The sequence below is a fragment of the Maribacter corallii genome (assembly GCF_047345415.1).
In the GTDB taxonomy this organism is placed as follows: domain Bacteria; phylum Bacteroidota; class Bacteroidia; order Flavobacteriales; family Flavobacteriaceae; genus Maribacter_C.
This window is the reverse complement of sequence record NZ_JBLFEP010000005.1, coordinates 171,948-402,633: the sequence shown is the minus strand read 5'-3', so window position 1 is coordinate 402,633 and position 230,686 is coordinate 171,948. Positions and strand designations below refer to the sequence as shown.

At 40.8% G+C, this 230,686-nt stretch carries 185 protein-coding genes and 1 pseudogene (1 of these 186 running past the window's edge); 83 read left to right on the top strand and 103 right to left on the bottom strand.

Features of this window, described 5'->3' with window-relative positions:
* Positions 1-1,613 carry the 5' portion of a putative LPS assembly protein LptD gene (locus ACKWCA_RS19215; protein WP_413979855.1) on the bottom strand. Its footprint begins 1,138 nt before the window's first position, so only the first 1,613 of its 2,751 coding nucleotides appear in the window; its start codon is at positions 1,611-1,613; its stop codon lies beyond the left edge, outside the window.
* A gap of 199 nt (positions 1,614-1,812) precedes the next feature.
* Between ACKWCA_RS19215 and ACKWCA_RS19210 the strand changes: the two are divergent.
* The 9 genes and pseudogenes from ACKWCA_RS19210 to ACKWCA_RS19170 form a co-directional block, all read left to right on the top strand.
* Positions 1,813-2,508, top strand: a pseudogene (locus ACKWCA_RS19210) (N-acetylmuramoyl-L-alanine amidase family protein); the annotation flags it as partial.
* 792 nt (positions 2,509-3,300) lie between these two features.
* Positions 3,301-4,263 (top strand): MlaD family protein, encoded by a 963-nt coding sequence (locus ACKWCA_RS19205; protein ID WP_413979854.1) that lies wholly within the window; start codon positions 3,301-3,303, stop codon positions 4,261-4,263.
* 3 nt (positions 4,264-4,266) lie between these two features.
* Entirely contained in the window at positions 4,267-5,592 is a 1,326-nt protein-coding gene (locus ACKWCA_RS19200; RefSeq protein ID WP_413979853.1) for a 4Fe-4S dicluster domain-containing protein, read from the top strand.
* Positions 5,593-5,602: 10 nt separating this feature from the next.
* Entirely contained in the window at positions 5,603-6,394 is a 792-nt protein-coding gene (locus ACKWCA_RS19195) for a (Fe-S)-binding protein (protein WP_413979852.1), read from the top strand.
* 61 nt (positions 6,395-6,455) lie between these two features.
* Complete coding sequence (locus ACKWCA_RS19190; RefSeq protein ID WP_413979851.1) at positions 6,456-6,938, top strand: ABC transporter ATPase; 483 nt, start codon at positions 6,456-6,458, stop codon at positions 6,936-6,938.
* 192 nt (positions 6,939-7,130) lie between these two features.
* Positions 7,131-10,043 carry a glycoside hydrolase family 3 N-terminal domain-containing protein gene (locus tag ACKWCA_RS19185; RefSeq protein ID WP_413979850.1) on the top strand — a complete coding sequence of 971 codons (2,913 nt, stop codon included), beginning with the start codon at positions 7,131-7,133 and terminating at the stop codon, positions 10,041-10,043.
* 73 nt (positions 10,044-10,116) lie between these two features.
* Positions 10,117-11,262, top strand: a complete 1,146-nt coding sequence (bshA, locus tag ACKWCA_RS19180) for an N-acetyl-alpha-D-glucosaminyl L-malate synthase BshA (protein ID WP_413979849.1) — start codon at positions 10,117-10,119, stop codon at positions 11,260-11,262.
* Positions 11,246-11,713: a hypothetical protein gene (locus ACKWCA_RS19175; RefSeq protein WP_413979848.1), complete on the top strand. Its 468-nt coding sequence runs from the start codon at positions 11,246-11,248 to the stop codon at positions 11,711-11,713. The genes bshA and ACKWCA_RS19175 overlap by 17 nt, the downstream gene beginning before the upstream one ends.
* Positions 11,714-11,833: 120 nt before the next feature.
* The gene (locus tag ACKWCA_RS19170) at positions 11,834-13,009 is read left to right on the top strand and encodes an OmpA family protein (RefSeq protein WP_413979847.1); all 1,176 of its coding nucleotides are present in this window, start codon (positions 11,834-11,836) and stop codon (positions 13,007-13,009) included.
* A 51-nt stretch (positions 13,010-13,060) separates the two neighbouring features.
* Here the strand turns inward: ACKWCA_RS19170 and ACKWCA_RS19165 are convergent, their stop codons facing one another.
* The 18 genes from ACKWCA_RS19165 to murJ all read right to left on the bottom strand — a co-directional run bounded on the left by ACKWCA_RS19165 (position 13,061) and on the right by murJ (position 30,893).
* Positions 13,061-13,717: an HAD family hydrolase gene (locus ACKWCA_RS19165; RefSeq protein ID WP_413979846.1), complete on the bottom strand. Its 657-nt coding sequence runs from the start codon at positions 13,715-13,717 to the stop codon at positions 13,061-13,063.
* Positions 13,701-14,672, bottom strand: coding sequence for an ATP-grasp domain-containing protein (locus ACKWCA_RS19160; protein WP_413979845.1), 972 nt, complete (start codon positions 14,670-14,672; stop codon positions 13,701-13,703). The genes ACKWCA_RS19165 and ACKWCA_RS19160 overlap by 17 nt, the downstream gene beginning before the upstream one ends.
* A gap of 225 nt (positions 14,673-14,897) precedes the next feature.
* A complete protein-coding gene (locus ACKWCA_RS19155; protein ID WP_413979844.1) occupies positions 14,898-15,914 on the bottom strand; it encodes a glycosyltransferase in 1,017 nt (338 codons plus the stop codon).
* Positions 15,915-16,031: 117 nt separating this feature from the next.
* Complete coding sequence (locus tag ACKWCA_RS19150) at positions 16,032-16,892, bottom strand: beta-1,6-N-acetylglucosaminyltransferase (protein ID WP_413979843.1); 861 nt, start codon at positions 16,890-16,892, stop codon at positions 16,032-16,034.
* 153 nt (positions 16,893-17,045) lie between these two features.
* The gene (locus ACKWCA_RS19145) at positions 17,046-17,645 is read right to left on the bottom strand and encodes a sugar transferase (RefSeq protein ID WP_413979842.1); all 600 of its coding nucleotides are present in this window, start codon (positions 17,643-17,645) and stop codon (positions 17,046-17,048) included.
* A 78-nt stretch (positions 17,646-17,723) separates the two neighbouring features.
* Positions 17,724-18,869, bottom strand: a complete 1,146-nt coding sequence (locus ACKWCA_RS19140) for a glycosyltransferase family 4 protein (RefSeq protein ID WP_413979841.1) — start codon at positions 18,867-18,869, stop codon at positions 17,724-17,726.
* A complete protein-coding gene (locus tag ACKWCA_RS19135; RefSeq protein ID WP_413979840.1) occupies positions 18,866-19,969 on the bottom strand; it encodes a glycosyltransferase in 1,104 nt (367 codons plus the stop codon). The genes ACKWCA_RS19140 and ACKWCA_RS19135 overlap by 4 nt, the downstream gene beginning before the upstream one ends.
* A gap of 12 nt (positions 19,970-19,981) precedes the next feature.
* Positions 19,982-20,887: a sulfotransferase family protein gene (locus tag ACKWCA_RS19130; RefSeq protein ID WP_413979839.1), complete on the bottom strand. Its 906-nt coding sequence runs from the start codon at positions 20,885-20,887 to the stop codon at positions 19,982-19,984.
* Between the two features lie 9 nt (positions 20,888-20,896).
* Positions 20,897-21,829, bottom strand: coding sequence for a sulfotransferase family protein (locus ACKWCA_RS19125; protein WP_413979838.1), 933 nt, complete (start codon positions 21,827-21,829; stop codon positions 20,897-20,899).
* A gap of 7 nt (positions 21,830-21,836) precedes the next feature.
* Positions 21,837-23,096, bottom strand: a complete 1,260-nt coding sequence (locus ACKWCA_RS19120) for a sulfate adenylyltransferase subunit 1 (RefSeq protein WP_413979837.1) — start codon at positions 23,094-23,096, stop codon at positions 21,837-21,839.
* An 11-nt stretch (positions 23,097-23,107) separates the two neighbouring features.
* Entirely contained in the window at positions 23,108-24,013 is a 906-nt protein-coding gene (gene cysD, locus ACKWCA_RS19115) for a sulfate adenylyltransferase subunit CysD (protein WP_413979836.1), read from the bottom strand.
* Positions 24,010-24,606: an adenylyl-sulfate kinase gene (gene cysC / locus ACKWCA_RS19110; RefSeq protein ID WP_413979835.1), complete on the bottom strand. Its 597-nt coding sequence runs from the start codon at positions 24,604-24,606 to the stop codon at positions 24,010-24,012. Before cysC ends, cysD begins: the two co-directional genes overlap by 4 nt.
* On the bottom strand, positions 24,591-25,019 hold the full coding sequence (locus ACKWCA_RS19105) for a DUF2061 domain-containing protein (RefSeq protein WP_413979995.1): 429 nt from the start codon (positions 25,017-25,019) through the stop codon (positions 24,591-24,593). The genes cysC and ACKWCA_RS19105 overlap by 16 nt, the downstream gene beginning before the upstream one ends.
* A 29-nt stretch (positions 25,020-25,048) precedes the next feature.
* Positions 25,049-25,846 (bottom strand): 3'(2'),5'-bisphosphate nucleotidase CysQ, encoded by a 798-nt coding sequence (gene cysQ / locus ACKWCA_RS19100; protein ID WP_413979834.1) that lies wholly within the window; start codon positions 25,844-25,846, stop codon positions 25,049-25,051.
* 140 nt (positions 25,847-25,986) lie between these two features.
* The gene (locus tag ACKWCA_RS19095; protein WP_413979833.1) at positions 25,987-27,057 is read right to left on the bottom strand and encodes a glycosyltransferase; all 1,071 of its coding nucleotides are present in this window, start codon (positions 27,055-27,057) and stop codon (positions 25,987-25,989) included.
* 35 nt (positions 27,058-27,092) lie between these two features.
* Positions 27,093-28,253 carry an O-antigen ligase family protein gene (locus tag ACKWCA_RS19090; RefSeq protein WP_413979832.1) on the bottom strand — a complete coding sequence of 387 codons (1,161 nt, stop codon included), beginning with the start codon at positions 28,251-28,253 and terminating at the stop codon, positions 27,093-27,095.
* Positions 28,254-28,444: 191 nt separating this feature from the next.
* Entirely contained in the window at positions 28,445-29,524 is a 1,080-nt protein-coding gene (locus ACKWCA_RS19085) for a glycosyltransferase family 4 protein (RefSeq protein ID WP_413979831.1), read from the bottom strand.
* Between the two features lie 28 nt (positions 29,525-29,552).
* Positions 29,553-30,893 (bottom strand): murein biosynthesis integral membrane protein MurJ, encoded by a 1,341-nt coding sequence (gene murJ / locus ACKWCA_RS19080; RefSeq protein WP_413979830.1) that lies wholly within the window; start codon positions 30,891-30,893, stop codon positions 29,553-29,555.
* Between the two features lie 244 nt (positions 30,894-31,137).
* On the opposite strand from murJ, the gene ACKWCA_RS19075 reads away from it, so the two are divergent.
* Positions 31,138-32,382 (top strand): right-handed parallel beta-helix repeat-containing protein, encoded by a 1,245-nt coding sequence (locus tag ACKWCA_RS19075; protein WP_413979829.1) that lies wholly within the window; start codon positions 31,138-31,140, stop codon positions 32,380-32,382.
* Here ACKWCA_RS19075 and ACKWCA_RS19070 read toward each other — a convergent pair whose 3' ends face one another.
* The 10 genes from ACKWCA_RS19070 to ACKWCA_RS19025 form a co-directional block, all read right to left on the bottom strand.
* Positions 32,383-33,435: a hypothetical protein gene (locus tag ACKWCA_RS19070; protein WP_413979828.1), complete on the bottom strand. Its 1,053-nt coding sequence runs from the start codon at positions 33,433-33,435 to the stop codon at positions 32,383-32,385.
* 197 nt (positions 33,436-33,632) lie between these two features.
* Positions 33,633-34,343: a class I SAM-dependent methyltransferase gene (locus ACKWCA_RS19065; protein ID WP_413979827.1), complete on the bottom strand. Its 711-nt coding sequence runs from the start codon at positions 34,341-34,343 to the stop codon at positions 33,633-33,635.
* A gap of 632 nt (positions 34,344-34,975) precedes the next feature.
* A complete protein-coding gene (locus ACKWCA_RS19060; protein ID WP_413979826.1) occupies positions 34,976-38,035 on the bottom strand; it encodes a PKD domain-containing protein in 3,060 nt (1,019 codons plus the stop codon).
* Between the two features lie 431 nt (positions 38,036-38,466).
* Complete coding sequence (locus tag ACKWCA_RS19055; protein WP_413979825.1) at positions 38,467-39,483, bottom strand: sulfotransferase family protein; 1,017 nt, start codon at positions 39,481-39,483, stop codon at positions 38,467-38,469.
* Entirely contained in the window at positions 39,446-39,841 is a 396-nt protein-coding gene (locus tag ACKWCA_RS19050; protein ID WP_413979824.1) for a hypothetical protein, read from the bottom strand. The genes ACKWCA_RS19055 and ACKWCA_RS19050 overlap by 38 nt, the downstream gene beginning before the upstream one ends.
* A gap of 166 nt (positions 39,842-40,007) precedes the next feature.
* The gene (locus ACKWCA_RS19045) at positions 40,008-41,339 is read right to left on the bottom strand and encodes an arylsulfotransferase family protein (RefSeq protein ID WP_413979823.1); all 1,332 of its coding nucleotides are present in this window, start codon (positions 41,337-41,339) and stop codon (positions 40,008-40,010) included.
* A 73-nt stretch (positions 41,340-41,412) separates the two neighbouring features.
* The gene (locus ACKWCA_RS19040) at positions 41,413-42,240 is read right to left on the bottom strand and encodes a sulfotransferase family protein (RefSeq protein ID WP_413979822.1); all 828 of its coding nucleotides are present in this window, start codon (positions 42,238-42,240) and stop codon (positions 41,413-41,415) included.
* Positions 42,241-42,387: 147 nt separating this feature from the next.
* A complete protein-coding gene (locus ACKWCA_RS19035; protein WP_413979821.1) occupies positions 42,388-43,674 on the bottom strand; it encodes a nucleotide sugar dehydrogenase in 1,287 nt (428 codons plus the stop codon).
* A gap of 60 nt (positions 43,675-43,734) precedes the next feature.
* The gene (locus ACKWCA_RS19030) at positions 43,735-44,760 is read right to left on the bottom strand and encodes an NAD-dependent epimerase (RefSeq protein ID WP_413979820.1); all 1,026 of its coding nucleotides are present in this window, start codon (positions 44,758-44,760) and stop codon (positions 43,735-43,737) included.
* Positions 44,757-46,154, bottom strand: coding sequence for a nucleotide sugar dehydrogenase (locus ACKWCA_RS19025; protein WP_413979819.1), 1,398 nt, complete (start codon positions 46,152-46,154; stop codon positions 44,757-44,759). The genes ACKWCA_RS19030 and ACKWCA_RS19025 overlap by 4 nt, the downstream gene beginning before the upstream one ends.
* A gap of 286 nt (positions 46,155-46,440) precedes the next feature.
* On the opposite strand from ACKWCA_RS19025, the gene ACKWCA_RS19020 reads away from it, so the two are divergent.
* From ACKWCA_RS19020 to ACKWCA_RS19000, 5 genes are all read left to right on the top strand, one after another.
* Entirely contained in the window at positions 46,441-47,532 is a 1,092-nt protein-coding gene (locus ACKWCA_RS19020; RefSeq protein WP_413979994.1) for a DegT/DnrJ/EryC1/StrS family aminotransferase, read from the top strand.
* A complete protein-coding gene (locus tag ACKWCA_RS19015; protein WP_413979818.1) occupies positions 47,529-49,463 on the top strand; it encodes a polysaccharide biosynthesis protein in 1,935 nt (644 codons plus the stop codon). The genes ACKWCA_RS19020 and ACKWCA_RS19015 overlap by 4 nt, the downstream gene beginning before the upstream one ends.
* Before the next feature lie 32 nt (positions 49,464-49,495).
* The gene (locus tag ACKWCA_RS19010; protein WP_413979817.1) at positions 49,496-50,275 is read left to right on the top strand and encodes a polysaccharide biosynthesis/export family protein; all 780 of its coding nucleotides are present in this window, start codon (positions 49,496-49,498) and stop codon (positions 50,273-50,275) included.
* Between the two features lie 22 nt (positions 50,276-50,297).
* Entirely contained in the window at positions 50,298-52,682 is a 2,385-nt protein-coding gene (locus tag ACKWCA_RS19005) for a GumC family protein (RefSeq protein WP_413979816.1), read from the top strand.
* Positions 52,683-53,039: 357 nt separating this feature from the next.
* Complete coding sequence (locus ACKWCA_RS19000) at positions 53,040-61,886, top strand: PKD domain-containing protein (RefSeq protein WP_413979815.1); 8,847 nt, start codon at positions 53,040-53,042, stop codon at positions 61,884-61,886.
* 141 nt (positions 61,887-62,027) lie between these two features.
* Here the strand turns inward: ACKWCA_RS19000 and ACKWCA_RS18995 are convergent, their stop codons facing one another.
* The 3 genes from ACKWCA_RS18995 to ACKWCA_RS18985 all read right to left on the bottom strand — a co-directional run bounded on the left by ACKWCA_RS18995 (position 62,028) and on the right by ACKWCA_RS18985 (position 65,736).
* Complete coding sequence (locus ACKWCA_RS18995) at positions 62,028-62,771, bottom strand: tyrosine-protein phosphatase (protein WP_413979814.1); 744 nt, start codon at positions 62,769-62,771, stop codon at positions 62,028-62,030.
* A 128-nt stretch (positions 62,772-62,899) separates the two neighbouring features.
* Positions 62,900-65,131 (bottom strand): TonB-dependent receptor, encoded by a 2,232-nt coding sequence (locus tag ACKWCA_RS18990; protein WP_413979813.1) that lies wholly within the window; start codon positions 65,129-65,131, stop codon positions 62,900-62,902.
* A 137-nt stretch (positions 65,132-65,268) separates the two neighbouring features.
* The gene (locus ACKWCA_RS18985; RefSeq protein ID WP_413979812.1) at positions 65,269-65,736 is read right to left on the bottom strand and encodes a hypothetical protein; all 468 of its coding nucleotides are present in this window, start codon (positions 65,734-65,736) and stop codon (positions 65,269-65,271) included.
* Positions 65,737-66,128: 392 nt separating this feature from the next.
* On the opposite strand from ACKWCA_RS18985, the gene ACKWCA_RS18980 reads away from it, so the two are divergent.
* Positions 66,129-69,248, top strand: coding sequence for a non-ribosomal peptide synthetase (locus ACKWCA_RS18980; RefSeq protein WP_413979811.1), 3,120 nt, complete (start codon positions 66,129-66,131; stop codon positions 69,246-69,248).
* Between the two features lie 78 nt (positions 69,249-69,326).
* On the opposite strand, the gene ACKWCA_RS18975 is transcribed toward ACKWCA_RS18980, so the two are convergent.
* From ACKWCA_RS18975 to ACKWCA_RS18955, 5 genes are all read right to left on the bottom strand, one after another.
* A complete protein-coding gene (locus ACKWCA_RS18975) occupies positions 69,327-70,397 on the bottom strand; it encodes an acyltransferase family protein (RefSeq protein ID WP_413979810.1) in 1,071 nt (356 codons plus the stop codon).
* Positions 70,398-70,430: 33 nt separating this feature from the next.
* Entirely contained in the window at positions 70,431-70,658 is a 228-nt protein-coding gene (locus tag ACKWCA_RS18970) for an acyl carrier protein (RefSeq protein ID WP_413979809.1), read from the bottom strand.
* Positions 70,659-70,662: 4 nt separating this feature from the next.
* Complete coding sequence (locus ACKWCA_RS18965; RefSeq protein ID WP_413979808.1) at positions 70,663-72,228, bottom strand: amino acid adenylation domain-containing protein; 1,566 nt, start codon at positions 72,226-72,228, stop codon at positions 70,663-70,665.
* A gap of 12 nt (positions 72,229-72,240) precedes the next feature.
* Positions 72,241-73,392 carry an acyl-CoA dehydrogenase family protein gene (locus tag ACKWCA_RS18960; protein ID WP_413979807.1) on the bottom strand — a complete coding sequence of 384 codons (1,152 nt, stop codon included), beginning with the start codon at positions 73,390-73,392 and terminating at the stop codon, positions 72,241-72,243.
* Between the two features lie 111 nt (positions 73,393-73,503).
* A complete protein-coding gene (locus tag ACKWCA_RS18955) occupies positions 73,504-74,574 on the bottom strand; it encodes an ornithine cyclodeaminase family protein (protein WP_413979806.1) in 1,071 nt (356 codons plus the stop codon).
* Between the two features lie 326 nt (positions 74,575-74,900).
* On the opposite strand from ACKWCA_RS18955, the gene ACKWCA_RS18950 reads away from it, so the two are divergent.
* From ACKWCA_RS18950 to ACKWCA_RS18885, 14 genes are all read left to right on the top strand, one after another.
* The gene (locus ACKWCA_RS18950) at positions 74,901-76,133 is read left to right on the top strand and encodes a HupE/UreJ family protein (protein WP_413979805.1); all 1,233 of its coding nucleotides are present in this window, start codon (positions 74,901-74,903) and stop codon (positions 76,131-76,133) included.
* Positions 76,134-76,162: 29 nt separating this feature from the next.
* Positions 76,163-80,182 carry a non-ribosomal peptide synthetase gene (locus ACKWCA_RS18945; RefSeq protein WP_413979804.1) on the top strand — a complete coding sequence of 1,340 codons (4,020 nt, stop codon included), beginning with the start codon at positions 76,163-76,165 and terminating at the stop codon, positions 80,180-80,182.
* Positions 80,183-80,192: 10 nt separating this feature from the next.
* The gene (locus tag ACKWCA_RS18940; protein ID WP_413979803.1) at positions 80,193-81,542 is read left to right on the top strand and encodes a nucleotide disphospho-sugar-binding domain-containing protein; all 1,350 of its coding nucleotides are present in this window, start codon (positions 80,193-80,195) and stop codon (positions 81,540-81,542) included.
* A gap of 11 nt (positions 81,543-81,553) precedes the next feature.
* Positions 81,554-82,285, top strand: a complete 732-nt coding sequence (locus ACKWCA_RS18935; protein ID WP_413979802.1) for a 4'-phosphopantetheinyl transferase family protein — start codon at positions 81,554-81,556, stop codon at positions 82,283-82,285.
* A 238-nt stretch (positions 82,286-82,523) separates the two neighbouring features.
* Entirely contained in the window at positions 82,524-84,164 is a 1,641-nt protein-coding gene (locus tag ACKWCA_RS18930) for a TldD/PmbA family protein (RefSeq protein ID WP_413979801.1), read from the top strand.
* A gap of 29 nt (positions 84,165-84,193) precedes the next feature.
* Positions 84,194-85,510, top strand: a complete 1,317-nt coding sequence (locus ACKWCA_RS18925; RefSeq protein WP_413979800.1) for a TldD/PmbA family protein — start codon at positions 84,194-84,196, stop codon at positions 85,508-85,510.
* 77 nt (positions 85,511-85,587) lie between these two features.
* Complete coding sequence (locus ACKWCA_RS18920) at positions 85,588-86,208, top strand: DUF4159 domain-containing protein (RefSeq protein ID WP_413979799.1); 621 nt, start codon at positions 85,588-85,590, stop codon at positions 86,206-86,208.
* A gap of 9 nt (positions 86,209-86,217) precedes the next feature.
* Positions 86,218-87,207, top strand: coding sequence for an AAA family ATPase (locus tag ACKWCA_RS18915; RefSeq protein WP_413979798.1), 990 nt, complete (start codon positions 86,218-86,220; stop codon positions 87,205-87,207).
* Between the two features lie 21 nt (positions 87,208-87,228).
* Positions 87,229-88,125 (top strand): DUF58 domain-containing protein, encoded by an 897-nt coding sequence (locus ACKWCA_RS18910; RefSeq protein WP_413979797.1) that lies wholly within the window; start codon positions 87,229-87,231, stop codon positions 88,123-88,125.
* A complete protein-coding gene (locus ACKWCA_RS18905) occupies positions 88,125-89,405 on the top strand; it encodes a BatA domain-containing protein (RefSeq protein WP_413979796.1) in 1,281 nt (426 codons plus the stop codon). Before ACKWCA_RS18910 ends, ACKWCA_RS18905 begins: the two co-directional genes overlap by 1 nt.
* The gene (locus ACKWCA_RS18900) at positions 89,402-91,618 is read left to right on the top strand and encodes a tryptophan-rich sensory protein (protein ID WP_413979795.1); all 2,217 of its coding nucleotides are present in this window, start codon (positions 89,402-89,404) and stop codon (positions 91,616-91,618) included. The genes ACKWCA_RS18905 and ACKWCA_RS18900 overlap by 4 nt, the downstream gene beginning before the upstream one ends.
* Positions 91,611-93,359 carry a hypothetical protein gene (locus tag ACKWCA_RS18895; protein ID WP_413979794.1) on the top strand — a complete coding sequence of 583 codons (1,749 nt, stop codon included), beginning with the start codon at positions 91,611-91,613 and terminating at the stop codon, positions 93,357-93,359. Before ACKWCA_RS18900 ends, ACKWCA_RS18895 begins: the two co-directional genes overlap by 8 nt.
* Before the next feature lie 125 nt (positions 93,360-93,484).
* Positions 93,485-93,946: a COG2426 family protein gene (locus tag ACKWCA_RS18890; RefSeq protein WP_413979793.1), complete on the top strand. Its 462-nt coding sequence runs from the start codon at positions 93,485-93,487 to the stop codon at positions 93,944-93,946.
* Between the two features lie 105 nt (positions 93,947-94,051).
* On the top strand, positions 94,052-94,408 hold the full coding sequence (locus ACKWCA_RS18885; protein WP_413979792.1) for a pyruvate kinase: 357 nt from the start codon (positions 94,052-94,054) through the stop codon (positions 94,406-94,408).
* On the opposite strand, the gene ACKWCA_RS18880 is transcribed toward ACKWCA_RS18885, so the two are convergent.
* The gene (locus ACKWCA_RS18880) at positions 94,372-95,271 is read right to left on the bottom strand and encodes an aminotransferase class IV (protein ID WP_413979791.1); all 900 of its coding nucleotides are present in this window, start codon (positions 95,269-95,271) and stop codon (positions 94,372-94,374) included. The genes ACKWCA_RS18885 and ACKWCA_RS18880 overlap by 37 nt on opposite strands.
* A gap of 75 nt (positions 95,272-95,346) precedes the next feature.
* Complete coding sequence (locus ACKWCA_RS18875) at positions 95,347-96,615, bottom strand: acetyl-CoA hydrolase/transferase family protein (protein ID WP_413979790.1); 1,269 nt, start codon at positions 96,613-96,615, stop codon at positions 95,347-95,349.
* 226 nt (positions 96,616-96,841) lie between these two features.
* Here ACKWCA_RS18875 and msrB point away from each other — a divergent pair, with 226 nt between their 5' ends.
* The 6 genes from msrB to ACKWCA_RS18845 all read left to right on the top strand — a co-directional run bounded on the left by msrB (position 96,842) and on the right by ACKWCA_RS18845 (position 101,492).
* Positions 96,842-97,306, top strand: a complete 465-nt coding sequence (gene msrB, locus ACKWCA_RS18870; protein WP_413979789.1) for a peptide-methionine (R)-S-oxide reductase MsrB — start codon at positions 96,842-96,844, stop codon at positions 97,304-97,306.
* Positions 97,307-97,309: 3 nt separating this feature from the next.
* On the top strand, positions 97,310-98,875 hold the full coding sequence (locus ACKWCA_RS18865) for a protein adenylyltransferase SelO (RefSeq protein WP_413979788.1): 1,566 nt from the start codon (positions 97,310-97,312) through the stop codon (positions 98,873-98,875).
* A gap of 39 nt (positions 98,876-98,914) precedes the next feature.
* Entirely contained in the window at positions 98,915-99,169 is a 255-nt protein-coding gene (locus ACKWCA_RS18860) for a peptide methionine sulfoxide reductase (RefSeq protein ID WP_413979787.1), read from the top strand.
* A gap of 10 nt (positions 99,170-99,179) precedes the next feature.
* Positions 99,180-99,671 (top strand): peptide-methionine (S)-S-oxide reductase MsrA, encoded by a 492-nt coding sequence (msrA, locus tag ACKWCA_RS18855; RefSeq protein WP_413979786.1) that lies wholly within the window; start codon positions 99,180-99,182, stop codon positions 99,669-99,671.
* Between the two features lie 221 nt (positions 99,672-99,892).
* Positions 99,893-100,459, top strand: coding sequence for a hypothetical protein (locus ACKWCA_RS18850; RefSeq protein ID WP_413979785.1), 567 nt, complete (start codon positions 99,893-99,895; stop codon positions 100,457-100,459).
* Positions 100,460-100,739: 280 nt separating this feature from the next.
* On the top strand, positions 100,740-101,492 hold the full coding sequence (locus ACKWCA_RS18845) for a DUF2268 domain-containing putative Zn-dependent protease (RefSeq protein ID WP_413979784.1): 753 nt from the start codon (positions 100,740-100,742) through the stop codon (positions 101,490-101,492).
* Positions 101,493-101,518: 26 nt separating this feature from the next.
* On the opposite strand, the gene ACKWCA_RS18840 is transcribed toward ACKWCA_RS18845, so the two are convergent.
* The 8 genes from ACKWCA_RS18840 to ACKWCA_RS18805 form a co-directional block, all read right to left on the bottom strand.
* The gene (locus tag ACKWCA_RS18840; RefSeq protein ID WP_413979783.1) at positions 101,519-105,604 is read right to left on the bottom strand and encodes an ATP-binding protein; all 4,086 of its coding nucleotides are present in this window, start codon (positions 105,602-105,604) and stop codon (positions 101,519-101,521) included.
* A gap of 587 nt (positions 105,605-106,191) precedes the next feature.
* Positions 106,192-106,959, bottom strand: coding sequence for a DUF6090 family protein (locus tag ACKWCA_RS18835; protein WP_413979782.1), 768 nt, complete (start codon positions 106,957-106,959; stop codon positions 106,192-106,194).
* 404 nt (positions 106,960-107,363) lie between these two features.
* Positions 107,364-108,209 carry an NAD(P)H-binding protein gene (locus ACKWCA_RS18830; RefSeq protein WP_413979781.1) on the bottom strand — a complete coding sequence of 282 codons (846 nt, stop codon included), beginning with the start codon at positions 108,207-108,209 and terminating at the stop codon, positions 107,364-107,366.
* Between the two features lie 129 nt (positions 108,210-108,338).
* Positions 108,339-108,737, bottom strand: a complete 399-nt coding sequence (locus ACKWCA_RS18825) for a DUF5367 family protein (RefSeq protein ID WP_413979780.1) — start codon at positions 108,735-108,737, stop codon at positions 108,339-108,341.
* 45 nt (positions 108,738-108,782) lie between these two features.
* Positions 108,783-109,277 (bottom strand): anthrone oxygenase family protein, encoded by a 495-nt coding sequence (locus tag ACKWCA_RS18820; protein WP_413979779.1) that lies wholly within the window; start codon positions 109,275-109,277, stop codon positions 108,783-108,785.
* Positions 109,267-109,632, bottom strand: a complete 366-nt coding sequence (locus tag ACKWCA_RS18815) for a hypothetical protein (RefSeq protein ID WP_413979778.1) — start codon at positions 109,630-109,632, stop codon at positions 109,267-109,269. The genes ACKWCA_RS18820 and ACKWCA_RS18815 overlap by 11 nt, the downstream gene beginning before the upstream one ends.
* 92 nt (positions 109,633-109,724) lie before the next feature.
* Complete coding sequence (locus tag ACKWCA_RS18810; RefSeq protein ID WP_413979777.1) at positions 109,725-110,579, bottom strand: helix-turn-helix domain-containing protein; 855 nt, start codon at positions 110,577-110,579, stop codon at positions 109,725-109,727.
* 242 nt (positions 110,580-110,821) lie between these two features.
* Complete coding sequence (locus ACKWCA_RS18805; protein ID WP_413979776.1) at positions 110,822-112,234, bottom strand: M1 aminopeptidase family protein; 1,413 nt, start codon at positions 112,232-112,234, stop codon at positions 110,822-110,824.
* 280 nt (positions 112,235-112,514) lie between these two features.
* Here ACKWCA_RS18805 and ACKWCA_RS18800 point away from each other — a divergent pair, with 280 nt between their 5' ends.
* From ACKWCA_RS18800 to ACKWCA_RS18790, 3 genes are read left to right on the top strand one after another with little or no spacing between them, the layout of a single operon-like run.
* Positions 112,515-113,099, top strand: coding sequence for a YceI family protein (locus ACKWCA_RS18800; protein ID WP_413979775.1), 585 nt, complete (start codon positions 112,515-112,517; stop codon positions 113,097-113,099).
* Between the two features lie 26 nt (positions 113,100-113,125).
* A complete protein-coding gene (locus ACKWCA_RS18795) occupies positions 113,126-114,079 on the top strand; it encodes a WD40 repeat domain-containing protein (RefSeq protein WP_413979774.1) in 954 nt (317 codons plus the stop codon).
* A gap of 19 nt (positions 114,080-114,098) precedes the next feature.
* Positions 114,099-114,392 carry a hypothetical protein gene (locus ACKWCA_RS18790; RefSeq protein WP_413979773.1) on the top strand — a complete coding sequence of 98 codons (294 nt, stop codon included), beginning with the start codon at positions 114,099-114,101 and terminating at the stop codon, positions 114,390-114,392.
* A gap of 109 nt (positions 114,393-114,501) precedes the next feature.
* Here the strand turns inward: ACKWCA_RS18790 and ACKWCA_RS18785 are convergent, their stop codons facing one another.
* The 3 genes from ACKWCA_RS18785 to ACKWCA_RS18775 are packed head-to-tail and all read right to left on the bottom strand — an operon-like array spanning position 114,502 to position 116,979.
* A complete protein-coding gene (locus ACKWCA_RS18785; protein ID WP_413979772.1) occupies positions 114,502-115,191 on the bottom strand; it encodes a cupin domain-containing protein in 690 nt (229 codons plus the stop codon).
* Positions 115,169-116,317: a pyridoxal phosphate-dependent aminotransferase gene (locus tag ACKWCA_RS18780; RefSeq protein WP_413979771.1), complete on the bottom strand. Its 1,149-nt coding sequence runs from the start codon at positions 116,315-116,317 to the stop codon at positions 115,169-115,171. The genes ACKWCA_RS18785 and ACKWCA_RS18780 overlap by 23 nt, the downstream gene beginning before the upstream one ends.
* A gap of 2 nt (positions 116,318-116,319) precedes the next feature.
* Positions 116,320-116,979 (bottom strand): pyridoxamine 5'-phosphate oxidase family protein, encoded by a 660-nt coding sequence (locus tag ACKWCA_RS18775; protein WP_413979770.1) that lies wholly within the window; start codon positions 116,977-116,979, stop codon positions 116,320-116,322.
* 129 nt (positions 116,980-117,108) lie between these two features.
* Between ACKWCA_RS18775 and pdxR the strand changes: the two genes are divergently transcribed.
* A complete protein-coding gene (pdxR, locus tag ACKWCA_RS18770; protein WP_413979769.1) occupies positions 117,109-118,602 on the top strand; it encodes a MocR-like pyridoxine biosynthesis transcription factor PdxR in 1,494 nt (497 codons plus the stop codon).
* Positions 118,603-118,709: 107 nt separating this feature from the next.
* Here the strand turns inward: pdxR and ACKWCA_RS18765 are convergent, their stop codons facing one another.
* The 9 genes from ACKWCA_RS18765 to ACKWCA_RS18725 all read right to left on the bottom strand — a co-directional run bounded on the left by ACKWCA_RS18765 (position 118,710) and on the right by ACKWCA_RS18725 (position 129,416).
* Positions 118,710-119,897: a leucine-rich repeat domain-containing protein gene (locus ACKWCA_RS18765; RefSeq protein WP_413979768.1), complete on the bottom strand. Its 1,188-nt coding sequence runs from the start codon at positions 119,895-119,897 to the stop codon at positions 118,710-118,712.
* A gap of 21 nt (positions 119,898-119,918) precedes the next feature.
* Positions 119,919-121,457 carry a serine hydrolase domain-containing protein gene (locus ACKWCA_RS18760; RefSeq protein ID WP_413979767.1) on the bottom strand — a complete coding sequence of 513 codons (1,539 nt, stop codon included), beginning with the start codon at positions 121,455-121,457 and terminating at the stop codon, positions 119,919-119,921.
* A gap of 139 nt (positions 121,458-121,596) precedes the next feature.
* Positions 121,597-122,808, bottom strand: coding sequence for a serine hydrolase domain-containing protein (locus ACKWCA_RS18755; RefSeq protein WP_413979766.1), 1,212 nt, complete (start codon positions 122,806-122,808; stop codon positions 121,597-121,599).
* Positions 122,809-122,991: 183 nt separating this feature from the next.
* Positions 122,992-123,927: an NHL repeat-containing protein gene (locus ACKWCA_RS18750; protein WP_413979765.1), complete on the bottom strand. Its 936-nt coding sequence runs from the start codon at positions 123,925-123,927 to the stop codon at positions 122,992-122,994.
* Positions 123,928-124,010: 83 nt separating this feature from the next.
* Positions 124,011-125,129, bottom strand: coding sequence for a helix-turn-helix domain-containing protein (locus ACKWCA_RS18745; RefSeq protein ID WP_413979764.1), 1,119 nt, complete (start codon positions 125,127-125,129; stop codon positions 124,011-124,013).
* 317 nt (positions 125,130-125,446) lie between these two features.
* A complete protein-coding gene (locus ACKWCA_RS18740; RefSeq protein ID WP_413979763.1) occupies positions 125,447-126,358 on the bottom strand; it encodes a helix-turn-helix domain-containing protein in 912 nt (303 codons plus the stop codon).
* 1 nt (position 126,359) lies between these two features.
* The gene (locus tag ACKWCA_RS18735) at positions 126,360-126,872 is read right to left on the bottom strand and encodes a hypothetical protein (protein WP_413979762.1); all 513 of its coding nucleotides are present in this window, start codon (positions 126,870-126,872) and stop codon (positions 126,360-126,362) included.
* A 25-nt stretch (positions 126,873-126,897) separates the two neighbouring features.
* Complete coding sequence (locus ACKWCA_RS18730; protein WP_413979761.1) at positions 126,898-127,848, bottom strand: SDR family oxidoreductase; 951 nt, start codon at positions 127,846-127,848, stop codon at positions 126,898-126,900.
* Positions 127,849-128,372: 524 nt separating this feature from the next.
* On the bottom strand, positions 128,373-129,416 hold the full coding sequence (locus ACKWCA_RS18725) for a ligand-binding sensor domain-containing protein (RefSeq protein ID WP_413979760.1): 1,044 nt from the start codon (positions 129,414-129,416) through the stop codon (positions 128,373-128,375).
* 113 nt (positions 129,417-129,529) lie between these two features.
* On the opposite strand from ACKWCA_RS18725, the gene ACKWCA_RS18720 reads away from it, so the two are divergent.
* A complete protein-coding gene (locus tag ACKWCA_RS18720; RefSeq protein WP_413979759.1) occupies positions 129,530-130,396 on the top strand; it encodes a winged helix-turn-helix domain-containing protein in 867 nt (288 codons plus the stop codon).
* Between the two features lie 295 nt (positions 130,397-130,691).
* Here ACKWCA_RS18720 and ACKWCA_RS18715 read toward each other — a convergent pair whose 3' ends face one another.
* Entirely contained in the window at positions 130,692-132,032 is a 1,341-nt protein-coding gene (locus ACKWCA_RS18715) for an FG-GAP repeat domain-containing protein (RefSeq protein ID WP_413979758.1), read from the bottom strand.
* Between the two features lie 928 nt (positions 132,033-132,960).
* Between ACKWCA_RS18715 and ACKWCA_RS18710 the strand changes: the two genes are divergently transcribed.
* The 9 genes from ACKWCA_RS18710 (at position 132,961) to ACKWCA_RS18670 (ending at position 150,841) form a co-directional block, all read left to right on the top strand.
* Entirely contained in the window at positions 132,961-136,143 is a 3,183-nt protein-coding gene (locus ACKWCA_RS18710; RefSeq protein WP_413979757.1) for a SusC/RagA family TonB-linked outer membrane protein, read from the top strand.
* Positions 136,144-136,163: 20 nt separating this feature from the next.
* On the top strand, positions 136,164-137,705 hold the full coding sequence (locus tag ACKWCA_RS18705; RefSeq protein WP_413979756.1) for a RagB/SusD family nutrient uptake outer membrane protein: 1,542 nt from the start codon (positions 136,164-136,166) through the stop codon (positions 137,703-137,705).
* Positions 137,706-137,868: 163 nt separating this feature from the next.
* A complete protein-coding gene (locus ACKWCA_RS18700; protein ID WP_413979755.1) occupies positions 137,869-141,186 on the top strand; it encodes a VCBS repeat-containing protein in 3,318 nt (1,105 codons plus the stop codon).
* A gap of 41 nt (positions 141,187-141,227) precedes the next feature.
* Entirely contained in the window at positions 141,228-143,009 is a 1,782-nt protein-coding gene (locus ACKWCA_RS18695; protein WP_413979754.1) for an alpha-L-fucosidase, read from the top strand.
* Between the two features lie 13 nt (positions 143,010-143,022).
* Positions 143,023-144,468 carry a sulfatase family protein gene (locus ACKWCA_RS18690; RefSeq protein WP_413979753.1) on the top strand — a complete coding sequence of 482 codons (1,446 nt, stop codon included), beginning with the start codon at positions 143,023-143,025 and terminating at the stop codon, positions 144,466-144,468.
* Entirely contained in the window at positions 144,465-146,882 is a 2,418-nt protein-coding gene (locus ACKWCA_RS18685) for a right-handed parallel beta-helix repeat-containing protein (protein WP_413979752.1), read from the top strand. Before ACKWCA_RS18690 ends, ACKWCA_RS18685 begins: the two co-directional genes overlap by 4 nt.
* A 45-nt stretch (positions 146,883-146,927) precedes the next feature.
* Positions 146,928-148,403: a sulfatase-like hydrolase/transferase gene (locus ACKWCA_RS18680; RefSeq protein WP_413979751.1), complete on the top strand. Its 1,476-nt coding sequence runs from the start codon at positions 146,928-146,930 to the stop codon at positions 148,401-148,403.
* Positions 148,404-148,505: 102 nt separating this feature from the next.
* Positions 148,506-149,369 (top strand): AraC family transcriptional regulator, encoded by an 864-nt coding sequence (locus tag ACKWCA_RS18675; RefSeq protein ID WP_413979750.1) that lies wholly within the window; start codon positions 148,506-148,508, stop codon positions 149,367-149,369.
* Between the two features lie 128 nt (positions 149,370-149,497).
* Positions 149,498-150,841 carry an L-fuconate dehydratase gene (locus tag ACKWCA_RS18670; protein ID WP_413979749.1) on the top strand — a complete coding sequence of 448 codons (1,344 nt, stop codon included), beginning with the start codon at positions 149,498-149,500 and terminating at the stop codon, positions 150,839-150,841.
* Between the two features lie 359 nt (positions 150,842-151,200).
* Here ACKWCA_RS18670 and ACKWCA_RS18665 read toward each other — a convergent pair whose 3' ends face one another.
* The 4 genes from ACKWCA_RS18665 to ACKWCA_RS18650 form a co-directional block, all read right to left on the bottom strand.
* A complete protein-coding gene (locus ACKWCA_RS18665) occupies positions 151,201-151,464 on the bottom strand; it encodes a ribbon-helix-helix domain-containing protein (protein WP_413979748.1) in 264 nt (87 codons plus the stop codon).
* Positions 151,465-151,474: 10 nt separating this feature from the next.
* Positions 151,475-151,837: a helix-turn-helix domain-containing protein gene (locus tag ACKWCA_RS18660; RefSeq protein WP_413979747.1), complete on the bottom strand. Its 363-nt coding sequence runs from the start codon at positions 151,835-151,837 to the stop codon at positions 151,475-151,477.
* A gap of 4 nt (positions 151,838-151,841) precedes the next feature.
* Entirely contained in the window at positions 151,842-152,138 is a 297-nt protein-coding gene (locus ACKWCA_RS18655) for a type II toxin-antitoxin system HigB family toxin (protein ID WP_413979746.1), read from the bottom strand.
* An 88-nt stretch (positions 152,139-152,226) separates the two neighbouring features.
* On the bottom strand, positions 152,227-152,739 hold the full coding sequence (locus ACKWCA_RS18650) for a MerR family transcriptional regulator (protein WP_413979745.1): 513 nt from the start codon (positions 152,737-152,739) through the stop codon (positions 152,227-152,229).
* A gap of 84 nt (positions 152,740-152,823) precedes the next feature.
* On the opposite strand from ACKWCA_RS18650, the gene ACKWCA_RS18645 reads away from it, so the two are divergent.
* From ACKWCA_RS18645 to ACKWCA_RS18635, 3 genes are read left to right on the top strand one after another with little or no spacing between them, the layout of a single operon-like run.
* Positions 152,824-153,561, top strand: a complete 738-nt coding sequence (locus ACKWCA_RS18645) for a TIGR04255 family protein (protein WP_413979744.1) — start codon at positions 152,824-152,826, stop codon at positions 153,559-153,561.
* Positions 153,562-153,563: 2 nt separating this feature from the next.
* Positions 153,564-154,007: a hypothetical protein gene (locus ACKWCA_RS18640; protein ID WP_413979743.1), complete on the top strand. Its 444-nt coding sequence runs from the start codon at positions 153,564-153,566 to the stop codon at positions 154,005-154,007.
* A gap of 7 nt (positions 154,008-154,014) precedes the next feature.
* The gene (locus tag ACKWCA_RS18635; protein WP_413979742.1) at positions 154,015-154,512 is read left to right on the top strand and encodes a DUF7689 domain-containing protein; all 498 of its coding nucleotides are present in this window, start codon (positions 154,015-154,017) and stop codon (positions 154,510-154,512) included.
* Between the two features lie 141 nt (positions 154,513-154,653).
* On the opposite strand, the gene ACKWCA_RS18630 is transcribed toward ACKWCA_RS18635, so the two are convergent.
* The 5 genes from ACKWCA_RS18630 to ACKWCA_RS18610 form a co-directional block, all read right to left on the bottom strand.
* Positions 154,654-155,109: a DUF6730 family protein gene (locus ACKWCA_RS18630; RefSeq protein WP_413979741.1), complete on the bottom strand. Its 456-nt coding sequence runs from the start codon at positions 155,107-155,109 to the stop codon at positions 154,654-154,656.
* 4 nt (positions 155,110-155,113) lie between these two features.
* Entirely contained in the window at positions 155,114-155,986 is an 873-nt protein-coding gene (locus ACKWCA_RS18625) for a relaxase/mobilization nuclease domain-containing protein (RefSeq protein WP_413979740.1), read from the bottom strand.
* A 5-nt stretch (positions 155,987-155,991) separates the two neighbouring features.
* Positions 155,992-156,288, bottom strand: coding sequence for a mobilization protein MbpA (gene mbpA / locus ACKWCA_RS18620; protein WP_413979739.1), 297 nt, complete (start codon positions 156,286-156,288; stop codon positions 155,992-155,994).
* Positions 156,289-156,586: 298 nt separating this feature from the next.
* The gene (locus ACKWCA_RS18615; RefSeq protein WP_413979738.1) at positions 156,587-156,874 is read right to left on the bottom strand and encodes a helix-turn-helix domain-containing protein; all 288 of its coding nucleotides are present in this window, start codon (positions 156,872-156,874) and stop codon (positions 156,587-156,589) included.
* 146 nt (positions 156,875-157,020) lie between these two features.
* Positions 157,021-157,734, bottom strand: coding sequence for a hypothetical protein (locus tag ACKWCA_RS18610; RefSeq protein WP_413979737.1), 714 nt, complete (start codon positions 157,732-157,734; stop codon positions 157,021-157,023).
* Positions 157,735-157,778: 44 nt separating this feature from the next.
* Between ACKWCA_RS18610 and ACKWCA_RS18605 the strand changes: the two genes are divergently transcribed.
* Entirely contained in the window at positions 157,779-158,039 is a 261-nt protein-coding gene (locus ACKWCA_RS18605; RefSeq protein ID WP_413979736.1) for a hypothetical protein, read from the top strand.
* A 4-nt stretch (positions 158,040-158,043) separates the two neighbouring features.
* Here ACKWCA_RS18605 and ACKWCA_RS18600 read toward each other — a convergent pair whose 3' ends face one another.
* The gene (locus tag ACKWCA_RS18600) at positions 158,044-158,364 is read right to left on the bottom strand and encodes a winged helix-turn-helix transcriptional regulator (RefSeq protein WP_413979735.1); all 321 of its coding nucleotides are present in this window, start codon (positions 158,362-158,364) and stop codon (positions 158,044-158,046) included.
* Positions 158,365-158,480: 116 nt separating this feature from the next.
* On the opposite strand from ACKWCA_RS18600, the gene ACKWCA_RS18595 reads away from it, so the two are divergent.
* The 13 genes from ACKWCA_RS18595 to ACKWCA_RS18535 all read left to right on the top strand — a co-directional run bounded on the left by ACKWCA_RS18595 (position 158,481) and on the right by ACKWCA_RS18535 (position 167,885).
* Positions 158,481-159,161 carry a hypothetical protein gene (locus tag ACKWCA_RS18595; RefSeq protein WP_413979734.1) on the top strand — a complete coding sequence of 227 codons (681 nt, stop codon included), beginning with the start codon at positions 158,481-158,483 and terminating at the stop codon, positions 159,159-159,161.
* Positions 159,162-159,190: 29 nt separating this feature from the next.
* Positions 159,191-159,967 carry a nuclear transport factor 2 family protein gene (locus ACKWCA_RS18590; RefSeq protein ID WP_413979733.1) on the top strand — a complete coding sequence of 259 codons (777 nt, stop codon included), beginning with the start codon at positions 159,191-159,193 and terminating at the stop codon, positions 159,965-159,967.
* Between the two features lie 57 nt (positions 159,968-160,024).
* Complete coding sequence (locus ACKWCA_RS18585; RefSeq protein ID WP_413979732.1) at positions 160,025-161,005, top strand: bestrophin family protein; 981 nt, start codon at positions 160,025-160,027, stop codon at positions 161,003-161,005.
* 10 nt (positions 161,006-161,015) lie between these two features.
* Positions 161,016-161,792: a DUF481 domain-containing protein gene (locus ACKWCA_RS18580; protein WP_413979731.1), complete on the top strand. Its 777-nt coding sequence runs from the start codon at positions 161,016-161,018 to the stop codon at positions 161,790-161,792.
* Positions 161,792-162,313, top strand: a complete 522-nt coding sequence (locus ACKWCA_RS18575; RefSeq protein ID WP_413979730.1) for a cytochrome b/b6 domain-containing protein — start codon at positions 161,792-161,794, stop codon at positions 162,311-162,313. The genes ACKWCA_RS18580 and ACKWCA_RS18575 overlap by 1 nt, the downstream gene beginning before the upstream one ends.
* Before the next feature lie 99 nt (positions 162,314-162,412).
* Positions 162,413-162,913, top strand: coding sequence for a phosphatase PAP2 family protein (locus tag ACKWCA_RS18570; RefSeq protein ID WP_413979729.1), 501 nt, complete (start codon positions 162,413-162,415; stop codon positions 162,911-162,913).
* Positions 162,914-162,915: 2 nt separating this feature from the next.
* Positions 162,916-164,157, top strand: a complete 1,242-nt coding sequence (locus ACKWCA_RS18565) for a metallophosphoesterase (RefSeq protein WP_413979728.1) — start codon at positions 162,916-162,918, stop codon at positions 164,155-164,157.
* Positions 164,154-164,459 (top strand): 4Fe-4S dicluster domain-containing protein, encoded by a 306-nt coding sequence (locus tag ACKWCA_RS18560; protein WP_413979727.1) that lies wholly within the window; start codon positions 164,154-164,156, stop codon positions 164,457-164,459. Before ACKWCA_RS18565 ends, ACKWCA_RS18560 begins: the two co-directional genes overlap by 4 nt.
* Entirely contained in the window at positions 164,456-165,007 is a 552-nt protein-coding gene (locus ACKWCA_RS18555) for an ester cyclase (protein ID WP_413979726.1), read from the top strand. Before ACKWCA_RS18560 ends, ACKWCA_RS18555 begins: the two co-directional genes overlap by 4 nt.
* Positions 165,008-165,019: 12 nt before the next feature.
* Positions 165,020-165,733, top strand: coding sequence for a ZIP family metal transporter (locus ACKWCA_RS18550; protein ID WP_413979725.1), 714 nt, complete (start codon positions 165,020-165,022; stop codon positions 165,731-165,733).
* A gap of 11 nt (positions 165,734-165,744) precedes the next feature.
* On the top strand, positions 165,745-166,179 hold the full coding sequence (locus tag ACKWCA_RS18545) for a cupin domain-containing protein (RefSeq protein ID WP_413979724.1): 435 nt from the start codon (positions 165,745-165,747) through the stop codon (positions 166,177-166,179).
* Entirely contained in the window at positions 166,169-167,233 is a 1,065-nt protein-coding gene (locus tag ACKWCA_RS18540) for an adenylate/guanylate cyclase domain-containing protein (protein ID WP_413979723.1), read from the top strand. Before ACKWCA_RS18545 ends, ACKWCA_RS18540 begins: the two co-directional genes overlap by 11 nt.
* Positions 167,234-167,240: 7 nt before the next feature.
* Positions 167,241-167,885, top strand: a complete 645-nt coding sequence (locus ACKWCA_RS18535) for an O-methyltransferase (protein ID WP_413979722.1) — start codon at positions 167,241-167,243, stop codon at positions 167,883-167,885.
* A gap of 250 nt (positions 167,886-168,135) precedes the next feature.
* Here the strand turns inward: ACKWCA_RS18535 and ACKWCA_RS18530 are convergent, their stop codons facing one another.
* Positions 168,136-169,011: an AraC family transcriptional regulator gene (locus ACKWCA_RS18530; RefSeq protein ID WP_413979721.1), complete on the bottom strand. Its 876-nt coding sequence runs from the start codon at positions 169,009-169,011 to the stop codon at positions 168,136-168,138.
* A 126-nt stretch (positions 169,012-169,137) separates the two neighbouring features.
* Between ACKWCA_RS18530 and ACKWCA_RS18525 the strand changes: the two genes are divergently transcribed.
* The 7 genes from ACKWCA_RS18525 (at position 169,138) to ACKWCA_RS18495 (ending at position 176,390) form a co-directional block, all read left to right on the top strand.
* Positions 169,138-170,358 (top strand): ABC transporter substrate-binding protein, encoded by a 1,221-nt coding sequence (locus tag ACKWCA_RS18525; RefSeq protein WP_413979720.1) that lies wholly within the window; start codon positions 169,138-169,140, stop codon positions 170,356-170,358.
* Position 170,359: 1 nt separating this feature from the next.
* Entirely contained in the window at positions 170,360-171,241 is an 882-nt protein-coding gene (locus tag ACKWCA_RS18520) for a carbohydrate ABC transporter permease (protein WP_413979719.1), read from the top strand.
* A 2-nt stretch (positions 171,242-171,243) separates the two neighbouring features.
* Positions 171,244-172,068, top strand: coding sequence for a carbohydrate ABC transporter permease (locus ACKWCA_RS18515; protein WP_413979718.1), 825 nt, complete (start codon positions 171,244-171,246; stop codon positions 172,066-172,068).
* A 19-nt stretch (positions 172,069-172,087) separates the two neighbouring features.
* Positions 172,088-173,200: an ABC transporter ATP-binding protein gene (locus ACKWCA_RS18510; protein WP_413979717.1), complete on the top strand. Its 1,113-nt coding sequence runs from the start codon at positions 172,088-172,090 to the stop codon at positions 173,198-173,200.
* A gap of 23 nt (positions 173,201-173,223) precedes the next feature.
* Positions 173,224-175,242 (top strand): glycosyl hydrolase family 95 catalytic domain-containing protein, encoded by a 2,019-nt coding sequence (locus ACKWCA_RS18505; RefSeq protein WP_413979716.1) that lies wholly within the window; start codon positions 173,224-173,226, stop codon positions 175,240-175,242.
* 9 nt (positions 175,243-175,251) lie between these two features.
* Positions 175,252-175,668 carry a phosphorylase family protein gene (locus tag ACKWCA_RS18500; RefSeq protein ID WP_413979715.1) on the top strand — a complete coding sequence of 139 codons (417 nt, stop codon included), beginning with the start codon at positions 175,252-175,254 and terminating at the stop codon, positions 175,666-175,668.
* A gap of 158 nt (positions 175,669-175,826) precedes the next feature.
* Positions 175,827-176,390 carry a GNAT family N-acetyltransferase gene (locus ACKWCA_RS18495; RefSeq protein ID WP_413979714.1) on the top strand — a complete coding sequence of 188 codons (564 nt, stop codon included), beginning with the start codon at positions 175,827-175,829 and terminating at the stop codon, positions 176,388-176,390.
* Positions 176,391-176,749: 359 nt separating this feature from the next.
* Here the strand turns inward: ACKWCA_RS18495 and ACKWCA_RS18490 are convergent, their stop codons facing one another.
* Both ACKWCA_RS18490 and mnmE read right to left on the bottom strand, forming a co-directional pair.
* Positions 176,750-177,877, bottom strand: coding sequence for a tyrosine-type recombinase/integrase (locus tag ACKWCA_RS18490; protein ID WP_413979713.1), 1,128 nt, complete (start codon positions 177,875-177,877; stop codon positions 176,750-176,752).
* A 182-nt stretch (positions 177,878-178,059) separates the two neighbouring features.
* Entirely contained in the window at positions 178,060-179,457 is a 1,398-nt protein-coding gene (mnmE, locus tag ACKWCA_RS18485) for a tRNA uridine-5-carboxymethylaminomethyl(34) synthesis GTPase MnmE (protein WP_413979712.1), read from the bottom strand.
* A 119-nt stretch (positions 179,458-179,576) separates the two neighbouring features.
* On the opposite strand from mnmE, the gene ACKWCA_RS18480 reads away from it, so the two are divergent.
* Together ACKWCA_RS18480 and ACKWCA_RS18475 are read left to right on the top strand one after the other, a co-directional pair.
* Complete coding sequence (locus tag ACKWCA_RS18480; RefSeq protein ID WP_413979711.1) at positions 179,577-179,999, top strand: hypothetical protein; 423 nt, start codon at positions 179,577-179,579, stop codon at positions 179,997-179,999.
* 85 nt (positions 180,000-180,084) lie between these two features.
* Complete coding sequence (locus ACKWCA_RS18475; RefSeq protein WP_413979710.1) at positions 180,085-180,423, top strand: DUF4870 domain-containing protein; 339 nt, start codon at positions 180,085-180,087, stop codon at positions 180,421-180,423.
* A gap of 82 nt (positions 180,424-180,505) precedes the next feature.
* On the opposite strand, the gene dnaN is transcribed toward ACKWCA_RS18475, so the two are convergent.
* Together dnaN and ACKWCA_RS18465 are read right to left on the bottom strand one after the other, a co-directional pair.
* Positions 180,506-181,624, bottom strand: a complete 1,119-nt coding sequence (gene dnaN / locus ACKWCA_RS18470; protein WP_413979709.1) for a DNA polymerase III subunit beta — start codon at positions 181,622-181,624, stop codon at positions 180,506-180,508.
* A 297-nt stretch (positions 181,625-181,921) separates the two neighbouring features.
* Positions 181,922-182,752 carry an SAM hydrolase/SAM-dependent halogenase family protein gene (locus tag ACKWCA_RS18465; protein WP_413979708.1) on the bottom strand — a complete coding sequence of 277 codons (831 nt, stop codon included), beginning with the start codon at positions 182,750-182,752 and terminating at the stop codon, positions 181,922-181,924.
* A 125-nt stretch (positions 182,753-182,877) separates the two neighbouring features.
* Here ACKWCA_RS18465 and ACKWCA_RS18460 point away from each other — a divergent pair, with 125 nt between their 5' ends.
* The 3 genes from ACKWCA_RS18460 to ACKWCA_RS18450 all read left to right on the top strand — a co-directional run bounded on the left by ACKWCA_RS18460 (position 182,878) and on the right by ACKWCA_RS18450 (position 185,367).
* A complete protein-coding gene (locus ACKWCA_RS18460) occupies positions 182,878-183,831 on the top strand; it encodes a PhoH family protein (RefSeq protein ID WP_413979707.1) in 954 nt (317 codons plus the stop codon).
* An 87-nt stretch (positions 183,832-183,918) separates the two neighbouring features.
* Positions 183,919-184,866: a phosphoribosylaminoimidazolesuccinocarboxamide synthase gene (locus ACKWCA_RS18455; protein WP_413979706.1), complete on the top strand. Its 948-nt coding sequence runs from the start codon at positions 183,919-183,921 to the stop codon at positions 184,864-184,866.
* A gap of 18 nt (positions 184,867-184,884) precedes the next feature.
* Positions 184,885-185,367: a hypothetical protein gene (locus tag ACKWCA_RS18450; RefSeq protein WP_413979705.1), complete on the top strand. Its 483-nt coding sequence runs from the start codon at positions 184,885-184,887 to the stop codon at positions 185,365-185,367.
* 63 nt (positions 185,368-185,430) lie between these two features.
* On the opposite strand, the gene ACKWCA_RS18445 is transcribed toward ACKWCA_RS18450, so the two are convergent.
* From ACKWCA_RS18445 to ACKWCA_RS18405, 9 genes are all read right to left on the bottom strand, one after another.
* Entirely contained in the window at positions 185,431-186,471 is a 1,041-nt protein-coding gene (locus ACKWCA_RS18445; RefSeq protein ID WP_413979704.1) for a zinc-dependent alcohol dehydrogenase family protein, read from the bottom strand.
* Complete coding sequence (locus tag ACKWCA_RS18440; RefSeq protein WP_413979703.1) at positions 186,468-187,265, bottom strand: hypothetical protein; 798 nt, start codon at positions 187,263-187,265, stop codon at positions 186,468-186,470. The genes ACKWCA_RS18445 and ACKWCA_RS18440 overlap by 4 nt, the downstream gene beginning before the upstream one ends.
* Positions 187,262-188,068 (bottom strand): arginase family protein, encoded by an 807-nt coding sequence (locus ACKWCA_RS18435; protein WP_413979702.1) that lies wholly within the window; start codon positions 188,066-188,068, stop codon positions 187,262-187,264. The genes ACKWCA_RS18440 and ACKWCA_RS18435 overlap by 4 nt, the downstream gene beginning before the upstream one ends.
* A gap of 2 nt (positions 188,069-188,070) precedes the next feature.
* Complete coding sequence (locus ACKWCA_RS18430; protein WP_413979701.1) at positions 188,071-188,394, bottom strand: hypothetical protein; 324 nt, start codon at positions 188,392-188,394, stop codon at positions 188,071-188,073.
* Positions 188,395-188,419: 25 nt separating this feature from the next.
* A complete protein-coding gene (locus ACKWCA_RS18425; protein ID WP_413979700.1) occupies positions 188,420-190,051 on the bottom strand; it encodes a M1 family metallopeptidase in 1,632 nt (543 codons plus the stop codon).
* A gap of 76 nt (positions 190,052-190,127) precedes the next feature.
* The gene (locus ACKWCA_RS18420) at positions 190,128-191,456 is read right to left on the bottom strand and encodes a M28 family metallopeptidase (protein ID WP_413979699.1); all 1,329 of its coding nucleotides are present in this window, start codon (positions 191,454-191,456) and stop codon (positions 190,128-190,130) included.
* 82 nt (positions 191,457-191,538) lie between these two features.
* On the bottom strand, positions 191,539-192,702 hold the full coding sequence (locus tag ACKWCA_RS18415) for an MFS transporter (RefSeq protein ID WP_413979698.1): 1,164 nt from the start codon (positions 192,700-192,702) through the stop codon (positions 191,539-191,541).
* A gap of 6 nt (positions 192,703-192,708) precedes the next feature.
* A complete protein-coding gene (locus tag ACKWCA_RS18410; RefSeq protein WP_413979697.1) occupies positions 192,709-194,232 on the bottom strand; it encodes a nuclear transport factor 2 family protein in 1,524 nt (507 codons plus the stop codon).
* Positions 194,233-194,254: 22 nt separating this feature from the next.
* Positions 194,255-196,465, bottom strand: a complete 2,211-nt coding sequence (locus tag ACKWCA_RS18405; protein ID WP_413979696.1) for a bifunctional alpha,alpha-trehalose-phosphate synthase (UDP-forming)/trehalose-phosphatase — start codon at positions 196,463-196,465, stop codon at positions 194,255-194,257.
* A 103-nt stretch (positions 196,466-196,568) separates the two neighbouring features.
* On the opposite strand from ACKWCA_RS18405, the gene ACKWCA_RS18400 reads away from it, so the two are divergent.
* Entirely contained in the window at positions 196,569-198,371 is a 1,803-nt protein-coding gene (locus ACKWCA_RS18400; RefSeq protein ID WP_413979695.1) for a glycoside hydrolase family 15 protein, read from the top strand.
* 30 nt (positions 198,372-198,401) lie between these two features.
* On the opposite strand, the gene ACKWCA_RS18395 is transcribed toward ACKWCA_RS18400, so the two are convergent.
* From ACKWCA_RS18395 to ACKWCA_RS18365, 7 genes are all read right to left on the bottom strand, one after another.
* Positions 198,402-199,841 (bottom strand): pyridoxal phosphate-dependent decarboxylase family protein, encoded by a 1,440-nt coding sequence (locus ACKWCA_RS18395; protein WP_413979694.1) that lies wholly within the window; start codon positions 199,839-199,841, stop codon positions 198,402-198,404.
* A 99-nt stretch (positions 199,842-199,940) separates the two neighbouring features.
* Positions 199,941-201,752 (bottom strand): acyl-CoA dehydrogenase family protein, encoded by a 1,812-nt coding sequence (locus tag ACKWCA_RS18390; RefSeq protein ID WP_413979693.1) that lies wholly within the window; start codon positions 201,750-201,752, stop codon positions 199,941-199,943.
* Between the two features lie 32 nt (positions 201,753-201,784).
* Positions 201,785-202,150 carry a four helix bundle protein gene (locus tag ACKWCA_RS18385; protein ID WP_413979692.1) on the bottom strand — a complete coding sequence of 122 codons (366 nt, stop codon included), beginning with the start codon at positions 202,148-202,150 and terminating at the stop codon, positions 201,785-201,787.
* 35 nt (positions 202,151-202,185) lie between these two features.
* Positions 202,186-203,376: an acetyl-CoA C-acyltransferase gene (locus ACKWCA_RS18380; protein WP_413979691.1), complete on the bottom strand. Its 1,191-nt coding sequence runs from the start codon at positions 203,374-203,376 to the stop codon at positions 202,186-202,188.
* An 81-nt stretch (positions 203,377-203,457) separates the two neighbouring features.
* Positions 203,458-205,863, bottom strand: a complete 2,406-nt coding sequence (locus ACKWCA_RS18375; RefSeq protein ID WP_413979690.1) for a 3-hydroxyacyl-CoA dehydrogenase/enoyl-CoA hydratase family protein — start codon at positions 205,861-205,863, stop codon at positions 203,458-203,460.
* Between the two features lie 14 nt (positions 205,864-205,877).
* Entirely contained in the window at positions 205,878-206,327 is a 450-nt protein-coding gene (locus ACKWCA_RS18370; protein ID WP_413979689.1) for a MarR family winged helix-turn-helix transcriptional regulator, read from the bottom strand.
* Positions 206,328-206,638: 311 nt separating this feature from the next.
* Positions 206,639-208,411 carry an AMP-dependent synthetase/ligase gene (locus tag ACKWCA_RS18365; RefSeq protein WP_413979688.1) on the bottom strand — a complete coding sequence of 591 codons (1,773 nt, stop codon included), beginning with the start codon at positions 208,409-208,411 and terminating at the stop codon, positions 206,639-206,641.
* A gap of 345 nt (positions 208,412-208,756) precedes the next feature.
* Between ACKWCA_RS18365 and ACKWCA_RS18360 the strand changes: the two genes are divergently transcribed.
* Positions 208,757-213,532, top strand: a complete 4,776-nt coding sequence (locus ACKWCA_RS18360) for an Ig-like domain-containing protein (protein WP_413979687.1) — start codon at positions 208,757-208,759, stop codon at positions 213,530-213,532.
* Between the two features lie 128 nt (positions 213,533-213,660).
* On the opposite strand, the gene ACKWCA_RS18355 is transcribed toward ACKWCA_RS18360, so the two are convergent.
* The 3 genes from ACKWCA_RS18355 to purL form a co-directional block, all read right to left on the bottom strand.
* Positions 213,661-214,770, bottom strand: coding sequence for a hypothetical protein (locus ACKWCA_RS18355; protein ID WP_413979686.1), 1,110 nt, complete (start codon positions 214,768-214,770; stop codon positions 213,661-213,663).
* A complete protein-coding gene (locus tag ACKWCA_RS18350) occupies positions 214,745-215,269 on the bottom strand; it encodes a hypothetical protein (protein WP_413979685.1) in 525 nt (174 codons plus the stop codon). The genes ACKWCA_RS18355 and ACKWCA_RS18350 overlap by 26 nt, the downstream gene beginning before the upstream one ends.
* Positions 215,270-215,361: 92 nt before the next feature.
* Entirely contained in the window at positions 215,362-219,045 is a 3,684-nt protein-coding gene (purL, locus tag ACKWCA_RS18345; RefSeq protein WP_413979684.1) for a phosphoribosylformylglycinamidine synthase, read from the bottom strand.
* A 215-nt stretch (positions 219,046-219,260) separates the two neighbouring features.
* Here purL and ACKWCA_RS18340 point away from each other — a divergent pair, with 215 nt between their 5' ends.
* Positions 219,261-220,856 carry a zinc-binding metallopeptidase family protein gene (locus ACKWCA_RS18340; RefSeq protein ID WP_413979683.1) on the top strand — a complete coding sequence of 532 codons (1,596 nt, stop codon included), beginning with the start codon at positions 219,261-219,263 and terminating at the stop codon, positions 220,854-220,856.
* A 77-nt stretch (positions 220,857-220,933) separates the two neighbouring features.
* Here the strand turns inward: ACKWCA_RS18340 and ACKWCA_RS18335 are convergent, their stop codons facing one another.
* Positions 220,934-222,145, bottom strand: coding sequence for an RsmB/NOP family class I SAM-dependent RNA methyltransferase (locus ACKWCA_RS18335; protein WP_413979682.1), 1,212 nt, complete (start codon positions 222,143-222,145; stop codon positions 220,934-220,936).
* A gap of 72 nt (positions 222,146-222,217) precedes the next feature.
* Here ACKWCA_RS18335 and ACKWCA_RS18330 point away from each other — a divergent pair, with 72 nt between their 5' ends.
* Positions 222,218-223,246, top strand: coding sequence for a WD40/YVTN/BNR-like repeat-containing protein (locus ACKWCA_RS18330; RefSeq protein ID WP_413979681.1), 1,029 nt, complete (start codon positions 222,218-222,220; stop codon positions 223,244-223,246).
* 44 nt (positions 223,247-223,290) lie between these two features.
* Here the strand turns inward: ACKWCA_RS18330 and ACKWCA_RS18325 are convergent, their stop codons facing one another.
* The 8 genes from ACKWCA_RS18325 to ACKWCA_RS18290 all read right to left on the bottom strand — a co-directional run bounded on the left by ACKWCA_RS18325 (position 223,291) and on the right by ACKWCA_RS18290 (position 230,535).
* Entirely contained in the window at positions 223,291-223,644 is a 354-nt protein-coding gene (locus ACKWCA_RS18325) for a DUF6515 family protein (RefSeq protein ID WP_413979680.1), read from the bottom strand.
* Positions 223,645-223,755: 111 nt separating this feature from the next.
* Positions 223,756-224,211 carry a hypothetical protein gene (locus ACKWCA_RS18320; protein WP_413979679.1) on the bottom strand — a complete coding sequence of 152 codons (456 nt, stop codon included), beginning with the start codon at positions 224,209-224,211 and terminating at the stop codon, positions 223,756-223,758.
* Positions 224,204-224,716 carry a hypothetical protein gene (locus ACKWCA_RS18315; RefSeq protein ID WP_413979678.1) on the bottom strand — a complete coding sequence of 171 codons (513 nt, stop codon included), beginning with the start codon at positions 224,714-224,716 and terminating at the stop codon, positions 224,204-224,206. The genes ACKWCA_RS18320 and ACKWCA_RS18315 overlap by 8 nt, the downstream gene beginning before the upstream one ends.
* Positions 224,717-224,788: 72 nt before the next feature.
* Positions 224,789-225,331 carry an RNA polymerase sigma factor gene (locus ACKWCA_RS18310; RefSeq protein WP_413979677.1) on the bottom strand — a complete coding sequence of 181 codons (543 nt, stop codon included), beginning with the start codon at positions 225,329-225,331 and terminating at the stop codon, positions 224,789-224,791.
* A gap of 112 nt (positions 225,332-225,443) precedes the next feature.
* Positions 225,444-227,267 (bottom strand): ABC transporter ATP-binding protein, encoded by a 1,824-nt coding sequence (locus tag ACKWCA_RS18305; protein WP_413979676.1) that lies wholly within the window; start codon positions 227,265-227,267, stop codon positions 225,444-225,446.
* Positions 227,267-228,976, bottom strand: a complete 1,710-nt coding sequence (locus ACKWCA_RS18300; RefSeq protein WP_413979675.1) for a phospho-sugar mutase — start codon at positions 228,974-228,976, stop codon at positions 227,267-227,269. The genes ACKWCA_RS18305 and ACKWCA_RS18300 overlap by 1 nt, the downstream gene beginning before the upstream one ends.
* A 27-nt stretch (positions 228,977-229,003) precedes the next feature.
* Positions 229,004-229,972: a glycosyltransferase family 2 protein gene (locus tag ACKWCA_RS18295; RefSeq protein WP_413979674.1), complete on the bottom strand. Its 969-nt coding sequence runs from the start codon at positions 229,970-229,972 to the stop codon at positions 229,004-229,006.
* 41 nt (positions 229,973-230,013) lie between these two features.
* Positions 230,014-230,535, bottom strand: a complete 522-nt coding sequence (locus ACKWCA_RS18290) for a DUF4199 domain-containing protein (protein ID WP_413979673.1) — start codon at positions 230,533-230,535, stop codon at positions 230,014-230,016.
* Positions 230,536-230,686 lie beyond the last annotated feature (151 nt).

Below are 230,686 nucleotides of genomic sequence, written 5' to 3'. Positions count from 1 at the left end.
GTACCCTCACCCGCAACAAAACGCTGATTGAAAGTTTCTAAGGCCCATACATCTTCGTAAGAACCTCCCATTGTGACACTAAAGAATTTTGCAACTTTGAAATTGGTACTGATGGGTATGGTGTGTCTTGCTCCGACCCTTGCGTTGTCGAACATTTCGCTTTTCAGAAAGTCCTCATCGTTAGTGGTCAAGGTATTTCTTGCGTTGACATTGTACTGCATATTGATGTTCTGAATCACCCCTTTTTTAATACCATCCCTTTTTGCAAAAGGAAAAATACGTTCCATACTAGCTTGAAATGTAGGTAGGGTCATTGTAATATTGTCCCTGCCGTCCGCCGTAGCCGTCTCCGAGGTCAATTGGCTGTGCGTAGCGGTAAGACTCATATTTACGGATGGATAGGCCGGAAACGTCTTTGAGTAACTAAGGGAAGAAGATAAGGTATTGTTCAACCTATTAGCCGTATTGACTTGGTTCAACGAGTTTTGATAATACTGGCTACTTCCTAAATTAACCGAAGCGGAAAACCGGGAATTGGGACTTGCTTTCTGATCCTGTGAATGGGATATTTGTAGGTTCCAGTTCGAGCTTCTGCTAAAATCGCTAAACCCTTTTTGACTATTCACGAGATTTTCAAAACGAAAATTCACATTTCCGCGATAGCGATAGCGTTTGGCATAAACAGATTGCCCTCTGAAGCCGTAGCTGCCATTGGTATAGTAATCCCCAGTGAGTGTGAGATCCACATAATCGCTTATAGGTAAATAATAGCCTCCGTTCTGGAGAAAATAGCCTCTATTGGGGTCGTTGCCGATGGAGGGCATCAAAAGACCGGCACTGCGGCCTACTGCCAATGGAAAATAAGCGAAGGGCAAACCTATAGGGGTAGGAACGTCGGCTATATAGATATTACTGAGACCTGCGATCATTTTTTTACCAGGAACAAATTTGGCTTTTCTAACACGGATGTAGTAATCTGGGTTAATGGTGTCTTGTGCAGTCGTTATTTTAGCCTCGCTCAAAAAATAAACCGAATCGTTCTCTTTTTTGGTAATTTCGGCATACACTTTCATATTGTCGCTACCTAATTGGCCCGCTCCTGCCTGCTGTTCGGTTCTGGAGTTCCAGATAAGGGCTTTTTTGGTATCGAAGTTAAAGCGTATCGAATCGGGTATGACTACACTTTCGGCCTGTTTGAAATAGGGCAATTGCGAATAGTTGCCCAATGAATCTTTAATACGACCCGCATAGACTTCATTTTTCACATAATCCATTATAATGATGCCTGCCTTTAATTCGGTATCTTGATAAAGGATTTCAGCTTCGTTATACAGGTATATCTTCTGGTTTTTTTGACTTAATATAATCGAATCCTTGGCTTTATAGTTGATAACATCGACGAGTAAAGTTGGCTTTCCATTGCCCGGTGTTATCTGTGTTGAATCTATGCTGGTACTATCCCGCTCGGCAATGACAGGGTAAAGAGGCGCGATAATCGAGTCGGGTTCCGCTTTGATCGGTAAGGGAATCAATTGGTCTTCTTGGGAAAAAGCCGAGAACGCACTTACCAAAAGCAGTAATAGTAAAAGTAAATGATGTTTATTTGATTGCAAGGCTATAAATCCTATTTTTGTAAGGTCTGGCTTGACTTAAGAAGGTCAAACTTACACATATTTTTTATTCCCCATATACGGTATTACAATAAATTTAACCATTATGAGAGCACCGATGTCCCCAAATTTCAATGACGAAAAAGGTTCGTTCCTTTCCGTTCTTTATGTGCTTTTTTTCTTGTTCTTTTTGACTGCGAACATGCTGAACGGTCAAAGAAACGATGATCAATTTGTTGTCGTACTCGATGCTGGTCACGGAGGACACGACCCAGGGAATCTTGGAAATGGATATCTTGAAAAGAATATTGCCCTGAACATCGTGCTGAATGCCGGAGCGATTTTAGAACGAACTCCAGGGATAAAAGTAATCTATACTAGAAAAGACGATACGTTTGTTGACTTATTTGTGAGGGGAGAAATTGCGAATAAGGCCAATGCCGATCTTTTTGTTTCGGTTCATTGTGACTCACATACTTCCAATGCCCATGGTGCGGGTACCTTTGTACTGGGCCTACACGCGAACAAACAGAATTTTGAGATTGCCAAGAAAGAGAACTCGGTGATTTATTTGGAAGACAATTATGAGTCTCGCTATGCGGATTATGACATTAATTCACCCGAATCGGTAATTGGCCTGACGATTATGCAAGAAGAATTCTTAGATCAAAGCATCGCATTGGCCAAGAGCATACAGTACAATTTTGCGAAAAAGTTGAATAGAAAAGATCGCCAGGTAAAGCAGGCAGGCTTTATAGTTCTGCATCAGACATTCATGCCAAGCGTTCTTGTAGAAACAGGCTTCTTGACCAATGATGATGAGGGAGCCTATTTGAATTCGAAAAGGGGGCAGTCGGAAATGGGAGCAAGTATTGCACAAGCGATTACCGCCTACCGAGATGGAGTGCAGACAGGTGCTTCCCAAATGACAAGCCCAGCGAACCCGGTGGTTTCCGAGCCAGACGAAAAAACCGAGATTGTCGCGAAAGAACCAGATCCGGATACCAGTGGAGCTATTTCCGATGCTGCAGAGCAGTTTGCTAAAAATCCAGGAGCAAATCCGATGGCCGAAAAGGTATCAGAGGCGAACGAAGCTTCGGAAAAGGTCAAGGAAGTTGCCGATGCCCCAAAGGAGAACACTATCCCTGAAACTACCACCGTAGTTGCCGATAAGGTGGAAAAGGAGATTACCGAACCTGTAGCTGAAGAGGTAGCGGAGCAAGTGAAACAAGAGGTGGTTCTTGCAAGTCAATCAACCAAGACCAAAGAAACAGCTAAGGAAGCACCTGCGGACAGCCCAACAAAAGAAGCCGTCGAACCCCAAAAAAAGGAAGTGGCGGTAACGAAAGCACCACCGAAAGCGAACACCAAGAATATCGTTTTTAAGGTACAATTGATGGCAAGCAAGAAGGATATCGCCCTACAGGCATCTAACTTTGGAGGGCTCAATAAACTTTCTAAAGAGCGCTTTAACGAATTTCATAGATATATGTACGGCAATACCGATTCGTTCACCCAGGCCAAATTGCTAAAATCAAATGCAGATGCAAAAGGGTATCCTACCTCATATATTGTGGCTTACAAAGATGGTGTTCGTATTCCTACCCCCGAGGCAATAAAACTAGTTTCGGAATAATAGCTGCTTCAGATTTTTATTTCTAATTTTGTTACTCATAGAAAAACCATCCTTTTGAAATTATCCAGAGAGATTAAAACAGGATTGATTGTAGTAATGGGCATTGTCTGTGTCATTTTTGGCTATAGTTTTCTAAAATCCACTTCCCTTTTTGATGATGACGTTACGCTTTATGCCGTATACAAAGATGTGGGTGGACTGCAGACAGGTACAGCGGTCTCCATTAATGGAAAAAATGTAGGCGCGGTCAATAGTGTCGATTGGAAAGACGGCGCGGGGAATATACTCGTAACGTTTACCGTAAGCCGTGAGTTACCCTTTTCTAAGAATAGTTCGGTAGAATTATATGATACTGGGATTATAGGAGGTAAAGGACTTCGAGTTAACCCGGTTTTTGAAGGCCCCCTGGTAGCGAACAGGGATACCTTGTCCACTTCGGTAAAGGCAAGTCTAAGCGAGGTTGCCGATCAGAAACTGTCTCCCATATTGGAGAAGTTTGAATCTGCATTGACCGATGCCGACTCGGTAATGTTGAATGTCAATCAAGTGTTGGATGTCAAAGCCAAAAGAGACTTGAGAGAGGCCATATCAGGATTGAACGAACTGATGAGCAGTCTAAATGGTAGTGCTACTAAATTGAACAGAATACTAGGTACGAACGAGAAAAAACTGGATAATTCACTTTCCAATTTTGAAGTAATGACCGGTAATTTTGCCAAGCTTTCCGATTCTTTGAACAGCGCTGGTTTGGGTAAGACAATGGCAGATTTGGGCACAACGATGGCTAATTTGGATAAGCTTATGGCCCGTATTGAATCAGGAGATGGAACCTTAGGGAAATTGGTGAATGATGAAGAGCTTTACACCAATTTGAACAATGCTTCTCGCGAACTCGATTTGTTATTACAAGATTTTCGTTTGAATCCGAAACGGTATGTGAACGTTTCCGTTTTTGGTAAGAAGCAAAAACAGTATGCTGTTCCTGAGGAAGATCCCGCAGAACAAATCGAGAAATAGTAGATGGAATACCTCCCCAATATCTTATTTACCATATTGCTTGTGGCCGGTATAGGCTACTTTGCAAAAAATGTTGCGCGTCTCCGTCGCAATATTAATTTGGGTAGGGATGTAGATATCAGTGGCGATTCTTCCATTCGCTGGAAGAATATGGCCAAAATCGCCTTAGGGCAGACCAAAATGGTCGTGAGGCCTATTGCTGGAATACTTCACGCTATCGTCTATGTTGGCTTTATTATAATCAACATCGAAGTTTTGGAGATTATCATTGATGGAATTTTTGGAACCCATCGCATTTTTGCCCCTCTTGGTGTGGTCTATGATTTCTTGATAGGTTCTTTTGAAATTTTGGCAATACTGGTCGTTGTGGCGGTCGTAGTCTTCTGGATTAGACGGAATGTCATACGCCTTAAACGCTTTATCAAGCCGGAAATGGAGGGTTGGCCAAAAAAAGATGGAAATCTTATTCTGTACATCGAACTCGTTTTGATGACCTTGTTTTTAACCATGAACGGTGCGGATTTTCAGTTACAACAATTGGGTGTCGATCCTTATGTGGAAGCTGGTTTTTTTCCGGTAAGTCAATTCTTATCCGTTCTTTTTCAAGGAATGTCGGAGGCCTCTTTGATTATGGTCGAGCGTACGGCATGGTGGTTGCATATCATCGGAATACTTCTTTTTCTTAATTACCTCTACTATTCTAAGCATTTGCATATTCTGCTGGCTTTTCCAAACACGTATTATGGGAATATTGGACCAAAGGGCAAGTTTAAAAATTTGGAATCCGTTACACAAGAAGTCAAATTGATGATGGATCCCGAAGCCGATCCCTATGCGGCACCGGCGGAAGAAGCATCGGAACCTGAAAAATTCGGGGCTTCGGATGTCATGGATTTGAATTGGGTACAGCTCTTAAATGCCTATACCTGTACGGAATGTGGTCGTTGTACGAGTGAATGTCCCGCAAATCAGACCGGTAAGAAGCTTTCTCCACGTAAGATCATGATGGATACCAGAGATCGTCTTGAAGAGGTCGGCAAGAATATGGAGGCCAATAAAGGATCTTATGTAGATGATGGTAAACAACTATTGGGCGATTATATTACCAATGAAGAACTTTGGGCCTGTACCTCGTGTAATGCCTGTGTAGAAGCTTGTCCGGTCAGCATCGACCCCTTGTCGATAATCATGGAAATGCGGCAATTTTTGGTTATGGAGCAATCGGCGGCACCCACAGATTTGAACAATATGATGGGGAATATTGAAAACAACGGAGCGCCATGGCCCTTTAATCAAATGGATCGTTTGAATTGGAAGGACGAATCATAAAATAATTGTTATGGAAAGTCAATTGAAAGTACCTACCATGGCCGAACTGTTTGCGGCCGGGCAGCAACCAGAAGTCTTATTCTGGGTCGGTTGCGCTGGTAGTTTTGATGATCGGGCCAAGAAGATCACCAAGGCTTTTGTTAAAATACTGAACAAGGCTGAAGTATCATTTGCAGTTCTAGGTACCGAAGAAAGTTGTACTGGCGATCCGGCAAAACGCGCCGGTAATGAATTCTTGTTTCAAATGCAGGCGGTGACCAATATTGAGGTGATGAATGCCTACGAGGTTAAGAAGGTAGTGACCGCATGCCCCCATTGTTTCAATACGCTGAAAAACGAGTATCCCGGTCTTGGAGGGAACTATGAGGTGGTTCACCATACTCAATTCTTAAAGCAGCTATTAGCAGAAAAAAGAATTACCATAGAAGGAGGTGAATTCAGGGGTAAACGAATTACCTTTCACGACCCTTGTTATTTGGGGCGGGCCAATGGTATTTATGAAGCTCCACGTGAGCTGATTAAGAAATTGGATGCCGAGTTGGTCGAAATGAAGAACTGTAAGAAGAAAGGACTCTGCTGTGGTGCTGGAGGGGCACAAATGTTCAAAGAACCCGAAGAAGGAAGCAAAGATGTCAATATTGAGCGTACAGAACAAGCATTGGAAACTAAACCGGAAATTATCGCGGCTGCTTGTCCATTTTGTAATACCATGATGACCGATGGAGTAAAGAATAAAGAAAAAGAAGCTGCAATCGCCGTGTTGGATATAGCCGAAATGATAGCGAAAGCGGCTGATTTATAGAATCAAAAAGAACTGATCGATAAAGGGCACCCCACGCCTTTGAACCTAAGCCTATTTAAATATGTTAGTCGATTTTAAAACCTTGCCGGAAAGTGCACGAATTTGGATTTACCAAGCAAATCGCAGTTTTACCGATGAAGAATTACGGAATATTCGAAAAGAACTTGATGTTTTTATCACCGATTGGACCGCTCATGGAGCCGATTTAAAAGCGGGCTATGAAATTCGGTATAATCGCTTTTTGATTCTGGCCCTAGATCAATCACTGAACGCCGCCTCCGGTTGTTCAATCGATGCCTCGGTACATTTCATTAAACAATTAGAAAAACGGTACAGTGTCGAGTTACTCGATAAAATGAACGTTTCGTATAAGCAAGGAGAATTTATCGCCTATAAACCGTTAACGGATTTCAAAAAAATGGCGAAGCAGAAAGCAGTTTCGCGTAATACCATCGTTTTCAATAATTTAGTGACGAATAAAGGCGAGTATTTAGAACATTGGGAAGTGCCTGCATCTGAAAGCTGGCACAGTCGCTTTATGTAGTCTTCACTTTCATTAGGTGACACTCTTTGCAATGAATTAATCGATTTTTTCTGGTTGATAGTCGATTTTCGTGAAATGGCGTTCGGTTTGGTTTGAATTTTGGTTGACTTCAGTACAGTATATTAAAAATGCAATTCAACAATAACACAATATTCGATAGTGTTTTAAGTTATTTTCTAACACCGTCCCAGTATGCGAATCTTTAATGTTCTCCCATTTATGCTTTTAACGGCCTTCTGCCTAAACGCGCAGAAGAATCCGCTTGTCGTCGATGATAGTATTGCCCAACGAAAGTGGGTAGAGACGAAGTATAATAGTATGTCCTTAAATGAGCGTCTTGGGCAGCTTTTTATGGTGAGCGTAGCCTCTGACCAACCAAAAGCCGCTACTGATAGGATTACATCGCTTATTCGAGATGAGCATATCGGTGGGGTCATTTTCTCAACTGGTGGACCCGTGCGTCAAGCCAGGCTCACAAATGACTATCAAAAACAGTCCAAAACACCTTTATTAGTAGGAATGGATGCTGAATGGGGCCTTGCCATGCGGTTGGATTCTACGTATGCCTTTCCATGGAATATGACATTAGGGGCCATTCAGGACGACAAAGTCGTGGAGAAGGTCGGTCGACAAATCGGAAAACACGCCAAACGCCTGGGGGTACATATCAATTTCGCTCCTGATATTGATATCAACATTAATCCTAAAAATCCGATTATCGGAAATCGTTCTTTCGGTGAAGATCGGGAGAATGTGAGTAGAAAAGGTGTAGCGTTCATGAAGGGAATGGAAAGTGCAGGTGTTCTATCAAGTGGTAAACACTTTCCAGGACATGGAGATACGGCCACGGACTCACATCATGCATTACCCGTCATCAATTTCTCGAGAAAAAGGTTGGATAGTGTTGAAATGTATCCTTATCAAAAACTTATCGATTCAGGTCTGAGTAGTGTTATGGTAGCACACTTAGAAGTACCAGCGCTTGAATTGAAAAAGGGCTTGCCCTCTTCCTTGTCAGAACAGATTATCACCGGGATCTTAAAAGAGGAAATGGGTTTTAAAGGATTGGTTTTTACCGACGCCCTGAATATGAAAGGGGTGACCGATCACGGAAAAAACGGTGATGCCGAGGTCAATGCGTTTTTAGCAGGTAATGATATGTTGCTGATGCCTACAGTAGTTGAGCAGGCAAAGAAGAAGCTCACAAAGGCCTATGAAAAAGGGAAGATTACCGAAGAACGTCTGGCCGAATCGGTAAAGAAAATCTTAATGGCCAAGTATAAAGCGGGGTTACATAATTTCAAGCCTATTGACCTGAATCATTTGTATGAAGATTTGAATACCATCGAAAACGATCTGGTATATGAAGAAGCCATTGAAAATGCTATCACCGTAGTGAAGAACGATTTTTACTTGATGGGCATCAAAAGATTGGAGAACAAGAAGATAGCCTATGTGAAATTTGGCGATGCGCATAGTGGACCATTCATCAAAGAATTGAACAAGTATGCCAAAGTCACGCAGGTGAACGGAAAGGATATTGCGACCCTAAAAGGCAGACTCAAAGATTTTAATTTGGTCATTGTGGGGCACCACAAGAGCAACGAAAGTCCTTGGAAGGGGTACAAATTCACAAAAACGGAATTGACATGGTTAAGCGAAATAGCAAAAGAACGGGGCTCTAATCTCATATTGACTACTTTTACCAAGCCGTATTCCTTGTTGGATATTCCCTCTTTCAAAGGTATAGATGGCGTAGTTGTCGCTTATCAAAATAGTAAATTGGCACAAGAAAAGACGGCGCAGCTTATATTTGGGGCCATTCCCGGAAAAGGGGTCTTACCGGTTACCGCCAATACCGATTTTCCCGTGAATACAACAGTACAGCTGAAGTCTTTGGCGAGGCTTGGATATAGTTTGCCGGAGCGTGTCGGCATGAGTTCATCCAAATTGGCCAGAATAGATGAGCTGGTACAGAACGGTCTTGACTCCATGATGTATCCCGGTGCACAAGTACTGATTGCACGCAAGGGTAAGGTTATCTACAATAAGGGCTTCGGAAGGCCTACCTATAAATCAAAGGAAAAGGTCACACCTGAGCATATTTATGATCTTGCCTCAATTACTAAGATATTGGGTACGTTGCCGATTGTAATGAACATGGAGGAAGAAGGGGAAATTGCACTCGACGATACATTTGAAGAGTTGGTTCCGGAATATTCAGATACTGAAATAAAGGATGTAACAGTATTGAAAGCCCTTTCGCATTATGGCCGTTTGCCCTCGTGGATCGCGTTTTATGTAAGCACGCTTGATGAAAAAAGAAAACCTTCGACGGAGTTTTATAGAAGGCAACCCTTAGATGGTTTTTCGATTAAGGTAACCGACAATTTGTATTTGACCGATGCATATAAAGATTCCATATACAATAGAATAGGAAGACAAGATTTGAAATCGAATCGCTATCGCTATAGTGATGTGGCCTATTATGTGATGAAAAAGTATATTGAGGACACTAAAAAAAGACGTTTGGATCAGCTGGCAAATGATTTTCTCTATCAGCCTATCGGAGCTACCCGTACAAGCTATAACCCTTTAGAGAAGTTTCCGAAGAACCAAATCGTACCTTCTGAAGAGGATAATTACTATCGGTATCAAACCGTTCAGGGTTTTGTACATGATATGGGAGCTGCTATGCAAGGCGGGGTAGGAGGTCACGCTGGCCTATTCAGCAACGCCAATGACGTTGCAAAGATTATGCAGATGTATCTTCAAAATGGTACTTATGGTGGTACGAAGTTTCTGGATAGCCGTACCATACAGAAGTTCAATAAGTGTTATTTCTGCGATAAAAAGGTGCGACGGGGTGTAGGATTCGATAAACCTCAATTGGGAGATAGCGGACCTACCTGCGGTTGTGTTTCCAGAAAGAGCTTCGGCCATAGTGGATTCACCGGTACGTATACCTGGGCGGATCCAGAGGAGGAAATCGTTTATGTCTTTTTGTCGAATAGAACCTACCCATCAGCCTCAAACACCTTATTGGTGAAAACAGGTCTCAGAACTAGAATACAAAAAGCAATTTACGAATCCATAGTAAATTGATCCTCTTCATAAACTTTTTGTAAATATTTTGGTGTTAAATCGACTTAAGATAGGTTTTTACTAAATTTAGCCAATGAAGATAGCAATCGTATGTTACCCGACTTTCGGGGGAAGTGGAGTAGTGGCAACCGAATTAGGAATCGCCTTGGCCAATAGAGGTCACGAAGTCCATTTTGTTACCTACAAACAACCCGTTCGTTTAGAGCTTCTCAGCAACCGGATACACTTTCATGAAGTTCATGTACCTGAATATCCATTATTCAAATATCAGCCCTATGAACTGGCCCTATCGAGCAAGTTGGTAGATACTGTAAAGCTATATGGTATTGAGTTGCTGCACGTACACTATGCCATACCCCATGCTTATGCAGGCTATATGGCCAAAAAAATGCTGGAGGAAGAAAATATCTATGTGCCAATGATTACTACCCTACATGGCACCGATATTACTTTAGTAGGGCAGCACCCTTTTTATAAGCCGGCGGTCACCTTTAGTATTAATAACTCCGATGTAGTCACTTCGGTATCCGAAAACTTGAAACAAAGTACGATGCGTTCTTTCGATATTAGAAAGAATATTACCGTGATACCGAATTTCATCGACAAACGTAAGTATAGCACTTCTTTTACGGACTGTCAAAGGTCATTGATGGCCAACGATGACGAAAAAATAATGACCCATATCAGTAATTTTAGAAAGGTAAAACGTATTCCGGATGTAATTAAGGTATTTCATAAGGTTCAGCAAAAAATACCAGCGAAATTAATAATGGTAGGTGAGGGGCCGGAAAAGGAGGGAGCTGAATTGTTATGTGAAAAACTGGGAATATCGGACAGAGTCATCTTTTTGGGGAATAGTAATGAAATAGACCGTATTTTATGCTTTTCAGACTTGTTCTTGCTACCTTCTGAATCGGAGAGTTTCGGATTGGCAGCACTTGAGGCCATGATTAATCGTGTACCTGTCATTTCCAGCAACGCAGGTGGTATTCCGGAAGTGAACGAACATGGGGTCACAGGATTTTTAAGTGATGTCGGGGATATCGATGAGATGGCCGAGAACGCGATAACCATTTTGGAAGATGACACTGTTTTGGAGAAATTCAAGCAAGATGCTATGAAATCGGCGGAGAAATTTGACTTGATGAATGTATTACCTTTATATGAGGAAGTATACGAAAAAGCCTATAACAGTAGATTTGATGAATCATATAGCTAAAAAATCCTTTGTAGTGTTCGCGTTTCTTTTGGTAGCCTGCAATGGTCAAAAAAGAGCAACTGCCAAAGAGGGCGGTGCGGAGCAACAAACGGATTTTGAACTACTGGTCAGCGACTCATATAGTGGGGCCGAGAATTCGGAAACTATGGTCATCACTAGTACAAAAGCTTTAGTCTCGTTTTTCGCCCAAATAAATAAGACAAGAAAACCGGGTCTTCCAGTGCCGGATATCGACTTTGAAAAAGAGATGATTATCGTTACTTGTAGCGGACCACGCAATGACGGCTCGCTTCCCGTGCTCAAAATCAAGGAAGAAACTACTTCGGAAATGGTTTTGCTCTCAGCGCTTAAATCGTCGGAGGATGCACAATTTCAAGGTCTTACCTCCCCTTTTAGTCTATATAAAATGCCTTTGACCGATAAAGAAATTGTTTTCGAAGCGGCTCAATAAGCGCAGTTTGGGCCTTTTTGACTTTCTGACCGATATTACTGCATTTCAAAGTACTTTCTTTGTGACGTATGGATAGCACTCTAATTTTACATGATATAAGGACCCAAATCCTATTTTATCATGAGAAAAAATACACAAACTTTGCTTGTGTTGCTATGCTTGGTAGTACACTTTTCCAATGCCCAAGAAGTACCACAATTAACTTCAAAAGACAGTATCGTTCAAAGCTCTTGGATGGTGGGTCTCGGATATAACTTCGTCGATGATTCCGGTGATATGCTTCAAGACTTATTCGCGGTGAATTCGGAATGGAATGCACTTGCTTATCCCAATAGGGTAAGTATCGGGCGCTATTTCAAGAGCGGTATCGGAGTAGAAGCCATAGGTACGTATAACAAATACAAGGTAGGGAAGATTATCGATGGTAAGGTGAACCAAACAGAATCGGACTATTTTGCCATTGACAGTAGAGTTACCTATGACCTGAATAAATTAATAGGTGAAACCGCTTGGTTTGACCCGTATTTAGGGGGTGGGCTTGGTTATACAGATGCCAATAATACCGGAAGAACCACTTATAATGCCGTTATCGGTTTCCGTACCTGGTTTTCGGACCGATGGGGGTTGGATTTCAACTCTTCAGGAAAATGGCGAACCGGCGATTCAGGAACCAACCATATTCAGCATGCCGCTGGGGTAGTATATCAATTTGGTATTGAGAAAGAACTATCGAAGAAGGGGTTGAAAAAACTGGCCCTAATAGAAGCCCTTGAGGCCGAGAAGAAGCGTGTGAACGATTCTATAGCGAATGTTGAACGCGAAAGGGAAGCAGCTGAGTTGGCTGAACGTTTAGCTAGAGAAAAGGAAGCTGCCCAACTAGCGGCTGCAGAGCAGGCGCGATTGGACGCGGAGCAGAAACGTAAGCAGGATTTAAGGGATAGAATCGATGCCCTTGGCCATGTATACTTTGATTTGAATTCATCTTATATCAACCAACGTTCAAAGGGAATCTTGGATGCCTTGACCGTTATCCTTGATGAGAACCCCGATGTGAAGCTTAGGGTGACCTCACATACTGATTCGAGGGGGAAATCAACGTATAACAAATGGTTGTCCGAAAGGCGGGTAAAACGAACAGTAGAGTTCTTAGTTGCGGCAGGAATCGAGGAGGAACGCCTCGAAGCTGAAGCCTTCGGAGAGGACAATCTATTGAACGAATGTAATGACGATACCTATTGCCCCGAAGAAAAACATCAAATTAATAGAAGGTCGGAATTCATTATTACGAGTTTCTAAAATTCCAATAAATTATTCGTTTGACACCTCATTGCAATTGCGATGAGGTGTTTATTTTATAGAGAGGTCCTTAATTGAATAAATAAGGTCATACGGCCAATGTACATCTTCGAGATACCTATAGGCATTGCTATGAATATTGAGTCCATTATCGATCAGGCCTATGGTTTTCCAGCCAATTTTGTTGGGAGTGACGAAATCTTTTTTGATATTGTCACCGATGTAGTAATTCACGTTGCAAGCCAATTCGTTCTCTATGAGTCGATAGTTTTCCTCACTTGGTTTTTCGGTGCCGATTTCTCCTGAAATCACGACGAAATCAATAAGGGTATCGATTTTTAAGGCCTTTATCTTGTTTCTTTGAGTATTCGAACGCCCATCCGTAATAATACCTAATCTGCCTTTCTTTGACTTAATGGCTTTGAGAAGTTCAATAACCCCATCAAAGGGGGCTATATCAGGAATATGATTGCGATAGAATTCAAGAAGTTCGGTTATCGGAATGCCGTATCTTTCAGCAACGTATTCAAATACGTTTTCTTTATTGCGATACCTTGAGAAAAGGTCAGAAAACAGTTGATGCGAAGACTCAGGCTCTAATTTTTGAGCCAGTTCCTTATAGGCCGATTTTAAATAATCAAGTTCATTGTAAAGAGTGTCGTCAAGGTCAAAGACGATGGCCGTATTCGAATCAACCAGTATATCCATGCACTAAAATTTCGTCATCGTACCGTATCATTAACAGCTTATCTTCCCAACAATCAAATTTATCAGGGGTGCTTTCCATTAAGAAATACTCTTGAATGATCCATTTTGGGAAATTTGCACCTGCGAGATAGGAAAGTGGATACCCTCCACCGAATCGTGGATTAATTTCTATGGCGTAGATTTTTGTGTCGTCATTTTTGTGTTTGAAGAACTGTGCGGTCAAACATCCGACGGCACCGTCGATATGACCGAGATGTTGCTTGATATACCCTACTAGCGTATTGTTATCGGTCAATGCTTTGTATACTTCACCATCTCTAACCTCTAACCGTTTTCTCGGCACGGCACATTTCAATTGATTATCCTTACCGAAATAGAGATCACAGGTGAATTCTTCATAGAAGTCGTGATCTAAATATTCTAGGAACATCAGTTTCTCATTCTCAAAATGATAATCCGTGAGATCTTCTTTGGTTCTGATTAAATAAGTATCCACACTTCGGCTACCATCACAGGGCTTTATAAACATCGGTAGTTTATAGTCCTTCTTATCGTACTCTTTCGCTACTGCGACGCCTTTGGACTCAAAAAAACGATGGATTTCTCTTTTGTTACGGCATTTTTTCACGAATTCTGGAGTAGCGACCAAAGCGGTAATCCCATTATCTTCTAGCAGATGTTTGTTTTCCGCCAAAAGGAGTAATTCGGTATCGATTGTGGGTACGATAAGTCGGATGCCTTCCTTTTTGCATTTGGCCATTAACTCATCGAGATAGTCAGGTTTATCCAATCTGGGTAAACCGAAATGGTCGTCGGCGACCTGACAGGCTGCCGATAGTTCTGGTTTGGCGTCGGCGGCAAAAACTTTTGCCTCTGGGTAAAGCGTTTTTAGTTCTTTTTGGAAAGCTCGAACAAGGGAAACGCGTCTGCCGGCCGAGCTTATTAAAATATTCATATTCTAGTTTAACTTTAACAAAGTTAACATATTAAATTACTTTTGAAGATAAAGGTGTAGAAGAGGTGGGTTTTTTTCAGGTTTTGATAATCGAATCAAATAAATTTCAGAATGGCTTGTTCGTTCATTACGGATGAACCAAATGCCTACTGCACAAAAATCTATCTGATAGTTTAGTTGGTTTGCGTGAGAATAACAGAAACACAAGAGTAGGGGATACTGCGTTTATCTAAACACGTTTCGTAGGCTAAGAAATGCCAAGAACAGCCCCTTTCTATTTAGTATAGGAACCAATATTTTGTATATCGTTTTATTGTAGTCTTTTCCTAAGAATTTTTTTAGAGGGTAAACTTGAATGTCTTCAAATCTTTTGATAGTAGCCGTCACTTCTTTTCGTGGCAATCCATATCGGATACTTTTAATCAATTGGAAAAAAGCGAAAGACTGTTGACGTGCTTCTATTCGCTCGAGGCAGTCACCGATTCTTGGATGTTCATTGGTTCGAAGTTCCTTGATCTGCTCATTGAACTCAAACACATTTCGCTCATAATCACCTAATAAACGCCTGACATGGTCAATGTTCGTCTTTCTCATAATTGAGTTTGGCCTCATATAATAGCGATAGAAGTCCAATGGAATATGTGCTACCCGGTTTGCCGCCACCAATAATTTTGAGGTGAAATTCGCATCCTCGACAAGCCTTCCCTCAGGAAATACGAGTTTTGTCCTTCTAAGAAATTCCGTATTAATAAAATACCACCAGGCATTGTTTAGATAATAGTGATCCGCTATGAAGGCAATACCATCACTTGTTTTAGGGTTGCTTGTGGTGATATCGGAATGATTCGATGATTCCTTTATATCTAGACTTCCCGTTTCTAAAACCCCGACCCCTAAAAAATCAAGCTGTAGTTTCTCTAAAATAGAAATAATTAGACCCAAGGTGTTTCGCGCTATATAGTCGTCAGAGTCAATAAAATAAGTGTATTTTCCTTTGGCCAAAGGTATTCCCGTATTGCGTGCTCCGCTGAGTCCTTTATTTTCTTGATTGACAAGGGTGACATTCTCGTACCTCTCGGTGTAAGTTGCCACAATTTCAGCACTTCGGTCGGTGGCGCCGTCGTTGATCACCAATATTTCATAATCTTCTTTTGAAATATCTTGATCCAATAAACTGTCAAGGCAATTTCCAATGAACTGCTCTACGTTATAGGTCGGTACTATGATACTTAGTAGACACATGCTTTTCTATTAATCTTGAATAACCGTTGCTTTTAAACCTACCCGTGTCAACGACCGGGAAATGCACTTCAGTTTGACTTGGCCCCCTAATCTACATTTTAATAGATGCCCCATTTCTTATAAAGCATCGATTTCAATGTTTTTCGCTACGTGATTATCGATCAAATCCATTATTTTTTCATCTACCTTATAATCGAACTTTCTTGCAAAAAACTTATTCGAGTACACCAGTCTATCAAAATGCGCCGATTCTATGATTTTTGGATTATTTGACTGACTGAACCAATCGATGTACCAAAAATTATTATTAACTATTCTTTCTTTGAATGAAGAGTTCATGAGAATGGTTTGGAAAAACTGTTCGTCCGGACAATGCACATATTTGTGAAAGTGCACAAAATCAGGATTTTCGATACAGAATTCGCTCACATAGTCAATGGCTGACTTTGTCAACATAAACCATGCCCCTCCACCATAGAGGTTCTCAAATTTTGGGTAGCGACGTTTCGGAAGGGGCAGTTGACGCATTAATCTACCTAACTTCTGCCTAAACGGGCTTAAATGTGTAAAGTGGTACTTCTCGTAGCGCACTTGCCAATTGAGTCCTTTCGACGAAATCTCTTCCCATTCTATGAATTCTTTTCCTGAATTCTTTTCCAAAAATGAGATGATTTGTCGAACGGGTCTCAGAACATAATCTTGCCCGCTCATAAAAATCAAATAATCGTATACTTTGGACTTGATTTCAGCAAAGGAATTTAGCATCCCTTGTACTTGACTGATATTCGACCAGTATATAGGCACACGATTTTCGATAAATGTTACATGTTGGCCTAGTATCTTTTCGAATGGCTCAATATTCGTTTTTGAATCGATATTTACATAGATATCAATAGTATCGAAAGCGTAAAACGGTCGCAACATCCGGTCTATTTGCTCCGGATATTTATGTGCCTGTACTAGAACTACTAGGTTCATTTTTTAGTTTTTTTATAATTGGATGGTGGAAGTCTACGGGAGTGTTATTTTAAACTTCGCTCTAAATTACCTGAACTATTGCTTATATCACATTTTTTAAGTTGAAAACCTTGTTTTGTCGACCATAGTGTAATAAGTCGTATTTGTCGGTGCTCAATTATGACCAGTGAAACGTTCACCAGTAGCTCCAGTGTTCGAACCGACACCCTCTGATTTGAAGACCTTTAGAATCGTTTTCCAGATTATTTTTAAATCCAACAAGAAACCCATATGCTCCACATACCAAATGTCGTATTCGAATTTTTTCTTCCAAGAAATCGCATTTCTTCCGTTTACCTGGGCCCAACCTGTAATACCGGGTCTTACCGCGTGCCTTTTTCGTTGTTCTTCAGTATACAAATCGAGATAGTCGACTAGCAGCGGTCTTGGTCCTATAATACTCATATCACCTTTGAGCACATTCCACAACTGAGGTAACTCATCTACAGAAGACTTTCTTACGAAGTGTCCGAAGGCAGTGATTCTTTGCTCATCCGGTAAAAGTTCTCCGTTCGCGTCTTTTTTATCGTTCATTGATTTGAATTTCACGATACTGAAAACTTTTTCGTTTTTTCCAGGCCGTTTCTGAACGAAAAATGCTTTTCCTTGGGTACTTAAAACTAAATAAGTAACAACAATTAGCGGGCTTGACAATATCAAGACAATAGAAGCCACCAAAATATCGATTATGCGCTTTAGAAAAAGTTTATACATGATAACATATTGATTTCATATCTGCGGTGGTTCGTTCTTGATTTAAGTTCATTGTTCTATTCCTATTGAATAGCAAGATTATTTTTTTTTGAGATACTCTTTTAGTGTACCGTCCCACACGATTTGTTGCTGATATTTTTTCGAAATGACACCTCTAATAGATTCGTTGGATTCCTGGTATACTTCTTTGTTTTTCAGGCAATTGGACATCGCTTCTTTCAAAGCTTCCGTATTTTGTATAGGCACTATTTCTCCATTGACCCCACTCTCTATTATTTCGTTTGAACCATTGATATCGGTAACGATACTAAATTTTCCCATAGCGCCACATTGTAATACAACATTTGGAAAACCTTCGCGGTAGCTAGGGAAAACAAAAACATTGCAAATGGCGAAATAAGGCCTAACATCGTGTTGAAATCCGGTTTCAATAACGTTAACGTTAGTTTTAATAGCTTTCATTGTCGCCGCGGGCAAAGGATCATGTTTGTTTTCATAAGGTCCTACTAAAACCAACTTTATATCTGAACGGGAGCGGCTCAATTCAGAAAAGGCGTCTAAAAGTTCGGTGATTCCTTTTTCCGAAACCAATCTGCCCACAAAAAGAAAAACAAAGTCGTCTGCGGCTATGTTCAATTCATCTCTCTTGGCATTTATGGCAGTACGATCAAAGCGGTCTGGATTAAAATGGGCAACGTCAATGCCATTAACATTCCCATTTGAAATAATCTTAAGCGGTTTTTTAGTGATTTTATAGTTCAATAGGTCATTTTTGACCCCTTGCCCCTCTGGGTATAGGTCTGTAGCACAGAAGCAGATGATACGATTGAAAAATATCAGTAACCTCCTCATCAGTCCCGTTCTTGACGGAAAAACCAATCCTGTAAAGGTGTGTGCCCTGTTTGGCACACCTGCAAAATAGGCCGCAAGCATACTCAGAAGACCTGCCTTGGGGGTAATGGAGTGAACCATGAACGGTTTCTCTTTTCTGAATAGTCGATAGAGCTTATACAAGCTGTTAAGGTCTTGAACCGGACTTATTTTTCGTTCAATGCGCAAAGGGATTGTCTTAATGCCCTCGTCTATCGCTAGTTGTTTCGAACTTTCGATTCCCGAACCTACCCCGATAATCTCAAAATGAGTGTTGAGATAATTGAGTTGACCCTTAAGAAGAATTCGCAAGGAATCAGAAAGAGCGGCGACCCTGATAATCTTATTTTTCATCTGGAATCACGGTATTTTCCATAAAGCCCCAGGTAACTTTTGGCCATGGTATCCAAATCATACTTTCGTGATCTTTCAATACAGTTTTTCACTGTGGTATTGTAGAAACTTTCATCTTTCAACAAGCGCTTGATAATATCGGCCAGTTGGTGGTCGTCATTTTTTTCGAATAAGATACCGGCGTTTTCGACCACTTCCGTAAGTCCTGGAACATCGGATGCGACAAAGGGACGACCACTGGCCATACCTTCAACACTGGACAATGACAATCCTTCGTAATGGGAAGATAGAACAACCACATCGGAGGTCTTCAGCAGTCTAGGTACATCATCCCTGATGCCCAAAAAGGAAATTCGATCGGTCAACCCTAAAGAAGCGACTAGATTTTCACATTTTTGCCGTTCTTGCCCTTCACCTACCAAAAGAAGTTTTGCATCTGGAATGAGCTTCATTGCCCGTATTAGCGTACCTTGATTTTTTTGCGGACGAAATGCTGAAATTTGAATTATAAGTCGTTCCTCTTTGCCTACCCCAAAATCCTTTTTTTCATAGGGTTCTGCGTTCGAAATTGCAGCTAGATTCACGCCATTGAAAATCAATTCTATGGGTACCTTCTTACTTGAGATATGACGTTTCATATTTTCAAGTACCGTTTCTGAAATCGCAATATGACAATCGTACTTCTTGTACATGAAACGTTCGATAGGTTTGTAAAAAGCACTGCTCATTCTTCGATTATCGGTATTGTGTTCCGTATGAATGAAGACACTTTTCTTACTTGCATATTTCGACAAGGCGACCCAGTAAAAAGGAGGAAAGAGATGCGCGTGAATTACATCGTACTCATATCGTTTGAGATGCTTGGCAATTTTAAATACACATGACGGATGGTATATATTAGTGTCTGAACCCAGGGAAAAAATAGATATTTGCTTGTTTTTCTCCAATTGCCTGCTCAATGGGGTGTCATATGACTTCAATAACAAAATACTCACCTGATGCCCCTCTTCAATGAACTTTAAAGAAGTTTCTACAACTAACTTTTCTGCCCCTCCGGGAAGAAGAGAATTTATGACCTGTAAGATTTTAAGGGGTTTCATAGTGGAAAAACGCTAATTGCGTTGAGTTTCGTATTGGGTGCCTAGCGATACATCAGCATAAATGCTGTAAATGGTTTCTAAATCCTTGGAATCAAAATAATCCTCGTCCGTTTTGTTCTTATTGTAAATCTTGTTCTTTTTGAAATATTCAAAACATCTAGGGTCTTTTGAAAGATTGAGATGATTCAAAATAGAACCAATGGTTTCTTCTGGACTTTGAATGAAATCGGTATAACGCACATCTAAAACTTCAACACCGGTTTTTTCAATTTCCATATCGGTGATGTTGGAAACTTTTTTGGTTTGAAGTGCCGTAATAGCTACGCGATTACCCACATTTCTTTCGGCAAACTTTTTTTCTTCATCCGAATAAACACCGGTCCACCAAAGCTTTGTAGCACCCAAATCCTCCCAAAAATCACTTTTGATCAATGAGCTTACTGTAGGTACCGGATTTCTGTGTATCCTGACGAATTGAGCATCAGGAAAAATACTTAGTAAATACTCGATTTTTGCCGGCCCGGTCAACTTAAAGGCCAATCTTTTTTTTCTTTGGTACCTGACTATTTTTTCAAAATAGTCCCTTGCTCTTTTTACCGTATCTTCTGAGGCGCGCTGCCCAATTAAAAAATCTCTTCCGAAATCAAGCTCTTTTTCTAGATTTTGGGACCAAATCGTGTAGTTTTCACTGGATCTAAAGGCGTATTTATGTTGGCTATAGATTTCCCAAAACGGATTCTGAAACAGAAACCGCAAAAAGTTAATCGCTAATGATTTCGGAAAAATGTTGTGCCAATTTGAAGGAAACCCCAAATCCTTGTGGCGCATGGCAATGTTCGAGATAATGGTCGTGCCAGAACGGGGGTTACCGATAAAAATTATAGGCTTTTTTAAATAATCGCCAGATTTGGAGCTCATAAAGGTATTTTATGAATGGGAAGCTAGATATGGATTTTCCTTAGAATTAATGAATTTTATTGTTTCTAAGTCCTTAGCTTCGAAATATTCTTCGTCTTTTTTGTTTCTATTGTAGATTTTGTTTTTTATGAAATAAGACATACACCCCTTATCTTCAGGTAGACCTGTATACTCCAAAATCTTCCTTATAGTATCTTCCGAATCTTGAACAAAATCTTGATAATGAACATCAAAAACATCAGCCTTCATCTTATCGATTTCATAATCAGTTACGTCGGCTACTTTCTTGATTTGAAAAGCTGTCATTGCAACCGGGTCATTTTGATTCGCTTGTGCCCAATGTTTTTCCTCATCTGAATACGCCCCGGTCCACCACAATTGTTTCTCTCCTAAGGGCTCCCAAAAACTGCTTTTTAATAAAGAACTCACCGTAGGTATGGGCTTGCGGTGTATACGAACGAATTGAGCATCAGGAAAAATACTGAGCAAAAACTCAATCCTTGAAGGCCCAGTGGTTTTGAAGGCAAGCCTTCTCTTACCTTGTTTCCGAACAATATCCCTAAAATATGATCTTAGAAAAGCGACACTTTCATCGCTCGCTCCAGTATCTAGCAAAAACCCACGACTAAAATCGATTTCCGATTCCGTGATTTCGCGCCACATACCATAATTCTCACTAGTTCTAAATACGATTCTGTTGATAAAACTAACTTTATTTAGTTGTTTTTTCTGCCCATGAATTCTCCAAAACCGGTTATCAATAAGCCGCCTAATATAGTTTAGGTTGCGATTATTGGGGTAGCGATTTTGAAACTGGGAGGCAAAACCGATATGTCGGTGCCGCATCACAATCTCCGAAATGACAGAGGTGCCAGAGCGAGGGTTCCCTATGAAAATAATAGGTTTTTCTAGCTCTTTATAGTATTTATGGCCAGTTGACATATTCTTTTTATTGCACTATCATGCCCGCTGCCACCGTTTCATTGGTGCTCTCATCGATTAGAATCAAACTACCAGTGGCCCTATTTTCACGATAGGAGTCGATCATAAGCGGTTTTGTGGTTCGAATACGCACTTTACAAATATCGTTCATGCCCATATCCTTGTCCTCAAAATTTCGACCTAAGGTTTCGATGTCGATTTTGTAGATGACCTCTTTGATCATTGCTGTTTGCTCATTGGTGGTATGTCGTACCGTGTATTTCGCGCGCGGTTTTGCAGGGGAGTTGTTCATCCAACAAAGCATGACTTCTAAATCCTGCGCCGGTTCGGGCTTGTTATTCGAACGCACGATCATATCACCACGACTGATATCTATATCGTCTTCTAAGGTCATTGATACGGACATTGGGGCATAAGCCTCTTCCAATTCACCTTTAGGGCCTTCCACGGTCTTTACTTTAGATGTAAATCCGGATGGCATCACGGTCACTTCATCACCGGGTCTAAATATACCACTGGAAATCCTACCCGCATAGCCACGGTAGTCAATAAAGCCATCACGTTGTGGTCTTAATACAGTCTGTACTGGAAAACGTGCATCTACACTGTTAAAGTCACTACTGATATGTATGGTTTCTAAGGTATGAAGCATTGGCGCCCCATTGTACCATGGCATATTTTCAGACCGATTTACCACATTGTCTCCCAATAGGGCACTTATCGGTATAAAACGAACATCTTGAACCAATAGCTTAGATGAGAAATCTTGAAATTGCTTTACAATGTTATTGTAGGCTTCTTCTTTAAAATCTACAAGGTCCATTTTGTTGATACAAACCACCAAGTGCGGTATTTGTAGAAGCGAAGCAATGAATGAATGTCTTTTCGTCTGCTCTATTACCCCATGACGGGCATCTACTAAAATTATGGCAGCATTTGCGGTAGAGGCACCGGTTACCATGTTTCTAGTATATTGAATATGTCCCGGGGTATCCGCTATGATAAATTTCCTTTTTGGAGTAGTGAAATAACGATAAGCAACGTCAATGGTAATTCCCTGTTCGCGTTCATCTTTAAGCCCATCGGTAAACAAAGCTAGATCTACGCCCTCGTGACCTTTTTTCTGACTAGTACTTTCTATGGCTTCCAATTGGTCTTCAAAAATCGATTTTGAATCGTATAAAAGTCGTCCGATCAACGTACTTTTTCCGTCGTCGACGCTACCTGCGGTGGTAAATCTTAATAATTGATTGTTATTTAATTCCATCTTGTTTTTCTTTAAAAGTAACCTTGTCTTTTTCTGTCTTCCATCGCGCTTTCCGAACGTTTGTCATCAGTCCTATTTCCTCGTTCGGTTTGTCGCATACCGGAAACTTCCTCCGCGATTTTTTCAAGGGTATCGGCGTCTGATTCGATACCTCCCGTAATGGTGATGTCACCAAGGGTACGGAATCTTATCTTTTTAGTAACGATTTCTTCTCCCTCTTCCAATTTTAAGAACTCTGAATTGGGAATCCATGAATCGCTTCTCCACACTACTTCGCGCTCATGGGCATAGTACAATGATGGAATAGCTATGTTTTCTCTACAGATATAGTTCCAGACATCCATTTCCGTCCAATTACTTATCGGGAAAGCTCTAAAGTGTTCTCCTTCGAAATGTTTGCCATTGAAGAGATTCCATAATTCAGGACGCTGGTTTTTTGGATCCCATTGACCAAAATCATCTCTATGGGAAAAGAAACGTTCTTTGGCCCTTGCCTTTTCTTCATCACGTCGCCCTCCACCAATTGCACAATCGACTTTATTCGCTTCTATTGCATCCAACAGGGTTGTAATTTGTAGCGCATTTCTGGTAGCATTCTTTCCTCTCTCTTCCGCAACTCGTCCTTGGTCAATTGATTCTTGAACAGAACCAACTATCAGATTTACGCCAAGTTCCTTAAGTGTGTCGTCTCTGAATTGGATGGTTTCCGGAAAGTTGTGTCCCGTATCAACATGCATCAAGGGAAATGGAATTTTGGCTGGATAAAAAGCCTTTTTCGCTAAATGGGCAACCAAAATGGAATCTTTTCCTCCCGAAAAAAGAATTACCGGGTTTTGAAATTGTGCCCAGACCTCCCTAAGAACATAAATAGCTTCAGATTCTAATTCGTCAAGGTAATTTAAATAGTATTTACTCATTTTTTGAGTCTTAAATGGTTTTCGATTTTATGATAAATAATTTCTACGGATTCCTCAATGGAATTCTCATGGGTTACTTCCGCATTAGGATTTTCAGGCGCTTCGTATGGCGATGAAATTCCGGTCATGTTCTTGATTTCCCCTTTACGAGCCTTTGCATATAATCCTTTAACGTCGCGTTGTTCACAAACCTCAAGGCTTGTATTCACAAATACCTCGACATAGTTTTCGGAGCCGACAGTGTCTTTGATCAAATCACGATCTTTTTTGTACGGTGCTACAAAGGCGGCCAAAACGACCACACCTGCATCAACGAACAATTTGGCAATCTCTCCGATTCTACGATTGTTCTCGGAGCGATCCTCAGGACTAAATGAAAGGTCCTTGTTAATGCCATGTCTTATATTATCGCCATCTAAGGCAAAAGTTTTTATGCCATTGGTATGCAATTTTTCTTCTAAAGCGTTCGCTATGGTCGATTTTCCGGAGCCCGATAAGCCCGTAAAAAAAATCAGCATAGACCTATGTCCATTGCCTGTTTGGCGGTCATTGCGATTTACCCCATAGGTATGTCGAACTATATTTTTTTCCATCTCTTTGATCTAATGATTTTATCGAGGCCAAAATTAATACGATACCACGCACGTTCATGTCCATAATATAATATCATTTTGGTAATAACTTCGGCTCCACCTATCTTCAGGCCGGTGAGCGGGTCTCCTGAGATAATCCAGGACAATGCAATGGTGTCCAAGGTACCAACAGCACGCCATGAAACAGTTTTTAATAGGTGTCTTTTTCTACTTTCGGGAATACCTACCCTAAGCCAGGCCCTTTCATGCACATAGTATAGTATCATTTTAGTCACTACCTCGGAAAAACCGATTTTTAAACCGGTCATGGGATTTCCGGTTATCACCCACGACAACAGCACGGTATCCAATGTGCCGACAAAACGCCAAGTAAAGGTTTTGGCGATATGTCTTTTATGGGAAATTTTACCCATTAGCCGTGATATTTTGCCCATAGCTCCCATTATTTTCGAACCAAGAAGAAGGGATTTAAAAGGTTTTCCTTATTGTAATCAAGTTCTTCATTCGTTTGTTGCGAAATTACATTTAAACCTACTGCATTGCAAATAGCTTGACCAGCTGCAGTATCCCACTCCATAGTTGGGGCAAAGCGCGGATACACATCTGCTTTGCCTTCCGCGACCAAACAAAATTTTAACGAGCTTCCTTTTGAAACAATATCAACCTCATTGAAGTTCGGTTTTATAGAATCGATATACTCTAGTGTGCTTTCGTTCATATGAGATCTGCTCCCTACAACTCGAACTAAGTCTTCGTTATGGGTGCTCGGTGCTATTCTGTCTTCCTCTGAAAATAGCTCCTTGATTATGTTGTGTTCTTTACTCAAAATAGATTTATAGGCCTCTTTTTTATTTACATCAGCGTAATAAAGCTCACGTGAAACTGGAACATAAATGACGCCAAAGGTAGGTTTACCTTCTGTACATAAAGCAATATTCACGGTGAACTCGCCATTTTTTTTGATAAATTCCTTTGTGCCATCTAGAGGATCGACAATCCAACAGGTTTTCCAGTTCTTACGCACGTCGAAATCAAGTTGTTTGTTCTCTTCGCTAATGATGGGGTGCTGCGTAGTTTGCAAAAGCTTCACTATGGCCTCATTGGCCGCTTGGTCTGCAAGAGTTAGTGGGGAATTATCTTCCTTCTGTTCAACTTGAATATCAGGACCTTCGTAGATTTTCAGAATTTCTTTGCCTCCAGCAATAGATGCCGTTATGGCTAATTGTAAATCTTTCTGCATAAATTAAATATCGTATAAGTGTAATTAATACTCGAAATTTTAAGGCTTCACAAGAATAACGCAGGTTTCTGCTAAATGATATAAATAATGGTATCTTTTTTATCAAACGTATGTGAGTTGCCGCTATTAGGACAGGGGTGTTACTTCAAACGAACTTCTTTCAATAGGTATTCCCATTTATCACCAACATTGCTCATTGAAAATTTTTCTAAAGCCAAGGGGGCATTTTTCTGTAATTCTGCCCTAAATATATTGTCATCGATTAACCGAAGGAGTCCGCTAACCATCGCCTCAATATTCTGATTTTCGATGAGTAGACCGCTTTCTTCATTGACCAAAATGTCGGAAGGACCTGAAATGCAATCATACGCAATACACGCGGCACCTTGGGAGCATGCTTCCAATAGGGTCATTGGGAGTCCCTCAAAGCGTGAAGGTAACATGAAGATTTCCGCCTTGTTTAAAATATCCTTGATGTCCGTTCGATATCCTGAAAATTCTATGTTTGTAACATCTGCTTCTTCGACCATCCTTTCTAAGATTTCCCTACCATGATCACCGGCACCTATAATTTTGAACAACCAGTCCGGTTTTTGGTCGCCCACTAACTTTGCAATTTTGATCAAATTATCAAAACCCTTGTGATGGTAACGGTTTAATTGGCCAATAGCAACAATCTCTTTTTTGCGCTTGGATGACAGGTTTTCGGCAATCTCAAAAGAGCAAGGATTTGGCATGACTACAACCTTCTTGTTCTTCTTTGAAAAATAGTTCAAATCGAAACTGGTCAGTATGGTAACCGCATTCGCCATAGGATACAGAAACGTCCATAAGAATTTTTCTTGATAGGTGTAGCGAGAGAGGTGGTTGTTATGTTCTGAAACGATTATTTTTATACCGTATATTTTGGCCACGGGAATTGTCATATACCCTAATAAATCAATATGTGAATTCATAATATCGGGTCTGTTCTCCTTTTTCTTGTAAAAGGAAAGCAAGCTGAAAAAACCACTAAAAACAACCGATTTAATTAAGGGTTGTTCGTGAAGTCTAACTCGTTCGACCGCCTCATTCAAGGGGTATTGATCGCCACCAGTAAAGGAGATAATCCTTATTTGATGTCCTTTATCATCGAGATAGTTGGCAATGAGGCTGATAACGCGCTGTGCGCCACCATCGGTCATTTTACTTATAAGGAAGTCTATTTTCATGGTTTTTCGGGGTGTTTCATAGTAGGTTATAATGGTTAATGACCGACTTGTTTCTCATCACTATATAATCGTGTCAATGGCAACTTTTGACCCTTTCGATTATCAGGTTGGTTCTTAACGCTTATGATTTGGGAATATGTAAATAAAGTAATTGAAAGAAACACATAGTACTCAAAATAAGTGTGCAGGGTCATAAGATAAAGGGCAATCGTTACCGCCATATAAAACAGAGACTGGTCCCTTGCAAAAACTCCATAAGCTGAGTGTAACATGTATAGTATAAAAATTAGAAAGCCCATGAATGGGATAATCCCGGCTTCACCCCATATCAATAAATAGGTATTATGAACACCAACTGAATGTAAACCGTCACTTTTGAACTTACTATATCCGCCTCCAAAAATAGGGTTGTCCATTAGGCTATCATAGTACATTGCCCATGTTCCCGTTCGAGAATCATCATCTAATGACTGTGAAGATCGCTCGTTAGTAAATACTGACTTAAAGGCTTCAAATCGCTTACCTCCCAGGTTTAATAACTCACCCAAAACAAAAAGGCTAACAAAAGCACTGATACCAATTACGAATATTCGAATGTTCTTAATATCTTTTTTCAATGAGAAAAGGTTGATGATAATCCATACCAGTAAAAAAGTTCTTGAAAAAGTTACAAAGCCCGCTAAGGTGAAAACAATCTGCGAAAATTGTCGAAATCCTTTTCTGTTCAAGGAGTAGCAGAGCGTATAGCCAAAGAGACATACTAGACCAGCAGGATTGGCATTAAAATAAAAACCACTCGCTCTACCGTGGTCGGTACCGGTTACAAAAGCATTTAAGATGATACTTGTTGCCCCTATTAGTAAAAAGACCACCATTTCTTTTTTAGTAACCTTCTTATAAAACTCATTGCCAAAGACAATTAAAACCAAATATTTGGCGACCGCGATAGACCAAGAACCTGCATCCCCCGTTACATACATTTGCAAACCGGAAATAAGAAAGTACGAAAGCCCAATATAGAGTAACCACATATTTGGAGGACCCAAGAGAAAGAGAACATAATAAACGGCCAACAAAAAGAAAGCGGAGTAGCTAAATATACTTCCCACGGCCCCACCAAAAGTGTTCAGACCTACGGTAGGAAGGTTGAGCATGAAAAGCGCAAGAATTAGATATTTTAAAATTTTTTGAAGCATGATTTTATCACTGGGCAAGTGCTTTTAGCCCAAATACTGTTTATTCTGATATTTTACTATTCTTTAGGCCGAAAATACTTTTCAAATGTACACTAAATCAACTATTCTTCTGACCGGTAATTTATTTTGGGTTTTTATACTATTGCTTCCTATAGATGAATTTCTCGGAAGAAATGCTAATTAAAACCGGTTTACTTTTTATCAATTGCGCTTAAAAGATCCCCCCATTTCTCGTAAATCTCATTTATTTCGTAACGCGCTATACTTTGGATGGCTTTATCACCTAGTGATTTCCGTAGTTCTTCACTGTTGAAAAGCCTTTCCAGGGCATTTTGCATTTCATGAATGTTTTGATCTTCCACAAGAAGCCCATTGACCTCATTTGATATCATTTCTGACGGTCCGGTTACACAATCATAAGAAACACAGGCCATACCCTGTGACATACACTCTAAGAGCACCATAGGTAATCCTTCATATCGAGAGGAGAGAATGAAAATACTCGCTTTTCGCATCAGGCTATTGATATTTTTTTGAAACCCAAGGAAATCGACCTTGTCGACCAAAGCTTTTTCACGCACCATCTCCTCCAATAATGGACGACCCCTTTCGCCGCCCCCTATGATCTGTAACTTCCAATCTTGGTTTTTCTTAAGTAACGGCTCAACAATTGTAATCAAATTGTCAAATCCCTTGTGATGAATACGATTTAAGTTGCCTATGGCAACTATGATCTTTTCACGTTTATGCTCATTGTTGTCAATTGTAGCGAACGAGCACGGGTTCGGCATCACTACAACATTCGCCTTTCGCTTCTCAAAAAAGGGAACGTCAAAAGCTGTGAGCACCGTGACGAAATTTGCTAATCTATAGATATACCGCCAGCTAAAACGGGTCAACCATCTTGGGTTAGGTACAAAGAGATGATTGTTGTGTTCGGATACGATAATTGGAATTTTCCTGAATCTACAACCTAGGATAGCACTGAGGTTTGTTGCCGTTAGGAAGGAAATTGCGATATCGGGTCTCGTTTTTTGGTCCTTGTAGAACCTTATGAGGTTCAATGTCTTTCGAATCTTTATGATCGGAAAACTGTTATCAGTAAGACGTACACGCTCTATAGCTCCATCTAACTCATAAGAGTCCTCTGTACCATCAAATGTAATAACCCTTACGCTATGACCTCTATGGACGAAATGACCACTCAAAGCCGCCATAACACGTTCGGCTCCACCTTTTCCTAAACATCCAATTAAAAAGTCAACTTTCATAATTATGCATCAAGAATGCTTTACTACCTCATTCTTCAATAGTACTAACGTATTTTTTATAACCATTGTACGTGTACGTGAAATAAATTATAGATGATATGATATAAACCACCGTAGTACTGATGACGAGACCATACAGTCCATATTTTTCAACCAGGACGAAATTCATGATAAGATTCACGAACAGATTAAAGAATGAGACCCAAGCCATAAACTTGTTCTCATTTGCAGCCGTTAGAAACTTTACGCAAACCAAAATGCACAAATAGAAAGGAACATAGAGGAAGGCGATTTTTTGAATACTACTGACCACCATGGTATCTTTCGAAGTAAATTCACCACGTTCGAAAAGAATCTCGATGATGTCATAAGACCAAATGAAAAAGACCAAGGTTATTAGAAAACTACCCGTAAATATTATGGCTAAGATTTTGAATAAACGATGATACGCCTTCTTTCTATCTGTAACGAAGGCTTTTGAGAAATAGGGTAAAAAGACATTTCCTATGGCCATCATTAGAATTCCGATTGCAATGGTCGGCAACTTAACACCATAGTTGATCGACGCAATAGATCCTACGACCAACTGGGCCGCAAAGAATTGATCGATAAATGGATTTGCCCCTGACAAAAGGCCAGAAACAATCTTAGGAGGGTATTGTTTAATCATCTCCTTAATGTTATCGTTTATCCTGGGCTTACCAATCTTGATTAAATCGTATTTTCTGGCAAATAAGAACAGTAAGGTCGTAGATAGTATGGTACCTATTAACATGCTCCAAACCAAAACAGTGTCACCAAAGAAGTCTTTGAAAAATATCACATTAATAATGGTGACCAAAGGGGTGAAAAATATCACTACCGTCGAATAAAAAAACTTACTATGGATTTCCAATAAACCCGACAGAATACTGGAAACTCCCCAGAGCAATATACAGGGAATCACAAGGTAAAGTTGTTTTCTTAAGAGTAGATAATATTCGATAGTATGCCCTGAAAAAAAGTACTCTAGGAACAAGGAGAAAATCAGTGTAAGAATGGATAGCGATACAAAGAGAACGGATATGGTGGAAAAAACAAAGGATTGGAAACTCCCCAATTCCTTCGTCGTCTTCATTTCTCTGACATAATTTGGCACAAATAGATTTTTAAGTGCTTTCAGTGATATCATTTGAATAAACGAGGGGATAAGAATGGCCAAATGATAGGTGTCAAGTAAGGTCGAGAGCCCGAAGGAAGAACTGACCAACGTTTCTTTGTAGAATGATACTAGTTTGGCGAGTAGTGCGAGACCAGCGACTAAGCCTATATTTCGTACGACCTTGTTTTTGGTTGAGCTGATAATTTTTTTGTAAAACCTTTTTATCATCTAATAGTCACCAATGTTTGGGCCTTTAGTTCCGGAATCCGTTGAACCAACGTTCAAAATTATTTTTAATATCTCTCTGCAAAGATGCGAAAAGCAAGTTACCATACCTAATTATGCCGTTTAAGAACCCGCTAAATCGATATTCCATTCAAACGATGCAACTATTTGTTTAGGTGATGAACTAATCTGGTCTATCTTTACTCTGTAATAAAGTATTTTAATGACAAGTTAGAAATGTTGATTTATGCGTAATTCAATTATCACATCGTTCTGTATCATGTTGACCACGATCCTAAGTGGCCAAACCATTAATGTCAACTCACTTCAGGGGAAAAGTGTCACGGCTGCTTTTAAAGCTGCAATGCAATCAAGTTGCGATACTATTTTTTTTGATAAGGCGAACAGCCCCTACATTTTTAAACCATTGCGTTTTGAAGGTTGTTCAGGTAAAACTATCTTGCTTGAAGAAGGTGTTGAGTTTAGAGCAATGAAAGGGGCTTTTCCCAAGAAAACGGACGCCTTGCTTAAATTTTTGAATTGCGTAGATATATCCATTATTGGGAATAATGCAACGTTCAGGATGAACAAAGAGGATTATTTAGATGGGGAATGGAGGCATGTTATACGGGTTAAGGGTAGCAAGAACATCCGCATTGAAAATCTCACCTTACGCGATAGTGGCGGTGATGGTATAACTATTGGTGGAAACGAAAAAAACCCGTATTCGGAAAATATTTATATCGATTCAATAAAGAGTCTAAATAACAAACGTCAAGGGATTTCAATAGTCAGTGCTAAAAACGTTCAGGTCAAAAATTCACTTTTTGCGGAGACCCGCGGTACCTTACCGGGAGCAGGGGTCGATATTGAACCGAATGGCCCTACCGATGTCATTGAAAATATTGTATTTGAAAAGTGCGTTTTCAGAGATAATTATAATTCCGGTATCAAGGTAGACCTTCATCAATTGAATTCGCAATCGAACCCCACGAGCATCTTGTTTGAGGATTGTTATTTAAGTAATAATTTTTGTGTAGAAGATGTGAAAGTGCCTGCAGAAATAGCTATCAAAGCTAATAAGTTAGACCCTGTTGGTGGTCAGGTAGTTTTTAAACGGTGCCGTGTAGAAGATTCAAAGTGGGGATTTCTTTTTGCAAAGAAAAATGCCAAAGGTTTTGATGTCGTCTTTGAGGATTGTTCGGCCAAAAATATATGCCAGTCAGGTACGCGCCCGGCAATTTACTTGGAAGCACCGCACTTTAGGGAGCCTACCGAAATAGGGGGCTTTAATTTTAATTCACTGACTTTGGATTACCAGCCAGATGTTCCCGTACTCAGAGTACTTGGTTCTAGGCGCGGAGCTATGAAGCATTTAACCGATGTAAAGGGCAAATTCATACTTACAGCCAAAAAGACCTTAAATTTTGATTACGACGCTTATACCCCTAAACACAACAAAAACGTTCAATTGGAAATCATCTATCAGTGATTAATTTATAACATAAGTATCTCCGAGATTTTTGTCAGCCTCTCGAACTGATAAATAAATCTTATTTGTAGATTGAACTGATTCGCTTATAATGTCAACTTGAACAGTAGTGCCATCATACTCAATTATTTTGTTCCAAGTTGCACAATTGTCTCTAGACATCATAAGTAAACTTCTAACCTTACTACTGTGTTTGAATTTTAAGGAAGCCCATACTTCATGAGATCCATTTTGACATTTTCGTATTGCGATTCTTTGAAAAACGGATCTTCGGTAAGGATTTGGGACTACTTTAGATTGATAGTTTACCAAGTCCTTTGTTTTTGATAAGAAATTGGTTCCGCCATTGTAATCGGTACCTAAGTATATTTCACCATCCAATTCATTAAAGGAGGTGTGCCCTCCTTTATCGATATGGCGCTTGTTCAACTTCTTCCACCCCGTCGAAGCGTCACTAGAGATTTTGTGAAACTCAGTTTTGGAACTATTAAGCCAGATGTTTTTTTGGTTATCACCGTCGGTCATGATGAGACCGTTTAATGAATAACTCCATTTTAGAATATGTATATGTTTGTTTATTTTGGCCCCTTTCAGGAAATCTATTTTCACCCAGTTCTTGCCCCCATCATTGGAATGATACATATACCCCACGAATTTCCATTTTTTGTTTTCAAAAATATTTGCGTATTCTCCGATCAACAAATCACCATTTGGGCTTTCGGTAAATGCATCTTGACGAAAATAGCTTGAAGATGTTGAAAATTTAAGAACTTCCACGAATTGTTCGGCACCTTTGGCATACATGTATAGTGTACCTAGAACACTACAAAAAACACTGTCCTGTTTATCAATATATAGGCTTTGTATGCTATTGCTAAACTCATATTTTTGGGTGCAGTTATAGTTCTCTGATATTTTGTGTAGGCTATTTTCCGAGCCAAATACCTTTCCCCAATAGTTCCCCTCTCCATCAATAAATACAATCGACCATTTGATACTACTTTTTTGAATGCCGTGTGAAGCTAGTTCCTCATTGCTAGGATCAATATTCATGTTTTTATAGATGATGGGATGCGACTCTATATTGAAACTCAAAATGTCATTCTTGGAGTATAATCTTAGCAGGTATTTGATTTCCCAAACAATAAAAGATGAAAGTTCAGGGAGTTTTTCAGAATAATAAACATTAGAAACAAATTGGTAAATGCTTCTTGGATTGATAACTTTCTTAAATATCGATGAAATTTCCACTACCTATTTTTTCCTACTAGTAACACCAGCCATGAGAACTTCTTAAGGAAGTTTAGTTTCAAAAGCTTCTGGTCCAATTTATATATTAGAGGGTATAACTTCTTAAAGAATTTGGAATAACAAATGGGGGACAGTAAATGAAAAAAATGAGTGGAAGAATCTTCAAATTGTCTTTGAACCTCGAGTATCTCTTTATGGGTAAAATGATTCCAAGGATAAAACATATATTGGTGTTTGGTAAGTTTTAAATATGCTCTTCCTATTGCGGTTACCGGATTGAATTTTAAATTTTCGAGTAGAATTATTTTTCCATCAGTCTTAAGTACCCTTCTTACTTCATCAATTATTAGTTTATGTTCGATATATTGAAAGACACTGCGTGAAAAAACAATATCAAAGGAATTATCCTCAAAGGGTAGTTTTTCTTTAATTTTAAATGTCATGAAGTCAACTTCAGGATAATTGAGTTTCGCTCTTTCGATGCGCTCTAGGTCACCATCAATCCCAGTAACGGAATATCCGATTTGACTAAAGGTATAGGAGGTTTTACCAAAGCCACACCCTAATTCAAGTAGTTTGCCCTCGTAAATGTGATTTTCTTCCAAAAAATCAATTATGTATGTATTTATGTCGGCGAAGTGCCCCCTGGTACCCCAGTCAGAATCATTTGCTACCCATAAATCTCTAACACTCAATTTTTCACTTTTCACTTTTGATATTTGGGATTTATATGGCCAAACCAATTTGGTAGTTGATATTCAAGCAATTATAAGAAGAAACATGGAATATATCGCATATTTTGTAAGAATATTTTCATGTTTTTGAGCTTGTATGTGACAATAAAAGCCTAAGAGTAGGGCCTCTATCGCACAATATGAAAAACACTCTTTTGATTTCGGTTCATTATGAACAATATGACTTTACTGTGTCGTTTCTAAACTTTAAACAGATTGAAGCCAAAATATATGAGCAGCGAGTAGTCTATCAAATGAGACCTACAGACTATTGTGAAGTATACTAGTTCGTCAGAGACTTAAATGATAAGCAATTTTCATTCTAAGTTGAAAAAGAATATGAAGAAAGGCTATGCCTTCGGTACAGGGATTTAGCGGCATCAACATACGGAATACACATAGAATTGAGGACTACACACATCCTCATTTATGGAGGTTTAGCACGAAATAAAAGTTTAGGTACTTAAAATTAAATATAACTATCTAATATTTTATTTGAAATCTTCGTAGAGAAACTGCTATAGGTAGTGTCCAAATTCAAAAAATCATATCAAAAAGCCTTCTTCTCAAAGGAAAATTGAAAACAAGCCAACATTGAGTGCATTTGCTTAGTTAATATGATTGTAGTTTATATTCACATTTACTCCGTTTGCCGGATTAGCTCTGGTATTGTACTGTAAAGGGTTGTCACCCGGTTCCTTAATGGTGAAATTACCCTTAATGTTTTTTAATGTAGGGCCGACGGGTAATGCCAATTGCATAAAAGAAATATTTCTATTGTATTCGATGCGGAAGTTACCGAAATCAAACCCCCCCAGATTATTTGCAACAACCTTTCCTTGTAGATAAATAGGATTGGCGGCGGCAGATGTCACCACGTTCTTGGCCGTACAATCTCGAAAAATCACCTCGTACGCATCAGCAGGCTTTGCACTATAAATAATTCGAGATTTTGCATTAATGAAGGATAATCTTTCAAAAAGGGCAGTACCACGCACAATATTAGTTCCTGTTTCTTTTGAACCAAATCTTAATTCCGTTGCAGGTTTACTTTGAAGGTTTGCCTTATCTAAGCTATTATTGCTGAACTCGCAGTCGGTTACCTTCACATCAATACTAGCGGAATTGGCCGTTAAGGTATTCGGTTCAATAGTAAATCCTGGACCATTATTATTCTTGAATTTACAGTTTGAAAAGTTTATATTCTGCAGCACCTCCCAATCAAAAGTTGGTTCTAAGTCTACACCTGCTTCAGGTAGCTGACCGCTTGAACCGTTAAATTCACAGTTTCTCACCCACATGTTTCTAGCACTAATAATGGACATTCCTTGTCGACTATTGTTCTCAGATATCACATTTTCTATGGTTACATTCTTGGAAAATCCTCGTGACCTAGATCCGGTGTTGATGTTGATACCATCTCCGCCACTATCTCTAATGGTAAAATCTTGTATAACAACATCGTGACATCCGTCTAATTTTAGAGCATGTCTAAATTCAGATTTTCCGTACTCGCTTTTATTCATACGCAATGTAGCTCCATTACCAATTAAATTAATGTTGTCACATTCATAGAAATTGAACATAACCGAAGTCTTGTTACTATAGGCTCCAGGCTTGGCACGTAAAACAACACCGGGTTCGAATACAATAGTCTTGTTTTTCAAGTGAAAGAACCGCGAGGGTTCTATTAACCAATCACTACTTTGTTTATCGATAACAATATAGGTGTTATTTGACTTTATCGCATCCTGAAAAGCCTCTGTGGCATCACCTGCCTTAAACCCAAACGAAGAAGCAAAGACTGCATTGGGGGGGTGATTTCCACTTCCTCCTTGACCTCCATTATCAGGTTCGTTAACCGTAATGGTATCTATGTCCGTATTCTTTGCCCCATCCGAGTCTGTCACAGTGAGTTCTACCCTATAGGTGCCAGGATTCTGGAAGGTATGCGAAGGGTTGATATTAGTACTGGTAGAACCGTCTTTGAAATTCCATGCATAGGAAACAATTTCATCGTCGTCTGTAGATTGATCGCCTTTAAAGTTTACCGTTAGTGGAGCTTCACCAGAAGTGACGTTTGGTACGCTCTTCGCTACTGGCGCTTGATTTTGAACTACCGGTTCATTAACCGTAATTGTAGTGCTCTTCGTATCCGAAAGCCCTTCTTCATCTCTTACCGTAAGTTTTACACTATAAGTTCCTGGGTCTGAAAAAGTACGCTCCACTATCTTCTCTGTAGAAGGCTGATTAATTCCGAAGTTCCAAACATAGCCAGCTATCCCCTTGTCGTCCGAAGAGTTATTTGCATTGAAACGAACGGTCAACGGTGCTTCTCCTGAGGCTTTATTTTTGCCTAATACGGCCTTAGGGGCTTCGTTCTGAGGTTTTGTTACAGTAATGGTCACATTGGCCTTATCCTCGAGGCCATTCTCATCTTTGACCGTCAATACAACAGGGTAGGTGCCCGCTTCTGTAAATGTAAAGCTGGGATTCACTTCATTTGAAATTTCACCTTGTGCAAAACGCCATTTGAAACTAGCGATGTTCATATCGTCCTCAGACTTATCTCCGGTAAACTTCACCTCAAGGGGCGCTTCGCCTGAAAGCGGACTGGCAGAAGCTTTTGCTGTTGGTTTTAAGTTTTCTTCTTCTGTAACATTAATAGTAATCGTATCTATATCTGTGAGGCCCTCAGCATCTGTAACCGTCAACTCGACCTCATAAACACCTACTTCTTCAAACGTATACGATGGATTGGGGTTAGTTCTAGTAACACCGTCTTTTATTTTCCACGAATAACTTTGAATATCTTTATCGTCAGTAGAATTATTCCCCGTAAATTGCACCTGTAAAGGTGCTTGACCAGATTTCGGTGTAGCATCAGCAATGGCTATTGGCGATTCATTATCTACAACATCAACTGGCTCTTCCTCTTCTTCCTCAATAATAATTTCAGCCGCATCTGGTGGGCTATCATAAGTTACCACCAATCTCGGACCCTCTACAGTGGGGTGTTCTTTTGAGGCAAACGAAAGATCGTCACCGTTTTCATGACTTAAAATCAAGGTTTTGATTTCCTCGTTTATCTCATCTGCATTCAAATCAATCGATTCGTCAGAACCAATTTCATATTCTTTGGTAATACTTCCGAGCAATACTTCGGTATCGGGTATTGTAGCATCGGTTAAACTAGATTCGTTCCAATCATTGGAATCACCTTTAAAAACATTTACGGCGCCGTTGCCTTTATCACTAACTATAGTAAACTGCAACTCGACATCTGTAATGGTGGCTTTGATATCCGCAATGGGTGTTAGGTCGAACATCAAATAACTTGTTCGATTACCTTCCTCCAATCGCACTATTTGCTGATTAAATCCTTTACCACTCTGGGTGTGGGCATCTTGGGTCGAGGGGAACACCGTAGTGCGACTTTCCAACACTATTTCAGGTTCTATCTCTTCTTCAACAACTTCTTCCGTTTCTTCTACTAAGGGTTCGGGTTCGGCGCTATCTTCCAGGGTGACTACTTCCTCAGGATTATCTTCCAATACTGAATCCAATAGTAAATCCGTATCCCGACTACAGGAAAAAAGAAATAGAATAATGGAAAATAGTATAATGCCAACTTTGGGTAAAGTAAGTGAGGTGGGGTTAAAAGACATTTGGGAATTGCTGTTTTTTATATGTGTTTCTAATGAGATGCAGGTTTATAACTTGTCAGGCGTGTAAAAATTGTATGTTTTAACTAAATTTTGAGAACTAATTCGACGATTTACAAATTGCCCCTAAAAAGCAATTATTCAAGGATACGAGCAATTTTCAAGTTTTGGATTTCCATTTTCGATTTATTAACGTTTCATTAAGAGAAAGATCGACGAAATACACCTTTCATCGAAAATTTTGACTTTTAAACGATTACAAAGATAGTTTCGAGCACTCGTTTCTTCAAGAAAAGTTTTCTACATTATGTTAATAAATAGCTGTGCCGGACTGTGAAAGAATACCTAAGATAAATAGGAGTTTGGTTCTTTATTAATCGAAAAATACAACATCTCAGATAAGTGAAATTTTTCAGGAACGTTGTGAGATGAAATCAATACTTTTTAAGTAGTTCTAATTCTCCGTAGATTCTATTTGCTTCTTCAAGTAATTCCGGAGTATGTTTTGGAGTATTGTAAGCCGAAGGTGTGTGCGCTTTGTCTGCAATTAAATTGGCCTTCAGTTGGGTAATTTGTCCAACATAGTCGTATACCCTTTGCGGGTCGCCTATTAAATCTTCAAAAGCAATTAGTGTAACACTTAAATTCTTGGAGCTCAATAGATAGCTGTAGTAATTAATCCATATTTGTAGCCAGTAGTCAAAATGTCGAGTATCATATTGTGAAAGCTTTTTGACGGCATTATCATTAAATTTGAAAGGTTTGTGTCCAAGCCCAAATTCGTGGTGGCCAAGCCAATTAAAATAATCCAAGGCGAATTTATCGTTCTTTTGATCTTCTGAAAATCTTTTGTGTAACTTCATCAAAGATGCTGCATGCTCCAGCGGTTTTCGGTAAAGAATGAAAACTTTTGAATTGGCAAGGGACAACAAGGCTGGCAGCCGCAAAATATTATTATTGTTTTTGGAAATATACTTGTCTTTCTGTTTTGAAAGGCAGAGCAGCTGAATATAACCTATGTATTTATTTAAAACTTCTTCGTCTACCTCATGAGGATGAAGGTGCCCGTCTATATAGGAGTCTTTCAAAAAAGCCTTCCAGAAATATTCATCAAACTCTTCAGGTGAGTTGCCGTCAATGATAATACCGTCATTATGTGCCCTTTCATGCTTTTCAAGCTTTAGCTTCTTTTTCCATAAATTCGGGGAAAGTAGCATTGGCATATTAGAGTATTGCAGTGAAGCATACTCTCCAGAAAAAAATATTTTATTCATCAGGGCCGTAGTACCCGATCTGGCTAGACCTGAAATGAAGATATATTCCTTAACATCTATCTTTTTCGATTTATCACCGAACATTATTTCTTCGAGTTCCAGGGAAGACTTAGAGATAAAGTAATTTGATAAATATGTTCTATGTAGGATTTTTTCTGTTCTTGTGTAACCTGACATACTGTTTTTTGAAAATTATGTAAAGAACTACTGCCAAAATAGAGATACCAATACCCTCTACTCGATATAGTATACTTGAATCGAACTGTGGAAAAAACCGCTCTACTAGGAAGAATAGGGCGAAAGGGGCAACAAATAGCAGGATGCTAAAGATAAGCTTGACTAAATACCCCATTTGCTTTGAAATGAGGCCCAACAATGCCTTTTGTTTGGCTTCGTCATCCAATTCCTTGTTCGACATGGTCTTGAATTGTTCTTTGTAAGACGAAACCAAGTTTCGCACAAGGGCCATAAAGCCCAAATTATCAAAAATAAGACAAGAGCAAATGGTCAGAATGAAAATCAGTAAATAATCCAAATTATCCTTTTGTTACTTTATTTTTTAAAAACTTCACAAACCGCTTCAATGGCAACCAAAATATGGCCACAAGAAACGCAAAGAAAGTAAGGAAAATACCTGTTATTACTGCTACAATGCCTCCTCCGAGGCCGGGTCCTAAATATAGAAACATAAATTTAAGTTTTCAATTATTAATTAATCTCGACCAAAACAAACTTGATACATGGTTTTGATCTATACGCTTGGCATATTCCATTTTCTTGGCAATAGTATCCCCAAAAATAATACGCCCATTATTGGTTTCTTCAATAAAGATATCACCATTCGGCAAAATATCGCATCTACCAGAGGTAATGGTGGTAATTTTTTCGGATGACATCAAACGACTATATGGTGTACTAACGGAATCTTTCACTAAATCATATATATAGATTTCATTGTTTTTTCTTCTTTCATTAAAATAAAGGTTTTTGGGAGTGACTTTTGGGTTAAGCGTGCTTTCTTCTCGGATAATATCGTTTCCAAATACCACAATTTTATCGTTTTCATAAAAATCCGCGTCATGTTGATTGTACCAAGGTCCATTTTTCAACCAAAGAATTTTATTGGTGCTCGGCCGGTAAAGAAAAACAGTACAAATATTTCTGCATGAAATTAATAAATCACCTTTGTTCCAATATTCACCATCTGTCAACGCAGGTTGAATATCATTTAAATGAATGATATCACTGATGAATTGTCCTTTGTTCAAGAGGATGTTTTCGTAACCGTTATCCAATAAAATCTGAATTACCGATTTACTCCATATAATTTTTCCAGATTCAGGATCCAACCGGGTGATTTCATCGTCCATTAGGTTCTTTTTGTAGAAATCTTGATTATCCGGTAAAATATCGTACGTTCCCGCTTCGAAAGGCGCTGTACAAACATATAGTTTGCCTTCATGGTCCTCTTCAATGGTATGATGGTAGCGCCTATCGTTATTCAACCACTGTAGTTTACTTTGGCTATCTATTCGCGTCAGCAAACTTGTAAGTTGCGAATTGAATATCAATGAACTATCCTTGGTCATATAAGGGTGCATGAAATATAAGTCACTTCCCTCCGGGGATTTTCTTGGATTGTCTTCATTGTAGGCCAGACTGTATAGTTCTCTATTATCTGGTCTCCACTCCTTTTCAACCTTTCCGGAATTTAATTGAACTAAATCAAATTTTTGTCCAAAACTCTCATCTTTATAGGAGAATAGCAACTTCATGTCTGAAATGCCATCAATTTTATTTTCTACCGTTAGCCCGTCTTTGGCAGTGGTATTTTTGACCATAAACTCTGGTTGAGAGGTACTTTTCTTGATATAGGTAGGTACTTCGGCCAAAAATTTGACCGTTTTGGATACAGCACCCCATTTTTCTCCTCCATCGTAGGAAAGATAGATATTCCTCACAAGAGACGATAATCCGATTGAATAAAACAAAACGGCGGCCACTATGATAAATAGTACTCTTAATTTTTTCATGTTCTAGTTTTATGGTTGCAAGAAAACATCATATTTTTCCTCATTTTTAAGCAAAGGAGCTTTTCGTTTCAAATTATTTCCCGTTGTATGACAATTGAAGTCTATTTAAAAGATTTTCACATAACTCTTCTATTTCAGGTGATAAGTCAAGACTTTTACCTTTGCGAACTGAGCCTTGGTGAACATCTGAGGCAATTTTCTTTTTTGGAAAATCAATTGCTAAGAACTTATAGATATCACTTATTGTCCTTTGGGGAGCGGAAACCAGATCTTCATATTTGCACATAATGACCCGTTCATTATTTGCCAAATCTAGTTCAAAAAAGAGAACGTTTCTACTATACCAAAAAAGCGCGCCGGCATCATATGGAGACATATCATCCTTAAATAACTTCTTTATCAGATTTAAGGTATCTTCTGATATTCCTTCGGATCTCCAGATGTCATTTTTTTCATGAAGTAGTTTACGTAAGTTGTCGATCCCATTTTCTGGGCCAAACTTCTTCAAATCAGAGGAGGCAACGTCTTTGTAGTGACGAAACATCCATATGGCTTTAGAGTTTTCAAAATGATTCAATAGGTTGACTATATTTTGACTGTCGACCAAGGGCTTTGCAACAATTGTCCGAATATTGTTTTTCATGATTTCTTTCTCAATCATTGGCATCGGATCTAAACGTCTTCCGTTGGGATCTCTGGTCGATAATTGACTGACCTCAGGATACACTTTGGTGTTGTAATCGGCTTCGAATATTTTCGAAAGCATCGTGGTTCCAGAGCGCTGGCAGCCAACAATAAAGACAATGGTCTTATTCACTTGGTGTTTCTCTAGAATTCTATGGCAGACTTCCTTATATTCCCTATATATTTTACGGCGAATACGCCCCATGGTATCTGACATGATAATGAATTATTTACTTGAACCCGAAGGTTTTGATTCTCCTAAATTTTCTAGTAGCACTTATGACTTGAATCACTACTACTTAAATATGTTTTTAATAACGTCTTTGGAAACAAAATAGTACACCATGAGGCATTATTCGAAAAGCTATAGCCGTCCATCGACTGGAATCTTCAAAAATCCTTTAACGTCGTATAAAACCCCATTCTCTGTTAATATACTTCGCAAATCCATTGTTAGGAATTCTTTATGCGAAACAGCAAGTATGACCGCGTCAAAATATCCTTTCGGAAGCTCATCGGTTGAATTGATATTATACTCCATTGATACTACCTCTGGATCTGCCCACGGATCGTACACTGTTATATCAGCTTGAAAACTCTTTAGATTATTGATGACATCAACAACCTTAGTGTTGCGGACGTCGGGACAATTTTCCTTAAAAGTGATGCCTAAAATCAATATTCTTGAACCCTTGATTTTCAGGTCATGTCGCAACATCAACTTGATTACCTCCGTCGAAATATAGCGGCCCATACCATCATTCATTCTTCTACCCTCAAGAATAATTCCCGGATGGTACCCAAACTCTTGCGCTTTTTGCGCTAAATAATACGGATCAACCCCGATACAATGCCCTCCAACAAGCCCTGGTTTAAAGGGCAAAAAATTCCATTTTGTACCGGCAGCTTCTAAAACTTCATTGGTGTCTATATCCATTAAATTGAAAATTTTAGCCAATTCATTAACGAAGGCGATATTGATGTCGCGTTGCGAATTTTCAATTACTTTAGAAGCTTCAGCTACTTTAATGCTGGTAGTCAAATGAGTACCAGCGCTAATGACAGAGGCATATAGGGCATCCACCTTTTTGCCGATTTCGAGAGTAGACCCAGCCGTGACTTTGAGTATTTTATCAACCGTGTGTTTTTTATCTCCGGGATTGATTCTTTCTGGTGAATACCCTGCAAAAAAATCTTTATTGTATACCAACCCACTCGTCTTTTCAAGTACAGGTATACATTCGTCTTCCGTAACCCCGGGGTAGACCGTGGATTCGTAAATGACGATGTCGCCTTTTTTCAATACTTTCCCGACTGTTTCACTTGATTTGTAAAGCGGTGTTAAATCTGGTCGGTTTGTGCGATCGACCGGAGTGGGTACAGTGACGATAAAATAATTACAATCCCTTAGATATTCAAGATTATCCGTGCAAAATAGCCCTTTTTCGGTCGGTGGTTTTTCAAGAGTAACTTTTTTCAAGTCTTCTTCACTGACTTCAAGAGTACTATCCAAACCGGACTGCAATTCTCTTATTCTTTCAGGGTTGATGTCAAAGCCTATTACCGCATATTTTGTGGCAAACAACCTTGCTAGTGGAAGACCAACGTAGCCCAGGCCTATTATTCCAATCTTAATCTTATCTAATTTCATGTTGTTCTATTAAATTCTTTGCAAGACGCTTGCGAAATCTTAATTTGTCATCATCTTAGGTCATGTGTAGTATGATTTATACCATTCAATAAAATTTTTGATGCCAATTTTGATTCCCGTTGTCGGTTTATAGCCATAGTCTTTAATCAATCCATCGACATTGGCCCAGGTCCTTTCCACATCTCCAGGTTGTATTTCAATTAGTTCCTTTTTGGCGTTTTTCTTTAAATTCTTTTCGATTTCCGAAATAAAATCCATCAACTCCACTGTTTGGTTGTTGCCAATATTGTATAGTTTGTAACGTTCCTCCTGGCTTTTTCTCGATGTCAAATCCGCTAAAAGAACTTTCACGATACCTTCGACAATATCGTCTACATAGGTAAAGTCTCGTTGCATTTTGCCATAGTTAAAAACACTTATCGGTTTATTATTGGTGATAGCACTTGCAAACAACATGGGTGCCATATCAGGCCGACCCCACGGGCCATAAACAGTAAAAAAGCGAAGTCCTGTGGTGGGAAAACCGAAAAGGTGACTATAAGTATGAGCCATTAATTCGTTACTTTTTTTACTAGCTGCATATAAACTTATCGGATGATCAACATTGTCAGCTGTTGAAAAAGGAATTTTTTTATTCAATCCATAAACACTTGAGCTACTGGCATAAACTAAATGTTCGATTTTGAAATTTCGACAGCATTCCAGAAGGTTCAAAAAACCAACTACGTTACTATCAATATAGCTCTCTGGGTTTTCTAGACTATATCGTACGCCTGGCTGCGCTGCAAGATTACAAACTCGGTCGATTGTTGAGGTCTCAAAAAGTTGGGGTAGGTGTTGGCGATCTTCCAGGCGCATGCGTACAAATTCGAATTTGGCGCCATGAGTATTACTTGTGATTTTGGTATTGAATATCTCGGCTGACGCCCTTGAAATTCCTAGTAAGCCAAGTCTGTCAAACTTCAGTTTAACATCATAGTAATCACTAATATTATCTAAGCCAATTACATTAAGATTCAAATCTAAAAGGGCCTTGCAAAGATGGTATCCGATGAAACCGGCAGCGCCGGTTACCAAGATTTTCATGACTGCCCGATTTTATAAAAGTGAAATCCGATGGAATCCATCTCAACCTTATCCAAGATGCGGCGCCCATCGAAAAGAAATGCAGGTTTGAGCATGGAGTTATGTATGGCTTGCCAGTCGTATGACTTGAATTCATCCCATTCGGTTAATATGGCCACTGCATGTGCATCTACCACAGCGCTCATAGGATCGGTTACAACTTTAAGTAAGTGTCTATTTTCTTCGGGCGATCTTGTATTGAGATAATCTAAATCAGCATAAACCTGTTCTTCAGGTACTTTAGGATCATAAACGACAATTTCCGCCTTTTCATCAAGAAGTGCGTTCGCCACATAAATGGCCGCAGATTCGCGGGTGTCATTGGTGTCTTTTTTAAAGGCCCATCCGTAAAAAACAATTTTCTTACCGGAAACTGTGTTGTAGAGTGTGGTTATGATATTTTCGGCAAATCTTCTTTTTTGGTAATCATTCATAATGATGACCTGCTCCCAATAATCAGCGACCTCTTGCAATCCATAACTTCTCGCGATATAGACCAGATTCAAAATATCTTTTTGAAAACACGATCCGCCAAAACCTACCGAAGAATTTAAGAATTTTGATCCAATTCTACTGTCATATCCGATGGCCCTTGAAACTTCCGATACATTGGCATCCGTCTTTTCACAAAGTGCCGAAATTGAATTAATAGATGAAACTCGTTGGGCTAAAAATGCATTGGCCACAAGTTTAGATAGTTCTGAGGACCAAACATTGGTCTGTAAGATTCTGTCCTCGGAGAGCCAGTTTGCATAAATGCCACTGAGAGCATCCTTTGCAGCTTGACCCTTTTCGGTATCCGCACCACCTATCAAAACTCGATCGGCATTTAGTAGATCATCAATGGCAGTGCCCTCAGCTAAAAACTCAGGGTTTGAGAGTATTTCAAAATCAACTCCATTACCTGTATTGTCTAGAATGCTCTTAATGGCACTTGCCGTTCTAACAGGAAGTGTTGATTTTTCAACGACGATTTTATCGTCTTTAGCGACTTTGGCAATATTCCGGGCACACAATTCAATGTATTTCAGGTCTGCGGCTTGACCTTTGCCTTTGCCATAGGTTTTAGTTGGAGTATTAACTGAAATAAAAATCATTTGGGCTTCGTCAATAGCTTTGTCCACATCAGTGGAAAAGAAAAGATTCTTTCCTCTAGTTTCAGAGACCAGTTCTTTTAAACCAGGCTCGTAAACTGGTAAGTTATCTAGGTTTAGGTCATTCCAACGATCGATTCTTTCTTGATTGATATCAACAACAGTCACTATGATTTCTGGGCATTGGCTTGCTATTACGGACATAGTCGGTCCACCTACATAGCCTGCACCGATACAACATATTCTGGAGATTTTGTTCATTAATTTTAAGTTCTGGATTGCAAAGATTACAAAATAACTGGACAATCGTTGAAATATTGTCGTTAAAAAGGCCTATTTTGAGGTTCGCTGCGTATATATGAAAAACAACAAACCCGATAGTGAGGTCCATTATTCTTTTGACCGATAATTTTCTAGGTTTAAACGAAATTCGGATAAGATTTTAATGGGAATGGAAAAGTATGATTAATTTAGATTCCTGAATGAACTTAACTAAACCTATATTATAGTGGAGACGCAAACTAAGATATGGCTGTCCTCACCCCATATGGGAGGCCATGAACAGAATTACGTCGAGGAAGCGTTCCGTACCAATTGGATTGCTCCCCTTGGTCCGAACGTTGATCTTTTCGAACAAGCTATTCAAAATTACGTAAAGCAAGATGTGCATGTGGCAGCCTTAAGCACGGGAACTGCGGCAATACATCTCGGTCTAGAGTTGCTGGGAGTTTCTAAGGGAGATGAGGTATTGTGCCAAAGTTTTACTTTTTCTGCCTCAGCGAATCCAATAATGTATCTAGGTGCCACTCCCGTTTTTGTGGATAGTGAGATTTCAACCTGGAATATGTGCCCCGTATTACTCCGAGAAGCCATAGTGGATAGAATTTCGAAGGGTAAGAAGCCGAAGGCGATAGTAGCAGTTCATCTATATGGTATGCCGTATCAAGTGATGGAAATCAGGGCAGTCGCAGACGAGTTTGAAATCCCGATTGTGGAAGATAGTGCCGAAGCCTTAGGTAGTTCATATAAAGGAAATAATTGCAGTAGTTTTGGTGATATAGGGATTTTGTCCTTTAATGGCAATAAAATAATTACCACCTCAGGAGGAGGCGCTCTGGTTACCAAGAATGGTGATATTAAGCAAAAAGCGGTTTTTTTAGCAACTCAAGCGAGAGATAACGCTCCTCATTATCAACACTCCCATGTTGGATATAATTATAGGATGAGCAATGTCCTTGCAGGAATTGGTCGTGGCCAAATGGAAGTTTTGGATGATAGGGTAGCCGCAAGAAGAAGTAACTTTGATTTTTATAAGTCTAGCCTAGACAATTTTGAGGAAGTCGAATTTTTAAATGAACCAGATGGATTTTTCTCGAACAGATGGCTCAGTTGTATTTTAACGCCTACATACGAAATTCGCGAAACCATCCGTTTAGCATTACTGGAAGAAGATATTGAGTCACGACCATTATGGAAACCCATGCATTGCCAACCTATATTCGAAAAATTTCCTAACTACGTGAATGGAATTTCAGAAGAACTATTCCAGCGTGGATTGTGTTTGCCCAGTGGTTCAAATTTGAATAGCACTGATTTGGAAAGAGTTGTGACAATAATTATAAAAGAACTTACACGATGATAAAAAACTACTTAGTAAATAATGCCCATCGGTATGCTTCGAAGTGGCTTGTTTTGGGCATCGACGTATTTTTGATTTGCGTGTCTTTTGTGTTATCATACTTCATACGATTCAATCTATCGCTCACATTTAGAGCCGAAGATTTGTTTAAACAGTTACCTATCGTAGCAACAATTGCTGTGATATCGTTTCTTTTTACAGAGTCTTACAAAGGTGTAGTTCGGCATACCGGAGTTAGGGACGTATACAAGATTTTCAATGCAATATGTCTTTCAAGTATACTGACGATATTCTTTTTGATAGTGAACAAGCAGTTTGTAATGATGGAAGGTTTTAGCATACCGCTCAGCATCATTATCATACATAGTTTAGTAGCTTTTATAGCACTCACGGCCTCTAGGTATGTGTTCAAAACGATGTTCTTTAATTTGGTAAAAAAGTTTAAGGTTACCAAAAATGTATTGATTTACGGTGCTGGGGAGTCCGGTATCCTTACTTACAATGCCTTGACCAATCAAACCAGTAGTAATGCCCGTGTGATAGCTTATATCGATGATGACCCTAAGAAAAAAGGAAAAATCATCAATGGTGTCATGGTGTTGGGTAGAGATGTACTTTCCGATTTTTTTCTAAGTAATAAGGATATTTCGGAAATCATCGTATCTATTAACAATACCAGTGGTAATGAGTTGAGGGAGTTGGTAGAGAGTTTGGTCGAATTCCCTGTTCAAGTAAAGATTGTCCCTCCCGTAGAGAGTTGGATAAATGGAGAGCTCAAGGTATCCCAAATCAAACAGGTACAGATAGAAGACTTGCTGGATAGGGTTCCAATCGATATTAAAAAATCGAAGGTAGAGGAGCAGTTAAAAAATCAAGTGATTTTGGTTACAGGTGGAGCGGGCTCTATCGGAAGTGAGATTGTACGTCAAATTGCAAATTATGATTACAAATCTTTAATCATCATTGACCAAGCTGAATCGGCTCTATACGATTTGCAGCAGGAATTGAAGCAAAATGGATTTCATAACTTTATACCTATTGTTGGCGACATTCGCGACAAAAATAGAATGAACATGTTTTTTCAGGAGCACAAACCGACCATGGTTTTTCATGCTGCGGCTTATAAGCATGTTCCCTTAATGGAGTATAACTACTACGAAGCCGTTAAGATAAATATAGCCGGTACGAAGACCATTGTTGACCTCTCATTGAACCACAAAGTAGATAAATTTGTATTTGTTTCGACGGACAAGGCGGTTAATCCAACTAATGTGATGGGGGCGACCAAAAGAATTGCCGAAATGTATATCAGCTGTTCGCAACAAGAAAACAAGACCAAATTCATCACGACAAGGTTTGGTAATGTGTTGGGATCCAATGGTTCAGTAATACCTTTATTCAGAAAACAGATTGAGAAAGGTGGCCCTTTAACCGTTACCCATAAAGATATAACTAGATTTTTCATGACGATTCCCGAAGCCTCCCAACTGGTTTTAGAAGCTGCGGTAATGGGAGAAGGAGGAGAGATATTTATTTTTGACATGGGTAAGTCGGTCAAAATATTCGATTTGGCCAAAAATATGATTAAGCTCTCAGGGTTGCGCTATCCAGAAGATATAGATATAAAAATTACGGGATTGCGCCCAGGTGAAAAATTGTATGAGGAATTATTGGCCAATGGGGAAAACACCTTACCGACCTACCATAAGAAAATTTTAATTGGAAGGGTAAAGCAGTTGGATTATACCTATGTCAAATCCAAAATAGATGAATTGTGTGTTTCAAACATGTTTTTCGATGGTAATACCATGAAAATCATGAAGGAAATTGTTCCGGAATATGTTTCTAACAATTCAGAATTTTGCAAACTAGATACAAAAGAGATAGCTGCACCTGAAAAAGAAGATAACAAGAAAATCTTTCAATCCTAATTTTCACTAATATTGCCGTTAAAATCTCCAATATGATTCGTAGAAACCTATTCTCTCAAAATTCACTTTATTTAATTCCCCTAGTAGTGCTACTATCTGCATCCTGTGCCTCAAAGAAGGACGTTGTGTATTTTCAGAATACCGGGAGTTTTGAAACCATAGTAGACAAGAACAGTTTCACTCCGAAGTTTAAGGTTGATGATTTGGTTAACATTCATGTTTCTACTTTAGACCCTGAAGCAAGTGCACCTTTTAATTTATTTCGAGGAGCTTCTGAAGGAGGGATACAACCACAACAAGTCGATTATTTGATTGACAAAGATGGTGAAATCGATTTCCCGGTTATAGGCAAGGTCAAAATTTCTGGACTCTCTGCCGAAGAGGTAAGGGTTCTTTTGCGAAAGGAACTTGAAGATTATCTAAAAGATCCTATTATCAATATTCGATTACAGAACTTTACTGTCACGATTCTCGGGGAAGTAAAACGCCCAGGAACCTATCCGGTCAATGGCGAACGTATTACCATTTTAGAGGCTTTAGGCATGGCTGGGGATTTAGGAGTCAAGGGCGTACGTGAAAACGTAATGGTTATCCGTGATTTTGATGGTACCAAAGTATATACCAGAATTGATTTGACCAAGAAAGAAGCCATGAGCTCACCGGTCTATTATTTGACACAAAATGATGTGGTCTATGTAGAGCCCAATCAATCGGCTATTACTTCATCAAGTTTAGATAATAGAGCTACAATAGCAATATCCATTGCATCAACCTTGATTACGGCAACGGTAATACTGATTACTCGACAGTAGATAGGTAAATTAAAGATTGTGGATGATGAACGTGAACCCCAATAACTTAAAGGAAAAGAATATCGACTTAAAAGAGCTTATTTCGGGCTATACGAAGCACTGGAAATGGTTTGTGTTATCTGCGCTGTTGGCTATCTTGTTAGCTACAGTTTATCTAAGGTACGCTACGCCTGAATATGCCGCCATGGCCAAAATCCAGATTCTTGAAGATGACAATACGGGTTCAGGTTTAGATCTTTTTCAGGAGCTTAGCGTTTTTGGTTCTGTCAAAAATAAGGTTGCGGATGAAATAGAACTTATAGGTTCACGCTCCAATTTTATTGAAGTAGTTAAAGAATTAAAACTTAATACGAAAATCAAGGTATTAGGTAACGTTAAGAATACAGAGATTTATAGAAACCCTCCGATTAATCTAAGTTTCATTGCGGAGGATTCCATAATCAATAATGCGGATTTTAAGTTTTTCGTCACCTTATCTTCGTCAACGACTTTTGGATATAGCGAAGAAGAGGATAAACCGGTGAAGGTCTATTCTTTTGGAAAAAACGTTCAGACCCCAATAGGGGATATTGTAATCACTCCGAACGTAGGTAGCTTTGAGAATTATAAGGATAAGAAACTACAGATTTCTGTACTTCCGTTAGATTTGGTAGCCTTGGGATATAAGGCTAAAACGGTCATCTCAAATACCGATGAGCTTTCGAACATCGTAGATATCCGTTTAGAAGACCCTATCAAAGAGCGTGCAATACACATAGTTGATGCACTGATTCGCACCTATAACAGAAATGCAGTTGACGATAAACAGGAAATCGCTGATCGTACCGAAAGATTTATCAACGACCGAATCGCCGATATAGCTTCAAATCTTTCAAGTGTTGATCAATCTGCAGAAGATTTCAAAACCGAAAGAGGAGTGACCGATATTGCTGCGGAGACTAGTGTCAATTTGAATGTCGGGGTGGTCAATCAACAAGAATTGGCTGCGGCCAGAAATCAGTTGAACATGGCGGCTTCAATGAAAAATATCTTGGATGAACAACAGGGTTATGAGGTTTTGCCTACCAACATTGGTTTAAGTGATCCAACAATTGCTAGTACTACCGACCGTTATAATCAGTTGGTTCAAGAACGGAAACGCTTATTAAAAAGTTCCAATGAGAAGAACCCTGTCATCGTCAATCTAGACCAGCAAATTAATGGGCTCAAGCGAAGTATGCAATCGAGTTTGACCAATTCAGTTGGTAATTTAGAATTGACCGTTAATTCTTTAAGTGGGCAACAAGCAAGATTCAATTCAAAAATATATTCCTCCCCAAAGAATGAAAGAGCTTTACGTGATATAACCAGAAAGCAGCAAACCACAGAAGAACTATACCTTTATCTGTTGACCAAAAGAGAAGAAGCTCAAATTGCGGTGGCCTCAACCTCGGCGAAATCTAAAACTATCGACAACGCCTATAACGTAAGTAGAATACCTGTCTCACCGAAAAGAAAGGTCGTTTATTTAGCTTCTTTGATTTTAGGACTATTGGTGCCATTTTCCGCAATCTATGCTCATGACTTGTTAGACAACAAAGTGCATAACATGAATAGTTTAGAAAAACTGACAACAGATACGCCGGTACTAGGTGAAATACCAAAACTTTCAAGGAAAGAAGATAAATTGGTCATTAAAGAAGATCGTTCGGTATTGGCGGAATCACTTCGAATCATAAGAACTAATCTAGATTATCTTATAAAGACAAAGCAATCTCCTGGAGCGAAAAACAACATCATCTTTGTGACATCAAGTGTGCCAGGTGAGGGAAAAACCTTCTTGTCTACCAATCTTTCCATGATTTTGGCCAGTACCAATAAAAAAGTACTTCTAATCGGTGCTGATATTCGAAATCCGAAGATTTATACCTTTTTTACCGGCAGTAATGTTGACAAGATGTCCAAACCTAGTAGGAATAAGGATGCCGGTTTAACGGAATACCTGTATGACAATACACTTACTAGTAAAGACATTATCAATCCAATGCTCGTTCATCATAATACTATAGATGTTGTTTATTCTGGTAGAATTCCTCCCAATCCTGCTGAACTTTTGATGAGTTCAAGAATCAAGGAGCTCTTTGATGAAGTCTCGGCCAAGTATGATTACGTCATTGTAGATACAGCACCCCTTATGGTGGTAACCGATACGCTTTTGATTTCGGAATACGCTGATCATTTGATATATGTTACTCGAGCAGGTGTAACTGAAAGTAAGGCAGTTGGTTATCCATTAAAGTTACAGGAGGAAGGCAAAATCAAAGGACTTACTTTTGTTGTTAATGATGTCAAGAATTCAGATTTGGGTTATGGCGGCCAATACGGTTATGGTTACGGCAAGAGTCAAAAAAAATGGTGGAAGTTTTGATCCCGATAAAAGATTAAAAAATAGGGCCTTGAAATCTTTTCAAGGCTTTTTTTGTGCCCAGAAGTTCTATTTTGAAGACAAAAAAACTGAAGTACTGAACCATTCTATAAAATTGCACGTAACTAAATTAGGCAATTAACAAGCTGTTTAGTCTATGGGGAAGATTTCGAATATAACTTATGTTTCTCAAATTGGAATAGGCTTAGTAGAAGCAATTCGACAGTATAACGATAAACCCCCATTATTAGACGAAAACAGTTAGGGTATTTACATCTTTAGTTGTTATTACTTTATCTTTGGCGAAAGATTTATGCGTTGATTCACATAGAGCCTGAAATTGCTATAAATTAAAGAACTATGAGAAAATTCTACCTAAAGACTTTTAGTGTTTTTATATGGGCCTTTTTGTTGTTGGGCACTTTGGTATCTGAGCTTCATGCCCAGATTAATTTCAATCAAAGTGATTTGGATTTGGATGGAACTACATTTTTAGCAGGTGTTACTGCTATGGAATTCGGTCCTGATGGGAAACTCTACACTGCCGACTATAAGTCGGGTTTTATCAAGGTATTGACAATTCAAAAAAATGCCTCCAATAACTACGTGGTTACTGATGCCCAGAACTTGAATGGAATCCGAACTATGGATGACCATAATGACGATGGTACTATTCATAATAGTGTGCAACGTCAGATAACAGGTTTGACAGTGGCAGGAACAGCAGTAAACCCGATCATTTATGTAAGCTCTAGTGACATTCGAATTGGGGCTGGCGAAGGTGGTGGTAATGGTGATGTCGGATTGGATACCAATTCGGGGGTTATCACGCGGTTTACATTCAACGGAAGCAATTGGGATGTGGTCGATTTGGTAAGAGGCCTTCCAAGGTCAGAAGAAAATCATTCTACGAACGGGTTACAACTGACCACCATAAATGGTGTTGACTATTTGCTAGTAGCTTCAGGAGGATTTACCAATGCTGGTGGACCCTCTACCAATTTTGTATATATCTGCGAGTATGCGCTTTCCGGAGCTATTTTGTCGGTTGATTTGGATGCCTTGGATCTTTTGCCGGTTCTTTCCGATGGTGGAAGAAGTTATATCTATGATCTGCCCACATTGGACGACCCAACAAGGACAAATGTAAATGGAATTACAGATCCTGATGCAGTCGGCTATACCGGGGAAGACATCAACGATCCTTTTGGGGGAAATGATGGTCTAAACCAGGCCATAATTGTTCCGGGCGGACCAGTACAGATTTTTTCACCAGGATATCGAAATGCTTATGATTTGGTAGTTACAGAGTCGGGGGCCTTATATGTTACTGACAATGGAGCAAATGGTTCATGGGGAGGGTTTCCTGTCAATGAAGGAACCTTAAATGTGACGAATGAATATGATCCCAGTGAACCTGGTAGTAATTCACCCTCTGGCGGAGAACAAATTAATAACGAAGATCACCTTCAATTGGTAACCACCGATTTACAGTCGTATGTTCCCGGGAGCTATTATGGAGGACACCCTAATCCTACACGGGCTAACCCTGCTGGTGCTGGTTTATATGTGGCACCTAATGCGAATGGTAATACCGGTGCGGTTTGGAGAACACTGAAATATGACCCGGATACTTCTTCCCCTGGTACTACGGACGATATTACACAAGCCCTACCAGCGGATTGGCCTCCACTGCCGGTTTTGGACGCAAATCCGGATGAGGGAGATTGGAGAGGTCCTGGACTTCCAAATCCTGATGGTCCGGTAGATGGAGAAATCGCGATTTGGACTACGAATACAAATCCGATTGTTGAATATACTGCTTCAGATTTTGGAGGGGCCCTGAAAGGTAATCTGCTCGCAGGCCATGATGCCGGAAATATAAGGCGAGTCCAATTGAATGCCAACGGTACTTTGGCCGATTTAGACCAAACATTTTTATCGGGTGTCGGCGGTGGTGGATTTGTTTTGGGGTTGACTGCCAACGGTGATAGCCAAATTTTTCCAGGAACTATTTGGGCAGGGACAATTTCAGGTAGTATTGTAGTATTTGAACCAGATGTGGCTGTTAATTGTATTGACCCCGGGCAACCTGGATATGATGCCAATGCCGATTATGATAATGACGGTTATACCAATCAAGATGAGGAAGATAACGGTACGGACCCCTGTAATGGTGGTTCTCAACCATTAGACTTTGATAAAAGTCAAGGAGCTCCATTTATTTCGGATTTAAATGACCTTGACGACGACTCGGATGGTATTCCAGATGCCCTTGACCCTTTTCAGTTAGGTGACCCCGATACTGCGGGCAGTGATGCTTTTTCTATTCCCATTAACAATGACTTATTCAATAGCCAGCAGGGATTAGGAGGTATTTTTGGTTTGGGTATGACAGGTCTCATGAATAACGGGGATACTGGGGCCAACTGGAAGGACTGGCTCGATGTCGAAGGGGCTGGTCCTAACCCTGACGATGTTTTGGGGGGAGCACCGGGGTTGATGACTTCCCATATGACTTCAGGAACGGCCTTGGCCGGAACAGACACCCAGGAAAAAGGGTATCAATACGGAGTACAAACCAGTACAGCAACTGGTGGGTTCACTGTTTTCGGTAATCTAATAGGACTCGATGTACCTTTGGGTATCTATGGTAATGCCTCAGCTCCAAATGGAGAGCTCGGCCATTTCATAGGTGATGGAACACAGGAAAATTATATCAAGATGGTGCTGACTAAGGATGGTATCACTGCCCTGCAGGAAATCGGAAATGTGCCGCAAACACCTATAAATATTCCGATTTCTATTGCAAATAGACCATCAAATGACATCGTCTTTTATTTCGTGGTAGATCCTTCAACAGGTCAAGTTGATTTAGAATACGCTATTGATGGGGGAGTTCGATCTTCTGTGGGAACCATTATGGCCCAAGGTGCCATACTTACGGCCATACAACAGGCGAGTCAAGATTTAGCTGTTGGGTTTATAGGTACTTCAGGTGCGACAGGCGTAGAACTAGAAGGCACCTGGGATTTTCTCAATGTGTTTGGAGAGGAGCCCGTTGTTAGCCAGCAACTACCGAACATCACGCGTTCGATTAATGCGGCTAATGAGAGTATCGATTTGAATGATTATTTTCTTGATGATAAGGGCACTGCTAATTTGACATATACCGTTTTTCAAAATAGTAATACTGCAATAGGAGCCACAGTTTCCGGTGATAACCTGAACCTAATTTTCCCAGCGTCCCCGGCGGTTTCCAATATCACGATTCGGGCAACCGATAACGACTCGTTTTTTGTTGACAATAGCTTTACGGTAACCGTCGTTGATGGTCCAATAGTGCTTTATCGAGTGAATTGCGGAGGGAATGAAATCAATGCTATCGATGGGGGGCTGAATTGGGAAGGAGATACACCTACCAATTCTTCGCAATACCTTTCGGTAGCTGGAACGAATCAAGTATTTTCTTCTACGAATATTCCTTTCGATGGCTCGATAGATCAATCTACCACGCCAGTGGAAATTTTTGCCTCTGAACGTTTTGATGCAAACACTGGTGCCCCAAATATGATGTACTCGTTTCCTGTGGCCCAAAATGGTAATTACGAGGTACGTCTCTATATGGCGAACAGTTTTGCTGGGACGTCGCAGGCTGGAGATCGTATTTTTGATGCCGAGATAGAAGGGGTTGTATTGCCCTTATTGAACGATATTGATTTATCAGGTACCTATGGTCATCAGACCGGAACGGTTATTACCCATACATTAAAAGTTACCGATGGATCAGTTGATGTGTCTTTCTTGCACGGAACAATTGAAAACCCGTTGATCAATGCGATTGAAATTCTTGATGCCGATAATGATGACACCCCTATTTATTTAAATCCCGTTGCAAATCAGTTCAATAATCCTGGACAAGCTCTGGATGGAAGTTTAGGAGTGAATGCTTTCGGGGGAGATGGTAACCTTCAGTTTTCCGCCTCAGGGTTGCCCGCCGGAGTTACTATTGAACCCACTAATGGTCAGATTGGAGGAACAGTAGCTGCCAATGCAGATTTGAACAGCCCATACAGCGTAACGATAACTGTCGATGATAGCGACGCCGATTCAGGAGATATCGAAACATTGAATTTTGAATGGATTATTGGCGAAAATGTTTGGGTCGATAAAGATGAAGATGAGAACTATACAGCTAGACACGAGTGCTCCTTTGTACAGGCAGGGGATAAATTTTACTTGATGGGAGGTCGTGAGAATGCTACAGGCGTTGACGTCTATGATTATGAAAATGATACTTGGGTCAATTTGGCTAATTCCGCTCCCCAAGAATTCAATCATTTTCAGGCTACTGAATACCAAGGCCTTATTTGGATTATAGGAGCTTTTAAGGACAACACTTTTCCTATTGAAGAACCAGCTGATTTTATATGGATTTTTGATCCGGCAACGAATGACTGGATTCAAGGTCCACCAATACCTGATGCTAGAAAACGAGGTTCCACAGGATTGGTCGTTTATAACAACAAGTTTTATATAGTCGGGGGTAATACCGATGGTCATGACGGTGGTTATGTACCGTGGTTTGATGAATATGATCCTGCGACGGGAATCTGGACGCCTCTTGTTGATGCACCAAGAGCTAGAGATCATTTTAGCGCTGCGGTTATCGATGACAAGCTTTATCTCGCCGGAGGTCGACTTTCCGGTGGGCCAGGAGGTGTATTTGCGCCTACAATTGCAGAAGTAGATGTTTACGATTTTACCGCCGGGTCTTGGAGTTCGCTTCCCTCAGGACAGAATTTACCCACTCCAAGAGGGGGGGCGTCAGCTGTTAATTTCAACGATAAGCTGGTCGTTATCGGTGGTGAAGTTGAAAACGAGGTCGTATACGGTGTTAATCGCAACGACGCCTTGGAGATTACGGAAGAATATGACCCCGTTTCCCAGGCATGGTCGAGAATTGAAGATTTGAATCACAAAAGGCATGGAACCCAGGCAATTACGTCTGGAGGGGGTATATTTATACTTGGCGGATCTCCTGTCAAAGCCGGTGGTAATCAGAAGAACATGGAGTTTTTTGGTTTCGATACCCCTGTAGGTACGCCCAGTTTAGCAAGTAATCTGGCCGCAGCTACCAATGTGATTATTGCGGATGGTATAACGGAAGATATTTTGTTGAACGTGACAAACGGAAATGAAGGAATTTTCGTAAAATCAATGCAGTTATCCGGACCCAATGCCGCTGATTTCAGTATAGATAGCGGTGAATTGACCAATCAATTGTTGAATGCCAACTCATCTCATATCCTTCAAATTACCCTTTCTGGAACGGGTCCTAATAGAAGTGCGGTTTTGACTATTGAACACGGTGATGATTCTATTACCACTATAAACGTGGCTAACTTTGATAATTCGTTAAGTCTAGACGCCATTGGCGATCAAAACAATAACGAAGGGGATGTAGTATCTCTACAAGTTCAGGCAAATGCAGCTTCAAATTACAGTGCGAGCAATCTTCCACCAACGCTAACCATCAATCCGACGACAGGATTGATATCAGGCACAATTTCAAACGGCGGAGCAGGAGTAGGGCCATTTGAAGAGGACAACGGTCTGGTCATTTTAGAGGCTGAATCAGGCACGCTTGAAACTTCCTGGACCACCACAACTGCAGGAGGTGCCACAGGTATCATTGCCGGCTCTAATCATTTTAGTACCCAAAATGGAGGTACAATTCCCTATGACATTACTATTACAACACCTGGAGTCTATCGTTTTAACTGGAGGAATTTTTACTCAGGTTCATCATCCACTGATGAAAACGATAACTGGTTGAAATTCCCGAATACCAATGATGTTTGGTTTTTTGGATACAAAGGTGATCCCGGTGACGAGGCCACTTTAATTTCAAATCTTCAGGCGAGTAATTTTACGAATATTGTCTTTCCAAAAGGAAGTAGTCGAATTACTCCAGAAACGACACCCGAAGGTAATGGAAGTAACGGATTCTTTAAGATCTTTAGAGTAGGTGGAAGTGCGGAAGTATACGACTGGCAAGCTTTCACAAGTGATTTTGACGAGCACGATATCTATGTTTGGTTTGTAAACCCGGGAACGTATACCATGGAGGTTTCCGAGCGCTCCGCAGGGCATGCTATCGATAAAATGGCGCTATATAAGTTGGATGGTCCTGACTATACCGATGGACAATTAACCTCGGCCCCTGAGTCTCAGCGCACCGCTGGGGAAGGAGCTTCGGTAAACAGCCCGTACAATGTGTCGATTTCGGTTACTGATAATAGTTCACCTCCAACAACCGCTACCACCGATTTTATTTGGTATGTTGGTGCTGTTGGTGATCCCATACCTGTTATCACCGCAACACCTGATAATGGTTTCGCCCCATTAGAAGTAACCTTTACTGGAAGTTCTTCTACTGATGATGTTGGAATAAATAGTTACACATGGGATTTTATGGATGGGTCGTTGCCAGTAACCATTGCAGACCCGGTCCATACATTTGCAACTCCAGGTATTTATGAGGTGCAATTAACCGTTGAAGACACCGATAATAATACCGCTATTGCAACGAAAGAAATTATAGTTCGTGATCCGGCCACCGATGGAGACTTTAGAATCAATACCGGTGGACCATCATTGTCTTACAATGGTCAAACATGGCTAGCGGACGACTACTTCGTAGGGGGGTCTGTTTTCAGCAATAATATACAGATAGCGAATACAGGTAATGATCAATTGTATCAAAGTGAACGTTTCGCAGGGTCTGGTAATATTACGTATCAGATACCGGTAGCATCTGGTGATTACACGGTTAACCTGCATTTTGCAGAATTGTTCTTCGGGGTTTCGGGATCAGGTTCTGCAGGTGGTGTGGGGTCAAGAATTTTTAATATCAATATTGAAGGCAACCAGGGCGTCGTTAATAATTATGACATCGTTGCCGCCGCTGGCGGAAGTGGTAAAGCAGTAGTCGAGAATTTCCAAGATATTACTGTCAACGATGGTAATTTGACCATCGTTTTAACAGGGGTTTTAGAGAATCCGAAAATAAGTGGGATTGAAGTTTTACTGCCCACGAATCTGTCTGACCCAACGGTTTACGCCGGAGATGATATTGCCTTATCCATTGATAATACACCGCTCACCCTTGATGGTAGTGCATATGACCCTGATGGTGGAGCAATAGCAATGTATCAATGGACCCAGATCAGTGGTCCGAATACAGCAACTTTTAACGATGCGAACATTGAAGACCCTGAAATTAGTGGATTGGTTGAAGGGGATTATGTATTTCGGATATCAGCAACTGATGATGAGGCAGCGACCGCAACTGACGAGGTAACCATATCCGTGGTTGGGGAGCCTACCACCCTTTTTATCAATTCTGGAGGTCCGGCGTTTAGCTTCGATGGTACAGATTGGATAGCTGATGACTATTTTAATTCAGGAAGTACTTTTCCGAATCCGATCCCGATTGCCAATACCGAGAATGACCAATTGTATCAAACGGAACGTTTCAAAGCAGGTAGTAACTCTTTGATCTATGAGATTCCGGTGCAATTTGCCGGAGCGTATAATGTTGATTTGCACTTCGCCGAACTGTTTTTCGGAGTACCAGGTGATGGTGCAAGTGGTGGTGTAGGCTCAAGGATTTTCAACGTAGATGTTGAAAATGGGCAGGGGCAGTTGACGAATTACGATATTGTTGCCGCCGCTGGAGGTAGTGCTACTGCGATTATCGAAGACTTTAAATCGATAAACGTGACTGATGGTAGTCTTACCATAACCTTGACCTCTGTAGTAGAAAATCCAAAAATTTCGGGTATTGGGGTCATTGAGACTCGAGTTCCGATAGTTGATGCTGGAACCGATCAGACGATTGCATTACCCACGAATAGCGTAACCATAAATGGAACGGCAACTGATCCAGATGGTGGAGCAATCGTATCTTATCAATGGACCCAAGTAAGTGGACCTAGCGTCGCTACCTTAACTGGTGATATGTCCGCGGACCTTGTGGCAAGTAATTTGGTTGAGGGTGCATATATTTTCAGGTTAACAGCAACGGATGATGAGAACGCGACAGGTTTTGATGAAATTATGATCACTGTTCTTCCGGACAATGGAAATGTGGCGCCAACGGCTGTTGCTACGGCTACGCCACTTTCAGGTGATGCTCCGCTAGAGGTGACCTTTACCGGTAGTGATTCTACAGATGATGTGGGTGTCACAGGGTATTCATGGGATTTCAAGGATGGCAATACCTCCACGGATGCTGATCCAACCCATACGTTTACCGCTGAGGGAACGTATGAGGTCGAATTAACGGTTACCGATGTAGATGGTCTTACGGATATGGCGACGGTGACGATAACCGTCGGACAGATGGGGAATCAAGCTCCTACCGCTCTTGCTGAAGCGACACCTACTGCTGGTGAAGCGCCATTGACCGTTTCTTTTACCGGAAGTAATTCTTCCGATGACGAGGGTATCGTGGGCTATGCGTGGGATTTCAGGGATGGTTCGACCTCGACCGAGGCAGATCCGAGTCATATTTTTACGACGGAAGGAATCTACGATGTTGAATTGACCGTAACAGATGGGGAAGGTTTGACCGGCACCGCAACTGTACAGATTTTAGTAGGTACAGGACCATTTGCCGTAGTGGAAGCAGACCCCTTGACAGGTGGAGCACCGCTACTTGTTAATTTTACAGGAAGCGGGTCAACCGGTAGTGTTGCGATAACAGGTTATTCATGGGACTTTGGAGACGGAAATAGTTCAACGGAAGCAGACCCACAGCATATTTACACCTTGCCTGGTACTTATAGCGCTAGTTTGACGGTCACAGATGCCGATGGAACGACCAATACCGCTTCAATTGATATAGTCGTAACCGCAGGTTCTACAATGGACATAATTTTGGAAACAAACCCTGCAAACCCTGATGATGGGGGAGTAGTACGCATAGTTGTGGTAAATCTCCCTGAAAATGTGGACGTAATGAATATCACGGTACATGATATCGGTGGTCGCTATGTCGCCGGACATGTGGCGGAAAGTATCGAAGTCGGTGGTATGTATGAAGTTCCGATTGCTGCGTTTAGAAATGGAGTATACCTGATAAGAGTGGTGATGAGCGATGGAGAATCTACATTACTCAAGCTCTTGGTGGCCAATTAAATTTGAGCATAAAGATTTTATTGAAAAAGGCCAGCTTCAAAGCTGGCCTTTTTGTTTACGATTTGTTCTTTTTATCGATTATTCGAAATGTTTCTAGCTGAAGGAAAGGCTTTTATTCAAACACAACGCGTTAAGGACACCTTAAATAGAGAAGAAGTAGGTCGTTCTATCGATGATCGCTTCGATCTGCTCAACCATTTTCTTTGATAGCGTTACTTTCTTCAGTGCATTGATATGTTCCATATTGTGAACGTCAGAGCCAATAAAGTCTATCATGCCTTCTTCTATGAGCTTGTTGGCCGTTTTAAATACCTCTTTGCCATAATACTCTCCAAGAGAAAGCATGTTTACCTGAAATTGGATTCCCAGCTCTTTATACTCCATGAACCTACGTGTTCTATTATGAAGGAAACTATAGCGTTCAGGATGGGCCAATATCGGAAAGAGTCGGTTGCGACCGATAGCTTCTATGGCCGAATCGAAATTTATCGGTGGTTGTAGATAACTCATTTCAATAAGTAGATAATCGCGGCCCAGGGGCAAAACCTGTTTTTTGGCAAGAATCGCTTCAAAATTGTCATCGATCATATGTTCGGCACTCGCGTCGATGGTGATGCCATTTAGACCATCCTGAATCAGTTCATTCTTGAGATAGGCTAGGGCGGTCTTTATCGTTACTGGGGTATTGTCATGGTAATTATGCATGATGTGGGGAGTGCATACCAGGCTTTGCACCCCAAATTCTGAAAAAGACTTTAGAAGTTGCTTAGACTCGGTAACAGTTTGAGCACCATCATCAATACCAGGAAGAATATGGTTGTGGATATCCGTAAAGCCTTCGAGAAGGTCTACCAAATACGTTTTCTTGGTAAAGAAGCTAATCATGCATATTGGTTTGGTGTGTAAAAATACTACATTAAAGTAACACTGATTTTTTGACTTTAGTACATACGGAAAAATAAAAGGCCCAAAGTACATTACTTTGGGCCTTTTACTTTGTAATGTATAGGTATCTAAAAGGTAACACTGATTTTTCCTCTCAAATAAAATGGCGTTCCCGGTGTAAAGTGTATTTCTTCGAAAGAGGTGGGCTCATTCAACAATCTACTTTCCGTGGCGAACTGCGTTTCGTTCCATTCCTGATCAAAAAGATTTTCAACGATGACACCAAAAGTCCAATTATTCCAGTTGTAGTTCACGTTTAAATCGGTGATGAAATATCCGAGTGCAACGATGGAATTATCCTCATTTGCAGGTCGATCTTTTATGTATCGATAACTGATTCCCCCGGTAAAATTTCCAATATCCGTAAATGACAATCCGCCAGAGGAAGTCAAGTCCGGTGCAAGTGGGATAAAATCTTGCCCGTCGGGTTCTTCCGTACTTCTGGCCAAAGTATAGTTTACATCGGCATTTGCGTACATCCAATCGGTCAATTGGTATCGAAAACCAAAGTCAACTCCTAACCTTCTTGTCTTCCCACTAGGTTCTACAATGGCAGCATCACCGACATACACAAACTCCTGTTCCAAAAACAAGCTCCAAAGAGCCGCGTTTAGTACAAGTTTGTTCGTAGGCTTGAAAATAGCGCCCAAATCAGCAGAGTATGCAGCTGGTAAAATTTCTTCTCCACTATTGGCAACTACGACACGGGTGTCATTCGAATGAAAACCGATACCTGTTTTTCCGTACACCTGTAGTTTATCGGATGCACCGTAAATCACATTGAATTTAGGACCAAAAAAGACCTTGCTTTCACTTTGGCTATCGTAAGTCTCTGTCAATAGGTTGACGTAGTCGAATTTGAAATAATCCATACGAATTCCAGGATTGAGCGTCCAATTGTTCTTTTTGTAGGTTAGATCGAAAAAGCCATAACCATTCAATTCATCAATGTTTCCATACGCCAGACGTTCTAAAAGTTCTTGTCGGTTCTTGGTTCTGGACAACTGCACGTCATTGACATCGTCATATCGGAAACCTACCCCGGTCTCATAACTTAGTTGTGAATCATGATCACCGACATGCACAGAATGATTGTATTTGGTTTCCGCACCGATTATGGTTCTATCTTCCTTCTGTCTGATTTGATCCGCATTTACCGGATCATCTAAAAAGAAGGTGAAGTTCGAAAATAACTCAAAGTCATACTTAGAGATATAGGCCTTTGATGTTACACTGGCATGCTCATCTAATTGCTTGGTGTGGTTCACCAGGAAGTTAGACCTGCTGGTATTACCACCTTCCGTATCATCGATGGCCCCAAACCTATTTATCAAACCTTGATCTACCGCTCTTTGCGGAATCTGTCCTGAAGCATCCCATTTACTTTGAAAGTGTGACAGGGTAATGGTAAGGTCTTGATCTTCCCGATTGTTGAAATTGTATCGGCCCATTAGATTGAGTCGATTGAAATTCTGTGGAGATTCAAATGCCCCATCGGTCAAAACCAGTTCAGAGGCCACATAGGCATTGCTCATATCACCTTCAGTGATCTTGAACATCCCCACGGAACGTATCGTATTGAACATACCGGCTTCGAGAGATAGTTGGTTGTTTTCGATTTTCTTTTTGGTCTTGAGATCAACGTAGCCGGCTGTGTTGAAATTACCTTTTTTTGCATAATAGGAACCTTTTCCAAAGTCAATGTTGTCAATAGTTTCGGGAATGATGAAGTGCATATCGGCATAGCCTTGTCCATGGGCATGCGATACCATGTTGACCGGAAGACCGTCTACATCAATGGTGATGTCGGTACCATGGTCGATATCGAATCCCCTGAGAAATATCTGTTCTGCCTTTCCCCCTCCGGCATGTTGTCCAATGATTAGACCTGGAACTTTACGGAGTATTTCCTGTGACGATTTCACAGGATTGGCCTTGACATCCACATTGACAAACTGACTCAGTGCATTGACCTTTGAAACCAATACGACCTGATCGAGAGACACAACGGATTCGACCATAGTGATTTTGATAGTCGCATCCAACTCATTTTCGGTAATCGTGATTTCTTGGCTCTTAAAACCTAGGTTATTGAAGATAATCAAATCTCCGACTGAAATATCGTCCAGCTCAAAGTATCCGGAAACATTGGTATAGGTGTATCCATTTGTAGTCTTATTGAAGACACCAACCCCTTCAATAGGTGAATTGTTCTCATCTACCACCGTTCCACTGAGCTCATGTGCACTCAAAGTATGAAGTAGACCGAAGTAAAAAATATATAAAAGTAAATTTTTCATTGTATTTTTTTTTTAATTGTAAAACAGGGCATAGCCGGTATATCCGAGAGACGTTTCGGATAGATCGTGTACCTGATGTGTGTATTGATAATGGGAGTGAAACGCTCGAGAAATATCTTGAACGCTCTACCTTGGTGCTAACCTAAAAGGTATTGAGGAGGGTGGTCTAGGTCTTTAAACAGTCCTTGGGTTTGTAAGCCCTTTGGAGGTATAAAGCATTTGAGCATTGCTATCTCGAAATATGAGGGCAGTAGTAGTTCGTAGTATGTAAGATGCTTGTCGAGCTTTGATTTTAAGAACAAGGGGTCTTCTGAACCCTGATCTTCATTCGATGCCTCGAATAGGGTATCAAGAAAATCGATCAGATGGTGTGTATGATCCGTTATGCTCTTACCGTGCGAGTGATGACTATCAGCCATGAAAGTCATGTTGGTGGTATTCTCATGCGATAGCACGTGACTAGGTAATTCTAGACCATGAGAAAGTTCATGAAGTACTATATTGATTTGTCGTTGCAATGGATTAGCCAAATAGCAAATACTCATCGTCATCGCCAATATTTTGATCAGCTGTACTTTAGCTTTTTTCTTTGGGACTGGTTTCATGCAGGGTTACTTCGCAAATCATCAGCTCATGGCAAACGATTATTAAGTCATGTTTATAGGAACAAAAGAAAGAATTTAAACCGAGTTATTGAAAAATACTATGGCAAGGGTACATTTATTGGGTGAATGGTACTTATTTTCGTTGAAAATCCATTGAAAAAGAACCAGATTTAAGTACATACTGAAAATGCTCTGCATTTTCCATATAGAGGTGGCCTTGGAAAACAAGCTCGATTTTGACTTTTTCCTAAGAATTTGGAATAAATTAAACGAATTGGATGAAGTGTGCGTTAGGTTTTCAGGGTATTCGTTTTTTTAATATGTGAAAACGTATTTTCATATAGCCTAGAATAATTGAGCAATGTCCCTGGTTTATTTAATAGAAGTTGATAATGTCCCAAAGTACTAGCTTTACGAAAAGCCAAATGTTGATTTGGACCGGTCAGAAGATTTCCCCTGCCGACCCTTTGTACAACATGATTTTCTCATTTGAGATTGAAGGTAAGATAGTGACTGAAGCTTTTCAGGAGGCCTTTGCTAAGGTCGTAAACGAAAACGAGGTATTGCGATCATCTGTCAGCATTACGGAAGATATTCCGAGGCAAGTTTACCACTCTCGCGTCGAAAACCCATTAGTATTCTATGATTTTTCGAATTCGGTTCACGCTTACCAAGATTATCTTGATTGGGTAGCTGTCAATAAACGGAACGTATTTGAAATAGACGAGTTGCTATATCAAGCGGTGCTTTTCAAACTACATGATACCAAATTCATCTTCTATTTTAATCAACACCATTTGATTACCGATGCTTGGTCGACCCAAAAGTGTTATGATGCGCTAAATGGGCACTATCAAAACATTTTGAAGACGCATCAAGAGCCCGGTAAAAGTACCTATAGCTTTAAAGAATATGCTGCGGCCAATCCATTTAAATACCAAGAGCAGCCTACTCCATATTGGCAGAGCAAATCAGATCTTGCCCACGAGCCTCTAGCGCTATACGGTCTTAGACCCAAGAGTAATAGCAGTAAAGCTACAAGAGTAAATTTCGACTTGGGGAAGGACAGAACTGAAAAACTGTATCAGCTTATCCTTGAGGACGGCATTAGGTCGTGGACCCCTGAATTGGCTTTGTCAAATCTTTTCTTAACGGCCTTAGCGACTTTGCTCTATAAAGTTGGTAACAAAGAAGAGTTCGCAATAGGTGTACCTTTTCATAATAGAACAACGAAGGCGGAGCGAAACATTGTCGGATTGCTAATGGAGTTGTTGCCTACCCATATTGAAATTGATGAGGAAGCCACCTTGTTCGGATTGTATCTATATATGAAGAACGAGTCGCTAGACGTCGTGAAGAACGCGATGGTCGGTAAGCCGCCAATCGACTTATTGAGTTCATTCAATGTGGTGATGAATTTCACCCCAACCACTTTTAACGATTTTGCGGGACTGCCAACGGAATGTCATTGGCTATTATCTGACCATGTCGACGCTAATCACCATATCAGATTACAGATCCATGATTTTAATAAGACCGGAAGTTTTCAGTTGCTGTTTGACTTTATCGATGCCGTTTTTCCCAAAAATCAAATGGATGATATAGGTCGGCATTACATTCAGGTTATCGATGCGTTGATTGAAAATAAAGATCAAAAAATCAAAGAGTTATCCATAATTACGGAAACAGAGGTCAAGCAGCTCAAGGAGTGGAACAACACCGAAGTTACTTATGGAACGAGCGAAACATTGCTTTCGAAATTTGAGAAGCAGGTACAAGACACCCCAAAACGTGTGGCAGTACGGTTCAAAAATCGACAATTGACATATGCCCAACTAGATGAAAAATCGAATCAGGTAGCTCATTTTTTGATTAAAAATAAGGTCCGAAAAAATGATATTGTGGCAGTCAGTCTAGAACGATCTATAGAAATGATGGTCTATATCTATGGCATTCTGAAGGCAGGTGCCGCCTACCTACCGATTGATGTACTGACGCCTACCGCACGATTGAATTTTATTCTAGAAAATGCAAAAACCAAGATACTATTACTGAATCACGACAAAATTCAGAAGCGTACTACAGGCATCACGATTTGTTATCATCAGAACACGATCGAGCAAGAGATTTCAGCAATGGATTCCACTCGGCCTGAAGTGATGAATGCTCCTGAAGACCTTGCGTATGTCATCTATACATCGGGGAGTACCGGTGCGCCCAAAGGTGTTAAATGCCATCATAGGGGTATTTGTAACCGTTTGAATTGGATGAACGATGCCTATCCGATTTCGGAGAATGACATGCTGATACAAAAAACACCCATTACCTTCGACGTTTCAGTCTGGGAGCTGTTTTGGCCCTTGCGGCAAGGTGCGGGCCTAGTGATATTGGAGCCGGATGAGCACAAAGATCCCGAGAGATTGATTCAATCTGTTGTTGATCATGATATTTCGGTAATTCATTTTGTTCCTTCAATGTTGAACATATTCAATGCCACCCAAGGTGTTGATAAATGTAGAAGTCTCAAAAGAATATTTTGTAGCGGGGAAGTACTTTCGGTCAGCGCCGTGAAAAAGACACATCACCTTCTTGATGCCGAGGTATATAACCTCTATGGCCCTACTGAGGCTTCCGTCGATGTGAGCCATTGGCACTGCAAAAGAGGTGAGGTCGGTGAGCATATCCCGATTGGTTATCCCGTATCGAACACGCAGCTTTATATTTTGGACAATGGTTTGAATAGGGTTCCAATAGGTGCGATTGGTGAACTTTATATAACGGGATCACAGGTGGCACACGGATATTTGAACAACGAAGTACTGACAAAAGAACGTTTTGTTCAAGACGTTTTTTCTTTGGATGAAAATGCCATTATGTACAGAACAGGTGATTTGGCTAGATATCGACATGATGGAGCTATTGATTATTTGGGAAGAATCGATACGCAAGTTAAACTAAGGGGTCAACGTATAGAGTTGGGTGAAATTGAAAAGACCATTGAAAGGCTTGAAGGCATTACGCAAGTTATAGTGCATCTTGGAAAAACGAAAACGGGCGAAGCGTATTTGGTAGCACACTATACCGGTCAGGTTAGTAGCGATGAGGATATAATCGCTGTATTGGAACGGTCACTTCCCAGTTATATGATTCCATCCTTTTTTGTTCATTTAGAAGAGTTTGAGCTGTTGTCCAATGGAAAGATAAACAGGAAAAAAATACCCGTTCATTCGATTGAAAAAGAAAAAGGGAGTGAAACATTTCAAGCTCCGACGAATGAATTTGAGGAAATTGTTGCCAATACCTGGATGGAAATTTTAAAATTGGATAGGGTAGGGGTCGATGAAAACTTTATTCGTTTGGGAGGCAATTCGTTGAATGCCATGACTATTACCTCTCGCTTAAAAAACGCTTTTGAGCTAGATCTTGCGATAACTTTGGTATTCGACTATCCGACCGTAAGGACATATGCCGCATACGTCAAGAAAAAAATAATCGAATTATTATCTCAGTAGTCCTCCATTTTTTGTGCAAAACAAGTTGTAGAGGTCTTGCATATAGAATCGAGAAATATCCGTGAATTTACAATTGTTTTAGCGCAGGAAATACTTTTTTAAGATGCTACTAAAACGCAATTCGATATACTTGTAGGTGAGGTATGAGTACATGACCGATATAGCCAAGGATACGCAAAAAACAGAAAATTGGTTGAATCCATTATTTTCCAGTTTTAAAAACTTAAAAAGTAGTTGCGGCACTACGAGAATGATTAAAAAATGATTCAGGTATAACGAATAGGAGATGTTACCTAAAAACTGAACCGGTCCGCTATTTAGAAGTTTAGAAAGAAAACCGTCAGCCTTTACAATGATAAGAATGGCTAATCCAAAAACCACGGGAACCACGAATTCGAAAAGTAGACCGGTACCTTTTTCTTGGGTTATGGACAGGATATAAAGACATGCAACAATTAAAAATGGAATCGCATATTCGAGATAATTCTTCAATCTGAAGTTCTCAAGACTGATTTTCCAAACGAAATACCCTAGCAGAAAAGAAAAAAGACCTCTGATAAATCCGTAGTCCCCTAACTTGAATAGTGTTCCAAGGTTGAACAAGATGATACCGGACACCAGTGTGAGCGCCAAGTAGATGCTATTTTTTACTCTAAGATTGGAAATAAGCGCTATGATACCAAATACGAAGTAAGAGATCATTTCAGAAGAAATAGACCATGAAGGAAGGTTGAGGCCTGTGGTCGAACCTAAAATTGGGGTCGAATTTGTGAAAAGCAGCGAATCCAAGGTCTTCATTACCAATCCCTCAATGTTCGTATTGGAATCTACAACAGATGGAAAAAAATAAATAGCGAATACCCGAAATGAAAAGTAAACAAGTACGGAGAAAAAGAGCATCGGATAGAGTCGAATAAACCGTTTTTTATAAAAGACCTTAAACTCTTGAAAAGATACGAGCGAACTGTAGTTATAGGCTATTACAAAGCCACTGAGTACAAAAAAGAAGTCTACGAAGGTATATGCCTTTCTTATAAAAAAGAGGTCGTAGAAGTCTTGGTGCAAGTATCTTCCAGGATAGTGGTACAATACGACCATTAAACTCGCTATACCCCTTAAGCCATCTAATTCGGTTAGTCTGGGACGCATTTCCAATTTTCTTGAAGAACAGTTGAATAGAAACTATTTCCTATTGGAAATATAGGTGGCCATATCATCTATGCTCATAAAGTTTTCGATGGTCATATCTTGGGGCGGAACTTTCAATTCGAACTCTGTTTCGATAAAGAGGATCAATTTCATCATTCCCAACGAATCTAAAATGCCTTCACCAAGCAAGTCGTCCTGGGCCTCGATGGGGTCATCGGCCTGAAATTGCTCATTTATGTACTTTAAAAGAATATCTTTCATATCATTATCTCTGGATTAGACTCTTCACGATTTCCGAACGTTTCACTTTGCCTGAACTGGTTCTCGGGAAGTCTTGAAGAAAATATATGTGATTGGGTATTGCATATGGTGGTAAATACGTTTTACTGAAAGCGATCAAATGATCTGCTGATTGTTCTATCTCCTTTGTCCCGATAATAGCGGCAGCGATTTGTTTTTCGTTGTTTTCATTTTCTAAGATAAAAACGGCGGCTTCCTCAACGCTGTCGTGCTTGCCTAAAACTGCCTCTACCTCGTCTAATTCAACCCGATATCCTCGTAGCTTCACCTGTCGATCGTTCCTTCCCAAAAATATGAGATTACCCTGCTCATCCTCTTTTACCAGATCACCAGTTCTATAGAATACATGTTCGACTCCAGGAGCTATGTGCTCAGTGTATAACGCCTTTTTTGTGAGTACATTGTTATTCCAGTAGCCTTTCATCATGGTCGCGGAACGCACGAGAAGTTCTCCTGAGGTGCCTTTGGGTACTGGTGAGTTGTCCTCTCCAAGGATTTTATAGGTCGTATTTTCCCAGATTTTTCCGATGGGAATTTGCTCATCTGTTTCAGGTGGAGTGTTTAGATGGTAATATGTGCATTGATTCACCTCTGCCGGGCCATAGACGTTACTGAATGTAGCACTAGGCCACAATCCCATGAGTTCTCGCATATATTTCGGAACAAAATTCTCACCTCCGTATAAGACCCAACGCAATGGTGATAAATCACGTTCATCAAGCACTCCGTTTAGCAATAGCTGAACCAGGGCCAAGGGTACGGAATACCATATGGTGATTTTTTCCTGTTCCATCAAGGCGGAAAGACTCGCCGGAAGTTTTGTATGCGCATCGGGAATAATGACTGTGGTCGCCCCTGCCAGCGGTCCGGAGAAATAACCAAAAGTTGAAATGTCAAAATGCAAAGGAGCATGGTTCGCTATTCGATCGGTAAGCGTTATGTTATAGACCTGAGCCGAAAGTTTGGCATAGCTGAGCCCACTATGATGGGTGTGCATGATACCTTTAGGGGCACCCGTAGAGCCTGACGTATACATGATATATGCCAAATCAGATTCGATAATTTTTACTGGTTGATAGGTGCTCAAGTCTATTTTGAAAATAACATCCCAAGATACAGATGGAATAGTCAAATCCGCATCGATTCCAATAAGGGATTCAAGATTTGTTTCCGTTTCTAAAATAGCCTTTATTTTCCTGCGTTGTTTTGCCGTAGTTGTGACATGTTTGATACCACAATCGGCTAACAAAAATCGGGTTCTGGCGTGTGGTGCGCTAGGATCTAAAGGAACATAAACGGCTCCGGCCTTCATGATGCCATAAACGGCGAGTGCCGTTTCCAAACAGCGTTCCATGTACACACCGATACGATCTCCTTTACGGACGCCTTTCATGATCAAGTGAGATGCCAGCTGATCCGTTTTTTTGTCAAGTTCCCCATAAGACATAGAATCTCTTCCACAACGGAAAGCATCTTGCTCTGGAAACGAGCGGGCCGAGTTCTGAATGATATGTGGGAGCGTAAACAGCATAAATACGAGTGGCTAAAGGCCTAAAAGTTTTGCGATGATGTTTCTCTGGATATCAGAAGTACCTGCATAAATGACCCCACCAACGGCATCACGGAGATTTCTCTCGATTTCATTTTCGGAAATATAGCCATCGCCCCCGTGATTTCGTATCGTGTCAAGACTCGATTCCACAAAATTTTCACTGAGGTGCAATTTTAACAGGGCAGATTCCATCATTGAAGACTTTCCTACACTATTGAGCCAAGCCACTTTATAGAGTAGCAATCTTGAGGTTTCCAGTCTTAATTTCATATTGGCGACCCTGTTGGAAACCGACTGGAATTGACTTATTTTTTTTCCGAATTGTTCCCTTTGTTTTACAAACGCTATGGTTTCCTCAAGTTGATGTTCCATGGCACCCAATTGTCCGGCAAGTATGGTACAGCGGTCGTGTTCGAGCGAGCTATTGGTTATCGCCCAACCTGCACCGATTGGTCCCAACAAATTCTCTTCGGGAACAAAGCAGTCTTCAAAAAACAAATCGCCAAAGGGTACCGTTCGCAATCCCATTTTTGGCCTGTTTGGTCCTGCCGTAAAGCCTTTCATGCCTTTTTCAACAATGAAAACGCTCATGCCCCACTTGCCTAATTTTGGATTGGTTTTTACAAAAACCAATATGACATCTGAGACGGGTCCGAAAGTGATGTAGCGCTTGGTACCGTTTAAGAGATACCCTCCTTCAACTTTTTTGGCACTAGTTTCCATACTGAAAACATCGGATCCTGAACTGGGTTCGGTTAGTGCATGGCACCCGATCCACTGACCAGAAGCCAATTTAGGTAAGTACTTCTTCTTTTGGTCTTCAGTTCCGAAAGTTAAAATCGGATATTGCACGGTCCACATCTGGGCACTTAATCCAAAGGGTAGGCCATTATCCCGGCATCCATAACCGAAACCTTCCATTGCCAAGGTGGCAGTGAGAATACTAACATCATCGGTTGAGCCGCCATAGGCTTTGGTAGTGGCTAGGCCTTGAAGGCCGAAGTCGGCACATTTTTCCCAATCTGCTCTTGAGAATAGACAATCTTTGTCTTGCTTCACATAAGAACCCCCAAAATTGGCCGAAGCGAAGTCACTTACTTTGTTCTTATACTCCAATTGCTCTGAGGTCAGTGAAAAATTCATAGGTCCGATGGTGTTTGTTGTATTGTGGGTAGCGTTGAACTGAAATCATTTCGGCCGAAATTAAAGTAAAACGGGCGAAAAGTAAACGAATCAAAAAAACGGGAAATCATCTTAGACTTCAACCGCTTTTGTCAAAAAGTGATACGGGTTTTTAGCGTCCTCAGAGACATTTTCGATAGCGACTTCTAAACCGATATCGAATTCATCGGCCAAATCAAGAAAAAGGTCCATAACGACCTGATCCTCTAAAGCCCAGCCGGTGGAGTCAAAAATAGAGATTTGGTCCTTGACCTGAACATAGTCATCAGCGTTCTGAAGTACCTCTACCCAATCAGGAGCAATTTCACTGTCCGAAAGTTGTTGGCATTCCCCTTCTATTTTAGCCTGTTCAAAAAAGTCAGGACATACAAAACTTTGGAGAAGTAGTTCTTTGGGAAGTTCTGTTTTGCCAGGAAAGTCCGAGCCTACCGCATTGATATGTAAATGTGGTTTACTCTTGTGATATTCAAAAAGTGGTCCGGTACCTACCTCAATAGACGTTTCGGTACAAACAATGTCCGAAGTCTCGATAATATCTTTTATCGATGCTGTCTTGATATCCAATTGGATATCGAGCATTTCAATACGGTCTCTTAAGGTGTCCATCGACTTTTGATCAATGTCGTAGATCAAAACCTCGGAAAACTGAAAAACCCTAGAAAGCGCATGTAATTGAGTAACCGCCTGGGCTCCACATCCTATAAGACCGAGTACGGTACTTTTCGGTTTTGCCAATAACCTACTGGCAACGGCAGAAGCGGCCCCAGTTCGCAGGGCTGTTAAGAGTACGCCGTCCGCAATGCCATTGAGATGGCCTGTTTTGGTATCATAGCTAGAGATGGAGGATAGAATAGTGGGTAAATTAAAGTTGTTAGGGTTTTGAGGGTGGTATCCCACGACCTTGATGACTACTTCCTTTCCTTTCTTATGTACCGGCATCCACTCAATGAGACCAGGATTTTCCGTTTGGTAGTTGAAGCCAGAACGAATAGGTATATCTGTTTTGGATTTGTCGAAATCATGCACGGCGTTGGTTAGACGTTCGATCAAGGAATCCATCAGGCGATCTATTCCGAACTTTTCGACAATACGAATCACGTCATCTCCTGAGAGAATGAGTGTTTTTTCTTTTTGTAAGGGCATTTTCTTTCTTTAACACAGCTAAACAAGTCAGCAGTTTACTCGCAATGTATGTAATTTACAAATTAAAAATCAACTATTTTGCCCTTGTTTCGATGAAAAGTCACATATTCTTGCCAGCACGCAACCAAAATGGATTTTCACATCTTATTGTATTGCGGTACCTTTATAAGCCCCTGATAATAAACAAACTTTGTAGTAATATTGGACCTGACACCAAAAGTGAACCGTTTATCGTTTATATTTAAAACTGTTAAACTTTTTTCCTTTATTGCGCAGCTTTCGCGTCAATTTTCAATGTCGCGTAACGTCTAAACCCGTATTCCGTTATGAAAAAGTTAATGTCCCTTTTTGTCCTATTGGCCCTATTTTTAGTACCCAATGCCTCCGAAGCGCATGAGGTAAATCAGAGTTATATCTTCTTGAGAATATACGAAAGTAAAGGTATAGAGGGGAGGTTTGAAATGAATGTCCGTGAGTTGAACAAGTTATTGGGTACCAACCTTCCGAAAGACCTGCAATTAAAGGATATCGAACCCTACATAGAACAAATCAAGGCGTATTTGTTGAAGAATACCTCCTTCTCCTCTCCTTTAGGAAATCATAATATCATATACACCGGTGAAGTGGACGTTCAGAAAGTAGCCTTGGGAAATTTTGTCAAAATCCATTTTGAATTGGATAATGATGAGGTATTACCAGATGAGATGACAACCGACTACAACTCGTTCTTTGAACTAGATGATTCGCATGCGGCCTTTTTGATTACTGAATACAATTGGAAAGCGGGCGTAATCAACGATGAAATGAATTTTTCTATGGATTTCGGACCTGGAGATACTTCCGAAACGATGTCGCTTACCGATGTATCGGTTTGGAAAGGCTTCTATGCTATGATCAAGCAAGGAGTATGGCACATTTGGATCGGTCTAGATCATATTTTATTTTTATTGGCACTGATTTTACCTTCAGTAATCCGAAGGAAAAAAGATGCTGCCGGGTTCAATCTATCCAATTGGGAACCTGTGCAAGAGTTTAAACCAGCCTTCTATTACATCCTTAAGGTGGTCACCTTTTTTACGATAGCACATACCATTACCTTGACCTTAGCCTCCCTGCAAATCGTAAATCTGCCCTCCCGAATCGTTGAATCGATTATAGCCTTTTCAATAGGCTTAGCCGCGTTTCATAACATACGACCTATTTTTAAAGGTAGGGACTGGGTTATCGCCTTTATTTTTGGACTATTCCATGGATTTGGTTTTGCCAGCGTACTCGGTGATTTGGGGTTGACAAATGATTTTCTGACCGTTTCCCTCTTAGGATTTAATATCGGAGTTGAAATAGGGCAATTGGTCATTATTGCCATGATTTTTCCGATTTTATTCTTGTTGCGAAATCGAAAAATCTACAATAAAATTCTACTTTATGGGTCTATAATCCTAATCATAATATCTTTATATTGGTTTTTAGAACGAGTCCTTGACATTAGATTCGGTGTATATCACATGGTGAAAAGGAGTATTCGTGAATTGGCCGTTGCGCTTGGGCTTTGGTCATAGAAGTTGGTGAAGAAGAAAAAGATTTTAGGTTGAAAAGTGAACTGGTAAAAGACGATTTACTTTCGAAATGGAAGCGTAGGGATAAGAAGGGAGATTTGCCTGGCGAGATTCCTAAAGCTCCTTCAAATGTTGCCATACCGTTGTCTAATGGGCAGAAGGGATTGTGGTTCCTGCAAGATCTAAACAAAGAAAACTCCTTCTACAATTATGGCGAGCTCTATGATCTTAAAGGCGATTGGTCGATTTCCTATTTGAAAAGTAGTATTCGCCAAATTTATGAGTCGCACGATATACTCAGGTCTAGTTGCATTGCTGGTAGTGATGGACTCGAACTGAAAATAGACTATGATTCGCCATTGACCATTGAAGTGCATGAATTGGGTGCATTTCCCCTCGATGAAGCGCTTGCTACAGTACGACAAGTTGTTGCGGAAGATTTTACGACACCTTTTGAATTGAGCAGGTCACCATTACTCAGAGTGCGTGTTTTCTCAATTGATAAGGGCTATCATATACTGAGCGTGACCATGCACCATATCATCACTGATGAATGGTCCATGGATATCTTCATGAAGCTTTTGGCGAAAAATTACAGGAAGTTGAAATCAGGTCAACAGCTTCCCAATGAAAAACCGGAATTGCAATTCAGTGATTTCGCTTATTGGGACGATACTCGAAAATTGCCGGAAAAAGAATTGACTTTTTGGAAAAAGGCTTTATCGAATCATACGCCGAACCTGGCGCTACAAACGGACTTTAAAAGACCTGTATTGCCCTCGTATCGGGGATCTCATAAATCCTTGGAGTTTTCTCGAAAACTCTCCGAGGAGCTTCTGAATTTGGCAACGGAATCGGAAGTAACCCCTTTTGTCTTGTTACTCTCATTGTTTTACATCTTGCTGTATCGACATACGGATCAAAAAGACATTTTGGTCGGCTCACCCATTGCGAAAAGAAACCATAAAGGATTGGAAGATCTGTTGGGTTTTTTCCTGGATACCTTAGTACTTAGAAATGAGATTGATGGGGGCAATACCTACGCAGAGGTTTTGGCTAAGGTCAAGTCGAATACGCTGCAGGCATTCGCGCATAGAGACATTCCTTTTGATGTTCTCGTAAAGGAATTGAACCCTGAGCGGTCTGCCGGGAGTAATCCGTTTTTTCAGGTCATGTTTGTCTATAATACGGAATCAACAACACCGGACTTTGGTGAAGGTTTGATTCTTGAGAAAAACGACTTGGTGCGCTTAGAAAGTTCCAAATTCGATCTTACCCTATTTGTTTCCAAAAAGGACGGCGTGTTGACAGCGAGTTTCGAATATGCTACGGATTTATTTGAAGCCTCGACTATAGATCGGTTATTGGCCCATCTGCATCTCTTGGCCGAGGGTGTGGTGAAGAATCAAAGCGTGGTAATTTCCGAATTGCCGATGAGAACACCTGAAGAAACAGCGTTGTTCTCCGAAATTTCCTTACCGAACGCCGAACATACTGATTTTAACTATGCTGGCGGTATTCATAAATCGATAGAGGCATTTGCCTCTAGGACCCCTGATGCTATCGCGATCAGTTTCGGCAACCAGTCGATGACCTATAGTGAATTGAACACCAAGGCGACGACTATAGCTAGTAACTTGATCAGGTTTACCGGAGGTGAAAATACCTTTATAGGTCTGTGTATTGAGCGTTCCCTTGACATGATCGTAGGTCTTTTGGCAGTGTTAAAGTCGGGATCGGCCTATGTTCCACTAGATCCCGAATACCCCAAGGAACGACTTAAATATATCGTTCAAGATGCTAATGCTACATTGGTGCTGACACAGGATGATTATGTAGCTGATTTTGAGGAATTAGGTGTTGACAGTATCTCTGTTTCTGCTCCGCAGATGACAAGCACTACTACAGGAACGATTTTGCCAGAGGTTGGCGGCAATGATTTGGCCTACGTGATTTATACATCCGGGAGTACCGGAAAACCTAAGGGAGTACCGATTTCACATCAAAATATTTTAGATTCTACGAAAGCTCGATTTTCTTTTTATGAAGAAAATCCAAGTGCGTTTTTGTTGTTGTCTTCCATTTCTTTTGACAGTTCTAAAGCAGGCATTTTCTGGACCTTATGTTCAGGAGGCAATCTCGTTATTGCAAAAAAGAGATTGGAGCAAGATATGGCTGCCATGCAAGAGCAAATCTTAACTCATAAGATTTCGCATGTATTGACGTTACCCACGCTGTATGGGTTGATGCTGGAACACATTTCAATCAATGCCTTAAGTCAACTGCGAACGGTCATTGTGGCGGGTGAAGCATGTCCTTCCCAACTACCGGAAAGACATTTCGACCTTTTACCTGAGTCGGTTGTTCTATACAACGAATACGGCCCGACCGAAGCTACTGTATGGTGTACCGCCCATCGAATTGAGCCTGATGATCGATACAAATCGATCCCTATAGGTCGAGCCATTAAGGGGGCCAAGATCCATTTACTTGACGCTCGCTTACGCCATGTGCCCTTTGGGGCTATGGGAGAGATCTACATTTCAGGTAATGGCTTGTCTCAGGGGTATCTGGGAAAACCGGAGCTTACCAAAACCAAGTTTGTCGAAAATCCGTTTGCTGCCGATGGCGAAAAAAAGCTGATGTACAAGTCGGGTGATCTAGGCCGATTTCGAGCTGATGGCAACATCGCATTTTTAGGACGGGTAGATTCCCAGGTAAAACTGCGAGGTTTTAGGATAGAACTTGATGAAATCGAGGAAACCTTGCTGACCCATCGACAGGTCAAGGATGCGGCCGTTGTCATCAAACCTGCAGAACAAGGGAGTGCGAACGGTATTTTAGTCGCTTACCTTATCTTAAGGTCCAAAGTTGAATTGCAGGAAATCAAATCCTTCTTAAAACGCCTGCTTCCGAAACATATGGTGCCCGCACAAATTGTCGTTCAAGACACTTTTGTCAAACTGCCCAACGGCAAAGTGGACAAGAAGTATTTGGAGACCCTTCCCATGGAAAAGTTATTAGACCCTATTGGGCCGTCAGAAGAGCTTACGGAAACAGAGGGTACTTTAATTGCTATTTGGGAAAAAATATTGGGGTTCAACGGCTTGGCAGTGGATGATAACTTTTTTGAAATAGGGGGAAATTCGATAATGACGATTCAAGTAATTTCCGAAGCACGCAAAATGGGTATGGTCATTTCGCCGAATCAATTATTCGATTATCAGACCATTCGTGAATTGGCTGCTTTTGTAGACCAAAATCAACAGCAGGATGATCAGTGGGATTATATGGTACCCTTACGAAAAGAAGGTTCTAAAAAACCACTTTTTTGTATCCATGCCGGAGGCGGCCATGTGTTCTTTTACAATAAGTTGACCGACTATTTGGAGAAGGATACCCCTATTTACGCGCTACAACCTTCAGGAGTATATGGCGATAAGGCAATGCATAGAAGCGTAAGTGAGATGACCCGTGACTATCTTGAAGCTATAAAAAAGGTACAACCCCAAGGACCTTATAATATTCTGGTCTATTGCTTTAGTGCTGCCGTAGGTAACGAAATGGCCCTTCTATTAGCGGAAAAAGGTGAAAAAATCAACTTAATCGTTATGGACACTATGACGGCGCCGGCGGTACTCAATACGCCACGAAGACTGAGAATACGAATTCAGACCTTTCTCATGCGTTTTGTCAAGGCACCCTTTCGGTCCGTGCGCAATATGATTATTTCAAAATATGCATTGATCCGTTTAAAATGGAGAAGTAATTTTGAGGTCGACGAGGAATCTCGGGAACTGGAAAAACTTCGAGTCAATCTGATGGACTTGAGTCAAACCTATACATGGAAACCGTTTGACGGAGAAGTTTCATTGATATTGACCAAGAAAGACCATGAAGCCTTGAATAAGGAAACCGTGCGTTCTTGGCAAGAAGTCGTGAAAAGTGATGTAACTATTGTACGTACCAGGGGCAGTCATCGCGAACTTTTTGACGAACCATATGTGAAGTACACGGCAAAAGCTATAGAAAAGTGTATGTTTGATCACTAATTCTTAAGAGATGGCGCATATTGTACTTGTGACAGGCCTTTTAACCGGAAGGATCAATGCAAGTTTTGAATTGGCTTCAAGACTTCAGAAAGAAGGTCATGAGATTACGTACCTATGTCAACCGAGTACCTTGGTAAAAATCCAGTCTTATGGATTCAATGCGTTAGCGGTTTCCAAAATCACATTTGATTATAAAGATCCAAGAAGAAGTGCTATGGAATCGTCTTGGTTCAAAAAATTACGATTTCATTTGAAGTATTTAAAAAGTCATTATTCCGAAGGAATAAAGATTTTAAAATTAGAAGAGCACAAAGCGCTTTTTCGTCAGGTAAATCCTGATTTAGCCCTGATAGACGTTGAAATTCATGACATGATCTTTACCGCAATTGAATTGAAAATTCCGGTGAAGCTTACAACAACCTGGTTTTCCGATAAGATCAGTCTTAAAAGTCCTTCAATTCGAACCGGGGTAATTCCGGGCCGTGGTGTTAGTGGCACCAAGGTCGGTATTTTGTTCTCCTGGTTGCTAATGCGAGCAAAGATAAATGCTCGGGTAGTATTGAATCGTCTGACTTTCACAAACTACCGAAGATGGATGTTTAAAAAATATGCCAAAAACATCGGTTTCGATACGAGTGGTCTCTTGGTCAATACACTACCGCCACTTTATAGTTTTACGAAATTGCCGATTGTTACAATGACCATGTCAGAACTTGAGTTCCCTCACAAATTAGCAAAAAATATGATTTATGTGGGTCCAATGATTCGCGAAAATCGGAACCTTCAGAAGGAAGACCCGGCAGTAGCTGACAGGCTAAAAACCATCTACAGGAAAAGGGACACGGAAAAGGGTCAATTGATTTATGGTTCCGTCGGTTCAATGGCGACGAGTGGAGTGGTTTTTTTAAAGAAAGTGATCAAGGCATGCACCGACCAAGAAGGATGGCAGCTAGTTCTTTCTTTGGGGCCTAATTTGAACATTGCCGATTTTGGAGAAGTTCCTTCGCAGATTCATTTGTTCAATTGGGTGCCCCAACCCGAGGTGATTTCGCATGCTGATTGTGTGGTTACCCATGCGGGCAACAATACGATGAACGAGTGTTTACATTACACCGTTCCTATGGTGCTCTATTCAGGTAAGAAAACCGATCAAGATGGAAGTGCAGCCAGAATGGCGTATCACGGTCTAGGAGTTCTGGGTGATAAAGATCGTGATGGTGCCGAACAGATCAGGTCGAATATTGACGAGGTCTTGACCAATAAGGCCTTTCGTGCTAAGATGATCGAATTCAATAATATATATCAAGACTATCGGGCCAGAGCTTTAAGCCCGCTCTTGTTCGAAGAAAAAGAATACTAAAACCGAAGAAGGTGCTGAACAGAAAGCTCGACAGATCAAGGTTACATGAACTAGCACAGATTTGGTATTGTACTTTTTCAAAAAATGAATTCCTGCTTCCTACTTTTAGAAGCGTACTATCTGCGGATGAAGTGAGACGCGCAGGCCGTTTTAAGTTTCAGAAAGATAGGAATAGCTTTATAATTACCCGTGGAGTGCTGCGAACACTTCTTGGGGGTTACTTGGAACTACCTCCTTCGGAAATACTACTGGAATATACAACGTATGGAAAGCCTTACCTTCTTGACAGTACGTTAAAGTTCAATGTTTCACATTCGGGTGATATGGCGGTATTTGCCTTTGTTCTCGATACAGAGGTCGGCGTAGATATCGAACAGGTCAAAGACGATTTCGACCTAATGGAGTTGGCTCGAAATTTCTTCTCCGAACATGAAATAGCGGCAATGGAAAACATTCCAGAGACGGAATTAACGCGTGCGTTTTACCGCTGTTGGACACGTAAGGAGTCTTTCATCAAAGCGGAAGGAAGCGGACTCTCTTTCCCTTTAGATAAGTTTGCGGTATCATTGGACCATGACCACGAGGCGACCTTGATTCAAACGGAATGGGATCTTCAGGAAAAAGATAATTGGAGTTTATATTCATTCCTGCCAGAACAGCAATATATTGGAGCGTTGGCAATCAGAGATAAATCAAAGGGTGTTGAATTTGCTAATTTGGTCGACATTAGTACGCTCTCATAGACCTATCCTAACATAATCGGTGATCATTTCAGCCCAATCTTTGGTCCTAAAAAATACGATTCCCTGACTTATGTGTTAAAGTTATCTTTAAATTTAAGATACACCCAATGTTCACTTTTCTCGAATTGACTCTTTTGACTATCTTGTGCTGATGCCGTTGAAAAGGTTGATGTGAATCGATTTATTTTAGCACGTCTACCCAAGGCATAAAGTTTAAATCAATCAAAACATACAGTATATGAAAAGAAGGGATTTTGTTCAAATGTCTGGCCTTGGAGCGGGTGCATTGCTCTTACCCACTACCATGATGGGCACAAGCATTTCCGCTGAGGCACTACTCGCACCGGGTATGGACGTGATAGTCAAAAAACGTATGGCGGATGTCGCGCTCAACACCGCGAAATCTATGGGTGCTACCTATGCGGATTCAAGAATTGGTAGATATTTGAACCAGTACGTGTTCACTCGTGAAGATAAGGTTCAAAACGTTGTCAATACCGAGTCTTTCGGAATTGGAATTCGTGTCATCGTCAATGGTACCTGGGGTTTTGCCTCCACAAATGACGTTACCGAAGATGGTATCAAAAAAGCGACCGGTCAGGCCGTGGCCATTGCCAAAGCAAATTCGAAATTTCAAAAAGAACCTGTAGTGCTGGCACCAGTTTCAGGGCAGGGAGAGGTTTCTTGGAAAACCCCTATTAAAAAGGACTTTAAGGATGTTCCGATTTCCGAAAAAGTAGATTTATTGTTAAGCGCCAATGCGGCAGCTCTCGAAAACGGCGCCAATTTTGTGAATTCTGCGTTGTTCATGGTGAATGAGCAAAAATATTTCGCTTCAACGGACGGCTCATATATCGATCAGGACGTTCATCGTATTTGGCCCACATTCGGAGTCACTGCGGTCGACCAGTCGGCCGGTAAATTCAAAACCAGGCAGGCCATGAGTGCACCAATGGGCATGGGCTATGAATATATGGACGGTCTGGCTTCAGAGAAGCTTGACGGGGCGGCAGGTCTCAAGCTATATCGCAATAGCTACGATATGGTCGAAGATGCTACTACAGCTGCAATTCAGGCCAAAGAAATGTTAAGCGCAAAATCGGTGGATCCCGGTAAGTATGATTTGGTCCTTGAACCCAACCATTTAGGTCTTACCATTCACGAATCGGTAGGACATCCTACGGAATTGGATCGTGTTTTGGGTTATGAAGCCAACTACGCAGGTACTAGTTTTGCAACCATAGACAAATGGAAGTCGAAAGATTTCAAATACGGCAGTGATATTGTCAACATATTTGCTGATAAAACCCAACCAGGTTCGTTAGGTGCTGTAGGCTATGATGATGAGGGAGTGCCCTGCAAGCAATGGGATATCATTCGAAATGGTGTTTTGGTGAACTATCAAGCGATTCGCGATCAGGTGAAAATGATCGATCAGAATGAATCACACGGCTGCTGTTATGCGCAGAGTTGGAACGACGTACAGTTTCAACGAATGCCCAATATTTCCTTGGAAGCAGGAAAAGAACCATATTCCGTGGCAGAGATGATCAAAGATGTTGAAAAAGGAATTTATATCGCAGGACGTGGTTCCTATTCCATTGATCAGCAGCGGTATAATTTCCAATTTGGAGGTACTGTCTTCTATGAAATCAAAAACGGTGAGATCGTGGGTATGTTGAATGATGTGGCATACCAATCGAATACGCAGGAGTTTTGGAACTCTTGTGCTAAGATTTGTGATAAGAATGACTACCGATTGTTCGGGTCTTTCTTCGATGGAAAAGGACAACCCCCACAGGTAAGCGCGGTTTCCCATGGTAGTTCTACCACGAGATTTAATGACATCAATGTTATTAATACCGGTAGAACCGTTTAATCGGAGTTTCACGTTAAAAGGAAAAAACAATGGCAATATATACAGAAGAAGAAGCAAAAAAAATAATGGAGAAAGCGATGAGCTTTTCCACGGCCGATGCTTGCGAAATAAATTTAGAGGGAAGCGAGAGCGGTAATATCAGATATGCAAGAAATTCCGTTTCCACGGCAGGTTACCGATCCAATCAGACGTTGGTGGTACAATCCAATTTCGGAAAAAAAATGGGTACCGCCACGATAGACGAATTTGATGATGAATCATTGAAAAGGGTGGTAGCAAGGGCCGAGGAATTGGCAAAACTGTCACCTGAGAATCCCGAGTTTATGGAACCCTTAGGTCCTCAGAAATATGAAAAGGCGATCAACTATACGGAAGCAACAGCAAATATTACTCCCGAATTCAGGGCCGAGGTAGCCAATAGCAGTATTGCACCTGCAGCCGCAAAAGATGTGACAGCAGCGGGTTTTTTGGACGATTCCGCAGGCTTTAGCGCGATGATGAACTCGAACGGACTCTTTGCATATAACAAGGAGACTACCTTAGAATTTACCGTAACCATGCGTACCAATGATGGAACCGGTTCGGGCTGGGTTACCCGGGATGTGAACGATGTGAGCAAGTTCGATGCCGCGGAAGCTTCAAAAGTAGCGATAGATAAAGCCGTATTATCGAGGGAGGCCAAGGCTATTGAACCGGGTAAATATACCGTTATCTTGGAGCCTTCAGCCGGCCTAGGTCTTTTGAACGGGCTAGGACGATCGATTAATGCACGTCAAGCCGATGAAGGTCGTAGTTTTATGTCAAAAGAGGGTGGAGGAACCAAAATAGGAGAAAAAATCGTTGATGAACGTGTGAATCTCTGGTCCGATCCCGTGAATCCTGAAGTGCCCAGCGCTACTTGGAATGGGGCAGGACAACCCTTGAATAAAACCTCTTGGATTGAAAACGGAGTAGTGAAAAATCTGGCGTATAGCCGATATTGGGCCGAACAGAAAGGAGTGGAACCCGTGCCGTTTCCGAGTAATTTTATTATGGGTGGCGGTGATGCCTCGCTTGATGAATTGATCAAGAGTACTAAAAAGGGAATTTTAGTGACCCGATTGTGGTACATCAGATCCGTTGATCCGCAAACCCTTCTTTATACGGGATTAACTCGTGACGGAACGTTCTATATTGAGAATGGAGCCATTAAATATCCTGTGAAGAATTTTAGATTTAACGAGAGTCCTATCATCATGTTGAATAATCTGGAGACACTTGGAAAACAGGCTCGGGTTGACGGCAACTTGATTCCTTATATGAAAATCAGGGATTTCACTTTTACTAGTTTGTCCGATGCCGTATAGTCATATATAATTTGACATCAACTGGTTGTTTTGAGACATTCTTAGCAACCAGTTTTTGTTTAAAATGGGATATTCTCTTGAGCAATGCCTTTTTCTTTACAAGATTGCAATACGAATCAGGTGACTGGGATGTTGATCAGCGCATGCCCTCCAATTTATTAAATTCCCTAGTAGAGTATACCACCTTAGAAGTAGATACCCAAGAGAATATTGTCACTTTGGCCAGTGACGAGATATTCAAATGTCCTTTTTGCTATTTATCAGGCCATAAATTGGTTCAGTTTACCAAAAAGGAACGGGAAAACTTTGAAAAGTATGTGAACAACGGTGGTTTTGTATTCGTCGATGACTGTAATCATGATATTGATGGCTTATTTGCAAAATCTTTTGAAGGGCAAATGAGCGAAATTTTCGGTGAAACGGAACTGAAGAAAATACCGAATGACCACGAGATCTACAAGATATTTTTTGAATTTGAGGATGGACCTCCGACAACCTCACAAGAATTGAACGGATGGGGTGATGACCTTGTTCACGAGTACCTTAAAGCCATCGAGATCAATGGAAGAATAGCGGTTTTGTATAGTAACAAGGACTATGGTTGTGAATGGGATTACGATTTTAGGAATAAACGTTGGTATAAAATAGATAATACCAGATTTGGGGTGAATATCGTGATGTATGCACTGACATCATAAAGAAAAGATATGGAAAAACATTTAGTGGAGATTGCACAAGAAGTTCAAACCTTGACCCAAAAACTTACTGATCTGAAGGCAGAAATCGGTAAAGTAATTGTAGGACAAGAAGAGACCATCGAGCATTTACTGATTACATTCTTGGCCGGCGGACACGCGTTGTTGGAAGGAGTACCAGGATTGGCAAAGACCTTAATGATTCGAACCTTGGCCCAATCGATCGATCTGAACTTTAAGCGCATACAATTTACGCCAGATTTGATGCCCTCAGATATTATAGGTACTGAGATTCTAGAAGAGGACCACACGACGGGCAAGAAGTTTTTCGAGTTCAATAAAGGACCGATCTTCGCCAACATTATTTTGGCCGATGAAATCAACCGGACCCCGCCTAAGACACAGGCAGCCCTTTTAGAGGCCATGCAAGAATTCGAGGTAACCTATTCCGGAAAAACCTATAAGTTGGATCGTCCGTTTTTTATTTTGGCTACCCAGAACCCTATCGAACAGTCAGGCACCTTTCCCTTGCCCGAGGCGCAGCAAGATCGGTTTTTGTTGTACATCAAAATTGGATATCCCACGGCATCCGAAGAAAGCCATATCCTCAGGAATACGACCGGGTCTAAAAAAGAGAGCGTACAAAAAATACTCAACGGCGATGAGATCATTAGGCTTCAAGAATTGGTGCGAGAGGTACCGATAAGTGATGAGCTAATTGACTATGTTAGCACTATAGTACGTGCCACAAGACCTGAAACGACCACACTCGACTATGTCAAGGAGTGGGTAGGCTGGGGAGCGGGGCCAAGAGCAGGTCAAGCTATGATATTGACCGCCAAGGCACGAGCATTACAGCAGGGACGCCTATCGGTGACATTGGAAGACGTGAAACATATGGCATATCCCGTTTTGAGACATCGTATCCTCGTTAATTTTAAAGCTGAGGCAAATGCCATTAGTCCAGATGATGTCACCACCGAAATTCTGAAGAAACAGTAACCGTACCTAGAAAAAATACGCGTGAAACAAGACTATCGGCAACTGCTAGAACCTAAAATAATCAACAGTATCTCCGGGTTGTCCTTAATAGCCCGTGTCATTGTTGATGGCTACTTGTCTGGTCTTCATCAGAGTCGTCGCGTAGGAGTGGGACTTGAATTTAGTCAATACCGCGGTTATGAACCTGGAGATGACATGCGACTATTGGATTGGAAAATGTTGGCGCGTTCAGGAAGGTATTACATCAAGCAATCTGAAATAGAGACCCATATTACGGTGAAATTCATTGTGGATGCGAGCAAGTCGATGGTGCATACCGAGAAATCCCTTTCAAAAATGGACTATGTAAAGGTGTTGACGGCCTCTTTGGCCCACTTGGCCCAAAGCCAGGGTGATGCTATAGGTCTCTATGCTTTGAACGATACCAAGATCAAGACCATTAGGCCAACGGTTCAAAAACAACAATACAAGCGATTTTTAAATGAGCTTATTCAAATCGAGGGCCATGGCCAATGGCCCGAAAAAAGCGACTTTTTGCACCAGATGCCCAATAGTGGTCACAAAGAGCTCCTTTTCTTTATTACGGATATGTATGAGTCAGATGGTGAGCTCACCCGAATGATCCAGAATTTGAAAACCAAGCGAAACGAATTGGTCGTACTTCATATCATGGGGGAAGATGAGCTGGAATTCAACTATCAGGGTTATGTGATCTTTGAAGATCTCGAAACGGGTGCAAAAGTCAAAGTAGATACGAAAAAGGCTAAAGAACTGTACCTACGGTCACTTACCAAGAAAATGAGCGCTATGAACAATGGATTCTTAAGTCAGGGCATTGGTTATCAATTGTTTCGCTTGAACGAACCTATTTCCGAAGTATTACAGTTGTTCCTAAAGCGTCGAAAATCATTATTGTAATGACTTTTTTGAACCCGACATATTTGTGGTTGTCCTTAGGAATTCTCATTCCCATAGCCATCCATTTATGGAGTAGACGAAAAGTAGTGACGGTTAAAGTCGGCAGTACCCAGTTATTGCAGGAATCGGAACCCAAACGTACCAGTACGGTTCGATTGAACGAATTATGGCTTTTGGTATTGAGGGTATTGACCGTACTGCTCATCACTTTATTACTTGCCTCACCAAGAACTACCGATACCAGTGCCCGAATGTCACTAGTATATCTCATAGAGCCCTCGCTTCTAAATAACGATCATGTAAAACGACTGTTGAACGAGACTCCAGCGGAAGAAGTCAAAGTGCTTATGGACGGTTTTCCGAATGCGGAAGGGTACAGTCCGGGAAAAAGGGAAAATGAGATTCCTGAATACTGGCAATTAGCACAGAAAATGAACGCCTTGCCAGCAGATAGCATTATTGTTATTACTGAAGGCTTTGTTTCAGGAATAAAAGGCAAGCGCCCTTATGGGGCCAATCATGTCAATTGGACCGTACTTCCGTCGGGTGATACGCAAAATCAACTCCTTGAAGTAGCGCTCGCAAGAGATACCTTGACCATATTGACCCTTGTGAGCGATGCTGATGGCCTATATGTCGAAAGCGAAGAACAGTCTAAAAATAGTATTGACGTAAAATCGAATAAGCCCGCAGATAGTGTCTTTATAAATGGGGTTTTAATGCCCCTCCGGACCCCGGAACCTATCATGGTCTTGATGAGGTATCACGATAGTCTAATGCAAGAGCGACACTATCTTAGCGCAGCCCTCAAGGCGGTTGCAAAATTGATGAATCGTCCCCTAATCCTTGATGAAAATCCAGGACAGGATTCCGTCGATGCCACATATGATCTATCTATTTGGCTAGGCGATCCACCCGAACAGAACTTAAGCGTAAAACAGCTGATTTTTAATTCTTCGACCTTAGCCAATGGGCTCATTGAACCTACCATCGATAAGAATGTATATGTGCTGACCAGTCGCTTGAACAATGAGAACGTATTCTCGGAACATCTTGCGGAACAACTCTACATCGTATTGAACTTGCGTAAGGATATGGAAGAAAAGATCCTTGATAACGATAAGCGCGTCGCAACTAAAGATGAGTTACGACCACACCGAACTGACCCACCGATGGCTACTGACACAGCAGGACTTGTTGATCCGTTCACGTGGTTATGGGGACTACTTTTCTTGATGATCGCATTAGAACGTGTACTGGCTAAATATCGCAAACAATGAGCTCAGGGAAACAACTACTTTTAAGGTTCAAGAAACGATGGTCGATAATGCAGGCCATTGTGATAGTGCTTTATGCCCTTGGGCCGGCCATGCTCATTTACTTTTTGACCAAAGACATCATATGGGCTGTATTTACCTTTATGGGTGTTGGGCTTCTTGCACTGCTGTTTCGAAAACCATGGCAGCTGACCTTAGAGAAAGTTGGGCAATATCTTGACCATGAATTGGAAACTACTGAATACAGTACCGGACTCTTATTAGTGTCCAGCGGAGAGTTGTCAAGTTTAGCGCGACTTCAGCAACACAAGGTAAGAAAGGTATTGGAGAGGAGCATCCATAAGGTTCGCCCAAACGTCCATATGAAAAGTGCGTTTATAGTTCTGGGCGCATGTGGACTGCTATCCCTTTTGGCAAATCAGTATGGTACCTCATTACGATCTACCGATTCCGTTCCCGCACAAGGTGACCGGCAAATCTTGTTCACACCCTTGGATTCGTCTGAATTGAAGTATACACCCCCAAACATAGTGTTTCAAGAACTTGTCATTCAATATCCTGCATATACGAATAGTGCTCCTGTGACAACAAGCAATATGAATATCAAGGCATTAGAGGGATCCAAACTTAAATGGCGCTTACGGTTTGATACTCCTCCAAACCAGGTTTTTTTTGAGGATAACGAAGCAGCCTATAACATGTCAAGGAACAGTAATGGTTATGAACATCGAATGCAGTTGACAGCTTCCGGATTTTATAATTTCAAGTTTGAGGCCAAGGATTCAACTTCACACCAATCGGAGCTTTATGCACTTGAACTTTTCGAAGATGAAGCCCCAGTAATAGAGATTCAGAAACTAAAGCAATTCACCACCTTTGAATTCGATGACGATAAGACCATTGAATTTGAAGCAGTTCTAACTGACGATTTTGGGATTACCGATGTATATGTCGTTGCGACAGTAAGTAGAGGAGAGGGGGAATCGGTTAAATTTAGGGAAGAACGTTTGCCTTTCGAAACGAGACTGCGGCAAGGTGAAAATACCCTTCAACTCTCAAAAAAAATCGACTTGGACAATCTTGGGATGGTGCCTGGAGATGAGCTTTACTTTTATATTTCCGCTGTTGACACTAAAGAACCTAGACCAAATACCAGTCGAAGCGAAACGTATTTCGCTGTGATACGGGATACCCTTACCAATCAATTTGCAGTGGAAGGAACCATGGGCGCTGATTTAATGCCTGACTACTTTAGAAGTCAGCGGCAACTAATTATCGATACGGAAAAGTTGATAGCGGACAAAAATAGACTGCCCAAAAACGATTTTAATTCCACCAGTAATGAGTTGGGGTTTGATCAGAAAGCCCTTCGTCTAAAGTATGGGGAATTTATGGGCGATGAGGCCGAATCAGGTATCACAGTTGCGGAAGAGGTCACTGTGGAAGAAGCCCAAGATGAGGATGTTAATGAAGATGAAGACCCTTTATCAAAATACACGCATGACCATGATGGGAGCAATGAACATCATCTAGTGGATCACGAAGATGGAGAACACGAGGACGAGGACCCTTTGGAAAGTTACCTTCACAATCATGATGACCCCGAGGAGTCTACCTTGTTTACGCAATCACTAAAGAGCAAGCTGCGACAGGCAATGACGGAAATGTGGGATGCAGAATTATACCTACGCCTATACACCCCTGAAAAGTCCCTGCCTTATCAATACCGAGCCTTGAAATTGATTCAGGAAATCAAGAATAGTGCCCGTATTTATGTGCATCGTATCGGCTTTGATCCTCCACCTATTAAAGAAGACAAGCGATTGACCGGAGAACTGGATGACATCGTGAGTTTCCAAAAAAAAGAAAACATTTCGGTTTACGATGACTTGAATTTCCTAAGAAAGGCAGCGGAAAGATTGGAACAACTTATAGAACGAAACGACTATCAGGAATCTGATAGGATACTCTTCAAGGAATCGGGTAACGAGTTGGCCCAATTGGCAATTGAAGAACCTGGGAAGTACCTTGAAACGTTACAAAAATTAAAATGGCTTTCAGATCGTGAACGACATTGGTCAGAAAAAGAACTACGTCAAATTTTAAGAGGTGTACTGGCCGCTATTCCAAAACCTATTGCAAAACCCACCAAGCAGGGTGAAGCCATTAGTGATTTGAACGAACTTGTACTCCAAGAATTGGAAACCAATGACTAATACGTTCAGCTTTGTGCATATTGATTTTATCTGGCCAGTAGGTATCGGAGCACTATTGCTATTCGCACTATTTCTTTGGAAAGAATGGTCACTTCCCAGAAAGCAGTACTATCTACATGCCTTAATCGCCCTGATTACCATAATCGCGTTGGTCCTATTGCTACTGAGGCCTATGATTCTAGAGGGGCATGATGGAACCCAAGGGGTACTACTCACGGAAGACTATGGTAAAGAACAACTGGATAGTCTAAAGAAACGATATAAAAGGTTAAAACAGATTCCTTATGTTGAGAATGTACCAATGAGTGGTATTTTAGATTCTATTTCGTCCTTGTTCATTGTTGGAAACGGCGTTCGGACTTTTGATTTTTGGCAGTTGGATGGTGTACCCACTACCTATTTGGATGCTGGCGAACCCGAGGGGGTCCTACAATTGAATTATGAACGAGAGACGAGGGTCGGTGATGATTGGACAGTTCGTGGCAGCTACAAAGCCAATCAGGAAAAGCGCAAACTTATTTTGGCCGATCCGGGAGGTAATCCTATAGATTCCGTTTTGATCGATACCCTAGGACGTTCCGATTTCGAATTATCAAACGATTTGAAGGTGAGTGGACGATACCTTTATCATCTTCTCGAAAAGGATTCTAGTGGTGTCACAATTGCCAATGAACCGCTACCGGTTCTTGTGAAACCAAAAAAAGAGTTACGGCTTTTGATGATCCAAGGTTTTCCGACCTTCGATTCGAAGTACCTGAAAAACTTTTTGGCAGAAGGCGGAAATGAGTTGGTAGTGCGTAACCAATTGTCTCGTGGGAAGTATAAATTTGAATATTTCAATACCGAGCGTCGTTCGTTTTATGCACTTTCCCAGGAGCTGCTCGAAACTATGGATGTGCTGCTTATCGATGCAAATTCTTTGGCCAATCTTTCTGAAAGTTCGATCCGTACTATAGAAAAGGTCATGAAACATGATGGTCTTGGCGTATTGGTTTTACCGGATGACGATTTTTTTAGGTTGCCTATTCGCGCTTCCAATTTTGAGTTTTTAAGGGAGACTACATCTAAAATAACCTTGGATGAATGGCCAGACCTATCCCTTGAAAAATATCCTTTCACTTTTGAAAACGCTATTGGATTGCAAACGATACATAGGTCAAATGATAGGATAGTATCAGCGTACAGTAGAATGGGTCGAGGAAGGATCGGTACTACAGTAGTGGGCAATAGCTACCAGTTAGTGTTAAATGGTAATAAGGAGGCCTACCAGCAATTTTGGGCTCAAATGATTACGGCAATAGCCAAGAGAAACGAAGCGATTTTGGATTGGGAACCAATGGAAAAGTTGATCTATGACAACGAACCCTTCTCTTTTGTGGTACGCACATCGGAAGACAACCCCCAAGTCTTTGGTGCGAACGGTCGAATAGCGCTTAGGCAACATTTAGATATCAAAGAACGCTACATGGGAACTACATATCCCAGAGCAATCGGATGGAATACCATTTCATCGGCCAACGACTCGCTGTCGACCCTTAATTTCTATGTAATGGATAATTCGCAATGGAAGTCATTAAGAGCTTTTGGAACAAGAATGCAGAACAAACGACATTTTTCCGATGCAAAGGTTTCCACAAACGACAAAAAAGTCCTGCGACCGATTCATCCGATTTGGTTTTTTTTAGTCGGTATTGCGGGAATGGGTTATTTGTGGTTGGCGCCTAAATTGATCAAGAATTGAAATTTATCGAACTATGCGGGTTTTGAATAAGGTGTTATTTAACGATTATTTAGGTGTTTTTATGTGTTTAATATCATAAGAGTTCCGGATCGAACGTTAGCTTTGTAACTTCTAAAAAATCTTCTGTGATTCAAGATGTTCTTATTGCTTTTTTATGGAGTATTTCGCCTTTTGGCGAGGCCAAAGTGGGTATTCCATATGGTATGCTAAACGGTGTGAACATCTACCTTGTATTTATCGTTTGCCTTTGTGCCAATATTTTGGTGTTTCCTTTGATGCAGTTCTTCCTGAAACATATCAATACGTATTTACTTAGATGGAATTTTTATAAAAAATCGGCGGTATACGTGGCTAGGAAAGCAAAAGTGGGTTCAGGTGACAACATTAAAAAGTATGGTTTTTTTGGTCTGGTTTTCTTTGTGATGCTTCCTATTCCCGGTACCGGGGTATATGCCGGTAGCATTGCGAGCTATATCTTCAAAATAGAATCGAGGAAAGCTTTTGCTGCGAACGCCATTGGTATTTTTTTCTCTTCCCTTATTGTTTGGAGTACTACCTTGTTGACAATGAAAGGGATAGCCTATTAACATTTAGGGCCAACGAACATTGCTGGTCAGATTGTTCATAATTCTTCAAATGATATACTTGTACAGACCGATGAGGGCGATTATTTTTGCGTCCTTTTGAACTATATGAGACAGCTCGAAGTAGGGGATAAAGTATACAACGTAAAGCAAAATGGCTTTGGTGACTTTGCGCGATATTCATTTTCGGAGGTCATAAAGTTAACCAAGACCTTGGCCATTTTAAAAAATGGGGTCCGTCTCTACAATCAGCCCAGACCCTCTTATCTTATTGAGGAGGTCGGCTACTGTGTCTCTAGAAAAAAAGGGGTGCATTGGCACTTGGTTTCCCTCCAAGCCATTCGCAATGCCCAAATTGAGAATGAAAAGATAGCCGCACATGATTGGTTTGAAACTAAAGAGTTCACACTGCAAGAAAAGCAACGTATTTATAAGGCATTCAGTAGATTAGAAGATTTTTCGTAGTTCATTTCCGGATGGTAGTTGTTCTTCAGTTTGAGAAAGAGTTCCTGCAATTTTTCGGTCATGGCGCCGGGGCTAGTTCCCTCTTGAAATACATGCGTATCCAGTTGTTTGATGCCTGCAATCTGGGTGGATGTTCCTGTTAGAAATGCTTCATCCATCATAGGTATAGCTTCAAAGGTTATGGCCTCTTCGCGATAAGGGATATCTGCATCACGACAAATCTTCAAGACGATTTCACGGGTAATCCCATTTAAAATATAACTATCGGAGGGGTGCGTGTATACCATACCATCTTTTACGAAAAAAAGATTGGAGTGAGAACCCTCGGTCATTTTGCCCTCACGATGGAAGACTGCCTCATAATGTCCATTTTTAATCGCAAAATCATTCGCCATCACGTTGCCCAACAAAGAAGTCATTTTAATATCGCAGCGATGCCATCTAAAATCAGGTTGCGTTACCACAGAAACCAACTGTGTATTAACTTCTGGCAGTTCATAGGGTACCGCATACATCATCAGTGTGGAATCGGTATTTTCAGGGAATGAATGTTTTCTAGGTGCTACACCCCTAGTCACCTGAATATATAGCAAACAATTATCCGATTGCAGATCAGTAGCCCTTAATAAGTGGTCAATGAACCCATTAAGAAGAGTTGTATCAAAAGTGATATTTACTTTTTTTAGACAACCTGCAAGTCGTTTCAGATGGGCATCACCGAAGAAAAAATGACCATTGAATTGTATCATGACCTCGTAGATGCCATCACCGAATAAAAACCCCCGATCAAAAACCGAAATTTTAGCCTCGGAGCTCGCTATTATTTCACCATTCAAAAAAACTTTTTCAGGATAACTTGCCATAGTCCATGCAATATGATGAATGCAATTTACCCATTATTTGAATACGTTGTGAATGGGTCGCAGACCCGACCTAAACTATTTTTTCAGTCTTTTGAAAGCCTCTCTTTCCAATTGTTCTTGATGGTCAGGGTGTGCTATCGAAATCAAGGCTTCTGAACGTTCCTTTAGGTTCTTTCCAAAGAGGTCTACCGCACCATATTCTGTTGCTACGAAATGCACATGAGCCCGGGTGGTGGTCACTCCGGCGCCTTGCTTTAAATAGGGTGTGATTTTCGAAACGCCTTTTGACGTTACGGAAGACATGGCGAAAATGGGTTTGCCTCCTTGTGATAAGGCCGCACCCCGTATGAAATCCATTTGCCCGCCGACACCAGAGTATTGCAAACTCCCGATAGTGTCCGCACACACTTGGCCGGTGATATCGATTTCAATGGCGCTATTTATTGCCGTGACCTTTGGGTTTCTCCGTATTCGGGCCGTATCATTGGTATAGGCGGCATCCCTAAAATCGCAAATCGGATTGTCATCGATAAAGTCGTACAGCGCTCGTGAACCCACCGCAAAACAACTCACTATTTTTCCTCGTTTGACAATCTTTTCCTCTCCGGTAATGATACCCTGTTCTATCAAAGGCAGTACGCCGTCGGAGAACATCTCGGTATGAATTCCCAGTTTTTTGTGCCCGGTTAATTTTGATAGAACGGCATCGGGTATACTTCCGATTCCCATCTGAAGTGTTGCGCCGTTTTCGACCAGAGCAGCTACTTGTTCCCCGATTCGGTATTCGACCGGTGAAATGATTGCGGGATGGTGTTCATGAATTGGCACATCGACTTCTACGGCATATTCGATGTCATCGATATGTACGATTCCGGTACCGTGCGTTCTTGGAACGGTGGGATTGATTTGAGCGACTATTTTTTTTGCATGGCGCACCGCGGGTAGTGTTACATCCACGGATACTCCTAAGGAGCAATAGCCGTGTTTATCCGGAGGGGACACCTGAACAAAAGCGACATCGATCGGCAAGATATTCCTTGAAAACAACAAGTGTATTTCACTAAGGAAGATCGGAATGTAGTTGCCACCTAGGGTGTTGACATAGTTACGCACGTTGCCGCCCACAAAACATGAATTAAGGCGAAAGGTATTGCTGTAAGGAGGTAGGGTATAGGGAGCTTCTCCCTCGGTGTGAATGGATATAATCTCAATATCTCTGAGCGTTGTATATCGCTCGCATAAACTATCGATTAGCTTGTTGGGTGTCATGGCGGCACCTTGTATGAACACACGGTTTTCCGATTGTACTATTGAAACTGCTTCTGAAAGGGATACTATTTTCATCTATGTTATTTAAAGAGTACAAATTTCAACTTCCGTACCTTCTGAAAACATGATAATATTCATGGTTTTTCTTAGGGGGTCGATAAATACCATGATAAAGATGCAATAGCCCCTGCACTTCACGAAATTATGTGTTGATTGCCCCAAAGCCATCTGCAATCACATCGCATTTTTTGTTGTAAAAGAGGTAAATTTGTAAAAGAAGATAGTTAAGAAAAAGAAAACGATGTTGACTTGGAAAGATATTATTAGTTTCAGCGTGAATGGCAATCTTAAACCGGATAGAAGAATTGAAAAGACGGAAGGGGAATGGCGCGAACAATTAACTGCTGAACAGTACCGTATAACCCGGAAAAAAGGAACTGAAGCGGCGCATTCTGGAGCGCTATGTGGTATTCATGCGGCCGGCAAATATAGTTGCATCTGCTGTGCTACACCCTTATTTGATTCGACCATCAAGTTTGAGTCGGGTACGGGTTGGCCCAGTTTTACGCAACCGATCAAAGAAAATGCGATCAAATATGAAAAGGACTCTTCCTTTGGAATGATTCGGGTAGAGGTGATGTGCAATACTTGTGACGCCCATTTAGGGCATGTTTTTCCTGACGGTCCCGAACCGAGCGGATTACGGTATTGTATCAATTCAGAATCCATGCAGCTTGAGAAAGCCGAGCAAGAACAGCAAGAGTAGGATTTGGCACTTCAATTGAACATCAAGGATAAGTTTAATAAGGAACTACCGGCGGATCCGCTCCTGACCAATACAAGGCGACAAGTTCGGAATGCCTGTTTTTCTTATGTGACCCCAAAAAAGCCTTCGAAACCGGAATTGGTCCATTTCTCGGAAGAAATGATCAAGACCATAGGATTGAAAGAATCCCCGAACTCAAAGGAATTTTTGGATGTGGTCACCGGAAATTCGGTATTGGCCGATTCACATCCGTATGCGATGTGTTATGGAGGTCACCAATTCGGCCATTGGGCCGGACAGTTAGGTGATGGACGCGCTATCAATTTGGCGGAAGTGGAACATGAGGGTAAAAATTGGGCCCTGCAATTAAAAGGGGCAGGAGAAACCCCCTATTCAAGAAGTGCTGATGGCCTGGCCGTTTTGCGATCTTCCATACGCGAGTACCTCTGTAGTGAGGCCATGTTTCATTTAGGCATACCAACGACAAGGGCATTGTCCCTAGCCTTGAGCGGAGATCAAGTATTACGCGATATCATGTATGATGGAAACCCCGCTTATGAGAAGGGAGCTATCGTTTGTCGTGTAGCACCCTCCTTTGTTCGTTTCGGAAGCTTTGAAATTTTAGCGGCCCAGGAAGACAAGAAGACGCTCAAAGTACTGGTCGACCATATCATCAAGCATCACTATGCGCATCTGGGAGACCCCTCTAAGGGTACCTATTTGAAATTCTTTAAGGAAGTAGCGGTACGAAGCATGAAGATGGTAATCGATTGGCAGCGAGTCGGTTTTGTGCATGGGGTGATGAATACGGATAATATGTCCATTTTGGGATTGACCATAGATTATGGCCCTTATGGCTGGTTAGAGGATTATGATTTGGGATGGACACCAAATACCACAGATCGCGCGAACAAGCGCTATCGCTATGGCACACAGCCACAGATCGTTCTATGGAATTTGTTACAACTGGCCAATGCTTTATTTCCACTGATTGAAGAAGCTGCGCTTTTACAGGAAATTCTGAAGGAATATCAAGAAGAAGTAGAAGTCGCCTATCATGATATGATGCGTTCGAAACTTGGATTGATTGAAAATGAGTCGGAAGATCTCAAGTTGATATCGGAACTGGAGTCTGTTTTACAGCTTGCCGAAACGGACATGACTATTTTCTTTCGACTTTTGGCCCAATTAAAAAGGGACGGGTTCTCTTCTGGATTGGAATTGATCAAGGATTCTTTTTATAAACCTGAAGAGATTACGGCTAACATAGCTGCCAAATGGACGGATTGGTTCGAGAAGTATGGAAAACGTCTTCAAAAAGAAACCAAAACCGACGATGAACGGAAACAACGGATGAATACGGTCAATCCGAAGTATGTTCTACGAAATTACATGGCCCAACTGGCCATTGACGCTGCCGAAGAAGGAGACTATGCCATTTTGGATGAACTATTCACACTGCTAAAAGAACCTTACGGAGAGCAGCCCGCCCATGAAAAGTGGTTTGCTAAACGTCCTGAATGGGCACGTCATAAAGTGGGGTGTTCAATGTTGTCCTGTAGCTCGTAACCAGTGTAAGTACTGGATCAAAAAGTTGACTATTGCAAGGTGGAAAAGATATTGAATACGATACAAAAAATTCCAGAGGGCTACTCCGAAGGAAAGTATAAGAATCAAAAGTATGGTGTGATCAAAAAGAGCTTCAATGACAATAGATCATATAAGATCTATGCCAAGGCGCTGGGCGGAAACGATTTTGTGAGCCTGAATTACTATTGCACATCTTCAGCGGGAGTCTTGAAACCATGCGAGATGCCTGAAGAAAAAGTAATCGATTTTTTGAATCATCTTGAACTTGAATAAATTAGAAGAAATGAGCACGAAAAAAGCATATATAGCAGGAGGTTGTTTTTGGGGTATGGAAGAACTATTTCGGGTACGCCCCGGAATTCTCGATACCGAAGTGGGATATATTGGAGGGGCGAACGACCATCCGACCTACCGAAATCACCCGGGTCATGCCGAGGGACTCGAGTTGACCTACGATGCCGAAAAAACGTCCTTCAAGGAAATTCTGGATTATTTTTTTCGTATCCACAATCCGACTACAGTAGATCAGCAGGGTAATGACATGGGCTCAAGCTATCGTTCTGCTATCTTTTTTCAGGATGATGAAGAGCGAATGATTTCGAAAGAAGTCATAAGAGTAGTAGAAGATTCGAATAAGTGGGAAGGAAAGGTTGTCACGACGCTAGAACCCTATACGACTTTCTGGCCCGCTGAACCCGAACATCAAGATTACCTACAACGTATTCCCAATGGGTATACATGTCATTTTGAACGGTTTAAGGAACCTTTTATTTAACAAATAGATTTCCTTAAAGACCGTATATTGTTCTTCTTGAAGTTGTTTTCACTACAGAATTAAGATTAGGGCATCACAAGGTTTCAACATGCATTTTATGTCGGACCTTTTGATATTGTGTACTTTGGTAATTTCTATGGTGTGAGACATCAAATGGGATTTTTGTATCTTCAGGTAGCCATTACAGCTACTAACCGGTGTCCAAAAAAAACAAAGGAATTATGAAAAATGACCACACAAAAAAAATTCTTTTGGGATTAACCCTAATGCTACTATTTTCTTGTCAGCTACAAAAGGAAGACCAAGCTGGCTGGCGGAAAGTCTTTCAGAACGATGCTGAGGGAAAGGCCCTTTTCGGGGATAAATCGGAATTAATGGATGCCGTACGCTTAGGATATCCGATTAGAATCGGTTGGGGAAGCACTAGCGTAGAACATGTGGCCGAGGCCGACTTTTTGACCATTTTCGAAGGAGAAGAAGTATTTGCCCAAATCGAGACCATTATCGGCCAAGCACCTACCGCAGAAGGAGATACCCTTAAAATACGATTTCGAACTCAAAATCATTGGACGAAAATTGCGGGTACTAACGGATATTCTACGGGAATGATGACCGATTATTTTAAAGACACCCTGGTGGGAGGAGGTGTAGATCGATATTCATCGACAACTTGGTATGTCATGTATCCATCACATCACTTGGCTATTGAAGCCCGGCCTCTATGGCGTGAGGAGTCTCCGAATTGGAAGAAATGGAAAAGCGCTGACCCACCGGATAGTATGCAGTAAGGGCAGGGGACTCCGTTAATTCATTGCCAGAGCACCATTGATGATCAGTTCTGGTCAATTCTATTTTTTAGTAACCCCAGCACAATATAGAGGATTACATTGGATGAAATAATAAGGGCCGTAAGCGCAATAAAGTAGCTTAATGAATTCATCTGATTCTTTCTATTTCAAAAATGTTCATGTATACGGGGAGTACTTTAAAGAGTCAAAAACCAACAAAGGGTTGCTCTTAAAAATGGGAAAAGTGAGTTAGAAGATGTTTTTGCATAATTAAAGATCAATGAGGACTTACAATACCATATCGATTTTGTTCGTAATCAGCGTATTGACATTTCTTTCTCAATGCTCCAGTTCTGATGGAGAACAAATGTGTGGCGCGGGTTCGATGTCCATCTCCGGAACGAACAGTTGCCTTTCTTTTGAACACAAAGGACTTTCGGATACCCAGCAAGTCAGTATTCAAGATAAGGTGGCCCAAGCTATGCTAGCCGTGAACCGGATAATGCCGGTAGACAATCTCTTGATACGCATTATTGATGATCCAAGGCTTGTGATTCCGGGTTTAGGTATTGGGGGATACAACCCTAGCGAAACGGAAATCCTTATTGTAATCGATACTTCTTTTACGGATTTGGAACGTTCTTTGGAGGGATATCTGTTTCCAATGATAGCCCATGAAGCCCACCACGCCAAACGAAGGCTTTCTGTTGGCTATGGTACTACCTTATTTGAGGCTATGGTATCAGAAGGTCTCGCCGATCATTTTTCAATGCAGGTCGCCGGAATCGAACCACCGCCCTGGTCCGTAGTCTTGACCGGCCAGGAATTGGAAGATTGGAAAGGGATAGCACGCATGGTTTGGCACGAGACTTCATACGACCATGACGCCTGGTTTTTTGGTATTGGCGATTCCATCCCATCATGGACGGCCTATGCAGTGGGGTATGATATGGTCAATACCTACTTGCACCAGAATCCGAATAGGAAACCAGCGGACCTCCATGACGAACCGGCTTCGTCTTTTGAGTTTTAACAATCTGAAATGAGAGTTGCTTCTCGCTATACCATATCTTCAGGGGTAATAATTGGACTATTTTGTAAATTTTGATTTTCAAGGTAACGTTTTTTGTATGCGAAAGGCGACACGCCAAACTCGTTCTTAAAGCATTTAGAGAAGTACTTAGGATCGTTAAAACCGACGGAAAACGCTGATTCAGCTACCGAAAAATTACTCTCGGTCAAATACATGGCCGCTTTTCTTAAGCGCATCGAACGTACAAAATCAACAATGGTCTTACCGGTCAACCTTTGAAATTTCTTATAGATGACGGAATAGCTGATATGTAGGTCTTTTGAAAGTTCTTCGACTTTGAAATCGGGATTCGCCATATGCTTTTCAATCAATTCAACTAAGTTTTCAAGAAAGGTTTCATCTTTGGATTTTACTTCATGTTGCTTTGGGGTACCTAACAGATCAGATTTGAACTTTGATTTCAACCGATCACCCCGTGTAATAATGTTGTTCGTTTTTAAGATGAGTTCATTTACATTGAATGGTTTGTTCAAGTATTCAATGGCGCCCACTTGTAAAGCCATGATCTTATTGACCTGTGTTTTTTCCGCAGTCAATAGAATAACCGGAATATGGGCGGTAACCAGATTTTTTCGAAGCATTTTGGTCATCTCGATACCGTCTAATTCGGGCATCATAATGTCACTGAGAATAAGATTCGGAAGTTGTTTTTTGGCTAATTCAAAGCCTTTCATGCCGTTATTGGCGGTTAGTACGTTAAAGTACTCCCCAAAAATTTTCTTTAAATAATCTTGAAGTTCAAAATTGTCTTCTACGATAAGAATGGTCTTGGTAAAGTCATCTGAGATATGATCTACTTCAACATGTTCGTATCTATGGTTGATCGTGTTTGCGACTTCAATTGAAGAACCGGTATTCAGCTTTTCGTGTGCTGAAAACGTACTTTCTTTCATTAATAGGCCAATGGTGAAACAGGTTCCTTTTTCACTATTTGAAGTTACCTCGATCGAACCATGATGTAAGTCGATGAGCTCTTTGACCAATGCTAGGCCGATACCCATACCCAAATATTTTTTTCCTGTTTCTACCTGATAGAACAGTTCAAATATATGTTTCAAAGATTCTTTGGGGATACCCGGCCCGGTGTCCTTGATACTTAACATGACCTTCTCTTCTTCAAGGTTTTCCCATATGCTGAGTTTCACGCTACCCCCTTCAGGTGTAAACTTGAATGCATTTGAAAAAAGGTTATATAGAACGTGCTCTATTTTATCTTTATCATACCAGATGTTGAAATTCTTTTTTGGGTAGGTGGTCTGGAAGTCGATTTTCTTTAGTTCTGCTTGTTCCTTAAATGAGGATGCGATTTCCTTTACCTCTTTTACGATATTGTATTCAGCAACATTTAATTTCAATTGCTTCAATTCTTTATTACGTACGGTGGTCAATTCAAAAACGATGCGAGACAATCGTCTGGCATTATTGGATATCATCTTCAAACGCTTCTGTAATAGTTCATTGCCACTTTTCGCCGCATTTTCCATCATATTTTCGATAGGAATCAAAATAAGGGTCAGAGGAGTCTGAATCTCGTGCGATATTTTGGCAAAAAAGTTCATCTTTAAATCATATCGGGTCTTATCTGCCTGGTGATTCAATTCTTCGGTAATCAATCTATTCTTTAAAGAGACCCATCTGTATAGTGCATAAATAAGGGTTAAGGCAATCAAAATGTATAGTACGATAGCCCAATTCTGTTTATAGAAAGGGGCGGCAACATGTACCCTGATCGTTTTTTGACCCAAGTCCCAATTACCCCTATTGGTACCTGCTCTTACGTGAAACTCATAATCTCCCGGAAGGATGTTCGTATACGAAGCTTTAGAAGGTGTGTCGGAATTCGTCCAATTGTCATCATAGCCCACTAAACGATGAGCGTAGTGGAAGCTCGGACTGAGCACATTGTCTAGGGCAACATAGTTAAAAGAAAAAGAAGCCTGGTCATGATCTAGGTCAATGTGCCCTATATTCTGGACAGTGGTATGTATTTGATCCGGGATAATTGACACTGCGGGCTTATTCAGAATCTCGATACCTTCAATGAACAATTTAGCGGATGGTCTTTTTTTTGTGAGTTCTTTAGGGGAGAAATAGTTGATACCAATACGGGAACCGAAGTACAAGTTGCCATCGCTATCCTTATATGAACTTTTAAGGAATGCATCGTCTAAGAACCCATCTGATTTGAAATAGGTCGTATGCTGGTCTTTTACGAGGTCCAAATGCCAAAGTCCTTTATTCGAACCAATCCATAGGTTGTTGGAATTCTGTACTTCGATCGACTTGAAATCAACGTCTGTGAATCTTGGGTCGTCTTTGTAGAAGAAAAATTCCTTGGTATTTTTCGAGTAGGTCAATAAGTCTCCATTTAAATCTAACATCCATAATTTATTTTCTACTGAAACGATATCCCTTAACAATACCGAACCTTTTCGTGCTACGGTTTCATTGGGGTAGGTAGCACGTTTAAGTGTTGAATTCGAGAAGTCTTGTAGATCTTCATTAAATTGATAAAGTCCAAGTGGAAACCCCAGCCAAATATACCCCTGTTCATCTTCTGCAATGCTACCGCATAAATTTTCGGACAATGACCCGGCAGATTCTGCCTTGAAATTAGCCAAGAATCGACGTTGCGCATCATAGACAAATACACCTTGACCCGTTCTGATCCACATACGTTTTTTTGAATCTTTAAAAATCTCAAGACAGATAGAGGCCTTGACACCCTGATTGTCGACTAGAATCAATTTTTCCGCAGTCCCACTCTTTTTGTCAAAAATCCAAACACCATTGACCTGACTTGAAACCCATAGATTACCGATATCGTCTGCTGTAATATTCTCAATGTAAAAACCGTTACTGAAATCTTCATTTACCAAATACTGCTTCTCACTACCATCCGGTGAGACCCGAACCATGCCCTTACCATCAGTACCGAACCATAGGGTACCATCTTTTTCCTTGTAGGAAGCCATAACCACTGAAGGACTATTTTTTATGGCACCTGAGTGATAGTGGATCAAGTCATTCTCTTTATTTGATAAGACGTTGATTTCCCCATAATTATTGGCTATCCAAAGGTTTTGTAAGTGGTCTTCAAAAATATCGATTACCGTATTGCTACTTATGGAGGCACTATCGAAAATATCATAATTGAAAATAGAAAGTTCTCCTGTCTCGGGATTGATTTTATAGAGACCGTTGCCATCGGTACCTGCCCATATCGTTCCTTTTGAATCCATAAAGATCGAAGAAAAATTCTCTTTCATTTTTTCCAACGTTTCTACTTTTAAAACGTCATTCTGAACAAACTCCTTGCTTTGTATGTCATATATCATTGGTCCTAGATTGGGCGAATTTGTCGCTATCCACAATCGTTGGTTTCCGTCCAAAATCATTCCGGTATTGAAGATGACCTCGCCTTTGGTATCTAGATCTATTTCCTCTAAGCGATCGGTGGTCATATCATATACGAATAGTTCTCCTCTAGTTGAGATGAGGTATAATTCATGGGATGATAGCACCATAGTACCACGACTTATAATGGGCTGAAGGTTTACCGGCAACGTTGTTAGCTCTACAAGTGTCTCCTCTTTAAGATCATAAGACAAGATCTTTCCTGACTTGGTGGCAATCCAGTTTTGGTTTTCAGTCGCTAGAAATTGACTTACCTTATGAGACTGAAACATTCCACCTTCTTGCGATAAGGATGAAAATCCTCCTTTCTTATTCGTTTTTGATATTTCCCCATTTTGAGATACCATCCAAATGGTACCCTGGGAATCACAAATAATACGGTCTAACTTATCTGATTGTCTTTCTTTGTGAAAGATCTCTTTATAGTGTATGAATTCAAAGCCGTATCCATTGTATTTACTGATCCCCTTAATATGTGAAATCCACATATATCCCAATGTATCTTGGGCCATGGATACGGATTGATAGGTGTGGTCACTTATTCGATACTCTAAATGGATAAAGCGCGGTTTTTTTTGGGCGTGGGAAATACAAACGACACAAAAAAGCACTGAATAGATAAACAATTTATTCATAGTACGATACAACACGAGAAGGACTCCTTTTTGATATAAAACTTATATTAGTTGTTAGCTTCAACAAGCCATTGCGATTTGCAGGGAAATACTTTCAACAATGCGAATGGTAGGTAGCCCGGGTCTTTTCAGAATTTTCAAACCCACCTAAACATATATTTTTAAAACTGCATTGTGACTTGCGTCAACCCATATGAACTAGTGTAGGACGATGAATAGTTCCTAAGGTTTTCCAGAATAAAGTCATTCCTGTCATTCGATGCCGTAAATCTGTAGTGTTCGGGCATCTACTTGTGTGGCAAACCTGTTGGGGTAAAAATAGGAAAAAGTGTTCATTAGAGGGGTATGGAATGAATAAAATCGAATATTCCACAATTCGTATATGTACCTGAATTACGGGCTTAGAGGCGATGAAATGGACTTAGATCCTTGTATATCAATAAAATAAAACGGTCAATTTGCCCTTAAAATGATGGAGAGGAATTACCGAACTTTTTTTTGGAGCGCATGATGGGTCATTAGCATTCTAAAAAGACCCTTATGCTTGAGCGCGCACCGCAATTACAGCCCCTTAAAATAAGTAACAATCATTCTTTCAGTTCAATTTCGATCAACTCTAGAATAGTGTCAAGGTTCTTCATCAGTGGATCGTAATGGGAAGCTTCTGTAGATAAACTAGTCAAATAAAACATGAACATATTGTTCTCAAAAGCCACAGACCGTAACAAATTCAGATTACTCAAGTTATTGGCCTCTATTAAAGAGCGCTTCTGTTGATCGACGTTGGCATATTCAAAAATGGTTCTAATGCTATAGTCATCATTTCGGAACATATCCAAGACTTTTTGCCTTTGATTACCGAGGTCTTCCTCTTGGCGAGTGATATCATCCAAAGTAGCGACCCAATTGGTCAGCTGTATTCTCAAGGCTGTATTGGAAATGTCTTTTAAGCTACCGGAGCTGATCATCTCATTTAAAAGCGAGTTGTTCGGGTTAAAGGCAATATCGAAATTGAACGATTGATACAGTAGCTTCGAAAATTGTGCTTCGGATGGTAGAAGGTCTTGATTGGCCGTAAACTCTAGAAGCTGCTTTGCCCCCTCATAGTTCTGCTCATTGACCGTGATCAGCTCTTGCAGTTTTTCCCGACTGGTCTCAAATTCCGAATACAGTCCTTTCAGGTAGATCTGTTCTTTTTGCGCCAACACCTTTTTCTGCTTGGCATTGTTGATGGCCAGGGCAATTAATATGCCGATGACCACAAGGATGATTTCACCGATAGCATATATCAGATAGTTGCGAATTTTTTTTTCGCGCACCAGTTGCTGCCTGATTTTTCGAAAGAACTTTAGCATGGGTCTATTACTATCGCTTAGGTTGACTAGTTATTAAACTTAAACTCGGTTGAACTATTCGTATCGAATTTAATCATTTGGTTACACTTCGGCATAATTCTCTTTGTTTAAAGAATAGACCAAACTACTATCGATATCGTTTCGCATTACTTCGCTTAGTGCTAGTAATGCATTCCTACTATGTACAATACTTGTTTTTAGTACCCGTTCAATTGAAACCTTTTATTTTGAGTTTTTAGCGTTTTCAATCTCAGAACGATTAAGACACCGGCTACTTTGGTGAGTTTTATGATGGTAGGCCATGGCGTGGTTCTTTAATTTTAGTTGAACTAGGTTACTTTGCTGAGCCGAACATAATCTCCATCGGGGAACCCTTTCACGGCGGTTCCCCGATGAAGGTCGGTTTAGTTCACTTGTTCAATCGATGTATTCCAGATACCGGTTTTGGCAATGTTTTGCGCATATTCACTAAAATCAATTGGCTTTCTGCCTAACACTTTTTCAATGTCGTGTGATATTTCCGCTAGCTCAGGGTTACCTAAAACTTCGGTAAACAAGTATTCTATTAACCAGACAAAGTCTTCGGGAACACTGGCCTTGCGCATTTCGTCTCCATATTCCTGAATTGAAATCGGAATGAAAGTGATATTGCGGTTACTAGCTTTTGAAATTTCCGATACCGCATCCTTAAAGGTAAGTGTACGTGGGCCAGTGAGCTCATAGATCTGTCCATTATGTACATCTTCTACTAAAGCTTTGACCGCCACTTCGGCAATATCGTCGGCATCGACCCATGGTATTTGAGCTTCTGCCTGGGGCAGTGCAACTACCCCCTCTAAGATAGGTTCCAATAAAAAGTTTTCACTAAAGTTCTGGTTGAACCAGCTTGCTCTTATGATGGTAAAGTCCAATCCTGAGTGTATCACGACCTGTTCGCACAGTTGTGCTTCTCGTTCTCCTTTTCCAGAGAGTAATACCAACTTTTTGATTTTAGCTCTTCTTGAGACTTTGACCAATTCTTCAATGGCTTCCAGGGCCCCTGGAACGGCCAAGTCGGGTTGATAGGTGATATAAACCTTATCCATTCCTTCGAATGCGGTTGGCCAATCTTCTGGTTGGTGCCAGTCAAATGATGGGCTGTTTGACCTTGAGCCAACACGTACTTGGTGCCCCATTGCTTCTAATTGTGTTACGATTCTTCTTCCTGTTTTACCAGTTCCTCCAATTACTAAGATGTTTTCTGTTTTCATTTTTCTATTGTTTTAAACCCGTCCGCTGACAGGCAGATTGATAATTTTTGATATTTAAATTGTGTTTCTAAGCGTTCATTTTAATGTGGCGTAAACTTTGGTTTGAAGCCGATTCTTTAAATCCGTGGCTTATGATTGTGTTTGTTTTTCTATAGAAAATTTGGCGTACCGGTATACTATCGTTACGGCTATAAACTCTAGACCAATGAACCAAAAGCCGAAATCGATAAAGAAGTCATAATAAGTGCCTCCATAAGGTAGTATTGTGAAGGGTACGGTAATGAGTGCGTCTAAAATCGCCGATGTAATAAAGAAAATGAGACCGACCTCAAAAGCATTGGTTCTAACACCTTTGCCGTAATATAGTTTTGCGCCAAACCAAACGATTGGCAGTACTACCACGGACAGCCAAATATTGGCTTGTTGTTCCGCATCTTCCAAAATGGGTACGTAGTAGGAGAGTGAATACAAATTGACTCCGATGATCCAAATGACTATCCCGATACTGATTGCTCGTACTAATTTCATAACTGTTCGTTTTTTTTGATCTGCCATGGGCAGCGTGATTCGTATTTAGTTGTTGTATATAATTCCTAGTAGCAATAATGCAAAGGCGCTAAACGATGCGATAGTTCTCTTAAGGTGCCAGCGGTTCCAAGGGTGCTCAAATTTCGACCTCAATTCTTTGAGTTCGATCGGTGTCAGGTTTTCCAATATCGTTTTGTCTAGTATCTCATTAAGCGGAACATTTTTGAAAACCGTAATGAGGCCGATGCCGATAAAAAATAGAGTTGCAGCTAGCATAAAGGACCAAAACGTAGCCGGGTGCGCATTGCGATGTAAAAAGGCATTGGCAAATAGGAGTACCACCGGTCCGAAAAAGATAATGAGGAAACTACGGTTGATTATTGCGCGATTCATTACTTGAAAAGATTGTAAGAAGCCGAGGTCGTCCAATCTCCCGATACCTGGGGTGACAGTATTTGACCAAGTGAAACACAAACCAGCTGTGAGCCCTGTAAACAAGATGCCGAGTACTAAGATGATTGCTTTAATATTAAATTCCATTGCTTTGATTTTTTGTGGAAGTTATCCAGGTTAATAATTCTTGATATTCTTGGTTGGTCAGTTTGATTTTATTGCCTTTTGGCATCCGCTTTTTCAGGAATACCTGTTTGTAAACATCATCTGCCCAAGGGCTCATGTTTTCTTGGGTGAATATCCTTTTTCTATTGCGCCTAACATGGCAGACATTACACTTGTTCGTAAGTATTTTGAATGCAACTGATCGGGTAGAATCGGCGGATATCCCATAGACTGATTTGACAGGTACGTAGTTTTGAACCAAATCTTTTTTAGAAGTCTCTTCTCCTAAACATATGAGAGTAATTCCGAAGATAAATTTTACTATTGTGGTCATCATGATGTGTTTTAGTACTTATGATGACACAAAATTGCATAGGATTCACTCGAATCGTTTATTCGAGCGGAACTATGATTTGTTCGAAAAGTGCGCTACTTGATTTGACTAGGGCGATAGCCGAACTTTTTGGCAAAAGCATTGGAGAACGAACTCAAACTATCGTAGCCCACTTGCCACGCAGCTTCTTGTACAGTTGCCTTTTTTTCGCTAATCAATTGGTGTGCGGAGTCTAGCCTTTCATTTTGTAGGTATTTGAATACCGGTACCCCGAAAAAAGCTTTGAACTCTTTTTTCAGTCTTGTGGTATTGAACCCTATCTCTTTAGAGAGCTCTGTTAATGACGGCGGGTTATCGATATTCTCTAATAAAATAGCTCTCGCTTTATTGAGCTGTGCCTTATAACTTGGTTTTGAAGACTCTTCTTGTTGTATGGCAAGCTGACCGAAAAAATGCGATAATAATGCCGTAATCTGACTTCTGAAAAACATCATTTTTGTCTTGCCCGTATAGTTGTTGGAAAAGAAAGCATCGACAATGCGTTCCATTTCGGGCGTCATAAAGAATCTGGGGCCTTCCACATAATGATCTTTGGGCTTTACCAAGGCCCCTAGCAGTTCAGAAAATATTTCACCCTCCTGATTGGGCAAATGTTCTAAATTTCGAAGCGAAGTTGCCACCACAATACATTTTAGGCTTTTTCCCGGACTTACCGTGTGCTCAAATTCTACCTTCTCGTCGGCGTAAAAAGAGAGTGCCAGCCCCTTAGTATAGGTGAAATCATCTTGTTTGCTACCGTATTTCACCGCTAGATCTACATTGCCAGACCCATAAAACGCTATGGCAATAAGGGGTTCGTCAAAAAAACAAGAATCTACCTCCTTCGTAAGGGAATCGGCTTCCTCAACAAGAATTACAAAATCGTTGATATGTATGAAATCGCGCGTCATTAGTCTCCCTAAATTTAAGAATTATCATAACTAAATTAACTGTTCGCTAGAAAAACACCTGTTCTAAAATGAAGAAGGGTTTGAAAGAGAAGAGGTTCTGGACCGTCTTGCCATTGTATTCCAATAAAAACTGGATATTTTTCCGTGAGGGCTATGTTACCGGTGACTATGTCAATTCGGGAATCATACCCGAACTAGGTACGATACCCGTAACGTTGATATTTGAAAAGGAAACTAAAAAATCAACCATATTTTTTTTCGATTTCGCGAATAATATGTTCCTTGAAATCCGTGTGGATAATAAAGTTTGTTTTGAATACTTCAAACTGTTTTTTACTGATACCGCTTTTTGTAGCCGCTCGCTCTAGATGCTCCAAGGTCAATGATTCTTTCTTGGCGAAATCCAATACATATTTCAGGGTTAGATTCGCCTTTTGTCTGCCAAACCTATCCTCAAAACATTTGAGCATTAACGGAGCTAATACATATCTGTACTTTTCATCGATTTGGTCTTTATGCTCAATTTTATCTAAAGGGATAAAGCTACCCTCTTTTATATGTTTTAATTGCTCAATCAGCACTTCTGACAAGAACTGTTTTCCGGAGAGATCTTCGGCAGTGTTGTAGGACAGGTACTCTGCAAAGGATTCTAACCAGAACCACCCAAGCTTTCCGGACATGACATTGGAACCGAAATAGTTGTGTCCGAACTCGTGTCCGAAGTATTTGTAATAATCGTCGTAGAATTTGCCATTGGAATCGACCAATTTTTTAAAGTCCAGACCAGTAAAGGCAAATGAAGGGTAGGTATTGAAACCCCAACTACTTCCTTTTTTTCTTTTGTTGGTAGCCCTGTGATGTATCAGGTAGATATTATCGGAAAATTCGATGCCCAAATTTTTGGAAAGGTTATTCTTTATTCGCGCTATGTTCCCAAATATAATTTCTGCATTCTCCTTGGTCACAGTCGTATTTAGAATGTAATCTCCTTTATCCTCAACAAAATCATAATTTCCGGCAAATAGTAGCAGCGGATGTGCTTTGTTGGAAACAAAATGTTCTTTTGCCGCTTTTTTTGGTGCCGAACCATTGATATAAATGGTACTTCCCCCTTCTAGGCTTATGGTCAGATCATAGGTATAACTATGAATTAGTTTGTCGTTTTTTACGTCATAGATAACGGGATACCATTTTGTTTGTTCTGTGGCCCTTAAGGTTTTATCGTTGATAGCGATCAAACCTTTATGGTCAAAAAGATTGAAATCATCTACATATACCGGGAACGCACCTTTATAATTTACTCGGAACTCCGGAGGTATATGTTCGTTCGGGTCAGCTTTGAAAGTGTATTCCACAGCTTCCCCCTTTATACTGCCATCATAATGGCCAACATAATCTATCAATTCATTTCTAGTGTCCTTGAAGTATTTGATGTTCATTCCCTTATTCAATAAAATACGGTAGGCTTTTAATTTGGGAAGATTTGATAGCTGAAGGTCGCACTTGAAAAATCCTGTTTTTAGGTCTAGCGCTACACTGCCTTCCATATGTATTTGGCCGTTAAGGGTATTGCAAAGGCTGAGCGCGCATACAAGCTGTAAAATTAGTATGCTTTTTAGGTACATCTGATCTGTTGCTTTTATTAGTGTATACATCTTAATTGCAAAAAGGTTACAGTTTGGGTTCTGGATTTTCCGTAAAAATTGTTCGTTTTGCAAATAGCATTAAATCCTCACTGTGGCATCTATGGCAATCGGACCCTACATTTTCAAAATTCAAAAATGTCGTCTCTATATCGTGTAGTTGGATTTTCAGTTCCAGGATTAGGGTTAGGCCATTGTCAAGACTACAAAATTCACAACTTTTCACATTTGTTTTACATCTTTTTGACATTGATCAGGGACCCCAATACTAGTTTTGGGAAAAACAACATATATGAAAACAAGTAGTGTAATAGTACTCTGGTTATGTTCGATTACTGTGACAATGGCCCAAGATTCATTTGAGATAGATACCAGTCAAAGTTTGCTCAAGTGGAAAGGTTCGAACCTATTCAAATTTAATGAACACTTTGGGACCGCCAAGTTTAGCAGCGGTCAAATTTTAATGGAAAACGATTCTATATCTGGTGGGAATTTTAAGGTTGATATGAATACAATAATAAATACGGATGATAAATACAATGAAATGCTCGTCCGGCATCTTAAGAATGAAGATTTTTTCGACGTAAAGAAGCATCCGAGTGCTTATCTGGAAATAAAGGAAGTCAACTACATAGATGAAAACCAAGTGCAAATAAATGCGAACCTTACCATCAAAAGTATAACGAATCCCATAGTATATAACAGCGCTGTAGAACGTCAAAAAGGGAAAGTCATCATGACGGCGAAATTCATTATCGATAGAACACTCTGGAACGTGAACTACGAGTCGAAAAGTCTTTTGAACAGTCTAAAAGACGATACTATTTCCGATGCTATTGAATTTGAAGCTATGGTGATTACCGATCAAAAAAAATGAGAACCCTGGGAAAAAATAGGAAAGAAATGACCTTTTACGTTTTTTGTATGCTACTTACAGGAGTTAGCGCCATCGGTCAGCAACCAAATAATGCTAAAACCTTATGGACCGTAGCTTGGAGTCCGGACGGGAAATACATTGGTTCAGGGGGAAACCAAGATGAACTTATTCTATTCGATGCAAACACTTTTGAACTGGTCAAGACCTACCCTGTAAAGGATGCACTATTAAGTAGAATCAAATGGCATCCTTCGAAAAATATATTGGCTATAATAACCCAAGGAAAAACGATTAAGGCACGAATACTGAATTTAGATAAAGATGAATGGATCGATTTGGAGGGGCTAGAGTCGAGTTCTCGGGGTTTGGATTGGAATTTTAATGGAGCACTTCTTGCGGTTTCAGAACTTGAACATGCGGTGTCCGTTTTTACGCTTCATGGAAAACGTGTTAGCCGATTTAGGGCTGATCCGAAATCGGTTACGGGAATAGATTGGCATCCGACCAAAAACATTATGACGACAGTAGGCTCACAAATCGGTATATATGACCACCTTGGCCACCCTATACATACTTTCCGACCTAGAAACAAAGAGGTATTATTATTATGTGTTGAGTGGCATGATTCTGGTGATTTTTTCGTGGTGGGTGATTATGGTGATCTTGAAAATGCTGATGACAAACTACTACAATTTTGGCGCCCTGAAGGCGTCAAAATTAATGAAATCAGCGGAAGCATTGCCGAGTATCGAAATATAAGATGGAGCACCGATGGAGAGCGATTGGCAAGTGCGAGTGATGCACTTAGAATTTGGTCTAAGGAAGGCAAGTTATTGGCAGAAACCAAATCTTCTGACGACTATTTATGGGGTGTCGATTGGAGTCCTGACGGCGACTATATTGTCACATCAAGCAGCAACGGAAAACTTGTGATTTGGGATAAGAATGCCAATTTCATACGGCAGATTGGAAAAAAATAGGCATTGCTAAATCGTTCATATGTTCAAGAATTATTTAAAGGTCGCTTCTAGAAACCTATGGCGCCATAGCGGTTTTTCCTTTTTAAATATTGTTGGTCTATCGATAGGCCTTACCGCAAGTTTTTTAATACTTCTCTATATAGGTTTTGAATTAAGTTATGATCGATTTCATAGCAAGGCGGATAACATCTATCGGGTAGTAGTAGATTTTGAAACTCCAACTGGATTATTAAAAGAAAGTAAACCCGCTTGGGCGGTTCGCCGTCATATGCAAAAGGAGTTTTCAGAAGTGGAATCAGCAGTACGAATCTGAGAAATGAATTGACAGGTACATAAGAACTGAGAAAGATAACATGAAAGGGGAATGGCAGTTGATCCTGATTTTTTAACGCATTCGATTTTCGTATTCCCGCCAGACCATGCTATTGCTTAAGTTCTTTAAGAACTGATTCTCCCTTAGAATAATCATCACAGGTCCACTGCCACTTCTCTTCCAAAATTAGTGTCCCGTCTTCAATTTTAATAATTGATTCGCACTTTCCGGTTTTAAAATCCCCGATAGTATTTTGATGCTGGTATGTAAAAGTTAGATGCTGTTGTTCAATGCGACCTGAAAGCGTACCGAACAAAACCCCTCCACCTTGATAAGTTGCCCAAATCACGTTTCCTTTTTGTCGATATTCAAATAGCGTAGTTGGGCTTACTTCTCCATTATTCGAACTGGAAATAGATTTAAATTTTTTACCGTTTAAATTCAATTTGTTCTTGGCAAAAGGTTCGTTGATTCTATCTCCTCTTGTTGTTGGCTGTGAAATGACAATGAATTCTAATTCAGTGGATTCTTCATTTTTGATTTGGTGTGCAATTTGCGGATAAATATGTATTCCCTCTCCTTTCTTGACTTCAACGATTTCCTTTTCCAATTCAAAAATTGCACTACCGTTCAAGACATAAAAAAACTGTTGGGAAAAATTATGATAGTGTTTTTCTTCAGAAGTATGAGCAGGCATTAATTCTTCAATTACGCTCAGATTTTCAGATTGAACAAGATGCCACCCACGACAATTAGTTCCCCATTTATACTGTTCGCTATTTTCTTTGGATTTCTTCATTCTGTCTATTCGTCTTCTTTAGAATTTGACTTAATTTGTTTAGGGTCGTGTTTAATTTTTCTGTTTCCATATAGCCAAAACCTAATCGAAAATAGCGTTTAGATTCGCCAAACCATTCTCCATTTGCTATTTGAATTCCCATCTTTTTTGATTGGTTGTAAAATTCTTCAACGGCGTCTTGGGTAAATCGTTCCTCCTTTAACTTTATACAACAAAGTGCCCCGGCTTTTGGTTCAACCCAACTAATCAGTTCATTATTTTTCGCAACCCAATTTTTAGTTGACGTTAACCCTTTTATGGAATGAATTCTTCGGCTTTTGAAAATTTCAAGTTCTTTGTCAAGCACTTTTAATGCTACAAATTCATCCAATACGGAATTTGAAATTACAGTATTCACTTTGGCGACCCCAACGTGCTCGATAAATTCTGGATCACTCGATTGAAGCCAGCCAATTCTTAGCCCTGGAGTACCATGACATTTGGATAAAGACGAAATGGTAATGATATTATCCCGTAGACCGGCATAAGTTGGAAGTACATCGTTAGCTCCATAGGTGGCTTCGCGATAGGTTTCATCAATGATTAGTTTACAGCTCGGATAGTGATGATGTAGTCGGTCTGAAATTTCTAATATTTCGGCACTGCTATGAATTGTTCCAGACGGATTTAAAGGAGAAACCAAAATAATTAACCTTGTTTTATTCGTTATTTTAGAAAATAATTCACTTATATCTATTCGGTATTCCTCTTCAAACAGCAACTTGATCAATACTCTTTTAAACCCTAAACTTTCGATTAAGTCCATGGTAGGAGGGAAGTTGGGTTGTACGGTGATAACTTCATCTTGGTGCTCACACAAACAAAGCATCGCTAATAAAGTGCCAAATGCAGCGCCATTTGTGATTACTATTTGATTTTGGTCAACCTGCAGTTTATCTCCAATTTTTTTTCGCAGTTTTTTATTACCCTGTGACGTTCCATACTCCAATTTGAGATTCATTAATTCTTTGGAAAAATCATCATCCCAAATTTCATTGAGAATAAGGTCCATGTTTGTACTTTCGGCAAGATTAAATTCTAATCTTTCATCCAAAAGTGTAATGATATCGTTAACCGGAAATTTCATTCTTACTGATTGAACTGATAATAATCTAAAACGTGTTTTGGTATGTCCATTTTCTGGGGTAGGCCGGTATCAGGTATGGGATATTCCGCAACTTGCTTTAAAGGTACTAAACCAGCCCAAACATCTAAGTTGTAATCTTCGGGTTCATCGGCCACTCCAACATCCCTTATTTTGGCTGAAGCGGTTTCAATAGTCATTTCCACTACCAATGTTCTGTCCACCTCTTCAGGATGCATTGATCTGATTCCGTCCCAACGACCCTTCATCATATGTTCCATAAAGCAAAAAAGAGCTGCTTCTTTTTCTTTCGGATTTTCAAGGTTTTTGATTGGGCCGAATAGCGTCGCTGATCGGTAATTTACCGAGTGATGTAACCCAGAACGAGCTAAGACCAAGGCATCTAAATGCATTACGGTCATGCTCATTTCCTTGGCTTCCAACAAGGCCAATAACATCCTATTTGCTTGAGAACCGTGTAAGTATATTTTATTGTCTTTTCGTCCATAAGCCATTGGTAACGTAATTGCGCTGCCCTTATAAACATAGCTGACATGGCCGATAAAACCGGCATCTAAAATAGTATTGATTTTTTCAACATCGTAAGTAGCTCTGATTTTCCCACGTTTTACTCTGTTCAATTTTGATTTTGAATACTCTTGCATAGCTCTAGTTTATTGATACTTGTTTTCACAAAGCCGAAGTTCTTTTGGTGTTTTATGTTTCGATAGTTCAAAAATATTATATTTATGGACTATGAAAGTATTCCAGAATAAATATAATTAGTAGTCCAGATGTTTCCTTATAAAACTAGTATTGAATTTGATAGAAAAAATAGTCAAGCGCTGTATTTACAGTTGGCAAATCAAATTATTCAATTCATAAAAAATCAAACCTTAGGCCCCAATACCAGACTTCCTGGTAGTAGAACTTTAGCAAAACAGCTTAATGTTCATAGGAAAACCATTGTTGCTTGCTATGAAGAGTTATCCCTTCAAGGGTGGGTGGAAAGTGTCCCTAAAAAGGGAACTTTCGTACTGCGCAATTTGCCGGTGCTGCAACAACAAAAACTAAAGGAGTTAAAGACTGATGGTTTGCGAGTAAATGTTGGCTTTTCTTTTTATGGGAATCCGATCTTACAAACTAAGTCGACGAAAAGGGAAGACGGTTTCATGTATTTCAATGATGGTATTTCAGATGGTAGATTAACGCCAATAGATGAAATCGCTAGGACGTATAGAAGAATTTCCGCAAAAAAGACAGTGTTTGAACATTTGTCGTATGGTTCTACTTACGGTAATGATACATTACGCGAGGTATTGGTTGCTTATTTAAATGCCACCAGAGGTTTGCATGGTACCAAGGCTAATGTACTGATTACGCGTGGCAGCCAGATGGGAATATGGCTGTCCTCGCAGTTATTGCTTCAGAAAGATGATGTCATTGTGGTTGGTAAAACCAATTATGCCTCTGCTGATGCTACTTTTTTATACCAAAAAGCAAGAATAGAACGTGTTTCGGTCGATGAAGACGGAATTGTGACAGACGCTATTGAAAAACTATGTAAACAACAACAGATTAAAGCCGTATATGTCACGTCGCATCATCACCATCCGACAACAGTAACCCTTTCTGCAAAAAGGAGAATACATCTCTTAAACCTATCAAGACAATACAATTTTGCCATTATTGAAGATGATTACGATTACGACTTTAATTATAATCATGCCCCAATATTGCCATTGGCGAGTCACGACACAAACGGAAATGTCATTTATATCGGTTCGGTTTGTAAAACAGTTGCTCCTGTTTATCGTGTAGGTTACTTAATTGCTTCAAAAGAATTTGTAGATGAAGCTGCGAAGTTGAGAGGTTTTGTAGACCGGCAAGGTGATGCGTTATTGGAGTTAACCTTCGCTGATTTTATTAAATCAGGAGATTTAGATAGGCATATTCGCAAAGTGATGAAAATCTACGAAAAACGTCGCGATCTGTTCTGCGCTCTTTTAAAGGACAAACTAGGGAGTTATTTTCATTTTGAAATTCCTAAAGGGGGCATGGCGGTTTGGGTAAAGTTAAAATCGGACTATTCTTGGGAGACTATCTCCACAGTTGCACGAAAACATAGATTGGGAATAGGCAATTGGCAACGCTATGATAGCGCCGAATTAGGACACAATTATATAAGAATTGGTTTTGCGGCGTATAATGAAGAAGAAATCGGTGAATTGATAAACAGGTTAAAAAGAACAATCGATGACGTGAAAAGGGCCGAACATTATCGTTAACTGTTTGTACCCTTTTTGATACTTGAATTATTTTTGAATTTTATAGCCATTACACTTCCTTGAAACAGATACTGGTGTCTTAACGCTATCAGTTCACACTTCAATTTTCAGTGCAGTTTTTTACTCGGTTCCATCTGATAGATCGAATTGATTTCAATCGAATTCAAGGTGATATTTTTTCCGTCGGATTTTATTTTGTCGATGACTTTGAGGTTCATTTCAGTCAGTTCTTTAGAACCCTTTATAGGGTTATTATATAACATAATATCCGTTAAGTTTGTCAAATTGTATAAGGGCCACAGGTTGTCTAACTTATTGTTATCTAGTACAACCCATCGTAAATCACTGCTCTCGGATAAGTCTGTAATTGATTCAATTTGATTTCCGGAAAGAAACAGTTTTCTTAGTCTTTTTAACGTGGATAAAGCGGAAACATTGGTTATTCGATTATCGCTCAGGTCTAACCACTCAATACTACTTTTGCCTTTCAAGAAATCGATATTTTCTATATTATTTTTACTCAAAACCAAAACGCCCACTTTTTTTAAGTTTTGAATAGGGCTGAAATCGGTAATTTTCGTATCCGCTAAATTCAGCTGAACCAAATTGGTCAGATTTTTGATCACATCTGCTTTCGCTATCGGGTTTTTCTCGAGAATAAGAATTTCCAACTCACTTAATCTATACAAACTTTCGATTGTTTTTACTTTATTATCGGGAATCCAAATACCTTTTAGTTTTACTAAATTTTGCAAGGGGTTTACCTCTTTCAATTGGTTAAAAGCCATATTGAAGTGTGTGAGCTGCTTCCAATTTCGAACAACTGAAATAGTGCTTATAGAATTAAAATTAGCCGTAATGGTTTTTAGTTTTTTCAAGTTGTGTAGAGAAGAGATATCGGTTATTTGATTTCTGTCAATAGCGAGTGATTCCAGTTTTTTTAAGAACCCTATAGGACTCACATCAACAATAGAATTACCATTAAGGCTTAAATTGGTAAGTTTCGTCAAATGGGATAAAGGGGTCAAATCACTTATTTGATTGTTGTCGAGCCTTAAACTCTTCAAGTTTTTGACGTGTTCCAGCCCTTTTAGACTTGTAATCCCTTTGTTTGCTAATGACAACCTTGTCAATGATTTCAAATCAGAGCTGTAAAATTTTCCTGTTGGTTTGTCAATATAATTTCGAATAGCCAGTTCTAAATAGAAGTCATCAAATTTGATGCTTTGAATTGATTTTTGCCCGAATGCGGACACACACATCAGTAGTGTTAAAAGTGATAGCACGTTTTTCATGTCATTTTAGATTAAATTGGGTTATTGAATTTTTTTGAATATAATAGGCTTTTCCAAAAATGCTTCAAGCTTTATATGAATGCCTATAGGCTCTTCTTCTACTCCTGGTATAAATTGAAATTCGAAAGAAGGTAAATCAGATTCCAGTACGCCTGAATCTGTTCGCTCTAATGCCTTAAAAATGGCATTGCCAATATGTTTCAAATAGTATTTCTTTAGTTTGAACCGGGCAAGCAAGGAATCTTTTTCTTGCACTATCTTAAATCGACCGTATCCTTTGTTTTCATAACTACCGGTAAATTTCCCTATGCTGAATAAAGTACTGTCATTCGTATTTTCCTCTGTGATTGATACCTCTTTACTACTCTTAAATTCTTTTCTGGCCTTCTCCCAGCTTAACCGGAAGTCATTGACCCAGTCAGTCCTTTCAGTTCCCAACATCCTATCGGCGATAGTATTTCTCACCATGGATGTCAGGGAAGATCCCGAGAGATTGGTCAATACAACAATACCCAGACCGTCACTGGGAAAAAAGGATACATTGGCCGAAAACCCATCAATATTGCCTTCGTGTTGCAGCCTATAATGCCCCCGGTAAGAAGAAATGAACCAACCATATCCATAAGTGGAAAAATGCATATCGGGAAATTCTTCATCAGGCAAGGATGGACTGGTTATGGCTTGCGAACTCATGGCTTCTTCTACATAAACCTCCGGAAGAATTTGCTTACCGTTATACCTGCCTTCGTTCAGCCATACAGTCATCCATCTTGCCATCTCGTTTACGCTACTGTTTATGCTTCCCGCCGGACCCATACCCGCTAAGTCGAAATAAGCTACCTTTTTGATAAACTTATCTTGCCGCAGTTCGTACCCTATGGCAACATTCGAACGCTTCTTCAGTGCCGAAATGGAAGTAGTTGACCGCTGCATGTCTAAAGGTTCAAAAAAGCGCTCCTTGATATTTTGCTCCCAATTTTTTCCGGTCAAACGTTCCCCGAGAACCCCTTGGGCCATAAACATAAAATTACTGTAATGCCATTGCTGTCGCAGCCCTTTAAAGGGCTCGTGATATCTCATGCGCAGTATCAAACTATCCTTACTCTGACTCGGAAATAAAGACCATGATTCATCATGCCTCGGAATACCGGTTTGATGGGTCATGAGGTCCTTAATAGTGATATTTTCATTTAATACCGCCGTATAGAAGCTAAGCTCAGGAATATGTTTTATAGGACTGTCCTCAAAAGATAATTTTCCTTCAGCTCTAAGTTGGCCCAATAGTGCACAGGTAAAGGCTTTGGTGGTTGAGCCAATGGGCAAAAGGGTATTTGCATTCATAGAAATCTTATTTTCCCAATCGCGATAACCAAAGCCTTTGGAATAGATGATGCCGAGACTGTCAATAACGGCAACCGCAAATCCTGGGGAATTGGTTACTTTGAGAATTTCGTTAAGTTCTGTTTCAATTCCTTTGAAACGTTCTTCGCTTTGAGCAAATACACCGATAAGGGTAGTTGCGACAAAAAACAAAAAAAAGAAGTGTGTTTTGCTACTCATTTTCACTCGATAATCGATATATCTGACTGCCGTGAGCCAAGTTCCTCCTACGCCTGCCTTTCCGTTCGATAGATGTGCTATCTGATAAATTTAGTTTCCCTCAAATGCCTTGTGAGCCTGCCTTTGACGGCAGACAGGTTTACTCTGAGTTTATACGCTGAGACAGGCTATTATTTAAGGCTATTTCATACTCCCCAAGCGTATCCCAAATAGCGTAAAATTGTTCGGCGCCTTTCTGGTCAAGATCTGTATTTACAAATAGTAATTTGCCGATTTTGTTTTTAGGATTGAAGAACATAAATGTGGAAACCCCGGGATCACCACCCATATGGCCAATATATCCTATTGGGGTATGACCGATAAATAGGCCAGAATTGTATTCATCATCAAAAGGTCGTTTCGTATCACGTTCTTCCTCAAAGTTATCTTTGGTCAGTAATTCTGAGAATAACTGTTCATAGCTTGATTTTGAAAGTAGCCTTCCATTTCCTGAATACCCGCGTATAAGTTCAGAGAGATATTTGGCCTTGTCGGCAACGGAGGTAATCAATCCGCCATCTGGATAGGTTATTAGCCTATACCGGGGTATTTCCTTTCCGTCTACGGTATAGAGCTTTGTGAGTTTCGATGTATCTACTGTATCGAATGTCCATCCTGAGCCAGACATTTTTAACGGGTTCAAAATGTGCTGCGTGGTAAACGTTGCATAGGTTTGACCGGTTGCCAATTCTATGATGTAGGCTGCCAAAGTAGCTCCCACATTCGTGTATTCATAGCGCTCACCAGGTTTATTTTTTAGATAGTTGGATTTATCGTACCAATCTCCTTGCTCTGAAAGGAAGTTTTTGAGGAAAGCACCCATTTCCATATCATTATGCGGTAGGTTGAATTCTTTGGAACTTGGTAACGATTTAGCCAATTCTTCATCACCGGCATTCGCCATGATGTATGACTTTGATCCATATAAATCACCGTCTTGTATACTTGAAGTGTGCGTGGCCAAATGTTTTATAGTAATGACTACCTCAAGATTGAACGGATTAACAACCTTAAATGGCAGGTATTGGTTAATAGGGTCATTCATATCGAGTTTGCCCATTTCTTGCGCTTTCAATAAAGCAACACCGATCAATGTTTTGGAAACCGAGGCAATATTTTGAAGCGTATTCTCAGTATATGGCACCTTCTCTTGACTCCTTGTGTACCCAAAACCCTTTCTGTACAAAGTCGTATCCCTGTTGACAATGGCGACCCCAAAACCATTGATATGACCTTGCTCTAGAAACCCGTTGAGTTCAATGGTCAATGAATCTTTTAAACCGATTATCTGTGACGCTACTGAAGTTTCCATTTTTTGTTTGCAGGAAAAGCAACATACGGTTGTGAATAAAATAAATAGCGCTCTGTTCATTTAGGTGTTTCTTCGATTGATGAATATGGACTCCGTTGAAGTTAAAGATTTTTTTAGTGTATTGAACCCTATTGAATTTCATTTTGCAAGCGATCAGAATTCAATAGGGTCTTATCTTTTTAGTTAGAACCGTATGGCACGAAGCCCCGCTGTCCCGAATTGTGATATGTATAGAATTCTTCGGCGGTGATCGGCGGCAATGCCATTTGGTCGGGAAAAGGTAGCCTCATCCAAGGCTCCATCAGTATTCCCGTTTTCTCCTGTTCCTGCAAAGACCTCTACAGTTCCGTCAAAACCTACCTTATAGATTTGGTTCTCGTTGATGGCCGTAGCATAGATATTATGCTCGAAAATTGTCATGTACCCTACCGCGAAACCTTGGGTCAGATTTGGAATGTTAGCTATCAAAGAAACTTCTCCTTCTTGGGTAATCTTAAGAATATCAGCTGTGAAAAAATTGGCAACGATTACATTGCCTTCGAAATCAATATCGATTCCTACTCCTCCAAAAAGGCGGTCATCGGTTGCGAGTACCGATATGGTTCCATCCGGTAAAATTTTGTGCAGCGTGGGAGCAAAGAAATTGGCCGAGTAGATGATATCATGGTCATCTATGGCGAGTCCGGAAGGCCATCCTGCAATTTCACCCAGTTGCGTTGAGGTACCATCTGGGGCAAGTTTGACCAATACCCCGGAAACAGCATCGTTATTGTTCTCGGTATTGAAATAAAGATTACCATAACTATCTTGCACACTGCCCATGGGCGCTTCGAATCCGTCAGCCTTTATCGTAATGCCGCGCTTGGTTATCTCAAAGACCTGTGTACCATTGTACTTGCCCAGTTCGGCATCGAAAACACCAAAGTTGGAAGCAAAAATAGTTCCATCGGATGCGACATGTAGCCCGTCGTTGGCGGGAAAATCTTCGCCGATCATCGTTGTAACTTTTTGTCGTTTCGGAACACCGCCTACATAGTCCTTAAAACAGGAAGTTAAGGATAGCAGACCTAGGCATGCCAATAGTATTCCGATTTTACTGAATAGGTTTCTTTTTTTCATCTTTTCAAAGTTTTAATTGTTAGTGTTCAAAACTAAAGTTCAGATGAGTGCTTATCGACACAATGGATACAATGACACCTTTTTCAAGCTACATTTCGGTTTTTTAGATATTCTTTAGGGGTGGTACCCAATTCCGATTTGAATACGCGGTTGAAGGTAGATTTGGAATTAAAACCAACATCCATGGCCATAGCCAATAGCGTATGGTTATGATGTTCATTGTTATCGATTTTTTTTAAGAACGCATGGATTCTATGGCTGTTTATGTATTCATAGAAAGAAGCCTGATAGACTTGATTCAACAGCCAAGAGAGGTTATTTGAAGAGGTGTTCAATTTATCGGCCAAGGTTTTAAGGGAAAGGTCAGCGTTCAGATAAATCTTTTCTTCCTCTATATAATAATGCAACCTTCTCTGTAATTTTTGAATCTCTTCAGGTTTTAAGCGGTCATTTTCGGATTTTGATTTGGGTTCAAACGGAATCCTGAATATATGGGGTTGCCTTAGGCTGAAATACCCTATGCCATATATGAACAGGGGGGTTGAAATCCACATGGTGACGTAATTGATGTACTTGATCGGGCCAAGAAGAAAATGTGTACTTAGAAAACTAATCGCCCAAAGTGTGATAAAAAGTCCTAAAGTCGCTAGGAAAAACCAGAGATATGGTAGTACGCTTTGGTGGAATGATAGTTCCATTTCTTCTTTGTTGGAATACCTTTTGACCAACTGAAAGGTCTTTGTCCAATACCAGATGAATGAAATCAATCCCGCCGCTTCCACGATAAAAAACATTAGGTTGAGTTTTCCGGAAAAGTAAATCTCATTAAATTCTTCAACAGAAAAATGTAAGGCCCAAAAGTAATAGCAAAGATGTAGCGCGGCAGGTATGTAATGCCACCATGACAATTGAAAAACAGGTTTTTCATTGAATACCAATCTTCTAGCATAGCTATAGAGTAGGGGCCCGAAAAGAAAAATGGTCGTGTCTACAAGCACTCCAAAACGCCATACCCAGATTTCGGGAATGCGATATGCGGTAATCCGGCCGAAAAGCATGAGTACTGCGATTAAAAGTAAAAAGGATAAAATTTTGTTGGCAGGTTTGTTGCGATTATGGATAAGTCTTAGGGAAATAGATAAAAACAGCCCTTGGCTTACCCCTAAAAACAATACGAGATCTGTGAAATTCAAAAAGCCCATAGATTTCAATTTCAATAGATCAAAAGTATGTTTTAAAATCGTAAGGAAGGTATCAATGGGTACGTTGGTACTTAAAGAGTAACCTCTTAGAGTAGATAATTACGGGACGATGAGCGGACTTAAAAAGGCAGCTTGGATGATCTAGTATCTCGATTGATACTTATGCCGAATACAAAATAGATTGAAGAAAATGGGAAAATTCTGGAACCCGTTCGTTTTTTGGGAAATTAAAAGTTACACTAGGGCAAGCTGTCAAGACGATGTAGTAGTGCCTCATCCCTCCAAGCGTTTTGCCTTCGTCGGCATCCGCAATAGTTTTAGTTCATCCTATATTTTTCCCTGAATTCCGATGGGCTTATTCCTTCCTTCTTTTTAAATAACCGTGAAAAATAAGGCGGATATTCAAAACCCAATTCATAGGCCACTTCAGAAACGGTTTTATCGGGGTTTAACAAAATATTCTTGGCCTCGTCGATCAGGTACAATTGTAAATGTTCGGTTGATGTTTTCCCCGTTTCCTTTTTAAGCGTGTCACTCAGGTAACGTTGGGAAACCGACAGTTGATTCGCTAGTTGTGCTATGCTCGGAATTCCTTTTTCCTGTAACTGCCCCGAATTGAAATAGTCTTCCAACTGCTGATTAAACTGCTCCAATAAACCCTTGGAAAGCTCCTTTCGGTTCAAAAACTGCCTTTCGTAAAAACGGTTGGCATACTTTAAAAGCGTGCCAAGTTGAGAAATGATGATGTCTTTGCTGAATTCATCTTGATTGTTCAGGTATTCCATTTCGATATGCCCCACAATGGATTCTATCTGCTTTTCTTCTTGGGGTGAAAGATGCAAGGCTTCATTTACTGTATAGGAAAAGAACCCATATTTTTTGATTTGCTGCGCTACATCCGTTCCTTTCAGAAAATCTTCGTGAAAGTTTATCGAGAAACCTTTTTGCTCAAAAACCACGCTATCATCCCATTGCAACACTTGTCTTGGAGCGATGAAAAACAACGCACCATTGGTAAAATCATATGTCGTACGGCCGTAGTTTAAGTTACCTTTTATGAACTTCTTAAGGCTAATAGAATAGCAATCGTTGGTAATGGGCGGTGAACTCGCTTTCGGACAAGGCAGAAAACCTTCGTTCAGTGCTGAAAATACACTGAACATGGGGTGCTCGGGTCTCGGAAGTTCCAAGTAATCCAAGTAAGCCGATAATGTTCGAAAGTGCTGCATCTTAATTTTTCAATTCGTTTTCTACAGATAATAATTGTTTGTGGTAGGTATCTATTCTGGCATGTGCCGTACCATCGATCAATAAAATGACTACTAACATGGCGATCGCCGTTATCATGCTTGCGCGCCAAATGGGGGTGTCGACAAATAAAATGACTAGGGCACAAGCGATAATGATTAACGGAATGGCGGTAAAAACAATGGTTTTATATTCCTTTAAGGTACTTTCGGCCCGCTCAATTTCTGACGCGACAAAAGCCGAGGCATTCGCATTGTAGGCCATTTCAAATTGCTTTATTCTTGATTTATTGGTGAAAAATAACCCAAGCCCAATGGTCAGCAGTAAAGCACCAGCTACCAAGGTAGGAATGATGTAAGCTCTTGCCAAATCGGTTTTTCCCAATTGCCAAAACCCTAGGCTTGCAGCCAAAAATACGACTCCGAAAAAAATAAAGAACGGGGTTGAAAAAAGTTCCGCCTTTGACCAATCGGTGGCTGTTTTTAAAATATCCATGCCTTGTGTTTTAAAGATTTCTAAGTTATGGATTCCACTCGAAACCCGTTGCCTTTTCCGATACTTCCCATAAGCGCTCCATCACATGCTTATCTTTTGCGTGCGGTTCTAATTTGCATTCCCCAACTGGGCCGGTCCAATAGTTTCTTCCTGTAGGTCCATAGAAACCACCTTGATCCAAATCAGGTTCTGTGGCACACATCAATTGAGGATATGCACCTTTTTTAGCGGATTGCACAAATGGTGACCATTTCATTAGTTGCCAAACGAAGCGTGTCATCAAACTTCCGTTGGTTCTTATCAGTGACGTCCTGGAAGCCCCTGGGTGACAGGCATACGCCTTCACATTAGTCTTGCCGGCCTTTTTCAATCTATCCTGAAGTTCATAGACGGTCATTAGTTGTGCCAATTTACTTTGGCTGTATACCCCATTGGGACTGTAGTTCTTATCCCAGTTCATATTGTCGAACTGTATGGTCTTAATACCTAAATTATATCCCATACTACCTATAGTCACCAGACGTCCATTTGACTCTTCAATTCGCGGGTAGAGCAGCCCCTGTAGCAAAAAGTTACCATAGTGGTTCACACCTAGTTGGCTTTCAAAACCATCAACGGTGAACGTTTGTTCGGGCACTTGGGCAATGGCAGCGTTCAATATCAAGGCATCCATTTGAGGAACGGTCTTTAGGACTGCTGCCGCTGCTTTTCGTATCGAAGCTAGTTCAGACAGATCCATACGTATATTGAATACGTCGATATCATTTCCAAGATCTTGTTTCAGCGCCGTTATGGTGTCTTCCGATTTTTTCGTATTACGATTGAGCATCACCACTTTTGCTCCTTTTGATAGCAATATGCTTGCTGCTTCAAATCCTGTACCGCTAGTGGTGCCTGTTATGACGTAGGTTTTTCCTTTTAAGGACCCGATTCGATTAGGTGTCCACCCTTGTTTGCCAAATTGATTCGTATCCACTCTGATTTGTTTCAAATGATATAACAAAGGTAGATCTGAAGAGATTTGGTCTTCTTATACGAATTTTCGAATCTTGTATACTTTTTGGTTTTCTTTACGACTTTTTCAAGAGCAGTATGCTACAGATAAGTCCTGTAATCATACCTATTATTAATAAATCAAAAAAGGACAACTGTATATTCAAGACAATGTTTCTTTTGCGTTTTAAAATTCAATATTTAGTGCAGCAATTATATAGTGACACCAGTATACCTACCGCTATTTTGGCCCAACGAATTTAAGCTTTTGTACTAAAGCGGATAGTCTTGAATAATGGCCGTTTTATAGCAGTGGTCGGAAGAAACAGCAAAGTCTCACCAAATGTTCATTTTAGTATACTCTTGATAAATCCGGATTTTTCTAGTTAAGCGAGGCTGGATCTGGCATTTAAGGCTTGCCATCAAATCGAGTAACTTGTCAATCACCGCAGCGGATCACAATTCTACCTTAATTTAGTGGGCTGTGGAAGTAAATGCTAAGCCCCCTTACTTTTTAAAGTCTGTGATGGTTGTTCCATCATAGCGATAAACGTCATCAGCGCCGAACCAAATACTTCCATCGGCGGCTTCTAAAATTCCAAAAAGCATTTTTCCTTCAAGGGGGTTTATTTCGGTGGGCGTAGGTGCCCTATCGGACAAGGATTTTTCATCGTAGCGAGAAAGCACCCAACCCTGTGTAGTTTCTGAGCTAGTCCAAACGTTACCTTTTTGATCCTCATAGATATCCCCCACAAAATTCTGGACGATGTTGGCAAATGAAGTACCATTATGGCGCCAAAGGCCATCCATACCACCGAGCCAAATAGTGCCTTTTTCATCTTCGATTATAGTTCGAACATTCTTAAAAGGTTGACCGTCATGGGTTACAGTGGTAAATTTTTGGCCATCATAAACGAAGGTATGGCCCCGGGTGCCAAACCAAAACGTACCGGTATGGTCTTCAATAATGGAATTCACTTCTTGAGGGGGACGGGTAAAATCCGGAATCGATTTCCCAGTGGTATCCTCTTCGATAGAATCACCGTTCAGTATATAATTTCGAAAGGATTTCCCATCGTAGCGACTTGCCCCTCCATTGACACCGAACCAAATGTTGCCGATTTTATCTTCATAAATACAAACAATCTCATTATTGGGAAGTCCGTCTTTGGTCGTATAATTTTGAAAGTATTTCCCATCGTAACGATATACGCCTGAGCCGATTGAGCCGAACCACAGATTACCTTTGCTATCTTCCAAAGCGGAAAAGAAGCGGGCCGAGCTCACTTCACTTGTCATATCGGTAAACAGTTTTCCGTCGTATCGAAAAACACCATGCCATGAAGCAACCCAAATGATGCCCTTTCGGTCTTGTATGATTGTACGAGTGATACTATTGGGCGTAAGTCTGTTAGGCCCGTACAGAGGTATGACCTCTTTGGTTTCGGACTGAATCGCATCTTTGGGCAGATCAGTTTTATTTTGTCTTTTACATAAGACGCAAAAAACGAACACGACGAACGAAGCCAATAATTTTAGGTATTTTTTCATAGTTATTCCATTCATTCAAAACTAGGAGTACACTTCCCGATTCTTGTCAAAAAAATGTCAAATAAGTGTAAAAAGTTGTAACTTTTGTTGAATGGTATCCAAAAACAAACGGCATGAATAAAGAAAGGATTTTAAGTCTGATCGTTTTAATGATTTTAATCTCCTTTACCTTAGTTGGGTATGTTGGTTTTGAGAAGGACGATAATTTTTCTGAAAGAGCGAAAATAGCTCTTAGAGATTCCGGAAATAAATTGTTATTGTCGTTGGGTGACTCCACTTCATTGATCATGCCCGTTATTGAGTTGGACGAGAATACCTTTGAACTGTCTTTTCAAAACAAACTTCGCATCGAGCCGGCTAGCTTGGTAAGCATCTTAGGGCAAAGCTTGGTAGATTCCAATCTGCCTCAGAGTTATATCGTTGAAATCATTGAAATGGGTAGTGGGGAGGTTGCCTATAGCTATGAGGTCAAGAGTGATTCAGAGAAGAGCATAGTGCCATGCATCGGTCGAAACTTACCTCTGGATAGTTATAAAGTAAAAATCCATTTTATGGGGGAGCGCACTATTTTAACGATAGATAAGGAGTATTCGTTACTCCCCCTAGTGTTCATAGGATTTGTGGGATTTGGACTGCTCTATTGGAAAAAAGGGAAAGACAAAGCTTCGAAAGTGGGTATGTCCTCTTTTTCGAAAATCGGAAATTACCGATTCTACCCAGAAGAGAACAAACTAGTCAAAGGGAACAATACCATTGAACTTACGGCGAAGGAGTGCGAATTGCTAAGAATATTCAGTGAAAAACCAAATCAGATCATAAAGCGCGACTTGCTCATAAAAGAAGTCTGGGAGGATAACGGAGTATTTGTGGGCCGAAGTCTGGACACCTTTATCTCAAAAATCAGGAAAAAGTTTCAAGATGACGATTCCATCACCATTGTAACCGTTCATGGAGTTGGATATAAACTAGATATTTCCTAACGGTTGATTTCTTGAAGGATAGTCCTCTAAAACGGCGGATTAGAAGGACTGATTTGGCAATTGGAAAGGGTGTTAAGAAAGGTTCGTTTTATGAGATACTATTTGATGTTAGGGTATTATTTGAACATTACTTGCCCATATGAACACTTAGTAGCCTCTAAAGCTATGCACTAAAAAAAACCATCTACTTTTTAAAGCTAAAATTGATTACTCTAATGAATTGATGTTTTGGTTTTTTCAATTTCTAGATGAAACAAAATTTAAATTCCGCTCTCCAATGTTGCCTATTTGTCCATTAAAAATCTACCCTACTTTTCTTTGCCCCCACATTCTCCAAGAGTAAAAGTTTTATGGGATTATCATCACTAGATTTGAAAATGGAGTTTTTCTTCCGCAAACCTGGCACATTAAAGGTACCTATCATAATATCAATATCCCCATCAGCATCGTAGTCTCCTTTTGCCATGGTAAGCCAACCATTTGTGAAATTCCCCTTTATAGTATAGGATTGAAATTCGAATTGCTTCGAAGTCAAGTTCTCAAGATATATAAAGCCTTCCTTGGGTGAGTTTTTGATATCGTTAAAAAGAGCGGTTACGGCAAAATCGATATCACCGTCTAAATCATAGTCGTCGGATAATACGCGAGTAGCTCCATATATGGGGTAAAACCATTTTTGATCGAAGCTGTTCAGACCATCATTTAAAAATAACCGGATACCATGATATGGTTTTAGAAAAATTGAATAATCTGCATTATCCCCATTGGTTAGAACAATATCGAGGTCCCCATCGGTGTCATAATCTATTAATTCGAACCAACTCGAACCGTATTCTGGTGGTAGTTGAATAACTTGTTCGCCAATAAATTTCAGATCATCTTTTTGGTAAAAAATAAAAACACCTTCATTACCTTGTGAAAACAATGCCACGATATCTTTTTTTCCATCATTATCCATATCCGAAATTTCAAACTTTATTGCACCAGCTTGTGGGTATATAATTCTTTTGATATACTCCACACCTTTGTGCTCTAAAAGCGTCAACTGCCCTGTTAGGTTGCCAAATTCACAGATAAGTAACTCGTCCACTCCATCTTCGTCTAAGTCTAAGATTTCCGTGAAAACAGGTCGTCGTAATTCTTTTACAATAGTATCCGTGACATCAGGAGAAACTTTGGTTATTAGTCCTTTTGGAACTTCACTCGGATTCAATACTCCAATCTCAGTCCTATATAGATTATCCTGTTTTTGCGTATAAGCCGTAATAGGGGAATTAAATTTCTCTGGTATAATTTTATCCGGGCTTGGCCATTGAAGCAAATTTCCCTCTGCATCTCCGATAGTAAAGAACCGTCCGATGGTATCAAATTGTAAGCCAGTTATAATAGGTGCAATATGTTTTGGGACGTCAGTTGTTCTCAATGAAAATTGACTAAGTTCTTTGTTCCTGGTTCTTCTGGTTTTATCTATGGGAATAGAACTAGGAGCTAGGGAAACAATATAATCATGAATGCCCCACCATGTTATACTATCGATTATTGGCTGTTCAGTATACTTTTTACTAAGACCAATGTGAACTTGTTCCTCGGGAGATTTATATTCATAGGGGTCGTAGCCTTCAAATGTATATCCCATTCTTGCTGCCATTTCGGGTAGCACATCATTTTGCCAAATAGCCTTTGGAATGTTTTTGGGGTTTGTTGGCAAGTGACAGCTGCCACAATATTTCTCATACTGAACTCGATCCGACGAAGTAATTCTAGTCTCATTTTGACAAGAAAAAAAAAGCAACCCGATTACTAGGGAAAAGAATACCATCGTCCTGTGTTTTCTTTTCCAAATAACCATGGCTTTCATAAGCACGCTAATCAACAATTTCTTTGTTCTTAACCTTCATTTGTTTTATTTATAATTTCAAATTAGATATTTTTTCGAGCTGCTTAAACTCGATTTTGATTGGATTCTTCCAACATGAAATAGGCGAATGCTCCACAGTGACTCGTGGATATTCGCAAAAGGCTTAGGTCTGACTCCACTTATTCCGCAGGTAATCAATAATAAAATAAAAAGACATTAAAACCTAATATGCACGACATATTTGATTTTTGGGCAAAAAAAGTATTGATTTTCATCAAAATTTTATTATACATCTGGAGTCTAAATAATTAATTTTACAATAGAAGTTCTCCCTTATTATTAAAATAGCATTTTTTTAACTCTGAAATTGAGAGTTTGATAATTTTCGTTTAGTGCTATTAGTTTCAACAGGGTTTTTAAATAGACCGCAGGTTCAATGAGAAAACCCGAACTCTAGTAGTAATCAAAGGGTTAAAGAACCCCTTTCTAGAATAAAGTTTAGGTGGAGTTATGATGTTATTATCTCGACCAGAAAACCATTCATTGAAGTAATTTTCTTGAAGGTCCATAAAGCATAATCAGGAATACTCTTAAATAGAAATAAAACATAAAAAAGGCCAAAAACGTTGGAGCGTTTTTAGCCAGTATTAATTGATTTTAATCACATTTACTAACATTCTTAAACTAACTAAAATCTTTCAAAATTATGAAAAAAAACATCCTGTTTTCTTTTCTGGTGAGAATCTTTTTCGGTTTGCATACCCATAAAAAGGTTTTTCTTTTACCATTTGTTCTTGTAGTACTATATGCTAATGCGAACAATGATCATTTCGAAAATGAAGAATACGCTTCCCATATTTATAATGTGAAGCTGGAGAATTTTCCAAAGACATTGAAGTACAGTTCGATCCTTTTTCAAACCACAATCTCAGGACAGGTTCTAGATCAGAATAATCAACCCTTACCTGGAGCGAGTATCGTTGAAAAAGGTACTACGAATGGTACACAATCTGACTTTGATGGCAATTTTTCATTGGAGGTTGCCAGCGGAGCTATCTTAGAGGTATCTTATATAGGTTTTTCAACACAGGAAGTTACGGTCGGTTCTCAATCCAACATTTCGGTGGTGTTACAAGAAAGCGCCTCTGGCTTGGATGAGGTAGTGGTCATCGGTTACGGTACCCAAATAGAGGCCTTGCGAACGGGCTCTGTAGCTACGGTCAGCAGTGAAGAAGTAACTCAGGTAGCTGTGACCAATAGTGCTAGTGCATTACAAGGAAGGGTTGCCGGGGTAAGGGTAGAGGCAAATGGCGGTGCGCCTGGTTCTGGAGTGAACGTAGTCATTAGAGGTACCGGTTCTTTTGGTAACGACCAACCTTTATATGTAGTTGATGGCAATATTGTTGAATCAATGTCTTTTATAAATCCTAATGACATTGAGTCCATTAGTGTTCTGAAAGATGCTTCATCTGCAGCCATTTATGGAAGTCGTGCATCTAACGGAGTTGTTCTTATCACGACAAAAAAAGGAAAGGCTGGCGACATACGGATCAATTTTCAATCACAATTAGGGTTCCAATCATCGACCAGTAGACTTGATTTGCTGAATGCCCGAGAGTTCGCCGATTGGCATAATATGGCCAAAGATAATGATGGTGATTCAAGGGCAATACCTCATGATACCGGTTTTGATCCAAGTATCGATACCGATTGGCAAGACTTACAGGTGACTTCGGCTATATTCCAAGAATACAGTATTAATATTTCCGGAGGGTCTGAAAATGCTCAATTTTATGTGTCAGGTCAAGTGTTGGATCAAGAAGGTATTGTTGTAGATTCAGGTAGTAAACGGTATAACGTCTCAGTGAACACCTCTTTTCAAAAAGGTATTTTTAGTTTAGACCAAAGTCTTATCCTAGCGCGTCAAGAGAACAATCCGAATAACTTTTTCCAGCGTGAAGGTGAAGTACCTCCTACGGTACCGGTATTTGACGAGAATAACGAAGGTGGCTTTGCAGGCCTAGACCCCAACTTATACGGAATGGCGAGAGGTATCAACTGGTACGGACGGGCTCTTTTGAACGATAATCTCTTTACCACAGATCGTATTGTAGGTTCTGTACAACCCCAATTTCAACTGCATAAAAATTTGACATTTAAGACCAATTTTGGCCTTGAGTACTTTGTACAACATAATTACAACTTTGAACCCACTTTTTTTCAGAGTACTTCGCAAGAAGCGTCCAATGTCATAGCGCGTTTAGAAGAAAATTACACACGTTCGCTGAGTTTGTTAATGGAAAACACCTTGGAGTACAACAATACTTTTGGAAAGCACGGCCTTACCCTTTTAGGTGGGTTTTCAACCCAAAATATCTCAGCGCGTTCTGCCGGTGGTGTCGGAACGAACTTTCCTTTTAATGATTTTAGAGTATTGGATGCTGCCGATGATAATACCGACGATACTACCGGAAACCTACAGGAAAACGCATTGACTTCTTATTTTGGCCGTCTTAATTATGATTATGACGGTAAATATATTTTGAGTGCTACGGTAAGGCATGACGGAACATCGCGATTTCGTCCGGAAAATAGATGGAGTACGTTTCCGTCGGCTTCCCTAGGTTGGAGATTGAGCAAAGAAAGCTTCTTCCCACAAGATGGTGTGATAAGCAATCTAAAATTACGCGGAAGTTATGGTGTATTGGGGTCTCAGAATACAGGATCTCTGGCAAATCCTCGAAACTACTCAACGGAGAGTGTGCTAAATGTCAGTAACTTTTATGATTTTGGAGGTGTGGTCCTAGGAGGGGCAACAGTAAACGAATTAGCGAACCCAGACTTGAAATGGGAATCGACCACGATGCAGAACTATGGCCTTGATGCCGAGTTTTTAGATGGAAAAATCAGTTTTTCGGCGGAATACTTCAACAATAGGTCAGAAGACATTTTGGTCTTGGTGCCGATTCCCTTGAGCGGTGGTTTAGGTAACAATTTGCTGAATAATGCAGCTACCATTGATAATAAAGGTTTTGAATTTAGTGGTACGTATCGGCATTTTTCGCAAAACGATGGAATTAACTTCGATGCAACATTGAACTTCAATACAATCGACAATGAAGTCATTGCCCTAGGTGATGGGGTTAACCCCATTACCGGTGGCGGGTACACACAAGGGGGCTTTCAAGCTACCAGAACCGATGTAGGTCAGCCAGTGGCCAGTTTTTATGGTTTAATTACCGAAGGGGTATACCAAACCCAAGCAGAAATTGATGCAGATGGTGCCACTGCCGCCGTATTGGGTGATATGAACTTTGTCGATCTTAATGGAGATGGCGTCATTAATGATGATGACCAGACCTATTTAGGTAGTGCCATACCCGATTTGGAATATAGTATAGCGTTCAATATGAATTATAAAAATTGGGATTTTTCTATGTTCTGGCAAGGTGTTCAAGGCAATGAACTTTGGAACGGTAAACGCTACCATCAAGTATTGGATGGTACGAGGGGACTGAAAAGACGTGAAGCCCTTGACGCATGGACTCCCCAAAATACGGATACCAACGTACCTAGAGCTACCATTCTAGATTTGAACTTAAACAAAAGACCTTCGGATTATTTAGTTGAAGACGGATCCTATCTACGTTTAAAGAACGTACAACTAGGATATAGCTTGCCTACGGATATACTTGAAAAGTTCTATGTCGCCAATTTAAGAATATATGTTTCAGGTCAAAATTTACTCACCTTCACTGATTATCAAGGATACGACCCGGAAATAGGTCGACCACTTAATGGTCAAGGAGGTCTTTTTGACAGTGGGGTGAACAGAAGGGCATATCCTCAAAACAAGATGGTTTTGTTTGGGCTGCAAGTCGGATTTTAATTAATAAAAAAAATAGTAAAATGAAAAGCAAAGTAAAAATATATATAGTACTGGTTTTGAGCTGTTTTTTTATGCTCAATAATTGTAGCGATGACCAACTGGATATTTCAAATCCAAATAGTCCAACACCAGAAAGTTTTTGGCAAAACGAAGAGCATGCTGAAGGTGGTTTAGTTGCAGTTTATGCGCCGCTGCCTACGATACCTATGTTTGGAAGAATTTTGGTTGGTATACATTTGATACACCGATCTGATATTGCAAATCCTTTTCCACAATCGAATGTGAATGACGTAGGGGCATTACAGGTAAGACCGGAAAATCCTCGTCTTATCGAAATTTATAGTGAGTGGTATAAAATGGTCTCAAGGGCCAATCAGGTGATCAACCGTGTTCCGGATATTGAAATGGATGCGGCACGAAAAAGTGAAATATTGGCAGAGGCCCATTTTTTACGTGGTTTTGCTTACTTCTATATCGTTAACTTATGGGGAACCTCTCCTCTTATTTTAGACGAGGTAACTGGCCTTGAAGACTTGTTTGTTCCTAATTCTACCGTAGAGGCCACCTACGCATCGATTATTAGCGATTTTACGATTGCTCAAGCAGGTTTACCCCAAGATGGATCACTTCCTAAAGGTGAAGTAGGCCGTGCCACATGGGGAGCCGCTACTGCCTTTTTAGGTAGATCTTATCTCTATACTGGTGATTTTGTGAACGCCGCCCTAGAATTCAAAAAAGTGATGGATTCAGGAATCTATATGTTAAATGAAAACTATAACGACAATTTTACAGAAGAAATCAAGAACACCCCTGAATCGATTTTTGAAATTCAGTACTCTGTTGATGGAAACGCAACAGGTTCCTGGGGCGGGGCTGGAGGAAATAGGTGGCGTGCTCAAGCGTGGGAAGCCGATGTAGCCCCCAGGAATTATAGTAGTCAACAGAGTTTTAGCGTCAATCAATGGGTCTTAGATCTTTTTCTTAGTGAACAGACAGTTGACGGTGGAGAAGATCCTCGGGCAAGAGCAACTCTATTATGGGATTATCCAGGAGCAATGATCTATCAAGATGTTTTTGCAGAGCAATTTATGGGTGATGATTTGACACGGGTATGGGCACGAAAATATCTAAACTTCAGAAGAGAGAATGCCCTAACACCAGGTGCGTGGGCCGGAGCGCATAACAATTGGAAAATATTTAGATATGCCGATTTACTGTTAATGTATGCCGAAGCGGAAAATGAGGTTACCGGTGGTTCTCAGGCGGCACTTGACGCACTGAACGAAGTACGCGCTAGAGTTAACATGCCGGCAGTGACCGGTCTTGGGCAGGCAGATTTAAGACAGGCGATTAGAGATGAACGAGTCAAAGAACTTGCTATAGAAGGAAATCGCTTTTTTGATTTACTTCGGTGGGGTATTTCCGCAGATCGATTTGAACAAAATCCTGAATTTAGATCCAATAGCCAAGGCGTATTTATTCGTGGTCGACATGAGTATCTCCCTATTCCTGCGCAGGATGTACAGGCAAATCCGAACCTGGTTCAAAATCCAGGGTATTGATTGAAATGGACAAAAAACAGTTTGTTTGAGTTAGTTTTAGTTTAAATAGTCCTCGATTTTTCATCGAGGACTATTTTTATTCTTTAGTTCTTTACAGTAAATTATTATTGATTTCATTTTAAGCATTTTTATCAAATTCACCCTTTTGAAGCCATTTTCTAAAATGTCACTTATTACTAAGCTTTCAACTTCTTTAATTGTTCTAATGCTCATGGCATGTGGCGAAAGTGAAGGTAAAATCCAAACCAATCTTTATGGATTTGAGAAAATAACAGCTGTAACGTCGGGTATATCCTTCAGCAATGATCTTACACTATCCGATACCTTTAACTACAATACCTTTCCATACATCTACATGGGTGCCGGAGTGGCCTTAGGCGATATCAATAATGATGGGCTTACCGATGTATTCTTAACGGGGAATATGACCCCCAATAAATTATACCTAAACAAAGGTAACATGACTTTCGATGATATTTCTAAGGAAGCTGAAATAGATGGGGATAGTAGGTGGTATACGGGGGTCACCATGGTTGACATCAACACAGATGGTTGGTTGGATATTTATGTGAGTGTTTCAGGCCTGAGCGGTAATACCCAAAACCAATTGTTCGTCAATGACGGTCCTAGCGATTCGGGACAAGTGAGCTTCACTGAAATGGCTGCTCAATACGGTATCGCCGATAAAAGTAACTCAATACAGGCAACATTTTTTGATAGTGATAATGATGGAGACTTAGATCTTTATGTCTGTAATTATCCAGTAATACCGTTAACCATGCCCAATAGCTATTACTATGAAAAAATGCAGTTACGTAATCCTATTGAATCTGGTCATCTGTTCAGAAATGAAGGAAACGGAAAGTTCACGGACATTACGGAGGAATCCGGAGTATTGAATTTTGGCCTTTCTCTAGGTGTGGTGGCCAGCGATTTCAATAATGACGGATGGCAAGACCTATATGTTTCCAACGATTTTAATGTGCCAGATTACTTTTATATAAACAACGGCGATGGCACGTTCAATGAAAAAATCAAGGAAACCAGTAGACAAACCTCAATGTTCGGTATGGGCGTCGATGCTGCAGATTTTAATAATGACGGTTTGATGGATCTCGTGCAGGTAGATATGACCCCTAACGATTATTACCGCTCTAAGACCAACATGGCAAGTATGGACCCTGAATCTTTTTATGGTATGGTGTCCATGGGATTTCACTATCAATATATGCAGAATAGCCTTCAGGTCAATAACGGAATCGACAATCTAGGGAGACCTATTTTTAGCAATGTAGCAAGACTGACAGGTATCGCAACTACTGATTGGAGTTGGGCTCCCCTTTTTGCCGATTTTGACAACGATGGTCTGAAAGATATTGTCATCACCAATGGCATGAGGCTTGATGTCAATAACAATGATTTGCTTAGTACGGAAAACGCCACCTCATTAGTCCGGGAAAAGATAGATATGAACAAAGCACCCTCGACACCTATCGAAAATTTTCTTTTCAAGAACAAGGGAGGCTACGAATTTGAAGATGTTTCGGAAAAATGGAATGTTAACTACAAAGGTTTTTCAAACGGTATTTCTTATGGTGACTTAGATAATGATGGCGATTTAGATTTGGTCATCAATAATATAGATGACGAAACAAGTCTGCTCCGGAACAATAGTCAGGGAACTAACTTTTACCGAATAAAATTACATGGCAGTACAAACAACCCCATGGGGCTTGGTTCTAAAATCAAGCTTGTATCAGGTAATACCACGCAATGGGTAGAACATAGCCTAACCCGCGGTTTTCAATCCAGTGTAGAACCTATAGTTCACTTCGGATTGGGACAGGAAGAAACCATAGATAGCATTGAAATTTTTTGGCCTGACGGAAAGGTAGAATCTCTAAAGAATGTACCTGTCAATCAAACATTGGAAGTGTATTATGCGAATGCGAAAGAAAAAAACACTGAACCGGGAAAGCGAAAATTGGCATTTACGGATATTACAAAAGAATCAGGACTGAGTTTTTCCCATAAGGAAGATCTTTATAACGATTTCTTGGTGGAGCCTTTATTACCTCATAAAAATTCTGAATTAGGTCCGGCCTTGACGGTAGCGGATATCAATAAAGATGGTTTTGATGATTTTTTCGTTGGAAATGCAAGGAACAGTGCAGGAGCATTATTTATTCAAAACAGATTTGGAGGGTTTGATGAGATGGATGGCCCTTGGAAAGAAGACGAATCCTTTGAAGATACGGGAGCTGTTTTTTTTGATGCCGATTCAGACGGCGATTTAGATTTGTATGTTGCAAGCGGCGGGAATAATCTAGTAAATAACGCTGATTTTTATCAAGACCGCTTGTATGTGAATACGCCTGAGGGTTTTGTGAAATCAAAAGGTGGGCTTCCCCAAATAAATGCAAGTGGACTCAAAGTAGCCCCTATAGATTTTGATGGTGATGGCGATATGGATCTTTTTGTTGGAGGAAGGATTCAACCTGGGTACTACCTTCAACCTCCTAAAAGCTATCTTTTGGAGAATACCGGAGGTATGGATCTGACCATAGAATTTGTAGATGTAACGGCAAAGATTGCTCCGGAACTTGAAAACATTGGTCTTGTGACAGATGCCTTATGGCAAGACTTTAATGCCGATGGTAAGCAAGATTTAATTTTGACTGGTGAATGGATGCCGATTACCTTTTTTGAAAATGATGGTAATCGTTTCAACAATGTGACCGGAAAAATGGGCTTTGAAAATACCGTAGGCTGGTGGAATTCGATAACAACAGCTGATCTCGATAATGATGGCGATATGGACCTCGTTGCAGGTAATCTTGGTCTAAATAGTAAATACAAGAGTACGGAAGATTCCCCCTTTGAGATATATGTGAATGATTTTGATGAAAATAAAAAGCAAGATATCGTATTGAGTGTTACCAAAAAAGGGGTTAAACTACCATTAAGAGGAAGGGAATGTTCTTCTCAGCAAATTCCAATGATCAAGAAGAACTTTGAAACCTATGCATCATTTGCGTCGGCAAGCTTAGATGATATTTATGGAGAAGGTATGCTTGAAAATTCAATTCATAAAAAAGTGAACACTTTTGCCCATCATTGGTTTGAAAATAAAGGAGATGGAACATATATAATGCATGAACTCCCCATTGAAGCCCAATTTTCATCAATCAATAGCATTGTGGTTTTTGACTATAATGAAGACGCGTATCCAGACCTGTTAATCGCTGGAAACTTATATGATACAGAGGTAGAAACACCAAGGTCTGATGCCGGTATTGGTCTTGTTCTTCAAAACAATGGGCAGAAGGGTTTTGATGCCCTGTCAATGAATGAAAGCGGGCTGCTAATAGATAATGAAGTCAAAGCAATAGAGAGAATCAAAGGCGTGAAAGGCAAGGAGGGGTTTATTTTTGCCCTAAACAATGCTGCGCCAAGGTTACTTTCTTTTGAAAGACAATGACCAAAATCAAAAGGAAGGGAAAAACATATAATGAGAAAAAAATGATACGATTTATTACATTCCTACTTATGATAAGTAGTCTTGGTCTATATACCCAAGACTCTAAAGAAAAAGGAATGGATGAGATGTGGGGCGATCAAAAAGTAATCGATCGCTCCCATATAGGGGATAGGGCTTCGTTATTCGATGATGGTAATTATTCAATGTTCATACATTGGGGTATTTACTCGAACATCGCTAACAAATGGAAAGACAAAACCTACTACGGTATTAGCGAGTGGATAATGAATCCGAGAAGGGCGGGAATTCCTGTAGATGAATATATGTCCGAGGCTAAAAACTTCAACCCCGTCAATTTTGACGCTAAGGCAATCACCAAGTTGGCGAAAGATGCCGGCATGAAATATATTGTGGTGACCAGCAAGCACCACGATGGTTTTGCGATGTATGATTCAAAAAGTAATGACTTTAATATCGTCAAAGCCACTCCTTTTGCTCGAGATCCCATGAAAGAATTGTCAAAAGCGTGTAAAGAAGAAGGCCTCGGTTTCGGGTTTTATTATTCCCATAATCAAGATTGGACCTTTCCCGGCGGTAATGGAGGACCAAAAATCAATGACAAAGGCAAGTCCGTAGGATTCGATTATTACTTTAAAGAAAAGTGTCTGCCCCAGGTAAAGGAAATCACCACCCAATATGGTGATATAGCCATGGTTTGGTTTGATACTCCTGGGGATATGGAGAAAAAATACGTTGAGGAATTGGTCTCCGTGGTTAGGAAAAATCAACCAAATGCCATGATTTCGGGTAGGGCGGGCCATGGTCTTGGAGATTACCTATCGCTAGGCGACATGAATATTCCGGTTAGGAATGTAGACGGATTGTGGGAAACAGTAGACGTTACCAATGACTCATGGGGATATGCTTGGTATGATGAAAATTGGAAAAGCCCAAAACGTATTCTGAAATCCGTGATTTCTACAGTTGCTAGAGGAGGCACTTACATGTTGAATGTCGGCCCGACTCCAGATGGAATCATTCCATTTGAAGCGGAAAACGCATTGAGGGTATCTGGTGAATGGATTAAAAAATATCCTCAGGTAGTCTATGCTGCAAATGCATCCCCTTGGGGGCGTCAATTGCCTTGGGGAGACGTGACTGAAAAAGACGGAAAGCTGAATCTCAGCATTTACCAATGGCCCCTAGATGGAAAAATTCACCTGCCTGGTCTAACAAATAAAATAAAAAGTGCCAAATTATGGGTCAATGGAAAGCAGGAAACCTTAAAGACTGAAAAACTAGGAAACTGGGTAAGTATCGAACTACCATCCGAGAGACCAGAGAAATTGGTTTCGGTGGTCGAAGTTGAAGTTGAAGGTACTTTGAGAATAGACAAGTTCTTGAGCATAGATCCAATTTATATAACAACTTTACCGATGGATTTTGCTGAAGCCGAAGGGTGTAAAATCCAAGAAAAAAAATGGATGGAAAAATTCGGAGAATGGAAGCACATTTCGCAGGCGCAAGATTGGACGAAAACCAGCAAAGTACATTGGGAATTTGAAATCATGGATGCAGGATATTATCAAATAGATTTGAACTACGCGGGTAATGGCAGACTCGTTTGGCGCATTGAGAATGAAGAAGCTGCGATGGTTCAAAACCAGCAGAATTCTTCCGAGGTATATCAGCATTATGAAATGGGCCTGCTAAAATTCGAGAAAGCAGGAAAGCATAGGATTTCTGTCGCTCTAAAAGAAGGCGATATGGAAAGTGCCAGCTTAAAAGAAATTCGATTTACCCCATTGAAAAGCCTTGAATAGCATTAAAAATTTAATGATGGATCAGATTGGAAAATCAATAAAGAATATTGTGGTAATAAGCTTTTTGGGGTGCATATTGCCTTTTTCCTGTCAAACCAATAACAAAAAAGAAAAGCAGGCTCAAAAAGTTGAAACCAAAAATCAACCAAATATCCTTTTCATTTTTGCCGACGACTGGGGTTATGGGGATCTTGGGTGTTATGGCGCAACCGAAGTTGCCACGCCCAATATTGATAAATTAGCCAAGCAGGGTACCAAATACACTCAGTTTCATGTAACTAGTGGTGTATGTTCGCCGAGTCGCACCTCGGTCATTACAGGCCATTTTCCAGCGAGACATCGGGTACATGGACATTTTGCGGGTAATGAACCTAATGCCAACAGAAATATGCCAAATTGGTTAGATGAGACCCTTCCAGTGTATATGCCGAGGCTTATGCAACAGGCAGGTTATACTACCGCTCACTTCGGAAAGTGGCATTTGGGTGGGGGAGGGCTACCGCATGGAGACTTGTCCGCCCCAGAGCCCAAGGTCTATGGTTATGATGAAACCCGGGTTTGGAATGGAAATGGCCCTACCTGGAAAGGAGACCAGCTATGGCCGACTACCCGGTATATGGATAGTGATAGTACATGGGTACATAGCTCAAGCCGAATCGTGGTTGATGCGACTATCGATTTTCTAAAACGTAATAAGAAGAAAGCATCGCCAATGTTCGTAAATCTTTGGTTAAAAGATCCGCATACACCACTTTGGCCTACGGATGAACAAAGAACCCCCTACAAAGACCTTGATCCGGACAAAGAAACCTATTATGCAGTATTGACCGATGCCGACTTTCATATCGGTCGTTTGATGAAGGCACTAAACGAAATGGGATTGGATGAGGATACATTGGTCATTTTTAGTAGTGATAATGGACCTGCACATGTTCCGCCTGCTTTATTTGTGGGTTCTACAGGAGGAATGAAGGGACGTAAAGTTGATATTACTCAAGGTGGGGTGAACGTACCTTTTATCGTAAGATGGCCCGGTAGGGTAAATGCGGGAGCTATTGATAGCACAAGTGTACTGTCGGCAGTTGATCTTTTACCGACCTTTGCGGCATTGGCAGGTAAAAAACTTCCCGTTGATTACCAACCCGATGGGGAAAGCTTTACTGCAATTTTCGATAACAACTTGTTTAAACGCAGCAAACCGTTGTTTTGGGATTGGCGTTTTCCAACACAAAGTGCGAGTCGGCCTAACGGTTGGGTCTCGGGTGCCGTACGCGATGGTAATTGGAAACTATTGGCAGATGAAAATCAAGAGCGTGTTGAACTTTACAATATTTACGATGATCGCTTTGAAAGTAAAGACCTCTCACAAGAGAATCCAATGAAGACGAAAGAACTTCTAGCAATGCTAGAAGAGTGGCAGGAGCAGTTACCAAAACGAGGTAAAAGAATAAAAGAATGAAGGTAGTACACACCGTATTTTCAGTTGTCCTTTTGTGGATCTGTTTTTCTTGTCAAAAACAGGCGGTTGAAATTTATATTGCTACAAATGGGGATGATACTGCTTTCGGAACCAAAGATGCTCCCATAAAATCAATTCAAAGGGCCAGAGATCTTTCAATTGCCCTAATCAAAAAAAGCCCCGTAGATATTATTTTTGAAGATGGCACCTATTACCTGTCCGAGTCGGTAGTTTTTGAAACTGAACATTCTGGTTCCAAAGAAAATGGCATTACATATAAGGCTGCTACTAAAGGGAAGGCCATAATCAGTGGCGGAACACTATTGGATTTGAGCTGGGAACGGCACAAAGATGGAATCTATAAGGCCAAAATCCCAGAGGGATTAACGAGTATAGATCTGCTGTATGTAAACGGTCGCAATCAGCGTATGGCTAGATTTCCCAATGCTAGAGTCGGGAAAAATGTATTTGATACTTGGGATTTAGTACATACCAAAGAGCCTGACCCTGATAACGATCCCTTAAGTTCAAAACGTATTGCTTCTTATGAAAATCCGGAAGGTGCCTATGTTCACGCTATGCATGCGGCACTTTGGGGCGATATGCATTGGTTGGTAAAAGGGAAGACCAAAAACGATAGTCTTATTCTTGAAGGTGGCTGGCAGAATAACAGGCCCTCGGCAATGCATCCGAGATATCGAATTATTGAAAATGTTTTCGAAGAATTGGATGCACCACAAGAATGGTATTTCAATAAGACGGAAAGGGTGCTTTATTATTATCCCGAAGAAAATATTGAAATTCAAAATGCAAAAATAGAAGTAGTCCGATTAAAGAACCTTCTTGAATTAAAGGGAACGAAAGAAAAGCCCGTGGAATTCATCTCTTTTGACGGTTTGGTTTTTCGTCATGCATCACGCAGTTTTATGGAAAACAAGGAACCCTTGTTACGAAGTGATTGGACTACCTATAGAGGGGGAGCACTTAAGTTTACAGGAGCGGAAAATTGCCTTATAACCAATTGCGAGTTTGACCAATTGGGTGGCAACAGCATATTTGTAAACAACCATAATAGAAACCTAACATTCAAGAGTTGCTATATTCACGATTCTGGTGCGAGCGGCATTGCCTTTGTAGGCGACCCGGCAATGGTACGAAGTCCATTGTTTCGATACGGCCCCCAAGACTACGGGAGTTTAGATAGAATTCCAGGTCCCAAAGGCGATAACTATCCACAAGATTGCCGCGTAGAAGATTGCTTGATCACCATGACAGGGCGTTTTGAAAAACAAACTGCACCTATTCAAATTTCCATGTCTTCAAGAATTACGGTCGATCATTGTTCAATTTATGACGTGCCCCGTGCAGGAATAAATATAAGTGAAGGCACATTCGGAGGGCATATCATCGAAAATTGCGATGTATTCAATACCGTGTTGGAAACAGGCGATCATGGTAGTTTCAATTCATGGGGTCGCGATCGTTTTTGGACCCCCGATATCAAGGAAACTGCCCTGCAGGTTGAAAAGGATACGCTATTGCCATATCTTGATATGATAGAACCCAATATTATCAGAAACAGCAGATGGCGTTGTGACCATGGGTGGGATATCGACCTTGACGACGGTTCTTCTCGTTACCTGATTTATAACAATCTTCTCTTGAATGGAGGCCTAAAAATGAGAGAAGGGTATCATAGGATGGCCTATAACAATATTATTATAAACAATAGTCTACATCCGCATGTTTGGTATGCGAATAGTGGCGATGTGTTCAAGAAAAATATTATTTCAGGGGCTTATAGACCTGCTATAATGAGCCGGAGTATTGCTAAAGATGGGAAATGGGGGAAGGAGTTAGACTCTAATCTCTTTATCACAAACGGGTTTGACAAGACGCGATTTTTGAAGAACAAAGCTGATTTAAATTCAGTAGTCGGTAAGCCATTGTTCGTGAATCCGCAGGATGGGGACTTTAGCGTTGCTGAAAATTCTCCGGCCTTCGCAATCGGATTTAAAAATTTTCCGATGAATGAATTTGGTGTTGTTTCGGAGAAATTAAAAAGTATGGCCAAGCAGCCCATAATTCCGTCAATAAATGCCTTTTCCACGAAAAAAGAAGGTAAGACCTATATTTGGGATACGGCTACCGTGAAAAATGTAGAGACCATGGAAGAACGATCGGCGGCCGGTTTGTCCGATATTCAAGGAGTTCTATTAGTAAATGTGCCCGGCTATTCAATCTTGGGGAGATCTGGGTTTGAAACGGGAGATGTTATTATTTCATACCAGGGGAAAACCATCAAAGATTTTGAACAAATTCAAAACCTTTTAAATGAGAATCCTGACTTAAAAGAAATGACTTTTAAGGTGATGCATAATCAAGAAGAGGCTCAACTAAAACTTAAACTATGAATTTATAGCCTAGGCTATTTCTTTTAAATCCAAAAAAGTTAAAAAATGAACGTTCGTACAAAAGTATTTTTATCGACCATAGTTGCCGCAATTTTAATTGTTAGCTGTAAAAGCGAGGTAAAGACATCCGAAGAAAAAAAGCGTCCAAATTTCTTGTTTGTTTTGGTTGATGACCAATCTCCTTTTGATTTAAAGACATACGACCCAGAATCCATATTGGAGACTCCGAATATCAATCAACTAGCCAGAGAAGGACTCGTCTTTGATAATGCCTATCATATGGGTTCTTGGAGCGGTGCGGTCTGCACCCCTTCACGACACATGATCATGAGTGGAAGAACCTTATGGCATTTACCTTCAAGGGGCGAGCAGTTTCAAAATCCAAACGAGCCAGATAGCCTCGAAAATCAAACGATGGCAGCGGTATTCAATAGGGCTGGGTATAAGACGATGCGAACCTGTAAAAAGGGAAACTCCTATCCAGCCGCAAATGCACAATTTACTGTGGTGAAAGATGCCTCAAAAAGAGGCGGTACCGAAGAGACCGGTAGTGCTTGGCATGGCAAACAGGTATTAGAATATCTAGGTGAACGAGAAACTACAAAAGAGGATGACCCTTTTTTGATTTATTTTGGATTCTCACATCCCCATGACCCTCGCAATGGAACCCCAGAATTGTTAGCGAAATATGGAGCCGTAAACCATACGGATACGCTTAACCTCCCTCCGGCCAATGCAAAACAACCGGCATTACAAGATAATTATCTTCCTGCCCATCCATTTTTTCATGGACATCCTGAACTTCGTGATGAAGAACGTGTAAGTGGCGTATGGAAAAACAGGGACGAGCAAACCGTGCGTAATGAATTAGGACGTGAATATGCCTGTTCGGAAAATATTGACATACAGTTAGGGAAAGTGTTGAAAAAATTAGAGGCTATGGGTGAGTTGGACAATACCTATATCATTTACACTTCCGATCACGGCATGTCGATTGGCCGTCATGGACTTATGGGAAAACAAAACCTCTATGAACACACCTGGCGGGTGCCGTTTATAATTAAGGGTCCTGGTATCGCAAAAGGAAAGCGTGTAAAAGGAAATTCCTATTTGTTGGATGTGCTACCCACACTATGTGATTTGGCCGGTATTGGGATTCCGGAAACGGTCGAAGGCAGTAGTCTAAAACCTGTAATCTATGGGGAGACGGAAACGGTTAGAGAGGTCATGTACGGGGTGTATTCAGGAGGAACAAAACCCGGGATGCGCAGCGTGAAAAAAGGAGATTGGAAATTGATAAAGTATGATGTTATGGATGGAACCGTTCGAGAAACACAGCTTTTTAACCTTGCAGACAATCCGAACGAGTATCTGGCCGAGCATGGTAGGCCGGGGGAAATGGAAACCAATTTGGCCGATAATCCCAAATATGCTGATAAACTGGCTGAGATGGAAACGCTGCTCTTGAAACAAATGGAGCGGCATGACGACCCCTATCGCCTATGGAATCAAAGCAAATAAGTCCTCAACGCACAAGAGGTTTCATAGCCGTAAGTTAGTCGGTTGGCATGCAATACTTTTTATACCTAACTTGTTTATTATGATATGTTAACCTATAGATAGATGAAACTCCATTTACTAAATAGATCTAGTATAGTAGATCGTTCTATAAAGGTTTCGCGCAATCTCTATAAAAACTTTTTACGGGTCTGGCATTTCCATCCAGAATTTGAACTCGTAGCGATAATTCGGAGTTCTGGGACACGTTTTGTTGGAGATAATATTGAACGATTCGATAGTGGAGATGTGGTTCTAATTGGGAAAGATATACCGCATATGTGGTTAAATGACGATGCCTATTTTGAAGAAAATTCTAATTTAATGGCAGAGGCAATCGCAGTTCATTTTGAAAAAGAGTTTTTAGGAAAGGGATTTTTAGAAGTGCCTGAAATGCACCTACTTTCCAATCTTTTTGAATTGGCCGCTCGTGGAATACGATTTTTGAATGTCCAAGAGCAACTGCTAAATGAATTCAAAATCTTACCCTATCTTGACCCTACTGCGCAAGTGATAAAAGTAATTGATATTTTGAGTCATTTAAGTAAGCACAAAGATTATAGGATTATATGCAGTAGTACCTTCGTAAATTCGTTGCACAGGACAGAAAATAGGCGTTTAAATAAAATCTATGAGTACGTTTTTGAAAATTTTGACAAACCCATTGGTTCTAGCAATGTGGCGGAAATTATTGGTATGAATAAATCTGCTTTTAGTCGTTTTTTTAAAAAGACCCATCGAAAACCCTTCACCAAGTACCTAAACGAGATTAGAATAGGTTATGCTTGTAAATTATTGATTGAAAATAGAGAGAATATTACTTCGATTGCATATTTATCAGGATTTAATAATGTATCAAATTTTAACAGACAATTTAAAATAATCAAGGGGAAGACTCCGTCATTGTATTTAAAAGATTTCAAAGACTAGCATACGGTTTAAGGCACAAAAAGTATAGATTGAAGTAAGCTTTTAGTTAGTTTTATGACACTTAATCTTTTAACTTAAAACAGGTAAGTACGGGATTCTTATCCGGCCAAAAATACTTAATATTCCACATGGAAAAACCAATACTGATTACCGAAGTGGTTGTAAAAGATATCCGCTTCCCGACCAGCAAATCACTTGATGGCTCTGACGCTATGAACCCCGACCCAGATTATTCGGCAGCTTATGTTATACTTTTAACTGACTCTGATGACGGTTTTGAAGGTCATGGTCTGACTTTTACCATAGGAAGGGGAAATGAATTGTGTACCGCCGCCATACATTCCCTATCACATTTGATTATGGGTAAGACACTTGAATCTTTTACCTCTAATATGGGCGCATTTTGGAAGATGATTACCGGTGATAGCCAATTGCGATGGCTCGGACCTGAAAAAGGGGTAATTCATTTAGCGACTGGCGCAATTGTAAATGCCGTTTGGGATCTTTATGCCAAAGTGGAAGGCAAACCTTTATGGCAACTTTTAGCAGATATGACATCTAAAGAAATCATTTCTTGTATTGATTTCACCTATATCACAGATGTAATTACGCCAGACGAGGCCCTTATTATTTTAGAAAAAAAAGAGGGCACCAAAAATGAACGTATTGGACATTTGTTAAAAGACGGGTATCCGGCCTATACCACTTCTGCTGGTTGGCTTGGATATTCAGATGCTAAAATGAGAAAACTGTGTAGGGAAGCTAAAACTGCTGGGTTCGATCATATGAAAATAAAAGTGGGGTCCGATTTAAAAGATGATATGCGTCGAGCGGCCATTATCCGAGAAGAGATCGGACCAGAGTTAAGATTAATGATGGATGCCAACCAAAAATGGGATGTCGACGAGGCCATAGAAAATATGGCTGAATTGAAAAAGTTCAACCCTTGGTGGATTGAAGAACCTACAAGTCCCGACGATATTCTTGGTCATGCAAAAATTGCCAAGGCGGTTCATCCGATTAAGGTTGCAACTGGAGAACATTGCCAAAATAGGGTCATGTTTAAACAACTGATGCAAGCCGAAGCCCTTGGAATCTGTCAAATAGATAGTTGTAGGGTTGGTGGGGTCAATGAAATATTGGCTATTCTCCTAATGGCGGCCAAGTTCGATATCCCGGTTTGTCCCCATGCCGGAGGCGTAGGTCTTTGTGAGTATGTGCAGCATCTAGCTATGATTGACTACATCGCCATCAGCGGCTCTTTAGAGAATAGAATAATTGAGTATGTAGACCATTTGCACGAACATTTCTTTGATCCGGTGGTTATAAAAAAAGGAGCCTATATGCCCCCGAGTATGCCGGGGTATAGCATAACCATGAAACCTGATTCTTTAGAAGAATATAATTTTCCCAACGGTAGTTTTTGGAGCGAAGAATTACGGTCAAAGAAATCAACATCAATCGAAGTTTAATTTAAAAAATACATCGGCTGTAATTACCGACGAAGGTATAAGTTCGGCGTTGACGGATATGATGATATCACTTTAAAATAGCCGTATAAAACCGCCATGTCGTCAACAAACTTAAGTTCAACAAAAGGCTAGGGAAGTAGTGTCACATTTATGGTCTTTTTTTTGATCGCTTCGATAATTTACTTTTTACATGCTCAGTACTCCTTTGATAAAAGTAGGTTTCGTATGGCGTTTAAGTGAATTGTAATTATTTCGGAGAGTTTGAAGCCCATTCTGAAACCATACCCGAACATCTTATAGGGAATACAGTATGATAGGAGGACTTGTTTTAGGGAAGTGGTAACAGGGCCAAAGAAGCTCTATTTCCCGATACAGTATTTTCTTTTCCCCGTAAACATTGGGGTAGGGACCATCGAGGTGGAAAATAGGTGAAAACCTTTGTTTTCTTTTGATAGGATTTTGTTTTCCATAGCCAATTCTTTTTTATTACGAGAACGTCTTTTTGAAGCAATAATATCTTGGACAGTTCTATTACTTTCACCACTATTCCAGCCTTTTTCGATTTCTTCTCTAAGCTTTTGAAGCTTCTCTTCATATGATTCGATGTCCTTTTTTTCTGCCATAGCTAAAAGGTTATTGTAAAATAATATCACTATCGATATTCAATTTTTGATGTAAGGCTTTAGCAACATTTAAAGTGATTTCCCTTTTTCCGTTCAAATAATCGCTTATTCTTGAGGCACTCGTATTTAATAGTGCAGCCAAATCTTTTCTTTTTAAACCCATTTCGAACATACGTAGCTCTATCATTTCCTGTAAGGTAGGCAAACCAATAGGAAAATGGATTTCTTCGTATTGTTCGATAATATCGCTTACCTCCAAAAGTTCTACCATTTCAGGTGAATCTTCGGGAGTGTCATTCCCTACTACGTTAAGAAGTTCTTCTAAGCGAAGGTTCGCTTTAACGTATGCCTCGTGTGTTATTGATTTTCCCATAATCTTATAACTTATCAATATTCTTTATTCTATTGTAATCCTTATGATTGCCTACCCATCTAATATAAACTCGTCCAACTTGAAAAAGTATTATTGCTACTATTCTATAATGATTTCCTTTGATATTAAAAACATATCTATTGTTCCCAACATTGTCTGCTGAATTGAACGTATTCTTCAAATCAGCGAAACTTTCCCATTCTGCTTTTTTGGTTCGTTTATACCAATCTTGCAGGGCTACTTTAGCATTTGTCTCTTTAGTAAAATAATATCTTAGCTTTTTAAATGAAATGATATGCACTTAAGTAAAGTGTGTTTATTAGAAGGGTAAAGATAATCAATAAATTACATATATGGTAATATATTTACAATTAATGGAATAATACTTTTTAAGAGGTCATAACTGTATTTTTAAAAACAGAAAGTATGGTTCGATTTAGAGGAATATTTATACTTACTACATCTTTATAGGCCATATTAGCTAATTGCTTTTCCGAAAAACTATCTTGGAAAGTATAGCTCATATCCTCAAACACTATTAAATATAATTTGTACTTATAAAAAATTGAATCTACTATCTCATCTTTGAACGTTTTTGTGATAAAGTTTGCCTTATCAATACTTCCATAATTACCTTTAGTGAATATATTATCCTTGAGCAACTTTAGGTTTTCAATTGATACGCCTATATTTCTCAACTCGTCAATAATGCTCAACCATATTAAATCAAATCCACTGAATCTTCTCCAATTCTTATTAGAATCCCGGTCATCGTCAATTAGGCCTGTTTTATCATAATGATTCAGGGATCTATAAGACATTTCAATGTCTTTCTTTCTAAACCTTTTTTGTTCAAGAGTGAATGAAATTTCCAATCTAGAATTGTAAATATTTTCGCTCATTTTATTTTAAATATTATACCTAAATGTATAATATTTATTAAAACAATACTTTACTTTTGTATAAATGTTTTAATCAACAGAATAATGAGTAATACAAATTATGAGTATTACGATAACTCCCCCATAATCGTTTCTATTCTACAATATCGATACAAAAAGGTTGAAGAGTTTGATTCTACTGCACTAAAGGAATTTGGAAAGGAACTGAAAAATACATATCCAAAAATAAAAGAGCAATTTACGCAGCAAATTAGTATCAATGAATTGGAAACAAATGTTAGCCTTGGCGAAAGAAGTATAAAAGGCGTTCAGTTTTTTTCAGAAAATGAAAAGAGAAGGTTTACCATAAATGATGAGAAGTTTACCTTCGAAGTTTTTGAAAAGTATAGTGGCTGGGACAATTTTGTCAAAGATGCTTTTGAAGTTTGGGATTCATGCAAAGACATCTTAAAAGTTGAGGTTTTAACAGGAATATCTATTCGATTTGTAAATAGAATCAATTTACCTCTTGACACTTCGGAATTGACCGAATATTTCACAACTTATATTAACTCTAACACGGGAACACATGCGATAAGCAATTTTCAAGTTAAATATACAGCCAGAGATGACGATATGTCTATGCATTGGAATATCGCTCATTCTTTGGAAAAACCATTAGAAAACAAACTTCCCTATTTGTTTGACATTGATGTTCTTATCAATACTGATATACCAAATGAAAGTTCAGCGTTGATTGAAAAATTTAACCTAATCAGAGAAAAGAAGAATTTTCTTTTTAATGATGGTATTACAGATAAAACTAAATCTTTAATAAAATAAGTATGCCATTTATAATTGATTTACCGCCACAATCCGCTGACTTACCAAAAACCAAAATTGAACTATTTGACAGCGATCGAGACTCGCGTAACATCGATGATATCGCTTTAAGTGACAATCTAATTAATCTTGATGAAGATTTGGTTAGAAATGTTTTTCTTATGAATAGATTTGAATCACTTGTTCGTTCTTGGGAGAAAAATACTACTTTTAACTCATCAATTTTAGGTATTGTTGAAGATGAGAATTTTCAAGAAATTTTGAAGATGGGGAAGGATGCTATCCCATTAATTATTAACGAAATTAACCAGAAACCTAGTCAGCTTGTTTGGGCATTAAATATTATTACCAATAGCAGACTTAAGACCAGGCAAAGATTGACTTTGACAGAAGCTTGTAAAAGATGGGTTAAACTTTTTAATTCTGGTAAGTTAATTCTAAACTAAATATTAATTGCTCGATTCTCCTGAAAATAGAAATCTCGTAATATCTGATTTTCCGAATCTAGCAAGCGATTCTCATTTCAAAATAGTTGATGGACCTAATCCAAATTTTAATTGTATTGCATGGGCTGGAAACAGAAGTGACGTATGGTGGCAAGCCTTACCTATAGATAAGCGTCCTATGTTCAGATTTGATGGCGTTCAGGTAGATTGGCCTTTCGAAGTTGAGGACGAATTTTCCATTAAAACATTAATAGATTTATTCACGCATCTTAAATATGAAAGCTGCAGTGATGACTCCTATGAAGAAGGTTATAGAAAGATAGCATTTTATCAACTGAATGGAGATGCAACTCATGCCTCAAGACAACTGGTATCACCACCTAATACTGGTATATGGACAAGCAAGTTGGGTCCATCATTTACCATAAATCATGGTTCACCTTTTACTATTGAGTCTCCGTTATATGGTAAAGTATGCCATTTCATGAAAGTAAATATGCGATAGAATACCTCTCATCACTAATTCTATAAATAAGAATTCCAGAACAACCCCAAATCTTACCCAAAAACTTTGCGCATGGATCCTGTCCGGTTTTTGTAGTGTTCCGGCAGATAAGCGTGAAGCAAAAACCGGATAGGGCGCAACCTACTCTTTGTTTTGGGGTTTTCGCCATTCTTGATAAAGTTCGCTTGCCTCTGGGCTGGCCTCGAAGAAGGCTTTAAAATGCGCAATCGCTTTTTCTTCTCCCTGACCATAAGCGTTTTGCTCTAGTTTGGGGATTTGCAAAACTTTATAAACGGAGAAGCTCAGAACCAAAAAGATACAAACCAAAAGCCCCCAAAATAGCTTTATCGACCATTTTGGAAAAGCCATTGACTTTTTAATGTGATAAATGACATTGGCCAATAACTTGTTTTGTTCGTCCACAGCTTTCTTTTGATGGTCGTTATATCTCTTTAGAATAAAGTCGATATCCGAGGTGTCGGCCTGAACTTTATAGGTCATTAAAAACTTTTTCAATTGCTCCATTCGGTTGATTGAGTTTTCGAAGCCTTTGATTTCTTCCGTTAGTAACTCCGCTATTTCGTCCAATTTTGCCATGATTTTAGATTTCAATTCCGATTCCAATTCCTTTATCGATTGTCCTTTTGACAACATGTTTGATGGCTTTGGTTGCGATTTTGGCCGCAAGATTTGGTGAGACCCGTACGGTATTTCCCAAAAGCTTCATGCTTTTGTCCTGCGATACCTTTTGAACAACATTCTTATCAAATCCTATCTGCTCTGCAATCCTGCCCATAGACATGGAGCGGTGCACCTCGCTTCCTTTTAGGTTCTGTCCAGCAAACTCGAACCGAAAGCCCTGTAACTGGTTTTGTTTGTTGATACTGGGGATGATTTTAACCGGATAAGCCTCCATGGCCTTTATATACTGGTCAAAATTTTTAGGCTGTACCTCATTGATAACCCTATCATGGATACGTTTGAGCATCATCCTGACTTCCTTGGTCTTGTCCAGTTTTTGTTGTTGTACCTCACGAACTGTGGTCAGTCCCATTTGCTTGGCAACCCGTTCGGCCACCTGTTGGCTTCGTTTCCCGATAAAGCTGTCCTTGTAGGCCTGCCCTTGAAAATTGATGCGGTTTACATAGAGATGGATATGTACATGCTGTCTATTTCGATGGATAAATGCAATAGCTTGGTTTTCTCGGAGCTTCATTTCTTTTAGAAAACGTTCCGTGATTTCTTTCAGTTTCTTGTTATCTAGCTTCTTTCCGTCTTCGATTGTTGGACTTAACACAAAACTCAAAGTATTTTTCTGGCATTTGTGATTCTGCTGTTGGATGATTTTGAACTCTTGGGTAATTTCCTTTGGGGTATCTCCTGCCAAGTATTGGCTATGGATAATCTCAGGTTTTTTATCCTCTCTAAGTCCGTAACCCATGGAGGCCGATGTATGCGATATGGATTTTCCCATTCCAATCATTTCCTGAAATTCAAAAGATGTTGCCGTATTTCATTTGCCAATTTGACCACTTCATCAGCTAGTTCAGGATTCCGTTTTCGGAACATATTCCCGATAAGCTTAAAATTGTTCTGATACTTGGACAGCATTTTATATATCTCAATATGTTTTTCCGATAGCCTTTCAATTATCCGGTTACCAAAGGCAGCTCGACGACAATATTCACTGATGGAAAGTCCACTCTTTTTGGCTTTGATCCTGAGCAGTTTCTTCTCATAAACTGAACATCTAAATTGTACGAACTCCTTTTTCACTTTAAGTATTATCTTCTGTTATATCGAAAGATTTTTTTAATAAATCTCAATTGAAATTCTATTTTAAATAACATATCGGAAACCCAATTAACAGTTCCGATCTTTTGCGACCAACGGGAGCAAAAGCAAGATTTGTCATGACAATGACACATCTTGAATTCTTACTCAGACGCAATTATTAGTACTGTTTTCATTCTTCTTCCTTCTCCCTATCCATAAAAATTTAATCATGTATTATCATCTAAATATTTAGTGTAGAAAGAGTATTTCATTATGTTTAAAAAATGATTTTATCAATCTATGGCTGCCTATTTTTAAAGGTATATTCCAATGCTTCTTTCTCAATCTCAGTTTTTGATTTTCTCCTGTTCTGCAACAACCAAATATTGATTTTCTTCTTTTCAAAGTATATCATTTTACCATTGGGTTTTGAATGCGGAATTTGTCTTCTGGAGGTAAGCTTATAAAGAAAGCTTCGCGAGACTCCCATATATTCGCAGGCCTCCTCAAACGTCAACACTTCCTTGCTATTGGTCAATAGGCGTTCTATTCGGTCTAGCCTTTCTTCGAGTTCTAAATAATCCATTATTGCCGTTTTTCAGGTTAAACAATCCGCAAAAGCTTTTGCTCTTTTTGCTGGAATTCTTGAACTAATCTAGAAAGGGAAAGTAAAGGAAGTGTGTGCATTGCAGGCAATGCATACATTCTGGCGTAAAATGCAAACAAACGAAACTAAAGACCGGAAAAGATTTCCTTCAATTCATCACTGCGCTTGGAAATTGGGGTTCTTGATTTGGCATCCTTTACTGTGGAGTAGGCGTAAGGGTTGCCATCTTCCCTTCGGACGGTATCAGATCTTTTGAAGAAGTCGATTACGGTTAATGAATTTGTAGGGAAGTTGACTTTAAATAATTCAAAGAACTCCCTGCAACTCGGTGCATCCAGCTTGAAGTATATTTTAGAATCATGGGCATTCCAATCCTCGGTGAATACTTTGATAAAATCACCTTGTTCCGTGCGTTCGACGATTATCATATCATAACGGACAAGTCCGTTGTAGATGTTCCTTAATTGATCCTTGGTAATCGAAACATGGAAGTTTTTTTTACTCTTTAATTTTTCCTTAATCTTGGGAATAAAAACATTTTTGAATTTTTTAGTCCAGACTAGCTGGGTAAGTGCAATTCCGCTAATAAAAATGAACCAATTGAGTATATAAAAGAATTGGGGCAGAATAGAAATAGGTTCAAAAAACGTCGAATAACTACCATGCATTAGAGCTAAACCTAGACCATAAAATACCAGTCGAGGTTTCTCGATGTACTTGTCCCACCCAACTCTTTCGTTGAACATGAATCGGGTAAAGAACCCGATATAAGGAATCAACAACCGAACATATACATATGCAAAACATGCCAGCAGCAGATATTTGATTAGGATATCCATGTTCCTAATTTACTACATTAAGGGGGTAAAGGCACGTATTGTAGATGTATGGAGCGATTTTCGGGTTATGGGCACACAGGCTAGGGCTGCTTATTATTGCGGGTAGGGAGAAGAAAGGTCAAGCGGCCCTTCGCCGCTTGTTCTTTCGCGCGGTTCCGAGGGGGTCTGGCAAACCGAAAGCGGAAAGACTTCCCGAGCGGACCGGCGAAGCGTGTTCGTTTGGGGAAGATTGGAATGGAAGGTTTGCCCCACTTCCGCAGGGGCAAGTGAATAAAAGTTCCACAAGTGATTTTTTGAACATTTAATACTTCACATTTCCGCTTCTCCCCAATCACGCATACTTTCAATAATAGGAAAAAGAGAGCTTCCTTTTTTGGTAATCGAATATTCTACCCTAGGCGGAATCTCAGCAAAAATCTTCCGGTGTAAAAGTCCATCAGCCTCAAGTTCTCGGAGTTGTTTCGTCAACATCTGTTTACTTATTCCTTCAATAGCCCTTTGCAGAACACCGAAACGATTTCCACCCTTATCGATTAAATATAAAATTATTGGTTTCCACTTACCCCCGATTTTACTCATGGTGTAGGTAACAGGGCAGGCATCAGATTTAACATTTATTTCACTTTTCATAACTAGCTGATTTTCAATTATAGTCTATAAAAAATGACTATGTAATTTATTTATAACTACTTGATTATTAGAGACAAACATAACATATTTAACGCGAATTGTAAAATTTAAATATTATGAAGAGAACGCTAAAATCATTCGGCATGCTGGCATGCCTTTTCGCAATAACATCGCTTAGTGCACAAACACTGCGTAAAAAAGCCATTCAGAACAGCAAAGAACCCAAAACCTTAAATGAGGTGAAGGATTATGCAGTAGGTCAATGGAAAAGTATTGCTGTAGAACTAAGGCCTACTGAAGATAGAACGGGAACAGGAACTGTCACCCCTTCCTATCTTAGGCGGGACTTCACTTTTGAAAAAGACGACACTTTCACAGGTATTATAACACTCTATGGTGATAACTACGGTAAGTTACCCCTTATGGAATTTGAATTCAAAGGACATTTAGAATGGGGTGACGAACATCCTATTGCAGACGGTGCCTGGAAAATAGATTATGTCTTGGACCAAGGTTTCGGAGTTACCCCTCTAAATCCACAAGCGGCCCAAATGCTTAACCAGGCTTTACCCAAAGGGATGTCTGCCTTTGAAGCCAATAAGAAAAAGGACATTTTACAAAAGGAATTTCCAATGTTCAATATTGTGGATGGTCAAATAGTTTCCGATTATGACCTCATCTACTTCAAAAACGGAATGCTATTTATGGGTGCTAAGCACGTCGATGGAACTCCTTTTGATAAGCCTGAAAATCGTCCACACCAACTACAAATCCCTCTTGAAAGAGTTTACAAATAAAAATCAATAATCACTAAAAACACTAGAAAATGTTAACAACCAAAGAAAAAAAGAATATCCAAATTGTATTTGATGGTCTTGATGCCATCTTAAAGGATAAGAGTGAATCAGGTATTGATGCAAATTTTGCCGTAGATTTTATCCAACACAATCCGTGGGCAGGTGATACCATTGTCCATTTAAAGCAGATGCTGGAAATGGATTTCGGCTACAAACCTATTCGTTGGGTATCCGATGGAGATATTATGGCGTACCACGGTTATTATACCGCTCCTAATCCTCTTGGCGATATTCCACTTTTATGCACGGATGTTTGGCGCATTGAAGATGGCAAAGTACAAGAACACTGGGATGCGCTAATGCCAATGCCAGAGGACCAATTACAAAATTCTATTGCAGGTGGTGGTGATGGAGAAAAAGAAGTAACTGACGAGACCAGAGCAAAAAATAAGGCGGTGGTTAAACGTTTTCTTGACCACGTATTGAACAGGGGAAGACTTGTAGAAATCGATAATTTGGTATCCTCGGATTACGTTTATCATAACGAAAATGACGGTGCTCTTAAAGGCAAAGACGTCTTGGTCGACCACATTAAAAATAAAATGGGAGGAAAAATGCAGCACGATAATAAGTTGCTATTGACTTCTGGAGATTTAGTGATGGCCCACTCACATTATTTTGGTGATAATGAGAGAGTGGTTTTTGATTGGTTTAGAATTGATGATGGATTGATTGCCGAACACTGGAGTGTTGAACAGGCAATTGAACCGTGGGAGAATGTTGCAAATGAGCATCCCCACTTCTAGGACTATCTGGAAGGGCGTAGAAAATACGCCCTTCTTTTTTAACCAACCATTACTCATATGATTACCAAAATTTCGAGCAATCGGATGGTGTGGCTATTTGCCATCATCGTCTATTTATGGAAGTATCTCTTGTTCATACTCCTGCTTTCCAGTACCGTTTATGTTTTATTCGAGTTTGGAGAAATAAAGGGGTTGGGGCTCAAGGGGGCTATTCCTATTGGTATTTTGGGTACGGCGCTATCCATTTTCCTAAGCTTTAGAAACAACTCCGCCTACGACCGCTGGTGGGAGGCTCGCAAGATTTGGGGTGGCATCGTTAATTCCAGTAGAACATTTGCTATCCAGGTACTCACATACATTAGCCCTAGAAATATAGGTGAATCAAAAGAAGACATAGCCAAAATTCAAAAGACAATAATCTATCGGCATATTGCCTACATAAATGCCTTACGACTCAATCTTAGGAATCAGCAAACTGATTACCACGAAGCACTAAAAGAGTTCTTGACCAAAAGTGAATTGAAGGAACTGCTCACTTTTAGTAATGTGCCTACCCAAATTATTCATCAACAATCACAACATCTTAAGCAGATTTTAAACGATAGCCTTATTGAGGATTTCCGTCTGTATGAGATGATGAACACTTTAGCTGAGTTCTACAATCTACAGGGCAAGGCCGAACGCATAAAGAAGACACCATTCCCAATGTACTATGACTTCTTTATACAAGTTTTCGTATTCATTTTTGTTTGCTTTCTGCCCGTCGCTTTGATAGGTCTTTTTGAAGAAATTGCAGTTGATGGCTCACTCAATTGGTTAGTTATACCTACCACAATGATTGTCTCATTTATGTTTATTGTAATTGAAAAAACAGGCTCATTCACAGAGACGCCTTTCGAAAATAAAAATGAAGATGTTCCGCTCACAAGTCTATGCAGAACCATAGAAATCGATTTGAGAGAAATGATTCGTGATACCGATATCCCTTTACCAATTCAAAAACAGAACATCCTGATTGATGGTGAAGTATTAATGTAAAACATAAAAAATGAAAACAACTACAAGCAAAATACTATTTCTACTCGCTACACTATTAATCACTGTTAGTAATGCCCAACAAGTAAGCGATAGCACCAAATTGAAAATAGATTTGGCCGCTACGGGTAATGTACAAACAGGAAATTTTGAACGGCTGCAATTTATTAATCAATTGGACTTTTCGCTCGATTCAAAGGACAGTAAATGGAATTTGCATTCACGGCATTTATATCTCTATCAAAAAGTATTTGGGAACAAATCACAAGATGACTACCTAACGAGAAACTTCCTGACCTATAGGATAAATGAAAAGTTTGATGTTTTTGGTGGTTTCTTCTATGAAAAATTCTTCATCAAGAGAATCGATAGAAACATCCAATATGGGGTTGGTACCAGGTACGCCATAATAAATAAACAAAGGGCCTTTGTACAGCTTGGGCTTATGGGTAGCTATGCCAACAAAAAATATGTTGGTGCAAATTTCCAAGACTTTGATAACGGTGGTAGCGATACCATAGACGGCTTTTTCATATCCCCTGTTTTAAATTCAAAGTTTGTCATAGTTCCAAAACGATTGATTTTCAATTTTCTATTCTGGTTTCAACAAGACGTGGGCGAATCAGAAAACTACAGATTTAATATAGAGACCTCACTACTTGCTCCTGTTTATAAGGGGTTGAGCTTAAAAGTGAGTTTCAACGACTTCTATGAGAATATAAATTTGGTCGGCGCCAAGGCAAATGACACCTTTTTGACGTATGGGCTTAGTTACAAATTTGAGCGTTGATGGATGGTGTAAAAACATATAGCAAACGTGCCATTTGGATTCACTGGTTCTCAACGGTTTTGATTCTAATTACAATCCCTACAGGATTGGCTATGTCGGAAACCGTTGCAACCGAACAGAAGCTGTTATTGTATAAAATTCATTTTGCATTGGGCTTGTTGTTGTTCTTCTTGGCCATATTGCACATATACGTCTTTTTTAAAGATAAACGACCCGAACCTGTTGATACTGGAAATACATTCAGAAACAAGTTCATTGGAATCTTACATAAGGTTTTGACCATATTGATTATTGTTCTAACAATTACTGGCCTTGGTTCTCTTTTTAGCACCAATATACTTACTACGCTTCTCGAAAATAATTATCTACTTCTTTTAGAGGATTACAACTCCACTTGGGTGTCTATCCATCATATACAGGGCATAGTTTACATAGTGCTTATCATACTACATATTGGTGGTGTGTTTCTGCAAAGAAAAAGGAACAACGAAGTGCTTAAACGAATGAACCTCAAAATTTAAACATAATACAATGACGTAATTCTACATAATCAAAGAAGGAATAAGATGTTTTACAATTTAAAGAATATTATATGTGCTAGTGTAGTAATAGGGTGCTCAATGTTTTACAACAAAGTGACAGCACAGAACGAATTCATTGAAGATACCGGAGATGTATTGCTCTACGCCCTGCCTTTAACCGCCATAAGCGGCTCATTGATTTCAGGTGACAAGAAAGGAACTTGGCAATTTACCAAAGGTGCCCTTTTAACTCAGGGAATCACCTTTGGCTTGAAGGCACTTATAAGCGAAGAGCGAATCGATAAAAGCGACAATAATTCTTTCCCTTCAGGACATACTTCCACAACTTTTCAAAGTGCTGCCTTCATCCAAAAACGCTACGGATGGAAGCTAGGTCTTCCTGCTTATGTTCTAGCAGGATATACCGGTTACACAAGAATGCAAGCCAACAAACACGATGGTTGGGATGTCTTGGCTGGTGCTATCATTGGCATAGGTAGCTCTTACTTATTTACAACACCATACCAACAAGAGCATATGGAATTGACATTCTCAAATGTAGATAACAGTTTCGTTGTTGGATTCAAATACAAGTTTTGATTATGAATTTTTGGTTGGTTGTTTTCCTTATTGTAATTGTGGCATTGCTCTTCAAAAGCTATATGCTTAGAGGAGTGAGGCAAGCCTTAACTTCCCCCATTTGGGCGATTGTTTATGCCACAATTTCGATAGGGTCTATGCTTGTTGGCATAATCACCACCATTTTTGCTTTTTCCGATGGAATGATTGGATTAACATTCTTGGAAAACTTTACGATTGCCTTTATGCTCACCGTACTTTGCTGTGAGTTCTTTCTTTTCATTTTTTTCTTATTTGACGATGCTATCATACTGGGTAGTTATCTCCAAAAGAAAGCATACTTTAAAAAACCTCAGAACGACAGTTCTGACAAAAGCAGAAGAAGATTTGTCAAGACACTAGGTTTAGGTTTAACTGCACTGCCCTTTAGTTCTTTCTTGTACGGAATCACGAAAGGGAAATATAATTTCAATCTCGTTGAACTTTCGTTAGCCTTTAAAAACCTCCCAAAAGAATTCAATGAATTTAGAATTGTACAATTCTCCGATTTTCACGCTGGCAGCTTTGATTCTTTTGAGAAGGTAAAAGAAGGCCTGGCACTTTTGCAAAAGCAAAATGCAGACTTAATCTTGTTTACTGGCGACTTGGTCAACGACCTAGAAGCTGAAGTACTTCCCTACAAGAATGTTCTAAAAAACTTAGAGGCTCCCTACGGAAAGTTTTCCGTATTGGGTAATCACGATTACTCTCAAGATATAGACCTCTTTGATTCCCAAGAAGCTGCTCAGGCAAATTTTGAAGCAATTAAGAAGCATTATCACGATGTGAACTTTCAATTGCTCAATAATGATAGCGTAAAAATTGAAAAAGGAAATCAACATATAAGGTTGATAGGAGTCGAGAACTGGGGTAAGGGCTTTGTAAAGGAAGGTGATATTGACAAAGCGATAGCAAATTGCAAAGAAAACGAATTCTCAATCTTAATGTCCCACGACCCTACCCATTGGGAAGAAAAAGTGCTACCTCACAAAAAGCATATTGATATAACGCTTTCTGGCCATACGCACGGTACCCAAGTTGGTATTGAAATGCTAGGAATTAAATGGAGCCCTATACAGTACCTCTATAAAAGATGGGCGGGACTTTACAAAGAGTTGGGGCAATATCTCTACGTTAATAGAGGCTTTGGCTTCATAGCTTTTGCAGGTAGAGTAGGAATTCCGCCAGAAATAACGGTTCTAACGCTTAAATCTGAAATGGTATGAGTACTGAAAAGAGACAAAATAGTTTCTGCAAAGAAGAAGGAGGAATCCTAAAACCGCTTGTGGATTTCAATGATTGTGGTGGAAAAGAAGACTGTATTGAAGTGTGCCCTTATGATGTTTTGGAAATGCGCTCAATAACCATTGAAGACAAATCAAAACTAAACTTTAAGGGCAAAATAAAGACATTCTTTAACAGGCAAAAAGCATATATCACAGACGAAAACCTATGCCACGCCTGCGGACTTTGTGTACAAGTGTGTCCAGAAAAAGCCATCAAATTAACCAAAATCACAAACAAATGAAGAAATCAATTTTAGTCATTAACACATTAATATCAGTAATCCTTTTTAGTTGTCAAAAACCTATTGATGAAAATAAGATTGCATCTGATGCCGTCGAAGCTTATAAAGAAAAACAAACGATTGAGGCTGATAAGATGGAAACCATTGCCCAACAATTTTACAATCAATTAAGTAATCCAAATGACCCACAGACAGATGCTTTGTCCAAAAATTATATGGATGAAAATTGGGTGTCAACACCAGAGCCTATAGGTGGTGCCGGAAGAGTAGGTTTTGTAAAGACTTTATCAGTTTTTGGAGCAATGATTACTGATTTAAAATGGGAACCGCAAGAGATGTTAGTGTCAGGAAATAAGATTATTGTTCGCAGTATTGCCACGGGTACGCCAAACTCACCTGAAGGCTATTTTTTTGGCACGCCTACAAATGGGTCTAAAAGATTTGAAATTCCAACAATAGATATTCATACAATCGAAAATGGTAAGATTACAGAGTCTCATCACGTAGAGGCTTGGTTGACCGCTCTAGGCCAGATTAATGAAAAGTAAGTAATAAATAGAATGGATTTACTAACACAACTTATAATCTTCTCAGGCTTTGCCGGAATCACCGTTTTTATTGGAGGATTAATTGCTAATTACTTTAATCATCATATCGCCGAAACCCCCGTCAAGTATGAAATAACCCATACGATGATGTCTTTTGGTGCGGGTATTATTCTTTCTGCCTTGGCATTGGTGCTAATCCCTAGCGGAATGGAAGAATTAGAGTTGATGCCTCTAGCCTTATCTTTCTTAGGAGGTGCTTTAATTTTTATGCTTATTGACCAATACTTGGCAAAAAAAGGAGGTCAAACCGCTACGCTTCTAGCTATGATGATGGACTTTATTCCAGAATCCATAGCATTAGGGGCAGTATTTGCAACTGACCTAGCTACGGCCACCTTACTGGCAATCTTTATTGGATTGCAGAATCTGCCAGAAGCATTTAATTCTTTTAGAGACTTAATGCAAAGCGGCTATACTGCTAAGAAGACACTATTGATATTTTTCGGTCTTAGTTTCTTCGGTATAATCGGTGCCTCTATTGGTCATTTTGTTTTAAGCGACTACCCTAGCCTTACTGCCTACCTAATGACATTTGCAAGTGGCGGTATTCTCTATCTATTAATCCAAGACATCATCCCGGAAAGTAAATTATCAAAAAACTACTTGACTCCTCTGGGGGCGATTTTAGGCTTCTTAGTGGGTATCATAGGAGAAAAAATAATCTAAAAAGAGTAAATATGAACGAACCTACAATCATCAGAAGCGGCAAAGGAAAAGATTACAATTACACCCAAGACCATTGTTTCGTAAAACTACCTTCTATTGCAACCAATGGAGAGTTGTGCTTTGTTGAAGATATATTAAAACCTGGCTTCTACTTGAAAAGGCATTACCACAAAAAAATGTTTGAAGTATTCTACATTCTCGAAGGGAAAGTTACTTATGGCTTCGATAGCGACATTGTTGTTGCCCAGCCTGGTGATACGGTAATTATTCCTCCTGGTGTACGGCATTCTGCAAGATGCGAAAAAGGTGGTAAAATGCTATCTATTTTCAAAAATGGACAGTTCGATGAATATTTAGAGAAGCTCTCCCAAATGAGTGATTCGCAATTTGAGGACAAACAATTAATGCAACAGATAGCAGAGGAGTACGATATTTATGAAGATTAGAAAGTCATACTACAAAACCATAGGCAAGCACATCATTGTATGGACGCTAGCATTTGCGCTGTTTAATTTCCTTCGGGAGTATGGCCAAGAGATTGTGCGTGATGTAAAGGAAGTAGACGATTTTGACCTAACAAAGCGAATCATTTTTCAAACTTTACTCGGCCTTGTATCTGGATTTTTATTTGGAACCTATGCTTATTGGTTTCACAGGTTCAAGTTTCCAAAAATTTCTTTTGGAAAGGTCATTTTTATTGGCGCATTGGGTTATAGTCTAGTTATATTTCTTTTCATCATTATTGCGTTTTGGTCTTTTGCTAATGTCTTTAAAGCAGATATCGACCCTGAGGTAGTCAAAAACTACTTCGTTTCTGGACAAGCGTGGGTACTCATTATATTTTGTTTCCTAATCGGGTTTTTAATTGAATTTGTAGAAGAAATTGATAAGAAGTTTGGACCGGGAAATCTTTTAAAAATGCTCTCGGGAAAATTTTATAGACCCAAACAAGAAGAGCGTGTCTTTATGTTCTTGGATATGCGGTCATCTACAACAGTTGCCGAATGGCTAGGTCATATTCGGTACAGTAAATTAATTCAAGACTGCTTTAAAGACATAAGTGTAGTTGTAGCCCACAATGCTCAGATTTACCAATATGTGGGTGACGAAGCGGTGCTCACCTGGTCTAAAAAAAGCAAAAATTTTAGATATAAAGATTGTATTGATGCGTATTACGCTTTCGCGAAACGCTTAGAAGACAGAAAAGAACACTACTGCAAAAAATATGGTTTGCTACCAGAGTTTAAAGCGGGAGTCCACTCGGGCATTGTAACGGTAGCAGAAGTCGGTGAAATAAAACGTGAGATTGCTTATCACGGTGACACCATCAATACGGCAGCCCGAATTCAAGCACAATGTAATACCTACAAAGAAAATCTCTTAGTTTCTGAAGATGTGGTTAAAAATTTAGATTCAGAACAAGACTGGGATATAGAAGAAAAAGGAATAGTGATGCTCAAGGGAAAGACTAATAAAATAAAAATCTATTCTATCAATTAAAATAACAATGGAAAAAATACAAGACACAAAAATACAGTCCGTCCTGAATAGGATGCACAAGGAGGCCAACTCACAGGGTCTAACATTGATTAAGGGATTAACAAAAGGTATTTTCAGAAAGCTTCAACCTGAGGATATGAAAGATGCCTATATCGCCATTTCAAAATCTCAAGGCGAAATGTTGTATAACCTTTTGCTCGGAAATCAGACAAAACATATTGTGGAATTTGGCACTTCGTTTGGCATTTCGACTATGTATCTAGGAGCTGCGGCCAAAGCAAACCACGGTAAAGTAATTACAACGGAGTTGTTACCCGAAAAAGCTGAAACAGCGCAAAACAATTTTAAAGAAGCTCAGCTAGAAGAATGGGTAGAACTCCGTGTTGGCGATGCGATGAAAACATTACAAGATGTAAATGATGGTATTGAGTTTTTATTACTGGACGGATGGAATGACCTATACCTGCCACTTGTAAAGCTGCTTGAACCAAAGTTCAAAAAAGGCGCATTAATTTATACGGACAATGCTTCATTTAAAAGTGCCAAACCATTTTTGGAATACTTAAAAGCAAATCCAGAAAAATATAGGACTAAACGTCTAAAAGATGATAAAGGCGGTTCAGAACTTACTGAATATATATCAAGCAATTAGTTATGGCCGACTCTGAAGGTCACTTCTACGACATTGCGATAAATTCAGAATCTATCTTTTTCCTTCTTTTAGGCTCAGGTCTATTTCGTGAATAAGGAAAGAAAGGTCAAGTGGCATGATGTTGCTCGTGCATTTGTGCCGATTAGAGGTTGCCTGAAAACATTTTCAGTTTTCTGACCTCCGCCAAGGGCTGGGGAATAAAATCACTAATAAATCTTAAGAGTAGATTATAGTGCCACAAAACCTTTTTTTAAGAAACTTTCCTATAACCTCTAGTCGTATCTCTATATTGTTTTGGAGTTCTACCAGTAATATGTTTAAAAACGCGATTGAAATAAGCCACACTTGAAAAACCTGAATCAAACGCTAACTTATATATGGGTATGTTGTTTTCCCTGAGTTGATTACGTACGTGACCAATTCGAAGCTCATTCGTATATTCTACGACGGTCTTGCCCAATAAGCGTTTAAAAAACCTACAAAAGGCCGAGGGGTTCATTGATATCAAGTTCGACAACTCTTCCGTAGTTATTTGGTTTTTATAGTTTTCATGGATGTAGTTACATACCTTCATGATACGCTCTTCATGATACTTTTTTAAGTCGGGCTTGTAATTTGTACTGCACAATAATTTTTTTTGGTGATGGAAGGTCATCAGATTCAAAAGCTGCAAGAGCTTCAAATATTTCCCAAGACCTTTTTCATGCCCTATACTAAGGAGAGTTTCCAATAGCTTCGTTTTGGCAACATCCTTAAACTCAATCCCAGCGGTCGAAAACGTCAATAATTTCTTTACCAAATCAAACTCTGCAATGAGACCAAAAGGTTCGAACAATTCCATTGCGAACTGTACCACATAAACTTCTATTTGCTTATCCGATTCGTTGAACGATTCATCGGTAATCCACGAGTGCGGCACATTAGAGCCCACCAAGACTAAATCCCCATCTGAAAAATCCGCTATACTATCTCCAATAATTCGCTTGCCACGACCCTGTTTTACGAAACAAATTTCAACTTCGGGATGGTAGTGCCAGTGAAAACCGAAATAGTCCGTTTTTACCCAGAACTCGTTGAACGAACTCTCTAGTGTTCCTTGGGATAGTTTTTGATATTCTGCTTTCATATAGTTCTATTTTGACATAAAAATTACTTGTAAATTACAAAAATGGCAAATATATGATTGGAATTGGCAAAAATTGAAAAATGTATTCGTCAACCTTCAACTTACATTTGACTAAATCAACTGCTCATGAAATACAAGTTCTTTTTCCTTAGCTGTCTTCTGGGCTTTTTTTCTTGCGGAGAAAAGGAATCAGTAACACGATATACCTCTTGGCAATCCAGCCAGACCGAGGAGCAGATTATCCGTAAGACATTGGCGGATTTCGAAAAGGAACATCCCACAGTACCGTTTCAGTTTCAACCCATTCCGGGAAACTATACCGAGAAGCTGCAATTGATGTTGGGCACCGGCAAGGCACCAGATCTTTTTTGGTTGAAGGGCGACACCTCTCCGGCCTATATGAATTTTGAGGTTTTGGAACCGCTCGACGGATTTTTACAAAAGGACCCGGATTTTGATTATGACGATTTCTTTCCCGTATTTCAAGATGCCTTTAAATACAAAGGAAAGAACTACGGAATTGCCAAGGACTTCAATGCCTATGTGTTTTTTTACAACAAAAAAATGTTTCGGGAAGCTGGCCTGACCGAGCCGCCCAAAGACTGGAAGGAACTATACGAATATTCAAAAAAACTGACCAAAGACACCAACGGTGATGGTAAGACCGATCAGTATGGTTTCGTCATCGAACCTTCCATCGATATCGTATTGCCCTTTGCCTACCAAAACGGGGGTGAAATCATCTCAGATAATGGTGAAATTAAAATAGGACAACCTGAATTTATCGAAGCCGCCAAATTCATGATGTCTCTCTATCGCGACGGTATTGCTACAAACCCCGCTGATATGGGTGCCGGTTGGTTGGGCGATGTCTTCTCAAGAAAACAATGTGCCATGACCATTTCCGGTGCATGGTTGATTCCGTATTTGCAGGATAATTCGCCAGACCTTGAATACGGTGTGGCCGAACTTCCCAAAGGCAAAAAAAGAGCGACCATGGCTTTCTCTGTTGCCATGGTCATTCCCAAACAAAGCGAACGCAAAGAAGAGGCTTGGACGATGCTCTCGTATCTCACCGGAAAGGAAGGCATGAAAACCTGGACGGAATCGGGAATCGCCTTGCCGACCCGCAAAAGCGTGGCCGAGGAAAACGGTTTTTATCAAGACAGTATTTTGAACACTTTTATGAAAAGTATCGAATATGCTACCCTCTACAAGGTTAACATGAAAGAGCGTTGGTTCGATGAAAGCCAAGCCGCCATGCAGGCTATTTTTTATAAGAACAAAGACATCGAGAAAACGTTAAAGGAACTGGCCGTAACCCTTGAAAAATATAAACTGGACTAACATGAAATTCAAGAGCAGAAAAAAGGAACAATTGTTTTGGGGATATGTTTTTCTTGGGTTTCCGCTATTGCTATTGACCGTATTCGTATTCTTTCCAATAGGGTTTGCGTTTGTAGTCAGTTTCTATGACTGGAATCTTTTGATTCCAAATAAACCTTTCGTGGGCCTTGGAAATTATTTCGAGCTTTTTCAAGACAAAGTATTCATAAAGGCCATTAAAAATACCATTATCTATACGATGGGCGTAGTGCCCGTTCAGACACTTTTATCCTTGTTTCTTGCCTTCCTCATGAACCAAAAGATTAAGGGGAGGGCTTTTTTTAGAACGGCTTTCTACATTCCGGCCATAACCTCCTCGGTGGTCACCTCGATAATTTTCGTCTGGATCTATTCAAAACCCGGACTGTTGAATTATTTGCTCAACTCGGTCGGGGTCGATTCGAACATCGACTGGTTGACCAACCCGACAACAGTGCTACCTTCCATCATGATGTTGAATATCTGGACAACTTCGGGGTATTTTATGGTCTCATTCTTGGCAGGTCTGCAGAACATTCCCTCTAGTCTTTACGAGGCCGCAAAAATAGATGGAGCCAGTCAATGGCAGCAGTTCTGGAAGATTACCGTACCCATGGTGCGACCGGTCACCTATTTCGTGGTCATTATGAGCTTGATCGGGTGTTTTCAGGTCTTCGACCAGATCTTTATCATGAGCAGCGGGGGTCCTGACAATGCATCGACGACCATGTCTTATTTCGTGTACCAGAATTCATTTAAATATTTCCGTTTCGGATTTGGGGCGGCATCGGCGGCGATATTGGCCCTGTTGATCTTTGCGACCACTATCATTCAAAAGAAATATTTTCCACCTGACGCCTATTGAAAATGAGACAGCTGAAACTTCAAAAAATAATGTTCTTCCTCATTCTGGGAATAGCCGCCCTGATTTACATCGGGCCATTCTTGTTCTCGTTGTCCATCAGTTTCAATGCGGACAAGAACGTATTCGAATGGCCTATAAAACTCCTTCCAGAGACTTTTACCTTAGATAATTACAAGAACGTCTGGAACGAACTTCCCTTTGGTAAATGGCTGTTCAATAGCGTCGTAGTGACCATGTTCCAGACGGTGACCAATGTGTTCTTTTCCGCTTTGGCGGGATTTGCCTTTGCCCGATTGGAATTCAAGGGAAGAAAGCTCATTTTCGGGTTGTTGTTGAGTAGTCTGATGATTCCCGGAATCATTCTTTTGGTACCTAAATTTATCATTTTGAATGAATTTCAACTCATCAATAGTTATGGCGGATTGATCATTCCCGGTTTGGTCGGTGTGACGAATATATTTTTGATGAAGCAGTTTTTCGAGACCATTCCCAAAGATTTGGAACAAGCGGCACTCATTGATGGCTGTTCGTATTTCAGGATATTTTGGCAGGTCTTTCTTCCGATTTCAAAACCGGCCTTGGCCGCAGTCGCCATCTATACCTTTCAAGGTTCGTGGAACGAGTTTTTATGGCCCGTAATCGTGACCTATACCGAAGATATGTACACCTTGCCCTTGGGTATGGCAAGTTTACGTACCGAACTATTGACCGATTGGCCTTTATTGATGGCCGGAACCATATTGATTTCATTGCCAACATTGATGATCTTCATCATTTTTCAGCGCTACTTTGTACAGGGCGTTGCCAGTTCAGGATTAAAAGGATAAAAAAGATAAAGTAAAGACCATGGCCAACATTGCTATAAAAAATCTCGAAAAAGTATATCCGGGTGCGGAAAGTGCCACCATCAAAGATGCCAACCTCGATATTAAGGACAAAGAGTTCATCGTTCTGGTCGGGCCTTCAGGTTGCGGAAAATCTACTTTGCTTCGTATGATCGCCGGTCTAGAGGAAATCACCGATGGCGATTTAAAAATAGCCGGTGAGCGAATGAACGAGCTTTCGCCCAAAGACAGAGACATCGCCATGGTATTCCAAAACTATGCGCTGTATCCGCACATGACCGTATTCGAGAATATGGCCTTCGGACTGAAACTACGAAAAACGCCAAAGGCGGAAATTAAGAAAAAGGTAGAGCACGCCGCCAAAATATTGGACATTACCCATTTATTGGATAGAAGACCAAAGGACATGTCGGGCGGTCAGCGCCAACGTGTTGCCATTGGCAGATCAATCGTTCGAGATCCAAAGGTTTTTTTGTTTGATGAACCGCTCTCCAATTTAGATGCTTCTCTTCGGGTACAAATGAGGGCCGAAATCAAAAAACTGCACCGCCAATTGGATGCCACTATCGTTTATGTAACCCACGACCAAATCGAGGCGATGACCATGGGGGATCGTATCGTCGTCTTAAAAGATGGTGAAGTGATGCAATTCGATACGCCCATGAATCTTTTCAACAATCCACAGAACAAATTTGTGGCGAGTTTTATCGGGAGCCCTTCCATGAACTTCCTACCCGGGAAAATAGGCATGGAAGAAGAGGTCACCTTTCAATCCGAAGGGGTCAAATTTGCAGTGCCCAAAGATTTAAGACCTTGCTTAAAACCTTTTGTGGGTAAGGAAGTCTATTTCGGTTTTCGCCCTGAATATATTTATGACAAGGCTTTTGAAAAAACAAAAAGGTTGTCACAGAGTATGGAGATTGTTGTCGATGCCCTTGAACCCATAGGAAGCGAATCGTATGTCTATTTCCATTTTAAGGGTAATCCCGACCATAGCTTTTGCTTTCGCAGTAATTCGCAATTCTCCTATGAAATCGGGGCGGAACTAGAAATCGGCGTTGATATCGACCGCCTACGCTTCTTTGATAAGGAAACCGAACAGCGGATTATGTAACCGAAATTTTAACATACGTATTTATGAGCATACCAATAAGTCAAGAAAACCAAGGTTGGCAGATTTCATCGAGCAAAACCGATACCTACACCGGAATCGTTTTGGCGAATGGCAGAATAGGCATATTGCCCGAAGACAAGCCCTTTAGAACAAGGTCAATCATTCTGAATAATGTGTATGAAAAGGAGTCCCAGAACGGGGTAAGCAAAATTCTTTTGGGAATGAATTTCGCGAATCTCGAATTGGAAATCGACGGAATCAAAATTTCCGAAGAAAATATCTCTGACTTTCATCAAACCCTGAACATGAAGGAGGCAAGTTTCACGACTACCTTTAGGTTTCTTGATAAAGCAAAAATATCCTATACTATATATTCCCTGAGAAATGTTCAATACAGCGGCTATGTTGACGTTAACATCAATTCCCTAAAAAACATTTCCTTAAAGGCTACTGGCATCATCGAAACTCCTAAGGAATATAGTGAACCCAGGCATTCGTTCGAAGTACTTGAAGATTTGGAGACCACGATGCCCATACTTCGTACCATTGCGAAGACCCGATTTGGTAGACATACGGTCGGTACTTCGGCGACCTTCATATGGCATGCCATCAATTCGACCCGCGAAGATCAAAGGCCCGCCTTGGTGCACGAAAATGTTTCGGATTATGACAACTGCCTGTCCTTCAAAAAGGAATTGAAGAAAGGAGAGGAATTTGAATTTGCATGGACGGGGGCCGAATGTACCACCCAAGACTTCAGTGACCCACAAAATGAATCCGAACGCTTTGTCATATTCAATTTATTGACCCCAAGGGAAGAACTATTGAAGGGGCACAAGACGCTATGGAAAGATTTGTGGGAAAGCGATATCATCATCGAAGGAAATCTGCAAGATCAATTGGACGTTCGTTTGGCAATTTATCATCTATACGCTTTTTCCAGAGGGGATTCTGATTTGAGTATTGCCCCGATGGGCCTATCCTCTCAAAACTACAATGGACATATTTTTTGGGACACGGAGCTCTGGATGTTTCCGCCCTTGCTTTTATTGAATCAAGATATTGCCCGTTCTTTGGTCAATTATCGTTCGAACCGTTTGGAAAAGGCGAAACAACGGGCAATCAATTTTGGGTACAAGGGTGCCATGTTTCCATGGGAAAGTGATGATACGGGAGAAGAAGCCACCCCCTCTTGGGCTTTGACGGGCACTTTCGAACATCATATTACCGCGGATGTTGCCATTGCTTTTTGGAATTATTATCGCGTCACGCAAAATTTGGATTGGCTCAAAAAAAATGGTTATCCGCTGATGAAAGAGGTGGCGGATTTTTGGCTCAGTCGAGCCGTCAAAAACGATGACCACAGTTATAGCATTAAAAACGTGGTCGGGGCGAACGAGTTTGCACCAAACGTGGACGACAATGCATTTACCAACGGGGCCGCGATCACGGCCTTGGAATTTGCCGCCATGGCCGCGATTAAAGTGGGTGAAACTCCAAACCCGAAATGGGTTGAGGTTGCTTCAAGAATAAAGCTGCATAAATTCCCTGATGGCACGACCAAAGAACATTCGGAATATGGAGGGGATCGGATCAAACAAGCAGATGTCAATCTACTGACCTATCCGTTAAATATCATCAATGATGAAATTACAATCGAAAAAGACCTAAAGTACTACGAACCCAAATTGGCAGAGGAAGGCCCAGCGATGGGGCTGTCTATTTTTTCGGTAATTCATGCTCGGTTAGGGAATGCCGAGACAGCATATCAGCTCTACATGCGCAGCTACAAACCTAACAAACGGCCACCTTTCGGAGCTTTGGCAGAATGTGCTACAAGTGACAATCCGTATTTTGCGACGGGTGCAGGAGGGCTATTACAGGTCGTGCTTTTTGGCTTCGCAGGACTGGATATCACCGATGAGGGAATCGTTCAAAAGAAACCTTGCCTGCCCAAAGAGTGGCAAAGTTTAACAGTCAAAGGAGCAGGGGTTAAGAAAAGAACCTACAAAGCGAAGGCTGTAGAGTTTTCTAAACCCTAAATAATCAAGATGGCCTTTCCGCACTATCCCAAAAAATACAACCATGAGGTAATCATTACCCCCAAACAACACCTCTCGGCCGAAAAATATGCCTTCCCTTCTTCAAGTCTTACTGCTAAGCTGAAAAACAGATTGGATAATAAGGCTATTGATTACGAAGTAGGCAGCAGCTGGACCATTGCCAGTATGTATCGCGAAACAAAAGAGGAAATAGCACACTACGCGCAAGAAGGTATTGCTACTGTGGAAATGGAACTGGCCTCTTTATTTGCAGTGGCCATGTTCAGAAAGGTCGACATCGCATCCTTAGTTGTTATTAGTGACTATGTGGCCTTTACGAATTGGGACGAACACCTTCATTCGAATATAACCTCCAATGCGTTGTTCAACACTATCGAAATCGCAAAAAAAGTGTTGGCTGATTAAAGAATAAAAAACAGAGGAAAACAAAAGTATACTGACAAAACTACTTATCGGATTCCAATACTCACACAGATTATTGTTCCAATCAATTTTAAACCTTGGAAATATGTTTTTAACACCTATGTTCTTGAAAAAGAATAGTACAAAATTTAACCACAACCATGAAAATAAAATTCAAAAATCAACTTAATGGGAAGCGGTTGACCTTAAAAAGAACAAGACCATCATTGAAAATGGCTGAAGTTATGTTCAAGGTAATCGACGAAAACCGAATCCATCTTGAACCATGGTTCCCGTGGCCAAAACAAACCCAAAAAATAGAGGATAGTCTTAAATACCTATTTGATAAAGAAGAAAAAACGGTTCAAGGGAAACAACTAGAATATGGACTATTTGTCAATTTGAAGTATATCGGAAATATTTCAATTTTCGATATCCATAGAGAAAATAAATCTGCAGAAATCGGGTATTGGCTATCCTCTGCACAAACGCGAAAGGGTTATATGACAGAAGCAGTAAAAATTCTAGAAAAAGAGGCGTTCGAAAACCTTGACCTGAACCGAGTACAGATCAAATGTGATGAAGAAAATGTTGCTTCTTGCGGAGTAGCAACTAAGTGTGGTTTTACGTATGAGGGTACATTTAGGGAAGACGACTATAGCGAGTATTTTAATGATTTTCGCAATACATCGGTCTTTTCGAAGTTGAAATCGGAATATCAATAGAAACCTATTGTATAATTTGAAGTTAGTTACCCCTAAAAAATATCGCAAATAGATTGGATTTTGCGAGTAAAAGATGTCCAACTTAGGCCAATGCTATTTGACTGTAAAAATTCTTAAACGTACTTGTATAATATTTTGGGATGGTCTATTACGATAATTTTAGTTCGAATATTCTGGAATTTCTGTCGGGAATCTTATACAGAGATAGGATCGGTAACCTGTATTATTCATTTTCATAATAATAATCAATAGCCAATATTTGAGGTTTATTTAAATTATCTCAGACCCTTAGGCATTTCTAGAAAGTCATTTGGATTCCTACTAGTACTCTTTTTAAATTGAATTTCAATAGGCGGTCGCTAAAAGTCAAGTTCTGGAATCATATTAGCAGCTTCTTTCATCTTCCTATCAATAATCTTGGTGTAAATCTCGGTGGTTCGGATTTCTCGATGTCCCAAACGTTTTGAAACCGTATAAATATCGGCTCCGTTTTCTAGTAGTAAAACCGCATTGGTATGCCTTGCGCTATGAAAAGTAATATGCTTAGTGATTCCCGCCCTCATACACCATCGAAGGATTTCGGTATTATAAACCGCACCATATTTTAACCCCTTAAAAACCCGTTCATTTTTATGGGTTCTTTTTCCGAGTAAATCTCTTGCTTGGTTAGATATATAAAGGTATTCAAGTCCATCGGTCTTCTTTTGTCTAAAAATAATTCTCGCGGCCTCATCCTCATCGCGCACTTCTGCCCAGGTCAGTTTATTAATGTCGCTCCATCTCAATCCGGTAAGACAACTGAAAACAAAGGCATTCTTTAAGATAGGATATTTACACTCCGTTTGCGTTAAAGCTTGCAGTTCGGAATAGGTTAAATATTCTCGTTGTGATTCTGCTTGGTCAAAACCTTTGACCGATTTGATAACATTGGTATCAATATAGTTTTCATTGTAGGCTTCCCTTAGCGCAGCTTTCAGTTTATTGAAATAGGTATATTTGGAATTTTGCGATAGGGGACTGTTACTTTTGGTTTTGGCCTTGGTATCTAGGTATCGTCTGAATCCCCTAACAAATTCAGTGTCTACATCTATTAATTGAATGTTTGTGGGCGCATATTTTTCTAGATGTTTAAAGGCAGCATCCCAATTCCCATAGTTTCCTTTGGATTCGTAACGTTCCTCTTGTAATGTTTTATAGAAATCAAAAAGAAGGATATTCCCTTTTTTGTTATCTTTTAGTTTATACTTGCCTTGATAGAATTCTGATTTCCGAATCGAAAGGATTTTCTCGGCCAGTTCATAAATCTCCTTGTTCTTTCTTTTTTCATCTGGCGTTGACGGATTTTCCCATGGATACATTTTCAAATATTCAAAATCTCGATTGTATTTATTGATTCCGTTCTTGTCTATAAAGTGGCCCTTATAGTATTCTATAAAAAGGCTCAACTTTCCATTTTTAATTTTTTTGCTTTTTAGACTTATTTTCATTTCGAGGTGAAATTTTTTCACCTCGAGTGTAAGAAATCATGTCGAGGTGAAAATTAGGTGAAATAAATATATAAAAATAGGCTATTAAAAGAAACGAAGAAAAGAAATAGTTTTTAACAACTTATTGATAATCAATTAAATGAAAACAAATGAATCTAAATGAAATTTAAAAATTAACTTATTTATTTACCGATACAGAAATTGGCAAAAATATTACCCAGCAAATCGTCGGAAGTTATCTCACCGGTAATTTCGCCAAAATGATACAGGGCCTGACGGATGTCGATAGCCAAAAGATCCCCGGAAATACCTTCTACCATTCCCGAACGCACCTTATCTACTGACTCATAGGCTTTGCCTAAGGCATCATAATGACGCGTATTGGTGACAATGGTCTCATCGTTTTTGAGGGCGCCGGTATTGACAAAATTCAATAATTGATTTTTAAGATCCTCGACCCCTTCACCAGTTTTAGCCGATATCATGAGTAGTTTTGGGATCTGGGATTTGAGTTTTGTGATTTCCTTAGACGTAATGGTATCCGCCTTGTTGGCAATGACGAGCAGCGGCTTTTGTGGATGTTTGTTCTTGACCTTTTCGATTTCCGTTAAAAGATTCTGGAGAGCTTCGGCCGAATTACATACCTCATTAGAATCCATCAAATACAACACTACCTGTGCTTGCTCTATTTTCTCAAAGGTCTTTCGAATGCCAATACCTTCTACCACATCTTTGGTATCGCGAATTCCCGCCGTATCGATAAACCGGAAACCCAGTCCTCCGATCGTTATTTCGTCTTCGATGGTATCACGTGTGGTTCCGGCGATTTCAGAGACAATGGCCCGCTCTTCGTTCAACAGCGCATTGAGCAAGGTCGATTTGCCCACATTGGGTTCTCCGACAATAGCGACGGGAATCCCATTTTTGATGACATTGCCGACGGCAAACGAATCGATGAGGCGTTTCAAGACGTTCTGAATACGGTCTAAAAGAGCTTTGAACTGATCTCTATCGGCAAACTCCACATCCTCTTCCGAGAAATCCAACTCCAACTCGATCAGGGAAGCGAAATTCAGGAGTTCATCGCGCAAAACCTTAATTTCATTGCTAAAGCCTCCCCGCATCTGCTGCATAGCGATTTGGTGACTCGCGGCATTATCGGAAGCGATCAAATCGGCCACCGCTTCGGCCTGGCTTAAATCCAACTTTCCATTGAGAAAGGCCCTGAGGGTAAACTCCCCAGCATCAGCGGTTCGGCAACCGTTTCTCAGAAAGAGTTGCATGACCTGCTGCTGTATATATGGTGATCCGTGACACGATAGTTCCACGACATCTTCCCCGGTGTACGAATGGGGTGCCTTAAAGATTGAAACCAAGGCTTGATCCAAAGACTTTTCACCATCGATGAGGTGGCCTAAATGTATCGTATGGCTTTTCTGCTTGCTCAGATCCTTCCCACGTATAGATTGGAAGACGGGAGTGACCATTTCGATGGCTTTCGGCCCCGAAATACGAATCACACCAATCGCACCCGTTCCAGCGGGTGTTGCCAAAGCAATAACCGTATCCGTTGATACCATAGTCGAATTTTGCGCAAAAATAGGCAAAAAGAAAGACTCCCAATGGTATTTGAAGTCCCCATGAACGGGCTAGTAATAGTATTTCTTATCTTTGAAAACTAACTATAAACACTTTGAACATGAAGCGAATTATTTTTTCGGCTGTAGCATTGTTGACCCTTACCACGACAGGTTACGCTCAAGAAACAGTACAAGTAAACGACTCTGTAGCCGTGGTCGCGGCCCAGAAAAAAATTGAAAAGGCCGAAAAAGAGGCCAAAAAAGCTGAAAAAGAAGCGAAGAAAGCCGAAAAAGCCCAAAAAAGGGCTGAAAAAAAAGCGAAGAAGGCCGAAAAACTGGCGAAAGCGATCTCTTCAAAGAAAAAGGCAATCGTCAAGGAAGAGCAGAAAATCATCAAACTTCAGGAAAAACTGGACACAGGAAAGGTAAAGGGCAAACTTTCGCCTATCCAGGTTCAGAAAATGAACAATAAGATGGAAAAGATGAAATTGAGTGTCTTGAAAAATAAAGAAAAGCTACGCAAGCTTGAAAGTAAACAGTAATGGAAAACCTTCTGTTGGGCATGCGTGTAACATTTTAAGGTTTTTAGCGTCATATCTGTACATCAATCTTTAAACACTAAAAATCATGCAAACAGAAAACAGAACACTTTTAGCAGCGACGCACCTGAGTCAATTACTCGATTTCGTCACGGGTCTTGGAGGCCTTCTTGTGCCTTTGGTCATATGGCTGACCCAAAAGGACAAAATCATCGATATGGATGAGAACGGTAGGGCGATCATCAATTTTAGAATCACGATGTTCCTTTACGTATTATTATGTGTACCCTTGATTCTATTTTTCGGTCTCGGTCTACTCGGCTTTTTGATCCTAGGTATCGGTTACTTTATCTTTCCGATCATTAATGCAGTGAGGGCAAGTAATGGTAAGGCTCCCCATTACCCAATGACTTTTGAATTTATATAGATCATTTTCGATTTCAAGAGAACATAAAAAAAATCCTGAACTACGGTTCAGGATTTTTATTTTCTATATAGTATAAAGTCTACTAACTATTCAACATGACCGGCATTACCAACATGGTCACATTTTCCCCTTCATCAAGACCATCCGAAGGAGTTAAGATCCCGGCCCTGTTCGGTAAGCTCATTTCCAATGAGACTTCATCTGAATTAAGGTTGTTCAGCATTTCCGTCAAAAAACGGGAGTTGAATCCGATTTGCATGTCGTCACCTTGATAGGCGCAGGTGAGTCGCTCTTCCGCCTTATTGCTATAGTCGATATCCTCTGCCGAAATATTCAATTCGGCTCCTGCGATTTTTAAACGTATTTGATGGGTGGTCTTATTTGAAAAGATAGATACCCTGCGTACCGAACTCAAAAATTGGTTTCTTGAAATCGTCAATTTATTCGGGTTTTCCTTTGGGATTACCGCTTCATAATTGGGATACTTTCCATCGATCAAACGACAGATCAATTCGGTGTCCTCAAAGCTGAATTTCGCATTACTGTCATTATATTCGATAAGTACGTCGGACTCACTTCCGGCTAAAATCCCTTTTAAGAGGTTCAAGGGCTTTTTGGGCATAATGAATTCTGCCACTTGTGATGCCGAAACATCTTCACGTCTGTATTTGACCAATTTATGGGCGTCAGTCGCGACGAAGGTCAGATTCTCCGGAGAAAATTGAAAAAATACACCGCTCATCACGGGTCTTAAATCGTCATTTCCAGCAGCGAAAATAGTCTTGTTGATCGCAGTCGCCAGGATATCCCCGAGAACGGTCGTCGAACTAGGACTGGCCAATTCAACGGCCTTTGGGAATTCTGCCCCATCAGCATAGGCAAGAGCATACTTACCATGATTTGAACTGATTTCAACGGTATTATTGTCCTCTACCACAAAAGTTAAAGGTTGTTCCGGAAATGTTTTTAAGGTCTCCAACAACAAACGCGCGGGCACGGCTATAGTGCCTTCATTATCAGAATCGACTTTTAGAACAGTACTCATGGTCGTTTCTAAATCCGAGGCCGATACCGTCAACTTGTTTTGTTGCAAGTCAAACAAGAAATTATCCAAAATGGGTAGGGTGTTGCTATTGTTGATGACACCGCCCAAAACCTGTAATTGTTTCAAAAGATAGGTGCTGGATACTATGAACTTCATGTGTTATTGTTTTTTCTTGATATGGCGAATATCGCTATTTTCATTAAATCAAAACCAAGCATTTATTAAAAAAAACACCAGTCGAACAAAGATATTTGAATTCGGCATTTTAGCGAAACAAACTTATTAACACATCCGTACCTTTTTTCGTAGGTTAACAGTGGAAATTATCCCAAGCCGAAAGCTACTGGCCGTCCTAAATCGAGTCGTACCAAGATGTGATGCCACGAAGGTCACACGATAGCATAGCCAGAAAACACAAACCACTTTGTGATGCCAATGTTTATAACTGAACAGCTAGAGAAAATCGATGCTGATCGTATCACGATAATCCAGCCCCAATAGGGTAGAGGCGCCACCGACGGTGTTGAGGTCACTTTTGTAAATGGCCAATTCAATATAGTCCGATGAATTGAACAGGGCCAAAATATCACCCGCTCCTTTTCGTTTGTTTTTTTCAAGGTCGAAGTTGATGATATCGCTATACTTATTGTGGATCTGCCGTATTTTGGTCGTGCGTGCATTCAGTTCGAATTCACGGCCTTTGCGATAAGCTTCGAAGAACTTCTTCTTGATATTGGTGATGACGTTGCCATAGTTGTCAATGTAGAGTACACTTCCGATTATTTTTTTTCCATTATCGGTTACACTAGGGAAGAAATCCCGCAACTCTTTTAGTTCGTTAAAGGGTTTGCCGACGACTTCTAAAGTGCCCCCTCGAGAGATGTGACATGCCACTTGAACAAAAACATCCATTACCGGAAAGGATCCGTGCACAGGATTCGGAATATTGATTTGCACTACTTTTTCCGGATTGATCTCCGAAGTCAACAATCCGATAACCCCGTTATTCGCCGCAATAAAGTAATGACCGTCAAGATATACAGCAAGATGCTGATTTTCCCTAGTAGGTTCCGAATCGACCCCGACAATATGAATGGTGCCTTCAGGGAAACTCTTGTAGGCATTGGAAAGTACATAGGCACATTCCTGAATATTGAACGGACCGATACCATGCGAGATATCAACAATTTTCACGTCTGCCAGTTCTTTGTAAATACTGCCTTTTAAGGCACCTACAAAATGGTCTTTAATCCCAAAATCAGTAGTTAACGTGATGATTGCCATGCAGCAATGTTGATATGTTTATGATGAATGAAGCTGATATTTGCTTACTTTTGAGACACAAAACTAAACAAAAAAATAGCCAGTAGAAATTATATTTCCAAGGCTCCATCTTAACATTTTCATTTTTGAACGAACTTATTCTAGAACTTACCGAAATCAGCCCTCGAGAGTTTTTTGGGCAGGGAAACGAGAACATCAATCTACTTAAAAAATACTTTCCGAAACTGAAGATCGTTGCGCGGGGCAATAAGATCAAGGTATATGGTGATGAAGCGCTTTTAGAGGAGTTCGACAAAAGGTTCGACATGTTGACGAGCCACTTTGCCAAATACAATAAGCTTGATGAAAATGCCATTGAACGCGTACTAACGAGTAACGGGGACGATGATTTGAAATCTTCCGAGAAAAGCGGTGAAACATTGGTACACGGTGTTAGTGGACGGCTTATCAAAGCACAAACGGCCAATCAACGCAGACTGGTCGATGCGGCCAAGAAAAACGACATGGTCTTTGCTATCGGTCCGGCAGGTACGGGAAAAACCTATACAGGGGTAGCCCTTGCGGTCAAAGCATTGAAAGAAAAACAGGTGAAACGCATTATCTTGACACGTCCGGCTGTAGAAGCTGGCGAGAACTTGGGCTTCCTTCCTGGAGACCTTAAAGAAAAGCTTGATCCGTACATGCAACCCTTGTATGACGCGTTACGGGATATGATCGCTCCCGAAAAACTAGCGCATTTCATTGAAAATGGTACCATACAAATCGCCCCTATGGCATTTATGAGAGGACGTACATTGGATAATGCTTTTGTTATTCTGGATGAAGCTCAAAATACGACCCATGCACAAATGAAAATGTTCTTGACCCGTATGGGAAAGAACGCGAAATTCTTGATTACGGGCGATCCCGGACAGATCGATTTGCCAAGACGGGTAATCTCAGGTCTGAAGGAAGCCATTTTGGTGCTTCAAAATACAGAAGGTATCGCCATTATATACCTAGATGATAAAGATGTCATTCGTCACAAATTGGTCAAAAAGGTTATCGAGGCGTACAAGAATATTGAGCACCAGAACTAGTTTGACCGTGAACGGATTTATGTAGAGGAGCAGCAGACAATGTAGCTTTGGTAGTAGGTAGTTAAAGTACTATTTTGAATAGATCATATGAACAACACGATAATCGATACTAACTTCAATTTTCCCGATCAGAAGAGTATCTATAAAGGAAAAGTACGCGAGGTATATGCGCTTGCGAACGATGTATTGGTAATGGTGGCCACTGACCGCCTCTCGGCCTTTGACGTTGTGATGCCCAAAGGGATTCCCTATAAAGGTCAAATACTCAATCAGATTGCTACCAAGATGATGGCGGCAACCCAAGATATTGTTCCCAATTGGCTGTTGGCTACGCCGGATCCCAATGTTGCCGTGGGGCATGCTTGTGAACCTTTTAAGGTAGAGATGGTCATACGCGGGTATATGTCAGGTCATGCCGCGCGTGAGTATAAGGCTGGACGCAGAATGCTTTGTGGCGTTCCCATGCCTGAAGGAATGAAAGAAAATGACAAGTTTCCTGAGCCGATCATTACGCCTGCCACAAAAGCGGAGAAGGGCGATCACGATGAGGATATTTCTCGAGAGGATATTTTGAAAAGGGGAATTGTCTCGGAAGCCGATTATATCATTCTTGAAAAATACACCAAGGCCCTGTTTCAAAGGGGAACTGAAATTGCTGCGGAACGGGGATTGATTTTAGTAGATACCAAATACGAATTCGGAAAAACCAAAGAAGGCGAGATTGTGCTGATCGATGAGATTCATACTCCTGATTCTTCTCGTTATTTTTATGTGGATGGGTATCAAGAACGGCAAGATAGGGGAGAAGCTCAAAAACAGTTGTCCAAGGAATTTGTCCGGCAATGGTTGATCCAAAATGGTTTTCAAGGTTTGGAAGGACAAACAGTACCCGAGATGTCGGATGAATACATTGAAAGTGTTTCTGAGCGGTATATTGAATTGTATGAGAATATTACTGGGGAAGTTTTCGAGAAAGCCGATATTGATAATATTCAAGAACGTATCGAAAAAAATATTTTGGCGTATTTGAATTAAAAAGACAGTACTATCATCATGGGATATTGGTGTCGTTTTCTGATTTGCCTAATATGTGTTCTTTCTGGAATACAACCACTAATCGCCCAAAAATCCACTATCAGTATTCCAGATAGTCTTGCTTTAGCTCCTTTTGCAAAAGGAACAAAGGTCGTGAACCAATGCACCCCTTGGCATCATTTAAAGTGTGTTTACATTACGGGGGGCGAGGTATATAAAGACGGTAGGGCAGGAAAAAGCACTCGGCATTGGTGGCGCATGTCCTATATTGGACAAGCCTGCACTGTGAAATACGGTACCGTATTCGGAAAGATTTTTGAAGGGATATTTGCGGTTCCCCATTATATTGGTGTGGGCATTGGCAATGGAATCGGTTATCTGGTGTATCTTGTTCGTGGTTCTGAAGAGAAAGTACGGGCGAGGCGACAAAGACGAAAAGAAAGCCGGGAACAGCGAAAACTAAAACGAGAACAGAAGAGGATAGTAGCTCATCTTTCTTAAATAGAAGGGCTATAGCGAATATACTTTTGAAAAGTGCAATTCTAAGATGTCTAGCAATCCAGATTAAAACGAATCAACAATCAAAACTCCTTTGTTTTCAAAGCTGTTCATATTTGGTAGGGCGGTGAGGACTTCTTGTAACGAAAGGGTGCGTTCGATCAATTTTTCGGGCTGAAGTCTTTTTTCTTTGATGAGTGCCAACATTTCAGGATATTTATGGGCTTGCATGCCATGGCTTCCCAAGATTTCCAATTCATTGGCGATAACTTTATCCATTGGTATTTTTGGGTGTTTATGATTTCCGGTCATCAAGCCGACTTGAATGTGTTTTCCGCGCTTTCTAAGACTATGAATGGAATTCAAACAAGTGATTTCACTGCCCAAGGCATCAAGTGAGACATGAACCCCTCCTTTAGAAACCTCATTTATCTGCGTTAGTATTGCCGAATTAGCCGTCGCATTTATCGTCGTGTCGGCCCCCAATTCCTTTGCTAAAGTCAAGGCCTCATCATTGATGTCAATGGCGATGACTTTTGCATCGAAAGCCTTTGCGATCATAATAGCCGATAACCCCACACCACCACAACCGTGAACGGCTACGGATTGACCGGCTTGCACCCGCCCTTGGGCAACTATGGCCCGATATGACGTGATAAATCTACAACCCAAAGTAGCTGCGGTACGGTCATCTATTTCATCAGGGAGTAGCACTAAGTTGGTATCCGCATAATCAAGGGCGACATATTCCGCGAAAGAACCCCAATGCGTAAAACCCGGTTGACTTTGATAGCCACATACCTGATGATTACCCGAAGAACACTCTCCACATGTTCCACATCCACAAACAAAAGGAACGGTAACCCGTTGCCCGACCTTGAACTTTTTAACATCGCGACCGATAGCGGCGATTTCTCCTGCGAGTTCATGCCCAGGTATATGTGGTAGCACAATATCGGGGTCGTGGCCCATCCAACCATGCCAATCGCTTCTACATAATCCGGTTGCCTTTACTTTTACGATGACACCATGCTTTTTTGGTGTAGGGTCCGGAACATTTTGAATCGTTAGCGGGCCTTGGAATGTTTCATATACTACTGCTTTCATGGCACTTTAATGGCATCTAAAAAGGGTTGCATCTTCAATATATCGATATCATCGCGTTTTCTCAATTGCCGTAGGAACCAACCTTTGTGTCCCGCACCGTAAATGATCAAAAACCGTTTTCCTTGATAGCGGTACTTTTCCAAGGCCTTTTCAATGTTCCAGTAATGGGCGATATTAATATTTTCCCAACCTCCAAGGCCCAATTCAACGTTGAAGAGTCGGTTATAAGGCTGTAGGGCGATATCTTGAATGCTATCGTAGGCATGGGTATGGATGAAATAAGGGTCGTTGACTTTGCCCGTGGAGCGGTATATGGAATCTGAACTTCTATTCCCTTCTTGATACGTTTTCCAATCATTTATTCTCGAAGAGTCGGCACTTATGGCTTTCAGCTTGGCGGCGCGTTCGTCGGCCATGGGCTTGGTCCATCCGGCAGTGGGAATAATCTCGAAGTCCATTTGTTTTGTAAGCGGAAAAACAACATCGGTATACTCGGGAAATCGCATAACCCGTGGTTCTGAAATGCTATCATCGCGAATGTAGCCGTTCATCGCTTCTTTAAAACGATTCGGAGGAATTTCGGCCAGAATAAAGTCCGGGTCGATTTCTCGAATCAACTTGGTCAAATAGGCCGTAGTATATACGGTATCGGTCAGATGGCCGCCATGAATCGTTCCGAGTACTAGCACTTCATTGGATAAATTGGCCGGCCGCTTTGTTTCATTGACTTCCTTGCAGCTGATGAGCAAAAGGACGAAACCGAGCAATAGGGTACTTGCGATTTTTGTGATCATTTCAGTAAGAGATTTAAAATATTTTCGATGGGCTTGAGTTCGGAAACTTGCGGAGTCACGGATTCAAGAACGCTAGCGCCCACAATTTCAAATCGGTCTTTCAGTGTTTGTATGCCCACCTCGGCTTCCGAAATGCTTAGGCCATTTGGAACCTGATAATATGTTTTCTCATAGGCTTTTGGATCCAAACAGTCAAAATCAAAATGTAGATATAGCTTGGTGATAGTCTTTGCTTCCAGAGTTTTCACTAAGGCTTGTGGGTCAAAGGTCTTTGGGGCATAGATGTTATCTTCTTCGATTCTGGTCTGCTCCGGCTGGTCAATATCCCGCAACCCGACATAATGAATTTGTGAAGGAGCAAGGGTTGATGCCAACAGGGCATTCATTTCGGGCACGCCTTCACCCAGTAAAGTTCGTAAGGGCATTCCATGGAAATTACAACTGACCGAATCACAGGGCCGGTTAATATCGGCATGAGCGTCAAACCAGATGACTCCTAAATTCGGATATTTTTTGTTCAAATACGACACAGGCACAATTTCCAAGCCGCAATCCCCTCCAATGATTTGCAGGGTATCGGGATTGCCTTTGTCGATTTCCGATTGTAGTCGTTCCAATTGCTCCACTATAGCGGAATAATTGTTGATGTTGTGTGCTTTTTGACCGTCAACTCCCGCTTTGATCGCAGATAGGCTTATTTGTTTGAAGCTGTTATCATTTAAGGACTCTAAAATGGTCGCTGCACCTAACGCAATGTTTTTTCCCGTTCCGGAGCCCTGCCACTGTGGAAAGTAGATTTTCATGATTATTTGGGATCAAGAGACATGACGTAGTCGTAGCTCTCATTAAGGTATTCGGCAAGCGTGTCCAGATCGTCCCACATTCGTTCCGGAATTAGGATGTATCCTCGCATTACCGCGCCATAGGATCTATAAATGGATGTGGGAAACTCTTGTATGTATTTTTCTTGAACCGTCTTTGAAAACCGAATGCCGATTTCACAATCTTTGTTGAATAATGAAAACATATGCCCATTGGCGGAAGTATAGGGCATGGTTTTTCCCTTGCGTTCAAATCTAGGGCATTTGGCGACCAAGGCATCATAGATTTTTAGTTTCTCTTCTCTCATGATCGTGTCTTTTTCGATGAAATCATTACTTCACTTTTTTGGAGACCACATAGAAATCGCGACTAACTTCCAAAGCAGATATATCCCCATCGATTTCTTTCGAGTTCCACGTTGTGGAAGGGGATAACCATGTTTTCTTTTCCCCGATTTGCACTTGTAAGGGCATCTTGAAATCGTCAACGACATTGGTGTAGCGAAATTTAATCGCAGCCCCATCAACTTGATACTCGAAGACCGGGATGTTGGCAGTTCTCAGGTATTGTTCAAAAATCTTGTCGAGATCCTTGCCGGAATTCTTGGAAACATAATCTTCAATTTGCTTGGTGGTGACCGTTTGGTGATAAAACTCTTTGTTTAAGCCCCTTAGGATCTCTCGCCATCGGTCGTCATCATCGATCAAGGTACGTAGGGTATGCAAGAGATTGGCACCTTTGTAGTACATGTCACTAGATCCTTCGTGGTTCACATCGTATGTGCCGATAATCGGTCGGTCATTTTGAATGAGTTTTCGCGTGCCGATTACATAATCCGCTGATGCTTCTTTTCCGTAGTAATAATCCAGAAAGAGATTTTCCGAATAGGCCGTGAAACCCTCATGGATCCACATGTCGGCAATGTCTTTGTAGGTAATGTTGTTCGCGAACCATTCGTGGCCCGCTTCGTGAATAATGATAAAGTCGAATTTTAGGCCCCAACCCGTACCTGACAAATCCTTACCTAAATAGCCTTTTTTCCATTGATTGCCATAGGTGACCGAACTCTGATGCTCCATGCCCAAATAGGGTACTTGTACCAATTTAAAGCTGTCTTCGTAAAAGGGGTAGGGGCCGAACCAATGTTCAAAGGCCTTCATCATCTTAGGTGCGTCCTTGAAGTGCTCTTTGGCTTTTTCAAGATCATCTTTTAGCACCCAATAGTCTAGATCAAGGGTTCCTTTTTCGCCCTCATAGGGTTCTCCAAAATAGACATAATCCCCGATGTTCACATTGACGCCATAGTTGTTGATCGGATTGGCCACAAACCATTCGTATAATTTGTAACCGCCATGCTCGTATTCATATTCTTCTCGCAGTCTTCCGTTTGCTACGGCTATCAAATCTTTAGGAACATCGATTGCGATTCGCATACTGTCCACTTCATCATACATATGGTCTTTGTTGGGCCACCAAGCACTAGCCCCGAGGCCTTGACATGACGTGGCCACAAAATCTTTTCCGTTGTCGTCCTTACTCCATGAAAATCCGCCATCCCAAGGGGCACGAACGGCTTCTTTTGGGTTGCCGGCATATTGCACATAGAGTTGATTGTATTCTCCCGGAACCTGTTTCTTTTTCAAGTTGATGAAATAAGCGGGTCCGATTCGGCCATAATCAAGTGGTTCGTTGTCTTGCGAAATACCGGTAATTTCCAAAGGTTCTTGTAAATCGATCTGAATGACATTGTTTTCTTCAAGAACCTTGTAGTGAATCATATTGTAGCCCGAGATGTATTTTTTATCGGGTTGCACTTTGATGTTAAGGTCATAATAGCTCAGATCCCACCAAGCGCGCTCTGGTGTGATGCTTCCACGGAGGGTATCTTGTTTGGTAAAGGTCTGACCGTGTGCCATGACCGCAACCAGGAACATTGCCGATATCAGTACTAATTTTTTAACCATGTCTTGAACTTTATGGAATTATAGCGTTCTCGCTTTTAAAAAGGATAAATCTTTGACTGCAGTGTCATCATACAATTCATCGAAATACCGCATTTGGAAAGACCACCGGACTTTCAAAGCCATCTTTGCCCACGGCGGAAACTCCAAAAAAGAAGTTGTCAATAACGATTCCTTCCAATGTATATGCCGTTACATCACCAACGGAACGGCTATGGTCCCAGGTAGGCGAGGTAGTATCGCGCCAATAAATCTTATATCCGACGGCCCCTTCGACCTTACTCCATCGGAATTTTGCTGATGGTTCCACAATACCTCCGATTTCCACTTTTTCAGGAGCTGGAGGTGCCCAGGCCAAAGAGGCCAGGTTTATGGCGTTGACCGCGGTCAATTTTTTGGCATAGTCAAAATTCACGTGTTCCAGTACGTCCCCATAATCGATACCATTTTCGATACGAATGTCTTGATGCTGTTGGGTGTAGTTTTCATGGGCCTCCATAATTCGAATACCGGCATATCCAGCATCGTTGAACGGACGGTGGTGCCCCCCTCTTCCAAATCGGTCAAGGCGATAGATCATCATGGGGTTCATTTCGGGCATATAGGTTTTTGTTGTCTTGTGCACATAACGCGCCAGTTGTCTTGAAACACCGTCAACCTCTCCACCATAAAAACGTCTGGCCCTGCGCTGCTCTTCGCTTTCCGTTGCCGGTACGGGTTCGGAAAAAATTCTAAAATCACGATTACTGATCACTCCGTCAACTCCTTTGATATTGCCGATCATATCATTATTGAAAATACCGATGATATCCCAACCATTCGCTTTCATTTGCTTTACGAGACCTTGTCCCCCAAAAAGACCTTGTTCTTCGCCTGAAAGACCTAAATAAATGACACTGCTTTCAAATTTATACTTTGAGAGTACCCTGGCCGCTTCAATAGTGCCTGCCATTCCACTGGCATTATCATTGGCCCCTGGCGAATCATCTGTAAAGTTGGTTGGATCACTGACGCGCGAGTCGATATCACCGCTCATGATGATATATCGGTTCGGATATTTAGTGCCTTTTTGAATGGCGACAACATTGACCACATAAACATCTTTGACGATGCGTTGGTTCGTACCCTTTTTTACCAAATCACGTTGGAAGGATACATCGAGACAAGAACCACAAGCCTCTGATATTTTATCGAACTCACTTTTTATCCAACGCCGGGCCGCCCCGATCCCCCGAGTTGTTGAAACCGTATCACTTAAGGTATGTCGCGTTCCGAAATTGGCGAGGGTGGTGATGTCCTTTTCAATGCGTTCGGTGGAAACGGCATCGATGATGTCGTAGATGCGTGAATCGGATTGAGAGAAACCGAAAGCGGAAATCAGTAAAAGGACGAGTAATGATTTTTTCATAGTAGTAATTTTGTATTAGGGCAGTTGTGATGCCTAGAAGTGAATTTTCAAAAGTGTTTATTTAAGGTACAATGTATTAATTTTAAGTGGATTTCTGAGCCAATTGCCATAGGCCAATTATGGGGCCTAACGCAAGAATCAAAAAGAGATATTGAGGATTTTGTCTTTCCGCTAGGTATACGAGCAATTGTATGCTTAAAATACTGATGGCAAAACCGATACAGTTGACCAGGGTCAGTCCTGTACCTTTCAGTTCGTGGGGCAATGCACCAGCGACCAAATTGGAAAATTGAGGGGAATCGGCAGTCACAGCCATACCCCAAAAACACCATCCGGCTAAAAAAAAGAAGGTGGGGGCTTGAAACAATACTGGCGAGAGCAAACAAAAAGCCCCGGATACAAAGAGGGCGGCGGAGGCTACCTTCTTGCTACCGGTAAATTGTGAAACTAGACCACCGATCATACAAGAGACTCCTCCCAAAGCGATGATAATCCCTGTCCAAAAGGGAATGGATAGCGTTTGCCCATTCATGTAATTGAACGTTTGAATGGCCAAGGGCGTAAAAGCCCAAAAGGCGTATAATTCCCACATGTGTCCAAAATAACCGAATGCGGCCTTACGAAACCCAGAGATCTTGAATAACTTGACACCCGAGCTCAGTTGCAATTCGGTACTGGGTTTCCGAAATGGGCCGTTGGGGACAAGAAACCATATCGACAATCCACCGAGGGCAGCCAGTAACGAAGTTGTCTTGATGACCAAGTCAGGGTTTGAACCCCAATCCGTACCACTCAATAGATAGGGAAAAGCACTACCCAGTACCAATGCGCCTACCAAATAACCCAAAGCGCGGCCCAACCCTTTTTCGTAATAGTCCGCTGCGATTTTCATTCCGACGGGATAAATACCGGCCAAGAAAAACCCAGTGGCAAATCGGGCCAAAAGCAAGTTCCATGTGGTGATTTCTTCTGAAAGGAGCATCAGGTTGGCCAGGGCGCCTAAAATGGCACAGATCAAGAAAACACGTGAAGGGGAATAACGATCGGCGACCATCAACAAGGCGAAAAGCAAGGTGCCTGTTATAAATCCCAACTGCACGGAGGATAGTACATAACCTATGATTTCTGTACCCAAGCCGGTTTTGAGGGTGAGTTCTTCGATAATGGAATTCCCAGCAAACCATAAGGAAGTGCTAGCGAATTGAGCGCCGATGATGACAGGTAAAATATGCCATGGTCTATTCAAAATGTACTAGCGTAAGAAAGTGACTTTGGCGATTTTTCCATCCGACACCTCGTAAATGGCTACGGCACTGAAATTATTGCCATTGGCAGTGATATATTCCTCATCGATGACTATATTTTTAATGACCATACGGTTTTTGATTTCACAGTTCAGATCTGGAGTGGATTCAAAATAGCCGCCATAGCCTTTTCGCATCTCCTCTTTGCCCTTAGATCTTCTTTGTGAGGGAAAATTAAAGAGTTCGATGTCATCGGTGTAGGTTTCAAGAAAACCTTCAATATCCCTGTTGTTATAAGCATCGAGCTGTTCTTGTACTATGGTTTCCGGATTGGGTGACTCTTGGTCAAAAATAAAGGTCATACTATCAATAGTACCATTACTCACTTCGTATAGGGCTATCTGCATTTGTACTATAGTACCATTGGTATTGGTTACTTTCTCATGATCGATGACCTTATTTCCGATGGTAATCCGTTTCACCACCTCCACATCATACTGCTTATTATCAGGAGAAAGCCCATTGTAGTTCGATCGCATTCGTTCGTGTCCTACATAAAGGGTGTCGTTCGGAAATTTGGCAACCAGAACATTTTCCGAATAGCAATTAACGAAAGCATCGAGGTCTCCGGCATTGTATGAATCTACTTGTTTTTGTACGATCTTACCCGGGTGTTCTTCGGCGACCAAAGCCAAATAGTTTCCGTCCGGACTGACGGCCATTCGTGAAATAGTACCGAGTTCCCCTAAAGCGGAGAGGCTAATAGTTGCTGGGCTTCCTTCTGATTCTGGTAAAAAAGTATAGATTAGGTCACCAAATGGAACAAGTATTTGGCCATCGGGTAACCACGCGATATCTTCGACCCCCTGAGGTAAATTGGTCAATAGGGCTGTTGCCCCCGTGGTAGGGTGTATTGATTTGGCCTGCCAAGGGGTTTCATCTTTGGCGATATAGCTCACCAAATCGGTATTTGGGATTTTATGTAAGGCCCGACCAACATTTTTTTGAACCGTATGGCTAGTGTTGTCTTTTAGGTTGCTGACCACTAGATCCATTCTATTTTCCGTCAGAATAGTGTGTACCAGTACGGTGTCGGAATACCAGACATGATACCCCACTTTTGCGTCTTTGAGAATCGGTTGTGATGTTCCGCTTTTCATTTCATACCGATACAGACGCTGTAGGCCAGTGGTATCCAAACGAATTGCGGAAATAGCATCAGCGCCTGGTATTTTTAAGGGGGAATATTCACCTCCTCCAGGGGTATCGTTCACCCATGAAGTTCCACCTGATTCGATACTATACTGGGCAATGTCGGTTTGGTCATGGCGTGTACGGGCGAATAGAATTTCAGAATTGCCATTGAATGAGGGTTGGTTATCGTACCCTGGATTCTTTGAGATATTCCTTAGGTTCGTCAGTGTTGTTTTCCCATTGTTAGTTGACAAATCGCCGAGGTATACCTCTGTATTCGACTGTGCATAAGTAAAAAATGTAACCCATAGGAAAATTGGACAAAGTAATTTTTTCATAAAGGACGGTTTTGGTTTCAAGTTAGGCTTTTGCAAACGATTTCAATAATTCACGTACTTTGTCCGTATTCTCAACAAAATAGCGGGCCGCTGTTTTTTGCCTACCGACTTTTACGGTAACGGTACTTTCCGGGAGTTCTTGAAACATGAATTCATCTGTCCAATCATCTCCAATGGCGAACACGAAATCATAATCGTTTTCCCCTAACATACGAAGGGAGGCCCTTCCTTTATTGACATTGCTACTCTTGACTTCCATAACCTTGTTCCCGTTGAGTACACTGAGGTCATCGGTCCCAATGAGACTGGTAAGCACCGTGGAGAGTTCGGTGGCGCGCAGGCTTCCAAAATCAGGATCGGTATTGCGGTAATGCCAGGCTAGGGAATAGTTTTTTTCTTCGATAAAACTTCCTGGAGTACGATCCACAAAAGATTCTAAAACAGGCCTTATTTTATCCATCCAGTCGTTCTTTACATTTTCCAGCAATTTGAATTGCTCGCCGTGGCGCGAAATCCAAACACCATGCTCTACGATCATATGATACCCTTTCGGCAGAAACCATCTGGTGAAGGTATCCTTGTCTCGTCCACTAATAAGAAAAAGGTCTGTGTTCTCTTGTTGGTGAAGGATGTCGAGTAGTTCATAGAGTTCTGCATCGGGACCGGCTTTTTGTGGGTCATTGTGGAATCCGGCAAGAGTACCATCATAATCTAAGAACAGCAATCTTCTTTTTGCGGATGTATAGTCTTTCAAAATGCCTTGTAAACGAGCTTCGGTTATTAGGCGGGAAACATGGGCCGCCTCAAGATCTCTTTGTCCCAACAAAGAATTCATGAAACTGTGGGCCCACTTTTCGACATTATAACGCTCCAACCGTTTCTGAAGTGAACTATTACGGGCTTTTTGCTCTTCAACGGGCATCGTAATAGCCTGGTGTAAGGTATCTGCGATCTGTTCGAAATTATTAGGATTGATTAACAAGGATTCATTCATTTCATTCGCCGATCCCGCCATTTCGCTTAAGATCAGCACACCGGTCTGGTCGATTCTAGTGGCGACATATTCTTTGGCCACGAGGTTCATACCATCTCGCAAGGGGGTCAACCAAGCGATGTCACTCGAGGTATACAAATCAATGAGATTTTCAAAGGGCATGGAACGGTAAAAATACCAGATTGGGGTCCAACTCACGGTTGAGAACTCACCATTGATTCGCCCCACCAGTTCGTCGATTTCTCTTTTTAGCAACTGGTATTGTGGAACATTGGAGCGTGAAGGAACTGCAAGTATGATCAAACGTACCTTTTCTTTGTACTGCGGATATTTGTTCAGAAAATATTCAAAGGCATAGAGTCTTTTGGCGATTCCTTTAGAATAGTCAAGACGATCGATGGACAGGAAAAATTTGTTGTCGGGGTCCGATTTTTTATGGGTATTCAGACGTTGTTGTAATTCAGACAGTTTTTCAGGGCTCCTTCTGGCGTGCTCTTCGGCGGCTTCCTTAAACTTTTTGTAATCGATACCCATCGGAAAAGAGTCGACCTTAATGACTCTATTGTCCACATAAATATCATTGAAACTCACCTCTAGACCCAAAATACGACGTACCGAGCTTAAAAAATGCCTTTCATAATCGTAAATATGAAAACCGATGAGATCCGATCCTAAAAGCCCCTCAAGTACTTCTTTACGCCAAGGCATGGTTCGAAAAATCTCGAAGGAAGGGAAGGGAATATGCAGAAAGAACCCAATGGAAACGGTCGGTCTCTTTTCGCGCACCATTTGTGGCACCAGCATGAGCTGGTAGTCGTGAATCCATATTGTATCATCATCGCCTGCCTTTTCCAATATGGCATCGGCAAATTTTTGATTGACCGATTTGTAGGTATTCCAACTATCCAGTTCAAATTCGGAATATTCCAAAAAGTAGTGGAACAAGGGCCAAATGGTTCGATTACTGAATCCGAAATAAAACCCCTCTACCTCGCCTTTAGTCAGGGTAACTTTTGAAGAACCGTGTTCGGCCAATGCGTTATCGATATCGGACTCCAGCTCTTTTGGAATGTCCTCCTCAGTAAGACCACTCCAACCAATCCATAAACTATCACCTCCCGAATGTACAGATTTCATACCTGTAGCCAAGCCACCCACACTGGGTATAGCTGTAATGCTTCCATTGCTAATTTGTAATTGAACAGGTAATCTATTTGAGATTATGATAGTTTTGCCCATATTTTAAGTCTTTTTAGCTGGTTTTAGTTTCATTGTCTTTAAATTTCGACAAATTGCATCGCAAAAACAATAATAAGAGGTACTCAATCAAGATTTTTACTGAATGGATAATTTAGACTACGGAATAATAGGAAATTGCAGAAGTGCTGCATTGATATCGAAAACGGGAAATCTAGATTGGTGCTGTTTGCCCGAGTTTGATTCTTCTTCCGTATTCGCCAGACTGCTCGATGAAGAAATAGGCGGAAGTTTTGATATTATCGTTGCGGAAGACTATAGGATAAAGCAGCGGTATAAGAAGCATACTGCCGTGTTGATTACCCATTTTTCTAACGGGGAAGATGCCTTTGAAATACGTGACTTTATGCCTCGTTACCGAAAGGAGAATGGAGGTTATAATGCCCCACCGGAAGTAGTACGCTTCATCAAACATCTTTCGGGAAAGCCCAAGTTCAAGGTGCATTACGATCCTAGACTTGAATATGCGAAGGGCAAGACCAGTACATATGTCAAGAAAAACTTTGTAGTCAGTTTGACAAAAGGTGAAAAATTCGACACCTTTTTTCTTTATACATCCTTCAATAAAAATGCTGTGGTCGAGGGTCGCGAAATCGAACTCACCGATGATGGCTATTTTCTGTTGGGATACAATGAGAAGATATTCAAGCCGACAGTACGCAAGATCTATACTGAGCTAGAACGGACCAAGGTGTATTGGCTCAATTGGAGTAGTAAGACCCCAACCTATAAAAAATACAATGCGCAGATCAGTCGTAGCGCCATAACCTTGAAGTTGTTGAGCTATGATAAAACAGGAGCAGTTTTGGCAGCTGCCACCACCTCGTTGCCAGAGACCATTGGCGAAGTTCGCAATTGGGACTACCGCTTCTGCTGGATAAGGGACGCCTCTATGGTTATCAAGGTCATCGGCCGTCTAGGGCACAAAAATGTGGCCCGAAGATACCTACAGTTCATTGTAGATCTCATTCCGGATAAGGATGAGAAACTACAGATTATGTATGGTATTAACCGCGAAAAAAAATTGACTGAGAAAACGTTGGACCACCTTAGTGGGTATAAGGGTTCAAGCCCTGTCCGTATTGGAAATGCGGCTTACAAGCAAAAACAGAATGACATATATGGCATTTTAATGGATGTTATTTATGAACAGCTTTCACAGTATGCCAACGATATTGAAAATGGCGAAGAACTTTGGGGGATCACCAAGGGAATTGTTTGGATCGTATCCAATCACTGGAAAGAGGCGGATAAGGGCATCTGGGAGTTTCGCGCCGAGGATCGTCATTTTACCTTTTCAAAAGTACTATGTTGGGTTGCAGTCGATCGTGCCATTAAGGTGGCACGTATACTTCGGAAGACCCGAAAGTTGGAAAAATGGATGGAGCTTGAACAGGAAATCAAAAAAGATATACTGGATAATGCTTGGAACGATGAGGTAAACGCGTTTACCCAGTCGTATGGGTCAAAAGACTTGGATGCCTCAGTATTGCTAATGGAATCATATGGCTTCATACATGCCAAAATGCCAAAATTCGTAGCGACCGTCAAGGCTATCGAAAAGGAATTGAGCAATGATGGGTTGCTCTATCGATATAAAAATGAAGATGATTTCGGACTGCCATCATCATCCTTTACCATTTGTACCTTTTGGTTTATCAATAGCCTCTTTAAAATTGGGGAAGAAGAAAAGGCCATGAAGCATTTTGATAAGTTATTGAGTTATAGTAATCATTTAGGTCTCTTTAGCGAAGATATTGATTTTAAGACCAAAAGACTGCTCGGAAACTTTCCTCAAGCCTATTCCCATCTGGCCCTTATCGAATGTGCGATCAACTTCTCGAATAAAGAAGCGGAGGAGCAGGTCTTGGATGCGATCCGGGAGTGATCCCCATTCGTTCTCCTAATAGTGTAGTTACTAATTCTTTTCCTTCAGGAGGGTTTCGGACAGTAGGTTTACTTTTGCCAATAATCGTTTTAAGTGCTTTTGGGTCGTAAACGGATTCATTATGGTTACCCTTAGATATTGAACCCCTCTTATTTTGGTCTGTACAATATAGAATTCCCCATCCTCCAATAGTTGCTGACGGATTTGTACGTTTATTTGGTTCAGCGTATCGGTTTCCAAATCAACATTATGATATCTGAAGCAAACGATATTGGTCTTTGGCGGTATCGCCAATTCCAAAGCGGTTTCTTTTTGTATCATTTCCGCGAAGAGATGACCCAAATCGAATAGCGTAGTCACGAATTCATCGAAAATACCCTCCCCATACATTTTTAGTAAGACAAACCAGTGGAGGGCCATCATGTTCTTGGTGCACTCAAAGGTGCGTTTTCCTGAGTTATACCAATCCGATTCTTGAGAATCTTCCAATAGGTAATCGGCCTTTTGGCTAAAGGTAACATTAGAAGTACGTGCATCTTTATAGACCAATGCCGTAGTGATGCCGGGCATCATCATCATTTTGTGTCCATCGATGACCACGGAATCCGATTTGGCAATACCTATTAAGGTCCCACGGTACTTCGGTGAAAAAAGGGCAGCGCCTCCGTGCGCGGCATCCACATGATACCATAGCTTATACTTTTGGGCGAAAACCCCAATAGCATCTAGGTCATCAAAGATTCCCGTTGCCGTTGAAGGAGCGCTTCCAACGATGGCGAATACTTCTATTCCGCTCTGCTGTGCCTTCTGATAACAATCTTCTAAGGCGCTTGTATCCATTGAGAAATCAGATTTGACTGGAATCTTGAGTAGACCTTGTTCTCCTAAGCCCATGATTTTCGCGGCACGCTCAATGCAATAGTGTGCCTCTTCGCTCACCATGATTCCCAACGGTTTTTGGTGTCCTTCATTCCAGACATCAGCCGTTACTTGGGCTTTTCTTGCGGAAAGCAATGCGGTAAGATTCGCCAAGGTACCGCCCGAAGTCAAAAAGCCACTATGATTTTCGGTATACCCGATTTTTCTCCCTAGCCATTCAGTTATGATACGCTCCATGGGGTTGGTTACCATCCCCATTTCGTAAACTGCAGTGCCGTTGTTCAGGGCCGCACTTATGCTGGATGTCAAGAGGGTCACAGGAGCTGCTGGACTTACTTGATGCCCTAAATACCCAGGATGGTGTAAATGTGTGGAACGCTTTAGAACCTCGTCGAAAAAACACTCGGTATCGCCATTTTCTAAAAAATCCCTCCAAAAAACAAGCGATTCTTCTGGATTTTTCCATTGAATGGGTTTCGTATCAAGTTCTTCGAATGCCTCACCTAAATAGGCAGCAAGTTTATTCAGCAGCCCATGACCGCTTTGCCTAAAATTTTCAATATCGTATGCTTCACGTAAAAGTCTGCTCATCACGGTTTAAAATTAGAGGCTTCCCGAGCATTTACCAAATAAAAAACCGCCCACCAACGGCGGACGGTTTTCCTTCTGTCTCAGAGGTTTCCATCTGAATTAGTCAAAGGTGTACCCATTATCTGCAGCTACCTTATCCGCAATTTGTGTGCGTAAGGCTACTACATTTGGGTAATTGGTATATTTTGTGAACCGCTTTAGTCCCATTAACATCATACGTTGTTCGTCGCCCTCTGCAAAGGAAACTATCGCTTCCTTACCTTTTTGGATGACTTTTTCAACGGCATTATAGAGATTGAGCTTTGACATAGCGATTTGAATTGATTGAGCATCATCTCCAAAGCGCTTTGCATTTTTTTCTGTTCGAAGCACGGTAGATTCCGCCATATAGATTTCGATTAGAATATCCGATGCGGCCATCATCAACTGTTGGTGGTTTTCCAAATCTGCACCGAATTTTTGAACGGCACTACCGGCGACCATTAAGAAAACCTTCTTCAACCGCTGAATCAGATCTTTTTCTTCTGCAAAGAGCGCTGAAAAATCCGGGGTGTCGAAAGACGGAATACCCATCAACTCTTCACCTACGGCCGTTGCTGGCCCCAATAAATCTACATGGCCTTTCATGGCCTTTTTGACCAACATGCCTACGGCCAACATACGATTGATTTCGTTGGTGCCTTCATAAATACGGGCAATTCGGGTATCCCTCCAAGCAGATTCCATTGGAGTGTCGGCACTAAAGCCCATTCCTCCGAAAATTTGGATCCCTTCATCGGTGGTTTCTTGGCAGTGCTCGGAAACGGCCACTTTCAAAATAGAACACTCGATAGCGTATTCTTCAACACCCTTTAATTCAGCCTCTTGGTGTGAATTGCCTTCGGATTCTCGGATAGCGATACGATCTTCTATGTTTTTTGCTGCGCGATAACAGGCTGATTCGCCTACATAACAGTTCGTGGCCATATCAGCGATCTTTGCCTTGATGGCCCCAAAATTGATTATCGGGGTTTTAAATTGAATACGCTCATTGGCATACTTTGATGCTTCTCCGATAACCCTTCGTTGGGCATCTAGGCAGGCGGCCGCTAATTTAATCCGGCCGACGTTCAAGGCATTCATGGCAATCTTGAATCCATTTCCGCGTTCCGATAACATGTTCTCAACAGGAACCTTGGTTTCGTTAAAGAATACCTGACGGGTAGAAGAGGAGTGGATACCCAGCTTCTTCTCCTCATCTCCAAGGGTAATACCATTTTCGGGATCATTCTCCACGATGAAACCGGTAATGTTCTTGTCGTCTTCGATTCGCGCAAATACAATAAACAGGCTACAGAAACCTGCGTTCGATATCCACATTTTTTGACCCGAAATACTGTAATATTTTCCATCATCGGATAGTACCGCTTTGGTTTTTCCCGAGTTGGCATCAGAACCGGCTCCCGGCTCGGTAAGGCAGTAAGCTCCAAACCATTCACCAGAAGCCAACTTCGGAACGTATTTCTGTTTTTGTTCTTCGGTACCGTACAACGTAATGGGCATGGTGCCAATTCCTGTATGGGCCCCGAAAGCCGTGCTGAATGAACCGGTTGCACCGGAAATATAATCACAGACCAACATGGTGGATACGAATCCCATACCCAATCCGCCATAGGCCTCAGGAACGGCAATACCTAGCAAGCCAAGCTCACCGGCATTACGCATACATTGCTCGGTGTACGCATAGTCTTTTTTCTCGAATCGCTCCCAGTGTGACCAGATTTCCCGATCGACGAATTCTTGGGTGCTTTCCCGCATCATTTTTTGTTCCTCGTTCAAATCTTCGAGGTTGAAGACGTCTTCACAATCGGTTTCCTTTACCAAGAACTGTCCGCCTCTAAGAATCTCTTTATTTGTTACTTCTGTACTCATAGTTTTAAGATTAATGAATCAGGAATTAAGAATCAAGAACTACGTTTTAGTCCGTTTTGAAAACCTGAAAGCATTTTTTGTAATTGCTGTATTTTATTTTCTAAGACTTGAAAATTTTCTTGGCCGAGGTATTTTTGACGAAAAGCGATATTTAGTTGCGTTTCGTACTCAAAGGCAGAGCCAAAGCTATTTTCAACATAATTATTAAAGTGTTTATTACTTGTTTTACTAGTTCCTTCGGCAATATTTGATGGTATTGAAATAGCGCACCTTGTCATTTGAGAAGTCAAGCCGAATTTTTCAAAATCTGGAAAATTCTTGACCATTTTGTATGTTTCATCTACTAGAACCATTCCTTCCTCCCAAATTTTAAGTTTTTTAAAATTATGCCTTCCCATTAGTTGTCTGGAATCTTTATTCTAACCTCTTGAATCTAATTCAAAAACTCGTAAATGCCCGCTGCCCCTTGTCCTGTTCCGACGCACATGGTCACCATACCATATTTTCCTTGCATGTTTCTTTTGCGCATTTCATCAAAAAGCTGAACGGATAGTTTGGCACCCGTGCATCCAAGCGGGTGGCCTAGGGCAATTGCCCCACCATTTACATTGACAATTTCTTTGTTCAAATCAAGTTCTCGAATCACTGCTAGGGATTGCGAAGCAAATGCTTCGTTTAATTCGATCAATTCAACATCCTCTTGTTTGAGTCCGGCTTGTTTCAGCGCCTTCGGCACGGCCGCTACCGGTCCGATACCCATTATTCTGGGTGGCACGCCAGCAGCTGCATAGTTCACTAAGCGGGCAATAGGTTCAAGATTCAACTCTTTGACCATTTCCTCACTCATTACCATAACAAAAGCCGCTCCATCACTCATTTGCGACGAGTTACCCGCTGTTACACTACCACCGGCTGCAAATACGGGACGTAGTTTGTTAAGTACTTCGACCGAAGTTCCTTTTCTTGGTCCTTCGTCTTTGGTCACTGTATATTTCTTAACGGCTTTCTTTCCTTTTTCATCAATATAGGTCTGCTCTACTTCAATGGGAACAATTTGATCTTGAAAACGATTTTCCGCTTGCGCCTTTAACGCTTTCATATGTGAGTCGTAGGCAAATTGATCTTGGTCTTCGCGAGAGACTTTGTACTCATTGGCCACTGCTTCGGCTGTATTGCCCATTCCCCAATAATAATCTTCATGTCCTTCATTGACCAGGTCATAATTCAATTCGGTCTTATACCCGGTCATGGGAACCGAACTCATACTCTCCGCCCCTCCGGCAATGATGCAATCGGCCATGCCTGCTTGTATTTTTGCGGTCGCGATTCCTATAGTTTCGATTCCTGAAGAGCAGAAACGATTGACGGTTACTCCTGGAACGTCAACAATATCAAGGCCCATCAAAGAAATCAGACGTGCCATATTCAGCCCTTGCGAGCCTTCGGGCATCGCATTACCAACAATGACGTCATCGATTCGTTTTTTGTCGAAATCAGGCAATTCACGCATCATGTATTCGATGGTCTCTGCAGCCAATTCATCCGTTCGTTTGAATCGAAAGACTCCTTTAGGTGCCTTACCCACAGCTGTACGATATCCTTTTACTATATATGCGGTTTTCATTTTTTTACTTTTAACTACTAGCGTTACTGATTTTTTATTTTGAAATGCCGATAGTGTCCACTAAGGGCAAATAGCTTGTGATTAATTACGTAAGGGTTTACCGGTCTTCAACATATGTTGAATACGCTCTAACGTTTTCTTTTCGGTGCAGAGTGATAGAAAAGCTTCTCGCTCTAAATCCAATAAGTACTGTTCGCTTACCCGTGTTGGTTCAGAGAGATCACCTCCGGCCATTACATAGGCCAGTTTATTGGCGATTTTCTTGTCATGTTCACTGATATAGTGGCTTGCTTCCATTGAATCGGTGCCTACTAAGAACATGCCCAAAGCTTGTTTTCCAAGCACCTTGATATCTTTTCTTTTTACCGGTTGGGTATAGCCCGTTTCCGCCATAAGTTTGGCATAAGCTTTGGCCGTAGCAATTTGTCTATCCTTGTTCACCACTACGATGTCCTTGCCTTTTTGAAGGATTCCAAGATCGTAGGCTTCGTATGCCGATGTGGAAACCTTGGCCATACCGATGGTAAGGAAATACTCTTGCAACACATTCAATTCTACATCGTTTTTCTTGAAGGTATCTTGGGCCCGTACGGCAAATTCTTTCGAACCACCACCCCCAGGGATGACCCCAACCCCGAATTCTACCAAACCGATATACGTCTCCGCTGCGGCTACCACTTTATCTGCATGTAGCGAAAGTTCGCATCCACCGCCCAAACACATACCATGCGGTGCCGAAACAGTTGGAATCGAAGAATAGCGCATGCGCATCATAGTGTCCTGAAACATTTTGATAGCCATATTCAACTCGTCATATTCCTGTTCAACGGCCATCATGAATATCATTCCGATGTTGGCGCCGACAGAAAAATTTGCTGCCTGATTGCCAACAACCAGCCCTTGAAAATCTTTTTCCGCTAAATCGATTCCTTTGTTGAGTCCTGCCAGGACATCACCGCCTATGGTGTTCATTTTGGACTGGAACTCCACATTGAGTATGCCGTCACCCAAATCCTCTATGACGACCCCACTGTTTTTGAACACTTCGTTTGATTTGCGGATATTATCAAGGATAATAAAAGCGTCTTGCCCAGGAATTTTCTCAACCGATTTTTTAGGGATATCATAGAAATAGGAGGCACCTTCTTTCACAGAATAGAAGGAGGTCACGCCAGAAGATTTCATTTCTTGGATCCAAGGAGCGGCTTCAAGACCTTCTGATTTTATAAACTCCAGGCCTTTGTCAATTCCGATGGCATCCCAAATCTGAAAGGGACCGTGTTCCCAACCAAATCCGGCTTTCATGGCATCATCTATTTTGTAAAGATCGTCCGTGATTTCTGGAATACGGTGTGATACATAGGCGAACAACTGGCCGAAACTTTTTCGGTAGAATTCACCGGCTTTATCCTTTCCATCAACCAAAATTGAAAAGCGATCGATAACCTTGTCTACGGTTTTGGTCAACTCCAAGGTGGCGAACTTGGCACTTTTTTTAGAACGATAATCCATCGTATCCAAGTCCAAGGTCAAAATCTCACTTTTTCCTTTATCACCTTTTACTTTCTTGTAAAATCCTTGTCCGGTCTTGCTTCCCAACCATTTATTTTCCATCATTGTAGAGATGAAGTCGGGTAGGGCAAAGAGGGCATGGCGCTCATCGTCCTTACAGTTTTCAGCAATACCATTGGCTACATGAACCAAAGTATCCAAACCTACGACATCGACGGTTCTGAAGGTGGCTGATTTAGGCCGTCCGATAACGGGACCGGTTAATTTATCGACTTCCTCCACGGTCATACCCATTTTCTTGACCATGTGAAAAAGACTTTGGATGCTAAATATGCCAATGCGATTTCCGATAAAAGCAGGCGTGTCTTTGGCGATCACAGAGGTCTTTCCTAAGAATTGCTCTCCATACCCATTAAGAAATTCCAAGACTTCTGGCGAAGTTTTCGGTCCAGGAATGATTTCAAAGAGTTTCAGGTAACGTGCAGGATTGAAAAAGTGCGTTCCACAGAAATGTTTCTGAAAGTCATCACTACGGCCTTCGCTCATAAACTTTATAGGGATACCTGAAGTATTCGATGTAATCAAGGTACCGGGAGTTCGATGTTTTTCGAGATTTTCAAAAACCACCTTCTTGATATCCAGACGCTCTACCACTACTTCGATAATCCAATCTACGGTAGCTACCTTGGCGATATCATCTTCAAGGTTACCTGTGGTGATGCGGTCTGAGAACTTTTGATGATAAATGGGAGAGGGTTTCGATTTCAGAGCTGCTGTCAATGAATCATTGACCAGTCTATTTCTCACGATTCTATCGGCTAACGTTAGGCCTTTTGCCTTTTCCTTGTCGTTCAATTCCCTTGGTACGATATCAAGTAACAGTACTTCGACTCCGATATTGGCAAAGTGGCAAGCAATACCACTTCCCATAATACCTGAGCCTACGACTGCGACCTTATTAATGTGTTTGTTCATCGAATTTTTCAAGATTAATTAGTTGTGTTCTTTGTATATATCTCTTTGTCGGCAATCAATTTGTTGATGGTGGTGGTCACCTCAAAGAAAGCCTTTAGTTTATCGTCGGAAATATTTTCGCGCACCACTTCGTTGAAGCGAAGTACCACATTTTTTGAATCTACCCTTTTTTCGAGACCGAAATCGGTCAAATGTATCAACACGCCTCTACCATCATTTGGGTTTGGCTTACGTTCGATTAGCCCTTTTTCTTCCATACTCTTCAAGATGCGCGAAAGACTGGTTGCTTCCATACCCATCTTCGGACCAAGAGCGGTCGAAGGAGTACCTGTTTTTGGGTCAATGCTTAATAATGTGAAGCCAACGGCCATAGTCGTCTCAAAGTTCTTCGCCTCTTCATTGTACATCCTGGCAACGGCTTGCCAAGTTGCTCGAAGAGCGTAATCTATAGTTAGGTCCTTCATATAATTTGGTTGTGGGTTCCCAAAGATAAAAAATTTTATTATGCATGCATAATAAAATTGAATAAAAAGTAGATAAGCTTGCGGTACCGATTATGACATAATCCGAAAAGGCTTGACACAATTGGCCCATACAAAGGAAGGGTATGCGTAAATCATTTTTTTGCTAGCGGATATCACAAATTGGAAACACTGATACACGTTCCTTGAAACTTCATGTTGATGGTGTCACAACAGGTTTTCGTTCAAGAAGATCCATTGATTTTGAGGTAAGGCCAGTGGTGTTCTGAAGTCCTGGCCGAATGGCTTTTTACTTAATGACCATAGATGTCATTATAGAGGTCCATGTATTTTTCTTTGATAATTTTTCGACGGAGTTTCATGGTCGGTGTAAGATGACCATCACCGATACTCCAGATGTCAGGTGTCAAGCGAAACTGTTTGACTTTTTCCCATTTCGCAAAGGACTCATTGGCCAAATTAACCTCTTCTTGAAATTTGACGATTACCTTTTCATTTAAAACAATATCCGAATTTTCACTGATGGTAATGTTGTTCTCCTTCGCCCATTTAAACAGATATTCAAAATCAGGTTGAATGATTGCCGCCGGCATCTTTTCTCCTTCGCCAACAACCATGAGCTGTTCAATGAAAAGGGATTGTTTGAAACGATTCTCCAAAAGTTGTGGTGCCACGTATTTACCCCCTGAGGTTTTGAACATTTCTTTTTTCCGATCCGTTATCTTTAGAAAACCCTCCGCATCTATCTCACCAATGTCTCCAGTATGAAAGTAACCATCTTTCATAACTTCCGCTGTTTTTTCCTTGTCCTTATAATAACCCATCATTACCTGAGGACCTTTGGCACAGATTTCACCGTCATCGGCGATTTTTATTTCCGTATTCTCAAGTAATTTACCAACTGTTCCAATTTTGAAACCACTGTTTCTCATATCATTTACCGATAGTACCGGTGAGGTTTCGGTAAGTCCGTAACCCTCCATAACCCCAAATTCGGCAGCATTGAAAATACGGGCCAATCGGGGTTGCAGTGCCGCACTACCTGAGGATATTAATTTCAGGTTTCCGCCAAGCCCTTCTTTCCACTTGCTGAAAATCAGTTTTCTCGCCAAACCCAGTTTGGTTTCATACCACCAACCGTTTTGACCATAGGGCTCAAATTTTAAACCGAGATTGACCGCCCAGAAGAACAGTTTCTTCTTTATTCCTGTTAGGGCATCACCTTTTGCAATAATCTTATCATATACTTTTTCCAATAAACGAGGTACCGCGGTCATGACATGAGGCGCGGTCTCTTTTAGGTTGTCGCTTATTTTTTCCATTGATTCCGCATAATGAACAGAAACCCCGGCGTATTGATAGAGATAGATCATCATGCGTTCGTAAATATGGCAGACAGGTAAGAAACTCAAGCATTTCGCCTTACCATAATCGATATCAAGTCTTTTTGCGCTTGCCATCGCATTACTGACGACGTTATTATGGGATAACATGACGCCTTTTGGACGACCGGTGGTACCGGAAGTATAAATCAAAGTCGCCAAGTCTTCAGGTTTTACAGCCTTTTTTCGATCATCTACAACATCTTGGTTCGCCGTATCGGCCCCTAATTCGAGCACTGTGCTCCAATTTTTACAATCGTCAAGCTCATCAAAAGAGAAAACACCCTTGAGACTCGGTACCTGATCTTGGACGGCCTTTACTTTGGCATAAACTTCGGCACAAGACACAAAACAGTATTTCGATTCAGAGTGATTGAGCACATAGGCATAGTCCTCCTCTGAGATGGTCGGATAAATAGGTACGTTTTGGGCACCTATCTGTAGAATTCCAATATCCATGACATTCCATTCAGACCGATTGGTCATGGAAATCAAGGCTATCTTGTCATCGGCCTGAACCTCCATTCGAAGTAAGGCCCTACTAATAGTATTGGCCTTATCAACATAATCTTTGGTCTTTAGAGGAACCCATTGCCCATCTTTCTTATCGACAAAGCAGTTGGGAAGATTATATTTTTCTAATGCATAATAGGGAAAATCGAATAGACGAGTGATGTTTTGCATACTTGGTTTCTGATAAGTTACTGCAAAATAAGGAAAGAAGCTGTCATTTTAAAATGGGAATATCAAAATACCTTGTTAATTACTGAGGATTATTGAAGGTAATGGCTTTACAACTTTCGATAATCAAGGTTCTAAATCCAGGCTCCTAGTTTATGACCCTACCGGGTTTTGTGCGTTTAGGTCTGTGCCATTCTTCCAATGCTCTTTTTTTCGGATACCTTGGATTTCAACAGGGATGTTTTTTTCTCTATTTCCTATTTTTTTCGATGAAATGCAAAAAAACGGGCATCTTTTACATGCATTTCGTTCGTATATATATTTCCAAAATCAAAAATTTACCTACTTATGAATCAAATTAAATTCCCTCTATGGGTATGGTTTTTCCTGTGCCCTTTGTTTACTTTTTCACAAACTACAGTCACCGGAGAACTTCAAAAATGGCATGCGGTTACTCTTACGTTTAATGGCCCGAACACTTCTGAAAACAATAACAAAAACCCGTTTTTGGATTACCGATTGAATGTCACCTTTACGAGTCCCAACGGTGTCAAATTTATAGTACCCGGATTTTATGCCGCTGATGGTAATGCCGCCGAAACCAGCGCAAATTCTGGTAATAAATGGCGTGTACGCTTCAGTCCGAACGAAATTGGAAAATGGACGTATAACGCGTCTTTTAGAACCGGCACTAATGTGGCGGTCAATGCAAGTAAAACTGCTGGAAACGCCACTTCTTTTGACGGTGCTTCGGGTGATTTTACGATTGCTAAAAGCACTAAGGCGTTACCGGACAATAGGGCGCGTGGCCGGCTGAACTATGTAGGAGAGCGTTATTTAAAATTTGAGGAAACCGGGGCATACTTTCTGAAAGCCGGATCTGATTCACCAGAAAACTTATTGGCTTACAATGATTTTGATAACACGATTGCAAACAAGACATGGGGTCCACATGCGCAAGACTGGAAATCAGGAGACCCGAAATGGAAGGGTGATAATGGGAAAGAATTAGTTGGGGCCATTAATTACCTTGCTAGTAAGGGCATGAACGCTTTTTCTTTCTTGACCTTGACCGTTATGGGCGATGGAAAGGATGTATGGCCTTGGGCGGCTTCAACCAATAATAGCCTTGATGGAAATTCTGGAACGGACGCCCAGAACCGATTGAGGTATGACGTCTCTAAGCTGGCTCAATGGGAAATTCTTTTTAGCCACGCGGATACCAAGGGCATGTACCTTCATTTCAAAACACAGGAAAACGAGAACGATCTTCTTCTGGATGGAGGAGAGTTAGGAGTTCAACGAAAACTATATTATAGGGAGCTCATAGCAAGATTTGGACATCATTTGGCCCTTAACTGGAATTTAGGTGAAGAACACAATCTTTATCAAGATCTGAACGATACGCAGAATACGAGAGTAAAGCAGTATGCCAACTACTTTAGGAGTGTGGATCCGTATCAAAACCATATTGTGATTCATTCCTATCCGGATAGTTGGCACCAACAGCAGTTGTATGGTCCTTTATTAGGGAACCAGAGTTTCCTAACCGGGGCATCTCTTCAAATTCAATTGAACGGTGTCCATGCAGGGGTGAAAAAATGGGTTTTAGAATCAAAAAACTCAGGAAAAAAATGGGTAGTCGCCAATGATGAACAAGGCGGTCAGCAGACAGGGGTAACCTCAGATGCCAGTTTCAACGGAAATAGAGGTTCCATTGCGGATAATCGCAAGGACACGCGACATAAGGTTTTATGGGGTACCTTGATGGCAGGTGGAGCAGGTGTGGAATACTACTTCGGGTATGATACGGGCGAAACAGACTTAACGGCACAAAATCTGCGGAGTAGGGCCATGAAATGGAACGATGCGAAGGTGGCTTTGACATTTTTCAATACACATTTACCTTTTTGGGAGATGGAAACGAGTGATGGACTCACCTCTAGTTCCACTGATTTTTGCTTCTCCAAACCGAATAACACTTACGTAATTTATTTACCCAATGGAGGAAGTACCAATTTGAACCTATCCAATGCGAACGGAAATTTTAATGTACGGTGGTTTAATCCAGTGAATGGTGGTGCACTTAGCAAAGGTTCGGTGACCAATATTAGTGGTGGGGGTACAAGAAGTATCGGTAATCCTCCGAATAATAGTTCATCTGACTGGGTGGCATTGATTCAAAAAGATGGGTTGGTTAGCGGTACTGACAAAAATTGTAGTTTCGACCTGAATGCCACTTCTGATTTCACGAACATCAATGTTTCCGGATTTTCTCCTGCCTATGTGGATAATGCAAGAAACGCCCTTGCTATAGATGCGGCACAATTTAAAGATGCCTATGCCGCCGCGGAAACTGTCTTTGACGGCGAGACCGATACCTATGACATTACATTGAATACCTTGACAGAATTGGATGGGGAAAGCAGCTATACGCTCAGCGTAAACGGAACAGCAGTGGGAACCTACAAGAACCCGACCACTTCGACAGACTATTTGCCAAGTTCAAAACTATTCGAGGGTATTAGCATTCGGGAAGGGGATATAATCCGTGTAACATTTAATTCGCACACTAATGGAAAGATTGCAGAAGGAAATGGTACGGCGTATTCTCGAGGTCGTTGGACTTCCTTGAATTTTAAATGCCAATCGGCACCTCCTCCCCCGTCATTGGATGATTGTAGCGCTGATGCGGAGGAAAAAAATGGGATGGTCATTGTGGAAGCCGAATCCCTTGATATTGCCTCTGGTTGGGTAAATACTGCCTCGGTAAACGGTTACTCTGGTACGGGTTATATCGATTGGCAGGGCGCGGACAGTTTCAACACGCCTGGGAAAGGAACCATTAGTGCCAAGATAAAAATCAATACCCCAGGTACCTATTTGTTTCAATGGAGAAACAAAGTAGGAGAGGGGACCAATACTACCGAGCGAAATGATTCTTGGCTTCGTTTTCCCGATGCGGACGATTTCTTTGGAAAAAGAGGAAGTAGTGTCGTATATCCTAAGGGAAGTGGTAAGTCGCCGAATCCAAAAGGAGCGAGTTCCGACGGTTGGTTCAAAGTGTTTTTGGGCGGAACGACCAATTGGACCTGGGTGTCAAATACGAGCGATCACGACAGCCATAAAATCTATGTTAGGTTCGATTCCCCAGGGATATATACTATGGAAATCTCAGGAAGATCCAAACATCACCTGATCGATAGAATTGTATTGAGTACCAATGGAGTCGATGCGACCAGCTTATCGTTACCAGAAACCTTGTGCTCTAATGGAGAAGTACCCGTTTCGGTTTCTTCGGTTTCCGTAAACCCTGGATCGGCCTCTATCCCGGCTGGAACGACTTTGAATTTAGAGGCCACTGTTTTCCCTGAAAACGCAACGAATAGAAAGGTAATCTGGACTTCCAGCAACACAAAAGTAGCTTCAATTAATCAAAATGGTGTTGTCAGTGCGCTGACTCCTGGAGATGTGCGCTTTACAGCTACTACACAAGATGGGAACTATACTGATGAGGCTAGAATTACCGTAACCGAGACCGCCGAGGTCAATATACCGGTCAAACGTATTTATGTTACGCCTCAATGGTTGACATTGAAAGTGGGTGAAACCGGGGAATTGGAATATGAAATTACGCCGTCGAATGCTACAAACCAAAGTGCTGTTTGGTCATCGAGCAATGAGTCCGTAGCACTGGTCGATCAAAATGGGATGGTAACGGCCATTAAGACCGGAACCGCGAAGATTATTGCCCGTAGTTTGGATGGAAACAAGCAGAGTGATGCCACCTTGACCGTTATCAAGGGAACAAATGAGTCTGTACCCGTTACGGGTATTGAAGTCGCCCCTGAATCTACTAAGGTAGTAACGGGTAATTCACTTATCTTAACGTACGCGGTTATGCCCAAGAATGCCTCAAATTCAAAAGTAAAATGGTCCTCCAGCGACAATTCTATCGCAACCGTTAATCAGAATGGTGTAGTTACCGGTATTACTTTAGGGGAGGCTGTCATCTCTGTTACTACAGAAGATGGAGGTTTCACCGCTTCGGCAAATTTAGAGGTCATAAAAATGCCGACCATTACAAATCCGGCCCAGGGGGTCTATGTTAGTCCACAAAAACTCACTTTTGAGGTGGGTCAGACCGTTGTGCTAAGTGCAAAAGTGAGACCACTTAATGCAACAAACCAAAATGTGATTTGGACTTCAAGTGATACAAGCATTGCCACGGTGGATGCCAACGGTATGGTCACGGCTTTGAAAACAGGAGCTGTGGAAATTGAGGCCATAACCGAAGATGGGGGGCATCGCAGTGATGCGAACCTGACTATAATACCAGGAAACGGTACCCCGGTCGCGGTGTCCGGTATTGAACTCAAGCCTTCCTTTGTCATACTTGAAAAAGGTATGAAGAGAAAATTGAGTTATATCATAAGCCCCTTGAATGCCACCAACAAAAACGTTGTTTGGTCTTCGGAAGATGAGCAGTTGGCGATTGTTGACCAAAACGGATGGGTCACTGCGATGCAGGAAGGAAGCGTATCGATTACGGCCACCACGGTTGATGGTAACTTTGTTGCTACAGGCACGATTTCAATAGTTTTCGAAGGGCAAGAAGTGATACCGCTGAAAAGAATTTATGTCACTCCCCAGCGTTTGACACTTGCGATAGGACAAAGCGATCAGCTCACTTACATCGCCACGCCATCAAATGCAACTAATACAAAGGTGACCTGGAAATCAATGGACGAGCGTATTGCCATCGTAGATCAGAACGGAAAGGTGACGGCCTTGAAACCGGGAAAAGTGGAAATAGAAGCGACTTCGGAAGATGGTAATTTCAAGAGTGATGCCACCCTAACCGTGGTGTCAGATTCAAGCAATGCAAAACGGTCTATAGTGACGTATCCGAATCCGACCCGCGATGAAGTCCGTATTGACGGTATGACCGGGGATAAGGGTTGGATTGGTGTTTACGGCTACAATGGGGCTTTAATGAAACAGGTCACGGTCAAAGAGAAAGGAACGCAAGTCATCTCCCTAGCGGGGCTTCCGACGGGCACTTATGTTGTCAAAGTGATTGACGAACATAAAATCGAAACCCGAAATATTATTAAACTATGATTTCAGATTTGAAATAGGGCATCCCAGTCGATCTAGCACCAAATGAACCCAGATTGTAAGTGGATAAGGCCAAGTCTTAAAGAAAGACTTGGCCTTATTTCATAATCGCATTAGAAAACGAGGAACAATCAAGTACTAGCTTTAAACGCCTCGCTTTTTTTTAAAGCAAACCAGCCACAATAAATGGCTGCTATCCAAATAAATAGATTGACATAGTTTTTTATTGTGATGTCAATCGATTCATAATTGAAAAACACTCCTGAAATAGTTGACGTTTGAAATAGGATTTTGAGTAGGGCCAGAGCCACAAAAAGAACTATGAATATCAATTTGGTCCGCAGCAGAACAATCTTATGCTTTTTAGCAAAGAAATATAAGCCGGGCGCAATTAAGTAAATGCCATAGGCCAGTAGATTCATGGTGAAGTCAATGTTTAACAAGAGGAGATTGGCCAAATGAAAAATACAAGCGATGGTCAAAAAAAACAGCCACGTCTTTTTACCTTTCAATAAAAAGATGAATCCGCTGATTTCAAAGATAGCTGCCATGTAGTCCATACATTCCAATACAAAGCGTGGTATTTGATTCACATACGGTGCTAAGAACATTTGGTTCTTCTCTAAAAAATAGGCAGGATAATACCAGAACAAGAACCCACTACTATTTAAATCGAAATCAATCCACCGAGTTAACTTTGGAAGTCCGGCGGAGAAAAACCCAAAACAAATACACAACGCCAGGATGGCAATTGCGCTATTTTGTGTGCCAGTGGCTATTTTTCTATCCTTAATCCATGCCAATTTGGTGCCAGAGTTCGTAAAGCCAAAGATGAGGTAGGTGAACACTAACAAGGTCGAATGATGATCGATTTTACCGAAGCTATAGTAGAAGGAAAGAAAAACAGCATGCAATAGAAAAAGACCAAAAAAGGCCATTCTAGCCCGTATCCCCAGGGTAATCATGAGCAACAAAACAACGGCCAATACGTCTGCCGATCGATAGAGGTAATTAGGCAGGTGATTATCGGTCAGATTCGCAAAGCTGAACAAAAAGGGGTCGAAAAATGCCGGCGGGGTATCGACAAGCCAAGACCAGGTCGGTGAAAAATATACCAGTAGTACAGCGCCAAAAAAAATGCGATAGAGCGCTAATTGGCGATTAGGTAAAGAAGTGGCCGACTTGATTCGCTCAAAGCCCAAACCCAAGAACTTATCAATGAAGTGCAAAAATCGTATCATTCGTGCTGATTTTTTCGACGGGGTCAGGTCTACCGTGCTTTGTGAAAATTTGGTTTTTACGTATGATGAGAATAGAGTCATTCAGGCCTTGTGATCGAAGTTGGTGCCGCATCCACTCCTTTGTCTTATTGACTTCATCAGCTGTTACTTTTTGACGCTGACTATAGGAGATGCTCAACCTCGGAGTGGTTGTATTGAAAACCTTGTTTTTATCCAAACCGAAATTATTGCGTATGATCCAGTGTGAAAAGTGGATGGGAATATTTTGGAAGAATGTCTTATGATCTACCTTTTTTTGATTTCCCTTAGGACCTAGACCGTAAAGCTCCTGTTCTACAATACTTGTATTTCTATTTAGAAAAACCTTGTTGGCATTCGATGGAAGTGTAATTGATGGAAAAATCTCAAAATTTCGGTCTATTGCCCTAAATAGGAGCGGAACAAGAAAAAAAAAGGAGAGAAGAACGAAACCGAAGATATTCTTGAAACGGAATTTCATAGTGCCAAGTTAAAAATTAGCCCTGTAATAACCTACTGGCTTTCGCTTCATGAGAATAGGTCGTCCGTATCGAAGACCGAAAACGGCAAGGCTTAGTCCTTATTTTGAAGAATCCATTGTTTGGCATTTGAAAATGCCGTCAACCATGGAGAGACTTCATCGTTTCTATCGATGGGATAGTTCGCCCAATTCCAGGGAAATGTTGAACGTTCAATATGTGGCATGGTCACTAAGTGCCGTCCCGTCGTATCACAAAGCATAGCGGTATTAAAATCACTTCCGTTAGGGTTCGCCGGATAGCCTTCGTAGCCATATTTCGCCACGATATCATACCGGTCTTCGGACAGGGGTAAGCTAAATTTTCCCTCCCCGTGGGATATCCATACCCCTAAGGTAGTTCCGGCTAGATTCGAAAGCATCACGGAATTATTTTCCAAAACTTTGACCGATGTAAAATTACTCTCGTGTTTTCCAGATTCATTATAGGTCATCTTGCCATGTACTTCATGATCCGGATTGATGAGATCTAATTCCATAAATAGTTGACATCCATTGCAGATACCGACGGAAAGCGTATCTGGGCGCGCAAAGAAATCCTTGATAACCTTATTGGCCTTTTCATTATACTTGATCGCACCTGCCCAACCTTTGGCACTGCCTAACACATCGGAATTGGAGAACCCTCCAACAGCTCCTAGAAATTGGATATCCTCTAAGGTCTCTCTGCCGGAAATCAAATCGGTCATGTGCACATCTTTGACATCAAAGCCTGCGAGATACATGGCATTGGCCATCTCTCGTTCCGAATTGCTACCTTTTTCACGGAGGATAGCGGCTTTAGGTCTTATTGTTGATGAATCCGATATTTTTCCTGTAAAGGTGTTAGGAAATCGGTAACGTAATGGTTGCTCTTTATAGTTGTTGTATCGCTCTTTGGCCAGGCCATTTGCAGTCTGTTTATCGTCTAATAAATAAGAGGTTTTAAACCAAATATCTCTCAACGAGGCGATATTCAAGCCCATTTGCATTCCGCCGTTCCTTATCGTCAATTCCGCCGTCGTAGTGACCTTTCCGATTTTTTTGAAATCAATGTTTACTGCATTTAGTACAGTTTCTATGGAGTCATCGGTTGACTGAAAAACAATACCGGCGTTTTCTGAAAACAATACTTTTATCGTATCGGTTTCCCCCAAATCGGTCAAATCCAATTCGGCTCCCAAATCAAGATCGGCAAAACACAGTTCTAAAAGTGTGGTTATCAATCCTCCTGAGGCAATATCATGCCCTCCAACAATTTGCCCTTGTTTAATTAAAGTTTGAATTGAATTAAAAACCAATTTGAAATAGGCATCGTCTTTTACGGTCGGTGCTTCATTTCCGACTGCATTTAAGACCTGTCCGAACGAAGAACCACCAAGTTTATAGTGGTCTTTTGACAGATTGATGTAGTAGATGCCTCCCCCGTCTTTTTGTAAAACAGGCTCCACGACTTTGGAGATGTCATCACAGTTTCCCGCAGCGGAAATAATGACCGTTCCCGGGCTAATTACATCGCCATCTTTGTATTTCTGTTTCATGGATAGGGAATCCTTACCGGTAGGAACATTAATGCCCAAAGCGATTGCAAAGTCCGAAATGGCTTGTACGGCCTCATACAAACGAGCGTCTTCACCTTCGTTTTTACAGGGCCACATCCAGTTAGCTGAAAGTGAGACGGATTGTAGTCCGTCTTTTAAAGGTGCCCAAATGATGTTGGTCAACGCTTCGGCAATACTATTCTTACTTCCTGCGGAAGGATCGATAAGTCCTGAAATAGGGGAGTGACCTATGCTAGTGGCGATACCTTCTTTCCCTTTAAAATCCAGAGCCATTACCCCTATATTGTTCAGCGGCAATTGCAAAGGACCAACGCATTGTTGTTTGGCCACACGACCGCCCACACAGCGATCTACTTTGTTGGTGAGCCAATCTTTACAGGCCACGGCTTCCAATTGCAGTACCTGTTCCAAATAATCATGGAAGAATTCCAATGAATACGTTGGATCGACATAAGTTCTTTGAATGGAAGTGTCGGTCAATATCGTTTTTGGCGAACTTCCGAAGATGTCGGTTAAATGCACATCCATTGGTTTTTCACCTGTGGTTTTCGATTCAAAAGTAAAGCGATCATCGCCCGTAACATCACCTACTTCATATATCGGTGAACGTTCTCTTTCAGCGATCCTGCCGAGTAGAGCGGCATTGTCTTTACCGATAACTAGACCCATGCGCTCTTGTGACTCGTTGCCAATGATTTCCTTTGCGGATAGGGTAGGGTCACCAATAGGTAATTTGTCCAAATCTATTTTTCCTCCGGTTTCTTCCACCAGTTCAGATAAGCAGTTGAGGTGTCCTCCGGCGCCATGATCATGAATGGACACGATGGAATTCCGGTCACTCTCTACCATGCCACGAATGGCGTTGGCCGCTCGTTTTTGCATCTCAGGGTTTGAACGTTGTACCGCATTCAATTCGATCGCCGAACTGAATTCGCCTGTATCCGCACTAGAAACGGCAGCACCGCCCATTCCAATTCGGTAGTTGTCACCGCCTAGAATGATGATCTTATCACCGGTTTTCGGGGTATCCTTTAAGGCTTGTTCTGCTTTTCCGTAGCCGATTCCCCCCGCTTGCATAATGACTTTGTCATACGCGAGCCTACGTGTGTTGCCGATTGCAGTCGAAGCATCCTCTTGATGCTCAAAGGTCAATACGGATCCTGCGATTAATGGCTGTCCAAACTTATTGCCGAAATCGGAAGCCCCGTTCGATGCTTTGATCAAAATGTCCATAGGGGTTTGGTAAAGCCATTCCCGCTCGGGCATTCCGTTTTCCCATGAGCGCTTTTCTTCTAGTCGGGAATAGGCCGTCATATACACCGCCGTACCTGCCAAAGGTAATGAGCCTTTACCCCCTGCCAAACGGTCTCGTATTTCCCCGCCGGATCCGGTTGCGGCACCATTGAAAGGCTCTACCGTGGTTGGAAAGTTATGCGTTTCGGCCTTTAAGGAGATGACGGACTCAAATTCCTCTTCTGTATAAAAATCAGGTTTGTCTGCCGTTTTCGGAGCAAATTGCACCACTTTCGGACCTTTTATAAAGGCAACATTGTCTTTATAGGCCGACACAATATCGTTTGGATTTTCTTGCGAGGTTTTCTTAATGAGCTTAAAGAGTGAGGTCGGCTTCTCTTCACCGTCAATGACGAAGGTGCCATTAAAGATTTTATGACGACAGTGTTCCGAGTTCACCTGACTGAAACCAAAGACTTCTGAATCGGTCAGTTTGCGACCCATTTTTTCTGCCAAGCCATTGAGGTAAGATACCTCTTCATCATTTAATGCCAACCCTTCTTGTTGATTATAGGCGGCAATATCATCAATCTCCAAAATGGCTTCGGGCTGTACGTCAATTGTATAAACTCCTTGGCCCAAACCATTGTATTTTTGTGAAATCATCGGGTCAAAATCGCTAAAAGCCTCATTGACTCTTTGAAATTCCTCAATCCTACGGATACCCGAAACCCCCATATTTTGGGTAATCTCCGTGGCATTCGTACTCCATGGGGTAATCATGGCGGCTCGGGGACCAATAAAAAAGGCGTCTAGAGACGCCATATGTATTTTAGGTCGGTTGCCGAACAACCAGATGAGCTTATTGATGTCTTCTTGTGAAAGTTCTTGATGGGTTTCAACTGCAAAAACTTTGGTAGTTACCTCCCCGAAAAAGTGAATCATCGACCGTTTGAATTGTTAGGTTTAAGAAAGCCGTAAAATTACGTTTTTTTAAGACTTTTCGTCAATGGATTTCAAACAGTTTTGAACGGGGTATGTTGATAAGATCAACTCTCATTCCGGATAAATAGATTTCTTGCTCGGAAATGATGGATTGAATCGGGGTGTTATTTGTTTTTGTACTTTTAGGAATAGCTAATTCAAAAAATCCGACCCTTATGAAACTATCTAAAATCGCTGTAGTGATGAGCTGTATGCTTATTGTTATTACTAGTGTCTATTCCCAAAAGAAATATTCTAAAAAGCAAATTGAACGACTCAAAACCGAAGCTGCCCAAATCGTTCAGGCCAACCACAAAAAATCGCAGGTGATGGTAGACAAGGTCTTTAGCTTCGCCGAATTGGGATTTCAGGAGTTTGAATCTTCCAAATACTTGACCAGTATACTTGAAGAAAACGGTTTTGAAATCGAGAATTCCATTTCGGGAATCCCAACTGCGTGGATGGCGAAATGGAGCAATGGTGAAGGTCCGGTCATTGCTTTGGGAAGTGATGTGGATTGTATTCCAAAGGCATCACAGTATCCTGGAGTGGCCTACCACAAACCGATGGTCGAAGGTGCTCCTGGGCATGGTGAGGGGCACAATTCGGGTATTCCTTTGAATATTAGTGCCGTACTAGCCGTAAAACAACTCATGGAGCGTGAGAATATCGGGGGTACGCTCTTGGTTTGGCCAGGCATTGCGGAAGAGCTCTTAGGTTCGAAGGCCTGGTATGTTCGCGACGGACTTTTCGATAAGATAGATATGTGCATTTTCACCCATGTGAGCAGCAACCTTGGTGTCTCTTATGGACCGACTCGGGGTACAGGACTGATATCGGTAGAATATTTGTTCGAGGGAGAAGCAGCTCACTCGGCCGGAGCACCGTGGCGTGGAAGAAGCGCCTTGGATGCGGCAGAACTTATGAATATCGGTTGGAATTACAAACGGGAGCATCTGCATCCCTTAAAACGATCCCATTCCATTTTTACGGATGCGGGTGACCAGCCCAATGTGGTTCCTTCCAAAGCGGCCATCTGGTTTTATTTTAGGGATATAAAGTATAAAGGCATCATGGAGATGTATGCGGAGGCGAATGATATGGCAAAAGGGGCCGCACTGATGACAGGAACTCAAATGACTTCTCGCGTTTTGGGTGCCGCATGGCCCAGACATTTCAATAAAGTGATTGCGGAAACAATGTATGCCAATATCCAAAAAGTAGGTTTGCCAGAATGGTCCGCAGAGGATCAGGCCCTGGCCAAGGCCGTACAGACCGAGGTAAATTCGAAGAAAGTTGAAGGATTGGCTACGGAATTGATGAAACTTGGTTTACCGGTCAAAGATCCTATTAGCGGAGGTTCCGATGATATTGGGGATATTTCTTGGAAGATACCTACGGTAACCATGCGTTTTCCTTCCAATATTCCCGGACTTCAAGGGCACCATTGGAGCAACGCCATCGCCATGGCAACACCCATAGCGCATAAGGGTGTTACTGCAGGAGCGAAAGCCGAAGCAATGACCATTCTCGATTTTCTGTTGAAACCCCAGTTATTAAAAGATGCCTGGACCTACTTCAACGATGTGCAAAGTAAAGAGGATACGTATGAACCTATGATTTCGGCGGAAGATATGCCTCCTATTTACTTGAATACAGATAAGCAGGGTGAGTTTCGTTCTGAATTGGAGAAATTCTACTATGACGAAACAAAGTATGATTCGTATTTGGAACAGTTGGGGGTGGAGTACCCTACTTTGAAACAAAAATGAACTGGTAAGTAATCATTTCAGTTTCGCAGACCTATTAATCCCCTCTTTTTAGAGGGGAAACTATTGGTGGTCAGCCCTTATTTTCTTTCCAGAAGCGCCATATAGAAGCCATCAAATCCGCTTTTTGAAGCGTAGATTTTCTTTTCTTTCACCAGTGAGAAATCCTTCCCTTCTTCTGAGTCGAGAAACGAGTTGACCTGTTCACTGTTTTCCTGTGGCAGTATGGAACAGGTTGCATAGACCATTTTACCACCTACTTTAACTATTTTGCTATACGAACGAATAATGTCGTGCTGGGTCTTAGTGATTTTTTCTAAAAAGTCCGGTTGCATTTTCCATTTAGAATCCGGATTTCTTCGCAGTACGCCCAGACCCGTGCAGGGTGCATCGATAAGCACGCGATCCGCACTTCCATAGAGTTTCTTGAACACTTTGGTCGAGGAGATCTCACGGGTTTCGATATTATGAGCCCCGTTTCTTCTAGCCCGCCGTTTTAGTTCCTTCAGCTTGCTGCCATAAATATCCATGGAGATGAGTTGGCCTTTGTTTTCCATAAGTGCCGCCAGATGAAGCGATTTGCCGCCGGCGCCAGCACAGGTATCCACTACGCGCTGACCGGATTTAACATCCAAAAGCTCGGCTACCAGTTGCGAAGAGGCATCCTGCACTTCGAAGAATCCTTTTTTAAATGATTCCGTTTGAAATACGTTGGCGCGTTGAGGTAAACGTAGTGCCGAGGCGTAGCCCTTGATCGGTTCTACATCGATACCTTCTTCTAAAAGCGACTTTCTAAGCTTTTCTTTGGTTGTCTTTAGTGTATTCGTGCGTAAAATCACTTCCGCTGGTTGATTGAGCTTGGCCAATTCTTCCGTCCACAATTGGTCGCCCAATGCTTTCTCTCCCAATTCATCGATCCAATCAGGAACCGCTTCCCTGAATTTTCTGATTTTCGATAATTCATCGAACTTTCCCTTGATTCGGCGTTCAGGTGTCGGTTCGATTTGTTTCCAATCTGGCAGCTCTATTCCTTTCAATACTGCCCAAACGGCCCACATACGGAACAAATCTTGCCTTCTGGAGGGCACTCTTACGTCCGCTATTTCCGCATACAACCTTTTGTAACGCACCATTTCGTAAATGGTTTCGGCGATAAATCCACGATCTCGTGCGCCCCAGCGTTTATCCAATTTTAAAACTTTTTGTACCACTTTGTCGGCATATTCTCCTTCATTGAAGATTAAATCGAGTCCGTCTATCACGGCAAATACCAAGTTTCTATGTAATTTCATTTTACGAAAATTCAGGCTGCAAAGGTATTGTATTCGGTACGATTCCCTTTATTTTTGATAAACTTTATACATATGCGCTATCTGCTGGTTTTTCTCTTTTTCTGTTCGGTCATTTCGTGTGATGAGACCCAACAAAGAATCGCTTTCACAACGGTATCCATTGAACCGGTCTACGAAGATTCCTTGAGTATCCGAGCCATCACGTTTTTAGATTCCAACACACTGTCCTTTGCAGCGAACAAAGGTACTTATGGTACGGTTGATCTGGAATCGGGAAAAGTACGCACGAATGTCGAAAAATATCATACGCTCATTCCGGAATACCGTGCCATCGCAACGAACAAAGCAGACTTTTTTATGCTTTCCATCGGAAATCCGGCCCTACTTTATAAGACGGGGGATAACGGTAAGATGGATTTGGTATATATGGAAGAGGGAGAAGGGGTTTTCTACGATGCTATAGCTTTTTGGAATGCGGATGAAGGCATTGCCGTTGGTGATACGGTCGATGGATGTATTTCTATTACCATTACCAGGGATGGCGGATTTACTTGGACGAAGCTCGATTGTCAGCAATTACCTAAGAGTATAGGCGGAGAGGGCGCTTTCGCCGCAAGTAATACCAACATCGAGGTATTCGGAAATGATACTTGGGTCGCAACAACGAAACGAATCTTATATTCACCGGATAAAGGAAAAACCTGGGAAGCAATAACGACACCTGTACGTACCGTGGCGGAATCCGAGGGAATCTTTTCCATTGATTTTCATGACAAAAATTTGGGGATAGCTGTAGGTGGAGACTTTACAAAACCCGAGGGTAACCTGCGAAATAAGGCGATAACCAGTGATGGAGGAAAAACATGGTCATTAATAGCGGACGGAAATGATCCAGGGTATAAAAGCTGTATTCAGTTTGTACCAGGTGGGGGAGGGAAGGAAATCGTAGCGATTGGTTTCACGGGCATTTCCTATTCAAAAGATAGCGGCGCACAGTGGAAAACCCTGTCGGAAGAGGGTTTTTACACACTCCGATTTTTAAACGACACCGTGGCGTATGCTGCGGGCAAAAACCGTATTTCTAAATTGACCTTCAAGTAAAAGGGGAAGCTCTAGAGCTTCCCCTTTTTTGTTTGTGATTCGGATTATACGTTCACCACGACATAACCTCTTCCTTTTTTCTTGTACCATACACCTTTGTATTTGTACACTTTCCTTCCATTTCTAAGTTTTACGACTTTATTTCCTCTAGGCAAATGTCTGACTTGAATGCCCACAGGGGCCGCACAAACCACGAATCGCTTTCCTCTTGGTTTATACCAAACTCCATCGGCGAAATGAAATCGTACTTTGTTGTGTACTACAACCTTGGGGTTGTATACCTTGGTGACCACGGTACCGTGTTTTGGATACACTTTAACTACCTTGCGTTGGGCTGTCGCGAATGCTGTCATTCCGAATACCAAGATCATAGCGAGTACTACTTTTAGATTTTTCATAGTTTAATTTATTAAGGGTTACCTCTTTTTGACTCTAAATATCTGACAGGGTTTAATGAAAAAAGAGGCTATAAAGCCCCTTTTTTGCGTATTTCATCGAATATTCAAGAATCATCGGAATCCGCCACCGCCGTTGCGCCGCTGTCGGTACTGCTGTATCAGTTTTCGTTTAAAATCCTCTTCGGACTTCAGAAGGATTATTGTTTTTTTGGCAGACAGTATGCCTTTCATTTTTTTGACAAAGGCCTGTTGCTCCGTCTGTTTTTCTGCTTCAAGTGACATTTGCTTGCTCAGTAATTCCTCTGCTTCTTTTTCAGTAAGCGCATCGAAATCCATAGCCTTACTTCGAATTTCTTGACGTTCGATTTTTCGAAAGCCGTTCATCCGTTCTTCGTGTTTGTTATAGGCAGGCCAAAAAGCTTCGGCCTCATCGTTTGAGAGGTCTAGCCTTTCCGTCAAAAAAGCGATCTTCAACGATTTTAGCTTTTCCCGGTCTGGCCTTCGCTGACCATAAAAGGTACTGGTCAGGGCCAAAAATGCAATGACCAAAAGTAGTTTCTTATTCATAATCTTCAAGGTTTAGGTCTTTGATATCATCTATATTCTCATTTAAATAGTCGATGACATTTTCTTCTTCGAATTGATTTTCCAAAATATCGTCGATTTCCAGCTCGTCTATGGGTAAGACTTCGGCAATCTCAAAGGTGGTCAGTCCTAGTTCATTGGTATCAAAATAGGTTTCAATATCAGCATTGGCCAAATCGTCCCAAGTGGTTTCGCCGGTAGCGTTCCAATTTAATCCGATAAGCATCACAAAGATGGCCGCAATTGACGCAGCCGCAACATAATATCTTTTATATGGATGTAGTTGAACTACCTTGGTCTCAGACAAGGTGATTTTTTCTTGAATACTATTTTTCAAGTTGTCAAAATAGTCTTCAGGTACCGTGAAATCAACTCCTTCAGGCAGGTTGAGCTTCTCTTCGCTCAATTTGTCCTTCAACTTGTCGGTCAAGTTATCAAAGTAACCTTCGGGTGTTTTAAACGGACTATTTTTATCTAACTCTTCCATTACATTAATTTGACTATCGGTACTTTAAAAGGTTTAATCGTTTTTTTTCCAATTTTGGTAGTTGTTCTTAATTCATTCTTCTTTTAGAAAAGCCTCTATTTTTTTGGCCGCCAAATGATAGGAAGCCTTGAGTCCACCAACGGATGTATCCAATATTTCCGAGATTTCCTCGTATTTCAGTTCCTGAAAATACTTCATATTGAACACCAATTTTTGCTTTTCAGGAAGACTGGCAATAGCCCGTTGTAATTTAAGTTGAATTTGATCTCCCTCAAAGTACACATCCGCCTGCAAACTGTCCAATAATTGATTTTGCACTTCTTCACTGGTAATGCCCTGTTTTTTTGACTTGATCTTCAAAAAACTCAGCGCCTCGTTGGTCGCGATACGATACATCCAAGAATAGAGTTTGCTATCCCCTTTAAACCCACCAATGCTTCGGTACACCTTAATGAAAGTATTCTGTAGCACATCATCCGCATCGTCATGGTTGAGCACGATTCTACGAATATGCCAATAAAGCCGTTGCTTATAGGTATCTATCAATACCTCAAAGGCCTTTGATTGCGTACTCGGATCTTTCAATTGATCTACTAAATCGGCTTCTGCTAGCAATAGTCGTTTGTTTGGATTCTTCTCTTTGACCTTAAAATTACAAAAAGGTTTAATCGCCGAGAATAAGTCGGGCTGCTTTCCGGTTTTAAGGTAGTACCGCCTGGTCGAAGAACTAGCCCAGTGATTGCATCTCCACGAGCTTGAAATAGTTGCCTTTTTTGGCGAGCAGCGCTTCATGAGATCCTTGTTCGACTATTTTTCCTTTTTGGAGCACGACGATAGTGTCTGCCGTCTGTATGGTCGACAATCGGTGTGCAATAACAATGGAGGTACGATTTCGCATCATCTTTTCTAGGGCGTCCTGCACCAGACGTTCACTTTCAGTGTCAAGAGCTGAAGTAGCTTCATCCAAGATCATTATCGGTGGATTTTTCAAAACGGCCCGAGCAATCGATAATCGTTGTTTTTGCCCTCCACTCAGTTTATTTCCTCCATCACCGATGTTGGTGTCATAGCCATTGGGTAATTCAGATATGAATTCATGGGCGTTGGCAATCTTGGCGGCTTCTGTAATTTCATCTTCCGTGGCGCTTTCTTTTCCAAGGGCAATATTACTTCGTACGGTATCATTGAACAATATGGAATCTTGAGTGACCAAACCGAGTAAACTACGCAGTGATTTCTTGGAAAGGGTTTTGATATTGTCCCCGTCGATTTTGATCGCCCCTTCATTGACGTCATAAAAACGTGTCACTAGATTTGCAATGGTACTTTTTCCGCTACCCGATTGTCCGACAAGTGCTACGGAATGCCCTTTGGGAACCTCGAGATCAAAATTTCGAAGTACATAGTCGTCCTCATATTTAAAGGAGATATTTTCCAGATGGATACCTTTTTCGAAGATTTTTTTATCCAAGGCATTCTCAGCTTCAATGATGGGATTTTCGGTTTCAAGAATTTCCAATACACGTTCTGCAGCGGCATTCCCTTTTTTAACCCCATATGAGGCCTTGCTCATTGATTTGGCAGGCGTTAGTATGTTATAAGCCAATCCCATATAGGCGATAAAAGATGCCGCATCCAAAGTTTCTTCCACAATCACCATTTTGCCACCGAACCATAATAAGACCCCAATGACCAAAATACCCAAAAATTCCCCTGTCGGGGACGCTAGGTTTTGTCGATTCAGAAGTTTGTTGCTAAAATCAAAAAAACGTTTGGTCGAGCTTGAAAAAGTTCGGTAAAATTTGGATTCGGCATTAAATGCCTTGACCACGCGCAAGCCTCCTAATGTCTCCTCAACTATGGAAAGAAAATTGCCCTGTTCTTTTTGAACGTCATCCGATTGTTTCTTTAATGATTTTCCGATCCATGAAATGATGCCTCCGGCAATAGGAATAAAAATGAACACAAAAAGGGTGAGCTTTCCGCTAATGCCGAACATGATGATGATCGTGAACAAAATGGTCAAGGGGTCACGTACGATCAGTTCCAATACGGATAGAAACGAATGTTGTATCTCAAGTACATCGGAAGTAATCCTCGCAATGACATCGCCCTTTCTTTTTTCGGAGTAATAGGCGACGGGGAGTTCCGTAATTTTTACATACATCTGGTTTCTGATATCCTTGAGAACCCCATTCCGAAGAAATGTGATGAAATACATGGCCAGATAATTGAAGAGGTTTTTAAGCAAGAATAGAACCAATATTAAACCAATGACTAACACCAGCCCCTTCATTTTATCCGCCCCGGCGTACTGGGTGACATGGTATCCGAGGTAGTCCATGATATAATCCTTGGCTCCCCCTAAACCGGTATATTCAGGTAGTTGGGTAATGGGTTTGTCCTTTTCGAACAGCACGTTCAACATGGGGATGAGTGCCGCAAAAGAGAGTGCACTAAACAGGGCATAGAGTATGTTGAACAGAATGTTCAGATATCCGTATTTGCGATACGGTTTCGCAAAATGGAGGATTTTTTTGAAATAGTCCATTAACTCAATTGCAGTTCGGAAAGAATAGTGGCAATTTTTGAATCCAATGTTGCATTCACCTTTTTGAACTCATTGGCATTCTCGAGTGTCGTATTCGTACTGATGTAGAATTTTACTTTCGGCTCCGTACCACTTGGTCTGGCCGCAACTCGAGTACCATCTTCCGTTTCATAGATCAGTACGTTTGACTTCGGAAGGTCCATGATCTTTTCTGCACCGGTAATCACATTCTTGGCAATCGAGGTGTTATAGTCTTCGATCCACCGAACTTTAGAACCGGCTACGGATTCCACAGGATTATCCCTAAAATCCTCTAGCATCTGTTTGATTTCCGCTGCACCACTGATTCCCTTCTTAGTCAGTGATACCAAATGTTCCTTATAGAAGCCAAAATCCACATAACAATCAATAAGGTCTTTGTAGAAAGAACTTCCATTGGCTTTGGCCTGGCTTGCGATTTCACAAGCGAGTAGGGTAGAGGTCACCGCATCCTTGTCACGTACAAAGTCACCGACCATATATCCGAAGCTTTCTTCTCCTCCGCCGATGAATTTTGACTGGGGAAAGTCCTTGATCATCTTACCGATCCATTTGAAGCCCGTAAGTGCTGTTTTGAACTCCACGCCATAGGCTTTGGCCATGGCCTCCATCATTGGGGTAGACACAATGGTAGTTGCAATAAACTCATTGCCCTGAAACCCCTTTTCTTTGTGTTGGTCCAAAAGAAATTTGGTCATCAATACCATGGCCTGGTTGCCATTGACGATTTCCATCTTTCCTTCAAGGTTACGCACGGCAATGCCTAGGCGATCACTATCCGGGTCGGTTCCTACAACCATATCGGCCCCGATTTCCTCTGCTTTGGCAACCGCCATAGAAAGTGCTTCCGGCTCTTCTGGGTTTGGGGAAACCACTGTGGGAAAAGCTCCGTCCGGCTTTGCTTGTTCTTCGATAATGGTCACGTTTTCGTATCCGGCCCGTTTCAGCACTTCGGGAATTGCGGTAATCGAAGTGCCGTGTAAAGAGGTAAAGACAATTTTGAAATCCGCCTTTCCATCGGCATTGAAACTTCCGTTTTTGACCGATTCGTCAATAAACGCTTTATCAACTTCTTTATCAATGCTTTCGATCATACTGCTGTCTGCGGAAAACTTAATGTCTTCAAAGGAGAGTGAATTGATTTCTGCTATGATAGCACCGTCTTGGGGTGGAACAATTTGGCCACCATCCGTCCAATACACTTTGTATCCATTATACTCCGGCGGATTATGCGATGCTGTTAAGACAATACCTGCGTGACAGTTCAAATGACGTACGGCAAAAGAGAGCTCGGGAGTCGTACGTAGTTCTGAAAAAAGAAAAACTTTAATTCCATTTGCGGAAAATACCTCTGCCACGGTTTGCGCCAAGGTATCACTATTATGACGGCAGTCGTATGCTATGACCACCTTGATGGCTTCGTCAGGATATGATTTACGCAGGTAGTTACTTAGTCCTTGCGTACTTTTTCCCAAGGTATATTTATTGATTCGGTTGGTACCAGCACCCATAATTCCACGCATACCGCCGGTTCCAAATTCCATGTTCTTATAAAAACGATCTTTTAACTCTTCTGGGTCACTGTCTATTAGATTTTGAACTTCGGACCTTACATCGGTATCAAAAAAATCGCTAAGCCAGCCTTTGGCAGTTTCTAGAATGGTATCCATAACGTAGTGTTTTTTAAGGCGATAAATTTACGAAGAATATAGTTCTTCACTGACTTTTGTTTCTTCGGAAATCGTGTATCGCGCTTCGTTCTTTCTTGACCTGATCAATATTTCGCCCAAGAAACCAGCCAAAAACAATTGGGTTCCGATAATCATCGCGGTCAATGCTATAAAGAATTGTGGTCTATCCGTAATCAGTCTTCCCGTTGTATTGATGAACAGTTTGTCGATTCCCAAATAGGTGGCGAATCCGAATCCGATAAGAAACATGATCACTCCTAGGGCCCCGAAAAGGTGCATGGGCTGTTTGCCGAATTTCGAAACAAACCAGATGGTGATCAAATCTAAAAATCCATTGATAAATCGTTCCATGCCAAATTTAGTTTTACCGTATTTACGGGCTTGGTGTTTGACTATTTTCTCATTGATTCTTGAGAATCCGGCATTCTTTGCCAAAACCGGTATATAGCGATGCATTTCACCGGAAACTTCAATGGATTTCACTACTGTCTTTTGGTAGGCTTTCAATCCACAGTTGAAATCGTGCAAGCGCACGCCTGAAGTCTTTCTTGCCGCCCAATTAAAGAGTTTCGAGGGCATGTTCTTAAAGAGTACGGAATCATAGCGTTTCTTTTTCCATCCGGAAACCAGCTCATATCCCTCTTCATGTATCATACGATATAGTTCGGGGATTTCTTCGGGATTATCCTGTAAATCTGCATCCATAGTAATGATGACGTCTCCTTGTACGGCTTTGAACCCGGCATGTAACGCTTGTGATTTACCGAAGTTCCTCTGAAACCGAATACCTCTTACGGCAGGGTTTTCCGACGCCAGATTTGAAATAATATCCCATGAGCTATCCGTACTGCCATCATCGATAAAAAGAATTTCATACAAAAAATGATTGGATTGCATCACGGATACAATCCAATCATGGAGTTCTTTCAAAGATTCTTCTTCGTTAAGTAAGGGAATAACAATGGATAGCTGCATTGCGCACTTCTGATTTACTTTTCAAAAGTACGATTTTGAAGTTAAATTGCGTTTTTTCCTTTTTTCAAGATCAGACCGGTGAACAGGCCAATGATCAGACCGATGACCACGTTAAGTATAATTCCTATAGGATAGGCAAGCCATGCGATTTTCCCTTGCATTTCCATACCCTGCGCCCACTGTTCTTCAGTTAACTTCGGATTATCAGCAAATGCCTGAACCTTTGCGATTGCCATTGCCTTTTCCATAAAATCGGGTTCAATCACATTGGTGAGTACCCAGTAAAATGCTAGAGCGATAATACCTCCGACCAGACCAATGCCGGCACCCAGTTTTAATGCCTGCGATAGACTTAATAGTCCGCCGTTTGCCTTTTTGAACTGTGAAGTAGCCAGAAAAATGGCTATTACGGTAAGTATAATTCCAATAATTCGAACCGACCAGCTTTGTTCGTAGTGCAATTCGGCAAAATAGAGCATCAAAGAGAAAATAATACTCGCCAGGCCCAAGAGCAGGCCGTAGGTCCAAGCGAACTTTCCGGTTTTAGGTAAATTTTCTTCCATTTGTATCGTGTTTTTAGGTTGTACTTAACGTTAGTTGAACAAACTCGATTTTTGTTACATCTTCAAGTTACGGTTTTTCAATTTTCTTTTTTTACTTTTTGATTGTGGATTTCGGAGAATTCATTAAATTTGCAGCCTTAAAATGAGTGCC

Bases quoted from the DNA above. Each gene is read 5' to 3' on its own strand.
- ACKWCA_RS19200 (WP_413979853.1), top strand. From the start codon at position 4,267: ATGGAATACCTCCCCAATATCTTATTTACCATATTGCTTGTGGCCGGT.
- ACKWCA_RS19195 (WP_413979852.1), top strand. From the start codon at position 5,603: ATGGAAAGTCAATTGAAAGTACCTACCATGGCCGAACTGTTTGCGGCC.
- ACKWCA_RS19190 (WP_413979851.1), top strand. From the start codon at position 6,456: ATGTTAGTCGATTTTAAAACCTTGCCGGAAAGTGCACGAATTTGGATT.
- ACKWCA_RS19185 (WP_413979850.1), top strand. From the start codon at position 7,131: ATGCGAATCTTTAATGTTCTCCCATTTATGCTTTTAACGGCCTTCTGC.
- bshA (WP_413979849.1), top strand. From the start codon at position 10,117: ATGAAGATAGCAATCGTATGTTACCCGACTTTCGGGGGAAGTGGAGTA.
- ACKWCA_RS19175 (WP_413979848.1), top strand. From the start codon at position 11,246: ATGAATCATATAGCTAAAAAATCCTTTGTAGTGTTCGCGTTTCTTTTG.
- ACKWCA_RS19170 (WP_413979847.1), top strand. From the start codon at position 11,834: ATGAGAAAAAATACACAAACTTTGCTTGTGTTGCTATGCTTGGTAGTA.
- ACKWCA_RS19165 (WP_413979846.1), bottom strand. From the start codon at position 13,717: ATGGATATACTGGTTGATTCGAATACGGCCATCGTCTTTGACCTTGAC.
- ACKWCA_RS19160 (WP_413979845.1), bottom strand. From the start codon at position 14,672: ATGAATATTTTAATAAGCTCGGCCGGCAGACGCGTTTCCCTTGTTCGA.
- ACKWCA_RS19155 (WP_413979844.1), bottom strand. From the start codon at position 15,914: ATGTGTCTACTAAGTATCATAGTACCGACCTATAACGTAGAGCAGTTC.
- ACKWCA_RS19150 (WP_413979843.1), bottom strand. From the start codon at position 16,892: ATGAACCTAGTAGTTCTAGTACAGGCACATAAATATCCGGAGCAAATA.
- ACKWCA_RS19145 (WP_413979842.1), bottom strand. From the start codon at position 17,645: ATGTATAAACTTTTTCTAAAGCGCATAATCGATATTTTGGTGGCTTCT.
- ACKWCA_RS19140 (WP_413979841.1), bottom strand. From the start codon at position 18,869: ATGAAAAATAAGATTATCAGGGTCGCCGCTCTTTCTGATTCCTTGCGA.
- ACKWCA_RS19135 (WP_413979840.1), bottom strand. From the start codon at position 19,969: ATGAAACCCCTTAAAATCTTACAGGTCATAAATTCTCTTCTTCCCGGA.
- ACKWCA_RS19130 (WP_413979839.1), bottom strand. From the start codon at position 20,887: ATGAGCTCCAAATCTGGCGATTATTTAAAAAAGCCTATAATTTTTATC.
- ACKWCA_RS19125 (WP_413979838.1), bottom strand. From the start codon at position 21,829: ATGTCAACTGGCCATAAATACTATAAAGAGCTAGAAAAACCTATTATT.
- ACKWCA_RS19120 (WP_413979837.1), bottom strand. From the start codon at position 23,096: ATGGAATTAAATAACAATCAATTATTAAGATTTACCACCGCAGGTAGC.
- cysD (WP_413979836.1), bottom strand. From the start codon at position 24,013: ATGAGTAAATACTATTTAAATTACCTTGACGAATTAGAATCTGAAGCT.
- cysC (WP_413979835.1), bottom strand. From the start codon at position 24,606: ATGGAAAAAAATATAGTTCGACATACCTATGGGGTAAATCGCAATGAC.
- ACKWCA_RS19105 (WP_413979995.1), bottom strand. From the start codon at position 25,019: ATGGGTAAAATTTCCCATAAAAGACATATCGCCAAAACCTTTACTTGG.
- cysQ (WP_413979834.1), bottom strand. From the start codon at position 25,846: ATGCAGAAAGATTTACAATTAGCCATAACGGCATCTATTGCTGGAGGC.
- ACKWCA_RS19095 (WP_413979833.1), bottom strand. From the start codon at position 27,057: ATGAAAATAGACTTCCTTATAAGTAAAATGACCGATGGTGGCGCACAG.
- ACKWCA_RS19090 (WP_413979832.1), bottom strand. From the start codon at position 28,253: ATGCTTCAAAAAATTTTAAAATATCTAATTCTTGCGCTTTTCATGCTC.
- ACKWCA_RS19085 (WP_413979831.1), bottom strand. From the start codon at position 29,524: ATGAAAGTTGACTTTTTAATTGGATGTTTAGGAAAAGGTGGAGCCGAA.
- murJ (WP_413979830.1), bottom strand. From the start codon at position 30,893: ATGATAAAAAGGTTTTACAAAAAAATTATCAGCTCAACCAAAAACAAG.
- ACKWCA_RS19075 (WP_413979829.1), top strand. From the start codon at position 31,138: ATGCGTAATTCAATTATCACATCGTTCTGTATCATGTTGACCACGATC.
- ACKWCA_RS19070 (WP_413979828.1), bottom strand. From the start codon at position 33,435: ATGAATATTGATCCTAGCAATGAGGAACTAGCTTCACACGGCATTCAA.
- ACKWCA_RS19060 (WP_413979826.1), bottom strand. From the start codon at position 38,035: ATGTCTTTTAACCCCACCTCACTTACTTTACCCAAAGTTGGCATTATA.
- ACKWCA_RS19055 (WP_413979825.1), bottom strand. From the start codon at position 39,483: ATGTCAGGTTACACAAGAACAGAAAAAATCCTACATAGAACATATTTA.
- ACKWCA_RS19045 (WP_413979823.1), bottom strand. From the start codon at position 41,339: ATGAAAAAATTAAGAGTACTATTTATCATAGTGGCCGCCGTTTTGTTT.
- ACKWCA_RS19040 (WP_413979822.1), bottom strand. From the start codon at position 42,240: ATGTCAGATACCATGGGGCGTATTCGCCGTAAAATATATAGGGAATAT.
- ACKWCA_RS19035 (WP_413979821.1), bottom strand. From the start codon at position 43,674: ATGAAATTAGATAAGATTAAGATTGGAATAATAGGCCTGGGCTACGTT.
- ACKWCA_RS19030 (WP_413979820.1), bottom strand. From the start codon at position 44,760: ATGAAAATCTTGGTAACCGGCGCTGCCGGTTTCATCGGATACCATCTT.
- ACKWCA_RS19025 (WP_413979819.1), bottom strand. From the start codon at position 46,154: ATGAACAAAATCTCCAGAATATGTTGTATCGGTGCAGGCTATGTAGGT.
- ACKWCA_RS19020 (WP_413979994.1), top strand. From the start codon at position 46,441: ATGGGAGGCCATGAACAGAATTACGTCGAGGAAGCGTTCCGTACCAAT.
- ACKWCA_RS19015 (WP_413979818.1), top strand. From the start codon at position 47,529: ATGATAAAAAACTACTTAGTAAATAATGCCCATCGGTATGCTTCGAAG.
- ACKWCA_RS19010 (WP_413979817.1), top strand. From the start codon at position 49,496: ATGATTCGTAGAAACCTATTCTCTCAAAATTCACTTTATTTAATTCCC.
- ACKWCA_RS19005 (WP_413979816.1), top strand. From the start codon at position 50,298: ATGATGAACGTGAACCCCAATAACTTAAAGGAAAAGAATATCGACTTA.
- ACKWCA_RS19000 (WP_413979815.1), top strand. From the start codon at position 53,040: ATGAGAAAATTCTACCTAAAGACTTTTAGTGTTTTTATATGGGCCTTT.
- ACKWCA_RS18995 (WP_413979814.1), bottom strand. From the start codon at position 62,771: ATGATTAGCTTCTTTACCAAGAAAACGTATTTGGTAGACCTTCTCGAA.
- ACKWCA_RS18990 (WP_413979813.1), bottom strand. From the start codon at position 65,131: ATGAAAAATTTACTTTTATATATTTTTTACTTCGGTCTACTTCATACT.
- ACKWCA_RS18985 (WP_413979812.1), bottom strand. From the start codon at position 65,736: ATGAAACCAGTCCCAAAGAAAAAAGCTAAAGTACAGCTGATCAAAATA.
- ACKWCA_RS18980 (WP_413979811.1), top strand. From the start codon at position 66,129: ATGTCCCAAAGTACTAGCTTTACGAAAAGCCAAATGTTGATTTGGACC.
- ACKWCA_RS18975 (WP_413979810.1), bottom strand. From the start codon at position 70,397: ATGCGTCCCAGACTAACCGAATTAGATGGCTTAAGGGGTATAGCGAGT.
- ACKWCA_RS18970 (WP_413979809.1), bottom strand. From the start codon at position 70,658: ATGAAAGATATTCTTTTAAAGTACATAAATGAGCAATTTCAGGCCGAT.
- ACKWCA_RS18965 (WP_413979808.1), bottom strand. From the start codon at position 72,228: ATGCTGTTTACGCTCCCACATATCATTCAGAACTCGGCCCGCTCGTTT.
- ACKWCA_RS18960 (WP_413979807.1), bottom strand. From the start codon at position 73,392: ATGAATTTTTCACTGACCTCAGAGCAATTGGAGTATAAGAACAAAGTA.
- ACKWCA_RS18955 (WP_413979806.1), bottom strand. From the start codon at position 74,574: ATGCCCTTACAAAAAGAAAAAACACTCATTCTCTCAGGAGATGACGTG.
- ACKWCA_RS18950 (WP_413979805.1), top strand. From the start codon at position 74,901: ATGAAAAAGTTAATGTCCCTTTTTGTCCTATTGGCCCTATTTTTAGTA.
- ACKWCA_RS18940 (WP_413979803.1), top strand. From the start codon at position 80,193: ATGGCGCATATTGTACTTGTGACAGGCCTTTTAACCGGAAGGATCAAT.
- ACKWCA_RS18930 (WP_413979801.1), top strand. From the start codon at position 82,524: ATGAAAAGAAGGGATTTTGTTCAAATGTCTGGCCTTGGAGCGGGTGCA.
- ACKWCA_RS18925 (WP_413979800.1), top strand. From the start codon at position 84,194: ATGGCAATATATACAGAAGAAGAAGCAAAAAAAATAATGGAGAAAGCG.
- ACKWCA_RS18915 (WP_413979798.1), top strand. From the start codon at position 86,218: ATGGAAAAACATTTAGTGGAGATTGCACAAGAAGTTCAAACCTTGACC.
- ACKWCA_RS18905 (WP_413979796.1), top strand. From the start codon at position 88,125: ATGACTTTTTTGAACCCGACATATTTGTGGTTGTCCTTAGGAATTCTC.
- ACKWCA_RS18900 (WP_413979795.1), top strand. From the start codon at position 89,402: ATGAGCTCAGGGAAACAACTACTTTTAAGGTTCAAGAAACGATGGTCG.
- ACKWCA_RS18895 (WP_413979794.1), top strand. From the start codon at position 91,611: ATGACTAATACGTTCAGCTTTGTGCATATTGATTTTATCTGGCCAGTA.
- ACKWCA_RS18885 (WP_413979792.1), top strand. From the start codon at position 94,052: ATGAGACAGCTCGAAGTAGGGGATAAAGTATACAACGTAAAGCAAAAT.
- ACKWCA_RS18880 (WP_413979791.1), bottom strand. From the start codon at position 95,271: ATGGCAAGTTATCCTGAAAAAGTTTTTTTGAATGGTGAAATAATAGCG.
- ACKWCA_RS18875 (WP_413979790.1), bottom strand. From the start codon at position 96,615: ATGAAAATAGTATCCCTTTCAGAAGCAGTTTCAATAGTACAATCGGAA.
- msrB (WP_413979789.1), top strand. From the start codon at position 96,842: ATGTTGACTTGGAAAGATATTATTAGTTTCAGCGTGAATGGCAATCTT.
- msrA (WP_413979786.1), top strand. From the start codon at position 99,180: ATGAGCACGAAAAAAGCATATATAGCAGGAGGTTGTTTTTGGGGTATG.
- ACKWCA_RS18850 (WP_413979785.1), top strand. From the start codon at position 99,893: ATGAAAAATGACCACACAAAAAAAATTCTTTTGGGATTAACCCTAATG.
- ACKWCA_RS18845 (WP_413979784.1), top strand. From the start codon at position 100,740: ATGAGGACTTACAATACCATATCGATTTTGTTCGTAATCAGCGTATTG.
- ACKWCA_RS18840 (WP_413979783.1), bottom strand. From the start codon at position 105,604: ATGAATAAATTGTTTATCTATTCAGTGCTTTTTTGTGTCGTTTGTATT.
- ACKWCA_RS18835 (WP_413979782.1), bottom strand. From the start codon at position 106,959: ATGCTAAAGTTCTTTCGAAAAATCAGGCAGCAACTGGTGCGCGAAAAA.
- ACKWCA_RS18830 (WP_413979781.1), bottom strand. From the start codon at position 108,209: ATGAAAACAGAAAACATCTTAGTAATTGGAGGAACTGGTAAAACAGGA.
- ACKWCA_RS18825 (WP_413979780.1), bottom strand. From the start codon at position 108,737: ATGAAATTAGTACGAGCAATCAGTATCGGGATAGTCATTTGGATCATC.
- ACKWCA_RS18820 (WP_413979779.1), bottom strand. From the start codon at position 109,277: ATGGAATTTAATATTAAAGCAATCATCTTAGTACTCGGCATCTTGTTT.
- ACKWCA_RS18815 (WP_413979778.1), bottom strand. From the start codon at position 109,632: ATGATGACCACAATAGTAAAATTTATCTTCGGAATTACTCTCATATGT.
- ACKWCA_RS18810 (WP_413979777.1), bottom strand. From the start codon at position 110,579: ATGACGCGCGATTTCATACATATCAACGATTTTGTAATTCTTGTTGAG.
- ACKWCA_RS18805 (WP_413979776.1), bottom strand. From the start codon at position 112,234: ATGTATACACTAATAAAAGCAACAGATCAGATGTACCTAAAAAGCATA.
- ACKWCA_RS18800 (WP_413979775.1), top strand. From the start codon at position 112,515: ATGAAAACAAGTAGTGTAATAGTACTCTGGTTATGTTCGATTACTGTG.
- ACKWCA_RS18795 (WP_413979774.1), top strand. From the start codon at position 113,126: ATGACCTTTTACGTTTTTTGTATGCTACTTACAGGAGTTAGCGCCATC.
- ACKWCA_RS18790 (WP_413979773.1), top strand. From the start codon at position 114,099: ATGTTCAAGAATTATTTAAAGGTCGCTTCTAGAAACCTATGGCGCCAT.
- ACKWCA_RS18785 (WP_413979772.1), bottom strand. From the start codon at position 115,191: ATGAAGAAATCCAAAGAAAATAGCGAACAGTATAAATGGGGAACTAAT.
- ACKWCA_RS18780 (WP_413979771.1), bottom strand. From the start codon at position 116,317: ATGAAATTTCCGGTTAACGATATCATTACACTTTTGGATGAAAGATTA.
- ACKWCA_RS18775 (WP_413979770.1), bottom strand. From the start codon at position 116,979: ATGCAAGAGTATTCAAAATCAAAATTGAACAGAGTAAAACGTGGGAAA.
- pdxR (WP_413979769.1), top strand. From the start codon at position 117,109: ATGTTTCCTTATAAAACTAGTATTGAATTTGATAGAAAAAATAGTCAA.
- ACKWCA_RS18765 (WP_413979768.1), bottom strand. From the start codon at position 119,897: ATGAAAAACGTGCTATCACTTTTAACACTACTGATGTGTGTGTCCGCA.
- ACKWCA_RS18760 (WP_413979767.1), bottom strand. From the start codon at position 121,457: ATGAGTAGCAAAACACACTTCTTTTTTTTGTTTTTTGTCGCAACTACC.
- ACKWCA_RS18755 (WP_413979766.1), bottom strand. From the start codon at position 122,808: ATGGAAACTTCAGTAGCGTCACAGATAATCGGTTTAAAAGATTCATTG.
- ACKWCA_RS18750 (WP_413979765.1), bottom strand. From the start codon at position 123,927: ATGAAAAAAAGAAACCTATTCAGTAAAATCGGAATACTATTGGCATGC.
- ACKWCA_RS18745 (WP_413979764.1), bottom strand. From the start codon at position 125,129: ATGGGCTTTTTGAATTTCACAGATCTCGTATTGTTTTTAGGGGTAAGC.
- ACKWCA_RS18740 (WP_413979763.1), bottom strand. From the start codon at position 126,358: ATGCAGCACTTTCGAACATTATCGGCTTACTTGGATTACTTGGAACTT.
- ACKWCA_RS18735 (WP_413979762.1), bottom strand. From the start codon at position 126,872: ATGGATATTTTAAAAACAGCCACCGATTGGTCAAAGGCGGAACTTTTT.
- ACKWCA_RS18725 (WP_413979760.1), bottom strand. From the start codon at position 129,416: ATGAAAAAATACCTAAAATTATTGGCTTCGTTCGTCGTGTTCGTTTTT.
- ACKWCA_RS18720 (WP_413979759.1), top strand. From the start codon at position 129,530: ATGAATAAAGAAAGGATTTTAAGTCTGATCGTTTTAATGATTTTAATC.
- ACKWCA_RS18715 (WP_413979758.1), bottom strand. From the start codon at position 132,032: ATGGGATATACATTTGAAGGCTACGACCCCTATGAATATAAATCTCCC.
- ACKWCA_RS18710 (WP_413979757.1), top strand. From the start codon at position 132,961: ATGAAAAAAAACATCCTGTTTTCTTTTCTGGTGAGAATCTTTTTCGGT.
- ACKWCA_RS18705 (WP_413979756.1), top strand. From the start codon at position 136,164: ATGAAAAGCAAAGTAAAAATATATATAGTACTGGTTTTGAGCTGTTTT.
- ACKWCA_RS18700 (WP_413979755.1), top strand. From the start codon at position 137,869: ATGTCACTTATTACTAAGCTTTCAACTTCTTTAATTGTTCTAATGCTC.
- ACKWCA_RS18695 (WP_413979754.1), top strand. From the start codon at position 141,228: ATGATACGATTTATTACATTCCTACTTATGATAAGTAGTCTTGGTCTA.
- ACKWCA_RS18690 (WP_413979753.1), top strand. From the start codon at position 143,023: ATGATGGATCAGATTGGAAAATCAATAAAGAATATTGTGGTAATAAGC.
- ACKWCA_RS18685 (WP_413979752.1), top strand. From the start codon at position 144,465: ATGAAGGTAGTACACACCGTATTTTCAGTTGTCCTTTTGTGGATCTGT.
- ACKWCA_RS18680 (WP_413979751.1), top strand. From the start codon at position 146,928: ATGAACGTTCGTACAAAAGTATTTTTATCGACCATAGTTGCCGCAATT.
- ACKWCA_RS18675 (WP_413979750.1), top strand. From the start codon at position 148,506: ATGAAACTCCATTTACTAAATAGATCTAGTATAGTAGATCGTTCTATA.
- ACKWCA_RS18670 (WP_413979749.1), top strand. From the start codon at position 149,498: ATGGAAAAACCAATACTGATTACCGAAGTGGTTGTAAAAGATATCCGC.
- ACKWCA_RS18665 (WP_413979748.1), bottom strand. From the start codon at position 151,464: ATGGCAGAAAAAAAGGACATCGAATCATATGAAGAGAAGCTTCAAAAG.
- ACKWCA_RS18660 (WP_413979747.1), bottom strand. From the start codon at position 151,837: ATGGGAAAATCAATAACACACGAGGCATACGTTAAAGCGAACCTTCGC.
- ACKWCA_RS18650 (WP_413979745.1), bottom strand. From the start codon at position 152,739: ATGAGCGAAAATATTTACAATTCTAGATTGGAAATTTCATTCACTCTT.
- ACKWCA_RS18645 (WP_413979744.1), top strand. From the start codon at position 152,824: ATGAGTAATACAAATTATGAGTATTACGATAACTCCCCCATAATCGTT.
- ACKWCA_RS18640 (WP_413979743.1), top strand. From the start codon at position 153,564: ATGCCATTTATAATTGATTTACCGCCACAATCCGCTGACTTACCAAAA.
- ACKWCA_RS18630 (WP_413979741.1), bottom strand. From the start codon at position 155,109: ATGGCAAAATTGGACGAAATAGCGGAGTTACTAACGGAAGAAATCAAA.
- ACKWCA_RS18625 (WP_413979740.1), bottom strand. From the start codon at position 155,986: ATGGGAAAATCCATATCGCATACATCGGCCTCCATGGGTTACGGACTT.
- ACKWCA_RS18615 (WP_413979738.1), bottom strand. From the start codon at position 156,874: ATGGATTATTTAGAACTCGAAGAAAGGCTAGACCGAATAGAACGCCTA.
- ACKWCA_RS18610 (WP_413979737.1), bottom strand. From the start codon at position 157,734: ATGGATATCCTAATCAAATATCTGCTGCTGGCATGTTTTGCATATGTA.
- ACKWCA_RS18605 (WP_413979736.1), top strand. From the start codon at position 157,779: ATGTATGGAGCGATTTTCGGGTTATGGGCACACAGGCTAGGGCTGCTT.
- ACKWCA_RS18600 (WP_413979735.1), bottom strand. From the start codon at position 158,364: ATGAAAAGTGAAATAAATGTTAAATCTGATGCCTGCCCTGTTACCTAC.
- ACKWCA_RS18595 (WP_413979734.1), top strand. From the start codon at position 158,481: ATGAAGAGAACGCTAAAATCATTCGGCATGCTGGCATGCCTTTTCGCA.
- ACKWCA_RS18590 (WP_413979733.1), top strand. From the start codon at position 159,191: ATGTTAACAACCAAAGAAAAAAAGAATATCCAAATTGTATTTGATGGT.
- ACKWCA_RS18585 (WP_413979732.1), top strand. From the start codon at position 160,025: ATGATTACCAAAATTTCGAGCAATCGGATGGTGTGGCTATTTGCCATC.
- ACKWCA_RS18580 (WP_413979731.1), top strand. From the start codon at position 161,016: ATGAAAACAACTACAAGCAAAATACTATTTCTACTCGCTACACTATTA.
- ACKWCA_RS18575 (WP_413979730.1), top strand. From the start codon at position 161,792: ATGGATGGTGTAAAAACATATAGCAAACGTGCCATTTGGATTCACTGG.
- ACKWCA_RS18570 (WP_413979729.1), top strand. From the start codon at position 162,413: ATGTTTTACAACAAAGTGACAGCACAGAACGAATTCATTGAAGATACC.
- ACKWCA_RS18565 (WP_413979728.1), top strand. From the start codon at position 162,916: ATGAATTTTTGGTTGGTTGTTTTCCTTATTGTAATTGTGGCATTGCTC.
- ACKWCA_RS18560 (WP_413979727.1), top strand. From the start codon at position 164,154: ATGAGTACTGAAAAGAGACAAAATAGTTTCTGCAAAGAAGAAGGAGGA.
- ACKWCA_RS18555 (WP_413979726.1), top strand. From the start codon at position 164,456: ATGAAGAAATCAATTTTAGTCATTAACACATTAATATCAGTAATCCTT.
- ACKWCA_RS18550 (WP_413979725.1), top strand. From the start codon at position 165,020: ATGGATTTACTAACACAACTTATAATCTTCTCAGGCTTTGCCGGAATC.
- ACKWCA_RS18545 (WP_413979724.1), top strand. From the start codon at position 165,745: ATGAACGAACCTACAATCATCAGAAGCGGCAAAGGAAAAGATTACAAT.
- ACKWCA_RS18540 (WP_413979723.1), top strand. From the start codon at position 166,169: ATGAAGATTAGAAAGTCATACTACAAAACCATAGGCAAGCACATCATT.
- ACKWCA_RS18535 (WP_413979722.1), top strand. From the start codon at position 167,241: ATGGAAAAAATACAAGACACAAAAATACAGTCCGTCCTGAATAGGATG.
- ACKWCA_RS18530 (WP_413979721.1), bottom strand. From the start codon at position 169,011: ATGAAAGCAGAATATCAAAAACTATCCCAAGGAACACTAGAGAGTTCG.
- ACKWCA_RS18525 (WP_413979720.1), top strand. From the start codon at position 169,138: ATGAAATACAAGTTCTTTTTCCTTAGCTGTCTTCTGGGCTTTTTTTCT.
- ACKWCA_RS18520 (WP_413979719.1), top strand. From the start codon at position 170,360: ATGAAATTCAAGAGCAGAAAAAAGGAACAATTGTTTTGGGGATATGTT.
- ACKWCA_RS18515 (WP_413979718.1), top strand. From the start codon at position 171,244: ATGAGACAGCTGAAACTTCAAAAAATAATGTTCTTCCTCATTCTGGGA.
- ACKWCA_RS18510 (WP_413979717.1), top strand. From the start codon at position 172,088: ATGGCCAACATTGCTATAAAAAATCTCGAAAAAGTATATCCGGGTGCG.
- ACKWCA_RS18505 (WP_413979716.1), top strand. From the start codon at position 173,224: ATGAGCATACCAATAAGTCAAGAAAACCAAGGTTGGCAGATTTCATCG.
- ACKWCA_RS18500 (WP_413979715.1), top strand. From the start codon at position 175,252: ATGGCCTTTCCGCACTATCCCAAAAAATACAACCATGAGGTAATCATT.
- ACKWCA_RS18495 (WP_413979714.1), top strand. From the start codon at position 175,827: ATGAAAATAAAATTCAAAAATCAACTTAATGGGAAGCGGTTGACCTTA.
- ACKWCA_RS18490 (WP_413979713.1), bottom strand. From the start codon at position 177,877: ATGAAAATAAGTCTAAAAAGCAAAAAAATTAAAAATGGAAAGTTGAGC.
- mnmE (WP_413979712.1), bottom strand. From the start codon at position 179,457: ATGGTATCAACGGATACGGTTATTGCTTTGGCAACACCCGCTGGAACG.
- ACKWCA_RS18480 (WP_413979711.1), top strand. From the start codon at position 179,577: ATGAAGCGAATTATTTTTTCGGCTGTAGCATTGTTGACCCTTACCACG.
- ACKWCA_RS18475 (WP_413979710.1), top strand. From the start codon at position 180,085: ATGCAAACAGAAAACAGAACACTTTTAGCAGCGACGCACCTGAGTCAA.
- dnaN (WP_413979709.1), bottom strand. From the start codon at position 181,624: ATGAAGTTCATAGTATCCAGCACCTATCTTTTGAAACAATTACAGGTT.
- ACKWCA_RS18465 (WP_413979708.1), bottom strand. From the start codon at position 182,752: ATGGCAATCATCACGTTAACTACTGATTTTGGGATTAAAGACCATTTT.
- ACKWCA_RS18455 (WP_413979706.1), top strand. From the start codon at position 183,919: ATGAACAACACGATAATCGATACTAACTTCAATTTTCCCGATCAGAAG.
- ACKWCA_RS18450 (WP_413979705.1), top strand. From the start codon at position 184,885: ATGGGATATTGGTGTCGTTTTCTGATTTGCCTAATATGTGTTCTTTCT.
- ACKWCA_RS18445 (WP_413979704.1), bottom strand. From the start codon at position 186,471: ATGAAAGCAGTAGTATATGAAACATTCCAAGGCCCGCTAACGATTCAA.
- ACKWCA_RS18440 (WP_413979703.1), bottom strand. From the start codon at position 187,265: ATGATCACAAAAATCGCAAGTACCCTATTGCTCGGTTTCGTCCTTTTG.
- ACKWCA_RS18435 (WP_413979702.1), bottom strand. From the start codon at position 188,068: ATGAAAATCTACTTTCCACAGTGGCAGGGCTCCGGAACGGGAAAAAAC.
- ACKWCA_RS18430 (WP_413979701.1), bottom strand. From the start codon at position 188,394: ATGAGAGAAGAGAAACTAAAAATCTATGATGCCTTGGTCGCCAAATGC.
- ACKWCA_RS18425 (WP_413979700.1), bottom strand. From the start codon at position 190,051: ATGGTTAAAAAATTAGTACTGATATCGGCAATGTTCCTGGTTGCGGTC.
- ACKWCA_RS18420 (WP_413979699.1), bottom strand. From the start codon at position 191,456: ATGAAAAAATCATTACTCGTCCTTTTACTGATTTCCGCTTTCGGTTTC.
- ACKWCA_RS18410 (WP_413979697.1), bottom strand. From the start codon at position 194,232: ATGAAAAAATTACTTTGTCCAATTTTCCTATGGGTTACATTTTTTACT.
- ACKWCA_RS18405 (WP_413979696.1), bottom strand. From the start codon at position 196,465: ATGGGCAAAACTATCATAATCTCAAATAGATTACCTGTTCAATTACAA.
- ACKWCA_RS18400 (WP_413979695.1), top strand. From the start codon at position 196,569: ATGGATAATTTAGACTACGGAATAATAGGAAATTGCAGAAGTGCTGCA.
- ACKWCA_RS18395 (WP_413979694.1), bottom strand. From the start codon at position 199,841: ATGAGCAGACTTTTACGTGAAGCATACGATATTGAAAATTTTAGGCAA.
- ACKWCA_RS18390 (WP_413979693.1), bottom strand. From the start codon at position 201,752: ATGAGTACAGAAGTAACAAATAAAGAGATTCTTAGAGGCGGACAGTTC.
- ACKWCA_RS18385 (WP_413979692.1), bottom strand. From the start codon at position 202,150: ATGGGAAGGCATAATTTTAAAAAACTTAAAATTTGGGAGGAAGGAATG.
- ACKWCA_RS18380 (WP_413979691.1), bottom strand. From the start codon at position 203,376: ATGAAAACCGCATATATAGTAAAAGGATATCGTACAGCTGTGGGTAAG.
- ACKWCA_RS18375 (WP_413979690.1), bottom strand. From the start codon at position 205,863: ATGAACAAACACATTAATAAGGTCGCAGTCGTAGGCTCAGGTATTATG.
- ACKWCA_RS18370 (WP_413979689.1), bottom strand. From the start codon at position 206,327: ATGAAGGACCTAACTATAGATTACGCTCTTCGAGCAACTTGGCAAGCC.
- ACKWCA_RS18365 (WP_413979688.1), bottom strand. From the start codon at position 208,411: ATGCAAAACATCACTCGTCTATTCGATTTTCCCTATTATGCATTAGAA.
- ACKWCA_RS18360 (WP_413979687.1), top strand. From the start codon at position 208,757: ATGAATCAAATTAAATTCCCTCTATGGGTATGGTTTTTCCTGTGCCCT.
- ACKWCA_RS18355 (WP_413979686.1), bottom strand. From the start codon at position 214,770: ATGATACGATTTTTGCACTTCATTGATAAGTTCTTGGGTTTGGGCTTT.
- ACKWCA_RS18350 (WP_413979685.1), bottom strand. From the start codon at position 215,269: ATGAAATTCCGTTTCAAGAATATCTTCGGTTTCGTTCTTCTCTCCTTT.
- purL (WP_413979684.1), bottom strand. From the start codon at position 219,045: ATGATTCACTTTTTCGGGGAGGTAACTACCAAAGTTTTTGCAGTTGAA.
- ACKWCA_RS18340 (WP_413979683.1), top strand. From the start codon at position 219,261: ATGAAACTATCTAAAATCGCTGTAGTGATGAGCTGTATGCTTATTGTT.
- ACKWCA_RS18335 (WP_413979682.1), bottom strand. From the start codon at position 222,145: ATGAAATTACATAGAAACTTGGTATTTGCCGTGATAGACGGACTCGAT.
- ACKWCA_RS18330 (WP_413979681.1), top strand. From the start codon at position 222,218: ATGCGCTATCTGCTGGTTTTTCTCTTTTTCTGTTCGGTCATTTCGTGT.
- ACKWCA_RS18325 (WP_413979680.1), bottom strand. From the start codon at position 223,644: ATGAAAAATCTAAAAGTAGTACTCGCTATGATCTTGGTATTCGGAATG.
- ACKWCA_RS18320 (WP_413979679.1), bottom strand. From the start codon at position 224,211: ATGAATAAGAAACTACTTTTGGTCATTGCATTTTTGGCCCTGACCAGT.
- ACKWCA_RS18315 (WP_413979678.1), bottom strand. From the start codon at position 224,716: ATGGAAGAGTTAGATAAAAATAGTCCGTTTAAAACACCCGAAGGTTAC.
- ACKWCA_RS18305 (WP_413979676.1), bottom strand. From the start codon at position 227,267: ATGGACTATTTCAAAAAAATCCTCCATTTTGCGAAACCGTATCGCAAA.
- ACKWCA_RS18300 (WP_413979675.1), bottom strand. From the start codon at position 228,976: ATGGATACCATTCTAGAAACTGCCAAAGGCTGGCTTAGCGATTTTTTT.
- ACKWCA_RS18295 (WP_413979674.1), bottom strand. From the start codon at position 229,972: ATGCAGCTATCCATTGTTATTCCCTTACTTAACGAAGAAGAATCTTTG.
- ACKWCA_RS18290 (WP_413979673.1), bottom strand. From the start codon at position 230,535: ATGGAAGAAAATTTACCTAAAACCGGAAAGTTCGCTTGGACCTACGGC.